The following is a 166,513-nucleotide window of genomic DNA, read 5'->3' as shown; positions in this document are numbered from 1 at the left end:
CAAATTATATTCTATACATAATTTCAATGCAAAAATAAATTTCTATAGAAGGTACACTTAAAGATTCAGTTGGAGTTAAAAATCCTTATAGATATAGAGGGTATAGGTATGATACCGAGACTGGATTGTACTACTTACAAAGTAGATATTATAACCCAGAGTGGGGAAGGTTTATTAATGCCGATGCTTTGATTGGGCAGACAGGCGAACTTCTTGGACATAATATGTTTGCTTATACCAAGAACAATCCTGTAAACTTTAAGGATGATAGTGGGTTTGTTTCATCACATGTATCTTATGATATTGGTGAAGGCACATACGAATCTAAATCGAATTCACATAATTTGATAGATAAGATTACAAAGTTACTAGGAACCGATAAAGGCAATGTGCTTTCAGGAATAGCAGATTCAGGTATTGCTCAAACACTTGACAAAATTGTTTCTAAAATAACAAAGCCTATTGATTACTTATTTTCAACACCTAAAATAGCAACCTTTAGTAATATTACTGGGAAAATAGGCATTCTTAATGCAATTTCTTTTGGAAGCAATGTACGAGATAATGTTTTACATTATAATACATGGGATGCTGCAGGAAGAACAGTAGTAGATGGAGTGGGTTTTGTTGCAACAATAGCTTTTGGAGCATGGACAGCACCTTTTTGGGCTCCAACCTTGGCGGGGTTTACCGTAGGAACATCGATATCTCTAGGTGCAGGTATTTTTGTGAACAAAGTTAGCGGTTGGGTAAAAGATACTTTTTTTGAAGGACAAAAGTACAATTAAATGATATAAGCTATAAGGAACAAATAAGTAATAGTAGGTATGATTAAAAAAGATAAATTCTAAGATCAAATAAAAATTATTATAAAAGTAAATTTACAGTATTAAGGTTTTTAAATTCATAAATATATTTAAGTGTCATAATATAACCTCGAAGGAGTATAAGGATGAAATATAATAGAAAGTTAATGACAAGGTTATCTATTGGGGCTGGTCTATTTGGGTATCTTTTTATAGATAAGTTTTCCATAGGATTTAGGTTATTATTCATTGGTATGGCCTTTTTAGCAACAATCTTATATGTAAAAAAGGGCATAGAAAATAAAAATAGTAAAGTTTCAATTGTAGTTTCAATTTTAAGTTTAATCCTTCTTTTTGTACTTATCTTGGATGAGATTTTTATAGATAAGTACCATGAGTTTTTAGGTTATCGGGGATATATAATGTTGATAGGAAGCATTATTTTTATAGTTATTCTTACAATAAGTGCCCTAAATTATATAAAGATAGCGAACAAAAAGGAGGCCATATTTACAAAAGTCTTACTAATAATGATATTATTATCAATTGTATTTGTTGTAATATTGATAGTACTAAAGCAATTAGGTATATTAATATAAGAGTTTGATAATATATATGAAGCAGTGTGAAATTTCAATGCTGAATAGCAAAGTTCAATGAAAAGTAATAGTAATGCAGCGTTGCATGGTGTAGAAAGTTATGTAAAAGCAACGAGAAATAGCCACTAAAAACTTCCAGACCCAATAATGATTTTAAAGGATTAAATATAAATTGATTTAGAAAATACCTAGCATAATTTTATTATGACTAGGTACTTTTTTATACAATTGCAATCAAGGTGTAAAAGAAAAAATACCTGATAGTTAGTTGTTCTAAGTGACTTTAATATAATTAAAGCAAGCAGTAACAAAACTACATGCTAATATTTTATCTATATATTGTATAATCAGTATAGGTATGATACCGAGAATGGATTGTACTACTTACAAAGTAGATATTATAACCCAGAGTGGGGAAGGTTTATTAATGCAGATACAATAGTGGGAGAAGTTGGAGAGCCGATATCTCATAATATGTTTGCATACTGTAATAATGATCCAGTGAACATGGAAGACCCAGATGGAGATATAGCATGGTGGGTTGGTGCAGCTGTAGGGGGAGCATTATTTGATACTGCTGTTTATCTATTCCAGCACAGAAATGAAGGGTTTAGTTGGAGTGGATTAGGAAAAGCAGCCGCAACAGGCGCACTTACAGGTGTAGCCTTTGCTGGTGCAGGAAAGTTTGTTGCAAAAGGTGCAAGAGCTTTAGTTTCTGCTAGAAAATCAAAACCTATATATAGTAATTACGTGCTAAAGAGAATGGCTGATGATAAGTTTCATAGATTTCCTGCATCTTTTGAGAATTCTATCTTGCCTAAAAAACCTGTAGTAAGACCAAATGGACGTAAGGAATATTTACAGAGAGGTTATGTTAATGGAAAAGAAGGCGTATATCATATCACTTTAGATAATGGGGGTAAAGTTATGAGACACAGAGCATTTATTCCTAAAAGTGATTGGAGTAGATATTCGAAAAGATGGGGATTACCATCTTTGGATAAAGTAAAGTGGTAGGTGAAGCATGGAAATAAGAATAGAGTTTAATGGTGAATTATATGAACAAAGATGTAATTTATTCTATGGAGACCAGCTTATATATAAAGGTTATGTAGATAACTTAGTAACATCTATAAATGGATATCTGGAGTTAAAGTTAAATTACGGTACGTCGAGGATATCATCGGTAATTGTTAAGAAATTAGGAGATATTATATTTTGGATTCCGATAAATGATAGAAGCGTGAATGAAAAATATAATAATATTATAATTTCAGTAAGTGATATGAGAAGTTTATGGGATAAGTTAGGCTATGATTTAACTGAGGATATACATCTAATATCTTCCATAAGTAGAATGGACTTGAAGTTGTTGTGGGTTATAAATAGTGGATTAAGATTTCAATTTGATTTATATGGTGATATTGCACAATTAGTAACAGAGAATATTACTTCATTCACAAACGAATCTTCAGGTAATTTAGATGAAAAATTCCACTATTTACTCAAAGAAGATTGGAAGGGATTGGACCTAAACTACTTGAAGTTAATTGAATTTATGCATGGTAAATTAGTAGTTTATCTTGATGATTCAAATAGGTTTTTAGAATGGATACCATTATTCGAAGATGAAACTCAAAACACTTGGATAAACTTGGGGAATAATTGGTGTATAAGAGTAAGCAATAAGGAGTAATCTATTTTGAATAGCTGGAAAGAGATTAAAGTACAAGGTATTACAGAAATAAATAGGCTAGTTGATGAATTTCAAATTTGGGCAATAGATAAAGTACCATATGAAAAATTCAAAGTGAGAATTTGAGAGAATTCGAAAGGTGATTATATTGGAGTGCCTAATATCCGAATTAAAAACCATAAGGATGGTTCAATAGATGGAACTACTGGGTTAGGAAGCTCACCAGATGAAGCATTAGAAGATACATTAAAATATTTCATGGAATTAATAAACGACTACGAGCAATTATATAAAAGAGAATTGAATGAGCAAGATGTTCTGTGGACTTCTTTCGAAGATTTCTAATGTTGTAATAGAATAATATTTTGACTACAAAAGTTTGAAAACTAACTACAAAAATAATTTCATAATACACAAGCAATAAGTGATAACAATTCCATGAAAAAACTAAGCTGCATAATCTAAATTCTGACGTGAGGGGAGCGCATTTTCAGTCGAATCAATAATATATTATAAACGTAGGAACATTTGGGGCTAACGTGTTAAAGCGTTAGCTCTTTTCTTTTGCTATTAATATATACCTATACTGACCTACTTATTGAACTATCCTTTTAACGGTGGGCGCACATTTTTGGTGTGGATTTTTTATGATTATGACTGTAAAATCAAGGGTATAGGTATGATACCGAGACTGGGCTATATTACTTGCAGAGCAGGTATTATAATCCTGAGTGGGGCAGATTTATTAATGCTGATGCAATTGTGGGTAGTATAGGAGAGCTTCTAGGTCACAATATCTTTGCTTATACAAAAAATAATCCAATTATGGGGAAAGATCCATCTGGTTTTAGATCTGTATATACTATGGGTGAAGAAACAGATGCAATGAGAGATGCTTCTTTACAAGCAGTATCTAAGGCAGCTAACAATAAAAAACTTGGACCTACTGGTGATCCAAATTCACGTGGGGAGGAGTATGATAAGGATGGAAAACTTGTCAAAGAAAGATGGTATGGTCCTGATGGAAAGCCTGTAAAAGATAGACATCATACAAATCATGGAAATGCAAAAAAACATCCTAAAGTTCCACATGATCATGACTGGGGTTGGAAAGATGGGGTAGTAGGTGGCAAGTGGGAACCAGGAGGTTGGTATGCTGATGCACTAAGACCAGCTATAGGAGTGACTATTGTTTTTGCAAGTGGTGCGGCAATAATTTGGGTAGTTGGAAATGATGTTACAGGTGTTGGAGTTGCTGATGATTGGTCAATTGCGCCATTAGGTGGTGCTTTTGAAAAAGGGTTAATAATGATTTTTGGAGGTTAACTATGAGAGGTATAAGTTTTGAAGTTCATTCAGATGAAATATCCATATTAGCAGCAGTACTTGATGGAATTAATATCAATAATTTTTTTTGGAGTATTGAAGAAGATGAAATATATCTTAAGGATGGGAAAGAGTTATTTGAAGAAAAACAAGTTACTGGAAAAGATTTTCTAAATAAGATCACTCAAATTGATTATTCTATAATCTTTGCAAATATTAAAGCTTACCCTGAGAAAAATATTTCAAGTGAAATAAATAATTATGAGGATTATTTAAATAGTAGGTGTGAATTAATTATTTTATGTTATGATGTTTTTTATTACGAAGTATATTCAAAAAGTGAAAATATAATCGAAGTGATTAAAACCAATTGCATTAAAAATGGTTTTCGAGAAGTTGAATATATAACCAAAGAAAATGATTGCAGAACAATTTTTACCGTTCTTTAATTATATTTTTTAAATCATTAAATATTTCCGCCACATTCTTTGTGGTGGATTTTTTACAATTAAAACTGTAAAGTTGAGGTATAGGTATGATACCGAGATTGGACTTTACTACTTAAATTCAAGATACTATAACCAAGAGTGGGGAAGGTTTATAAATGCTGATTCTTTAGGAGGAAAAACTGGAGAATTATTATCACATAACATGTTTGCCTATGCACTTTATAACCCTGTTAATATGGAGGATCAAAGTGGCTATTTACCAAGCTGGATAAAAGGTATAGGAAATATAGTAAGTGGAGTTATTTCAGTTGTTTCCGCAGTGGGAGCTATGGCAGCGGCCACAACTCCAATTGGTGCTGTGTTAGCAATTGGAATGTTTGCTTATGGTGTAATGAATGCAGGTACTGGAATAGTTCAAACAGTTGCAGGCCTAAGTGGTGTTGCAGATAAAAAGGTTTCTGACTTAAATCCAGTTAAAAGTGCATTTACTACATTAGCTGGAGAAAAGTACGGGACTAGAGCATATGGTATTGTTGATTTAACAGCCACAGCTTATGGACCAGTTAAGGGTATAGCCAGAACATATAAAAGTTCAAAAAATGCTATTAGTGCCGTTAATAGAGCTTTAAGCAAAGAGATTAAGCCTGAAAATATTATTAAGCCAGTGAACATATTAAATGGGTTAGAGAAATATAATTCTGGAAGAAACTTGGTGGATAGCTTAAAAGATGCAGGATTGATTAACAATAATTCTCATCAGAAAATAATACCGATATTTGATCCAGATATATCCAAATAAACTAGTAGGGGGTAAGTTATGATAAAAATACTAGGTGATTTTGCTATAAATTTATTTGTGGTAACAATGCTTTATATTTTTATGTATTCAATAAGTAAAGAGTTTTTAAAGGAAAGTAAGAATAATAAATTAACAAAAAATATTAGACTTAATCAGAAACAAAAAAAATTCTAGGATTTAAAGCATTTAAGCAAGATGTTTTTGAGATGGAAGCTATAATTTTACAAGTAGGGAACATTATTATATCTAGTTTAGTATTTTTAATTTTATTTATCATAGAAATACCAATTAAGCTTTTAGGTATTATTTATGGAAGTTATTTCATTGTGACCCTCATATTTTCACAGTTTTATAGATATTTTAAAAATGAGCATATAGAATAAGGTTTTAAAAGTCATTTGTTTTGGAGGTATTATGAAAAACTTGAACATTAATCAAAATGTATTAATTGGATTGGCTTTGGTTGTGTCATTGGCTTTACTACTTATTAAGAGAACTATACCTGTCTCCATAATATTATTTTTATTACTTTTCTGTGTAATCATTATTTTAATTAAACAGAAATATAAAGATAATTTTAATATATTTATTATTAGAAGTATAGTTTTTAGCCTTTTTAGTATTACTTTATTTATTTTGCTATTTGTATATGCAATAAAATCAGGTAATGGAAAATTGTATAATTTATTATGGTATATACTATAGAATATTAAAGTAAGGTTAGTCACTTGTGTTTAAAAGTATTAAAAGAAATTATGTATATTCAATCATCTATACCAAAGTAGGAGGGGATAATATGCCATACGATTTAAAAGTATTAGTTGTCAAACAAAAGAAGTTATATCATACAGATTTTCAATCTTCAATAGAAGTTAAGAATGAAATCGAAGATGATTTTTGTAGATATAGAGAGGTTTGGCCTTTTATGACGGGTACTGATGGTATGTGGTATTCGATGGTAAAAGAGAATGGTGGTTTATTTAATGCTTATCCCATTTGCGATTCTGATTTTGAGAAAGATGAAAGTGACATTGAGATGCCCTATTGGATAGATGATGAGGATGTAAAATATGATTTAACACCGCTAATAATAAGAAAAGAGTTTCGAAGTGATTTTGAGAAAATAGTTCAAAATTTAATCGAAACCTCATCACTAAAAACTATAATGATATTGGCAAGCTATCAAAGCAATGATAAAGAAATAATTTGTGGAACAATTTCTTTTGCCGAATATATAAAGCTATTAGATGAAGAGAAAATATTATTTAATGTATGTTATATAATACGTAATTAAATATTTTAATGCCTTGAAGACCAAGAAGTAACAGTGTTGTTGGTCTTCTTTTTAGTGAAGTAAAATAAAACCTGTAATAAGTTTAGTGCATGTATATAAGATATGTAAGGGTTAGTAAATGACACATATTAGGCATAGAGTTTTATAGAGAGAGTTAAGTATAAAAAAATACAATAGTAATTAGTGAATAGAAAAAGCTAATTTAAGCATATTTACAACAAATGTTTTGAGGTGGATTTTTTACAATTAAAACTGTAAAGTTAAGGTATAGGTATGATACCGAGACTGGATTGTATTATTTACAGTCAAGGTATTATAATCCTACTTGGGGAAGATTTATTAATGCGGATGCACTAATTGGACAAACTGGGGAGTTACTTGGTCATAATATGTTTGCTTATACCAAGAACAATCCTGTAAACTTTAAGGATGATAGTGGGTTTGTTTCATCACATGTATCTTATGATATTGGAGAAGGTACATATGGTGATGGCTTTGAAATTTCGAGCCCACCTCCTTATGTATCTGAAGTTGTAGATATAATTACTGGATACACATCACATTATAATTACAAATCTAATGTGTATTTTGAAAAATCAGGGACATATATAGGAGGTACAACCGAGATTAAATTACACCCTAGTTCTTATACAGAAACTGTCCGACCTTTAGAAAGTGCAAGTAATATAGTTAGTAATGTTGCTTTTTATGCTTTTCTTTCATGGGATATGGGGAATATTTGGACTGCTAATAATGGCCTTTCGAATGGGCAGAGAGCAGGTAGAACAGTGCTTAAGGCAGGAGCTACTATCGCAGGTTATTTTGCTGGTATAGGTATCTCTAAACTTTTTGCACTTGCAGCAGCTTCATCTGGTCCAGCAGGATTATTATTACTTGGAGCAGCATCTGGGGCAGTTATAATGTCTTCCGTAGTTATTAGTGCTGCTGAAAACTACGGCAATAACTATTTTAAAAATGGGTGGGAGTGATTATAATAGAAAAATATAGCTTTAAATTACATTGGAAAATAAGGTTATTAGGCTCAATTGGTTGTCTAATGCCCATAATTGGAATAATCTATTACAATAATTCTATACTGAGATTCATTAGTATATTATTTACTTTAATGGGCGCAATAGGGATTGCCGATGCATTAACTACAGTTATAATAATTGATGATGATAAATTGATATATAGATATATGTTTAAAAGTAGAATTTTATTTTGGAAAGATATTCGACATATACAATACAATATTCAGAGTCAAGGAAAAAATGTGGGAGTGTACTTACTTAAAGCTGATGAGGGGGTTGTCTATGGAAAAACAATTACAATATCTTCAGTCTTTGAAGATTATAAGATGATTATCAACTATGCCATTAATAGATGCAAAGACAATCCATTTATACGAATAGATACTAAAGTGTATGATATAGTAAAACATATGTAAGGAAAATGTTATTGCCACTATTAATTGTTATAGTGGCAATATTTTTGTGAAACCTCACGGAATATTTATATATAAGAAATATTAAAGATTATATAGTAAGATTAATAAATAAAAAAAGGAACTCAAGTTGCATCCTATAACTATGACTCATGGGGAAAACTAATTTCTATAGATGGTACTCTTAAAGACACTGTAGGAGTTAAGAATCCATACAGATATAGAGGGTATAGGTATGATACCGAGATTAGTATCAACAGCTTTCATGCCATTATCACCTTCACCACCACCTTTACATTTAAGAATTCTTGCTAATAATTTCCTATCGGAATAAGCCATATAATTTCACCTCCATAAATTTCACGTAATATTAGTTCATTCTTTGATTCTCAATTACCTATATATATATTAAAAGAATTCTAAGATATCAACTATTCCTATAACCAATAGCTGAGAAGTCCATTATATTAATTTCCTATAGTTATTGTTTAAAGTTTTATACCAAATATAATTAGAATGAATAAATATATAGATGGGGGAATTCTCGTGGAAAAAACACAATTATTTAAAGAAATCACAAATGCTGTTATTGAAATGGAAGAGGACAATGTAACTGAACTTAGCAAAAAATCTTTAGAACTTAATATACCAGCCATAGAGACTATTACAGAGGCGCTTATACCTGGAATGGATAAGGTTGGTAAGTTATATGAAGAGGAAGAATATTTTCTCCCAGAAGTATTAATGTGCTCAGATGCATTTAATTCTGGCCTTGATATTGTAAAACCTCACGTAGATAAAAGCTCCATAGAAACACCAATAAAAGTTGTTATTGGCGTTATTGAAGGAGATACACATGACATAGGTAAAAATCTTGTAAGAATAATGACTGAAGCTTCTGGTTTTGAAGTTTATGATCTTGGAAGAGATGTAAAATTAGAGAGGTTTATTGAAAAGGCAGAAGAAGTTAATAGTGATATTATATGTATGTCAACATTAATGACAACAACAATGGATGGAATGAAAACAGTAATTGATAGATTAAAAGAAAGAAATATAAGAGATAAGTATAAAGTACTAATAGGCGGAGGTCCTATATCTCAAAGGTTTGCTGATATTATTGGTGCGGATGTATATGCAAAAGATGCCAATGAAGCTGTTAGAAAAGCAAAACAAATAATGGGAGTTAATTAATTTAAAGTAGGGAGATATTTAATTATGAATATAAGAGAAGATATATTAACGCCAAAACAAAGGCTTGGAAATTTTTTAACTGGCAAACCACTGGATAGAATTTTATGTATGCCTATAGTAACCACAAATACAGCTCATTTAATTGGAAAAACTGTAAAAGAGTTTCAAGATAATGCTCAAGTAATGGCGGACTCTCATATTGCAGCTTTTAAAAAATATAAATATGACTTAGTATACTTATTTACAAACTGCTCATATATAGCAGAAGCTATGGGTGCACCTCTTGAATATTCAGAAGATGAACCAGCAAACTGCGCTGAGCACATAATAAAATGTGAAGAAGATTTAAGTAAAATTCATGTATCAGAAAAAAATGATGGAAAGTATCCTGTATACTATGAAGCTTTAGATATACTAAAGGAAAAAATAGGAGATGAAGTATTTTTATCGGTATGTTTCTCAGGACCCGTATCCACAGCTGCTACCTTAAGAGGCACAGAAGATTTTGCAAGAGAAACTTATGCAAATCCAGAGCTTTGTCATAAGCTTTTAAGATTGTCTACAGATAGCTGCAAAAACTTTATTAGAGAAGTTGTAGCAAAGGGAGCAATTCCTATTATTCTTGAACCAATTGCATCAGGAAGTCTTTTTAGCCCAAAGATGTTTAAGCAATTTTGCTTTCCTTATATAAAAGAATTAGTAGACCTTGCACATGAACTAGGCAGTGCAATACCACTTCATATTTGTGGTAAAAGTAATAAAATAGTAGATTTAATGACAGACACTGGTGCAGATATCATAAGTGTTGATAGATGTGATTTAAATATTGCAAGAGAAAAAGTAGCTGGTAGAGCTGTAATTCTTGGAAATGTTAATCCTGCAGATGAATTATTGTTTGGACCAGCAGAAAGAATTCATGAAGTTTGCAGAGAGTCTATTGAAACAATGAAAGGATATACTCCTGGCTTTGTTTTAGCTACTGGATGTGAAACTTCCAATAAAGTTCCTTTTGAACATATACAAGCTATGATGGATGCTGCGAGAACTTATGGACTATATGAATATAATGAAGGTGTTTAATCTTGAATGAAAAAGAAAGACTTTTAAAGGTGTTAAAAGGAGAGAGTGTAGATAGGCCTCCAGTTATTTGCCCAGGGGGAATGATGAGTGCTTGTGTTACAGAAATCCTTGAGGATATAGAAGAAAATCATAATCTGGATTATAAAGCTATGGCAAGAGCTTCAAGAAAAATATACGATTTAGCTGGTTTTGAAAACTATGGAGTACCTTTTGCTATGATTGTTGAAGCAGAACCACTTGGAGCTAAAGTTCAGATAGGTAATAAAGAGGTTGAAGAAAGAGTAATAGAATATAATAATGAGCCCTTGGAAGAAATCATGGGGAAATATACTGTAGTCCCATTTAAGGAATATAGGATGAAAGTGGTTCTTGATGCTATAAAAGAACTGAAAAATGATTCTGTACCAGTTATAGGTAATATAACTGGACATATTAGTACGGCTACCTCAGCGGTGGACCCTCTAGGGATTTTAAAGATGCTTAGAAAAGAACCAGAAAGAGCATACAGCTTTTTTAAGTATATCAATAGTTATCTAATAGAATATGCAAAAGAAATAATTAAAGCTGGGGCGGATGTTATAGCAATTTCTGACCCCACTGCTACTGGTGAAATACTAGGTGGAAAGAACTTTGAAAAATTTGCTGTACCCTTATACAAAGAACTTATAGATGTAATTCATAGCTACAATATCCCTGTAATAGTTCATATCTGCGGAAATGCAAAAACTATAGTTCATGGACTTAATATGATAGGGGCAGATGCACTAAGTTTTGATTCCATGGTTAATATGAGATATGCAAAGGCTAATATAACTACAAGACTTATGGGTAATGTTAGCACTCAGCTCCTTCACACTGGTGAAAAAGAAAAGATTGTTTCTATCACAAAAAACTGCATTGACTCAGGAGTTGATATAGTGTCACCTGCCTGTGGATTAAGTATGGCAACTTCCGTTGAAAATTTAAAAACAATGACGGATTACGTAAAGAAAGGAAAATACATTTAATGGCTTTAGTAAAGTTTAAAAATGAAAATATTACTTTAGAGGTACAACCAGGTACTAAACTATCAGAATGTATAAGAATAGCCAACCTTTCCATAGAGACCCCATGCAACTGCATGGGGCTTTGTGGAAAGTGTAAGGTTAAAGCACTTGGAGAGTTATCTGAACCATCACTGGAAGAGAAAGCTTTTATAAAAGGTGAAAAAGATATAAGGCTTGCATGTTTAGCTAAAGTCTGTGGAGATATAGAAGTAGAATTATTAAATAAAAATACAACTTTAAAGACTATAAATAGAGGATACTCAATTGAAGTTAATGTAGACCCTGAAATAAAAAAAATAGAATTAAATAGTATTAAAAGAGATAGTAATAATCCTTTTTCAGAAGAGGTAGGGTACAAAGTAAATTCTACTCAAGTTCTAGAAAAAATCGCAGCACTAGAGAGAGGAGAGTTCAGTAACGCTTATGGAGTGATTTGTGGGAAATCTTTAATAGACATTCAAGAAAAATTTAATGATGTATTAGGTGTAGCTGTAGATATTGGTACTACAGGAATTTCCGCCTATTTTGTAAATTTAGAAAGTGGAGAAATATTAAATAAAGTCTCTTGCTTAAATCCACAAACAGAATATGGTGGAGATGTACTGACGAGAATTACTTTTGCTATAAATAATGAAGATGGAACCGAGATTTTAAGACACAGTATAGTAAGTAAAATCAATGAGATAGTTAAAGAATTGGTAGGTAAAAGCTATGGAATAGAAAACATTTATAAAATAATCATCGCAGCAAATACAACAATGCTTCATTTGTTTGCTGGAATTAATCCTTCTTCTATTGCTAAAGCACCTTATCGAGCAGTGTTTTTGGATAAACTTGAAATTAAGGCTTCTGAGCTTAATATAGATATAAACAGAGAAGGTACTATAACCTTGCTCCCTTCTGCATCTTCATATGTAGGAGCAGACATATTATCAGGAATTGCAGCAACAGATTTTCATAAGAAAAGTAAGGATTCTGTTTTTATTGATATAGGAACTAATGGAGAAATTGTAGCTATTTCTGAGGGCAAACTAGTAGCTACCTCTACTGCAGCTGGGCCAGCCCTTGAGGGCATGAATATATCTTGTGGCTGCAGAGCTGAGGAAGGCGCCATTGATACTTTTAATATTGATGAGAATTTTAATATTAACTTTACAACTATTGGTGACAGAAATCCTAAAGGTATATGTGGTAGTGGTTTAATCGATATAACAGCTAGCTTAGTAGAAAGAAACATTGTGCTACCAAGTGGTAGGTTTAATAATAAGCTAGATGAAAGAATAAGCAGCAAACTAAAAGATAAAAGGTTTTATATCACGGAAGATATATATTTATCTCAAAAGGATATTAGGCAGATACAACTGGCAAAAGGAGCAATAGCTACGGGAGTTACAATGCTTTTAAGTGAGATTAACATTGTAATAGAAGATATTAAAGAAGTTGTAATTGCAGGAGCTTTTGGATATCACATTAATCCAAGTAGTATTAAAATTATTGGACTTATACCAAAAGGCTTTAATGGGGATATAACCTTTGTTGGTAACTCTTCTGTAGAAGGGGCTAGGCTTGCTTTAATTAATAAAGAGGTTTTAAATACAATTGAAAGTTTTAAAGGAAATATAGAGGTGCTAGAACTATCAACTAAAGAAAAGTTTCAAGAGTATTTTGTAGAAGCTCTGGGATTTTAACTCGGCATAGCTATGAGGTGAAATATGATAAAAATAGATGTAATATCAGGATTTTTAGGCGCAGGTAAAACTACATTAATTAGAAAACTTCTAAAGGCTTATGAAAATGAAAAAGTAGTTCTTATCGAAAATGAATTCGGTGAAATAGGTATTGATGGTGATTTAGTGGAAAGAGATGGTTTTGAGGTTTTTGAAATTAGTAGTGGTTGTATTTGCTGCATAATGAAAAAGGACTTTGAAATGGTGCTTAATAGAGTAATTAAAGAATTTAATCCAGAGAGAATAATAATTGAACCAACAGGTATTAGTATTTTAAGTGAGATAATTGATATCTTAAGATCAGAAGAAATATCAAGAAGCTGCCATATAAATTCATTGCTTACTGTAATTGATAGTGAAAATTACATGAAACAGTGTGATGCTTTTGGGGAGTTTTTTGAGGATCAAATAATTAATGCAGAAGCTTTAATTTTAAGTAAAAGTCAATTTGTAGAAGAGGATAAGCTTCAGGAAGTAAAAAGGTCACTTAGAGAGTTAAATGAAAATGCTGAAATTATCTCAAGTGATTGGAATAGCTTTTCATCAGGAGAGGTAAAAGAACTTTTAGTACAAAATCTGAATTTAGATTTTAAAGATTTATTTTATACTGAGTATAAACCATGCAGTGAAAATGAGTTTAAAGCTATTGGTATCGAGACTTCGAGAAAATTTACTAAAGAAGAGCTTGGTAATTTATTAAGTAAACTTAAAGATTCTACCTTTGGCGAAGTATTAAGAGGAAAAGGATTTTTAAAAGGTGAAAAAGGATATTTAGACTTTAGCTACACTAATGGACAATATATTATAAATGAAAATTCCACTAAATCTAGTGGTAAGGCTTGTATAATTGGAAAAAACCTAAATGAAGAAGAAATAAAAAATCTTTTCAAGGCTAAAGGTGGGGGGATATTTAATTGGTTGAAATTCTAATAGATAGCATAAGAGATACAATCAAAGTAGTACCACTTCTATTTTTAATATTTTTAGCAATAGACTATTTTATGGAAAAAGCAAATAATAATAATAAATTTATTGATAAAATTTCTAAATATGATTTTCTAGGGGGAAGTTTATTTGGGATTATACCTCAATGTGGAATACCAGTAGCTATGGCAAAGCTTTATAGCAATGGGCATATAACTTTAGGGATGTTAATAGCTGTTTTTATTTCAAGCTCTGATGAAGCGTTAATTATTATTGGAGCTCATCCAGATAAATTTGGTTTTGTGATAGGTTTAGTTGTAGTTAAAATAATTATAGCTATGGCAGCAGGATTTACAATAAATAAACTTATTAAAGAAAAGAGAAATAGAATTAGAGTTTGTGATGCTAATTGTGATTGTCCTATGTGTAGAAAGCATAAAAATATATTAGTTCATAATTTAATTCATACTGGAAGAATCACTGTATTTTTAATAATAACAGTTTTTATTATTAATTTTGGTATAGAGCATTTTGGACAAGAAGCCTTTTATGGGGTTCTAGGAAGAAATAGCTTTCTTCAACCTATATATGCATCCTTAATTGGTATGATTCCAAGCTGTGCATCTTCTTTAGTTTTAGCTGAAGGCTTTATTAAAGGTGCTATAGGTTTGGGGCCGTTAGTTGCAGGGCTTTGTGCCAATACAGGTTATGGAATATTAATTATCGCAAAAGAACTGCCATTGAAAAAAACTATAAAGATAATATTAATAGTTCAAGGGATAAGTATTGTGATAGGTGAAATTATATATATGATGGGATGGTAAAATAATGGAAAATAAAATTGGATTTAAATGCCAAGGTGATAACCTAGAGGAAATACCTGAAATTATAGTACAAAGTACAGGATTAACTTTTCCTAAAGCTCATGAAAACAAAGAGGATATGGTTTTACTATCAAAAGAGCTAAAAAAATATAAAAAAGATAGCATATGTAGAGTACCTTTTTGTGTAACGGTGGAAGCAGAAGCTTTAGGTGCAAATATAAAACTTGGAGATATGAAGCTTGGTCCTAGAGTAGAAAGCTATGCCTTTACTTCTATCGAGGAGCTAGAGAATGTAAAAAAACTTGATTTTACCAAGGGGAGAATAAAAGAAGTATTAGATGCAGTAGAGTTACTTGAAAATCAAGGTGAACTTGCGGTATTAAGTGTTGAGGGACCTTTTACTATAGTATCCTCCTTGATTGATCCTACCATATTTTATAGAGGTATAAGAAAGAATAAAGAAATAGTAGAAAGATTTTTTAAAGTTATAGAAGATAACCTTGTAGATTACATTTGTGAAGGAATAAAAAGAGGTGCAAAAATAATATCCTATGGAGATCCTGTAGGGTCATTGGATATTGTAGGACCTAAGGTTTATAAAGATTATAGTGGAAAGATTACTTATAATATTTTAAAAAGGGTAGAACCATATTTAAGCAATGCGGTAGTTCATATTTGTGGAAAGACAACTACTGCTTTTGAACAGTTAGGTTTTGCTTCTTCTAACCCCATAACTTTTGAAGAAGAAATCACCTATGGAGAAGCAATAAATAAGATTATTAAAGAAGATTCTAATGTTAAATTTATAGGTAATTCTTGTATAAAAAGAACACCATTTAAAATGAAAAATGCTATAGTTTATGAAATGAAATTATAAGTATTGCATTAAAAATTAACGGCACTACTCTAGAATATGGGTAAGGCCCTGACGAAAAGCATATCACAGTAAACGTAACTTAAAAAGAATTAAATATATTGCAGCTAACTTGCTACAGGGTCTAGCACTCTTCAGCAATGTTACCTTATATATATTTAATTCTTTTACTTATTTTTTGCTCTATTATAAATATTTTCTGTGTTTTTTAGATAATTAGAATTGAAAATTAAGTTATTAAATGAAAGCCTATTATTCCAATATACTCTCAGTGAAAACATTGGCATCATACCTGAAGCTAATATAATAATATTGAATACTTGTAGAAGCTTATGAATAAAAATTTTTATAGCAGCTCTAGTATTTCTACTTCATAGGTTTCCCCTGGAGCAGTTACTACAACTGTATCCCCAGCTTTTTTGCCAGATAGTGCTTTTCCTAAATCGGATTCTATGCTTATAAACATATTTTCTGGGTCTACATCCAAAGTAGTTACTAGGGTAACAATAGTTTCAAATTCATCCTCAATAAATTTAACTCTAGCCTTACTGTTAACTCCTAAAACTGATTTATCTAACCCAGCATCGTCTATCACAGTAGAAGTTGTAATCATAGTTAATAAATACTGAATTCTATTATCATTTTCCCTATAGTTTGCACAGGCTTCTTTATATTCTGCATTTTCAGACCTGTCACCATGGGCAGCAGCTTCCATCTTTTCCTTTGCAATTTCAGCTCTTTTCACAGTAAGTCTATATTCTAATTCTTCTTCTAATTTCTTTAAATTTTCTGCTGTTAATTTGTTATTCATATATAAGATTACCTCACTCGAACTTTATAATATTTATATTATAGTATATATCTATGAATTTTAAAATTTTTATTTTTAAAATTAAATATAACTTCTATCTATATAGAGAGCTATTAGAAATTTTTTAGGGTTTAGTTCATTGCATTATCACAATGTATATATGTTTACAATTGTGTATATAAATGGTAATATTAAGAAAATAAAATAACTCCGAGTCTATGTTACCTAACAGTGTTATTACTTATGGTGTGTAGACCATAGGGGAGGGGGATTAATCATGAAAAGAAAGTTCCTATCGGTGATAACAAGCTTGGTGATGGCAGCATCGGTTTCTTTAACCTTCACTGGCTGCAATAATAAAGAGGCTGCTACTAAAGAAGGGGACAAGCTGACAAATAAAACTATAACAATGGCAACAACAACAAGTACTCAGGACAGTGGTCTTTTAGATTATATATTACCAAAGTTTACTGCGGAAACTGGAATTGATGTGAAAACTGTTGCAGTGGGAACAGGTCAGGCTTTGAAATTAGGTGAAAGTGGCGATGCAGATGTATTGCTAGTTCATGCCAAAGCTCAGGAAGAGGAATTTGTGAAGGCAGGCCATGGACTTGAAAGATTTGATGTAATGTACAATGATTTTATATTAGTTGGACCTAAAAGTGACCCTGGTAAAATAAAAGAAAGTGCAGGTACTGACATAGCCAAAGCACTTGAAGATATAAGCAAAAATCAAAACAAATTTATTTCCAGAGGAGATGAATCTGGAACTCACTCAGCAGAGAAAAAGCTTTGGAAGGGTGTAAACATAACACCTTCAGGTGATTGGTATCTCTCTGCTGGACAAGGTATGGGTGCTGTGCTGCAATTGGCGGATGAAAAGTCAGCATATACAATATCAGATAGAGCAACATATTTATCAATGAAGGACAAAACTGAATTAGAAATAATAGTTGAAGGTGACAGCAAACTAAGAAATCAGTATGGGGTAATTGCTGTAAATCCTAACAAAAGCAGCAATACTAATGTGGAGGGTGCCCAGAGCTTTATAAAATGGATTCTTTCGGAAAATGTTCAAAAGGATATAGGGGAATTCGGTAAGGATAAATTTGGACAATCACTCTTCTTTCCTAACGCAAAGTAAATAAACCTAATACTATAAAAATTCTTTTCCTTACAAAGATACTTGCTTCGATATAAATCTGGGTATTGTGTTGTTAAATCTAAGGAGCTTGCTGTAACTTTAACGACATTTTGGAAGGATAGTTCTCCCATCCTTATCAGGGCTTAAACTGTTTAAGTGTTTAAACAAGTTTAAGGTGGGAGTCTTCAGCTAAAAAATAAACTTTGGTGTAACAAAATTCTTTTGTTCAAGTTAAATATCCTTCCAAAGTGGCTTACCAAAATGAACTTGTTCATTATTTAATCAGAGATTACGCTTAAGGCCTTAATTTCCTTGAAACTGCCCATGTTGTGGGTATGTTAGGAATAACAAATCCTTCTCGAATCCTAGGTTTTTGTAAAAAACTACTGGAAATAATTTATACAATATGTTACTATAAATAGAATAAATTTTGTATAAGATTTCTCATTTTAGGAAGGATATATGTATGAATTTTATTTTAAACACAGTTTGGAAGGATAATTCTCCTTTCCTCATTAGTGCTTAAATAAATTTAAGGTAGGAATCCTTGGCTGAAAATGAAATTGTGCATTATTTAAATAGTATATGAATAACAGTGTTGATAAAAGCTACGATTTTTAAATTTCTTCAGAGAGCCGATGGTTGGTGCAAATCGGTGAAAGGTAAAATCTATCCACTTTTGGAGCTGTCGGTGATGAATCGAAAGGCTAGTAACCTTTATATTACTTTCGAGTGGCATGTTATTTAATATAACAGCAATTTGGGTGGCAACGCGGATTACTTCCGTCCCATTATATATGGGATGGGAGTTTTTATTTTTTTGATAAATATATAGGTTGATGCATTACTTCTTCTTAGTAAATTACTTAAAGTAACCTATATTGGAGAGAATGTAAAATAGAACTAGGTATTTATGCAGTTTATTTCTAGTACTTTAAAGGATTCCATGATGAGTTTTTGATTTGTATACTTTTAAAGCCATAAAGGAAACAAAGTAGGTTCACGTATAAGTTAAGTTTTGACTTTGGTTCCTTAAACATATATATTATTTTTTTATTATAGGAGGCTAAATAATGTTAGATTTAAGATTCGTAAGAGAAAATCCAGAAATAGTTAAGCAAAACATAAGGAATAAGTTTCAACAAAACAAACTTCAACTAGTAGATGAGGTAATTGCTTTAGATGCAGAGCTTAGAAATGCTAAAATAGAAGCAGAGACTTTAAGAGCTGATAGAAATAAGATTTCAAAGCAAATTGGTGCCTTAATGGCTCAGAAAAAAAGAGAAGAAGCAGAAGAAATGAAGAAGAGGGTTACAGCTGAGTCTGAACGTTTAGCACAGCTTGAAGTAAAAGAAGCTGAACTAGAAAAAAGAGTTAAGACCATTTTAATGACCATTCCAAACATAATTGATCCAAGTGTTCCTATTGGTAAGGATGATAGCGAAAATGTAGAGGTTGAAAAATTTGGGGAGCCAGTGGTACCTGGTTTTGAAATTCCATACCATACTGAAATCATGGAAAAACTTAAAGGCATTGATTTAGAAAGCGCAAGAAAGGTTGCAGGTAGTGGTTTCTATTACTTCATGGGGGATATTGCAAGACTTCATTCTGCAGTAATATCCTATGCAAGAGATTTTATGATAGATAGAGGCTTTACTTATTGCATTCCACCATATATGATTCGTAGTGAAGTTGTAACTGGAGTTATGAGTTTTGCAGAAATGGACGCTATGATGTACAAAATTGAAGGTGAAGATTTATATTTAATTGGTACTAGTGAGCATTCCATGATTGGTAAATTTATTGATACCATCTTACCAGAGAACTCTCTGCCACAAACCCTAACCAGCTACTCTCCTTGTTTTAGAAAAGAAAAAGGAGCTCATGGCCTTGAAGAAAGAGGAGTATACAGGATTCATCAATTTGAAAAACAAGAAATGATTGTGGTATGTAAACCTGAAGATAGCATGAAGTGGTACCATAAAATGTGGAAGGATACAGTGGATTTATTCCGCACTCTGGACATACCAGTGAGAACTTTAGAGTGTTGTTCTGGGGACCTTGCAGATTTAAAGGTGAAATCTGTAGACGTAGAAGCTTGGTCACCAAGACAAAAGAAATACTTTGAAGTAGGAAGCTGTTCAAACTTAGGGGATGCTCAAGCACGACGTCTAAAAATTCGTGTAGATGGGGAAAATGGAAAATACTTTGCCCATACCCTAAACAATACTGTAGTTGCTCCTCCAAGAATGCTAATTGCATTTTTAGAAAACAACTTAAATGAGGATGGTTCTGTAAACATTCCAACTGCACTACAACCATATATGGGTGGTAAATCAGTTGTTAAATAATCATAAGGGCAGTGTATCATAAAGAAACTTGATGCACTGTCCTTTCTTTTGTTAAGTTTTATAATGATAAACTTACATCGACTCAACATGAAAAGTTGTATTTAGTTTTTATAATTATATCTAGACAATTTCTGTCCACCATAATAAGTAAAATAATGTTATAGGAATTAAAAGTTATTTATGGGGTGGGTATTTTGAAAAACAAAGGTTTCGATTCAACAGAGATTTTTAAGCTTTTAGAAGAAAAAGAAAATAAAATAAAAGTTTTAGAAAAACAAATAGAGGAGTTAAAGCTTCTTACAAAACTAGATAGTTTAACTGGTGTATTAAATAGAAGAGCTGGTATGGAAATTTTAGAACAAATTATGGCTCAGTGTGAAGAAAAATCTTCAAAGGTAACAATAGCCTTCTTAGACATAGATAATTTTAAAGAGGTTAATGACACTTATGGACATATTGAAGGAGACAGGCTACTACGAAAGTTAGCTATTATGATAGAAGATACCATTAGAAAAACAGACTCAATTTTTAGAATTGGGGGAGATGAATTTGTTATTATCTTTTCAAATAGTAATATCAATGAAGTTAGAAAAATATGCCATAGAATTACCAATAAATTAAAAGAATACAATGAAACGACGGTACTACCCTATAAAGTAGGTGTGAGCTTTGGTCTATCAGAATATGATGATAATTTATGCAAAACAGCTAGAGAGTTAATAGATCTAGCTGATAAGGAAATGTACAGACACAAAAGAAGAAAAGAAGGAAATCAATAGAATTTGTTTAATAATAAAGTTATGGTGCAATAATCAAAGGATAAGGTGTGAAAAAATGAGTAAATCTGAAATGTTATTATACATTTATGATGTTTTAATAAATGGTGGCATTATAAACAAAAAGGAAATATCAAATAAATTTAAAGTGTCAGATAAAACCATCTCAAGGTATATACAAGAAATTAACATGTATTTCTTTGAAAATAATATAAATGCCAAAGTAGCCTATAGCAGAAAAAGTAAAGGTCATATTCTAATTGATGAAAATACCTCTAATTTAAAAGGTAAAGATATTTTGGCAATTTCAAAAGTTCTTTTAGAGAGTCGAGGTTTTTCTAAAAAAGAGGTTCATGAACTTATAAATAAATTAACTTTAAATTGCTATGGTGAAGATAAGAATAAAATTAAATTGGCTATAGATAATGAACTAGACACATATGTTTCCCCAAAGCATGAAAGTGAAATAGTAGACAAGCTTTGGGAAATTAATGAAGCTATTAAAAAGCAAAAACTTATAGAAGTTCATTATAAAAAAGTAGGAACTAAAGGAAAGCTCCAAGAAGAGGTATCAAAGAGAATATTAGAACCTCAAGGAATTATATTTTCTGAGTTTTACTTTTATCTTGCAGCTTATATAAAAGGATATGATTTTGAATATCCAGTGATTTATAGAATTGATAGAATAAAAAAATATAAAGTATTAGAGGAAGGCTTTAAGGTTGATTATAGTGAAAGGTTCAAACCAGGGGAGTTTAGAAATTTGATACAGTTTATGCATTCGGGAAAGCTTCAGACCGTGGTATTTAAATTTAAAGGGAATTCAGTTGAAGCAGTGTTAGATAGATTACCTACAGCAGAAATAATTAATGAGAGTAATGGTGAGTATACTATTAGAGCAAAAATTTTTGGAAGTGGCATAAAAATGTGGATATTAAGCCAAGGAGCTGGAATTGAAGTTTTGGAACCTGTAGAGCTAAGAGAAGAAATTATAAGAAGTATAAAGGATATGGGAAGTAATTATAACTAATGGGAGTTAGCTTATTTTGGAATACTATTATAAGGCTTGTAGAAGAGAACTTTATTTATTTATTTATTTATTTGTTTGTTTATACTACTTAATTAAGAAGTATAAATAGAAGTAGATTTAAAAACTTCTTAAATGAGAGAATTGCATAATTATATTTTTGATTCTAAGCTAGCCATATATTGTGTGCTTTTATATATTTATCCACAACATTTGGTAGCAATTTTCTCTAAAAAGGAAATATGAAATTTCATCCAATATATAGTTATATTTGGCTTTTCTTAAGTGTTTTAAAATACCTATAGATCAAGTTCTTATCTTAGAATGTTATACTTAAAAGCAGTTAATAAATTAAAGTGAATCTAATCTATAATTAAATTTTTAAACTAGTTTACAAATAGAAATAAATCTATGGGTATACTAGTTTTTACTTTGTCTAAATATGGACAGTTTTGTAGAATATATTGAAGAGCAGTAGCAAATTATGTATACTCATAGAGAAATGTGGGACAAAAGTAAAATTTTAAAAGTTTTTTTCAAATGGACAGTATTTGTCCATGAGGAGTTTTATAATAAAGATAACAAGGAGGTGCAATTTACATGGAGGGTTTTTCTAACTCATTTACAACAAGTGCACTAAACTCTTTTCAGTTGTCAGAAGAGTCCAGTATAAATATCATAAATGACGATGATAACAATGATGAAAATTTATTTAATAATAATGGTTCATTTAATGAATTGCTGAATCAATATAAAAGCGTTATGTTTAACTCGCTAATTACAGCTTTTGGTCTTGATCAACTTTTATTTAAAGATAAAGATGGTGGAAATGTTCAAACAATGCATAATGCGGAAAATCATGTGTATGCAAATGATACTTTTCGTGAAAGAGGCGAACGTGCATATAATAGAAATGATTATGCACCAGCAAGCTATATGAACGGACGTAGAAAACGGGATTTTAATGCTAATGAAAAAATATATGACTGCTACACAGGAAGAGAATTACCTAAAGATGGCAGAGCACATCTAGAACATATTGTTTCTGCAAAGGAAAACCATGATAGAACTGATATGAGAATGCTTTTTACTAAGGACGAAATGGCTAACATTATCAATAGTGAAAAAAATACAGCATATATTGATGGAAGTATGAATGAATCCAAAAGTGAAAAACCATTAAAAGAATGGGAAGCTAAAACTTCCAATAAGGATAAATCAAAAACGAATGGAGAGTATTATAACGTAGATTCAGAAAGAGCACATTCAGCGGATGAGAGGGCACGAAAAAGTATAGATCAAAAAGTTGCTAGAAAAAAGTTAGCTCATTATAGTAGTAGTATGGCAAAAGATGGGTTAAAGCAAGGGGGCCAAATGGCAATAAGACAAGCATTAGGAGTTGTTTTTACAGAAGTTGCTGCTACAGTTATGGATGAGGTACCTAATATTCTTAAACAACTAAAATCTAACTTCTCTGTTGAAAGCTTTTTCGAAAAAGTAGGGGAATTGGTTGTAGAGGCATTTCAGCGTGTGAAATTAAAGATGAAAGATGTTTTGGAAGCATTAAAGACAGGGTTTACATCAGGGGTCTTCAGTTCTATAACTACAACTATAATTAACATGTTTGCAACAACGGCTAAAAACATAGTTAGATTAATAAGACAAGCTATGGTTAGTATTACTGAAGCCGTAAGAATTCTTTTCTTTGATAAAGAAGAGAGAACTACAGGTGAGAGGGTAATTGCTGCATCAAAAGTTCTAATCACAGGAGCAAGTACTGTTTTAGGTGTACTTGTGGAACAATCACTTTCATCTTTTCTACAATCTTCAGGAATTGCGGCAATACCTATAATTGGTGGTGTTCTAGTAGATATCATTCCAATTTTTGCTGGCACTATTTTAACAGGATTACTATCGGTAACCTTTATATATTATATGGACCATGCTGAATCAATCCAAAAGTTGATATCATTTATAAATAAAATATCTGAAGATTGTTTCGATAGATCACTAAAAACAATTAAGGAAGCCAATAGATTACTAGATGAATACATATCAGAATTATGTAGTGTTGATATTGAAAAATTGCGAGAACAAGTTGCGGATATACATGAAGTTAATCTTGCAATACATTACGGAGATACGGATGCCTTATATAAATATTGTGATAATAACGGTATCAATCTACAGTTTCATAATACAGAAGAATTTGTTAATTTAATGCTATCATCAGAAGCATTAGAAATTTAAGGGGGATTATCATGCAAATCAATGAAATTTTAAAAACAGAAACAGCAAAACGTAATTTTTTGATGGGATTAGTTTTCTTAGCAAAAGTAGATGGAGTTGTTGATGAAACAGAAAGAACATTTTTCCTTAACGCAGCATCTTCATTACAATTGAGCTCAGAATCAGTTAATGAGATTAACTCCTGTTGGAATAAAGAAGTTATGCCAGAAATCAATTTCGATAATAAAGAAGAAAAGTTATTTTTTATTTTACAAGCAGTTCAACTTTGTAGTGTTGATGGTGGGTATACAGAAAAGGAAAGACTATTCATCCATGAACTTGCAAAGAAATTAGGTTTAAAAAGCGATTCAGTAGAAAAAATTGAAGCTTGGGTAGAAAGAGGAATTCAGTGGCAAGCTGAAGGTAATCAACTACTTAAAATGGAGGCGTAAGAATATGGGATTTGGTAAATGGTTAGTTGGGGGAGTTTGTGCAGTAGGAGCAATTGTAGCAGCTCCAATTGTTTTACCTATGGCAGCTGCAGGGGCCGCTGCAGCTGCAGCTGGTGCGGCAGCGGCGGGAGCAGCTGTAGCAGGAGGAGCCGCGGCGGCAGGAGCAGCAGTAGCGGGGGCAGCAGGAGCAGCAGGAGCTGCGGTAGCTTCCTCAGCAGTAGGAACAGCGGTAGCAGGAGCAGCTGGTGCAATAGCATCTTCAGCTGTAGGCACTGCTGTAGGAGGAACAATGGCAGCAGTTGGTGGAACCATCGGAACAGCTGCAAGTGCGGTTGGATTAGCATCGGTTGCTACAGCAAGCTCAACAGCAGTTGGGACAATTGCTACTGCAGGAGTTGTTGGTGCAACAACTACAGCCTCTGGGGTTAAGAAGATGTCTGAGGCTAAAAGTATTATTGATGCATCTGAAAGTAGATATAACAGTAAAAAGAGTGAAGTTGATAAGGCAGAGAACCAGGCTAATAAAAAATTAAAAGACTTAGGCGAGTTAAAACTAGAAATATGGCAAAGTTTTGATGAATTTTATAGTGTTATAACTAAAATAAAAAATTGTAAAATACTAGAGAATCAAGCTAAGGATGAAAGTTTTAGAATTTCCAAAGAAGAACTAGATAATTTGAGAGGTCTATCATTCAAAGCTAGTGAATTATTAAGTGCTAGTGCGGGGTCACTGGGAGTAGGGGTTTTGGCAGGGTTAGCAGCTTACGGTGGTACTATGGCTATTGGAACGGCGTCTACTGGTGCTGCAATAGCTGGATTATCAGGAGTTGCTGCTACTAATGCCACCTTAGCTGCGCTTGGTGGTGGATCACTAGCAGCTGGAGGGTTAGGCATGGCTGGTGGTACAGCTGTTCTTGGTGGACTAGTTGCTGCACCAGCATTAGCAATTGGTGGAATCTTTCTAGCACTTAAGGGTAACAGCAGTGTAGAAAAGGCCAATGAAGTTTCATATAAGGTTAATAAAGCAGTTAATCAAATGAATACAAGCATTAAACTTATTAAGGACATAGACAGCACGGTTAATAATGTTACTAAGGAGCTTATGGTGTTAAATAAAAACTTTAAAGTAACACTAAATAAGTTAACCGATATAGTTAATACGAAACAAGATTTTTACTATTTTACAAAGGATGAAGTAAAAACAACGGAGACCTGTATTTTGATAGTAAAAATACTTAAAAAGTTAACTACAACAGATTTATTGGTTAAAAAGGATAGTGAACAACTTGTTAATCATAGCGAAATTGATGGCATAATAAATGAATCTAAGTCATTTAATGCTCAATTAGGCTAGAGACTACCTAATTCGTTTGTAAGTGTTATAAAGATAATAGGCTACATGCTGCAATAGGATGTGGCCTACTTATTGACTACTTTTTTAGTAACTAAGAAAAGATTACTAAGTTAGTATTATGAACAATGTGAGTTCTGCTATAATACATATAAAAATATTAATTATGAAGATAAATTAAGAATATTAAAAGGAGGAGAAGGGGATGTCAAAAGCACCAAAGAAGTGCCCTATGTGTAGTGAAGTTATTAACTGGAAGAACGTTGATACACAAAAAAAGGGATTTAGTGTAGGTAAGGCAGCTGTGGGAGGAATATTGTTAGGGCCAGTAGGTTTATTAGGTGGCGCCCTAGGAAAGAAAAAAAGTACGTATTATTGCGGAACATGTGGATTTTCTCACGAATATAATGGTTAAACTGTAAGGATAGATTTAAGTTAAAAAAGCTGTTTCAAAAGTAATTGCAATACTTTTGAAACAGCTTTTAATCTTTTATATTAATTTAAGAATCTACTTTATCCTCATTACTATTTTCGATAACAACTCCAAGTTTGGTAGAAATTATGGTGTTAAGCTTATTTATTGATGATGTTAACCCAGTAATATTTTTCTCAAGTCTTATGAGAAGATAATCTGTTATAGCTACTGAAAACCCAACGTTGCCAATAAAATTAACAAGTTCATTTACCTCCATGTGGATCATGTCTTTCCAAAATGGTTTGACCAAATGAAATTATTCATGCTTTAATGTGTGCTAGGTTTATGACTTATGGTAATATGTGGTATAATTTTTATAACAAAGTTCAGGGGGAGGACTAGTAATGAATTTTATACTTTTTATAATCTTTGCTTATTCGGTTATCACAATATTTAACCCAAGAGTAGCTTGGAACTTATCCATAGGATGGCAAATTAAAGATTCCGAGCCAAGTGATTCAGCATTAGTTTTTTATAGGTTAAGCGGAGTAGTTGCGTCCATAATATTAGCAGTTATTTTATTCAGTAACCTATCTACTTCTGTAAACATAAGTAGTTGGGAAACTAATTTTGTTAAAAGATTTAAGGTTGAAAATATTGAAAGCATAAATATTACAAGTATAAGTGGAGAAAAAGGAAAACCCTTTACTGAAGAAGAAATAGAAACCTTTGCTAAAGTTATAGATAAGGTGGAAATAGTAAAGATGCCTGTTCAAAATTCCTTTGGATACTCAAGTTCTTATTTAGTAACTTATAAAGATGGAAGTCAGGACGAAATATATTATACAGGCTCAGGCTTTCAGTTAAGGCCAATTGGAGTGGAATCAGAATACAGATTCCAAAGTGCTGAACTAGAAGCGTTGATTCGTAAGAAATAGAAGTGTTTAGGAATTGCATCGTGAAATGCTTAATAAAAGGTGAAGAAGGTTGAAGAAGAAGAGTAAACTTACTTCAAAAGGATTTCTGAGTTGAAATAGTGGCAGAGGCTACAGAATTAAGTTTAGAGACAGTAAATGAAATAGTTAAAGAAATAATGAATTAATGTTAGAAGCCATGTGGAATGATGCCACATGGTTTTTATATGTTAGGAAGAGAGAGAGATGAAAACAGTTCTTCAAACTGTGCCTGAAAATAGCCTTTTGTTTAAGTTATTCAAATAACTCACTACTGAATATCAAATTTTGTAGTTTGTCCTTGAGTTAATTGACCCCGTATTTAGATACAAAAGCACTATTTTAGTGGAATGAAAAATGTAGAATTATGTAATAATTTAACATATAAATGTACAATATGTAAAATTATTGTAAATATGCTGGTATTTAACATGATGTTTGATAAAATAAACACGTATACGAAATGTGAGAGGAGCAAAATATGTTTAGAAAAATCCGTAATATGAAGTTATCAAATTTAGTAAGTTTTTTAAGTATGTTATCAATAATAGTGGTATTGATTATTGGACTAATAGGATATACAGATATTAAAATAATTAATAGTAATATGACAACAATGTACAAGGATAGGTTAATTCCCATTACGAATTTAGCAAAAATTAGGGCTAGTTATCTTAGTATAAGAGTCCAAGTTAATCAGTCATATTTAAGCTATAGTACTGATTATGGTAAGAAAATAGAAGAGTATGATTTGATAATACAAGAAAATATAAGAAAATATGAAACATCAAAAGTTGACGATAAAGAGGTGCAACTATTAACGGAATTTAAGGAATATTATGCTGAATATCAAAAAATATGGGACAAGGTAAATAATTACACAAGTAAAGGTGAGAAAATAAAAGAAGAGGATGTAAGTAGTTTTAATGAGGTTGGAAATAAGATAGTTGTAACTCTTCAAAGTTTATTTGATTATAATGAAACTGTTGCAGATAAGGTTAATTCTGATAGCGATAAAATATACAATAGTACAATAATCAGTTTTATGATGATTTTAGCTATTTCCTTAGTTATATTTGCAATAGTTGCTGCCATTATAGTTAGAAATATTAAAGCAGATTCTAAGGATATAATTAATAAACTTGAAGCTATCGCTAAGGGAGACTTTACAATCTACATAGAAACTGATGGAACCAATGAATTTGGAATTATGAAAAAGTCGTTAGCAGAAACAATTAATAAAATATCTGGATTGTTAGAAAATATAAAAGAAAAAGCTTTAGTTATTGAAGGTAGTTCACAGGATTTATCAGCAGTATCAGAAGAAATGTCTTCATCATCTGAAAATATTTCAGCTGCAATACAGGATGTTGCAAAAGGAGCAGGGGAACAGACAGAGGACATAGTAAATGTTACAAATGTACTTAATCAATTTGGTGATCAATTAGAAAATATTATTGAAGCAATAAGGCATGTAGATAATAACTCTAAACTAGTAGATGCTATGGCAGGAGAAAATGGAAGTAGCATGAAAGAGATAGTAGAGTCTTTAGGTGGATTAAGAAGTGACTTTAGTGAATTTGTTAACTTAATAATTGGGTTGGGAAAGAATATTTCTCAGATTAATGAAATTACAAATTTAATAAACAATATATCAGAGCAAACAAATTTACTTGCATTAAATGCAGCAATTGAATCAGCTAGAGCAGGGGAAGCAGGGAGAGGTTTTGCTGTAGTGGCAGAGGAGATAAGAAAACTTGCTGAGCAATCTAAAATTTCATCTGAAAATATAAATAGACTAATATCAAGTATTTCAACAGATACAGAATCAATAATTAAAAATACAAATGGTATGGAAGTGGAATTGGAAAGTCAAATTAACAAAGTAAATAACTCCATACAATCATTCGGTAAAATGATAAATGCAATTGAGAAGATTATTCCACAGATAGAATCTATAAATAACTCATCAACAAATATTGAGAAAGATCAGAATATTATTTTAGAAAAAATAGAGGCTACTGCTTCAGTTGCTGAGGAAGTATCTACTTCAACTGAGGAAGTTGCAGCATCTTCACAGGAGATGAATGCATCTTCTGAAGAGGTGGCAGCAACAGCCCAAAATCTAAATTATATGGCAAAAGAAATGACAGAGCAAATAAATGTATTTAAACTTAAGTAAATAGTAAAGATGGATTAGTTCAGATTATCACCACTGGCAAAGCGGGTGGTAATGCTTTTATACAACAGAAAAGGTGACTTAAAAAAAATACTTTTAAATTTATCATGTACAATTGGTGTAATAGAAACTATAGTGGAATTAAAGCTTATTTGTGCAGTTATAGATGAATAAAGTGTTTTATTATTAGACTTTTTGCATAAAAGTACAGGTCTGTATAACTAGATTAAGTTTGTGACATAAATGTATAAATTTTTTAAAAGTATTTTTTAGATTTGTTTTAAAGTTTTTGTAAATTTATACAATATAATAATGGTACATCAATTAAATTCTGATGTACCATTATTATTTGAAAAGAAATTTATCTATAAAAACAATTATAATATTAGTAAATTAGTCTTAAAATTAATAAAACCTACAAGTTATATGTTAAGTAAAATAAATATCAGAAAACTCTATGTTTACTTTTTCTGCATTAGAATACTGGCTTATATGCTTATTATTAAAAGTTTCAGCTTTATTAGCGCAGAAATTCATGTTAGAAGGAAGGTTAACTATAAATTCACTACCTTCTCCATAGCTACTTTTAACCTCAATAGATCCATTATGAAGTTCTACAAGAGCTTTTACAAGAGATAATCCAATACCGCTACCTTCCTGTTCCCTTGTAAAAGATTTATTTACCTGTTTAAAACGTTCGAATATGATATTAAGCTGATCCTCTTTAATTCCTATACCAGTGTCTTTTACAGAAAAGGAAATAGAATCTCCCATGTCTTTTAAATATAGATAAATTATTCCAGGTGAATTGCTAAATTTAATTGCATTTGAAAGTAAATTTAATACAATTCTTTCTATTTTATCAGGATCACAATACATGATCTTTTCTTCAATATCTGTATCAAAAACCAACTCTAATCCTTTGCTTTGAATGTATGGTATTACAGAAAGCGAAATATCCTCTAGTAAATTAACAATATTACACTTTACCATACATAGTTCTAAAAAGCCTGCATCTAGTTTAGTAATATCAATTAAATTATTTACTAATCTCAGTAATCTATAACAATTTTGCTTTATACTTTTTCTGCAATTTAAAAATTGAAGGTTACTATCATTAGGTGAATTTTTATTATGTAAGTCAGTTAATTGTATTGAACAAAATATTATATTCAATGGAGTTTTCAGCTCATGAGAGATATTTGCAAAGAATTCTGTTAAGCTTTTCTCTTCATTTTTTCTTTTTGTTATATCTAAGCCAATACCAATAACATTTTTAATAGTGCCATCCTCACCTTTTATTATTTGAGTATTCCAAAGTATAGTAACTAATGAACCGTGCTTATTAACAAAAGATTTTTCTATTTGTGTTGAGATTATCTCTGGACTTAATGAACGAATGTAGTTTAATATTTCATTGCCATCTTCTTTTTTAAAGATAGTATTTCTCCAGTTATAACCTAAAACTTCTTCAGCAGAATACCCTGAAAGCTTTTCTCCATATTTATTAAATTGAAATAGAAAACCATCTTGGTTCCAAACACAAATTATAACATTTGCATTATCAATTATGGTTTTAGAAAAAGTTTGTTCTTTCTTTAATTGTTCTTCAGCATTTTTTCGGCAAGATAGATCTGTCAAAGAACCAGCCATTCTTACTGGAACATTTTCAGCATTACAAATAGCAGCCCCGCGAATTAAAACCCACTTATATTTATCGAAATTAGCTTTAATTCGAACCTCTTGTATAAAGTGTCTATTATGCCCTTGAAAGTGATTGGACAATTCTTTTACGAAACAATCTCTATCTTCAGGGTGAATAAATTCCTTATAATTAGGGAAGTAAAGGTTAAATTCAGATTTTGTATAACCTAAAATCTGAAGAAATCTATCTGAAGCATAAAAAGTACCTTCTTTAATTTTGTAATCCCACATTCCATCATTAGAACCATTTAGCGCAAGTTCATATCGCTCATCAGAAAGCATAAGCTGTTTTTGTGATTCTAGAATTTTTAATTGGCGCAAACCTAACTCACCAACCATTTCTGAGAGGTGTTTAAGAAAAACAAGGATTTTTTCTTGTTCTTCCTTATTGACAATTGGAATTTCATCTAGAGCTTTTAGGTAAGCTTCTTCATCAAAACCAAATTTTTTTGCTTGCATACGAAAAAGTTCTTTATCTGGTTTTTCAAAAAAAATTTGACCACTAAAGATAATGGCAAGAAAATTTCCATCTACTATAATTGGTGTGCCGATATCTATCAATCCATTTTTGCATTTATAATCCACAATAATGTCTTTATTTTTCAGCTTTTCTAGGATGAATACATCACTTTCAATACATCGGAGTTTAGATTCAGGATTTACTCTATGAAATTTTGTGCACATATCTCGCCAACCTGTTGAGGTGAGAATGGTACCATCTCTTGAAACGATTCCAGAAGCAATGCTAGTTGCTTGGTAAAAGCTATCTAACAACTTTCGAAGCTGATTAATATCTACAAGATCTGTTAGTTCATATTTCATGATATCCCCCCTAAAATTCAAATGAAATTTATATATAATCTCTGTTATTTATACAAAATAACCCCTTATTCTAATAAATTTCTTAATATATTCTATACTTTGTATAAAAATCCTTTTTCTAAAAAACTAATGTACTATTTTAGAGGAATATTGTTAGGGCAAGTAGGTTTATTAGGTGGCGCCTTAGGAAAGAAAAAAAGTACATATTATTGTGGTAAGTGCGGATTTTCTCACGAATATAATGGTTAAACTCTAAGGATATGTTAAAGTTAAAAAAGGCTGTTTCCAAAGTAATTGCAATACTTTGGAAACAGCTTTTAATCCTTCATATTAACTTAAGAAGCTACTTTATCATCACAACTATTTTCGATAACAACTCCAAGTTTGGTAGAAATTATGGTGTTAAGCTTATTTATTGATGAAGTTAACCCAGCAATGTTTTTCTCAAGTCTCATGAGAAGATAAGCAGTTATAGCCACTGGAAACCCAACATTACCAATAAGATTAACAATTTCATTTACCTCCATGGAGATCACCTCCTTTAATTACATTTTAGTATGATAGTTCCCACAACCTTATCAGTGCTTAAATAAGTTTAAGGGGAGAGTTTGCGCTAAAAATCAAACTATGAAACAAAGGATACTTTGAAACAAAGGATACTTTGTTATATCAAAATTCTTTTGCTCACAAAGCCCCCTTGTTGTAACAAACACTATTTTATTCATGAAAGTTCCTTCCAAAGATTTGAACCAAATGAAATTACTCATTGCTATTAAATAAAGGGTGCAAAAGCACCCCTCATTAAGAATGAACAAGTTCATTTTAAAAAAGTTTATTAAAACTCGTCATATCTAGTTTTAGTTGTTTCAACTAAGGTTGCGTATTCTTTTTTTACAAGGTTACTGTTCTTACCGTTAAATAGGTTAGAAGCAACAATGGTGTCCATCACTACTGAAACCTCTTCAGGTGCAATAGCTTCCTTCACATTTTTTAATATAATGTTGGACTTCTCACCAAGTAAATCTGAAAATGTCATAACTAAATCCTTTGCCATAATATTACCTCCTTAAATTTTATTTTTTTATTGGCTTTTTTAAGTCGCAGATTACAACCTCGCTAGGATATTTGTGGAGTATCTAATTTAATGATACTCAGAGCAAAAGCTTGTCCAAGGTTAAAATCCTTTTAGCTGTAGCTAATTTTTGTAACTAAGCCTCTACTATGCTGTAGTCATCAACTTTTCTAAGATCATCTAATGTGTAGTCTAAAAGGCTTTCCATTGCAGTTCCTACAGAATGAATTTGCTCATTTGTAGCGTCATTATTAATCTTAGAAAACTTTTGAGATACAAACACATCCTTACCCTCTTGGTTCACCCCGATTTTGTAAGTTAGCACCATTGCAGTTGTGTTTTTTACTGAACTAATTGCCATACTATCAACTCCTTTCATATAGTAAATATGCGTTGGATGGAGGAATTTACAAAATAATATGTGAATAATTTGTTAACAATAAAATGGAGGCAATTAGGAAATTTATCTCTGGATACTTAATAAGGTTCTTTATAGATAAGAGCTTTCTTATCCAAGGACTAAGAGAGCTTTAACCCATGAGGTTTAGAGAAGCTTAATCAATTTTTAGGGAGAATGAACAAAAGCGATTAACAGGACTCTCTAAGCAACAAAAGAAGAAAATACATAGGTATGAGGCTTTAATTGATGAAGGTTTTAATGTAAGTTAAAGCATCTTAGCACTTAAAATTCATAAGAGACGGACAAAATGTAATTCTTTTTGGAAACTGTGGCACTGGAAAAACACAATACTATCACATTAGGGATAAAGTCTTAAAGTTGCCTAAAATCTAATTTTGTCGAATATTAACTATTTTTGGAGAAGTAATACAATGTAATTATTAAGTATAATTTGGTATAATTAGTATTGTTTTAAGAAAATTCATACTATTTCAAAAAAGTTCATACAAAATAGTGTTGTTTTTGTATAAACATTATGCGTCAATCTAGAGGATTATGAGAAGGAATTAAGTAAATAAATATTATTGATGAAAAAAATATAAAGGTAAATCACAGTTAAGAATATCCCAAAGTCACTTTTGATATGTATATAAGTGTTATTTTGTAAATTGTTCATGGGCATCACAAATTTTTAGCTATTTAGTAAGATGAATACAGATTGATAGGGGATAAAGATGAGGAATTTAAGCATTAAGAGAAAGCTTCAATTTATGATTATAGTAATATTCATTCCAATTATCATATACCAATTTTTTAAGATAAATAACGAATTTGAAAAAAGCATAGATCGTGAATTAAAAGCTAATGAAGATTTTGCCCAAGCTGTTAATTCAGCTTTTACAAATTACATTGATGGGATATGGAATAATGAACTTTCTATGGGACTTGCAATCTCTAATGATATTGGAAGTAGTGAAGAAATAGGAAATTATATGAAATCTATATCAGAAAATCAGCCAACCATAAAACAATACTCATGGATAGATATATCTACATTGAAAGTTAGTGCAAGTTCTAATCCCCAGGCTCTTGGTGTTTCAATTGATGGGCGAGAATACATTAATAAAATTATTAATGGTGAGAATAGGGTAATTTCGGATATGTTAATTTCCCGTGTGGATGGTAAAAAAGTCTTTGTAGTAGCAAGAGGCATAAGAAAAGATAATGTACTAATAGGAATAATCACAGCTACTATTAATGTAGAAGACCTGGATAAAGTTTTGCCGGTAAACAGAGGAATAGATTATAGTTCCTTCGGGTTGATTGATAGTCAGGGTGTTTTCGTATATAGATATGGAATTTCTGATATAGCTGATAAGATGATTAGCGTGAAAGAAGATCCTATTCTAAAAACTGTTTTAGAGGGTGAAATTGTAAAATCAAGAAAATTTAAATCCTCTCTTAATGGAAAAAATATGATAGGGGTTAGTGTACCTATAAATAAACTAGGATGGGTTGCCTCTGGTAGTAGCTCCTATGATGAAGTTTTGCTTAGAACTTTTATTGGTGTAAAAAGTGATATAATTATGCTGGTATTTATGGTTGTAGTAGGTATAATAGCAAGTGTTTTTATAGGAAGACAAATACTTCATCCAATATCTGTACTTAAGTCATCTGCCATGGAGATGTCAAAAGGTAATTTGAATGTCCGTACAAAGATTACAGGAAAAGATGAAATTGCATTAGCAGCTCAAGCTTTTGATCAAATGGCAGCACATATAGAAGAATATGATAATCTTAAGACACAATTTTTTTCAAATCTATCTCATGAATTAAAAACGCCTTTAAATATAATGTTATCTTCTATTCAGTTGATTGAAAATATGCATACAGATAAAGTATACTGTAAAACATTTAAAAATACATCAAAATATATGACAATGATGAAACAAAATAGTTATAGACTTCTAAGGCTAATAAATAATCTTATTGATATTACGCGTATTGATGCAGGATTTTTAAAAATTCGTTTTGGTAATCATAATATAGTTTCTTTAATAGAAGATATTACTCTTTCAGTAGCAAATTATGCAGAGACTAGAGGTATTAATGTTATATTTGATACAGAGATGGAAGAAAAGGTAATAGGATGTGATCCAGATAGTATTGAAAGAATTATACTAAATATTTTGTCTAATTCCATTAAATTTACTCCTCCAGGGGGAAGTATTTTTGTATGTATTTTTGATAGAAAAGATAAAATAACTATTTCAGTAAAAGATTCTGGAATAGGAATTCCATCTGATAAAATAGATATAATCTTTGATCGTTTTAGACAGGTTGATACATCTTTGCATAGAAAATGTGAAGGTAGTGGAATAGGTCTGTCACTTGTGAAGGCTTTAGTAGTAGACGGGCTTAAAGGAAACATCTACGCCCAAAGCGAGAGTGGCAAAGGTACGGAAATTACTATTGATCTCCCTGTGTTTTTAGTTCCAGAGGATGACTCTATTGAGGTGAATAACCTTAATGATACTATGGATAGGGTCCAAAGAATAAATATTGAGTTTTCAGATATATATAACTAATAATATAACTAAGATAGCATTCTTTAATAGTTCTGGTTTATTAGTAATACTTAAATCTAATGTAAGTCTCATAAAAGGTGATTTTACGAGATAACTAACGGGTGCAATTTTACACCTGTTGCTTACTGTAAGCTTATACGCTAATAAGGTAAAGGCTTTCTTCTAAGGTGGTTACATAAATAAGTGAATTTCATAAGCTCATAGAATAACCTAGGAAAAGAAATTACCCCTGGGGTGATTATTAACTGTGAATACAATTTGTTTTTCTAAAGCTCTTACTTTATGTATAAATTAATTATGCCATGTTTTTGAAGGTGATAGACCCTAAAGCTTTAGCTATGCAATTACGGAAGCTCTAAAAATTGTTTCAAATATGGTGAAATAATAAAGAAGTATGAAACCATGTGGGATGGTATAGAAATTAGCTGTGGTGGTAAAAATAGTAAAAATAGTAAATATAGATTGTTTCCAATAAATACAAAGTAGTTTACCTTGCACACTTAAACATTAAAGCTTATAATTTAAATGCTATAAAAAGTATCTGTAAAATAATTATTTGGTTTGAAAAATAATTTTGAGGTGATAATTTTGGATACTGAAATTAAAGATATGCTTTTTAAAATCTTAGAGGGTCAAGCAGAACTTAAAACTGAAGTTAAAAGTATAAAAGAAGAGGTAAAAATCATAAGGGAAGAGGTAAAAAAGCATTCCCTTAAATTTGATGCTATTGAAAGAGAAATAGATACTATTGCAGAAGTGCAGACTTCACATAAAGAACAAAATGAGAATTCATCTAAGAATTTAGAGACTAAATTTGAAGAAGAGACAAGTTTGATTGAAGCTGCTGTAAGAAATATATCTTCAGATGTTAAGGAAGTAAAAGAAAGTATAAATGTGCTTAAGACTGTGACAGGAAGACATGAAGTAGATATAAACATACTTAAGCGTAGCCCAGTATAATTTAAATAGTGAGAAAATATTTTAGATAGTAATAGAGCTAACATTTGTTAGCTCTTTTTTTTAGAAGTTTTAATAACTCTTGTTTCATAATCTTCTATTGACAAAACATTAACGGTTGTATAAAATTAAATTATAATCAATTTAAAAAAATCCCTTGGAAGCCCTTAAGGAATAATATTTCACAAGTAAGGAGAGGGAGACTCCAAGAGGGAAACCCAAGAAGAAAAAGCTCAAAGTGAAAATACTAGAATACCTGTGGGAAAAAATTTAGAAATACACTCTTATGAGTAAAAATTTATAAACATATAGTAAGACTAAAAAGGAAAAACTAGAAAAGCGTTTACGAAGGTTACAACGTAAGGTATGAAAAATGAAATAAATTTAGACATAAAGAAGGGGGGAAGTTGCGTAAAACAAGTAACAGTATAAAGCTTAAAAGATATTAGAAAGTTGCATAAAAAAACCTTGAAGAAATTAAGAAAAGTAGTGTTTTTCTAAAATATGAAATCTTAGGGCTTTGGCAAGGTAGTAAACTTTATAATATTTGTATGGAGCTTTGTAGGTTTTATGTAACGGTGTTGTATGAATAATGTAATAAAAACCATAGAAACAAGATACTCAGTAAGAAACTATATAGACAAACCTATTGAAAAAGAAAAGTTAGATATTATTAAAACTTTTTTGGAAGAAAATAAAAAAGGTCCCATGGGGAATGAAGTTAGCTTCCATCTTATTGATGCTTCGGAATATGATAAAGCTGAGTTAAAATCACTAATAACTTATGGCATGATAAGTGGGGCAACAACATATATTGTAGGAGTTGTTAAACCAGGGGAATATGCTATGGAGGATTTTGGCTACTGTATGGAAAAAGTCATTCTTAAGGCTTCAGAGTTGGGCCTTGGAACTTGCTGGCTAGGAGGAACCTTTAACAGAGGTGGCTTTGCGAAAAAAGTAGAACTATCTAGTGAGGAGTTGTTACCTTGCATTACTCCAATAGGGTATACTGCTGATAAAAGAACAGTAAAGGAAAATATTATCAGGACCTTAGTAGGAGCTAAAAAGAGAAAAAAAGGCGAAGAATTATTTTTCAATAACAATGTGAACACTTCGCTAAACTTAGACACCATCGGCCAATATGCAAAGGTATTAGAAGCAGTGAGATTAGGTCCTTCCGCATCAAATAAGCAACCTTGGAGAATTATTAAAGATTCAGAAGGGTTATATCATATTTTCTTAGAGGAAGATGAGAAATATAACAATACTTTTAGCGGTATTAAAATTCAAAATATTGATATGGGTATTGCAATGTGCCACTTTGAATCTTCTGCAAAGGAACTTGGCATAACTGGACAATGGATAAAATCAAAGCCAGAGATTCAGGCAGGTAAGCTTAAATATATTGTTACTTGGAAAGAAAATTAAAAAGTCCAAAATTAAGAAAATAACATAGATTTCATAAAAAAAGGCTATGCTTTAATGCAATGTTGAAATAATATACAAATTTGAAGGGTGAATGAAAATTCACCCTTTAAGTCGCTTTTTAAGAACTATGAGTATTATAGTGTCATGTAATGTAAAAATTAATTCTACTTTCTTATGTATGTTTTGTAGCCCTCTCTTTACCAACATCAATACAGTAAAAATAGTCTTTGTCATTTACCATTTTCCATTGCTTTAAATAATCACATTTTACTTCAATAAAAGTAGCAACTTTAAAATGAGCAAAACGTTCAAAATATCCTTTATGCTTATTCCTAAATATTTTACTAACTTCAATATTTTTATCTTCCATTGGACTTCCAATTATCTTAGCTTTACCTTCTATTTGCATGTTTTCTACACATAGTGATACATTTTCATTTATTTCAATCTGCTTGCATTTATTCGAACGTTTTCCTGTTAATAAATAGAGAACAAACCCATCGCTTACAAAGCACATAGTTCGTGAAGTCACCTTATTATTTGAGCAAGTTGAGAGTACTATATTATTTTGATTATTTAGATACTCAATAAATTCAATTTTAGTATTATTATAGTCTATTTCAATCATTATTATCTACCTCTTTCCTTTTAATCCATAAATTTTATGGTAATTCACACTTAAATACAATTGCCACGAAACTTAAAAGTATTTTCATTGATTAACACTTCAATTGTACCATATTTTGTATATTGTTATAGTGTTTATAAACGTCTCCATATCAACACTAATTTATAATAGATCCAAAAATAAATAATTAAGAAGGAGTGTACAAATAAGTACACTCTTTTTGTACACATATATTTAAAACAAAATTACAAAAGCTATTGTAATAATTTTCAAAAAGATGTAAAATATTAATATGATATCAATTTGATATCATATTAATATTTTGCAAGGGAGTGTAGCGTTATGGAGGATAAGAAAATCCTTTTTGAAGAAAAAGAAATGAACGCAAGAAGTGGTATGGGGATGCTTATTGGAAATATAGCACTAATTATATTGGCAATAGCTGCCATTATACTAAGTGCTAGCCTTGTGGTAGAAAATAATACAGCCATTGGTGTTAGTATTATAATATTATCAATTGGTTATATTTTAATTATTGCACCACTAATGTTTATAGGACTTAAAGTAGTAAACCCAAATGAAGCTTTAGTTTTAACCTTATTTGGAGAATATAAAGGAGTATTAAAAAAAGAAGGGTTTTATTGGGTAAATCCTTTCTGTACAGGTATAAATCCAACTTCTAAACATGTAAGCGTTGCAGTAACTCAATCTGCTGCTAATAAAGAACATGAAAATAGTACTCATGATACTGTGGGTAAAAAAATCTCTTTAAAGGCAATAACTCTTGAGAATAGAAAACAAAAGGTTAATGATGAATTAGGTAATCCAATCGAAATAGGGGCTGTTGTAATATGGAAGGTAAGAAATGCTTCTATGGCAGTATTCAATGTAGATAACTATAAAAACTATATTTCTACTCAGTGTGACTCTGTGATTCGTAATGTGGCAAGATGCTATCCTTATGATACCAATGAAGTTGAACAGATGAATGAAAATAGCAATGAAAAATCCCTACGTGGTAGCAGTCAGGAAGTTGCCTCTATCATGCAAAGAGAATTGCAAGAAAAGGTTGATATAGCTGGACTAGAAGTTTTAGAGGTTCGTATTACTCACCTTTCTTATGCACCTGAAATAGCTTCAGCAATGCTACAACGCCAACAAGCAGTTGCCATTATTGCAGCAAGACAAAAAATTGTAGAAGGTGCAGTAGGTATGGTTCAAATGGCATTAACTCAGTTAAGTGAAAACCAAATAGTTGAATTAGATGATGAAAGAAAAGCAGCTATGGTAAGTAACCTACTGGTAGTACTTTGTGGAAATAAGGACGCTCAGCCAATCGTAAACAGTGGATCAATTTATTAAAGTAGTAGCAAGCTTTTTAGGACTAACAACTTTGGAAGCAGATTTTGGCTGCTAACAAAGCAATTTACCTACACTGAGCAACTGCTCCTTGAAGAAGCTTGCGCACTTTAAGTTTCTAAAATGCTGTTAAAATGAAAATTAGGAAGAGGTGTTGATAGTTAGTGGATAAGAAGTCAAAGGAAAAAGATAAGAAGCAGGTTTTATTACGACTATCACCAAGTCTTTGGAATGAGCTAGCAGCCTGGTCGGAGGATGACTTTCGATCCATTAATGGGCAAATAGAATATCTATTGACAGAATGCGTAAAAAAGCGCAAAGGAACTGATAAGGATAAAAAAGGTGAAGAAGACTAAATAATATAAGTGTTCTTTGTGTGGAACAGATTAAAACCCCTAGGATTTTTAGAAAGCCTAGGGGTTTTAATCTGTTTATTTTTATGAGGATTCCGTATCACTGTTAATTTGGATAAACAATTCAAACTTAATCTATCTTTAAATTATTCAAAATCCATTACTGTAAGGCAGCTATATTTTTACCCAGACTAATGAAAAGATAAGCAGTTGTAGCCACTAGGAAACCTATATTTCCAATAGGGTAACAACTGATTTCATAAAGTGAATATGCAAATAACACATGATAAAAGAAAAACATTTAAACAAAGTATCAATAGTATGTTCAAAAACATCAGGTATAGAATCTTTAGTTCTATACAGTTTAGTATAATAAATGGTACAATTTGTATATGATTACAGTTATTATGATGCAATTTATACCATCAATCTTTGTAACTATGAGTGCATCTTTAATTCATTTAATAATTACTATTAAAGAAATAATTTCGTTAGATAAGATAAAGTTTAAACAATAGGCTAAAGGAGAAAGTGTAAAAAATATGGGGACTACTATAAGAAAATTTATGTATATTGTGGCAATTATATGGACAATAATGGTATTATTCATTATTTATAAGAATATAGAATTTCCTTTTGTTCTTCAATTCGTAATAAGCTATTTTATATTTGCACTATTAATGTGTTTAGATTTTATCATTACTATATTTTTAAATATCAGAAAATCAAAATGGAGTACAATAAGAAGAAGGTTACTGCAATTTTTTATTGGAGCTTTTGCTATTTTGGCTCTGAGGATTTTATTTAATTACCTAATAAAAGGTGAATTAAGAATAATGGAGAAAATTATTAGCTCTATAGTTATTTCTTACAGTATAACTTTTGGGTATTTGTTGTTTGAAAAAAACAATGGTGATTAACAAATTTTATAATTGGTTTTGAAATAAAATACTTACAGGGGTGTGAAATCGAGGAGTTAGCTTTAGTTAATTACCACCACTTATATAAGTTGGTGGCTTCGTGGTGAATAATAATACTAATAATAATACTGTAGCAAGTTTACCCACGATCTAAAGGTCACCCCAGGGGTCATGCACAAATTACTCAAAGCTTATTTTCATAATGCACTAATAAGGACTATGTGAGTCTCACATAGTCCTTTCAATTTTAAAATTAACTTAACTCTTTTAGTTTAACCTCGTAAATAGGTACACCATTTAGTTTTCCATTCTCTTCTTTACTTGCCATTAAGGTTATTGCTTTTACTGGAATAGTAATTATATCAAATTCAATTAAATTGTTTAATTCTATAGAATCTGTAGGAAATAATACTCTTCGGCCTAAAGTGATGTGTGGCATAAAACCCTTATCATAAAATGGTATCTTCCCTTGATTTAATAGGGTGGAAAGTTCTTTAGAAAGCTCATTAAGAACAGGATTTTCTGCAATTCCAAGCCATAAAATATTTGTCTTTTTTCTTTTAAAAATACCTAAGTTACTCAACAGTAATTTAAAAGGACTTACCTTTAATACTGACCTATCTATCACTTCTTTTATTTTGCTAATCTGAACATCATCTGCTTCTCCTATGAACCGAATTGTTAAATGAAAGTTATTCTTTTCCGTAAAACTCCCCTCACTGCAGTGGCTCTTTATAGAGGATGTTATTTTATCTAAATAATTCTTCACGTAATCTTCAAAATCTATAGCAATATATACTCTCAAGTTTTTATGGTCCTTTCTTTTAAGTTACAATAATTATAATTCATACTTACGGAATAATGAAGTAGGCTTTATAAGCAAAAATATTATCCTAAATTTTGTTAGCATCTCGCAGGTGCTAACAAAATTTGGAAGTAAATATAGCGGAATATACTTGCTAATTACTGCAACCTCTATAGGTGAGTGATGGATAGCACTTCCTGGTTATAATTTGAACTATAACCAGGCTCTCACTACTCAAATACTTGACGTAATTCAATCTCACCTTCACCATACCCTTGAGGATCTGGCATCCGCATAGCCCACTCTATAGCTTCCTCCCTGGACTTCACATCAATCAAAATAAATCCTGCAGTCAAATCTTGAGATTCTGTGAATGGGCCATATGTAACCACTGGCTTTTCCCCTGGCTCAACATACGAGAGGCGAATCCCATTGGAGCTTGGATGAAGTCCTTTAGCCATAACCCGCACCCCAGCGTCAACTAATTCCTCATTGTATTTCGTCATGGCTTCCATGAGCTCAGGGCTTGGGAGATTTCCTGCTTCTGAATTCTTCGAAGCTTTAACAATTAACATAAATAGCATAAATCTTCCTCCTTATTTTTAGTGAAGTTCCTTTTATTAGGCATTCATACTTTATCTCTTTATAATTATACTAAAATTCCACATGCACTTTAAACTAGATATACAGTACACATTTTGTAAAGAATTTAGTTTGTTACTTGAATATTCTAACATTTGAATCGCCATGGTTCAATGATTTCCAATAAACCTTCTTCATGAGCCTTTTACTCACCAAGAACTTGCAAGCAACATTGGTTGCGATTGTTTTTCACGAGAAGTTAGTTCCCAATTCTAGTCTATGTTCATAGAATAATAATTGTATAACTACAGGATTCAATAATGAAAGTATGAATTTTCATCACTAAATCTTTTAAGATAACCAACATGGACCTTGTATGATTTAAGTATTAACTTTGGTTTTTTATATTTAAAAGAGTAATATTTGGGAGGACAGTAAATGAAAGAAATCGTAGTAATTGGCGGGGGATGGGCAGGGTGCGCTGCTGCTATAGCTGCCAAGAAAGCTGGAGCAAAGGTAACTTTACTAGAAAGAACTGATCTACTGTTAGGCCTTGGCAACGTGGGAGGACTCACTAGAAACAACGGAAGATACACTGCTGCAGAAGAATCCATATTACTTGGAGGAAGAGAATTATTTGAAATTACAGATAGGTGCTCAAGGCATAAAAACGTAGATTTCCCAGGACATAAACATGCTAGCATATACGATGTAAATATAGTTGAAAGCGAAGTAAGAAACAAATTAGAAGAAATGGGCATTGAGATATTATTCTACACCACAGCTAAGAATGTGGAACTTGAAAATGGAAGGATAAAAGCCATCATACTAGATGAAGGAAAGAAAATCACAGGAGATGCTTTTGTGGAAACCACTGGATCTACTGGCCCCATGAATAATTGCCATAAGTACGGCAATGGCTGTGCAATGTGCATTTTAAGATGCCCAACCTTTGGTGGTAGAGTAAGTATCACAGAAAAATGTGGTATCAAGGATATGATGGGTAGGCGTAAAGATGGAAATTATGGCTCCTTCAGTGGTTCTATAAAGGTGAATAAGGACACCCTTAGTGAGGAAATTCAAGAAAAACTCAATAAAGAAGGAGTTGCCATAATCCCGCTATCACCAGAGGAGAGAAACACTGAAAAGTTAAACATAAAAATATGTCAGCACTATTCCTTAGATGCCTTTGCAGAAAATATAATACTCTTAGATACTGGTCATGCAAAGCTAATGGCACCTTACTATCCTATTGAAAGGTTAAGAAAGATAAAAGGCTTTGAAAGAGCAAGATTTGAAGACCCATATTCAGCAGGAGTGGCTAACTCTATTAGGCATTTATCCATCGCACCAAGGGAAAACACCATGAAGGTTCGTGGCATTCACAACCTCTTTGTGGCGGGGGAAAAAAGTGGTTTCTACATTGGTCACACCGAAGCTATGGTGACAGGATACCTAGCTGGACATAACAGTGTAAGATGTGCACTAAATCTCCCTGAAATTGAACTGCCAAGTACCTTAGCCATAGGAGATTTTATAGCCTTTTCTAATGAAAAGATGTATGAGGCAGATGGTGATAAGCTTAAATTCACCTTTGCTGGATCAATTTACTTTGAAAGAATGAAGGAAACTAGCCTTTACTCAATAGATAGTGAAGAGCTTTATAATAGGGTTAAGGAAGTTGGACTATTAAATATATATGATGAGAAGCTATGTTAGATTGATGAATTAATATTAGTAGCCCTGTGGAGATAAACCACAGGGTTTTTTGTTGTGCCCCAGAAGGGTTATATGAAAGAACTTATCTTTAGCACAATTCCAAGCAAATCTCGTAGCTCTAGGAGGGTTAGAGGTTTGGCCTTTACTTATATTGGAAATTTAGCTTTGTTATCTGAGTGGATTTTCAAAGCTGCTATTTTATTTCTAATAAAAAAAAGAAATAGAGGTAAAATATTTATATATTTTTTTAGGAGATGATAATGTGACAAATATTAAAGTTGGAGATAAAGCTCCAGAATTTAAGTTAATGAGTTCAAAAGAAAACATGGTAAGTATTCAAGATTTCAAAGGGAAAAAGGTGATTTTATCCTTTTATCCTGTGGCGTTTACTCCAGTGTGACAGAAGCAGATAACTTCTCTGGAAGAGAACTATGAGAAAATTCAAAGTTCTAATGCCATTGCTTTAGGAGTTAGCGTGGATTCACCTTATGCTAATGCTGCCTGAGCAAATACCAATGGTTTCAAAAACACTACACTACTTTCTGATTTCTGGCCCCATGGCCATGTAGCTGCACAATTTGGAGTTTTTATGGATAATCTGGGCTTTGCACAAAGGGCCATAGTGGTTTTAGATGAAAATCAAAATATAATCTTCCATAAAATCTACCCACTTGAACAGGAGCCTGATATGTCAGAGGTTTATAAGTTGTTATAGAAATTTTCTCTCTTTACAGGGATAATTGTCCCAAATGCTACAATAAAAAGCCATCTGCAAAATAGAATGTCAACAAAGAGTACATTTTAAAATTACACATGGCTTTTATGGTGAAACTTACTAAGATAATTCCAAATCATAACTTAACCACCCGCATGAACCTATAAGAAAATTTCCTACATAATTAATTGAATTAATGAAATTATAATAGATGTAATTCAAATTATCTTAGGAGGTGATTATCTTATGAAAAAGGCTAATAAAGTTATTAAATCAGATACAGAAGTTGGTACTCGAAACCACAAAGGTGGCAGTGCTAAAGGGTCAAGCAATAAAGGTGAAATAGATTTTGAAGGTCTTAAGAAGTTAACTGAAGGAGTTACAACTGGAAAATAAAAAGTTTAATTTTATCATAATGATTTTAAGGATATCACATTAGGTTTATGATAAAATTAGTGCTTGTTACCTCTAAAGCTTCAAGTAAGAGCAGGTAAGTTAAATATAAAAGCTGTTTCAAAAGTACAACAATACCTTTGAAACAGCTTTTAACTTTTATATTAATTTAAGAAACCTCTCTATCATAGAAATATGCCACAGAAATGGGTTTACTAAAATAATAGTGAAGATAAGATTGATAATGGCATAAGATTTGATATTCATGTAGGAAATTCACTTAAAAAATCTCTTTCAATATGTTAAACTATTCCAGAGATGATATAAATGAAATTTTCCTGAACCTCACGGAATGCCATAGGATATGCTATTTATATCAAGATTTATAGATCATAGTAAGAGTGTAATTTCCCAAGAAAGGTAGGTAACGTTTAAGGCGTATTTATATTATGAGAGCAGATAGATTGTTATCAATTTTAATAATTCTTTCACAAAAGCCATCAGTAACGGGAAGAGAACTTGCGCAGCATTTTGAGGTATCCCTAAGGACAATATATCGGGATATAGAAAAAATAGGTGAAGCAGGAGTTCCTATAGCAGCTATTGGAGGAAAAGGTGGGGGCTTTTATATTATGGAGAACTATAATTTAAATAACCTATTCTTTAATAAAAAAGAAATTGAGCCTTTGATTGCTGTAATGGATAATTTAAAAATTTTATTTGGCAGTAACCCACAATTTAATGATATAGTACTAAAATTTGAAGCTTTACGGAATAATGAACAGAGACACTATGAAAAGTTTAGTATAGATATGTCACACTTTAGTATGGCACAGGAACTCAGAGAGCATTTATTCTTGATAAATACTGCAATTGAAAATAATAGAATATTGAAATTTGAATATATTAATAGAAAAATGGAATATTCAGAGAGAATAGTGGAACCAATCCAGATAAAGTTTGCTGGTGGCCAGTGGTATATAGTTGCCTTTTGCAGGATAAGAGGGGATTATAGAAGTTTTAAACTTGTTAGAGTAAGAAATATGAAGCTAGGTGAAATTTTCATTAAAAATTCAATTTCAAAAGAGGAAATTGAGAGAATTTTTAGTGAAAGTTATAAAAAAAACAGTATTCTTATCACATTAAAGTTTTCCAGTGAAATAGGTGAGCAATTAAGTGAGTATTTTTCCAAAGATAAAATTAGAGTTATAGAAAATCAAGAATATATAGTTGAGGATTGCTTTCCTGATGATGAGGGGCTAAAAAAATTTATTTTGAGCTTTGGTTATAAATGTGAAGTTATAGCTCCAAAAAAGTTAAGAGAAGAAATCCGAGTATATATTAAAAATATATATAGTAAATACAATGACTGACATATAGGTGTCAGTCATTGTGCTTTATAATAAAAATATAGAGTATCGGAAGGTGAGGGGGATATATTATGACTGTTGAAGAAAACAATCTAATGGAAAAACTAATAAAAATTCAAAGTAATAATTTTTTACTAGAAAAAAATGAAAATTACTTTACACTTGCACTAGAAATGATGAAGAATATAGGGTCTATAAATCCAACACTTAGGGATGAGTTGATATATGGAATTTTATACCATTGGATAACTGAAAATAGATTAAACTTTGAACAACTTAGAGAATTGCTAAATATTAGTCTAGGCAATTCTCATCTCTTTTATAAAATAGGTGAAAACCATGAGGATAGTGTTTTTAAAAGGTCATTCTCAGTACTAATAGTAGCACTTATTATATATGAATTTAGGAAAGATAATTTCTTATCAGAAGAAATGCTCAAGGAGGTAAAGACAAAAATTATAGAATATATGCTACAGGAAAGAGACCTTAGAGGGTATGTTGAGGAAAAAGGATGGGCTCACTCAGCGGCTCATACTGCAGATGCACTAGATGAGTTAGCTCAATGCAGCTATATTAATAAAAATGATTTAATAAACATATTGAATTGTTTAAAAGCTAAGGTATGTATAGGCTACTATGTTTATATAGATGAAGAAAGTGAAAGGATGGTTACAGTAGTAGAGAGTATACTTAATCGAAAAATATTAAGAGATTCTGAAATAATACACTGGCTACAAGGGTTTATGGGTGACAAGAACCAAAGTAGTTACATTGATAGTTATCATCTGAAAGTAAATATAAAGGGGTTTTTAAGAAGTTTATATTTTAGAATGTTAGAAAAAGAATCTTCAAAATTTATTAATGAAAAAATAATAAAAGTTCTTAAGGAACTATAATATAGAAAGAAGGATATTTATGAATATATGTATTTTTTATTATGATGGTTTTTGTGAATTCGAGGTTGTATTTGTAGCTGGAGAATTTTCCTCACACAATGTTATTACTGCAGCTTTAGAAAATAAAGTTTTTATAAGTGAAGAAAAACAAAAATTTGTACCAGATAAACTAATTGAAGAGCTTAACCCTGACGACATTGATTTATTTGTAATACCAGGTGGTAATCCAGCCTATCTTTACGAAAATGCTATTCTTAAGAAGTTCATTGAAAATATGAATAAAAATGAAAAAGTTATTGCAGGGATCTGTGGAGGAACAGAGCTCATGGCAGCTTATGGGATATTGAATAATAAAAGGTGTACAGGAGATAGCGATGGGTTAAAAGCTGATGCAGATTATATAGATTTATTTAAGCAATCTATAATACTTAAGGAGGATGTTGTAGTGGATGGAAATATAGTAACTTCAACCGGACAATCCTTTATAGAATTTGCATTTAACTTGGGTAAAATAATGAATATTTATAAAGATAAAAATGAATCTGAAAACAGATATAGATGGTACAAAAATCTTAAAGGTAGCTATTAAGAAAACAGAGTATGGCATACAAGTAGGCTATTAGCTTGGATTAGGTTAAATCTGTTACAGAGAACCGTACCACAAATAAATAAGATTTTATTGAGAAATAAGGAGTCATTATGTGATTTGACATATTGGCTCATTTTCTATTTGTAAATATAATGAAATGAATTGTATAGCCATATTATGGTATAATGTGAGAATAAAATAAACTTTACTCACTCTAGATTATCAACTTTTAATATCCAAAAGTTGAGAATAGGGTGATAAATGTGGAGCATCAAAATCCTTTTATAAAATCCTTAATAAAAAGGTGAAGAAGGTAGAAGAGTAAAATAGAAGAGGAGGATATTAGTGAGAGATTAGCCTTGGCTATCCGTTGTCTCGCTAAGGCAAAGATATATGTTTAGTATTATGATTGTAGAAGATAATGAACAGCTTCAAAGTGAGATAGGAAATCTATTAACTCATAATGGATATCATGTTGTGAAGCCTATGGAATTTGGTAAAATACCTAAGGTTGTGAAGGAATTCAATCCTCACTTAATTCTTTTAGATATTAATTTGCCCTATGATGATGGGTTTAAAATATGCACAGAAATACGCAGTTTTTCAACAGTGCCAATTATATTTATCACAAGCAGAGATACAAATATTGATGAGCTAATGAGTATAACCTTAGGTGGGGATGACTTTATTACGAAGCCATATAACGGTCAAATTCTCCTGGCAAGAATAAATTCACTGTTAAAGAGGGCATACCCCAATGAAAAATCAGGAGATTTTATAGAACATAACGGCGTTAGGTTAAACATACTGTCCAGTAAAGTTGAATATGGGGATAAAGAAATGGAGCTTACGAAAAATGAACTTAAAATACTTCATTACCTATTGATTAATAAGGGAAGGATAGTATCAAGAGTGGACATTATGGAGTATTTGTGGGATAGTGCACTATTTGTAAATGATAATACTCTTACAGTAAATATAACAAGACTTAGGAATAAGTTTGAGGATATTGGAGTCAGCGAATTTATAAAAACTAAAAGGGGACAAGGGTATATAATATGAATTTAGGAGATTATTTGAAAGAAAAAATAAAGGCTATTTTACTTAATTTTATAGCATTAATCACCTTAAGTACCTTTCTTTTTAGTGTGGGAAATACCTTTGATACTATAATTACAATTGCAATAGCTTGGACTTTAATCTATACGGTTTTTTTAATATATGAATATAGGAAAAGAAAGATATATTACGAGGATATTTTAAAAACTGCAGAAAGTTTGGACAAGAAATTTCTCCTGGGAGAAATACTTGATAAACCTCCATTTATTGATGCAGTTCCTTACTACAAGTTAATTAAGATAGCTGGAAGGGCTATGCTGGAAGAAGTAAATAAGAGTAAGTTTCAGCGTAAGGAATATAAAGAATATATCGAGCAGTGGATCCATGAAGTAAAAACGCCCATAGCTGCTATTAAACTCGTAGAAGAAAATAATAGAACAAGTACTTCAAGAGCAGTACTTAAAGAACTTGAAAATATTGATAGATATGTTGAGCAGGCTTTATTCTATGCAAGAAGCGAGGAAACCCAGAAGGACTATCTTATTAAGGAAATTTCCCTAGAGCAGTGTGTGAATAATGTGCTTATCAGAGACAAGCACATGTTTATTCACAATAATATAGACATAGATTTAACTGAACTTAATAAAAGTGTATACAGCGACAGTAAGTGGCTGGAGTTTATAATTAATCAAATAGTAGTTAATGCAGTAAAGTATAGAAGAAGTGAACTTCCTATGGTTAAGATTTATACAAGAGATATTAAAAATGGTATTCAGCTTATTATTGAAGATAACGGAATAGGAATACCTGATAATGAAATTAACCGTATATTTCAAAAGGGCTTCACAGGAAGCAAAGGAAGGCAAAATCATAAATCTACAGGAATAGGACTGTATCTTTGCAAAAAACTTTGTGATAAGTTAGGTTTATTAATAGAGGCAGACTCTAAGGAAGATTTATATACAAAAGTAATAATTACTTTTCCTAAAGGTAACTTTTGTAAGGGTGGAGCCATATAGGCTCTTTTTTTATAGTGAAGGCTCTTTAATTTTACCTGTAGTAGAATTGGGGTAAAATCCCACCCACTGCCTCTCATATATTGAGAAATCACTTGAACATTTAAATTATTTATTACAAGAAGTGGTTTCTCCAAAAAAGCTACACATATAAAGTTCTAATCTTTGCAAGCTCAATATGTAACAAATAACTAAGGTACCTTAATCTAATCAATTTTTAATATTTAAAGATAACTAAGTCTTGAGCTTGTTTATCTATAAAGTGACAAAGTTGTAACTTTAAAGTAAGGTTTAATGAAATCAACTAGGGAAGAAATTATGTACAATATAATTGAGGTGATAATATTGGATATGATATTAGATATTAAAAATATAGAAAAGTACTATGGAAACAAAGGCAATGTGGTGAAGGCTATTGACGATATGAGCTTTCAGGTATTCAGTGGAGAATTTGTAGGGGTTATGGGACCCTCTGGATCAGGTAAGACAACTTTATTAAATACTATATCTACCATTGATGAGGTAAGTTCAGGAAATATCTATATAGACGGCAAGGATTTAACGAAAATTAATGGAAAAGATATTGCAAAGTTTAGAAGAGAAAATCTTGGTTTCATCTTTCAAGATTTTAACCTACTAGATACTTTGACAATTCATGAGAACATTGCTTTAGCACTGACAATTAATAGGTATAAAAAGGAAAATATTGATACCAAGGTAAAGGAAGTAGCTGTAGAGCTGGGCATAGAGGATATCCTTCATAAATATCCCTACGAGGTTTCAGGAGGGCAAAAGCAAAGATGTGCCTGTGCAAGAGCCTTAATCACAAATCCAAAGCTTATTTTGGCAGACGAACCAACAGGTGCCTTGGATTCAAGGTCAGCGCAAATGCTTATAGAAATGATTTCCCAGTTAAATAAGGAGTTAGGAGCAACTATTTTAATGGTAACCCATGATTCCTTCACTGCAAGCTATTGTGACAGAATTTTATTTATTAAAGACGGTAGGATATTTACAGAGCTTATAAAAGGACAAAACTCACGAAAGCAATTTTTTAATCAGATTCTGGATGTGGTAGCATTGCTTGGGGGTGATGTGAGAGATGTACGCTAAACTAGCTTTAAGTAATGCACGAAGATCTATTAAGGATTATGCCATTTATTTCATCACATTAACTATATGTGTAAGCTTGTTTTATGCCTTTATGTCACTATCAAGTTCACATTATGAACTCATAACAGAGGACTCCTATAACTTTGAATATCTTAAAATCATGTTAAAGAACACCACCTATATCATAACAGCCTTACTTGTTGTGCTCATAGGTTATGTAAATAAATATATGATAAAAAGACGTAAAAGAGAGTTTGCAACCTATATATTACTAGGCATTCCCCAAAGAAATGTGGCCTTTATGTTTTTTATAGAAACCCTTGTGATGGGGTTAGGCTCCATAGTGTTTGGAATATTTTTTGGAACTTTATTTTCACAACTAGTTACTGCCTTAATTCTTATGACAATAAATCAAAACATTGTGTTTTCTTTTAAACTTTATATGGATACTGTTGCAATAACCTTGTTATTTTTTACTGCAATGTTTTGTGTTATTGGACTTTTGAATATAAGGGTTTTAAGTAAAACTAAACTCATTCATATGCTAAATGATGAAAAGAAAACTGAATTTCAATTTAAAAGAGGTAAAATAATTTATATTGGTGCATTTATAGCAGCTATTTTACTTTATATACTTTGCGGCTATTCTATCCATAAAATTTTACCAGTGCTAAGCAATCCTGAGCTAAAGCAGGGTAATGAAATCACCTATGCAAAGCTGGCAATATCAGGGTTTATTTTAGGAACCTATGCACTGTTCTACTCCTTAGCATATGTGCTAATTGCAGTTAAAGAAAGATGGATAAAGTTTAAGTATGAATACACAAATTTATTTTTAATTGGAGCAGTAGTTTCAAAAGTAAAAACAGCACCTATTTTAATGGCTACAATCTCCTTAACCTTTTTAGGTGCAGCCTTGAGCTTTACTTTAACACTTTTACTGTCACAGTGGAGTCTAGGATATTTAGATAATAGAATTCCTTTTGACATCGTTGCATCAAGTAAATTAAATATCATGAGTAACCCAGAGGATATCTTAAAAATTGATTTTAGTGGTTTAGTAAAGCAATTAGATAATGAGAACTATAATTTAAAAGATTATTGTGAGGTAGAGCAATATTATATTTATGATAAAAAAAGCTACGAAACAAATCCTAAAAATATGCCCTTATTTGCTATAGGGCTAAGTGATTATAATCATTTAAGAAAAATCCTTGGATATAGTGAAATAAGTCTTTCTAGTAATGAGTTCACAACCCAGTGGGAGAAGCTTGCAGATGAGAAGTTCATTAATGATTATATAAGTGAAAATTCAACTTTGAAAATAAAGCACAGGGAGCTTAACATTAGTTTAACCCCATACTACAAAGATTCTATTGGAGAGTATATTTATAAAACCTTCCAAGGTGGACTTGTGATTTTACCTGATGATTTGTGTAAAGACTTACACTTAGCAGCTAAGGACTTTTATGGAAGTACCAGTAAAAAGCTGAGTCATGAGGAGGTAATAAGCCTTGAACAAGAACTTATACCAAACTGGTTCACAAAAACTTACAGCAATATGCTAAGTGAAAACAGAAAGAGTAATCCTTTAATAATTAGATTAAAGGTAGCAGAAACTAGTGAAATTTTAAATGTTACCTTAGGCATGAGAATCCTTGGAATATATGGAGGGGCAGTTTTACTCATGATAAGCTTAACAGTACTTGCGCTGCAGCAGCTGTCAGACTCCATTGAGCATAAAGGAAGATTTATCACTTTAAGGAAACTAGGGATAGATAATAAAGACATTGGCAAGCTAATCCTAAAACAAATATCCTTGTATTTTACCATGCCAATAATTATAGCAATTTTTGGTTTCTATATATTCTTTAATGCATTTAAATCTGCATACAGCACAATAATTGATATATACATTGGAGATAAGGCATTTATGTTCAATATAGGCATATCCTTATTACTAATTGTAGTTATTTATATATGTTATTTTACAGCTACCTATTATTCCTTTAAGAGGAATGTTGAGATTAGGTAGAGGGCAGGTTTGCTACAGATGCAAAAGGCTATGTTATATTGATTATGGAGAACCATATCATAGGAAATCATAATACATCTAAAGAAGAACCCTTAATTGGGTTCTTTTTATATTTTAAAATTAAAAATATGAAAAGAAGTTTAAAAATGTAAACATATTGACATTATTCAACAAATCTTGCATTTTCAAAGTGGTATAATGTGAATAATATTGTAGAAAATGGTATTTGAATGTGGGGGAGAGTTAAATGTCATTCTTGGAATTTTTGTTTGGTGAAGTGAAAACTATAAATAAACCAATGTTTGTAAAGGATTTCAGTAAAGAGAACAATCAACTTAGTGATTTAGAAGAATTATATGTGAAAATAGCTAATAATGAAAAGAAAGAACTTATTGAAAGAGATATTATGTTCCTTAAACAAGGGATAGCAGGGGAAAATAATGTGTATTATGAGCTAAAGAACTCTTTCATGCCAATGCTATGCCTTCATGATATTAGAATTGAACATGAGGATTATGTGGCACAGTTAGACTTTGTTGTTATAACAAATAAGTTTATGGCAATATTAGAGACTAAAAAGCTCAATGGAGACATCACAATAAACAGAGATGGTGACTTTATAAGAACCATAAGAGCTAAAGGCGGTAGAGCATATAAAGAGGGAATATATAGCCCAGTTTCCCAAAACAAAAGGCACGTTAACATTATGAAGGACTTACTTTCCAAGAAGCTCAATGTAAATAATCTACCAATTATATCCTTAGTGGTTATAGCAAATACAAAGTCAATTATTGATAAAGACAAATGCCCTAATGATATAAAGTATAGCATTTATAAGTATGATCAAATAGGTAAGCAATTAGAAAAACATAAGAATAATAAGAAGAATGAATATAATCTATCAGAAAAGTACATGAACCAAATTGCAGACTTACTTGTGGAGATGAATGCTCCAATTTCCTTTAATAATATTGCTAAGTATGGCATCACTGAAGAGGATTTTATTAAAGATGTAAAAGAAAGTGCTTCAGAAGAAATAAAAAACATTGCTGTAGATATAGAAAATCCTTCTAATATGTACAAGCTACCTTCAGATGAAAAGGTAGAGGTTATTAAAGAAGTAGCAGTTGAAGAAATATCAGAAGAGCCTGTAGAAAGCAAAAATGAAGTTAAGAAAACCAAGGAAGAATTAATAGAAAGCTTAAAGAAGTACAGATTAGAAACTTGTAAGAAAGAAAACGTAGCTGCATACTTTATATTTAACAATGCTGAGATGGAAGATTTAATTGAGAAATATCCTAGAACTAAAGAGGAATTGCTTAAAGTTAGAGGCTTTGGGGCTATTAAGGTGGAGAAGTATGGGAAGGAGATATTGGAGATATTGAATGAGTAATATTTTATGGCATTTATGAAATTAATTACATCCTATTGGATTAAAGTGTAGTCGTGAGTTTAGAGACAATAGGTAAAATTTTTACTGTTGAATATTTTTAAAGAATTAATAGTGACAGAAGAATATTAATGTTTATAAGTTTTAAATTTATTTCTAAGACAATGGAGTTGAAATATACGAAGATACTTGTAAATATTAGATTTCATGTAATGTCTATAATGGGAAATTGAAATTAAAAATGAAAGGTGATTTTATGAACTTTAAGAATTTACACGTACAGAATTTTAGAAACTTCGATGACATAAATATATGCATCGGAAATTCTAATGTAATTTTTGGCGTAAATGACATAGGTAAAACTAATTTACTATATGCCATAAGATTTATGTTGGATAGAAAATATAGACTCCAGGGGTGCGTAGACTCTGACTTTTATAAAAAAGACACATCTAAACCTATTATCATAACCTTAACTTTAGACATAGGAGATGAAGAAGATAATGATAATAAAAAAATATATACTAAAATAAAGGGGGTACTAAAAACAGCAGATAGAGAACTTTGTATCCAATTGCGTTCAGAGTATAATGATGAACATTTAATTGGGGAAATAGATATGCTTTGGGGATCGTCTCTAGAAACTCTTGAAATAATGCCAAGATCTCAACAAAGTTTTGAGGTAGATAAAATTTTTAATGTTATTTATATAGATTCATCAATACAAATGGAAAATGTATTTAATCGTTATACCAAACACTTATTTAGAAATGAAAAAACTGTTACAAAAGAAGAAAAGAATAATCTTAAAGAAAGTATAAAAGGTTTAAATAAACAGATTTCAGAAATTAAAAGTATAAATGAATTTGAAGGCAATATAAGTACTGAATATAAAAAGTATCGTGATGAGAATCTAAATATTAAAATCAAATCTGAAGTTGAAATGGACAACATATATTCAAAATTAGTTCCATACATGGTTGGTAGAGATGATATTTCTTATCCCACATCTGGTGATGGAAGAAAAAAGATTGTAGAATATTCTTTGCTCAGCTTAGAATGTAGAGAATTAGAAGATTATAAAATAAATATATTTTTAATTGAAGAAATAGAAAATCACTTGCATAGATCTATGCAAATTTCGTTGTCATACCAAATATTTGAGGACAATCTATTTAAATATTTATTTATGACAACACATTCAGCTCAAATAGTAACTAGAATGGACAATGTAAATTTGATCAAATTATCTTTTAGAGGTAAACCTATTGTACAATCATGTCATTATAAAGTTCCAATAGAATATAAGCAACTTAAAAGTAAATTAAATGAAAATTTATGCGAAGCTATTTTTGTAGATAAGGTTTTATTGATTGAGGGACCATCAGAATCAATACTATTTAAAAGAATTCTTGAAACAGTGGATCATAAATATGAATGTAATGGGAAATACATATTACAAGTAGATGGAGTAAATTTCAAGGAATATTACGAAATATTAGATTGTTTAGGTATTAGTATCATTGTAAAAACTGACAATGATTTAAAATTTAATAAAACAGAAAAAAATATAAACTTATTAGGAATTAATAGATGTTTGAGGTTAGTAAAAGATGATGAAATAGAAAATAGAAGTTTTAAAGATGTTAAAACAAAAGAGGTTTATATTGATAAAAAAATGATGTTACAAAAATTTTATTTCAAAAAATTTAATGATAAAATTATGATGTTAAAAGAAAATAATATTTTTTTATCACAAATAGATTTGGAAAATGATTTATATGAAGTTGTTCCAGCTGCATTAGATAAATTTACGTCTTCACAAAATACTAGTAAAAGTGCTGTAGACTATTTGCAACAAGCAAAGCTAATAAATATGATAGAATTCTGTAAGACTTTGACCAATGAAGATTGTAATACAATTTACAGTAGTAGCTTATTTGAATGCCTAAGAAGGTTGGTGGAGTAATAAGTGAAGATTAAAATTTCAGACCAATCTGATCGAGAAGCAATCATAGAAGCTCAAGGAAATATCGTAATTAGCGCAAGTGCTGGAACTGGTAAAACTTATACAATTATTGAACGTATTTTAAGAGACATTGAAAAAAACAATACTTATAAAACATATGCAGCAATAACTTTTACGAGAAAAGCAGCTAAAGAAATAAGAGATAGAATAGGACGTTTTATAGGTGACGGTTTTGTGGGCACAAATGATAATTTTATCCTACAAGAAGTCATTCAACCATTTATAAGAGATGCCTATGGAGAGGAATATAATAAGAAACTCACACCAGATTATTCTAATGAACGAGCAACTAATAATTATTGTGAATTATTGGAGATAATAAGAGGTAGTGAAGAAGGTTATATCTGTAAATATGAAAATCCTAAGAAAAATTTTGGATTTGAATTAGCTTTGAATATTTTACAAAAATCTCACGTATCTAGAAGATATTTAAAATCTAAATATTTTAGAATATATGTCGATGAATATCAAGATTGCGACAAAGATATGCATAAGTTTTTCCTTTATGTAAGCCAGATATTACAAATACCTTTGTTTATAGTTGGTGATACAAAGCAGTCAATCTATGAATGGCGAGGAGGATATCCAGAAGGGTTTGAAAATTTAGTGAAAAATAATCCTGAATTTACTGCTTTTATATTAAAACATAATTTTAGATCAAATATGCCTATACAAAATTATTCAAATATTTTTATTGATGATGTGAGATCATATTATGTAGCATGTGACATTTCAGATGAAGTTAAGTATCTACAGCTTGAGATAGATGATAAAGATGAAATGTTGATATTTATTAAATTATGGTGCAAAGATAATAAAACCATCGCTTTTTTAGTTAAGACAAATGCTGATGGACAGGCTTATGCAGATTATTTAAAAGAAAATGGCATAGAAATGATTTATATTCCACGGTCGCCTTTAGATAATCAAAATTTGGAAAGTAATCATATATGGATCTCAAGATGTATAGCATTATATTTACTACAAAGAAATTATAGTGAGCATAGTTTTTATGATGAGATTCCAATGCCAGAAACCTATAAAATAAAAGAACTAAAAATTTTGCTTGAAAGAATTAAAAGTGCTAGGGAGAAAAATAATAAACAAGAATTCGTAAAACAATGTAGAGGTTTATATAGTTATTTGACAGATTTAATAGATGAAGAAAAGTTTCAACAAGAAGTAGAAAGTCTTTTTGAGACAATTAGTGATTCGAAGTATGTTCCAACTTATAACCAGCAACTTTATAAACATATAATAACTACAATACATTCTTCAAAGGGATTACAATACGATCAAGTAATTATATTAGCTGATGATTATTATTATCGAAGTAAATTTGATGAGCAATTGCATTATGTTGCTGTGAGCCGAGCAAAGGAAAAATTGTTGATTATAATAAATAATAATATATATATCGATAAGATATCTGATTGTGTTAATAAAACTAGGGAATTAGGGATTAATGTTGAATTAGGTGATTTAATCACTAAAGCTTTAAGCTAGGATTATTAACTTCCTATTATCCATATAATTGGACATGCTGTAACGAATCACATTAGGCTAATAATAGGAAGTTTAACAAAAGGTGAAAAACAATTAAATAAATAGTAATTTTGCAATACGGATTATTTATATAATCTTGCGGAAGGATAAATCCGAGACTAGGAGGATAATTATTATGATTGAGATCGTATTCAGTGATAGTGCTTGTGGAGGTCTTAAAATGGCACAGCACTATGGCGAGGGGAAATATCAAGATGGGGGTATTGGAGTTATCGTTAGTCACGCAGATGGAAGCAAGCCAACCAAAGAGGAAGTTGAAGCTGCTCAACGAGAGGCAAAGGAAAAGGCACGCTTGGCGTGGGAGAGCGCTATCCCTTTGGGTGGAAATACAGCAGACATCTATGGATTCAATTTGGTGCTGAGTGTTGGAGATATTTCGGAGAATCAGCCCGGTATCAAGCGGAAACAGACGTTGGAAAACTTATACAGCGTTTATCCAAATGACGAGGGACATCATGCGGCTCAGGAAATGCTTAAAAGGGTAAATGAAGATCTGAAGACGGTTCAGGAACGCGCAGCAGCGGGAGAATTCCTTCGAATCTGGTACAGCAATCAGCCAGATGAAATGTGTGGACTCTATTGGTTCATGGAGCAGTTGAATCAGTGGAAAGTGCATGGTAGACAGGTTTCTATTGTCAAGCTCCCAGAATTGGAACCTGACGAAAAGGGAAATCTCGTGCAAAAAAGCGGCTGGGGTGAAGTTGCTCCCGGAGAATGGCATCGGTATCTTGCCTTGCAAAAGCCTGTGCTACCGGTATTTGAACAAAGCTGTGCATCTCATTGGCAGGAGCTTCAAAGGGAGAACGCACCTTTGCGGGCCACGCTGAATGGGCAGTTGATCAGTGCACCGGAAACCCTCTATGATGGCTTTATCCTTCGTGAAATCGCAGCAGAAGGTGAGGAATTTCAGGAAGCAATGGTCATCGGGCGAGTGATTGGTAAATACCAGCTTGGAATTGGCGATTCCTGGATCGCGTTCCGCATAGAAGAAATGATTCGTGCAGGAAAACTTGAATCTGTGACTGCGGTTGCCAAAGATATGCCGATCTATCATCGAGTATTGAAAAAGTGTATTCACAGATTATGAGCATACTCCCCATCAAACAAATTCCAATTTAAGGTTGAGTAATATAAATAGTAATTTGTAATAGGAAACACTGGGCTTCAGGTAATAACTATTTAAACAATTTAACATAAGCTTTAGATGAGAAAGGAGCAAATTCATGGCAAACGATATTTTTAATAGAGATGTACCAACAATGAATTTATCTCGTACAATAAATTTGGCATCAAGTATCCAGGCACAAATTGAAGAAAATAATAAAATAACACAGCAGATGGCCGAAGAAGCCTATAATAATCGTCAAAGAATGCAAAAAGCGATTGAGCAGACGGCAAGCAATACTGCAGAAACCAATGTTCAGTTACAGAAGATTGTTGAAAATCAAAATGCATATATTGATGTATTGAAGGAGCAGTTATCCACACAGAAACAACAACTTGAACTTGATGAAGAGCAGTTGACTATCCTCAAAAATATCTTTGCATCTGGAGAAGATGGATTAGCTGTTGAAAAAGAAATCATGAAACTTATTCAGGCTCAAATAGATTCAAGTCATCCACTGTGGGATTATGTCAAGGATAAAGGCGGGGATATTGCGGTGGCTGGAGTTACAGCTGGGGCACCTGTTATATATGGTGCGATTAAGATGTATTTAGCATCAAAAGGAATAATGTTGCCGTAACATAGATTAAGGGGAATTTATTTATCAGGATAAACTTGACATGATTTGTTTCAACCATACAAATTCCAATTATCCATATTATGGGGATCGATAATATCGCACATATGCCCCTTTAACCTCATTAAAGCCACTAATTTGATGAGGCTTCACAGGATAGAAATAAAAACTACTTTGAACCATGAAAATAAACAGGGCACTAATTCCCTATACAAATCTTCAAAAACTTATCCCATTATGCTAAACTATTCCCGAGGTGTTACAAATGAAAAAACTTATTAAAGTTGTAGGTGCAATTATAGAAAACCAAAACTCAGAAATCTTATGTGCCCTTAGGTCCACAAAGATGACGCTACCTAACCTGTGGGAATTCCCTGGTGGTAAGGTTGAAGAAAATGAAGAAATTAATGATGCCATAACTCGGGAAATTAAAGAGGAACTTGGATGCCATATTGAGTTTAAGGAAGTATTCCATGATAATACTCATGAGTACGATAGCTTTATTATAAATCTAATTACAGTTAAATGTGCTATTGTAAAGGGAGAGCCTATTGCATCAGAGCATGATAAGGTAATTTGGCTTAAAAAAGAAAATTTGAAATCCCTACAGTGGGCTCCAGCAGATATTCCTGCGCTTAATCTATTGGTAGAGGAAAAGAAAGTATAGAAGCTTAGCGATGCTATTAACATGTAGTGCCTTGCACGAATTAAAAGCTTAACAAGCTCTATATAAAAGTACAAGAATACTTATCAAGACCTAAATTTAAAAAATGTTAATAAAACAAAGGACATAACATATTATATATCACTAATATGTTATGTCCTTTTTATTAAACTAACGCTACCCTTTAGTTTAAGTGAAACATTAGGGAATCATCCATTCAAGTCTTTAGTATAAAGGGAATTAATCACTTATGTTTAAGTGAAACATTACTGAATCTTCCATAATAAAAGAGAGTTGGCGCGCAACTCCTTAGAAAGATAACAAAACCTCGTTACATAATACTATCAGAAATGAGCTTACACATCCAACTTATTGATGATAGCCAATATTTGGTGATCTGTCCATTTTCCATTAATCCTTAGATTTTCTTTAGCTATACCTTCTTTTTCAAACCCAGCCTTTTCAAGTACACGAATAGATGCTATATTGTCAGTCATAGCTCCTGCTTCAATTCTATGTAGTTTTAGTTCTCTAAAGGCAAAGTCTACAACAAGTTGAAGAGCTTCCGTTGTATAACCCTTTCCATTATACTCCTTGTCTAAAGTAAATCCCGTATAACAGCTTTGCATATCTCCTCTAACAATTTGAGTTAATGAAATGTCTCCGATAAGTTTATCAGTTGCTTTTAAAAAGATTCCAAAGGCATATAATTGCCCTTCCTCTGCCATTTTTAAAGCCCTTTCAAGGCGTGTTTTTTGATATTCCTCTGTATAAAAGATTTCTGGGATTGATGGGCAAACTCGTTGAAAAAATTCGCGATTTCTTATATGCAAGCTAACTAACTCTCTGGCGTCAGAAGTTTTGTAAAGTCTAAGATAAATTTGTTCCCCTAATAGCTTCATAGAACCCCTCCAATATGTTTTTACTACCATTTTATTCTAATTATACGTGAATATGATGTGTATTACTATTTTAATGTAAATCATTATTGCACTAACATGTCCCGTTAGTTGAAAAAAGAGACCTTGAAGAGGAAAAAGAAAATATAGCTTAAATTACTTTTAAACGGATTAAATTATGAACATATAGCAAGGAACTTACTTCATAAAGGCATAGGTTATGAATTAGTTGCAGAGACTACAGAGTTAAGTTTAGAGAGAGTAAAAGAAATAGCCAAAGGAATGATGAGTTAAAACATAAAGCCATGTGGAAATCTACCACGGGGCTTTATTTTATGGGAGTACAATACTAACACCTTAAAATTACACCTATCATGTCTGGAATCTAAATAACTATAGGGTGTTTACTATATGACAATTTTAATATTATTTTGAATATTAGTTAAACTTGTTCTTAAAGTGTTTACTTTACCATAATGAATTGGTAAAATATCTGTAGAAACAAATGAAAATATGGGAAATATTATCAAATGTTGACGAATAAAAACAATCTAATAAGGGGGATACAAATGAAAAGTATTAAGTCCAAAATTGTTACTTTGGTTTCACTAGTTTGTTTTTTTAGCTTATTATTTTCTTCATTAATAAGTTATTATCTTTCTTTTAAAACTACCATGGAAGAATCTACTGAAAAACTTAAGGTTATGTCAGAAAAATATGCAGGATCTATTGATGGTTGGTTATCTTTGCAGGGAAATTTAGTTAAGGAAATTGGAGCATCTCTTGAGTTCAATGATACTTACACTAATGAAAATACATTAAAGTATCTACAAAGTAGGTCACAGGGCCTTGAAGGTATTTTAGATGTTTACATAGGTTTTCAAGATAAGAGTTTTCTTAGTGCAAGTGAGTGGGTACCAGAAGAAGGGTATGATTGTACTCAAAGAGACTGGTATGTTAAAGCTATGGCTTCAGATAATGTAATTTACACTGAGCCCTACGTAGATTCAGATACAAAGGAAATTATTATTACCGTTGCAAAGGCTGTTAAAAAAGGTGGAACTCCAGCGGGAGTTGTTGCAACTGATATAAATATAGAAAGCATAATTACTGAGGTTGAAAAAGCTCAGCCAATGAATAATAGTTATGGTTTTTTAATCGGAGAAAATAATGAAATAATAGTACATAAAAATCCAGAATTTAAGCCTAGTCCAGAGGGAATGAAAAGCATTACAAAGGTTTTAGATGGAAGCTTAAGTAGTATATTAGGCCAAGATGCTTCTAAAATTAGCTTTACAGAGTTAAAGGACTATGATGGTATGCAGAAATATTTTGCCGTTGCTCCAATAGCTTCAGCTAAATGGAAAATGGGACTTGCAGTTTCTAAGGCAGAAGTTTTAAAGCCTTTAAATGGTTTGATAGTTAGTTTTGGAGTTATGGTAATAGTGTTATTAGCAGTGTTTTCTACCATAGCACTTTATTTCTCTAGTAGAATATCTAAGCCTATTTCTCAAATAACAGAACTAATAAATAGGACCACTAAGCTAGACTTAAAGGAAGAAAGTGAACAAGAGTTTAAAAAAATCCTAGGGAATAAAGATGAGACAGGAGTAATCGCAGGAGCTGTAATTAACTTAAGAAAAGAATTAAGAGGAACTATACAAACACTTAAAGATAATTCAGAGAATATTTTTTCTCATTCTAAAGAAATTTCAGTTTATATAGACGAGACTGTTGAAGGTATACAAGCTATATCTTTAACTATGGATGAAATCTCTGCTGGTTCCGTGGACCAAGCAAGAAATTCAGAGGTCAGTTCACAGCAACTATCAAGTCTTGCTGAAAAGGTACAGGAATCTTCAAGCAGCTCAGATAGGGTAATTGAGCTTTCAACCCAGTCACAACTTATCAGTGAAGAGGGTTTGGAGTCATCTTCAAAGCTAATAAATAGTATTGAAGCAAATAATAAAGCCCTAGATAAAATTTCAGAAAACATAGAACTTTTATCTAGCAAATCTGATTCTGTAGGAACAATTTTAAGTGCAATTCAAAGGATATCACAACAAACTAATCTTCTTGCACTAAATGCAGCCATTGAGGCAGCAAGAGCGGGAGATGCAGGAAGAGGCTTTGCAGTGGTTGCAGATGAAATTAAAAAGCTATCAGAACAATCCTCAAGTTCAACTAAAGAGATAGAAGTAATTATAAGAGAAATTATTAGTGAAATAGCTGCTTCTAAGATTAGTATGGATGAGGAAAAAGTTATAATGGCAGAAGCTGATAAGGCTACAAGAGAAGCCATCCAAAAATTCCAGCTTATAAACAGTACTTTTAAGGATACAATTGAATACATTAGAATTTTAACTTCTAATATAAAAGCAATAGAAGAGGATAAGGAGATTGTAATAAGCAGTATTGAAGGAGTAGCGGCTGTGGCAGAAGAATCTGCAGCTGGAATTGAAGAAGTAGCTGCTACAGTATCGGAGCAATCAGGTGCTATGGAGAATATAGCGAGTTCCGTAGAGGAGCTTCAGCAGATTTCTAATAAGCTTAAGGTTATTGTAGAGAGTTTCCAAATATAAAGTATGTACTTGAGTTGTAGTAAATATTAAAGGGAGCTATGTGGAATGACAATACACTGGGTATTCCTAAAGAATACTTTAATGATTTTATAGATTGCATTGAAATGTTTGTTTATCCAAAAATATAAGTAATTCAAATTAAAGTGGCTGTGTCAAAATTTTATTTTGACACAGCCACTTTTGTTTACTTTAAAGAGCCTTATTCTTAACCTAATCTGTGTATAACGGGTTTGATAAAATTTATGTGGTAAAGGTTGTTGGGGATAAATTTAAAAATAAATAAGATGTATCCTTTAAAGCAGGCACGGAAGAAACACTAGAATAATCTGACTTTACCATTGGAGGGGAACAAATATCCTTGTTTTAAAATGTTATAGCATAATTATAGATAAATTTAAAGCATGCTCCAATTAAAAAATTTATCAGATAATTATTAGTTAGCTTGTTAAAGAACTATATGGGAAAAAGCTAATATAATGTAATACAGGACGTAAAATTACCCAAGAGATTATCATAACATATAGCACATGAGTTTAATTATATAAAGAAGGCATAAAGCACTTAGGACATAGGAGGAGTGGAATGAAAGGAGAGAGTTTTAAGGAATGGTTGGCCACTGGAAGAGAGGCGAGTGAAACTGATGAAGGTATAAATAAAGTAGAAGATGTAAATTTTAAAGAGCTTTTTCTAAGTGAAGAATATGAAGATTATTTTGTGGAATACACAGGAGACATCATGAACACATTGAAAAACATTGATTACGCTAAGATGTTATTTACAGGGAAGTTTTTTGGAATTATTTTTGTTAAAAAAGGTATGATTAATACTTTAGTACAAAGTGTTTCTGAAATTACAAACTTGCAAAGAAGTTTCCCATATACCCTAACACCTACAACTTTTGAAGAAAATACAGGTGGTTTTCAGGAGATGGAAATGGGTAATGTACCCTATGATGGGAGTGGTGTAGTGGTTGGAATCGTAAGTACAGGTATAGACTACCTAAATCCAAGGTTTATGAAGGAAGATGGAACCACTAGAATAATACGTATTTGGGATCAAAGCATTAATGATGAAAAAAGTTACCCAAATATTATTTATGGAACAGAATTTACTAATGAAGAGATTGATAAGGCAATAAAACTTAATGGTTCTGTGCAGAGTCCTTATACTATTGTGAGTCATAAAGATGAAACAGGCTATGGCACAGCCATAGCAGGCATTATTGGGGCAGGAAAACTAAACCAAACTGAAAATCTCTTAAGCATAGCACCTAACTGCGAATTTGCTATAGTAAAATTAAAAAAGGCTAAAAAAAACGTATTAGAGGCAAATGGCATAAAGGATATAGGTCCAGGGATATTTCAGGGAACAGATATAGCCCAGGCAATGGAGTACCTGTCAAATTTAAAACAGGAATTAAATAAACCTATGGTTGTTTATATTCCACTAGGAAGCAATAATGGGGGTCATGATGGGGGCACAGTTCTTGAGCGATATATTGATTTTCTTACTGAAAGAAGAGGTTTTGCTCCAGTAGCAAGTGTAGGGGTTCAGGGTTTAGGTGAAACCCATACCAGCGGCAATCTTTTCCAAACTGGTGGGCAAGATACCATAGAAATAAACATAGATGAAGGAGAAGAAAATCTTATGATTTCCTTATTTACCATTGAACCTGATAGAGTTTCCATTGGAATAATTGCACCAGACGGAAATAAATTAGAAGAAATTCAAACACATGAGAATCATGGGGAAAATATTATATTTAACCTTGGTTCCTCAATTATTAGTTTACAAAGCTACGAAGAACAAAAAGTAATTCCAGATAATAGGTTAGATATTTTAATTAGAAACTTAACCCCAGGAGTATGGAAAATAACTCTTAAGGGTGAAGAACTTTTTAATGGTAGATATGATGCTTGGATGACTCAAAAGAATCTCTTAAAGAAGGAAACTAGATTTTTAAAGCCAGATCCATTTATTACTGTAGTTACACCTTCTACTGCTAAGAATATGATAAGCACTGGATTTTATAATCAAGTTACAGGAGAGCTAATAGAAGAATCCAGTAAAGGCTTCACCAGGGATGGGCGAATAAAACCAGATGTGATTACTGCTTCTTATAAAATGCTTACTACGGGGCTTGAAAATAAACTTATCCTTGGAAGTGGATCAGGTATAGCAGGTGGTATATTAGCTGGTACAGTAGCTTTAATGTTTCAGTGGGGGATAGTGGAAGAAAATAACCCAAATCTTTATGCTCAAAGCCTTAGGAATTATATCATAGGAGGAACTACAAGAGATGAGGGAGTAAACTATCCTAATCCTGAGAGTGGATATGGAAAACTAAACATACCTAAGATATTTGAGAATCTAGAAAAAATTAAGTTTAATAGACCTAATACAAACAAAGTAGTTACAGGTAGTAGAGAAACTAATTATAAAAAAGATATAGATAATACTAGTGAGGAATTAAATTCTGGATTGTATATTAGTATACCTAAGGAAATACTTAAAAGAATAAAAAATGGGTAATTTTATTTTAAATAATGAACAAGTTCATTTTGGTAAGCCGCTTTGGAAGGAGATTTAACTCCCACCTTAAACTTGTTTAAACACTGATGAGGCTGGAAGAGTTATCCTTCCAAAATGTCGTTAAAGGGGTTAATCATTCTTTATGAATAAATGAAAAACCTGTATTGTTTCCTTTTTTAAAATATTTATGAGTAGGTAGCAGACAAATTCTGTGTGCTATTAATGGATTTTTAAAATCATTGAACTTAATCATAAAAAGTGTTATGCTATCAAAGGTGAACCTAGTAGAATGTGTTTCGCACAGAAAAATCAAATGCAAAATTAAAACTGATAAGTAAGGCATCTTCAAAAAATAAATAAGTCAGTATGATTGTCTATTTTGTTTTATACTGCGTCAACAGAACCCTTAGATAGCTCTACTATCTAAGGAACCAGTTTCCTTGTCGGCACAAGCTTGCTTGTGAACTCAAAATATACTTCACATCTTTGACTTATTATTTATTTTCAGATGCCTAATACATTTAAGAGCTTATTTTTATAAGCTCTTTTTTATGATAAAGAGAGGTAATAATATGATAAAAGTTGAAAATTTGTCCTACTCATTTCCCCAGAAGGAAATATATAATAACATTTCATTTACAATAGAAGATGGAGAGCATTGTGCTTTTATAGGAAGAAATGGTAGTGGAAAAAGTACACTGATAGATATAATTATGGACCCAGAAAAATATATGTTTGATGGTAAGGTAGAGATAGATCCAAATTGTAGAATTGGTTATGTGAGTCAATTCTCACAAATAGATAAAGTAGAAGAAACTACAGTTTTCCAATATATAGGGGAAGAATTTATTAAACTACAAAATGAAATAGCAGCAATTTGTAGTGAAATGGAAACAGCTTCTGATATTGAGCCTTTACTAGAAAAGTATCAAGAAGCATTAGATGCCTTTGAAGCAATTAATGGGGATGATTTCGAAAAAAACATTAATAAAAACCTAAATCTTGCAAACTTAATGAAATGTAAAGATCTAATGATATCTGAACTTAGTGGAGGGGAATTCAAGCTTATTCAAGTAATTAAGGAAATGCTGAATAGTCCTGACTTAATGATTATGGATGAACCCGATGTATTTTTAGACTTTGAAAACCTTAATTCCCTTAAAGATCTAATTAATTCACATAAAGGAACAATGCTAGTTATCACCCACAATAGATATCTACTGAATCATTGTTTCAATAAAATTCTGCACCTTGAGAACATGGAGCTCCAAGAGTTTGAGGGAAGCTATATAGAGTATAACTTCTCATTACTTCAAACTAAAATTGAGATGCAAGAACTAGCAATTGCTGATGATGAAGAACTTGAGAGAAATGAAAAGTTAATAAAAAGATTAAGAGATATTGCAACTGAAAATGCTGAAGGTGCTAGAGGAAAATCTCTAAGGGCTAGAGTTAAAATTCAAGAAAGATTAGAAAAGCGTAGAATTAAAGCTCCCTTTGTAGATATTAAACATCCGAATTTCAGGTTTTTTATTGATAATAGAATAGAAGAAACCATTGCTTTAAAAGTTAGTGATTACAGTGTTGCCTTTGATGAGTTACTTCTTGAGAATGTGAACTTTGAGATTAAATCCAACGAGAAAGTAGCCATTATAGGTCCCAATGGTACAGGAAAAACCACGCTGCTTAGGGAAATCTTTGAGAATAATACTCCTTCTATTGAAATAAATGAGGCCATGGAAGTAGCATACTTATCTCAACTTCAAGGTAAAACACTAAATGAGTGTAACACCATACTGGAAGAATTCTTAGAGGCTGGGTTTAAAAATTATGAAGATGTTACAGATTATATTTCAGACTATGGCTTTGAAGAAGGTGCCCTTAATCAAAAGATAGGATCTTTATCTGGTGGAGAAAAGAACATACTTCAAGTGGCTAAAGTTTCTGCAAGTAAGGCGAATTTCTTGCTTCTTGATGAACCCACAAGTCATTTAGACACTTATTCACAAATAGCACTGGAAAAAGCCATAGAAAAATATAAAGGTGCTATATTAATGATTTCTCATGATTTCTACACTGTAGTAAACTGTATGGATTCTGTTTTAATCATTGAAGATAAAACAATTAGAAAAACCAATATAAAGAAATTTAAAAAGATGATTTATGCTAGTCATTTTGACAAAGATTATTTAGAAACTGAACAAAAGAAAAAGTTAGTTGAAACAAAAATAGAATCGGCTTTAAAGAATACTGATTTTATCACTGCAAAAGAGTTATCTGAAGAGCTAGAAGAGATCATTAAGTTACTGTAATTTTATAGGTAAAAACAAACCCCGCATAAATAAACTTATGCGGGGTTTTTTAATAATCTAACTTTAAGCAATTTCCCTGGAGGGATTAACATACTTTTTAAAATGGAGCATAATTTTGCTGTGACCACCATTCCTCAAGCAGGTTTTCATATTCTTTAGAGAAGGTTTCAACATGTAGCTTTTCCCAGCTTGCTAAAATGGTATATAGTTCTCTAGCTTTTTCTATAGACGTATTTTTAGCACAGTTTTTATAAAACTCAATAGCAGCTTTTTCTGTTTGAATAGCTATGCCAAACACTGAAACCGCAAGAGTTGCACTTTCTCTATCAAGTTTATCCCAACTAAAAATCCTTGGTGATGGAAGTGGCTCAATGATTGATAAATTGAATTCATCTTCTTTATCATCTTTAATCTTTTCAAAAAGAGTCTTAAGCCATACAATATGTTTTACCTCTTCTTCTGCTAAAGAAAGAAATTCCTTTTTAACTTCTTCTGAGATACCCTCTTTTGACGCAGCTAATTTATAAAACTCTGCTCCTTCAACTTCGTTTATTATTGCTTGTTTTAATATTTTAAGTTCTTTAACATCCATAAAAACACCTCTTTATAATAATAATTATCGTTAAATAATATTTATTCTTTACTTATATTATAACATTATATTATGGATTTACAATATTAATTTCAAAAATTTAACAGTAAATATGGATATCAAATATTTGTTAAGTGAATAAAAGAAAAATTCAAGGACATTTCAATGTAAAGTGTTGGCTAAGTAACATAGCAAATTGCAAGTAAAAATTTCCAGTTTTTACTATGACCTCTGAGGTGCTAACAGAAGTAGGGAGTGCAGAGAACAAATTCTGTATTATACAGTCAAATCTCCTTCCAAAGTCGTTAAACAAAATGAACAAGTTCATCTTGTTAACAACTTCATTTTAATGAAGCACCTTAGAAGCAGATCTAGATTGTCACCAAAGCAGCTAATCTTGTCTGAGAAACTGCCACTTTGGAAGTCTAACATAGATAAATCACCCCATACCAACCACCTGACTTAAACAAAAACAACAATACAAAAAATAAACTACTACATAATAAAAAGGTTTATGAAAGAACCATTGATTCATCATAAACCTACTAACAGTTTTAAAAACCTTTAAGGATTTAACTAAGTTTTGGATTTGTTGAAATTTTTATAAGTCTTTATTTAAAATATCTTCAGAAAATTATTATGTAAAGAGTAATGGTTCTTTTATTTTTCAAAATTTTTTTCGAAATTTCATGAAAACTTCTAAACTTCTGCATATCTAATTATTGCAAATAGATATTATAAAAATTTTGGTAAGTGGGGGGACCGTCTTTCTATCTTCAGGTTTATAAAGCTGAACCAAGCAAGAAATGAGTATCCTCAGGGATTTCATGAAGATAAGGAAACAAGGACCTATAATTATTTACCATAGTATAAGAGAGGGGATATGTTTTTATGTATAGACCAATAGATATTGAATTTTGGCAGGATGATTTTATCTTAGAACTAACACCAGAACAAAAGCTTATTTATATATTTCTTTTAACCAACAGAAGGACTACTCAATGTGGAATTTATAATATTAGTTCTACTATGACTCAAGTGGAGCTTAAGATTTCTGAGGAAATGATTCTTCAGCATTTAGAGTTTTTTAAAGCCAAGGGAAAGATTCTATACAGTGAAGAAACCAAGGAGATTATGCTTTTGAATTGGTATAAATACAACAACATCCATAATCATAAGAATATTCGAACCTGTATAAATAAGGAGCTTAAAAAGGTGAAAACTGCAGAATTTATAAACCGCTTTTATGAGATTTGCAAAAGAGTCTGCACTGACCAGCCGGAGCTTCTTAGGGAAATCTTTAAGGATGTTGTTTTTAGGGAGTTGCCAGTAGACTCGGATATTGAGCAAGAAGAACCTATAGGGGACATAATTTACTCTGCAGTTGAAGACGATGATGGATCAAAACCTCAAGACTCAATGGAGGAGAGCTCTAGTGAAATATCAATGAACAAATTAAGTAATACAAATGGAAAGGTTAGGGATGAAATAGCAGCAGATATTAAGGATAGTAACAAGGATGAACACCTTGAGAAAGGTAAATCAGGGATATCCACAAAAAATAAAGTTATAGAGTGCTTTAAAAACAACTTTCATCTTCCCTCTTACATGGAAATAGAAAAGCTAAATAGCTGGGTTCAGGATATGGGAGAACCTTTAGTTTTAAAGGCTCTTGAAGAAGCAGTTTATCAAAATAAGAGAAGTTTAAATTATGTATCTGGCATATTAAACAACTGGTTATCTGAGGGGATTCAAACCCTTCATGGGGCAGAGGAAGCTATTAATAAATACAGGACTAATAAAAAATCAGAGGCAAAGAAAGAAGATAGCAGTGCAAAGAAACTTTACAGCAAAAACCTAGCGGAAGAAGATTTTGGAGGGGAGTAGAAAATAAAATGGATAGAAGATTTAACCTAGAGGCAGAATCAGAGGTTTTAGGAGCAATAATAAAAGAAAATAAACTAATGCAGGAGATTTATGATTTTCTGAGTCCAGAGGATTTTTACGACGAGAAAAATAAAATAATCTATTCTGCCATGAGAGAACTCCATGAAAACATTTCTCCTATAACTCTTATCACCTTAAAGGAAGTGTTAGGAGAGAAACTGCCTTTAGTGGGTGGAATCAGCTATCTAAGCCAGGTAATAGCAAGTTCAGTTACAGGGGCACATGTGAAAACCTACAGCGAAATCTTGAAGGACAAAGCAAATTTAAGAAGGTTTATAAGCTGTTCTAATAATGCCTCACAACAGGCCCATGATGGTAATAAGACCATTGGTGAAATAATAAATGAACTAGAGACCACCATAAACCATATCAAAGGTCAGGGGAAAAGACACAATGGGGATATAAAAGAAGGGGTAGAAACTTTTATTGGAGACATAGAAGCTATAAGAAATGGAGAAAAAAGTTTATCTTCCAATAGTACAGGCTATAAGTCTCTGGACCGTATTTTAGGAGGCTTTGAAAAGCAGGAACTGATGATTATAGCTGGAAGACCAAGTATGGGAAAGTCTGCTGTTAGCATGAATTTAGCTCTTGCCACAGCCATAAAAGGGAAGAACAAAGTAGCTTACTTTTCCATAGAAATGAGCAAAAATCAGTGCTTTCAAAGGATTGCAGCAGCCCTATGTAAGATACCCATGAATAAAGTAAAGAGATCCAACTTAACAGAGGAGGAATTCACTAAGGTTAAGAGTCATATAGAAAAATTCTCCACTTATAATTTCAAGCTTTATGATTCAGTACTTTATTTAGAAGATATTAAAAGTGAATGTTTAAGATTAAAGGAAAAGGAAGGATTAGACGTGGTGTTTATAGATTATCTTCAAATAATAGGAGTTCAAGGAACCTTTGGAAATAGAAACTTAGAGGTATCAAACATTTCTTCACAGCTAAAAAGAATGGCAAAGGAATTAGATATCACAGTGGTATGCCTGTCTCAAATCAACAGAGCTACAGAAACCAGAGTGGATAAAAGGCCAATCCTTGCAGATTTAAGAGACTCTGGAGCTATTGAGCAGGATGCTGACACAGTAATGTTTGTTTACAGACATGCCTACTATGAGCCAGAAGAAGCAAAGGAAGAGGACATGGAATTATTAATTGGAAAAGCAAGACAGGGAGAAACCGGCATGATTCCAATGAAATGGAGTGGAACCTATCAAAGAATGGAAGAAATATTAGTAATAAAAAAATAGCTTTAAGCTTTAGGCTGTAGTGAAAACTATGTAAATAAAAGGGGGATTTAGTTATGGAATTAATAAAAGATACTATGGATAGATTTATTACAGAGGATAAAACAATAAATAAAGGTGAATTTATGAAGGTGGCAGCAGGTGCAAATAAAGATTATGATGAACCTTTTGGATCTGAAAAAAGTAGGGTTATAAAGGTTTTCACTTTTAATGGACAAGCTATTGACGTAAAAGCTTTTACAAAGGGTAATAATGATGAACAATATATTCATAACCTGGCTGAGGAAACTAAAGGAGAGGAAGAAGTAAACCGTAAGTGCTTAGAAATAAACTATACCAATTTAAAACAAATCTTTCAGGTGATGAATGAGCTGGCAGGGGAAGGACAAATAAAGTGGAAATATGATTACGATGCCATAATAGATAAAAAGGCTACCTACATCCTTAGAATCAATATAAAAGCCCTTTATAGTAAACTCCTGAAAAAATGTAAGGAAAAAGGAATTAAAACTCCCTTTTATGAGGATAGACCCTTTGATTTTGCAAGGGTGCTACAAAATGAAAATTACTATCTAGGAAGTTTTAATACTCGATTTTTAAGACAAGATAACAGCGAAAGAAAATTCGTAAGTACCAGTGCGGTGCACATTGATGTGGCAGCCCTTCAAACTATGGGGGTAGAAGTTGGAGCAATGCTTGTGGATAATAGGCGAAGGTTTTGTTAGAACTAAAAAGTAATTAAAAGTGAACCTTATAAGGCACATTAAACTTTAACATAAGTTTTTTTCATCATTGTCAGCACTGATAAGTCCTGTTTTCAGAAAACTCTCCCCTTCATTTTTGTAGTGAAAAGTACCATTACTTATCTTTTAATATGAAAGAAAGATAGCTTCAATAGGAAATGCAAACAAATGTTTGGAAGAGTATAAACCAGTGCAATACACTGAGCTTGTTATAAATTTAAATCCTAGGAATTAAATGAATTCCTAGGATTTAAGTTTATAACTCTCTAGCTGTTGTATTTTCACTTAAAATCTTCTTAAAGTTAATCGAGGACATAATAACAGTGGTAGAAACCGCAATTACATCAGCAAATGGCTCCGCTAGCAACACCGCAAAGTTGATAAAACAACACCATGGTTTGTATATAATATGAACAAATAGTCATCCAACTTCATAACTTGCACATACTTCAACATTGTATTAAAACATAACTTAATAAATAAGCCAAATCTATTAATAAACTATCTATAGTAAAAATAGCGAAAACAAAAGTGGAGATATGTCCAAAACTTAATACTGAGGTATTTTAAAAACCATTGAATAGTATGTTTCAAATTTAGGTGATGAAAATTCGCTGCTATGTTTAGAAAATGCAATAAGTTTAGAAAAATTATTAGGTATATTATTTAAATTAACTAAAAATAAAAGTTTAAGTAATCTAATCCAAGATTATTTGAACTTTTTTGACTTATTTCTACAAAATTTTTACAAATGGAATGCTATACTGTAAATAATATTAATAAACATGTTATATGTTTATAAGAGAAGGGATTTGGAGGTATTAGGGGTGTATATTGGATTTATATTATTAATAGTTTTAGTAGTTTTAGTAGTTGCCGCAGTTCAATATGTTGATTATAGCAAATATGAAAAAAGCAACTATAAAAAAGAGACAGGCAATACCTATTTTAAAGTTAGGTTTGATGCAGGTTTTTATGGCGAGTATCTAACCTTTAACATATTAGATAGGGTCAATGGAAATAAGAAAATCTTAACTAATGTGTATGTTCCAAAAGAAACAGGAGGAACCACTGAAATTGATGTAGTTATGATTCACGAAAAAGGAATCTATGTAATGGAATCTAAAAACTACAGTGGATGGATCTATGGAGATGAGAAAAACAAAAACTGGACTCAAACTTTTAAAAGTGGAAAAAAAGAAAAGTTTTATAATCCAATATGGCAAAACCAAACACACATTAAACATTTAATAAAATTATTGAACATGGAAAACTCTAATATGTTTAGATCTATAATTGTGTTTAGCGAAAGATGTGAGTTGAAAAAAGTGCAAGTTACATCGCCAGATATAAAGGTCATAAATAGATACAGGTTATTGCGCACACTTAATACTTTAACTTCAGAAAGTAAATTATGTTTAGATGTTAACGAAATAAACAAAATTTATGGAAGGCTTAAAGGCTATACAAATGTATCAGAAGAGGTTAAAAAGCAGCATATTGAAAATGTTATAAGTTATAAAAAATAAGTATAAAAATTTAAGAGTTAGTACAAGCTGGGTTTGAAAAAGGATTTTTTATAAGTAAAACTAAATAAATTTCATGAACAATGGAGAACATTATGGATTTCAAAGAAGGTTTATATGAACAGTTAATAACTAAAAGTTTAAAAGAATACATAGATAAGGCTGATAAAAATATTGAGCTTGAAGAGGTTGAAAAGGAAGAGGCTAACATAATTTTAGCAAAGCATTTAAAAGGGGTTATGGAGCTGGCACTTAGGCAAATCAATGAAGATAAGAAGGAAGATAAAGAAGCCTTAGATAAACAAATAAATCTTAGCAATAAAATAATTAAGCTAATTTGTGAGGAAAGAGAAGAGGCGTTTCTAGAGGATTTAGTAGCTCAAGAAGGTAAGATGCTTTATTCTATTACTTCAAAGGAAAACAACGTAAGCACTGTTAACAAAAAGACTAAGGCAATAAGGCCAAAGACTCCTCTAACACAAAGTAGTTTGTTTACTAATGCTACTAATGAACCTAATTTAGCTAATGAGTTAAGTCTTGAGATTAGAAGCTCAGATTCAGTAGATATTTTAGTTTCCTTTATAAAGTGGTCGGGTATTAGAATTTTAAAGGAAGCTTTAGAAGAGTTCACTAAATATCATAACCTTAGAGTTATAACAACCTCTTATATGGGAGCTTCTGATTACAAAGCTATTGAGTTTTTATCACAGCTACCAAACACTGAGGTTAAGATATCCTATGATACCAAAAGAACAAAGCATCATGCAAAAGCTTATATGTTTAAAAGGGAAACTGGATTTTCCACAGCTTACATAGGTTCCTCTAATATTTCTAGATCAGCCATTGATTACGGACTTGAGTGGAACATAAAGGTCACTGAAAAGGACTCAAAGGATGTGCTAGAAAAGTTTGAAGCCACCTTTGAATCCTATTGGAATGATGAAGAATTTGTAACCTTTGACATAAGTCAAAAGGATGTACTATTAAAGGCTTTAAAAAGTGAAAAATACAAAGGTGAAGAAGATGCCATTTATGAATTCAACATTAAACCTAACTATTTTCAAAAGGAGATCTTAGAAAAGCTTAAGGTTGAAAGGGAAGTTTATAATAAACATAAAAACCTAGTGGTGGCAGCTACAGGTACAGGAAAAACTGTAATCTCTGCCTTTGATTTTAAAAGATTTTTAAAGGAACACAGCGGAGAAAATACAAAGTTACTCTTTGTAGCTCATAAGCAAGAAATCTTAAAGCAAAGCTTAGGTACCTTTAGAACAGTTTTAAAGGATAGAAACTTTGGGGAGCTATTTTATAATGGTAAAATTCCAAACTCCCTAGATGAAGTTTTTGTAACCATACAAACCTTTAATTCTCAAAGGTTATATGAAAAAACCACAGAGGATTACTATGACTTTATCATTGTAGATGAGTTCCACCACTCAGCAGCAGAATCTTATCAAAAGCTTTTAAGTTATTATAAGCCTAAGATTTTACTAGGCCTCACCGCAACCCCTGAGAGAATGGATGGTAAAAACGTACTAGAATACTTTGAGGATAGAATTGCAGCAGAACTTAGACTAGGAGAAGCCATTGACAACAAGCTCTTATCACCCTTCCAGTATTTTTGCATCACTGACTCCATAGATTACTCAAAGGTAAAGTGGGTAAGAGGGGGCTATGATAAGGACCAATTAGATAAATTAATTTCCAGTGATAATCAAAGAGCGGACTTAGTTATAAAGAGTATGTATGAATACTTAACAGATATGGAAACCACCATAGGAATTGGCTTTTGTACCTCAGTAGACCATGCAAAATTCATGAAAGATTACTTTAATAGAAGAAATATAGAAGCAGAAGTGCTTTATGGATTAAGCAGTGAAGCTGAAAGGGAAGAAGCCATCCATGCCCTAAGAAGTGGAAAGCTTAAATTTATCTTTACAGTGGATCTTTTCAATGAAGGGGTAGACATTCCAGAAGTTAATACCCTACTGTTTTTAAGACCTACAGAAAGCTTAACAGTATTCATTCAGCAGCTGGGCCGTGGACTTAGAATAGCAGACGGTAAAGAATGTGTAACAATACTTGATTATGTAGGACAGGCAAATAAGCAGTACAACTACTATGAAAAGTTTGCAGCCATAAGTAGAAAAAAAGGTAAAGACCTTAAAGAATCCATAGAAGAAAATAATGTACTATTACCAAAGGGTTGCTACTTATACATGGAAAAGGTAGCAAAGGAATATATCCTTCAAAACATAGGTGAATACATAAATGATAAGAGAGGCTTAATCAAGAAGATAAAAGACCTGGCTTATGAAAAAGGAAACAATATCACCTTAAAGGACTTTATAACATCTTATGGTGTAGAGCTTTTAGATATCTACAAAACTAAAGGAAACTTAAAAGGAAAAAGCATAAACAACAGTTTTTATAGATTATGTGTAGAAGCAGGCATCAGAGAAAGCTTTGAGTGTAAAGATGAAGCTATCTTAGCAAACTCCTTAGGAAAAGTAACCTTTATCAACTCAATTAAAATGTTAAAGCTTTTAATAGAAGTAATGGAAAACTTAGATAAATATAAAGACCATAGTTTCAATGAAGCAGAAGAAAAGCTATTACTAATGTTCCATTACACCCTATGGGGTAATTCTCTTAAAGAATTTAACATGAAAACTGCCTTTGAAAGCATAATAAGGCTTTCAGAAAATAAAGAAATCTTTGAGGAAGTTTTAGAAATCTTAAACTACAATTACAATAATCTTTCAGTGGTATCAAAGAAGGATAGAGCAATGGAAAACTCGCCACTAGAAGCACACTGCACCTACACCACAGATCAAATCTTAGTGGCACTTGGAAAACATACAGCAGATAAGAAATACAACTTCCAAGAAGGAGTACTTCATGTTAAAGAAAAGGACTTAGATGCTTTCTTTATAACCTTAAACAAAGTTGAAAAGCATTACTCACCATCCACCATGTATAAGGATTATGCAATAAGTAGTGAATTATTTCACTGGCAAACTCAAAGTAAAATAAGTCCTGAAACTCCAACCTGTGAAAGATATATAAACCATAAAAAGAATAATCACAAAATACTTCTCTTTGTAAGAGAAAACAAAAAGGATAAGGGTTTCACAACTCCTTTTACTTACTTAGGCATTGCAGATTATGTAAGGCATTATGGAAGACTACCGGTGAATATAGTTTGGAGGCTACATGAAGCGTTGCCTGCAGGGATAGAAGTTAAGGCGGAGAAGGCATTGTAAATTAGAATGATGTAGGGTGCACTGTATCATAAGTAAGTGCGAAAACAGCCTGGAAGCAAGATGTATCAACGCGTTTGTGCTGTTTTATTAGGTATTATTATTTGAAATTTCTAATTAAAATAATTAGAATGGGGTGACTCTCGGTGCTTTGTCATATGCAAATACTGTTTTTGGGAGATATATTTCCGTACATGGGGTGTGTAGTGATAGTTGTTTGGTTCGATAGAAAACACAGTTAGTAGGGAGGCATTTACTTATTTTTAGAGAAATTAGATAATGATTGCTTTTTCACCTGAAGAAAAATACAGAAATTTACTAATAGAAACAGTGCAAATAAAGCTACCATTGAGCAATAGAGAATCAATTTCACTATACAAAATCTTGTAAATGAGTTGATAAAAATGTAGAATAATAATGATGGAAGATACAGAAAGATACGATATAAGCTTTTTGGTAAAGTACTTATTCCTTTCGAAGCTGTAAACCACAATTCTGAAAATAAATCGTAGACTAAAGGCACAAGTAATTCTGCTGGGAAGCTTGATGGTAGTAATGAAACGGTTAAAAGTCTTTTTTGATCTATCATAGATTTATACTGGCTTTGGAGATGGCATCAAGGAAAAGACTTTGAAGCATTATACTGCTTTTAAGAAGATTAAAAATTTTGCTTAGAAATGAAAAGCAAACAACTTCTAGTGAGTTTAAAGTTTAATCCAAATGAGGAACAATTGATATATGTGTTTACGAAAGATATGCGTAATACTGGGCATTTAGGTACCGAGGATTTTCAAGTGACGGTGAAGAGTAATGAAGACTTTGAGAAGGTAAAAACACTAATTGAAAAGAGTTATAATAAAAATAGAGCATATAAACAGGATGCAATTCTCAAAACATAATTTGTGCTATTGTATAAATATAATTTTATGAGGGTGGTTTTAATATGTCTAAAAGTGAAGCAGAAACACGAAAAGAGCTAATTGATGCAAAACTCTATGATGCGGGCTGGGATGTAAATAACCTTACCCAAGTTTCACAAGAGTTTGATATTTCTGTGCCCTTACCAGATAGAGCAGCAGAGGCTCGAACACCTTATGAAGGTCATCAATATAGTGACTATGTTCTGTTAGGAAGAGATGGGAAACCGCTGGCTGTTGTAGAAGCCAAAAAGAGCTCCAAAGACGCTGCAATCGGTCGAGAACAGGCTAAACAGTATTGTTTTAACATCCAAAAACAATATGGCGGCAAGCTACCTTTCTGTCTTTATACTAACGGACTTGAGATATACTTCTGGGATTTAGGCAATTACCCTCCACGAAAAGTAGTAGGTTTTCCAACAAGAGACGATTTAGAGCGATTTCAATATATTAGAGAGAATAGAAAAGAGCTTGTTGATGAGCTCATAAATACTGATATTGCGGGAAGAGATTATCAGATTCGTGCAATCCGTGCTGTTATGGAGGGAATCGAAAAGAAACAACGAAATTTTCTCCTAGTAATGGCCACTGGTACCGGAAAAACAAGAACATGTATTGCACTTGTCGATGCTCTTATGCGTGCAGGTCATGCAGAACGTGTATTATTTCTAGTAGATAGAATTGCTCTGCGGGAACAGGGACTATCGGCTTTCAAAGAACATTTACCAAATGAGCCGCGCTGGCCTAAGGTCGGTGAAAAGCTCATTGCTAAAGATCGCCGTATATATATTTCAACCTATCCCACCATGCTCAATATTATCAGGGAAGAAGGCAACAATCTTTCGCCGCATTTTTTTGATTTGATTGTAATTGATGAAAGTCATCGCTCCATATATAACACCTATGGAGAAGTGCTTGATTATTTCAAGGCGATAAACCTTGGGCTTACAGCGACTCCGACAGATATCATTGACCACAATACTTTTAAGCTATTTAACTGTGAAGATGGTATTCCAACTTTTGCCTATACATATGAGGAAGCAGTTAATAACATTCCCCCCTATCTGTGCAATTTTCAGGTGATGAAAATACACACAAGGTTCCAGGAGGAAGGTATAAGCAAACGAACAATATCGCTGGAAGACCAAAAGCAATTGATTTTTGAAGGTAAAGAGGTCGAAGAGATTAATTTTCAAGGAACTGATCTAGAGAAAACAGTTATCAATAAGGGAACCAACTCGCTTATTGTCAAAGAGTTCATGGAAGAGTCGATTAAGGATGCTAACGGTGTATTACCCGGCAAAACGATATTCTTCTGCTTTTCTATATCTCATGCTAGGCGAATTGAGCAAATATTTGATTCTCTTTACCCTGAATACAACGGTGAATTGGCAAAAGTGCTTGTTTCAGACGATCCACGGGTTTATGGAAAGGGCGGGCTATTAGATCAGTTTACCAATAACGATATGCCTCGTATTGCCCTCAGTGTCGATATGCTGGATACTGGAATCGATATTAGAGAACTGGTTAATCTTGTTTTTGCCAAACCGGTATATTCTTACACCAAGTTTTGGCAGATGATTGGCCGTGGCACACGACTTTTAGAATCAAATAAAATAAAGCCTTGGTGTATGGAAAAAGACAGGTTCCTAATCATGGATTGCTGGGATAACTTTGAATATTTTAAACTCAACCCCAAAGGCAAAGAATCAACTGCTCAAATTCCACTTCCGGTGCGTTTTTTCGGCATCCGGCTTGATAAAATCGAAAAGGCAATTGATAAGCATAATGAGGCTATAGCGCAAAAAGAAATTGGTAAACTTCGAAAACAGATACAGGAGCTCCCACAAAACTCGGTAGTTATTTTAGAGGCAGCTACAGACTTACAAAAGATTCAGGACGAAAATTTCTGGACGAAATTGACACATGAAAAGATAGAGTTCTTACGAGCTACAATAAAGCCACTTTTTAGAACGATTTCACAAACAGATTTTAAGGCCATGCGATTTCAGAAAGATTTACTTGAAACATCATTGGCGAAGTTGGCAGGTGAATCAGGAAAATTTGAAACGCTAAAGGATAATATCGTTGAGGTGATTGGTGAACTCCCGTTATCAGTCAATATTATTGCCAGGGAAGAGATTACTATTAAGCTTGCTCAAACAAATAGTTACTGGGCAAAGGCAACGGACGAAATATTTGATGAACTTGCAGAAAAATTATCTCCCCTAATGAAATATAAAGTTAGTGATGTTACACCTATTGGACCTGCTCAGTTTAATTTGACTGATTTTCTAAAAACGAAAGAAATGATAGAGTTTGGGCCTGAACACTCCACGGTGAGTGTTTCGAAGTACCGTGAAATGGTAGAGATGCTCATCATAGAGCTGACAGAAAGTAATCCTATTTTGCAGAAAATTAAAGAGGGAAAAGAGATTAGTGATGGTGAGGCACAGGAACTTGCCACGCTGCTACACGATGAGCAACCTCATATCACTGAAGATTTACTTAAAGCTGTATATAAAAACCGAAAAGCAAAGTTTATTCAGTTTATTAGACATATTCTTGGGCTGGAAGTCCTGGAAAGTTTCCCGGAAACAGTAACCAGAGCATTTGAACAGTTTATCCAAAGCCATACGAATCTAAGCACGCGGCAACTAGATTTTTTAAATCTTCTTAAAGAGTTAATAATAGAAAAAGGGACCGTGCAAAAGAGGGATCTCATAGAATCCCCCTTTACGGTATTACACCCTCAGGGAATCCGTGGCTTGTTTACCCCTGTGGAAATCAATGAAATTTTAGAATTAACAAAAAAGGTGGCGTAATATGTTACAAAATAACCCAGTACTCAAAAGTAAAATTGATCAACTATGGAACAAATTCTGGAGCGGTGGTATATCCAATCCTCTCACGGCTATTGAACAAATTACATATCTGCTCTTTATGAAACGGCTGGATGATCTTGATCTTAAAAGAAAGGCGGATGCAGAATTTACTGGTGAATCTTATACTTCTAAGTTTGAAGGGTATTGGATACCACCAGAACATGTTTTTAAACCAGATGAGAAAATGTCTAAAGAAGAAGCTGAAATTGAAAAAGAAGAAAGGGAAAAGCCATACCGAGTTGATAAGGAGACCCTTCGTTGGAGCCATTTTAAACGAATGTCAGCAGAAGAGATGCTTACTCATGTTCAGATGAAAGTATTTCCTTTCTTGAAATCGCTTAATGGAGATGAATCGCCATTTACCCATCACATGAAGAATGCGGTCTTTATTATCCCAAAACCTGCATTGTTGGTAGAAGCAATGTCCACTATTGAAGAGATATTTGCGGAGATTGAAAAAGATGCTAACGAGGGGGGACAGGCGTTTCAGGATATTCAGGGGGATGTATATGAAATGCTCCTTTCTGAAATTGCCACATCAGGAAAAAACGGACAGTTTAGAACACCGAGACATATTATCAAGCTTATTGCCGAACTGGTAGAACCCCAATTAGGTAACAAGATTGCTGACCCAGCCTGTGGAACCGGCGGTTTTCTTCTCGGAGCATATCAATATTTGGTGACCCAGCTTGATAAAAACAAGAAGAATCTCACGCCTGACGAAGATGGTTTCATTCGTAATTCGATAAGCGGGCTTTTAACTAGAGAAGTGAATGATATTCTGAACGACAGTTTGTATGGTTATGACATTGATGTTACTATGGTGCGTTTGGGTCTGATGAACCTGATGATGCATGGCGTAGACACTCCGCACATTGATTATAAAGACACCTTGAGCAAAGGATTTGCAGAGTCAAATCAATATCATGTTATTATGGCTAATCCACCCTTTACAGGCAGTATTGACAAAGGTGATATAAATGAATCGCTCACTTTAGGAACTACTAAAACCGAACTGCTCTTTATCGAGAATATTTATAATCTACTTAAAATGGGTGGGACTGCAGGTGTGATAGTGCCACAAGGTGTTCTGTTTGGAAGTGGTAACGCATTTGTTGAAGCAAGAAAAATACTCGTTGAAAAATGTGAACTTAAAGCAGTTATCACTATGCCCAGCGGAGTATTTAAACCCTACGCTGGAGTTAGTACTGCCATTTTGATCTTTACCAAGGGCGGTGAAACCGAGAATGTTTGGTTTTACGAAATGCAAAGCGATGGCTATGGCCTTGACGATAAACGTAATAAGTTAGAAGGATATGGTGACTTACAGGATATTGTAACGCAGTATAAAAAGCGTGATGGAAGTAAAGAAAGCGACCGAAAAGAAAAGTTCTTTTTTGTTCGGAAAGAGGAGATTGTTGCAGAAGGATATGATCTTTCCATGAGTAAGTACAAAGAAGATGTGTTTAAAGAGGTTGTATATGAAAAGCCGTCAGTGATTCTATCCAAACTCAAGAACATGGAGAGTGAGATTAATAAAGGGTTGACTGAACTAGAGGTGATGCTGAGATGAAAATAGCAAAACTGGTTGAATATGCAAAAGTCAGTATTGGACAAAGTGCGCCTCAAAGCATCGATGATTTTTCTGATAGGGGAAATCCATTTATTCGAGCGGGTAGCCTTGATTCAATTATATCTGGGAAATCTCTTGATTTACTTGAGTTAATATCAGATGAGTCAGCAAAAAAAAATAAATTAAAATTATATCCTGTAAATTCTGTTGTTTTCGCAAAAAGCGGTATGTCTGCTACAAAAAATAGAGTGTATAAACTTACACAACCTTGTTATGTAGTTAGTCACCTTGCAATATTATCGCCAAACGAAAAGACTAATCCAGAGTATTTACGTTTGGTAGTACAACATGCAAAGCCGTCTACATTAATTAAAGATCCTGCATATCCTTCGATAAGCCAACGTGATATTGAAAATTTCATATTGCCATTTCCACCTCTAGACGATCAAAATCGTATTGTTGCTGTTCTCACCCGGGCGGAGAAACTGATTTCCAAACGCAAAGAGAGCATAGAGGCTTTGGATAAACTCTTGAAGAGTATTTTTATTGAGATGTTTGGCAATTCAGCAGAAATGCTTCAGCAACCAAAAACAAAATTAAATAAATTTATTAACTTCCTAACAAGTGGTTCGCGTGGTTGGGCTCAATATTATTCTGAAACTGGAGATATCTTTATAAGAATAAATAATGTTAGAGATGCATGTTTTAAATTAGATGACATGATTTATGTTAATCCACCAAATAATGCTGAGGCTGCAAGAACGAAGGTTAAGGTAAATGATTTATTGTTTTCAATAACAGCTGATCTTGGTAGAACTGCTGTTGTTAATGAAATGCTTGACGGAGCATTTATTAACCAACATTTAGCATTGATAAGACTAGATAATGATAGAATTAACCCTATTTTTGTTGCTTGGTACTTTGCAATGCCTTATGGTAAATCTATTGTATTAAAGAAAAATAGAGAGGGTGTCAAAGCAGGTTTAAACTTTGATGATATACGAGGATTTGAAATCGTTACACCACCTCTCTCGCTTCAAAACAAATTCGCTTCAATAGTTGAAAAAGTAGAAACAATAAAAGCCAAATACCAGGAAGGCCTTACCGAACTGGAAGACCTTTATGGTTCCCTGAGTCAACGTGCATTTAAAGGAGAGTTGGATTTGAGCAATGTTCCAATGGAAAAAGAAAATGAAACTATCGGACTTCCTGGAGATGCGGAAGTAACAATACCAATAGCTGATGAGCTAAAAGTATCCCCAAAATACTCAGATGTCGAATTGCGAAAAATTATTCAATCTCTAGCAGAAGAGACTTTTAATTTTGACACACTAATGTCTGCGATTCAAAAGGCTTTGTTTGAAGAGATGCCAGAATATGAAGATTTAAAAAAACAAATATATAATATGCTTGAAGGTATAAATCCGCTATTGTCACAGACTTTTGACAAGGTTAAAAAAGAGATAGTGTTGAGGGTAAATTTATGAAACTTCTACGCTTGAAAATAACAGATCCTAATGGCTTTAGAAGTCTACAACCCGATTTTGAAGTTCATTTTCTGCGTGAAAGGAACTATTCTGAGGCTAGCGCATTCAATCCCTACATATTGGCTGGACCAAACGGCAGTGGTAAGTCTAATATATTAGAAGCATTAGCCTCAATCTTTTATCATATCGAGTGCATGTATCTCGAGTACAGACCGATATCATTTGAATATGATGAATTGGAAAATCCCCAAGGCTTTCGTAGTGGAATTGCCTCACCTAACGGTTTTGAACTAGAATATGTTATTTCTGCTCCTGCCACATTAAACATGACAAGGACTCATGAGTATGCGCATATTAAAGTCATTAAAGAAACGGACAAGGCGCCTTTAATTTATTGGGTTAATAGAGACTTATTTAATGTTGCAGCGGATCAGGCACTTATCAGTGCAGAACAAAATCTTGCAAGTAGTGAAGCAAAGCAGGTATTGCCCGACTTTGTACTGGGTTACTCCTCTGGTGAAAATGAAATATTGAGTTTGCCTTTCTTCAAGATGCGCTTTATCCATTTTGATGAGTACAAAGATTATCTTATTAGCCAAAAACCTTATTCAAGTATACCAGAGGGTAGGCTTACATTTCTGAATAGTGAATTTAGCCAGGCTATTTTATTAAGCAATCTTCTCATTCAAGACAAGGACTTATTAAGGCCATTTAAAGATGAAGTAGGCATTGAAGATATAAAGACTTTTCGTATCATCATTAAAAAGTATATTAAGCTTGATGAAAAACAGATTACCGAAGATCCAAAGGATACAGTCAACTTTCAAAAGAATATCACTGAGACAGTCGAAGATGAATTGGGTGAAAAACAGTACCGCCTTGATATTACACAAAACCTGAAAATAGTCATTCAGAAGTTAAAAAATTGTTCTACTTGTAGTTACTATGATACTGAAGCTGATGAACTGTATCTTGATTATTGGGTTAATGAAGATACTAAAGAAGCATTTGCTCATAACTTTTATTCAGCGATTGAGCTTTTTCAGGCTTTCCAGATTCTGCTTACTCTCAATCTTTATACTGTTAATGAGAAGTTAAAAAAGGAGCTGTATCAATCTACAAGCCTTTACGTGAATGAAACTGTTCCAACGCTCCCCTCAGATCAACGGATAATGCGATTCAAGGATTTATGGATACAAAAGAGCGGAGTGGATGAAAACATACTTAGTAAATCACTTTCTGATGGGGAACATCAATTTCTCCATTCCCTAGGTTTATGCCTTTTATATAAGGACAAAAAGTGTTTATTCCTGCTTGATGAACCAGAGACCCATTTCAATCCTGACTGGCGGGCAAAGTTCATTTCGAAGATTAGGGAATGCTTTGTTCGGGAGAAGGAACCCACAATGCGAGAAATGTTGATTACAACACATACGCCATTTTTAATATCAGATAGTAAGCAAGACTATGTACTGATCTTTAATAAAAATGTTGAGAGTAAAATGGTAGAGGTTTCTCGACCGGATTATAACACACTTGGTGCCTCAATTAATAAAATTACTATGAAATCCTTTGGTAAAACGTCAACAATTGGTGGGTATGCTGAAAAACAACTTAATGAAATTAAAAAACGGTTTGAAACTGGAGCTCCAAAGCAAGAGTTAATCGATGAAGTTAATAATTTGCTCGGGGATTCGGTAGAGAAAGTACTATTTGTTAAAAAAGTACTTGATAGTATGGAGGATGAATAATGCTATTCTCATATCAATACATCAATCATTCCATGGAAAGAATGCAAGAGTTTATCGACTACATATTTTATGAAGTTTGGTGTGAAGCACCCATAAACGAGTATGACGTTGAGGTATTGTTCAGCAACAATACTGATCTCCTTGGTATTATTCAGGATTTACATAATACGGAGCCAAAGGGTGCAGAGTTTTTCATTAAAGGCATTCAAGAGGTTTTTTTGATTTTTAAAACACTAAATACAGTTGAAATTAACCAATTGAAAACTTGGTACCAATCAAATAATAGCATTGAAGATTTATGCAAGAATGATCCAACTGCTACGCCCTCAACTTACAACGATATAAGTAATATGAATACAAAATTAAGTGCTGCCCTAAAAGCATTTTTTGAGAAATTATACTCCCATGACTTTCTTTCTCTTAAAGTGTTATCAGATAAAATTGGTTTAATCGATGATCATTATACAAAATTTATTAAGATAAATTCCAAAGGCAAATGTCCCTATTGTGGATTATATGATATTGATGGCGAATTTGTTCATACCAGAGAAGCCTATGACCATTATTTACCGAAAAGCAAATATCCTTTCTCTTCAATAAATTTTAAAAACTTGGCTCCGATTTGTAATAAATGCAATAGTGGTAATAAGGGATCAAAAGATCCGCTTCACGATATAAATGGAAACCGTCGAAAAGCGTTTTATTCCTATAATTCGGTCCCTTACTCTTTGGAAATTGATCTAATACTCAATTCGCATGATTTGGAGAATTTAACCCCACAAGACATTAACATCACTTTTGGGCCAACAAGTTTGGCGGAAGAGTTCCAAACTTGGAACGAACTTTTTGGGATTAATGAACGTTATAAGGCTAAATGTTGTAGTGCTGATGCTAAACATTGGGTTACTCAGGTATTAGATGAAAGTCAAAATTACGGCTTAACACCAATAGAATTTCTACGAGGTAAGATAAAAGAGTCCGAGCGTAGCCCTTATTCTGAGCTGAACTTTTTGCGCAAACCATTTCTGGAGGCATGTGAAGCACAACATATTTTTACATAGAAGAGAAACCTCTGCCTTTTGAATTTTGCGAAACATTCAATATTTATTCTTAAATTTCTAACTATTTATCTTTAGCAACCAAGGTTTGTTCACTTCGATTCCAAACCTTGGAAGAACCCCTGGGGAACGCGAAATGCGTCGAAATGAGTAGCGGAGCTAGCATCATAAATGGAACATTTGATGCAGGGGCTGGGGAATTAGGGTCAAGTTTAAGTATAAAACTTATGATTAACGGATTAAAGTGACCCTACAGATAGAGGGAAGCAAAATTTAATATTGCTAAATTAAAATAATAAATAATGCGTTAGCATTTCATTGAGGAACTAGTCTTTATTAAAAGGCTAATTATTTAATGGGGTTCAATTATAGATTTGCGATATTTTTGTGAAAGTTGATTATTTTAGGTAAGTAAGAATTTTTAGCAATTGAAAATAAGACTGACAATCCCTTAGAATTTATTGACGGTAAGATCTATCTTCTCTAACCAGCGGAAGTTGCCGTTGGTTGATTTCTGCAAGAGCTTAAACAATTACGTGCTTTTAATTTGCACACGACAATTTGTCGCGTGCAAATTTATAAACTTATCAATCCTTCTACTTTTCAAACAATCATAAAATTACTTCCGATATAAAATTAATAAACTTATGTATATTAGCTATTATTGACAATTCATTAATAGCTTTTTGTTTTTATTAAGTACTTCTCTTTCTTTAAGGATACTATGGATACTTACAATGAATATAGAAGCTCATAAGGTAAGAGAAAAAGATATAGTAAATATAACGAACCATAAATCACTGTGAAGGGTACTTGCTGAAATTAAAACAAGTACTCTTTAATTTTTCGGAATATTTATCAATGGCTGTAAAATAAAATATTATGTAAATGCTTTTTAATAATTTCAAGGAGGACATTTTTGAAAGTAGTTTCAGTTATAAATTACAAGGGTGGAGTAGGTAAAACTACAGTTACTGCTAATATTGCTACAGAGCTTGCAAAGGATGGAAAAAGAGTTTTAATAATTGACTTGGATCCACAGGCAAGCTTAACCTTTTCTTTTATTAATGTAGATGAATGGGAATCTAAGTATAAGGATACAAGAACAATAAAAAACTGGTATGATGATATTTTAAACAATAGACCGGTAGAATTATCAAATTATATAATTAAAGATCTGGAAGTAAATAAACAGTTATCAACCAAGCTAAGTTTAATTCCATCCCACTTAGGGCTCTTTGATGTAGAGGTAGAGTTAGCTCATGGAATTACAGGAGGAAGAAAAAGAAAGCTAGTAACAAACAAATTGAAAACCTTATCTTTATTAGCTAAAGGTATAGAAAGACTCAAAGGAATTTATGATATTGTGATAATAGACTGCCAACCAAGTTTTAATTTAATTACACAAAGTGCAATAGTTGCAAGCGACAATTATATGATTCCTACCAGGTTAGATTATTTATCTACATTAGGTGTAACCTCCTTGGATAAACATATCAATGGACTATTAACTGAGCTTAATGATGGAATAGAGGAATTTAACTTAAGGGATTATCATATAAAGGCAAAACCCCTTGGTGTTGTCTCTATAATGGTACAGTTTTATGGAAAAGAACTAATTTCCACTAATAAGCAGTACTATAATGAGCTACAAAAGAATAACATAATTCTATTTAAGAATAAGATTAGAGAAAACAAAACCTTTTTCAATACAAATAATCGCATTCCTGTTGTTATGAAAAGAGGAAATAGTGATTCAGAAAGAGATATTTTAAATGATCTTAAGGGAATTACTATTGAATTTATTCAAAGGGTGGGATTATAATGACCATAACAAAGGAACAGACTTTTGAATTAGTATCTTTAGCCATAAATACAATAGCTCAACTAAGTGAAAAGGATATAAAGGCTTTACTTAATAAACAAGCTATGCTAACAGTAAAATTCAATAAAAAGGATAAAAGTAAAATTAGTAGTTTAGAAACTAAAGAATTGAAAAATTATGAAAAACATGCACAAGCAATAATAAACTTTAACACTAGAGACGAAGCAAGAGCTTATATAAATTCTTCAAAGTTAAAAAAGCCAGATTTGATTTTTCTATCAAAATTCATGTCAGTTCATATAAATAGAAGTGATAAGAAAGAAGATATCATAAATAATATAATTGAATCAGTTATTGGTAGCAGATTAAGGGTAGAAGCAATTAAACATGCTACACTTTAGATGAATTTGTATTAAGAAAGTAAAGATAAATATTTGTTATTAGTGAGTTCACTCCTGCGTCATTCGCAAACTTCCCCTGGGGTACGCTGTTCATGTAGAAATTAAGAATAAAAACATATATTAAAATAAAATTATTTAAAAACTCCATGCTATAATTATATTGGAGTTTTTTTACTTACATATATAAATATACAAAGAAATATTTATAATAAAGAGTTTAAATACAAAGTGTAATCTATGGGTTAAGGGGGGAACAGCTTTGAATCAAATAATAATACCAGAAAACCAAGTTATACTACCAAAATCAGCAGAAATAATACCTTATAGCAATGAAGTGGACTATTCAACTTTTTCAAGGGTTCTAGATGAAAACAAGGTGGTTGCAAGTTATAAGATGTATTGGCTGATTGCAATCCTTGATGAGATTTCTATTGGAAGTGTAGAAATTTCATTTAAAAGACTAATATCTAGAATGATAGTTAATGCCTGGTATCCAATTCGAGCTTTTAAGCTTAGCTTTGGATTTTGTGATAATCTAGTTACTGTGGTTAATTACATTGCAGATACCTACAACTTCCCCAATAATTATGAGGAAAACAAACTTCTTGATTTTATACATACCTCGGAAGATAAAGTTTTAGTAAAAATGCTTAAGGACTTAACTTTAAATGTTCCTTATAGGTTCTTATCTCCTTTTCTTAATAATAAAGTTATGGATAAGAAAAAGCCTATGAAAGAGCTTGAAGAACTTTCAAGGATAGAAGATAACTGTGTCTATGGTATTTTTAATGATGAAAATAATGAGAGCTTTATTAGAATAAAACATGGATGGATAGATTATTTAAAGTTTAATTACAGGATATTAAAAGGTTGGGCTTATTACAAGCTGGTATGTTTTCTGCAAAAGAGAAATCCGAATGTTCCTGCCATAGCCTTTAAGCTGGAAGCACCTAAAACTAGAAGTCTTTCTAAGGCAACTAAGCTCTGGAAAGAAGTAATTGGTAGTTCAAAGATTGTGGACATCTATACAGGAAAGCACTTTGATGAGGAAAATTATAATTTACATGGTAGCTTAAGTATAGATCATTTCATTCCCTGGAGCTTTGTGCTCCATGATCAAATTTGGAATCTGCTACCTACCTTTAAAAATATAAATAGTAAAAAGAATGATGATTTATTAGCTTATGATAAATATATAGTTGATTTTTGTAATATCCAATATGAAGCCTTTGCCCATGTGTGTAAGAACAAGATAGATACCATTGCAGAGGATTATATTGATGCCTTTAGATTAGAAAATATTTATGAGTTTTATAAAAGTGGTACAAAGGAAATGTTCAGCAAGGAACTAAAAAAATGCATTTCTCCAATTTACCAAATTGCAGTTAATCAAGGGTTTCAAGTTAAAGAGAATTTACTTTAAATTAAGTACTATTATCACTTTTAAGTTTATGGGAATTGAACATAAAAATTGAAAAGGCAAAAATTATATATAAATTCCTTGAGATAGCTCATAAATATGATAATGAAGAAGGAACTACTGCAGTGTCCAAAGAAATAGAAACTTATGTCAACCACTCATGGGCTAGGTGTTTATAATAGATACAAATCATAAAATCATCACAACAATTAATTGAAATCAAGTTAAAGCTGAAAATAGCAATTAGGGGAATCTAAAATGATTCCCCTTATCTATTTTTTGGAATAATACATAATTTAAAAATATATAATTTTATGAAGCATTATTTTAAAGAAAGGCAATGAATGAAAAAAGAAAAAATATTTGTAGGAAACTAAAAGGTGGAGGTAAATTGTGCGTATTTTAAATTCGGATCCCCTATACGGTGACAACGGTGGAAGGTTTCTTTTGTCTTTAATTAAGAGAGAAGCTAAAGGTCACATTTATGATTTATATTTTATAAACCGTAGTAGAGAAACTATTCCTAAATTAGAAGTAAGAAGATTTCATTCAGCATACAACAACTTTTGGGAAGCAGATTTTGCAGATGAAATTTCAACTAAATTAATTGAAAATATGAAGCCCGAAGAAAAAATTCTAGTGGATGAACTAAATGAGCATCATACTGGTGTAGATGGCTTTATGTTTAGCTTCACCCTATGTCTAGAGGATGAAGTTATTACCATTAATCATAGTATAAAAAGAAAAGAGCTTTTACCAAAGTTTTTTGGACCAGGAAACGGACATGATGGTGAGGTTGTTGGTACCTTTACTCCAAATATAGTTATTAAGCCTTTAACCAACCAAGGATACAAACTTTTTACTAAAGCCGTAGAGGTAGCAGCCAAGGCTCATGCAAAACAATTAAGGAAAGGAACTAGTATCCCCTATATTTTCCACTATTTGGAAACTGCTAACATTCTTGCAGACAATGATTGTTCAGAGGAAATGTTAGTTGCAGGAGTCCTCCATGATACCTTAGAAGATACGGACCTTACAGCAGAGGAAATCAGTGATCTATTTGGAGAACACATCTTAAAGGTAGTATTAGGAGCTTCGGAACCTGATAACCATAGACTTAGTTGGAAGGAGAGAAAGCAGCATACTCTTGATTATTTGAAAAAAGCAAGAAAAGAAATACTCTTGGTTTCTTGTGCTGATAAATTAAGCAATATAAGAAGTCTCGCTAAAGATTATGAAGATCTTGGTGACAAGCTTTGGAGCAGATTTAACGCAGGCTATGAGGAACAAAAATGGTATTATCAAAGTCTTGTAATTAGTTTATAAGGAATAAGAGAATTTAAAATGTATGCTGAATTTTATCAACAAGTTAAAAAAGTCTTTGGTTGTTTTACACTACCTTTAATTATTGATGATAGTTTAGAAGCTAATGATTGGAAATTAGATTTAAACTATTTAAAAACCTCTGATGCAGGTTTAAAAAGTACAATTACATCAGGCCTTGGAAAGGTGATAAAAGAATTTGATATATTAAATTTAGCGACACTAACGCCAGAAGTACGTTTGGTTATGGAAAATATCATGAAGTGTTTTGAAAGCACCTTGGAGAATAAATACAAACTCATGACTGAAAAAGAATGGCTAGATGTAATTAGAGTATTTTATCTCCTTAGAACATATTTGTTTGAAAATCAAGGTATCATTAGAAGCCTTGCCGGTACAAATTTAGTGGACTGGTTTATGTATTTTGAAGAACATTAAAATAATGGGAAATTTAGTTTGGTTAGGGGATTCCATGTTCAGGCTATGAAATAGCGTAGAAATCTAATTGTTTTATAAAATTATATTGGGGGTATAAAATGAAAACTTGGATTTTACAGAGTAATCCAAAGAAGTGTAATATTTATCAAGAACTTTTTGAAAGTGATGAAATTCAATGGTCAATTAGTAGATATAAACAAGAGATTTCCATTGGAGACAAGGTGTTTATATGGATAGCAGAAGGTGATAGACCAGGCTACGGTGGAATTGTTGCAAAAGGAGAAATAACTGGAGTAAAGATAGTAGATATTAATAAGCCGACCCATGGCAGTACAACTGTAAAAATAAAAGAGCTAAGACTAAAGGAAGAAGAAGGCGCACTTTTAAGAACAAAATTAAAAACTATAAAGGAATTAGAAAACTTAAGTATATTAAAGTCACCAAACAATGCAATATTTAAGCTCAGTGATACAGAAGCAGAGGTGATTGAAGATATCTGGTGTAGTAAAAAATTAGGCTCAGTGATATATGAAAAGAAAATCATCAATATAAACTCCACAATAAATGTTACTAGAACTATGGAAAATTACTGCATTAGTAAACTTAGCTATTTAAATTGTAAAGAACTTGATGAAGTAATATCAGATGTTCGAAAAGTTTGTAGTCCTTATTTAAATGATGATTGGCTTTGGCAAACACATGAATGTGCAAATTATTGGGAAAATGCACATATTTATTTAGTAAATGAGGAATTAATGGATCACATTCATCATCCTTGTAGTAATTTATCTATTGATGAAAATTACTTCAAAGACTTGTTGCCTGAGTTAAAAGAAACAAAGGAATTAAATGAAGATAGAATCAATGGTGTATGGGAAAGAATAAAAGATGGAAGAAAATCTACTCATGCTATGGGTGTGTATTTTTCTCACTTAAGTATAGATAAACTTAATAAAATTAAGGAAGAATTCAACCTTAATATAGAAAATAGAGATGTTATATTTATATGTCCTGAAAGAGTTTATAAATGGTGTGATAATAATGAGGTTACTTTCCCTATAGCATTTGCCATGGTGGTAATACATGAACTTGCTCATTTTTATATTAATTATAAAAAGAGGGTTCAGGGAATAGACACTGATTACTATGGTGAGCCTTGGGGGAAGGTAATAGAAGAAAGTATTGCTAATGTCCTAGCCTATAATAGATTTTCAGAAAATGAAAGAGCAGTATTAAGGAAACTTATAGGAAAGCAGCCCATTGAATATAGAGCTTGTATATTTTGGATATTACTTAGTGAAAAAGAAGCAGTAAGAACTGCAGTCCATTGGGCACATGTTAATTCAAATGAGATTTGTGAAAGCATAAAGAATATATGTAAAATTAAATTGCCACAAAATTATACCTGTGATAATGCCTTTTGGAAAGCAATTGCTATAAAAGTTTGCATCAGTGTGTTTAGTTAACAACATAGGGGATGAAATTATATATAATGGAAGATAATTTTTAAGCTCTTATTTTAAATCATGTATCATAGTAAATTTGAGCTCTTTAATTGATTTCTTTAAGTTCTTTTTAGAGTTTAAAATTTAGTAAGCACATCCCTCACTACTGCCTAGGTGCATGTATTTTATATGGAAATTTAGCAATTTTTGAAAGTGGACTTGAATATTTTTATTTAACTCTGCAATTGATTATTTCCTAAAATTGTCATATAATTATATTAGAACCAAATAAAATTAAATAACAAACCAATATATCAAGAGTTAGGGTAGAGTTTTAGCTCTATGACCCTATACCAACCTGCCATGTGTAAGGTGGTCCTGCTAAAATTACGATAAGGAGGTGTAAAATGGACGTAACGTAGTCTTCTTATCATTATGGTAAGGAGACTTTTATTTTTGTATTTAAATAATTAAGGATTAATAAAGGAAAGAGGTACTAAGAATGAATTCACAAGGTTTTATTAGAGGATATATGGCTAAGAATATGGAGCCAGAAAGGTTTATAGAAGTAGTTTCTGAGGCAATAAGAAAAGAGTTGAATTTTAGTGTAGAGGTTAATAAAGGTAATGTCTTATATGTCATTAATGTTAATGACAAATATAATGTAGAAATTCCTGTGGCTTTAATAAAAGAGCTTATTGCAAGGAGCCCTTACGGGGTAGATAAATATATACTTGATAAGTTAATTGAAATGGGGAAACCTGTTGAACAAGGTAGAAGTCAGGATTTAAAGTACTGTTATTTAGAATAAAATTAATAGGATAAACATTAAGTGAGGTGGCTAATGAACTAGCTGCCTCTTTTTCTACGTGTGCAAAATTAAAGAGTTTTTATCTAAACAACCTCTAAGTAATACACAAATACTCTATATCACACATAAGATAAAGTGTAAATTATTAAAAGGATGTGTCAATATGGATGATTATACTTATGAGGGTTATAAAAAGGTAAATCCTTCTGACCCTACTGCTATTCCAAGATTCGTTGACCCACTTCCAATTCCACCAGTTGTAAGACTTTATTCTGATTATGATTATTCTTGCGAAAGAAAAGCGTATTATAATGTGGAAATGGTGCATTTAAAACAGATTTCATAGATTTTTTCCGGGTACTACGGTTTGGGGATATAACGAGCAGTATCCTGGCCCCACAATTGAAGTGATGAAGGATGTTCCTGTTGAAATTAAATGGTCAAATAAACTTCCAGATAAACACCTTTTTCCAGTAGATCATACTCTTCATGGAACTATGGATACACCAGATGTAAGAACTGTAGTTCATTTACACGGTGCAAATGTGGAAGCACATAGCGATGGCCATCCTGAGGCTTGGTTTACAAGGAATTTTAAAGTTACTGGTGAAAAATTTACTAGAGAAGTTTATGAATACACTAATCATCAAACTGGGGCTACCATTTGGTATCATGACCATGCCATCGGAATAACAAGATTAAACGTATATGCAGGACTTGCAGGCTTTTACTTAATAAGAGATCAATTAGAAGATAGATTAAATTTACCAAGGGATACCTATGAAATACCATTAATGATACAAGACAAGGTGTTTAATGAGGATGGCTCTTTATTTTATCCAAATAATGCAGTGCCACCAGTAGAAAACCCTGTACCATCTACACCTTCTTTTTTCTTCGGAAATACAATTGCAGTTAATGGTAAGCTTTGGCCTTATCTAGAGGTTGAGCCTCGTAAATATAGATTCAGAATATTAAATGCTTCAAACTTAAGAGCCTATGGAATTAGTTTAAGTAATGGGGGAACTTTCCACCAAATAGGTACAGAATTAGGTCTACTCCATCACCCTGTTGAAATCAACTCTTTTGTTCTGGAACCTGCTGAAAGAATTGATGTAATTATTGATTTTTCAAAGTTTGAAGAAAAAGAAATAACTTTAGTAAATGGAGCCGGAAGCACTCCACCTGCTGATGAAAATACTAATATTATTATGAAATTTAAAGTAACACTTCCCTTGAGGAATAAAGACACTAGTACAATTCCACAGGAATTATTACCTTATCAGCATATTGAGCCATCTCTTGCTTCTAGGGAAAGAACTTTACATTTAGACCAAACACGTGACTCTTATGGTAGAGCCTTACACTTGCTAAATAATAGAATGTGGAGCGATCCAGTTACTGAGAAAGTTGAACTAGATACCATAGAAATTTGGCATTTGGTTAATCATTTCTTGTTTCCACATCCAATTCATGTTCATTTAGTTCACTTTGAAATACTAGGAAGAAAGCCTTTTACTGATAGTGATTTCGATGAAAATGGAAATTATATTTATATTCCTGAAAACCTAACTCCACCTTTAGATTTTGAAAGAGGCTTAAAGGATGTGGTGAGAACAACTCCCGGAGAGGTAACCACTATTGCTATGCACTTTAAGGAACATGTTGGGGATTATATTTGGCATTGCCATATTCTAGAGCATGAAGACAATGATATGATGAGACCTCTTAAAGTAATTGAAAGCCCTACTTCTAGATAATATAAATGAAGTATAAATTGAAAAACTCTAGTCCCAAATATTTGCTTAAGCAGGTAACCATAGTTGCCTGCTTTTTTGCTAAATTTTAGTTTCTGTAGTAAGCAATCACACCCCTCATTTTTGCCCCAGGGTAAGCTATTTCATATTGTTAATGTAGCTTCTTATAGCTTAATTTTATAACATAATCTTACAATGCTCTTTAAACAACCTCAATGATAAAGAATAATAGTTAGAATAGCTATTTTTCTACTTTGAGGTAAAAATGGTTAAGACTTCCTACCATTGTAAGATAAATAAAGATACCATTAAGAATTATTAGTTTTTAAACATTTAATTCTTAACCGTCCCTTATTAATTTTGAGTTTCAGTCTTCAAGCCTGTAGCCTACCTTAAATACAGTTTTAATCTTATCCTTTAAACTAAGCTTATCCCTTAGTCTCTGTACATGTATGTCAACAGTTCTCGTTTCTCCTGGATAGTCAAAGCCCCATACCCTTTCAAGGATCTGATTTCTGGAAAGGGCCATGTTCTTGTTCTGTAAGAATAAAAGCAGGAGGTCAAATTCCTTAAAGGTTAGGTCAACCAAGTCTCCATTTAGCCTTACTATCCTTTGGTCCATAAGTACTTCTAGACTTTTAAACTTAAGAATTTTAGGACCTTTATCATACCTTCGAAAAACTACTTCAATTCGTGCTAGCAGTTCAATTATTTCAAAGGGCTTTACAATATAGTCTTCTGCACCAAGCCTTAGGCCTGTAACCCTATCAAGGACAGATTCTTTTGCGGTGACAAAGATAACAGGAATGCTTTTATCTCTAATTTGAGATATCAAGGTGAAACCATCAATTTTAGGGAGCATAACATCAAGCAGCACAAGGTCTGGTTGAACTTCCTCAATAATTCTTTTTGCACTAAGTCCATCACCAGCACTTAAGGCTTTGTACCCAACTATTTCAAGATTGATTGAAATAAGATCTCGAATAGATTTATCATCTTCAACTACTAGTATTTTTTTCATAAGTTTCCCTCTCCTGTATTCTTTTGCTTTCTTTCAAAGTGAAAAATCTAGTTACTACCTTCCTTGATGAATTAATAGTAATAGAGTAATCCTTACCACCGTCTTTTGTACTTACAAGATAAATAGATATATCACTTTTAGGCATATCCTGTGTTATAGCTTGATGCTTAATTACATAGTCATTAGGGTCTATATTAATTTCTTTAAGCAAAGGACTTATAATGCTGTTGATTTCTTCTTGAGACAAAACAGCTGCAATACTATCCTGGTACAATCTGCTGTCAGTACTTGAAACTTCTAAAATCTCATTGTTTGAAGCATCCAATACAACAAAATAAAAAACCTTATCAGTAAGATTTTGCCAAGATATATTCAATTGAAAATTACCAGTGATGTAATCTCTAGATATTTTAATGCTTTCAGAAAATTGCGTTCTATCTATTTTGATATTTAAACCTTTATCGAATATATCCACAGACTTTTGAAGTGCCTTTTCCCTAGTAAGTACATTATTGCTTGTAGGGGACTTTGAATCTTTGGCGCCTATTAAAGTTTCCTCGGAATAAAGTTTATCTTCATAATAATTAAAGTTTTTTGTGCAGCCAGTGATAAAACAAGGCAAAAAGAAGATTAATAGTAAGATCTTAAAAAACTTATTTCTCATATGCTTATCTCCTTGGGAAAATGAATTGAAACCTCTGTACCTAGATCTTCCTCACTTTTTATAGTAAGCATTATTTTCTGACTTTTGCATATTTCTTCGCATATTGAAAGTCCAAGGCCAACACCACTTTTTTCTCTATCTCTAGCCTTATCTACCATATAAAAAGGCTCCTTTATTTTATCTAAATCTTCCTTAGGTATTCCAACTCCGTAGTCTTTAATTATCAAAATATACTTCGAGAAGCTTTCTTGGTAGCGTCCTTCAATTTCAATAGTTCCATTGCTGTTAGATGCTTTAATAGCATTATCTAAAATGTTTATAAGAAGCACTAAAATAAGCTGCTTGTCACTTATTATTTCAAAATCCTGAAGGTTCACTTTAAGATTAATATTTTTATCCTCAAGTTTATAATTAAGGCTCTTAAAAGCATTTGACAAGCATTCCTTAAGGGATATATTTTCAAGGGTTAAACCTTCCTGTTTTAAAAGAATCAATTTCAGTAGAGTTAAATTTAATTTTTCAAGTCTCTTAGCTTCTGAGTTTATATAATTTAAGGCAGTAACTTTGATTTCTTCGCTTATGTTTCCCTTAAGTAACAAATCGGAATAACCTATTATAGAAGTGAGAGGAGTTTTTATTTCATGGGTTAAACTGTCAACAAATCTCTGCTTAGCATGGTTTAATTCCTTTAGTTCTTCAATTGTATCTTCAGTTGCTTTAGCCATAATATTAAAGTTTTCTGCCAAGGATCCTAATTCATCTGTACTGTTTTTTATGCTAACTCTTCTTGAAAAATTTCCATGGGCAATTTCCTTAGAAGCTTCACTGAGTCTGTTAATTGGTTTTGAAACTCCTTTTGCAATAAGATACATTCCTGCTGCTAAAAGTAAAAGAATTATGCAGTCTAGAAAGTAGAAAAGCCTGTAGTTTTCTTCTCTTTCCCAATAAATATAATCAATATTCTTTGCAAGAACAAGCTTTAGGCTTTTGTTCATCAAAAGTATTTTTGAGCTAACAAATATATAGTGAGATTTATCAATATTTCTGATAAGAAAACTTCTCTCGTTTAGCTTAGCATCTTCTATTTCTGGTCTTTGGCCATTAAGCTTTAAACTTGACCTAGAAAAGAGAAGGTTATTATTTTCGTCAAGTAGCTCCACCGAATCCTCAGTTATAGAGTCGTTATAAATATAACCTGTTACAACTAAAGAAAGCCAATCTCTTAGCTGTTTTTCAGACATAGCGATAGTATCCTGAATTGAATCTGTGTTCAGGTAAATAGATCCCTCAATTAGTTTATGCTCATCAATAACAGTGCTAATGGTTCTATCAAGGCTTCTTTTGTGGATATTTTCGATAATGAAAATCCCTGCGCTATTAAAAAGGATTATAAATAATGTGAGAGAGTATATAAAAATCTTCAACCAAAATTTCATGACTTCACCAAAGTCCAATCATATTAGATTTTTTATAAAAGTTAGTTTTAGTTTTATTTTTACTTAATATTATAGCATTTATTTATCTAAGCGAAAATACCGAGATATTCTTCTAGGGTCAGGCGCTTTTGAGTTATCTTAGTAGCAGCAGATATACCTACATATCTCAGATGCCAAGGCTCATAATTATAGCCAGTAATACTTTCTTTCCCCTTAGGGTAACGAATAATAAAACCATACTCATAGCAATTCTCTACAAGCCATTTATATGCCTTAGTATTAGCAAAACCTTCATCTAATGAACTATATTCATTTGAGAGAACATCCATAGCTAGGCCAGTTTGGTGCTCGCTAGCCCCTGGCTGAGCTACGTACTTGTCAGCCTCTTTTTTACCAACAGCAGTTACTTGGTTTCTGTAAAGCATGTTTTGATACTTATAGTTACGATAGCCTGATACAGCAAGAAGAGTTATAGCATCTGCTTTTGCAGCCCTAAAAAGACTTTCCAATGCCAAAGCAGCTTCTGAATCCATTTTTTTCACTTCTGCACTTGCATAGGTTGTAAATTTTACATTTGGTATCACTAAATGCGCTGGAACAAAATTTTTATCCAATCTATTGCTTCTGTTTACCAAAGCAATCACAGGCTTTTTCTTAGCTGCAAGTGGTTTAGAAGTTTTAATTGTTTTATCATTAGAGGAAGCAATAGCTTTATCAGGTACTGCAGCATCATTTGGAAGATCAGTAGGTTCATTCCTTTCAGTAAAAATCAATGATATAACAAGTATCAAAAGTAGCAATATTTTTTTCATAAAGTTTCACACTCCTTGTTTTTATAAGCCAATTGTAAGTAAGGAATGTTTCATAGTTTGCAAACACTTGTATCAACGTTGTAAACTATTAGTAAATAAACTCTTAGATTATATATGGGCCAATAAGATCACTTCTGATTTCAGTATTCGAGGTTAATAGTAGGGTAGAATTTCATGTAAAAACGTACATTTTTCATCTTTAAAGAACCTTAAGGGAAGCTGAAGCATTGAGAGCTACTTTCTAAGAAAGGATTTAATGTTTCATATCCAGTTAGAACTAAAGACGGTGAATATTTTTACCAAAATGGAGATGTTTTTTATGCACTGCTAAATGGTGTGAAAGCAAGATATCTAACTTCAGAGGAAAGATACTGTTAATAGAGTGATAATCGGTGAGAAATATGGTAAAGCAATTGGTAAATTACGCGTAATCCTAATCCCACTAATATTTTATTCAGTGGAGATAAAATAAGTGGGGTTTATTGATTTTAATATAAGTGAAAGATATGTGAGAATCTTTGATCCATGCTATTGTGCAACATATATACTCTCAGTGGCTGGGAATATAATAGATGGTTATGAAAAATGGCCAGAAATTCTTAAAGGTATTTTAAAAGGTTATGATGCCGTATGTCTTTTGAGTGAAGTTGAGGAGTCATCAATATTAAATGAAACTTATTCTATCCAAATGATTTTTATAGCTTGGTTAAATGGCAGTGATGAAGAAAAAGAAATTGCTATGGAGAACAGAAGAATGCTTATTTGGATATGGAAGAACTTTTTGCTGAATGATGTTTTCTCCAAATCATTAAGGCCATTGTAATAGCTGAAATGTGATGGAATCCAAGCAATTTAGGCAGTGATTTAGCATCACCATAGGGCATAAGTATTATCAAAGTAATATGGGCAAAATAAAACTGGATCATAACCATGTGATATGAAATTTTCATATATGAATACAAAAAGCTTTACAATTTGATAATGAAGCAGTTAATTACAGGTAATTAAACTATGGAGGGGATAAAATGAGTTTTAAGATTATTGCAGACTATCATACTCATTCTAATATTGCAAAGGGACATATTTCCTTACTTAATATTATTTCGGGAGATCATGCAAAAGGAAGTATTGAATCAAATGTTAAAGCTGGAATAAAAAAAGGATTAAAAGAAATTGCCATAACAGATCATGGTTATAAGCATATTCTCTTTGGTATGAAACTAAATGAATATAAAAATCTACGTAAAATAGTTGATGATTTAAATAATAATGCATTATTAAAGCACAATGACTTTAAGCTTCTTCTTGGGATAGAAGGTAATATTGTTAATAAAAAAGGGGATATAGATGTTAATGATGAAATAATTGATTATCTGGATATAATTTGTGTGGGTTATCATCCTGGCGCGTTACAAAGTCCATTTTTACTTAGAAATTATACAGAAGCTGCAATTAATGCTATAAAAAAATACGAAATTACAATACTAAATCATCCTTTAGAGCATGTTAATCCAGATATTATTGAAGTTGGAAAGGTTGCTGCCATAAGAAATACTGCTTTGGAAATTAACAGAACTCATAGGAATATGGATGTTGAAACAATAAAGAAGCTAAAGAACATGGGAGTTAAATTTTCATTGGGAAGTGATGCTCACAAATCCGAGGATGTAGGGGAGTTTGGTAAAGCATATAATATTGCAGTTGAGGCAGGTCTTACGCGTGATGATATTATTAATGCTGATGGAGATGCGCATAAATTAATGAAATTATTAAGAAATTAGATTTGATAGTGGTAACCTGTTTTATCCATTGCAATATATTTATTTTATGTAAAAGTATTGTAGAACATTGGTGAACCTGGATAAAATTGTTCAAAGAATGTTTAGTATCAATGTTTAATGTATATACTACAATTACTAAAATTAAGTAAAAAATAAGAAATTAGGTGATTTAAATGATATACATATATAATTGCTATGGTGGAACCCACTCCTCTATTCTAGCAGTTGCCTATCACTTAGAAATGCTGGATGAAACCCGAGAACCCACTAAGGATGAAATATTGAATTTGCCTAACTTTAATAAGTTAGTGTATGGAAATCGTGGAGAACTTTTTCATTATGGCACTGATAAAGATGGAAATGAGGTCTATGCTGTAGGCAGGGGACGTTCAAAGGTCTTAATTCCAGGATTATATAATTTAGCTTCTATGCTTCATAAACAAGAAGTATTGAATGAGAAAATTATATTTTCAAATACGTCACCCACTGTTCCATTACCAATGACCTTTGGTGGATTATTTTCTAGGTGGTTAAAAATTGATTTTATAGGAGTGCCCTTGCTTGTAAAGGGGGCAAAACAAGCCTATAAGGACATTATAAAACTCGTACATCACACAAAGAAGGTAGCAAAGGAAGAGAACTCTGAGGTTATTATTTTAGATAATAAGGAATTTAAGAAATAATAATTTAAATTATCAGAAGAAAAGCCCTAAATTAATAGGGCTTATTTTAACGCTTCCATTAGTTTCACAGGATTTACTACCTTTTTCAGTTCGTATTCTTTTCCACTATTTTGAACTTTAATTGTATCCCCAGTTTTCAGTGCTGTTGACCAGAAAGTTTCAGGATTAATATCCGGATTAACCTCGCAGGCTAAAGCATATAGCCCTGCTATATATGGAATTGACCAACTCCATCCACCTTCTCTATAGAACACATAATCCTTAGGATCTGTAGGGCTTGCAGTGGTTCTTGAGTCCATAGGAATGAGTAAAACATCCTCAATACTTACACCTATTTTTTCTCCCAGGATAGAATAAAATTCTTTATCATTTTCATAATATCTGTCTTTCCAAAATAAACCTGGTTCATAAGAAGAAGGAACTTCAGGATCATTTAAAGGATTCCTGCCTAAACCATTAAACATGTATCCATCAGTGTTTATAAGTGAAGAAGAAACAACAAACACTCCTGCCGCCTTTGCTCTATCAACAGCTGCATTTACCTCATCATAACCTTTTTGGCTTTTATCCCAACCAACGGAAATGGAAATAACCCTAATTTTTTTATTCTTGGGAAGAGTATTATTTACTTCAAGAATTCTGTCAATAGACTTTGCAACCCAAGTAAAGTCCCACTGAAATCCTCCATTTGTATATTCTCCATGAGTTTCGGCAATGTAGTATAAATCTGCATCAGGTGCTACCCCTACAGTTTTTCCTACAGCTATAGAGGCTACTGCGGGACCGTGCATTTGTGCCTGAGTATCAGAGCAATGAATTTCCTCATACATTTTAAGATTATTCTTATATTCAATGTGGTCTACTAGGAGTGCTTGGTCTATGATTGCGAGTCCTACCCCTTGTCCTGTTATTCCTTTTTTATGCAATCGCTCTACATTAAGTCCAGGACTTTTGCCAAGGTCCATTAGCTTTTCAGGATCAAACCTATCAGGTAAACTTTTGGGCCAAATTGTTTTGCTATCAAATTCCGCATATTCTAAATCCTTTAGTTTATCCTTTAAATCGACGGAACTTAAATCATATCCTCTCAAATCCAGTGTGCTATCACCTTCATAAGCAGGGTTCACCGGTGGTAAAGTATCTACACTTCCACGATTAAAATTTGCGGCAATTGGATGTTTAGTTATGTTTACTTTGGTGTTTGGACTTACATCAGTTTGTTTTGTGGCTGGACTGCAGGCCGTTACAGTAATTGACATAATCAATAATGCTACTAAAAACACTTTTTTCATTAATATTACCCCCCTCAGTAACGATACTTTATGCTAAATAAGTATATAAATATACTTTACCATAAAATTACTGTAAATATATTACATCGAATTTATTGTTAATAAAAATTTCAATTGTATGTCATAAATACAATTGAAGTAACCTTGAAGATAATCCTATGATTTGGCACATATTATATAAAATATTCAGTCTATGTGGTATAACTTACTCGTGTGAAGTTACATTATGATTCAAACTCATTAAGTAGCATTAACAAAAAGCATAAAAACACCATTACTTAATTGAAAGTAGTGGTGTTTTTTAACATTTTAACTTAATATAGTTTGGGTGTTCTTCCATAGTGAAAACTAAAACATTATTAATGTCTAATGAGGAGTGTAAAGCATACCCCTTTTATATACTTCTTGGACAAAACTATCTTTATCAATTACATTCAGGTAATTGTCCTTTAATCTTTTTTACTTGGTGCGAGTCCTTTAATCAATAGTTCTGTCCATTGGGCTGTATAAGGGAGAATTTTTGGGTAGATGTGTGGGCTGGAGATTCCCTCAACAATAGCTTGGAAATAAACCATAAGAAATTCATCTGAATATTTCAAATCAACTTTACCTTCTTTACGCCCACGATGGAATAAATCCAACATTATATTGAAGCTTTCTTGTGTGTATTGTTTCATCATCAAAGATATGCCGTCATCACCCTTCTTTGTAACAAAATCCATTAAATCCAAATAAAACTGCTTATTTATTTTTTCTAAATGGTTGATTTTGTTTAGGCTCATGGCAATAATGGTTTCTTCAAAAGGTCTATTTTCTGCCATTAATGCTTTAGCTGTTTCCCTAATGTTATTTAAAAAATACTTAAAAACCTCATGAATAAGATTTTCTTTACTTTCAAAATACTTAAAGATTGATGTTTTACCAACATTGGCATTTTTAGCAATATCATCCATTGTTATATTTTCTATGCCAGCATCTGTATTCATTAAATGAAAAGTTGCTTCTAAAACTTGATTTTTCTTCTCCTGTGTCCGCCTTTCATAACCATTCATTCATTATTCCTACTTTCTATCTATTATAAAATGTTTTCAGTAAAATTTAGTTCATATCTTTATTTTTTAATATTATATAGTAATAGTTTTGAATTATCAAGCGTATATAGTTTTAAATACCATTTATTCATGTTGACTATCAAGTTGAGAAGATATATAATTGAATTAATAAATGAACTTTGGTTTATAATATAGCAAAAACTAAAAAGATATGAACATTTATACTATGATTAGTTCGAATCCTTTTTAAGTTTAAGCTTTGTTTTAAACTGGAAAGCACGTTATGAAACTATTTCAAAATATTGTGAGAAGGAGTTTTAATGTTATGGAAGAAATTGTAAAAGTGCAAGGGTTGCAAAAAAAATTCGGTAAATTTAAAGCATTGCACGATGTGACATTAACGGTAAATGCTGGAGAAGTTGTTGGTTTTATTGGGCCAAATGGCGCGGGTAAGTCAACAACCATACGTACTTTGCTAGGGATTATCAAGGGTGACGCAGGAGATGTAAAAATTTTTGGTAAGGATGTTTGGAAAGATAGCCTTGAGATTCATAAGCGAATTTCTTATGTTCCAGGAGATGTGGCTCTTTGGGGCAGCTTAACAGGTGGCGAAATTATTGATTTATTTATTAAATTACATGGTGGCGGGGACAAGGATAAACGTGACTATTTAATTAAGCGTTTTGAATTGGATCCTAAAAAGAAGGCAAAGGGTTATTCAAAAGGAAATCGTCAAAAGGTTGGTTTAATTGCAGCTTTGTCAGTTGACTCCGATTTGTATATTTTTGATGAACCAACTTCTGGTCTCGACCCATTGATGGAAGCTGTATTCCAAGAGGAAGTTGAAAAAATCAAGCATGCAGGGAAAGCAATTTTACTATCCTCTCATATTTTAAGTGAAGTAGAGCGTTTAGCAGATAAGGTGGTAATCATTCGCCAAGGGAAGGTGGTTGAAACTGGAACATTGGATGAGCTCCGTCATTTAACTCGTTCAACTGTGACTTTAGAAACAGAAGGTGATGTGGCTAACATGGCATCAGTTAACGGTGTTCATGATTTCAAGCAAAAGGGAAATCAAGCAACATTCTCTGCTGATAATGAATTTATCAATGATATATTATCCGCAGCTGCAAAATTAGTTGTTAAGAAGTTTGAATCTGTGCCACCAACCCTTGAAGACTTATTCATGCGCCATTATGAAGTTTAGAGTCGGAAGGGAGGAATTATTATGAAAGAAAAATTTGCACGTTGGAATGTACTATTTGTGCAATATCTTAAACGTGATTGGAAAAAAAATATCACATGGATTTTAGGTCTAGGCCTGTTTTCAGGTGCTTTTGTTCCAGCTTTTGAAGAAATCAGTAAGGGACAAGGGTTACTGGGAATGTATGAAACAATGAAAAATCCTGCAATGATTTCTATGGTTGGTCCCACACCTATAGAGTCAGCAGCGGACTATACATTGGGTGCAATGTATGCCCATGAGATGTTGTTGTTTTGTGGTTTGTTTGCCATGATTATGGCTGCTTTGCATGTTGTTAGCCATACTCGTAAGGAAGAAGATCATGGGCTTACTGAACTAGTGCGCTCCTTCCAAGTAGGTCGTCAAGCCAATTCTCTTGCTGTGATTATCGAAGTAGTTATTATCAATATTTTGTTAGCGATTTTTATTGCTGTGGTTATGATTAGCTTTGGTGCAGATACCATTTCAGCTAAAGGATCATTCTTGTTTGGTGCATCAATCGGAATAGCTGGAATTCTTGGGGCTGCCATTGCATTAGTTATGTCACAAATTATGCCAACTTCTTCTGGTGCAACTGGTTCATCCCTTGGAATTGTTGGATTACTCTATATTTTACGTGGTGGTACAGATGTGTCAAATGTTGATCTATCAATGGTTAATCCTATGGGTTGGACTTATCTCACTTACCCATTTACTGAAAACAATTGGCTTCCTATAATTTTTGCATCAGCATTCTGCATCATTACAGTGATCATTGCCTTTGCCCTTGAAGGGGGTCGTGATATGGGGGCTGGTTATTTACCTGTAAGGGAGGGACGGGAGTCAGCGAAAAAATCCTTGCTGTCCGTACCTGGCTTATTCATCAAGCTTAACAAAGGGGTAATGATTAGCTGGTTGGTTGCTTTCGTAATCTTGGGAGCAGCCTATGGTTCCATTTATGGAGATATGCAAACCTTTCTAAGTAGCAATGAAATGATGAAGCAAATGTTTACCCTATCAGGGGTTTCAATCGAAGAATCCTTTACTGGAACTATTATGATGGTAATGATTGGCATGGTTTCTATTTTACCCATTGCCATTGTTAATAAACTTTACTCGGAAGAAGTGAGATTGCATTTGAGTCAGCTTTATGCTACAAAAGTCACTCGAGGTCAGCTCTATTGGACAAGTGTCATAATGGCAATGGTTGCTGGAATAGTGGGGATCTTATTGGCTTCATTAGGCCTTGGTGGTACAGCGATTTCTGCAATGGGTGACAGTTCAGTCATGAATATGGGAGATTTTATTGCTGCAGGGTATAACTTCCTGCCTTCTGTATTGTTCTTTGTAGGACTAGCAGCATTGGCTTTAGGCTTCTCACCAAAGCTAGGGAAAATTACTTATGTATATCTAGGCTATTCTTTTGCATTAAACTACTTTGGCGGAATTTTAGACTTACCAGAATGGTTTTCAAAGACAGCTATTCAAAGTTGGATTCCACGTATGCCAGTAGATAAATTTGATGGAACAATCTTTATTACTATAACAGTGATTAGTATTGTATTCATGGTATTTGGGTATATTGGATATAGCAAAAGAGATATGGTTGAAGGAGCTTAGAAGTTTATCATCCAAAGATACAACTTCCCCAAATTTTAAGAGTGAAATATGGATACATGTTTCTAGAAAGTAAATGGAATCTAAGAATAGTCCCTCAGACTTATAGTTTGGGGGATTTTTGCTCTGTTTTATGAAAACCCTCTACTATGGCACCAGGGTTTTGCTTCTATGTTATAATGTGAAATACAATTAGGTTATGGCGGTTCAGTATGTGTTATCCATCTTCAATTTGCAACCATGTGATGTGATTAAACAGTGCATTGGCGTGAACATAAGGTGGAAAGTATGAAAGTCCACGTATAAAGAGATTACAGTAGTGGCTGTCATGAAGCCAAACTTAACATGGGAGGAAAAATTTTATGGAAAAGTATAAAAGAGAAGAATTGGAACAAGCGCTACAAGTTGTAGCATCAACTATAAGTAACTGTGAAAAAATGCATCCAAAATTTGAGGAAGGTACCTCTCAGCACACACTTCTTAAGAATAGAATAAAAGCATTGTATATTTCAAAGTCCTTAATAAATGATGAAAATATTATAGAAAAATATACAAAAGAAGAATTGCTTAAAGCACTACCACCAGTAGCTTCAATTATCAGTAAATGTGAAAAAGCTCAACTAAAATTTGAAGAGGGGAACTCTCACCACACCCGGTTAAAGAAAATAATAGAAGCCATGTATATTTCAAAAGCATTAATTAATGATGAAATTAGTAAAAGAGGTTAATTTCCAGTTTTAATGGCAAGAAATTGGCATAAGTTTCGACAATAGTATGGGTTTTGAAAACTAGTATTTTCCTGGTCAACAATATATAGCTGTAGGTTTTTGTATTTTTGCAGTGATAAATAGAATTCTCATGGTGATAGAAAACTAATAAAAGCTATATAAAATAAATAATGATACAGGAAACTTTAAAATTGTATGAAATACAATACAAATCCTCGTGCTTTCAATTAAAACTTTATTATAAAATAGGTAAGGGACTGTTTCCTATTGTACTTTTATACAATACAAAACAGCCCTTAATTGCTTTAAATTAATATTTTAAACTTTGAAAATTATTCAGTAATCAAACTACGAATATAAATGCTAGCTCCGCCTAGATTTGTTAGTGATAGATTTTCAACAGAGTATGGTCCACCAGGTAAATCAAGGTTAAAAGGTGTTAGCTTTTCAGTTACAGTTACAAAAGTTAAAGGGGAGCCATTAAGAAGCACTAAAACTCGAGAAGTGATACCATGGTTTGTATTTGCAATAAAACATATAAATATGTAGTAAATAGTATTATAATTTATGTATAGTGGTTTAAAAATTATAAGGTAGGGCTGAAATAATACTTATTACTTATTGGAAGGGTGCATTTATTATGAGAATTGAGCACGTTGCTATATGGACCAGAGATATTGAAAAGTTGAAGACCTTTTATACAGAACATTTTTGTGGCACTGTAGGAAAAAAATATATAAATTCTAATAAATCCTTTGAATCATATTTCATTAATTTTGATTCAGGCTCAAGACTTGAATTAATGCAGATGCCAACAATTCCACCGAACTTAAATGATACAGTTAATCAAAATATTGGATTAATACACATAGCTATTTCCTTAGGGAACATTGAGAAGGTTAATAGCCTTACAGAGGAATTAAGGAAAGCTGGTTATACAGTAGTTAGTGAGCCTCGTTACACAGGAGATGGCTATTATGAAAGTTGCGTTTTAGACCCTGATGGAAATAGATTAGAGTTAACAGTATAAACCTAAGCCTACCCCCAAAATACCAAGCAAAAGTTCTTACTCAATAACCATAAAAAATATATAATATAAGTATATAAATGAGTTTAAAAAAGGAGAAATGGAATGAAGCAAAAAAAGTCTTTGAGGTTTAAAGTTTTTATTGGAATTGGTGCTTTCTTAATAGTGTTGGCTTCAGCATTTTTTATTTATGTAAGTTCTTACTATAGAGCTAGTTCTTTTGCCTTTAACACCTTAAAATCTGATTCCATTGTAACTGTAGAAGAAAATGGTGATATAGTATTTATTCCAGTTTCAAATAATAAAAATACAGGATTTATATTTTACCCAGGAGGTAAAGTTGAAGCCTTAGCCTATGCCCCTTTAGGCAAAGAAATTGCATCTAAGGGATATACTGTGGTCATTGCTGAAATGAACTTTAATTTAGCAGTGCTTTCTCCTAATAAGGCAGATAGTATAATAAGGAAGTATAGTGATATTAATACTTGGGTGATAGGTGGACATTCATTAGGTGGAGTTATGGCAGCGGATTATGCATTTAATCATGATAAAATAAAGGGGCTAGTTTTATTAGCTTCTTACCCTCAAAGCAATAAGGATTTTACTTCAAGTTCCTTAAAAGTGTTGGCTCTATGGGGAAGTAATGATAAGGTGGCAGATTTAAATAAGGTAAAAGATGCTGAAAAGGTTATGCCAAAGGATGCAGAGTTTGTAGAGATAAAAGGTGGAAACCATGGGGGCTTTGGAGACTATGGACCTCAAGAAGGGGATGGAGAAGCTTCTATAACCAACGAAGTGCAAATCCATGAAACATCAAAATATATTATAAAGCTTTTAGACAGCTTAAAATAAGTAAAGTAAAGAGAAATAAAAGGAACACTTTTCCAAATAAAAAGAATTAAGGAGTGATATCCTTAATTCTTTTTTATATGGAACCAGAGTTAAGACTTAACTTATACGTGAGTCCTACCCTGGTTTCCTTAAGGGGTTATGAAGAGGAATTTCATTCAGCATGAATAAAATTCATGCTGAATAAAATTCATGCTGAATAAGTTAAAATTCCATCAAGGAACCCTTTATTTATCCCAGTGCCACATCTAAAAACATCATTACAGCAAATCCAATCATGGCTCCTATGGTAGCTATATCAGATTTTCTCTCTAGCTGTGATTCTGGAATCAATTCTTCAACTACCACATATATCATTGCTCCAGCAGCAAAGGATAGTGCATAGGGAAGTATTGATTTCATTCCAATAACTGCCACTGCACCTATTACGCCGGCTATTGGTTCAACAATTCCTGAAGCTTGCCCGTATAAAAAGCTTTTAGTTCTAGAGAGTCCTTCTCTTCTAAGAGGAATAGACACTGCTGCTCCTTCTGGGAAATTTTGAAGTCCTATTCCAAGAGCTAGTGCTATTGCTCCAGCTAAGGATGCTGATGGTAAATTTGCAGCTATTGCTCCAAAGGCTACTCCTACTGCTAATCCCTCAGGAATATTATGAAGGGTAATTGCAAGCACTAGTAAAACACTTCTTTGCCAACCAGTCTTTACACCTTCCGCCTTATCAGTGGGTGTTCCAATATGAAGATGAGGTATTACTTTATCTACAGTCCATAGAAAAGCACCTCCAGCTAGAAAACCAACAACTGCAGGTAACCAAGCAGGAGTACCCGATTGCTCTGCCATTTCAATAGCTGGTGCTAGTAAAGACCAAAAACTTGCAGCAATCATAACCCCAGCTGCAAAGCCCAACATTCCATTAAGTACCTTTTTATTAATAGTTTTAAAAATAAAAACTAAAGCTGCTCCTAAAGCAGTTACAAACCAGGTGAAAAGTGTTGCACAAAGTGCTTGAACCACTGGGTCTAGCCCAACAAACCAATTAATCATAAAAAACCTCCAAAATAAAAAATAATATTCCTTTATAAAATTAATCTATTACATATTAATATATATCTATTCTATATAATTAGTGTACCAAAAAATGTTTAATCAATCAATAATGATTATCATTTAATTATATTTATTAAACACTAGAATTGTATGAATACAGATAAGCAACCTTGGAATTAAATCTATGAAATTTGCTGCTACTAAAATCCTAATTAGAATTAGTAAGGGTTAGAGGGGGTATATTTGCTAAGAGAATCAATTTGCTACGAAATATAGTTAAAGTTGAAATCATATGAGTATTCATAAGGAAAAGTTACTAATTAGTGGTATCTTAACATGTTGTTTATTAAAGTGCTTCAAATGGGTAATATATTTTGAAGTTTATTATTTGTTATACCTATAACAATTCCTTCAAATATAGGAAATTGCTATAGTTAGCTTATTTTAAATAATAGTGCTATATAATGAGAATTGATTGATGAAATTTGGAGGTACTTATGGATAAGAATGAAATTTTTCTTGAGATAAAAAGAAGTTTAGTTGATATGGATGAGGATAAGGTGGTTGAACTTTGTGAGGAAACTTTAAACCGTAATATATCAGCTTATGAAACTATAACAAAGGCTTTAATACCAGGGATGGATGAAGTAAGCAGGTTATACGAAGAACAGGATTATTTCCTTCCTGAGGTTTTAATTTGTGCGGATGCTATGAATGCTGGACTAGATGTTGTGAAGCCTCATTTAGATAAAAACCTTATGGAAGAAAAAATAAAAGTGGTGATTGGTGTTGTGGAAGGGGATACCCACGATATTGGAAAAACCCTAGTTAAGATTATGATGGAGTCAGGTGGCCTTGAGGTTTATGACCTTGGACGCGATGTACCTTTAAAGGATTTTATAGAAAAAGCAGAGGAAGTAGATGCCCACATTATCGGTATGTCAACGCTGATGACCACTACCATGGGTGGCATGGAAACAGTAATTAATATGCTTAAAGAAAAAAATCTTCGTGATAAATATAAAGTATTAATTGGGGGAGGCCCAATATCCCAAAACTATGCAAATAGAATAGGGGCAGATTTATATGCAAAGGATGCCAACGAAGCTGTTAGAAAACTTAAAGAAATGATGAAAGGTGTATAACACCATAAAGGAAAAAGAAAGAAAATTTACATACACCACTTGTTAAAAAGGAGATGTTTTTATTGTTTAGAGAGGAAATGACTCCAAGAGAAAGAATGGACGCTTTTTCTAGGGGAGAGGAAATAGATAGAGTAATTTGTGTACCAGATATGGGGGTTACCATGGTGCCCTTCATTGGAGTAAAAGCTAGTGATTATTTTCATTCTGCAGAGCTTATGGCAAATTTAGAAATTGAGTTATTTAAAAGACTTCGCCATGACAGTGTGGGTATCTCCACTAGTCTTAGAGGGGTTGCAGAAGCAATGGGTTCAAAAATTGCTTATCCAGATTATAATATTTCCTATTTATTAGAACCTGCAGTTAAATCTGTAAATGAAATTGAAACCTTAAAGGTTGCAGATCCTTTAAAAGATGGTAGACTTCCAATATTAATAGAAGCTCTAAGACTTACAAGGGATGCCTTAATAAAAGATGTTGATGTGGGAGCTGCAATGTCTGGTCCTTTCAGTGTGGCAGCTTCTGTAGTTGGAACAGAAAATCTTTTAAAGTGGATGATAAGATACCCTGAAAAGGTTCATACACTTATGGAAATAGTAACAGAATCCAACAATAGATACATAGAAGAAGTAGCGAAACTAGGACTATCTATTGGTTTTGCTGACCCTGTTTCTTCAACCAGCTTAATTAGTCCAAGGCTATTTAAAAAGTTTTCTCTTCCATACTTAAAGAAAAATGCAGAGAAGATAATAGAGAAAACAGGTAGTGCCCCAGGAATACATATCTGTGGAAAAAGTAAAGATATTTGGGAAGATGTTGTTAACATTGGAATCTCAAATTTCAGTATCGATAATGTAGAAGATTTAGAAGAAGCAAAAAGAATCATGGGACGTAAAGTTGTAATCACAGGAAATGTTCCACCAGTAGATGTGGTTCACTTAGGAACAAAAGAAGAAATTTTTGAATCAGTTAAAGAATGCATAAGAAAAGGTTACGATTCTCCAAAAGGTTATATTTTAAGCACAGGTTGTCAGATTCCAATGAACACCCCAATTGAAAAAATTGAAATGTTTATGGAAGCAGCAAAAGTCTATGGAAAGTATCCAATAGAGCTTTAGCATCTTAAGAAAAACTATAAATATTAAAAGGGCAGCTAGCTATAGAAACTTGCTGCCTCATTTTCTACTTTTTTAATAATCATAACAATATAAATAATACAACTAATTTTTAAAAAGCTTACCAAACGTGTTTTTTAAAAATTAAAGATATTTTTTAATTGCGCCTAAACTCCTTATTAAAAAGAGGAAGGAGACAAATAATAAACATTATCACGCCAATGGCAATGAAGGTGTACTGTACATTTAAACTTTCCCCTATAATTCCTGACACCGCAAACCCCACTGGCATTCCAATTAGAGCAATGGTTTGCATGGTGGAAATAACTCTTCCCATCTTTTCTTTTGGGGTATGAGCTTGTATTACAGACATACCTGTTGCAGAAACTATAGGTAGACAAGCTCCCATTATAGTACTGAAGATTACTGCTAAAAGTAAAGTGTTAGCAAAGCCAAGTGCTATGATATTTCCTGCAAAGACTAAGAAGCCAGTTATTATAACAGTACTTTTCTTAAATCTATGACCTATCTGTCCAACAATAAGTGAACCAAGTACAGTTCCCACCATTATGGCTATTCCCATTATACTATAGCCTTGTTCTCCAGAATTTAAGATTTTATCGGAATATATTGGCATAAGAACATTAAAGGGCGCCAAAAGAATGTTTATAGCTGCACCAATTATCATATTAATAAAAATTAGTGAATTTGCTTTTATAACCTTTAACCCTTCAAAGAGTTCTTTAAAAAATTTAGAAAAATTAAGCTTCTCAGTACTGCTTATAACCTTTTCTATATTTGCAATTAAAGCAGTTATACCAGATATTACAAAGGTTGTTGCATCAATTAAAATTGCAACCCCTACTCCCCAAAGTCCAATAATGGCAGCAGCTACTCCCATGCCTAAGATTTCAGCAATAGCCCCAGAGCCTTGACTTAAGGAATTTGCTGCTAGGTAGTGTTCCTTTTTAATTAACACCTGCATTGCACTTGTTCTTGCTGGTGAGGAGAACACCTCACAGATGGAATTGAAAAAGGCAAAGGCAAAAAGTTGCCACACCTGTAAACTGTCCACCATGAATAAAATTGCAATTATAGCTGTGGAAATTCCTCGAAGGAAATCCATTGCTACCATTACCTTCTTTTTGTCCATTCTATCCACAAAAACCCCTGCTGCCATTCCAAATAAAGAGGGCACAGCACTAACTGCCATTACTGATCCCATCAAAAGGGTAGACCCTGTAAGTTTATACATCAGCCACATAAAGGCTATGCCATCCAGGGCATCTCCAAACCTTGAAATTGTTCTACCTATCCAAACCTTTAAAAAATCAGGATATTCTTTTAAAACCATAAACCCATTCTTTTTAGTTACTTCAACTTTCGCTTCCATTTCCCATATCCCCCTCAACATCATGCTTTCGGAATAATTCATAGCCAAACATATAGGCTCTAGCATTCTCTCTTTGTTCCTTATCTTTCATATACCCTGTAATAAGCTCAGTAAGCTCATCTACTTCCTCATCTGTTAAGTAAGTTAGTCCATAGTTTAACTGTTTTTTATCCCCTTTAGTTTTATTTTTCATTGATTCCAAAAAATCTTCATGCATTATGGAAATCAAATTTTCACTTGCTTTTTCATATTCATCTTCTTCAAGTACCCCTATATCTTTTTTTATCTTAAATATTTCAGCTGTTGGAAGATAGAACTTCTCTATAATTCCACCTTTTTCTTTTGTTTCAACAATTTCTAAAATTCCGATTCTCTCTAGTTCCTTCACATGATAATGCACCTTTGAGGGCACTTCCTGTAGCTTCACTGACATTTGCTTTACTGTTAAGGACCCACTTTCTTTATTAAATAAAACTAGTATCTTAAATCTGAAAGGGTCGGAAATCACCTTTATTTCTTCTAATGTGCTTAGTACTTTTTCTTTTCGCATAATTCACCTCAAATAAATTTTATCGATAAAATAAATTTTATCGAGTAATATATTTTTATTGTATGCAAAATGCGTAGTTTTGTAAACACTTATTTTGAAATTTTCTGAATATTATTTTCGATAATAACTTTAAGATTTATAATAACCAATTGCGAAAGCTTTTAAGTGTTTTTCTATTGGATTACAGGAGGTACCAATGTGTTTTTAGTATTTGGGTTAAACCATAGCCTGGAAATATTTCAGTGTTAAAGGACAATTTACTAAGGTAAACTACCTCAAAAGTACATGGTAAAGATTTGACAAATTTACATAATTAATATAAGCTAAAATTAGTTCGTGTTACGAAAGACTATTGATTATTAAATTTATTGGGAGGTACACATGGGGAAATTTAAGGAATTATTTGCGCCTAAAGATATGACGGAGGGAACTCCTTGGAAGCGTATTGTTGAGTTTTCAATACCTTTATTAATAGGTAACATTGCCCAACAATTCTATAATACAGCAGACTCCATTATTGTTGGTAAATATGTGGGGGACAACGCTCTTGCAGCTGTTGGTAGTTCAGCTCCTATTTTAAATCTTTTACTGGTACTCTTCGTTGGGATTTCAAGTGGAGCTGGTATCATGGTTTCCCAATATTTTGGAGCAAAGGATCGTGAAAAACTTTCTCGTACCATCGGGATATGCATCACTCTTACAGCAATTGCATCGGTGATAATTATGATTATTGGTCCATTACTTACAAGACCACTTCTAACTTTTCTTAATACACCAGATTCTATTATTGATTGGTGTTCAAGCTATTTGATTATTTATTTCTTGGGGATTTCAGGCTTTGCGTATTATAACATTTTAGCTGGAGTTCTTAGAGGCCTTGGAGATTCTATATCTTCACTGGTATTTTTACTTATTGCTACAGCTCTTAATGTAGTACTAGACCTTTGGTTTGTGGCAGGGCTTAATATGGGAGTTCCAGGAGTGGCTCTAGCTACTATAATATCACAGGGGGTATCAGCTGCACTTTGTCTTATGAAGCTAGTTAAGATGAAGGATACCTTTGATTTAAATTTAAAAATGTTAAGGCCTATGAAAGAGTATTCTACTAGGCTTATAAAGCTTGGCATTCCAACAGGACTAACCCAGGGTATATTTTCTCTTGCAATGATTGTGGTTCAATCCCTTACTAACAGCTTTGGAGAAATGGTTATAGCTTGCTCAGTAATTGTTATGCGGGTAGATGGTTTTGCCATGATGCCAAACTTCACCTTTGGTATTGCAATGACCACTTATGCAGGCCAGAACATTGGTGCCAAAAAGATGGACAGGGTAGTAAAAGGTACTAAGGATGGTACAAAGATTGCTGTGATAATATCCACTGTAATCACAGTTATCCTATTGATTTTTGGTAGACCTCTTATGAGTGTTTTCACTGATACAAAAGAGCTTGTGGATTTAAGCATGCATATGATGAGAATTCTTGCAGTGGGGTATATAGCCATGGCGGTAACTCAATGCTTATCAGGGGTAATGCGTGGAGCTGGTGATACCATGACACCAATGTGGATTTCACTGATTACAACAGTTATTCTTAGGGTGCCTGTAGCTTATGGTATTGCTTACCTTACTCGTAGTGATCTTTATCCTACTGGAAGACCAGAATCCACCTTTATATCCTTAGTGGTTTCTTGGACCCTTGGAGCAATTATAACTACTTTTTTCTTCAAAAAGGGTAACTGGAAGAAAAAAGGGTTAGTGGACTAAAGGCTTGGACGGTTACGCCAAAGGACTCTGAGTTTATAGAGATTAAGGTGGAAATCATGTTGGATTCGGTGATTAAGGAGATTCCGAAGATCAACAGAGAGACTGAGAAGCTTCTATTGCAAATGAACAGCCAATGAGAGATGCATCAAATTATATTTTAAAGCTTTTTGATAGATTAAAAGAGATATGCTGAGGTATGATTTGTTCTTAAAACAATATAAAAAATCACTGACATTTAGTTGTCAGTGATTATTTTTTGTGTGGATTCCAAAGATTCTCCTAATTCTCCTGCATATTTAAAGCCTTGCTTTGCTAGAATAACAGCAAATATTTCATTAATAACAGCTGCAGCAGCTATAGTACCTTGAATAATTTGAGCATATTCCGGTGCAGGTCCTATTAAGGTGTTTACAGCTATTCCGGTGAAAATTAATGATACTCCTGAGTGGGGTAAAAGAGTTAAACCTAAATACTTTTTCACTGTATCAGGGGCATTACTTGTAACAGCTCCAACGTAAGAACCACCAATTTTTCCTATAGCACGAGAAATTATATAAACTGCTGTAAATAAACCAGCTCCCATTATTAAATGGTAATCTAGCGGTGCACCAAGGTTTAATATAACTATAATCATAGCTATAGCTAAAACTGGATTAACAGCTTCCATTACTTCTTTCAATCTTTCCTTTGAAATCATATTAGAAAATACTGCAGAGAAAGTTACTCCAACCAGCATTAGATTCATAACTGGAGAAGGTAGTACATAGTTATTTATAAATATCCCCACTGCAGCAGTACCTAGTATGCAACTTAAAGCAATTATTGTGGTACCTTTTTTATCTCTTTCTTTTTTAAGAGCTTTTCCTGATATAAAGCCAGTAATTGTTCCCACAAGTATAGGGAGTAAAATCATTAATGGTACAAAATACATAGGAAAGTTTGTGTCAGAAACTAAATTAGTAACTATTCCCATTACAATAAAGAATACCAATAACCCAATAACGTCATCTAGTGCTGCTAAAGGGATTAAAGTTTTAGTTACAGGCCCTTTAGCTTTATATTCATTTATAATTGATAGAGATGGGGCAGGAGCTGTTGCTAGTGCAATTGCACCAAATATGAAGGCTAAATAAAAGGGTATATCCATAAAAATAAACATTAGCCCAAAGGCAAGGGTTACAACAAGGAAGGCTCCAAGAGCTTCTGTAAAGCAAATTATTAATATCTGTTTACCAGACTCCTTTAAATCCTTCCAGATAAGCTCAGTTCCTATCATAAGTCCCACTGCAACTTCCCCAAGGTTGATTAAAATATGAAACCAAGATTTATTTATCATATCATTACTCATAAACCCTAGGGCATAGGGTCCAATGATCATTCCCGTAATTAACCACCCTAAAATTGCAGGCAATTTAACTTTTGCCACAAGTTTACCAACAAAAATTGCCATAAACACAAAGATGATTAATAAAATTACTTCTTTTAACATAGTCTTTCCTCCATTGTTTATTTAATAATTCCATATAAAATCATATTTAACATATCACTAAATGCTTTATCCTGCTGAGCTATAAGATCAGCACTACTATTTTTTTTTTCCTTGTATATAGATTTAAACTTTAGTTGAAGGTAATATCCAAAATCTATAATCATATTTAGCGCATTATCCTTATCTATATTGTGCTTTAACTGACTATCCTCAAGAATTTTATTCAAGAATTTTTTATTTGTATCATCTAGTACCTTTTTTAAGGTTTTTATATCATCTTCTAAACCTTCTGGTGGATTGAATACCGCTGATATAAAGATTTGATTATAATAACTATTTTCCTTGAAAAACTCTAATCGTTTATTTAAATAATCATTTAGTTCCTCATTTATTCCTCTGCCTTGCCATTGGAAATTTTCTTCCAAATACTTGCTTAGTTCCTCAAAGCATTTTCCAGCACAAACTAAAAATAATTCTTCTTTATTCTTGTAGTAATGAAACAACAAGCCTTTAGATATATCATTGTTTTTACATACATTATTTAAGGATGCAGCTACATACTCATTAGTACCAAACTCTTTAATGCAGCCATTGATAATTTTTTCTTTACTAAGTTCGTTTTTTTCTTCTCTATTCATATACATCACCTTTCAAACTATGTGGTCTGTTTTTATTATATCAAAAACAAACCATGTGGTCAATAATTTGTGATTACAAAAATATTTATCATATTTAAAATGAAAATTATAAGATAAAAATGGAGCTTTTATTGTAAACTGTAAAATTGTAATTAAGAAAAAACCAAAGATAATGTAACTGCTGCACTATCTAATAATAAATTCAAATTAATAAACCATCACATTGCTTAATGTGATGGTTTTATATTTAAAAGGTTATGTATTTATTGCATGTCCACAGATCTTAAAAATCTTAAGTTTATTTTAAGCTCATATTTTCATTTATAGCTTGTTCTATAAGAGCTGTTAAAACTTCAATTCCTTTAGGCTGAAGGTGCACACCATCAGCTGCAAAATATTCAGGATGGTTAATTGATGCAGAATACCAGTCAATTAAAGTTACATTATCTCTTTCTTCAGCTTTTTTACTTAAAGCTTTGTTAACTTGTTTTTCCCATTGACGTGGTACACGAGCGTTTACTAAATAAATATGAGCTTTCTCAAAGGAGTCAAGTAAAGTATTAATTTGTTTATCGGTAAAATAAGCATTTGTTCCCAGTTCTATAATTACTGCTTTATTTGTAGCATTAAAGGCTGAGTATTTTGGTGCCAGTTCAATGGCTTGAAAAAGTTGCCTTCCGACTTTACCATCTATGGTGATGTTAGGATGTATTTTATCAAGGTTTTCTGCAATATCTAACAGCACAGAATCTCCTATAGCCAGCACTCCATCGTAAGCTTTAGTGGAGGATGAGGAGTTTGGTTCAATTTCTTCATGAGAGTTTGTTTCTTCAATAGCGCTTATTTGTGAATTTTCATTTATAGGGGACTCATTTGTATCCTTTGAAATTACTTCAGATTCAAGGATTTCAGTGATATTGGCTTGTTGTTTACCTCTTGCAACACTTGAACTAAAAAGATTAATCGTTATAAACACAGAAAATATTACTGCAATTGCAATGATTTTAGAAAAGCATAGTTTTCTTAAGTGGAATTTCTTAACCGGATTATAGTTTCTAAAAAACTCTTTAAATCCATATTTTTGTATAGGTATTTCTATGTATCGGTAAGAAAGCTCTGCAATAATAAATGTAGAAATCAGTTGAAGGAATATTCGTAAGCCATTAGCTTGTCCTATTTGAGAAAGTGGAGTACTTAAAACAATAATAGGATAATGCCAAAGATAAATTCCATAAGATCTTTTGCCAATTAAGCTAAGGGGCTTCCAGGAGAGTAAGCCACCCAAATAGCTCCTAGGATTACATATGCAAGCTGTAAGTATTGCTGCATTTAAGCTAAGTAGAAACATACCACCTCTATATAAAAAGGCTTGATATTCATTCATGAAGATTACACTAAGAATAAACACAGTGAAAGTAATCATGCTTGTAATATTTAAGGTTTTTATTTTCGTAGTACCAGCTTTAGAGGACAAAACTTTATTTATCGGATAAATTATTGCCATATAACAGCCTATAACTAATTCAAAACCTCGAGTATCTGTACCATAATATACACGGCTAGGATCCAAACCTGGTTTATACATTATACCCATAAGCATTGCTGAACCTAAGGCTATTATAAAAACAATGTTAGCAAATTTAATTCGATTTTTAAAAACCTTAACACCTACTAGTAGTGCAATTGGCCAAATAATGTAGAATTGTTCTTCTATTGCCAAGGACCAAAGATTTTTAAGTGGTGAAGGGGAATTAAAACTATCAAAATAAGAAACTTTGTGAAAGATGAACCACCAGTTACTTCCGTAGATTATAGAGGAGAGTCCATCTAATAAAACTGTGGTTATCAATTTTCTATTAAAAAGTGTTACCCATATAAAAGTAGTTGTAATCATTGTATATAAAGCTGGTAGCAATCTTCTAATACGTTTAGCCCAAAATTCACCTAAGCTAAATTTATTTTCACTTTCTAATTGTGATAGTATTTTAGAGGTTATAAGATAACCTGATATAACAAAAAACACATCCACCCCTAAAAAGCCACCCATAGCAAAGCTTAAATTAAAGTGGTAAGCAATAACTGCTAACACTGCAAAAGCACGAAGTCCATCTAAGCCAGGGATATACTGACCATTCTGCATATTCTTTAACATATAAACACCATCTCCTTAACTAACTGTCTTAAAATATTCTCAACAAATATTTATATATCCATTGGTTGTCATAATAACGACGTGGCAGTGATATAAAAAGTTTTAAAAACTTTATATTTTTTTAAAATCCACGTTATTTACTGCCTTAATTTAATCCCTAATGTATCTTTAGCTTGCCTCCAATGGTGGTTTAGAAGTTTTCTCCATATCATATATTTTTTAAAATCTATAATTTTATTAAATATTCATACTATTAAGAATAGTAAAAAAGTAGTAGAAATAAATGTAAAAAATCACCAATTAGTACTATAGGAAATAAATGTTATTTGTGCAAAAATATAACTTAGAACTTGATTTTCTTATATAAATTAGTTTTTTAAATTCAAAATGTAAGGAGGTATAAATGGAACTTTAAGAAAGTTCTAAAAAACTAATTAATTTTTAGGACAAGCGCCAAATTGTTCAATTAGAAACAAAATGATTACTTGTTTAATAAAAAGAAATAAAAGGTGGTAGAGTAATGAGGAAAAATAAAATCAAGAAATTGTTAGCAATAGCAACAGTAAGTTGTATGTTGATGAATTCATCCATCAGTGCATTCGCTCAAACAACTTCAGTAGAAATGAATCAGCTTCAAACTGATTTAACGGGACTAACACCTGAGCAGCAGGCTCAGTTAGATGCGTTAGAGATGTTTAAATTAGAGAATGAGTTCACGATTTCTCCAAAAATCAATGTGAAGACTTCCGAGCCTGTTCGTATAATTGTAGAGTTTAAACAAGCTCCTGCTAAAGTACATGTGATTAAAGAAAAATTAGCAGGTAAAAAAGTTTCCCTTTCAGATGCAAAGAAAAAAGTAGACGAATCTCATAAAAAATTTAAAGAACATGTTGAAAAAATGGAACAACAAAAAAAAGAAGGTAAGAAGCAAACGCCATCTGTTGATATTTCAAACCATAGTATTAAAATTACAAAAGAGTACAAACATGCTTTTAATGGCGTAGCCATGACTCTTCCAGGAAACGAAGTAGAAGAGCTATTATCATCTGATTTAGTCGCTCGCATTTATGAAGATAGAGTTGTTCAACTTGATCTAGTCGGTACAAACGACACTACTAACAAAGAGGTTGCAACTACAGATGGAATCAAAGCATCTTCAACATATACAAGTGCCGAAAAAAGCATTGCTGTGCAAAGTATTGCTGAAGGTACGTTAAAAGAGAATACAATTCCTCTTCCAGGAATCGACAAACTACATGAAGATCATATAACTGGGGAAGGAATTAAAGTTGGTGTTCTTGACACAGGAGTAGATTACAACCATCCAGATTTAACGGATGCATATAAGGGTTATAGATATAAAGATGGTGAAGATTCCACAACAGTTGAGCCTACTTCTGTAAAAGGTTGGGATTTTGTTGATAACGATGCAGATCCTATGGAGACAACTTATGAAGATTGGATTAATGCAGGCAGCCCAATTGTTGAAGGACGTACGTATTATACCTCTCATGGAACACACGTATCCGGTACGATAGCCGCTCAAGGAGAAAATCAGGTTGAATATCCTGCACAAGGGGTTGCACCTGATGTAGATTTATACGTTTACCGCGTGCTAGGTCCGTACGGTGGCGGATATGCAAGTGGCATTATTGCTGGTATCGATAAATCTGTACAAGATGGAATGGATGTTATTAACTTGTCACTAGGGAATTCAGTAAATGATCCATTAATTGCAGAATCTGTTGCGATTAACAATGCCACCATTGTGGGTGTTACTTGTGTCGTTGCGGCAGGAAACTCAGGTCCAAATGAAGGTACACTAGGTTCTCCAGGAACAGCAGCACTAGGTATATCCGTTGGTGCTAGCGACTTCCCCATGGCGATTCCTACAGGTTCGGCAACGGTTGGAAGCGAAACTTTTAACAATATGAAACTTCTAGGTAGAGGATTTGGAGATGATTTAAATTCATTAGTGAATCATTCTTATCCAGTTGTTTATGTTGGTCTAGGTGGTGCAGATGATTTCAAGGATGCAAGTGGACAAGCTATTGACCTAACTGGAAAAGTGGCCTTAATCCAGCGTGGAACCTACTTGTTTGCAGATAAAGTTAAAAACGCTAAGCTTGCAGGTGCCGAAGCCGTAATTATATATAACAATGTTGATGGGGAAATCGATTTTTACGTAGCAGAACAAACTGAAATGATTCCAACATTCCGCATGACCAATGCAGACGGAGAACGTTTAAAAGCGGCAGCATCAACTTCTTCTATTACCTTTACTAGCATTGGTTCATTTATTACAGAAGGAAATCATTTAGCGAGCTTCAGCTCAAGAGGACCAGTTGCAGGTAGTTTTGATATTAAACCGGATGTTGTTGGACCAGGTGTATCTGTTTATTCTACTTATCCAGAATACGTTCATAGTCCAGAAGCTGGCATTGATTATACGAGTGCTTATTCACGTATCTCAGGAACATCAATGGCAACACCTCATGTGGCAGGTATTGCGGCACTTATTTTACAAGCACATCCAGACTACACACCGGCTGAAGTTAAAGAGGTGATGCAGAATACAGCAGATAAGTTAAATGGTGATTACTCTGTATATGAAGTAGGGGCAGGATTAGTCGATGTAACAGAAGCAGTTCACTCAGAGGTAGCCATTGAAGTTCTGAACAAGACCTTAAATTATGACACAAATTCGGGAATAAATAAATTTATAGATGATAAAACTGGATCCCTTGTTTTTAATACTGTCTATAAACAAGCTACTGTGTCAACAGTAGATCTACCAGTATCTATTAAAAATAATGGGACTCAAGCTAAACAATTCGATATCAGTTTTGAATATTCCAATGCTAAAACAGGTGTTGTTGATGCGGTGACAAATAATGTATCAATTACCACATCTGTACAAACTGTTTCTGTAGAGGCTAAAGCGTCTTCTAACTTGACAGCTACAATTCATGTGCCAGGAACTGCACAATCAGGCAGATACGAAGGGTATGTGAATATTGTAAACCATTCAAATCCAGAGGAGAAATATCGGTTACCATTCGCTGTTTTCAATGTAGAAAAAGGAATCGGAAGTAGTTCAATGACTAATCCAGCTATAAGCCAGGTTATGTGGCAGCCTGCACACCCATTTATGCAGCCGCCAGGCTTAGCATATTTGAAATACAAATTAAATAGTCCGATGAAGTCCGCTCGTTTATTCCTTTATGACAAAGATGGTGTTCCTCTAGGTAGTAGTACAACAAGAGAGGATACATCCAATCAAGCAACAAAAATTCTTAACCAAAATATAAATGCAGGATTAGATACTCAAGGTTATTATCCGTTTATTGGAGATCCAAAAGATGAGAAAACGGATATTAATTTACCAAAAGCAAGATTAACACCAGGTGAATATCAATTAAAATTAAAATTAGTTGACATTGACGGTATAACAACGTATGAGACGCCGATGTACAAGTTTATTATTGACAACACCCTACCAAGTCTTACATTTAAAGATCATGCTCCTGGTAAGGTGTACGAGCTAAAAGATTCAGACTTTACAACAGAAACATGGACCGACGGTAATGCATATAACGGTTTTTGGATCCATACAAATCTTTACGATGAAGGGACAGCTAAATTAGCATCAAGCGGGGTTACACAATCAGATAACAAACTTTGGTATTATTTCAACCAGAAATGGGTTCCGGATGGAGATTTCCCTGTTGATGCGAATGGAGATACGAAATTTGCAATTGAAAAACAAGATATAGCCAATGGACCAGCAACAGTTATTTTATTCCCAATGGATAAAGCAGGTAACGCTCATCTATTAAATGAATTTTATCCTTATGCCTTTATTAAAGAAGGTTCGCCTTATATGGTTCCAACCTATGATAAAGACAAAGTGTATTTAAATGATACATTGAAAATGACATTAAACTTAAACAATGTTGAAAAACTTATGTCAGGCTCATATGATTTTAATTACTACCACGATTACTTCCAATTCATGGATGTGAAAGTTAATCCAGAGTTCCAAAAATACGCAGATGAACATGGGTTAACAGTAACAGTTGACGATCCAGTATTTACAGCGGACCCAACTTATATTGGTCATAAAACGATTGCTAAAGTTGGTGCACAGCTCAGTGGTGGTGAAGGTTTCAGTGGGGATATTCCATTCCTTGATGTAACCTTCAAACTTTTCAACGATGAATTCAATATTCTTTGGGATGCAATGAATGGAGATAAAAATACAACTACATTCAGTTATACGAAATTTGGGGAAACAACGCCAACGGATATTACTGCATTTAACCAAATTGACAGCTACAAGATTATACCAAAACATTCTTATGTAGTTTCATATGTACGTCTTGAAGGAGTAGGTGCACCACTTAATAATGCAGGAATATCGAAATATGTGACTAGTGTATATGCGAAAGGTTCAGATGGAAATAAATACCAAGGTGTAGTAGGTTTCGGAGATGGCAAAAACTATATCGATATACATGGTATTCCACTTTCAAATGATCCATATGAAATTATTGTAGAAGCACCTGGATATTTGAAGAGTATCCAAAAAGTGAAGCTTGGCACAAAAACCACCTGGGGTGAGGATGTTGGAGAAATCAAATACATTATGGGTTCTCAACCTACATCAAAAGCAGGTGATGTAAACTGTGATGGCATCATAGACGTATTAGATGCTAAGCAAGTTTATGAAAAACTTGGTCAACAGAATAGTGTGGATAAAATGATTGAAGATTTTAACAAAGACGGCATTGTGGATAAAAAGGATATGCAGTCTGTGGCAAATAATATTTACAAATCAAATCCAGATGTGACTGTTTCACCAAAAGAAGTAATAAACGTTGACGGTGTTGATATGTATGCTACAAATTACTTCAATATGGCAAAAGTATACAGTGCTGTTAACACATTTAAAGTTACTTCTAAGAATACTAATACGGCAACACTTAACTGGCTAGCTGTAGATCCAGCAGGTGTATGGGGTGGCGTGAAAATTCAGCAGCAATCAAGTACGGATGGTGTCACATGGCCAGACAATTATTCATGGACTTATGCAACACTGGAAACACCAATTACAGTAAGCTCAACTAGTGCGGTAGTGAATGGATTATCAGAAAATACTTTCTACCGATTTAGATTAGTGGTAGAGGGTGGTTTGAATGGGACACTTAACGGTGGGTATTCCAACGTTGTTACAATGAAAACTACGCTCGCACCTAATGCACCAACTGTGAATGAAATTGATGATAATGACACCATTATCACTGGTAAAGCTGTTGCCAATGGAACAATTTTTGTGAAAAACAATAATGAGACAGTTGGAACAGGTCAAACTGATGCTGACGGAAACTACCAAATTACAATAAGTCCACAAATAGCAGGATCTGTCCTGTTGGTAACAGTTATCGATGCAATTGGAAGTGAAAGTAAGGCAACCTCCGTAACGGTGTTAGACCGTACAGCTCCAGATGCACCAGCAATAGATGTCATTGATGATAATGATGAACAAATTTCTGGATACACAGAAGTAAATGCAACGATTACTGTGAAGAAAAACGGTGAAATTATAGGAACAGGTAAAGCAGATACCATCGGACTTTATAATATTCCTATTAGTAAGCAAAGTGCAGGAACTATTATAACAGTGAGCTCTACTGATGCAGCAGGAAATCAAAGTCAAGAAACATCAATTACCGTTCTAGACCGTACTGCCCCAGAAATTCTTAAGATCGATATTATCGATGACAATGAACCAAAGATTTTTGGAGTTTCAGAGATGAATGCTTCCATCACTGTGAAACTAAATGGCGAGACCATTGGCACAGGCAAAGCAAATGCGGTAGGTGAATTTATGGTTAAGATTCGTCAACAAAAAGCCGGAACAGTGTTGTTAATTACAGCAACTGATGAAGCAGGAAATGAAAGTTCAGGTACTGAAGTTACTGTAGTAGACAAAAAGACACTTAAGTAAGTAAAACTCACATCATTTGATTAATGGTGTAAACCAAGTAGAGAGATTGTAACAAACTTTATGCTCATGCTATGAACTAATCTTCAAGAAGGTATGAATTGAAAAAAAGCAATTCATACCTGAAGGGGGATTTTTTCATAGGTAAGCGTCAAAAATTCTCCTGGTTATTATCAAAAGTTTTTATGATATTTAATTAATCTATTATTTTATGCATTATTGATAATTTTAAAAATAGTAAAAAGGTAGTATTTCATACTGTAAAATATCACCAATTATGGTAATCGTTACAGAAGGTCAAATGTGTAAAAATAAAATTAAATGTTTAATTTTCATTTAATATTAAGCTTCAAATTTTTAAGGGGGGATATTGGAATGTTAAGAAAATCAAAAAGAGTAATTGCATTAATAGCTACTGCGATGCTTTTGGCATCAAATACATCTAATTCATTTGCAACAGAAATTAATAATAATGATTTAGATAGCACGGGAAAGAGTATTCAAGAAATTTTTAATCAGAAAATCACCGTTGAGGAAGTAGGAAAACAACCGGGGATTTATGAGGATGCTTTGAAAAACACTGAATTAAAGCATTCTCCTGATGAAAAGGTGAGATTAATTGTAGAACTTAAGACTGCTCCAGCAAAGGATGTAAAGGAAAATAAAGTAAAAGGCAATGAGTTTAAGAAAGCACATGACAAAGTGAAAAAAGACATAGAAAGTAAGGGAATTAAAGGCAAATACAGACATGATTATACTATGGGCATAAATGGTTTTAGTTTAGAAACAGAATATAAAAATTTAAAAGAAATTAAAACTATGCCTGACGTTTCAAGAGTTACAGTAGCGAGAACATTTGACTATGAAATGACCTCAAGTAAAGAAATGGTTGAAGCACAACAAACATGGGAAAAGCTTGGAATTCAAGGTGAGGGTATGGTGGTAGCAGTTGTTGATACTGGTGTAGACTATGGTCACCAAGATATGACACTTACCGAAGAAGGTAAAAAACAAGCTCGTTTAACTCAGTCAAATTTAAGTGGAAAATTATCTGACACTGAAATAAACGACACTTATTACACTGATAAGGTACCTACAGGTTATGATTGGGCAGATATGGATAATGATGTCTTACCAGGTAACAGTTCACATGGTACACATTGTGCAGGTATAATTGGAGCTAATGGAGATGAAGATAACGATGGTGTCGTAGGGGTAGCTCCTGGTGTACAAATAATTGCTGAGAAAGTATTTTCAGATAAATATAGTGGAGCTTATGAGGATGACATAATTGCAGGTATGCAACATGCAGTTCAGATGGATGCAGACGTTATTAATTTAAGCTTAGGTTCAGCGGCGGGACTAGCTGATGAAAGGTATGACCCCATACAAAAAGCTATAAGAAATGCAGTTGAGCAGGGTACAATGGTTGTTGCAGCTGGAGGAAATGATTATTATAGCACTAAAAATAGCCATCCACTTCCATCAGCACAACTTCCCTTTGCAGAAAACCCAGATATTGGGCTTGTAGGATCACCAGGAGTTAGCCCATATGCACTTCAGGTTTCATCCTATGAGAATGACAATATTAGAGTAAATAAAATGAATTTATCAACAGGGGAAGCAATAGGTTTCAAGAAACAAAATACACCTGATATCGTTTCAATATTAGAAGAAAATAAGGAATATGAATTGGTATATGCAAACAATGGAGCTATAACTGATTATAAAAATCTAGATGTGAAAGGTAAAGTTGTAGTAGTTAAATATGATCAGTACAATCCAAGTTTTTCTTCTTTCCAATATAATGCTGCAAGAGCAGGTGCAGTAGCAGTTATATTTAGAGCTGCTCCTGATATGTTTGATTATCCTAAGGGAACTTGCTCTACAACAAGCATACCATTAGTTACAACAAGTATTGCAGATGGTAATAAATTAATAGATAGGCTTAAAAATGGTGAAAAGCTAAAAATGTCTTTCTCAAATAATGGTTTATGGGCAGTAAATCCAAAATCAAAAACAATGTCTGGTTTTTCTTCTTGGGGAACACCAGAAGATCTAAGCTTTAAACCAGAGATATCTGCTCCTGGTGGAAGTATATATTCAACGGTTAAGGATAATAAATATGATGTATATAGTGGTACCTCAATGGCAACACCACATGTTGTTGGAGGAGCTGCATTAGTACTTGAAGCATTAAAAAGCAGAGGAGAAGAAAAGGACATGGACTCTGCTCTTAAGGCTAAAATAATGCTTATGAATACTTCGAAGATTTTAAAAGATAATACAAGCTCTCAAAATACACCTTATTCTCCTAGAAAGCAAGGTTCAGGGCTTATGCAAATTGATAAAGCTATAGAATCACCAGCTTTAATATATGACAGAGGTACAACATTAGAAAAAGCTGGAGCAGTTGCTTTAAATGAAATTAAAGGCAATAAAGCTAAGTTTAATCTTACACTTCAGGCTTTAGAAGGAAAATTAGTACCTGAAGACATAAATTATGATGTATATATTGACGTGTTAACAGATGAAACAGTGACTAAGGATTATGATAATAATTATGATGGTAAAACAGATAGAACTGTAGACTCTTTAACTATGAAGACAATTAAAGTTAATGGAGCAGAAGTGAAGGTAAATGGAAAGAGAATAACAGATGAAGCTTCAAGCTCAATTCATGTAAAAAGAGGACAAAAAGAGGAGCTAAACATTGAGATTGATTTTTCAAATGCTACTAACTTAAAGGAAAATATGTTTGTTGAAGGATATGTTAGATTAGTGCCAGTTGAAAATAAGGAAATACCTGAGCTAACAGTTCCTTATATGGGCTTCTATGGAGATTGGAATGCTCCAAAGAACATAGATGCTCCAGCATATGAAGAGAATAAGAGATTTTTAGGCTATACTGCATTATGGAGCCAAGCATCGGAATCAACACCCCTTGGCTATGATAAAAAAACGGGAAAATTCAATATAGACAGAATTTCTATGTCTCCTAGATCAAGAAATTATGGTCCATATGCCACATTTACTGCACTTAGAAACTTAAAGGAAGTTGAATTATATGTAGAAGATAAAGATGGAAATCAGGTTAAGTATATATCTAATTTTAGTGAGTTTACTGAAAATGGTGAACCATGGAAATTTATGAAAAATTTAATGATATATCAGGATTATAATTATAATATGGAAGATTTCTATTGGGATATGACTGATTTAAATGGAAATGTAGTACCTGATGGGGATTATAAATTTATAATAAAATCAACGTTGGATTACAAAAATGCAAAACCTCAAATAGTTAAAATGCCAATAAAGATAGATTCAATAGCACCAGAAGCAGGAAATATACAAGTTACAGAGGAGAACGGTAAATATAGGATTTCATGGGATGCCACAGATAATGAAGGAGGATCTGGTTACCAAGGAGCTATACTTTATATTAATGGACAATATGCAGGTGCAGTAGAGAATGGCGCAACATCTTTTGTTTATAATAAAAAGCCAGAGAGTATTGTTATAATGGCAGTAGATTATTCTTTCAACTTACGATATGTACAATATGGTAATTCACAAATAAATTCAGAGGTGCTTATAGCTTGGGCTAATGTTCAAGGAGGAAATATAAATTATCAAAATCCAGCTCAAATTTATGCAAGTGCACAAAAGAAAATTAATTGGGCAATAACAGTTAAAGATCCAAATGGAAATGTTGTTGATACTATCACTGTTGAAAATCAGAGTCAATTATATGGAGTAAAATGGTATCCAACAAAGGGTCAGCCAGATGGAGTTTATTCAGTAATAATCGAAGGTACTGATGAATTTGGATTTAAGGTTACTACAGCACCGACAACATTTAAGGTAGTTAACAATCAATAGAATATTTTTTAAAAAGTAAATAAGTAAGGGAGAAATTTCCTTAAATGGAAATTTGTCTCTTACTTCCTCTTTTGAGCCCCTTTATGGGACCTACTATAACTATATTGAATTAACCTATAATCTTCTAAAGTGTTCGTAATTTTCAGAATAGTAAAAAAGTAGTAGTTTTTAATGAAAAATATCACCAATTTGGGCGATTGTTGCAGAAGGTAAAATATGTAAAAATTAATTAAACGTTTTTTTCATTTTTATAAAGGAAAATTAGCTTTCATATTTATTAAGGGGGTATTAATTGAATGTTAAGAAAATCTAAAAGAGTAATTGCATTAATAGCTACTGCGGTGCTTTTGGCATCAAATACATCTACTTCATTTGCAACTGAAATTAATAATAATTCAGAAAGTACGGAAAAGAGTATTCGAGAAATTTTTAGTCCGAAAAATACTGTTGACGAAACAGGAAATCAACCGGGAATTTATGAGAATGCTTTGAAAAACACTGAACTAAAGCATTCTCCTGATGAAAATGTGAGATTAATTGTAGAACTTAAGGCTGCTCCAGCAAAGGATGTCAAGGAAAAAAAAGTAAAAGGCAATGAGTTTAAGAAAGCACATGACAAAGTAAAGAAAGACATAGAAAGTAAGGGCATTAAAGGCAAATACAGACATGATTATACCATGGGCATAAACGGTTTTAGTATAGAAACAGAATATAAAAATATAAAAGAAATTAAAAATATGCCAGAAGTAGCGAGTGTATCAATAGCAAGAACATTTGACTATGAAATGACTTCAAGTAAAGCTATGGTTGAAGCACAGAATACATGGGACAAGCTTGGAGTTCAAGGTGAGGGCATGGTTGTTGCAGTTGTTGATACTGGTGTAGATTATCGCCATCAAGATATGACACTTACTGAAGAGGGGAGAAAACAAGCTCCTTTGACTCAGGCCAATTTAAGTGGAAAGTTAGCTGAAACTGAAGTAAACGACAGATATTACACTGATAAGGTACCTACAGGCTATGACTGGGCTGACATGGACAATGATGCCTTACCAGGTAACAGTTCACATGGTACACATTGTGCAGGTATTATTGGTGCTAATGGCGATGAGAACAATAATGGAGTTGTTGGTGTTGCACCTGGAGTTCAAATAATTGCTGAGAAAGTATTTTCAGATAGCCATGGTGGAGCATATGAGGATGACATAGTTGCAGGTATACAACATGCTGTGGAAATGGGAGCAGATGTTATAAACTTAAGCTTAGGTGCTTCTGCAGGTGATGTTGATCAGACAGCTAACCCTGAGCAGAAGGCTATTCAAAATGCTGTAGAGCAGGGGACTATGGTGGTTGTAGCTGGAGGCAATGATTATTATAGTACTATTAATTCCATTGCATATGCACAAGCAAAACTTCCATATGCATCCAATCCTGACATTGGAGTAGTGGGTACACCAGGAGTTGAGCCTTATGCACTTCAGGTAGCATCCTATGAAAATGATAATATTAGAGTAAATAAGGCAACTCTTTCCGATGGAAAAGCATTTGGATTTAAGAAACAAAAAACAGACGATATAGTTATCCGATTAGGTAATCAGCAATATGAGTTGGTAGACTGTGGAAGAGGAACTGCTGCAGAGTTAGCTAATTTAAACTTGACTGGAAAGATTGCAGTTATCTCTAGAGACGAGGTATTTTCAGACCATTCAGGAATGCAATATGATGTTAAGAAAAAAGGTGGAGTTGCAGTTATTTATAGAGGATCTAGTCTTATTGGTAATTACCCAGCGATATCCTGTGGAACAGGTCCAAACTATATACCACTAGTAACTACAGGTTTTGAGGATGGTAACAAATTAATTGAAAGACTTAGAAGTGGTGAAAAGCTAAATATTTCCTTCTCTAATGATGGATTATGGGTACCAAGTCCAAAGGCAGCTACAATGTCTGGATTCTCTTCCTGGGGAACACCATTAAACTTAGATTTTAAACCAGAAATATCAGCACCTGGCGGAAGTATATACTCAACTGTAAAAGATAATAAGTATGATATTTATAGCGGCACTTCCATGGCAACACCTCATGTAGTAGGTGGCTCAGCATTATTGCTTGAAGCTTTGAAAAACAAAGGCGAAGAGAAGAGCATGGAAACTGTTCTCAAATCAAAAATAATGCTTATGAACACATCAAAAATTTTAGATGATCCTACTAGTACTGCAAAAACTCCATATTCACCAAGAAAACAAGGTTCTGGATTAATGCAGATTAGTAAAGCAATACAATCACCTGCATTAGTATATGATAGAGATACAACCTTAGAGAAAGCTGGATCAGTTGCATTAAAAGAAATTAAGGGCAACAAGGCTAATTTTAATTTAACTCTTCAAGCCTTAGATGGAAATTCAGTACCTGAAGGCTTAGATTATGATATATATATCGATGTATTGACAGACGAGATAGTAAACAAGCAATATGACAATAATAGAGATGGCGTTATAGATAGAGTAGTGGATGCTTCAACTACTAAGACCATGAGAATTGAGGGAGCAGAAGTTAAGGTAAATGGAAAGAGAATATCCAATGAGACTTCTAGCACAATTAATGTTAAAAGGGGACAAAAAGAGGAGTTAAACTTTGAAATTGATTTAACTAATGCAACTAATTTAAAGGATAATCAATTTGTTGAAGGCTTTGTAAGACTTGTGCCACATGCCAATAACGAAATCCCTGCCCTTACAGTTCCTTATATGGGCTTCCATGGCGATTGGAATACAATGAGAAATATAGATGAAACTCCATATGCAGGAAAAGAAAATTTCTTAGGTTACACCGTATTATGGAATGATCTTTATGAGAGTGCTCTTGGATATGATGCTAAAAAAGACAAATTCAACAATGATAGAGTTAGCTATTCACCAAGATCAATAGATTCAGGAGTATTCGCTTCCTTTGCTGCTCTTAGAAACTTAAAGAAGGCTGAGTTTTATATTGAAGATAAAGATGGAAATATGGTTAAATATCTTTCCGATTTTAGTGAGTTTACTGAAGACGGAACACCTTGGAAGTTTAGAAAAAATATTATGGCAATTGGGGACTATGGTTATAAAATGGACTACGATGGAATCAAATGGGCTGGAACAGACTCTAATGGTAATTTAATGCCTGATGGAGACTATAAGTATGTAGTAAGAACAACCTTAGATACTGATAAGGCAGAACCTCAAGCTGTAAAAATGCCAGTAAAGGTTGATTCAGTGGCACCATTTATTAAGAATTTCGCCATAACACCTGAAAATGGAAAATATAGAGTTTCATGGGAAGGCCTTGATAGTGAAGGTGGATGTGGTTATTCCGGTGCAGTTCTTTACGTTAATGGACAGTTTTTTAGTGACGTACCTTTAGAAAGATATGGAACATCTTGTTTAGTTAATAAAGCTGTAAATGACGCTGTCCTAATAGCTTATGACTGGGCTGGAAACTCAAGAGTGGTTGCAGCATATGGCAATCCAGCGCAAAAGTCAAATTATTTAATTCAAACTTGGCAGATATCAAATAGTACCAGTGTAAATTACAAAACTCCAGCTAAAATTACTGCTTTTGCAAATAAGAAAATTAATTGGACAATTACAATTAAAGATTCAGCTGGAAATGTAGTGGACGATGCTACAATAGAAAATCAAGATGCAATTTATGGATTGCCATGGTCTCCAGAACAAGGACTAGCAGATGGAACCTATTCTGTAATAATTACTGTTACAGACGAAAATGGATATACAGCTACAACTGATCCAAAAACATTTAAGATAGTTAACAATAAATAACAATATTTATATTTTAATCTAAAATAAGAGGTGGTACTTTCCTAAGGGAAAATCCACCTCCACTATAAAAATCTCAGCAGAAGTGCTGAGGTTTTTCAGATAGTTTAAAATAAGTAGAGTGATATGAAAATAAATTATAATAACTTAATAGAAAATCATTAGTAGGTTAAAGTTAATATAAAAGTATGTTTTATTTTACCTCAAATTAAGGGGTTGGAAAATTTGAAGCAAGGGAAAACCCTTGCTTTTTTAGTGCCATCTAATGAATAAAATTTAACTGTGAAAGTACAAGTATAGTTTTGCTTGTCCCGAAAATTAGTTAGATTCAATTTTATTTAACAGTGTTGTTCGGCTATTTACTCCTAGTTTTTTAAATATATTTGTAATATGGGTTTTGATAGTATTGCTGCTAAGATAAAGTGAGATAGAAATTTCTTTGTTGCTAAAGCCTTTTTTTATTAGATTAATTATCTCTAATTCTCTGTCAGTTAAATTATAAAAATCTTTTAATTTATCTGATGAAACGTTAGGTTCATTATTAGGGTGTTTTGAAATGCATGTAAAGTATGTAGTTTCCATACTACCAGTTATAGTTGGAGTTATAATTACTGATGTATTAACAGTATAGATATCATTGATTGAAATTATGTTTAAATCTTGGTTACTAGTACTTTGCATAAGATTATAACTTAAAAAGTTAATTATTTTCTGGATAGAGTTATCACTTTGTCTAATTCCATTTATATTATCATAAGATACCGTATTTAAAGTATTCGTATTTTCTGCTATTTCAAAGCAATAATCTTTTGCTCTACCATTTGCTTCAAGTACTGATAATTTATTATTCCATATAATAATTCCATCTGAATAATTATCATAACACTTTTTTAAAAGCTTCTGTTCAAACAGTGAATGTGAAAAAGTTAAAAAATTTTTATAATTCTGAGAAAGAATTTTATGTAAAATTCCCCAAAGTTTAAATTCTCTATCAGTAAAATCGCCCTCTTCCTTAGATTTGAATATACATAAAGTCCCTAACCTAACATTTTTTGAATGTAGATTAATGTTAAGCCTATAATGTAAATTATATTTTATTAAAAATTGAAAATTCTCTGTTTGTTGAAAGTTACTATAAGGCATGATGTCAGTTATTTTAATTAAATTCTTATGCAATAATTTTTCAGGTAGATTTAAAGGCTGAAAAATGGAGATTTTATGATAGTGGTCTTTAAATTCTTTTATAAAATTCTTTTCAAGGTTGTCTGAAAAGAAATTAGTATAATAAACTCTATTTACATCATTGTTAGAAGAAGTATTCATGTTTTCTGGAAAAAAAGCAAGAAAATTATAATTAAAGTATTTTGATATTACTTTAAAGATATCATTGTAAAAGTATAAAGAGCTTTCTCCAATTTCACAAGAAAACTCCAATATGTTTTCATAGTCTATCTCGCTTAACACTGTTATTGCCCCCCTGAATAATAAAGACTTATTATCCGTTATTTAATTTAAATAAATACATCTTAAATAATTATACACAATTTATTCATAAATTTAAATAAGATTTAAAAATAAATTAAAGAACTAATTGTATAAATATTCTTAATAGAAAAAAATTTACATTAATATTTTTATAGTGTTTTATCATAAAGACAAGATGTACAGAAAAATTGTATTTAGGAGGAGCATATAAATGAGTTATAATAAAGCAACAGATGTGTTGCCAGATGAAATATTAAGTTTAATTCAGAATTACATTCAGGGTGAATGTATTTATAATCCTAAAAAAGAATGCAACAGAAAGCCTTGGGGAGAAACTACCAAAGGTAAAAAAGAAACTTCTAATAGGAATTTATGTGTTTATAAGGAATACCAAGAGGATTTATCTATAAAAACCCTTCTGAAATGTATTTTTTATCTACTAAAAGTATACAAAGAATCATATTAAAAATGAAAAGAGAAAATGAATAAAAAATGTTCCATAAGCTAAATGTTTGTGGCACATTTTTGCTTCAAAATAATGTATAAGACTAACACAGCAGATACTTAGTGATGTTGAAAAAATAGAATTTTATGGGAGTAGTATTTGGAGAAAATTTAACACAGAACTATATATTTATGAGTTTCTTTATTATATTCTATACAGATAATATTTTATTTACATTTAATTATACATAGATTATATTTTATATAGATTATATTTTGTTTAATGGGAAAAAGTTAATAATACTAGGGAAGAAATCAATAGAAGGAGAAGATGTATATGAAAATAGTGTTACTAGAACCATTAGCTATTAGCAAGGAAGTATTAAGTGACCTTTCAGCCAGCCTTGTAGAAATGGGCCATGAGTTTGTTTCTTTTGACAGTGTAGAAAATGATACTGAAGCTCTTAAGGAAAGAGTAGGAGATGCAGAGCTTCTTATTATTGCAAACAATCCCTTAAATGGTGAAGTTATAAGAAGTGCTAAAAATTTAAAATACATATCAGTGGCCTTTACTGGTACAGATCATGTGGATAAGGAAGCTTGCCTAGAAAGAGGCATAAAGGTTTCTAATGCACAGGGTTATGCAACAGAAGCTGTGGCAGAACTAACTATTGGAATGATTGTATCTTTACTTAGAAATGTAGTTAAATGTGATGAAGTTACAAGAGTTGAGGGTACAAAAGCAGGGTTAGTTGGTTTTGAACTTAATGGAAAAACCGTTGGAATAGTTGGAACTGGTGCTATTGGACTTAGAACTGCTGAAATTCTTAAAGCCTTTAACTGCAAACTTCTTGGTTACAGCAGATCTAATCGTGAAGAAGGGAAAGGTCTAGGCATTGAATATGTTACTTTAGAAGAATTGCTTTCAAAAAGTGATATAGTGTCCCTACATGTGCCTTTAAACGAAGGAACTAAAAACCTTATTAATAAGGAAAAACTTTCTTTAATGAAGAAAAATGCAATACTTATTAATGTGGCTAGAGGACCTGTTGTTAACAGTGAGGATCTAAGAGATGCTTTAAATGAAGGTAGAATTGCTGGAGCTGGAATTGACGTTTTCGAAGTTGAGCCACCTGTACCAAGTAATCATACACTATTTAATGCAAAAAACATCTTAGTTACACCACATGTAGCTTTTGCAACTAGTGAATCCATGGTGAAAAGAGCAGATATCGTCTTTGACAATGTTTATTCTTGGTTAAAGGGCGAAGAGAAAAATATAGTATTTTAAAAAATAAGGAGCTACGTCGTAATGCACAAAAATGCATTGTGACTAGCTCCTTTTGTTATTCTCCAAATAATTCTTCTAAAGGCTGCACCAACTACAATCTCCCTTGAGTTTCTTAAATTAGTGCATCTAAAACTCCACATATTAAAAACACAATGCTTATAACTTGATTTATACCGTAAGAGGCTATTTTTACATTGGTTAGATTATCTGGAGAAACCAGTTTATGTTCAGCTATGAATAAAATAGATACAACTGCTAATCCAATGTAATAAATAACTCCTAGCTGGTTACTTAAGATCCCCACCCCAATTAATAAAAGCAAGGTTATTCCGTGAAATAGAGCAGCGATGCGTAGTGCATTTTTTACACCAAATCTTGCAGGAATTGAGTGAATTCCATTAGCAGTATCAAAGTCATAATCCTGAGAACCATATATTATGTCAAAGCCTGCAACCCAAAGGGTATTTGCTGCTCCCATAAAAAGAGGCAACCAAGAGATTTTACCAGTTACTGCAAGCCAGGCTCCAACTGGTGCAGCAGCAGAGGTTATACCTAAAACTAAGTGACAGGCCCAAGTAAATCGTTTTGTATAGGAATATATAGTCATTAGAAATAATGCAATAGGGGAAAGTAGTAAACATAATGGATTAAGCATTGCCGCTGCGATAACCATTATTAAAAAACATACTACTGTAAAAAGTATAATTTCCTTTTTCTGAATTAACCCTTGTGGAAGCTGTCTCGTAGAAGTTCTAGGATTTTTAGCATCTATTTCAGCATCTATAACTCTATTTATTGCATTGGCACCAGTCCTTGCTCCCATAAAGGCAAGTAATATCCAAAATACTTTAATAGGAGTGGGGAATCCATTACTGGCAAGGAGCATTGAAATAAGAGCGAAGGATAAAGAGAAAATAGTGTGAGAAAACATTACAAGTATTCCATAATCATGGGTCTTTTTTAAAATTTTAGTCAATACCATAGTCAAACCATCTCCTTGAAACAAGTTCTTTAATATCTTCAGTCATTTTAATGTCATCAGGCCAATGTCTTTTATGTCCTTCACTTGGCCATTTCTTAGTAGCATCTATACCCATTCTGTAGCCGTAATGAGGAAGATTTGACGCATGGTCCAGAGCATCTAATGGGCCTTCTGATATAACTACATCTCTTTTAGCATCTATATTATTGAATACCTTCCAAGCCACAGTAGATATATCCTTAGGATCAATATTTTCATCTACTACTATTATGATTTTCGTATACATCATACGTCTTATTCCCCATAGTGAGTTCAATATTTTCTTACCATGACCAGGAAAACCCTTCTTTATAGAAACAATCAAACAATTATTAAACACTCCTTCAAGAGGAGAATTTAAGTCAACAATCTCAGGAAACTGGATTTTCAGTAATGGTAAGAAAATTCTTTCTGTAGCCTTGCCTATATAGCAGTCCTCCATAGGTGGCTTACCTACTATGGTTGTTGGGTATACAGGATTTTTTTTATGAGTTATACAAGTTACGTGAAATACAGGATAGTAATCTGCACGAGAATAATAACCTGTATGATCTCCAAAGGGACCTTCAAGTCTTAAATCTTCATTAATATCTACATAACCTTCAATAATAAATTCTGCATCAGCAGGTACGTATATGTCATTGGTAATAGACTTCACAAGTTTTACAGGAGATTTTCTTAAAAATCCTGCAAACATCATTTCATCAATGGTGTTTGGTAGAGGTGCTGTAGCAGCGTAGGTAATTGCCGGGTCACACCCAAGTGCCACTGATACAGGCATTTTACCCCCTAGGGCTTTATATTTTTCATAAATATCTCTACCATTTTTATGTAAGTGCCAGTGCATGCCAGTAGTATTTCTATCAAACACCTGAAGCCTGTACATTCCAGTGTTTTGAACTCCACTTTCAGGATCTTTAGTTATAACAAGAGGTAGTGTTATTAGTGGACCTGCATCCCCGGGCCAGCACTTCAAAATAGGAAGCTTAGTTAAATCAGGGTGATCTTCAATTATCTCCTGGCAAGCTCCTTTAGTAGAAAGCTTCATTGGAAATATCTTTTCCATTTCAGGGAGCATTGGAAGGGAATGAAATTTATTCATCATTCCTATATAATTTGACATTTCTATAAATTCTTCCATGCTATTGCCAATATCATCTAGAGATTCAGCTCCAAGGGCCATGCTCATTCTTTCATAGGTACCCATTGCATTAATAAGTACTGGATAAGCTGAACCTTTTACATTTTCAAATAAAAGGGCAGGGCCATATTGTTTTGATACTCTGTCCGTAATTTCCGTAATTTCTAATTCAGGATCTACTTCTGCTGTTATTCTTTTCAGCAAGGCCTTTTCATCCAAAAGGTTTATGAAATCCTGCAAGTTACTATAAGCCATATATTTCTCCCTTTACTAATAAAGTTTTTCAAAAATCTTCTCTAAGTTTGAAGTCATAGAATCTATATCTTCTTTAGAGATTACAAGTGGCGGTTGAAATGCTAAAACGTCTCTGTTTAAACCATTTTTTCCTATTAAAAAGCCTAGGTCCTTCATTTCTTCTAAAATTATATCTGTAATTTCCCCTGATGTTAAATTTTGATTTTTTGATCTAAGCTGCATACCTAACATTAGACCACACCCTCTTATTTCCGCAATAAATGGGGATGATATTTTCTCTAATTTTTCCTTAAGATATTTTCCTAATTCATTTGCTTTACTAACTAAATCATTTTTTTCAATATAGTTGAGAACACTAAGTGCAGTTTGAGCAGCCACAGGGTTACCACCAAAGGTAGAAGCAGAAGGTTTGGTAAAGGATTTTGCAATGTCATCTGTTGTTGAAAAGGTGGATATTGGAATTCCATTACCTAGTGCTTTAGCAGTGACTAAAATATCTGGAACTACATCATAATTTTCTATGCAATACATTTTACCAGTTCGTCCATAGCCCGTTTGGACTTCATCTACAATCAACAGTACATTATGCTTCTGAAGCATAGTTTTTACATTTTTCAAATAATCAAGTGGATACATTACAATTCCGCCGTTACCTTGAAGTGGTTCTAATATCATTGCACAAATATCATTGCCATGTTCTTTTAAAACAGTTTCAAGTTGAAGTAAAGATTTCTCCATAGCTTCTTCATAGCTAATAGTAGGAGAGTAGGGTCTTTCAATGAAAAATACATTTTCCTTAATTAAATTATCATCTAATCTCCACATTGGTATTCCTGTAACACTTAAGGTTAAATGTGTTCTGCCGTGTAATCCACCATTTAATGCAATAAATTTAGTTTTTTTAGTATGCAATCTTGCAAGGGCCATAGCACCTTCATTTGCTTCTGAGCCAGTAACACAAAAGAAAGTTCTTTTTATATCACCAGGAAGCAATTCAGCAAGTTTTTCAGCCAGTAGAACCATTGGCTCAGTTAAATATAGGGTTGTAGTGTGCTGCAATTTATTTAGTTGTTCAATGGTATCCTTAAGGATTTCTGGATTTGAGTGTCCACAATTCATAACAGATACACCAGCAAAAAAATCCAAATATCTCTTATGGCTACTATCGAAAAGATACTGCATACTTCCAGATACTATTTGAGGTGGTGATTTATAAAAGCAAGAGGTTGCCGGATAAAAATATTCTTTTCTTTTTTCAAGGATATTTTCAGGACCTATATAATTCATAAATTATTTCACTCCTTTTTATTGAAGGATGTGAAAAAATAAGCTTTTCTTCACATCCTTATAATTATACTGATTTAAATGATAAGGCACCTAGTGTAAAACCTGCTCTTTTTGACTGTAAATGCAAAAATAAATCTTTACATTTAGATTTATCAGATATAGCAATTTGATAAACTTCAATAATACTTTTCAATTCATCCAAGGTATAAGTTTGCCCTTCAATACGCAAGCTTATAGGTTTTTCAAAACTTAAATCCTCAAGAATTGGAAGAAGACAAAGCTCTTTAGAGGTAAATAAATGATTTTTAAGATTTTCATCTATATAAACTGGATTTTCACCTTTATCAGTCATCAAAACTAACACATTATTATCTACATATTTGTTGTTCCCTTGTTCAATTGTCTTAAAAGCATCAATATTTTCATAGAGATTATGATCTAAGTACATAACTTTTAAGGGTCCGTGGACAATTAATTCTAGTGGTGTTTCTGACAAATTTATAAATTTAGGAAGTTCGTTTCGTTTTACCTCTAAAGCTGTGGTGATTTCATTAACACCTAAGTTTTTATAGAATTTTGTGGCTTTTTCATTGTATATATTTAAATTGTAGTTTGCTATTAAAGGATATTTATGTCCATACTTTTTCACAGCTCCTAAATTAGAAACTAATAATCCATCGAAGAAGTGGCCATGATTATTTAGATAATGGTCAATCCTGTCAAATTGAAGCTCATTCATCATTTGTGGCAAATCAAGATATATCTTAGTGTTTTTCTTTAGTTTTGTAAGTTCAGTTAACTGTTCTAAGGTTATAAAGTTATCAGGAAGTAAAACCTCACAAGGTAAATAAATTCGGTCCACTCCAAGTTCAATACAAAGCTTTGCTTGGTGGTAATTATTTACTTTTACGGATAAGTTGTTTTTATAAATTAATTTGCTAGAATAATGGTTGAGTTCATCTCGAAGTTCATTTAGAGCATTATCAGTGATTTCAGGTTCTTCTGTTGGAGTAGAAAAAACTTTACCTGTAGAATAAAACTTACCTGTACCTTCATATCTAGTGTTAATGAAGCTTAAGCCAGGTTTGTTAAAAGCATAGGCAGTTGTAAAATCACGTTTTCGGTTTTCAAACAATTCATCTGCATTTTTTTTACGATTAAAGCTTATAGGGTCTTCTATATATCTATCAATGGCATCACCATAAGTATTTACTAAATTAACTATAAAATCTGTATCTCTCATACGTCCTTCAATTTTAAAGGAAGTTACACAGGCTTCAATAAGCTCAGGAATGTTTTCATACATGTACATATCCTTTGCTGCAAGTGGGTATTCTGTACCGTATACAGAGCCATCTTTTTTCACAAGATAAGGCCATCTACAGGGCTTAAAACATCTGCCACGGTTGGAACTATTTCCTAAAACAATAGAACTGTAGTAGCAGTTACCTCCATTTACTGTACACATATCTCCATGGACAAAGTATTCAGTTTCAATATTTGTTTGATTTTGTAAGTGCTTAGCAGTTTGCAAATCCATTTCTCTTGATAATACTACTCTAGTTACCCCGAATTCCTGCAATGCTTTCACAAATGCAATGTTATGGACATTCATCATTACGGAAGAATGAATTTCAAAGTTATTGAAATTTTGTTCTTTGCAAATTTGAAGGATTCCAAGGTCTTGTACTATTATTCCATCAACAGCAATGTTATTTAAAAATTGTAGATATTCTGTTGCTTCATTAATTTCGTTATCATTTAACATATTGTTTACTGTAACATAAACCTTTTTATCAACATCATGTGCCATCTTAAGAGCTTCTTTAATTTCATCATCAGAGAAATTAAAGCCTTTTCTCATCATTCTCATATTTAAGGATTTACCACCCAGGTAAATTGCATCACAATTAGCATTTACCATGGATTTAAAGGTTTCCATTGTTCCAGAAGGGGCTAGTAACTCCACCTTCTTGTGATTAAAAATTCTTGCCATAGTTCCTCCTCGTTATCATTTGTCGGAATACAGAGTATTCATTCAGACGCTGATAACAACTCTTCTAATGAATATTTTCATATATAATTTTACAGATAATATTAGTTTTGTACAAGTATGGTAGAAAGGTTTCTTAATAAGTGTGTACAATACATTAATAATTAGAGGGGGATTTTCTTTGCATCACTGTTAGTTTCGTTGTATTATTTACCTAAGGGAATAAGATCGAATTACCCTCACTATTGAGAATAATGATTATTTACATATTCACATTAAATTTATCTGAAGAAAAAAGGAGAGTAAAGAATGTATTGTAATTTAGAAGAATGTATTCTTGACTTAGAAAGATCTGGTCAATTAATCAGGATACGTGAAGAAGTGGACCCGTACCTTGAGATGGCGGCTATACATTTGAGAGTTAACGCAGCCGGGGGGCCTGCATTGCTTTTTGAAAAAATAAAAGGATCCAAGTTTCCAGCAGTATCAAATTTATTCGGTAACCTAGAGAGAAGCAAGTTTATTTTTAAGAATACCTTTGAGGCAACAAAGAACGTGATTGCATTGCGCAATGATCCAATGAATATATTGAAAACCCCACTAAAACATTTTAGCACTGGACTCTCCGCATCAAAGGCACTGCCATTAAAAAAACTAAGTAATAAATTAGCTGAGTTTAAGGAAATACAAATTTCTGACCTTCCGCTTATTCACCATTGGCCTGGTGATGGAGGGGCCTTTGTCACTTTACCTCAAGTTTATTCAGAAGATCCAGAAAAACCTGGAATTATGAATAGTAATTTAGGAATGTACCGTGTTCAGCTAAATGGTAATGATTATAAACTGAATGAAGAAGTTGGTTTGCATTATCAAATTCACCGTGGTATAGGGGTTCACCAAGAAAAAGCAAACAAACTAGGTGTTCCTTTGAAGGTGAGTATTTTTATTGGAGGCCCTCCAGCTCATACTCTGGCGGCAATCATGCCATTACCGGAAGGTATGAGTGAAATGACATTTGCAGGTCTACTAGCAGGTCGAAATTTTCGATACACTTATGTTGATGGCTATTGCATTAGTCTTGATGCTGATTTTGTAATTACAGGGGAAATTTGTCCTGGTGAAACTAAGCCTGAAGGCCCTTTCGGCGATCATATAGGATATTATAGTCTTATTCATGATTTTCCTTTAATGAGGGTTCATAAAGTATTTGCTAAGCGAAATGCTATCTGGCCATTTACAGTTGTTGGACGTCCACCTCAGGAAGATACAGCTTTCGGGGAGCTTATCCATGAGTTAACAGGTAATGCAGTAAAACAAGAAATTCCTGGGGTGAAAGAAGTTCATGCAGTGGATGCAGCTGGGGTTCATCCACTGCTGTTTGCAATCGGAAGCGAACGTTACACACCATACCAGAAGGTTAAACAACCAGCTGAAATACTTACTCTTGCAAACCGAATTTTAGGAACAGGACAGCTAAGTTTAGCTAAGTATTTATTCATTACGGCTGAAGAAAACCAAACTTTAAATACTCATAAAGAAGTAGAATTTCTAACATATATACTTGAACGTATAGACCTCCGTCGAGACCTGCATTTTCAAACAAATACAACCATTGATACTCTTGATTATTCGGGAACAGGACTAAATACAGGCAGCAAGGTAGTAATTGCCGCATATGGAGACAAAAAAAGAAACTTGTGTGAAGAAGTACCAAATCAATTAAAGGGGTTAAGTAATTTTAGAAATCCACTTTTAGTGATGCCAGGCATCGTTGCCCTTGAAGGGCCAGAGTTTTTAAACTACGAGGAGGCGAAAATCCAGTTAAAGGAGTTATGCTCAGATATTCAAAGGAGAGGTATCATGGAATCTTGTCCAATGATTATTCTTTGCGATGATAGTTCATTTATAAGTGGTTCCCTTCAAAACTTTTTCTGGGCCGCATTTACTAGAAGCAACCCTTCACACGATATTTATGGTGTTAATAGTTGTTATGAAAACAAACACTGGTGCTGTGACAATATGATTATCGATGTTCGTATAAAACCACACCTTGCACCGCCACTAATTCCTGACTCAGCAGTTGAAAGGAACATTGAGCGTTTCTTTGAAAAAGGAGGAAGTTTAAGCGAAATTAAATAAATCTTCTGTTATTTATGTTGTGGTGAACCCTACCATAAAGAAATCAGGATTAAATAAGTAAACAAAATTGACAAATAAAAATAATATATGTATTATAATTAATAATATATTTTCAGGAGGAAAGTTATGAGTACACTTAATACTATTAAAGCAAATTTAATACATCATCATTACTAGAGACTTGATCTGTTTAAAAACGGATACAAGTCTATTTGGAGTTAGGCTTGTATCTCTGGTAATGATAAATTAAGTGTAATCATAATTTATTTAAACCATGTAGCATACTTGCCTACATGGTTTTTTGTTATCTAAAAAAATATAGGAGTGAGCAAAATGAAAAACGAGATAATCAAACCTAGTATTCTGCCAGGATTTATGGAGTTATTACCAAGGGAACAACAAGTATTTAATGATATAGTAGCAAAAATAACAAAGGTATATGAAAACAATGGCTGTTTAGCAATAGATACCCCAATTATTGAAAAAGCAGAGGTATTGCTTGCAAAGAGTGGTGGAGAAACAGAGAAGCAAGTATATTCCTTTGAAAAGGGAAAAAACAAGCTAGCCCTAAGATTTGACTTAACAGTACCTTTTGCTAGGTATGTTGCACAATATTATAACGATATGGTTTTTCCTTTTAAAAGATATCAAATAGGAAAAGTTTATAGAGGAGAAAGAAATCAAAGAGGGAGATATAGAGAATTTTATCAATGTGATATAGATGTTATCGGCAAAGATAAATTAAGTGTGGATAATGATGCTTGGGTTATTAGCCTAGCTTCTAAAGCCTTTAAGGCAATAGGATTAAGTAATTATAAGTTTCAAATAAGTAATAGAAAAATTTTAAAAGGCATATTAAGTGAGATAAATATTGATGAAATTAATGAAGTTATGGCCTTAATAGATAAATACGATAAGATAGGCAAGGAGAGCTTCTCCAGTGAGTTAGAGGACCTTATAGGCTTTGAAAAATCTCAATATATTAATAATCTATTAGATATAAAGGGTAGTAGCAAAGAAATAGGAGAAAAACTTTTAAATCTTAAAATTGAAAATGAATACTTCCTTGAGGGAGTAAAGGAGTTAAATAAGGTTTGCTGCATGTTATCACTATTAGGTGTAGAGGATGAAGAGTTTGAAATAAATCTAAAAATTATAAGAGGATTAGATTATTATACAGGTACTGTTTTTGAAACTATGCTCATAGGGAATGAAAGCTATGGTTCTATTTGCTCTGGAGGAAGATATGATAATTTAGCTGAGAACTATACTAGCAATATATTACCCGGTGTTGGTATATCCATAGGAATAACAAGATTATTCTTTGTTTTAAAAGAAATTGGTTTTATAGATAATTATAAAATCAAGGGTAATTTAGATTATTTAATAATACCTATAGGGGATACAATAGAATACTGCTGTAAGGTAATGAAATACTTAGAAGAGAAAAACTATGCAGTAACGTTATACTTTGATGATGATTCCTTGAAGAAAAAAATGAATTATGCCAATAAATTAGGTGTAGAAAATGTTATTTTAATTGGAGAACAGGAAGTTATGGGCAATAAAGTCATAATAAAGAACATGGTATCAGGAAGTAACATGAGCTTTGATTATAAACAACTATGATTGAAAGGTAAAGCCTATTAAGTAATGAACAAGTTCATTTTGTTAACAACTTTGGAAGCAGATTTTCACTGCTACCAAAGCAACTTATTTAGGCTGAACAACTGCCACTTTAGAAGATGGGAGACTTGAAGCTTCCAAAATGTTGTTAAAGGCCATTTTTCAGTTGAAAGAGTAAAATCTATTGAAGGCTATTCTTCGGTGCAAACACAAAAACATCCGTCCTAAAATACTATGAAGCTTTAATGGAAATCCTGTGGTAACCATAAGTACTAGCACCCTAATTTATAGCTGTGCATATTTTATTGAGTGAAATATTTTCAAGTGAAATTTTATTAATTAGATAAAAAGAAGTGAATAGTATATGGGAAAACTTTCCATATAATGAAAGTTTATAAACCATAAAGGACCTCTCACTAATGATAGAAGAGGTCCTTTTGCTATTGAGCTGAGAAATATTAAGCCGCATTTAGATTCATTGCGCTGCATCGTACCATAAATGATTACGGCTTAAAACTCTCAAATAATCACTAAGTTTTCATAAAAAGGTTGAGGAGATCTTTGTAATAGTAAATGGAATTATATGTTATCTGTGATATATATCACCGCTTAAGTAGTAATTAAAAGATATAATAAACATTTAATGCAGATTTTAAGTAATATGGGTTTGCATAATAACGCAAAAGTTTGTAAGTTTGATTTTATTACGAAAGGGAGATAAATATGAAAATTGCTATTTTAGTAAATGAAGATACCATGGATGTATGTACTGGAAAAGGATGTTTTAACGCCTTTAACAAGAGAATTGATGCCTTTAAAGATTATGGTACTGAGGTGGAGTTAGTTGCATTTACCCATGTAGGGGGAGACTTAGAACGTAAAATTGAAAAATTAATTAATAATAGTGTGGAAGTAGTCCATCTTTCAACCTGCCTTAGAGCAAAGTATGAAGACTATGATAATTTAGCTCATCGTCTTGCCAAGGATTTTAAGGTTGTGGGATATACCCATGGATCAGAAAATGGCAAAAATAGAGATACAATATGTTTGGAGCAATGTAAGGGATGCAAACTATAAATATGGTGTTATGCACTGAAGTTATCTAGTTACTAGAAGAATAGAAAAAATGCAATTACAGCAATACTCTGAATTGTACCATAAGTAACAGTGGTTTCATGAGGTAAATGAATGTGCAATGTACCGGGTTCCTTAATGAATCCTGTAACCTACAAAGAATCTTAGAATATATAGTAGCAAGCATTTCTGCCTCATTCTTTTTTATGAAATAAGATTGAGGTTTTATGCATTATATAGAGCTGATACAATATACTTAGAAAAAAGATTTCAGGGACTACAAGATAAAATTGCAAATAAAACATGTTGAAAGGGGAACGTAAGTTATGACACCAGCTAATTGCTAATATTGATTAAAGTATAATTTGAAAATTATTTTAATTTAATATGTATTTTGTGATGAGTTTTAATTTGCCTAATTATTTTAGGTGTTATTGTTATGCTCCTTATGAAATAAGGCATTTAGAAAGTAACTTACCTTACTGAACTTCAATAAATTATAATATATATGTTTAAATAAGAAATCTGCATTATAGCGTAACATGTTGATACCGTTATATTAATGTAGTTCTATGCTTAAGCATATAGTGTAATAAAGAATTTTCAGACTGTAAGAAGATAAGAGCTTCTTACAGTTTTTTATTTTTAAAAATTAACCACACTTCAGATGGATATCTATTCCCTGTAAAGGTATTTGGGTAGTAAATTATCAATAGGTGTAAATCTGTGGGTGGAGTAATTATTTGTGGTGGTTAATTCTTAACGTAAAGTGTGAGCTTTAATAAAGTATGGAAGTTTGAAAATTTCTTTGCCTATTCATTAAGAGGATAAACATAAATAATGGATGAAAGAAGGAATTTTTTATGTTTGAATTATCGTTAAATGGTGTAAAAAAATATATGGATGCTACTCTTGTTCTTAAAAATATAAGTTTTCAAGTGTATGCAGGAGAGAAAATTGGAATAGTAGGAGTGAATGGAAGTGGAAAGAGTACTATTCTTAAGCTAATAGCTGGAGTAGAGCCAATGAATTACTACCCAGGTTACCCTCAAACCTCAAGCTATGGATATGATGAAGGCTTTGTTTGTGTGCCAAGAGAAGCTACCTGTGCGTATCTTGAACAAATACCTAAATATGAAGATGGTGTAAAAGTTATTGATGTTTTAAAGTTAGCGTTTCATGAGGTTTACTCCATGGAGAATAAAATCCGAGAATTAGAAGATAAAATGAAGTTTTTAGAAGGTGATAGTTTAGAAAAAGCTTTGAAGCAGTACAGCGAGCTAATTGAATTATATGAAGTTAAAGGTGGATATAATACTGAAGAAAAATTAGGTAAGATTTGTACGGGGTTAAAATTAGAAGAAAGCTTTTTAAATAAGGAATTTAATTTATTAAGTGGTGGTGAAAAAACAAGGGTGCTTCTTGGTAAACTCCTCATTGATAATCCAGATATATTACTACTAGATGAGCCTACAAATCATCTAGATATGGATTCAATTGAATGGCTTGAAGCTTATCTTAAGAAATATGAAGGCATTGTAATTATTGTAGCTCATGACAGATACTTTTTGGATAATGTAGTAACAAAAATTGTAGAAATTGAAGATATGGAAAGTAAGACCTATAAAGGGAATTACTCTGATTTTGTAAAGGAAAAAGAAGAAAATATGCTGGAGCAGTTTCATAGGTATAAGGAACAGGAAAAGGAGATTAAGACGCTACAAAGCACTATAAAGGAGTTAAGGGATTGGGCGAATAGGGTAGATAATAATAAATTCTTTAAAAGAGCTGCCAGCCTACAAAAGAAACTTGATAAAATGAAAAGTAGTGATATTGAAAGTGACAAGTTTTATCGAACTAGAGGCCAATATGTAAGAACTGAAAAACCTAAGTTTGATAGAAATAATATGAAGCTTAACTTTAAAGAAGCTGAAAGATCTGGCAATGTAACAATAAAGGCAGAAGGACTATCTAAATCCTTTGAAGAAAAGGTTGTTTTAAAGGATGCAGATCTATTCATTAGTTTTGGTGAAAGAGCAGCATTAATAGGGCCAAACGGTAGTGGTAAAACCACTTTCCTTAAAATACTATTAGGGGAGCAGCAGGCAGATAGCGGTGCAGTAGAATTAGGTGCTAATGTAAAAGTAGCTTATTTGCCACAGAAAATTACCTTTAAAAATGAGGAACTTACTGTACTTGAATGTTTCAGAGAAGATATTTCAATACTAGAAGGAAAGGCTCGTGAATACTTGTCTAAATTCATGTTTTGTGGTAAAAGTGTATTTAAAAAAGTTAAGCATTTATCTGGTGGAGAGAAAATCAGATTAAAACTTGGTATGTTATTATTTGAAGATGTAAACTTATTGATACTGGATGAGCCTACTAATCATCTTGACATTGACTCAATAGAAACTTTTGAAGAAGCTCTGGAAGAATTTAAAGGAACAATACTTTTCATATCTCATGATAGATATTTAATTAATAAAATAGGTGATAGAGTAATTGCCATTGAAGATAATGGTTTTAAAAGTTATCTTGGTAATTATGATTATTATAAAGAAGTTAAAGAAGAGTTAAAGCTTAAGGTTACAAATGATGAGGCTGCAAACCTTGAAAAAGCTGCGAAATTAAAGTGTGATAATTCAGGGAAAAAGAATAAAAAGGTTAAGAAACAAACAAATTCATATGAAAATAAGAACAAGGAAGCTGAAAGATCTAAAGTTGAGACAAGGATTCAAAACCTCGAAAGAGAAATACAAGATCTTGAGCTCGCTATGACTGACTCAAAGCTACATTATGAAGAGCTTAATAAGCTGTATTCTAGGAAAGAGGCGTTAGGTAAGGAGTTTGATGGAGTTATGGAAGTATGGTTAAATCTTAGCAGTTAATTTGGATTTCAAAGGTATAGATAAACAATCTCGAAATTTAGTCTATAATATTATTAGGAATTAGAAGAGTAATTTAGTATTTATTAAGGATAAAGGTTGCAAGAAGTTGAACTTTATATGTGTATCTATTTTAGATAAACCACTTCTAGTAGAAAATACAAGAAATATTGAAGTGATTTTTCTAAAGATAACATCACTTCCTAAATCAAACCTTGATTCATAATATATTAGTAAATAAATGATGCAGCATAGATTTACCATATAAAAGAATTTATGTTATTATATAACTATAAGCACAATGAAGCTTAGCTATACTAGTTTAATATAGCTGGTACACAAAAGGGGGAACACTGTATGAGGAAATATGTTATTTATGCGTAGCAAAGGCTATTGCATAAAAATTAATGATTAAAAATTAAGATAGCCTTTGCTCGATCCTAAAGAAAAGTTATATTTAGGAGGAGCATATAAATGAGCTATGTAAAAGCAACAGATGTGTTGCCAGAGGAAATATTAAGTTTAATTCAAAATTATATTCAGGGTGAATATATTTATATTCCTAAAAAGGAATGTAACAGAAAGCCTTGGGGAGAAACTACCAAAAGTAAAAAGGAAACCACTGATAGAAATTTATGTATTTATAAGGATTATCAGGAGGGAGTTTCTATAGATCATCTTTCTGAGAAATATTATTTATCTCTAAAAAGTATACAAAGAATCATTTTAAAAATGAAAAGAGAAAATGAATAAAAAATGTGCCATAAGTTAAATGCTTGTGGCACATTTTTGCTTCAGAAAAATGTCTAAGGTTGAGGCAGTAATATATTGAGTGATATTATTAAAATAGAATTTTATGGGAGTGATTACATAAATTGCTGGATAAATGATAACTATTCAACATAATGGAAGAGAGTATTCTCAATATGATCATTTACACTGTCATAGAATAAAGCTAAAAGTTGGAAACAGAGTGAAACAAGAAAGTTAATAGTTTTAATAAGATTATACAGCAGAAAGTATTTAGGCTATGAATTTTGAATCTCTATACATAACACAAGTGAAAGTGAGGAAAATGAACATGGAAATAAATATTTGTTCCAAGGATTTTATTATAAATGTACCAAGTGAGGGCCATGGATATGTGCAATCGGATTTTGTTTTACATGGATTAAGAATAAAAAATGATACCACTGAAACTATCACATTAGTTGATATATCCTTTGAATTGAAGTCTTTAGGCAGAAGTGTAAAGGTAGTCAATTATATAGGAGAGGCCTTGGAAAACTTAGTCCAAAAGTTTTATGAGGGATTTAGGTTCACATCAATTTATGGGTTAGGTTTGTACTTTGGTTCTACAACCTTTTGGAATCAGTCCAACTTTGCAAAATCTATTTCAATAGGACCAAATGAAGAAACAGGTATTTTTAATGAAAGTTTTATAATTGTATACAATTCCGTTATAGATGAGCTGATAGTTAATGTTATTTATCTTAAGAATATGGAGAAATACAAAGATAGCTTAAAAATACCTGTAGTTGAATACAAGAATAAAAACCAATATGTTTTTCCAGTTAAAGGTGCATGGTCAACTTGCGGAAACTATAATAACTTGTTAGATCATCGTCCACATTACTCTATGGAATTTGCTATTGATATGTCTCAATATAACAGTGAATTAAAACTAATGCATAAAGAGAATATGGAAAATGAGGATTTCCCAGCATATGGTGCTGATATTCTTGCTATTGCAGAGGGTGAAGTTGTAGATTGTTATAATAGCTATTCTAGAATCTCTCCATGGAATTGGAATGAAAGAAAAATTCTTATAGAAGAATATGGTTTTATACCTGCCCAGTGCGGAAATTATGCGGTGATTAAACACGATAATGATGAATGTTCTTTCTATGGACATATGATTCCATATAGTTTAACCATAAAAAAAGGCGATTTTATTAAACAAGGACAGGTAATTGGGAAACTTGGAAATACAGGGCTTTCAAACTGTCCACACTTACATTTTCAACTAATGGATGGACCTGATTTTTTAGGGAATAGAGGGTTGCCTTGCTATTTTTCAAACCTAAGAGATGTAACAGGAATGAAAATTGATATGATTACTGAGAATAATTTAATCGTACATGCAGAATGATTAATAAAAGGTAATAGGTGGATATTATTAATTTGTATGTGCTATAATTTTAATAAATATAATAATTTTTATGCTTTTTTGGCCTACTGTTAAGTAAGGATAAGTTATATAACCATATGTAGTTACAAAATAAATATGAGGTGTTTATGGAAGCTTTGGATAAAATGCACTTGAGATTAGTCATGTCATTGCAACCTGTATTGAAAAGCTTAAACCACGATGAATATGATAAAGGTGGATATGAAGCTTTACACTCATACTTAATTTATTATATTTATCATGAAACGATAATGCCTCTAAATCGTGACACAGCAGATAAGTTGGTAAGAATAGTGGCTGAAAAATATATGAAAATGAAGCAAGGTTAGTACAATATATTGGTGGGTTGTATCAACTTAAATTATAAAGTGTTCATTTCGTTATAAAGATATTAAATGGCTTATCTCAAGGAGATAAGCCTATTTTTCTTACACAAAAAAACCTTGATTAATATGTAAAAAAGTTGAGGCCAAGTCATACCGGAAGTCACCTAACTTTTTTTCTAACGGATTACTAAATAATTATAATTTATTACTTCGCTAGTTCCCTGTAATGGCTGTGAATAAAGCCTATTTTATTGTATACCTCGAGTTCTGATTCAACTGAATTAACAAAACACAAATACATATTATACTCTTTTACTTTCTTAAGTGCTTCTGTTAAGGTTGCTCCGATAATTTTGTCTTTATCAGCTTTTTCAGTTGTAGAAACCATATATACGCCGCAAAGATCATCATATAATCTTAAAAAGGCAGCAGTAGAAGCTGGCTTTCCATTAATTGTGCCTAAAATCAGCTTGAATTCATTTTCTTCATTAGTAACAATTCTCATAACTTTTTCAACGAATTCACTTCTTTTGTCAATGCTGATATCTAATCCTTCCGCAAGGGTAGTACACCAAATCTGCTTTCTTTCCATAGTGTCAGCAACTTCAGTTTTGAAATCTTCCGAAATTGATACAGAGTCACTTTCATTTCCATTAAGAATATACAAGGAGTGGAGCTTTTCAGTGGTTGCTGGTAATTGATCTCCTACTGTTTCAATAGCTTGTTCAAATTTTTTATCACATTCATCATGCCAAGCTATAAACTCTTTAGGAGTCCCTGAAATTATTCCAAACCAGTCAGTGTAAACCCCCTCATGTATAAACCCACATTTTTTTGCAAGTCCTGGGGACATGTTATTTCCATCTACAATTGTAAGGAATGGTACATGACCTGATTTCAATATCTTGTTTGCAAGGTCAAGGGTAACCTCTTCTGCATACCCCTTTCCTCTGTGATCTTCCTTAGTGTACATAATACCCATTGAATTATCATTGTGAATTAGTACCCAGGAAGCAATCTCACCGTCAACATATATTGCAGAAGATGGTCTATTTTCTATATCATCCTTTATTTTGTCCAGACTTATTTCGTCCTTGTATGTGTAGTAATGATTTATAATTTCTGCATCCATTATATCAATTGATTTCACTGGATTTTGTATACGGCTTAAATCAACTTCCTTCCCTGGATGATAATAAAGTGCATTTAAACTTTCCCAATTAACAAGGAATCTACTTCTTATTTTTTCTGCTATTGGTCTGTATACTGCCCTGAACCCATAGAACCCATCCTCTTTATACAATGTATCAAGAACTTCATTAAGGAAAGCATCATTCTCGGTATATAAGCTGCTAAAATAACCTTTTCTTGCTACCACTCCTGTAGGATTGGCTTCATTATCAACATAAACTTCCGCATCTGGTACGTTTTCTAAGAAACCAATTAAGTTAAGGTTAATAATTTTGTTCTTATTTAAAAATTCATATATTGGTTTTCCAAAGCTAGTTTTAATTATCATATGTTTTCTCCCCCCCCATAAAGCAAACTGATAGTGGTGACACTTTAATACAATTTACATATGCATAATTTTACCATTTAAGTTAGGTGTTTGAAAGTAATATTTTCTTATAATCAAGGACATCTAAATAGAGGTTTTTTAATAAAGTTCTGTTAATCGGTAAAAAAGAAACTGAAGGAAGAAATGAACCCTGCGATAATAATATCAAGAAAGATATAATCAGGGTTTCGAAAAGGTCTTTTATAAATTTCAAGGGTGAATAATAATATTCACCCTTAACTATTTAAATCGCTTTCTTTTCATACCTCATGACTTTGGTTTTATATATTCAAATCCAAATTGAGAATACAGTTTACCCGAGTATAAGCCAGCCTTTGGCTATCGAGAACGAACCGCCGAGTGGCATCTGAGTGAGGGCATTCCAATTGACTCCGATTAGCGTAGTGATTTGAAAGCGGCGCGTAGTTCTGCAGTAAAAAGCTCAGGCTGTTCCCATGCCGCAAAGTGCCCTCCTTTGTCGAGCTTGTTATAATACATGAGTTTGGGATACGCCTGCTTCGTCCAACTCAGCGGGGCTTGATAGAGTTCATCAGGAAACACGCTCACTGCAACAGGGATGGAGACGCCCTTCACGGTGACAAAGGGGAATTTGTTCTCCCAATAGAGACGAGCCGCAGAAATCGCAGTTTTTGTTAACCAATAGAGCGTGATGTTGTCAAGAACATCGTCTCGCGTAAGACCTCCAGGGTGTCCGGCAAAGGCCTGTGAGATTAACTCCAGACTACGCGCATCATGGTCAATCATAAAGGCTGCCAAACCCACAGGCGAGTCCATCAGCCCAGTTAGCGTCTGAGGACGCCTACCCATCATGTTGCCATAGCCAAGGTGTTTGTAGAAGAAGTCTAGTTGCTGGTACGCGCGCTTTTCCTCTGCTGAGAGACCAGAGGGCATCGGAAGGCCGCATTGGATTGCCTTATCAATGTCAGGTGGAAACACCCCAGGCATGTTTGAGTGAATGGCAACCAGTCCCGGAGGAGCCTGAACGGCCATCAAATCCGTTATAATCGCGCCCCAGTCGCCACCTTGAGCCACATACTTGGTGTATCCAAGTCGATTCATCAGCTCTGTCCAGGCACGTGCAATGCGGACGGGGTCCCAACCAGTGGTGGTGGGCTTGCCTGAAAACCCATAGCCGGGCATCGACGGAATCACAAGATGGAAAGCATCTGATGCCTTTCCGCCATGTGCCGTAGGATTTGTAAGTGGGTCCACAATCTTCATAAATTCCACTATGGAGCCGGGCCATCCGTGGGTAAGGATGAGGGGCAAAGCATCTTTATGCTTTGAAGGAATGTGGATAAAGTGAATGTTCAGACCATCAATCTCTGTGAGGAAATGTGGCAGGGCGTTCAGCTTTGCCTCGAACTTGCGCCAATCGTAAGCTGTGATCCAATAGTGTGCCAGTCTCTTAATTGTTGCAAGCTGGACACCTTGAGATGTATCCGCCACTGTTTCCTTCTCAGGCCATCTTGTTGCCTTTATGCGTCTGCGCAATTCTATAAGTTCCGCTTCAGGAAAATCAACATAGAATGGACCTAAAATGGCGTTCTTGTATGTGGCTTGCTCATTACATTGATAAGTATTTGTTTGCACCATTTCTTTATCTCCTTTTAATTAGTTTTGGATTTTGGGGTTTGTGCATGGCCGAGCCAACTAGCTTGGGGATCTGAGCGAGCTGTGGAGTTCTGTCTGAAAATCAAACTGACAAGTTCAAAGACTTGCACCATGAAATTGCTGGCGCTTATGTTGATGAAAACAACATTTAGGTACACATATTAATGGTCTGCCAAGATATATAAATGCAATCAGCCAATGCTAAAAGGGCAAATGTCTAAGCTATTTAAAAAGGTTGAGCAGCTCTTGTGTTAGGCGCTTCAGTATCCCATATAGCAAACTATATTTGGATGGAAAGTTACTGGAATTAATGGTATTCAAGTCTCGCCATACTACATAGTACCAGTGTATTCTGCATTTAAATATTTGTGAGATTTTAGTTCTTACGCATTGTTTGTTCGGTATTACTGTTAATAGATGTAATCAAATTAGAATTAAAATAAATTTGCCTATTATAAAAGTTAGGAACTTTAAGATTTCATCAATTGATATTAAAATTAAATGATGACTAAACGACATTTTTCGAGGATAATTCCCCCATCCTCAATTGGAGGGAGTCCTTGGCATAAAATTAAACTTTATTTGGAATTGAATCTCCTTCATAAGTCGCTCTACAAAATGAACTTGTTCATAATTAAAAAAATATAAATGATTCGAGGTAAAAAATGAAAGTTCCAGTACCAGATTATTTAAAAGAATTTAAATGCATAGCCTCAAGGTGTGAAGATACTTGTTGTGATGGTTGGGAAATTGTAATTGATGATGAAACATATAACAAAATTGAAAAGGTACAGGAGGAGTTTGACAAAGACCTTGAGGTGAGAGAGTACATGGTGATGGAGAAAATATATTTATATAAAAAGGCAGTAACTATCCATTTTCAGATAAAAGTAAAATCTGTGACATATATACGGGGTTTAGAAAGCATAGCCCTTGCTATACATGGAGACAATATCCTAGATATGTAGAATAATTTGGGAATCTCCGTGAGGTAGGAATATTGTTATCACGTCTAGAAGCAACAAGATTAATATTGAGAGATTGCAAAAAAAGTGGCTACTTGGTAATAGATATTTATTATAATATTCATAAGCTTTTGCTGGAAGCTCAGAAAAATCAGTGAATTGCAATAATGTACAAAAGGGATGGTAATAATTGTGGAAAAACTTTTATTTGGAATATCGGGTTTGCCCATTGGCAATGATTCTAATAAACTTAACTATGCATCTGGAATAGATTATATAAAATCCATAGGGTTAGATGCAATGGAATTACTCTTTGTAAGATCTGTTAATGTAACGGATAAAAATAAAGATATTATATTTAAGAGTAAATTAGATAATGGTGTTTATCTTTCGGCTCATGGGTCTCATTATATAAATTTAAATGCAGAAGAATTGGAAAAGCAACAACAATCTATAGACAGAATAATAAATGGCATGGAAGGGCTTGCTAAAGTTGAAGGTAAAAGCCTTATATTCCATCCAGGTTTTTATTTAAAAAATTCAAAAGAAGATACTTATAAAACGATAAGGAAAAATTTACTAAAGCTTCCGTATAGAGGCATAGACTATAGACTTGAAACTACGGGTAAAGGTACTCAATTCGGAACAATAGAAGAGCTAGTTTCATTATGTAAAGAAGTTTCTTCTTGTAAATTATGTATTGATTTTTCTCATATTCATGCTAGAGAAAATGGTAGCTTAAAAAAATATGATGATTTTGCAAAAATACTTGAATATGTGTTGAAGGAATTGGGACGTGCTGCGTTAGATGACATGCATATTCATATAGGTGGAATAAATTACGGAGAAAAAGGAGAGAAAAATCATCTTCCTTTATTGGAAAGTGATTTCAATTACAAAGATTGTTTAAGGGCACTAAAAGATTTTAGTGTGAAAGGGTGTGTAATTTCAGAGGGACCAATGGTGGAAAAGGATGCTTTATTGCTTAAAAATACTTATGAGAATCTTTAATTAATCTAATTATTTATACAAGGAGTGGGATGGAAAGAGAACAGTGATTCTAGTACATAGGGAAAGTTAATACGTGAGAAATATTCCATTAAAAGCCCTAATCAGAAATGATCAGGGCTATCTTTCTTTTAATCAACTGTGTGAAATAGTTGTTTGACAAGAAGATTAATTTAAATGTAAAATTACAATAAATAAGTTTATGAAAGTTAACAATAAAAAGGTGAAAAATATTTTAGATAGGAGAGATGAATATGCAAAAGGTTCAGGGTATGTTTATTGTGAGTCTTGTATTTGCTATAATCATTACAATATTTGCATTAACTAATGCTAATCCAGTTGTTATTAATCTGTTATTCTATAAATTTGAGGCATCACAAGCACTTGTAATATTTATTTCAGCTGCACTAGGAGCTGTAATAGTGGCTTCTCTAGGACTTGTAAACCAGATAAAATTAAAAAGCCAAATAAAAACCTTACATAAAGCAAATGAAGAATTATCATCTAAAGTTAATAGCTTATCAACTGAATTAAAGCCAGCTCAAATAAAAATAGATGAAACTGAAGCAAAAGATTGCGACGAATAAAAACCTTTAAATAGTATATTTTTCGTTTTATATCATATAAATAAATATGTTTTGGTTATGTGGTGGATCTGTGGTTTGTTCTAACCATTTGTCTTTGGGAGCACTGCTTAATATTACGCTTTTAGAGGGATTGGTTTAAGGACTAATCCTTTTATTATAATTAATTAATAGGGGGAGAGATTTTGAAGCAAAATACAAATAGTAAAATAATAAGTGCAATTATCACAGTTATCTTTGTTATTGGATTTATCTACAGTACTTTAAATGGTACAACTTCTGATGAAAATAACAATACCCCAGTGATTGGTGAATTGAAGGTTAGTTTTATTGATGTAGGTCAGGCAGATTCAATTTTACTTCAGCAAGGTGATAAATTTATGCTCATTGATGCTGGTAATAATGGTGATGCACAGGTAGTTCAGGATTACCTCACAAGTCAGGGAGTTAAAAAGCTGGAATATTTTATCGGAACACATAAGGATGAAGATCATATTGGTGGAGCAGATGGTGTAATTAATTCTTTTAATGTAGGAAAGGTTTATTTTCCAAAGCAGGTAGCAACTACTCAGACTTATAAGGACTTTGTTACAGCAGTAAAAAATAAAGGGCTCAGCTTAACAGTGCCAAAAGTTGGAGAGGAATTTAAACTGGGAGAGGCAGCAGTTACAGTGCTGGCACCCATCAGTAGTGAATATGAAGATTCGAATGACTATTCTATAGTTGTGAAGGTTACCTTCGGAAGCACAAGCTTCCTCTTATCAGGTGATGCGGAAGCTCGCTCAGAGAAGGAATTGGTAGCTTCGGGAAAAGATTTATCCGCAACCTTGCTTAAGGTTGGCCACCATGGAAGTCTTACATCAACGAGTGAAGCTTTCTTGGATAAGGTAAATCCAAAGTTTGCCGTAATATCTGCAGGTACTGGAAATAAATATGGGCATCCTGCTCAGGAAATCATGGATAGATTAAAAGCTAAAGGAGTTACGGTGTTCAGGACAGACGAGCAAAAGACTATAATTGCAACCTCAAATGGTAAGGAAATTAACTTTAATGTTAAGCCTGGAAGTTATAAAGGAATAACCAAATAAGATGAAAGCTTTAATTATACAGAAATAAAGGAGGGTTAAAGTGAAAGTTGTTATTGATAGATTTGAAGGGGATTATGCTGTTTGTGAAAAAGAGGATCGTGAAATGATAGATATAAAGAGACACAGCCTGCCTAAAGAGGCTAAAGAAGGAGATGTACTTGATATTGAAGGTGATAAAATAATAATTGATATAAATGAAACAGAAAAAAGAAAAAAAGAGATTGAGGAACTAACTAAAGACTTATGGTCATAACTAATATAATAACCTAGAGGAGAATATACATGCTTAAAAATATTAAATGGAGCAATTGGTTAATAAAAATATGTACAATTTTATCTTTATTTGTGTTTGCTGGATGTGAAGCTACTGATATAATAACTCCACCAGAGACACCTAGTACAAATGTATCTGTGCCTAAAGAGAGCACAACTGAAAGCCCAACTGAAAAGGAACAGCCCCCAAATAAAACAGAAAGCACTAATGTTCAAGTAAAGAAGGGACAAAATTATTCAACTAAGGATGAAGTGGCAGCATATATTCATGAGTTCAAGGCATTGCCACCTAATTTCATCACAAAAAAAGAAGCGGAAAAGCTTGGTTGGGATAATTCTAAAGGAAACCTTTGGAAGGTAACGAACAAAATGTCCATTGGAGGGGATAGTTTTGGAAACTTTGAAGGATTATTACCGAAAGCTAGTGGTCGAAAGTATTATGAATGTGACATCAACTATAGTGGGGGCTATCGTGGAGCAGAGAGAATAGTTTATTCTAATGATGGCGAAATTTACTATACAAATGATCACTATAAAACCTTCAAGAAGTTATATTAGAGAGGTAAACATATGAAAGAAATTCGATTAAACGGAGAAAAGATGTTTGATAAGGCAACAACTCATGCCTATTTAAAGCAGAAACTAGCTTTGCCTGATTACTATGGTGAAAATTTAGATGCTTTGTGGGATTGTGTGGTATCAGACTTTTCCTTAAAAAAAATCACCATATGTAACACAGGTGCTATGATAGAACATTTAGGCTCTTACGGGGAATCAATCATTAATTTATTAGAGCAAGCGGCAGAAGAGAATGAATATATCAAAGTGGATATAGAAAGGGATAATGGTATGTGATGCCGTTGTCCATTTTAAGGTAACTTAGGTATAACTGTATAGGCCTCTTATAGAGTATTTATGGAGAACTCCATCACAATTAATTAAGACGTATAGCCTTAACCATTGATGTCTAGTGGTTAAGGCTTTTTTCGTAAAAAACTGTATTTCAAGTAATGGTATGTTTACAAAATATGGTATAATAAAAAGATAATAAGTTTTTAATAATAAGACAAATAGTGCTTTATATAAGAGCATTAGAAAGAGGTTAGCGAATGAGAGATTTTTTAAATGCTGCATTTCCTTGGATTTTTGGCGGGTTTGCTATTGCTATTATTCTTTCATATGGAAACTCAAAGAAGAAAACACAAGATAATAAAGAATAGTAAATTCTAAATTTTGAAGGAAATATTGTAACTAAAAAGATTGCAAAGCTAGAGATTGGCAATGTAATAATTAGTATAGAAAAGTGGGGATAAGATTATGGAATATGAAATTGTACATTTACCAAAGGAGAATTGGAAGGGAACTATAATTCCAATAAGGTATACAACAGAAAAATATTATGATGTTATAGTAAATAAAACAGATAGTGGATTTGCAATTGACATAGAAAAGAAAGACTTTGAGGATCCGGTAACCCATACACCAGAAGAATATAATTTTCCAGATAAGTTATATGAAGATCACTGGGAGAATGCTTATGCTTGGGGAGTATTAGTTCACGATGAATTAGTTGCTGCAATTGAAACTGATGTAGAATTATGGTCTAATCGTCTAAGAATTACAGAACTTTGGGTAGCAGAAAAATATCAAGAGCAGGGAATAGGTCATTCATTAGTTGAAATGGCAAAGGAACAAGCAAGAAGACAGCGTCGTCGTGCTATTATTCTAGAAACCCAATCTTGCAATGTTAATGCCATAGATTTTTATATGCATGAAGGCTTTACACTAATTGGTATGGATACTTGTTGCTACAGGAACAATGATTTACAAAGAAAAGAAGTAAGGCTGGAATTTGGATGGTTTCCAGAAGAAAAGAAAAGAGTAAATCCTGAAGAAATAGAAATTAGAATGGAAACAGTGGATGATTGGTACAATGTAGAGCTGATGACTCAGCATGCATTTTGGAATAAGCATCATCTTGGGTGTGATGAACATTACCTTGTGCATAAATTGCGCCAGGATAAGGACTATCTTCCAGAGCTAAGCAGAATAGCAGTAAAGGATGGAGAGGTAATAGGAGCTATAATGTATTCAAAGTCACGAGTTGTTAATGGGGAAGATATACATGAAATTGTAACCTTTGGACCTCTTTGCATCGAGCCCAAATGGCAAGGTTGTGGAGTTGGTGAGCTGTTATTAAAGGAAACCATGAAATTAGCTGCAGATAAAGGCTATAAAGGTATTGTGATTTTTGGAGAACCAGATTATTATCCTAGAATAGGGTTTAAGACCTGCGACAAACTTAATATTACCACAGCTAATGGTAGAAACTTTGATGCATTTATGGGAATTGAACTAGGAGAAGGTAGCATGAAAGACATAAAAGGAAAGTTCTATGAATCAGAACTTTTTGAAAACCTTCCAAAGGATGAAGTGGAGGAATATAATAAGAAGTTTCCACTGCTAAAGAAATTAAGATTTCCAGGACAATGGGATTAATTAGATATAAAAATAAAGGCAACTTTCGTTTTACTCCACTATTTTTGGTGATATAATAAAGAAAAACATATAAGCGAGGATGTATTATGGCCAAACATAATATATATACAATGAGTATAGCAAGAGTCTATCCTCTT

136 protein-coding genes, 3 pseudogenes and 1 other annotated feature are annotated in these 166,513 nt (G+C 32.6%); of the genes and pseudogenes, 108 read left to right on the top strand and 31 right to left on the bottom strand.

Annotation, left to right across the window (positions count from 1 at the left end; translation table 11 throughout):
- The first annotated feature begins 38 nt into the window (after positions 1 to 38).
- The 13 genes and pseudogenes from RR409_RS05205 to RR409_RS05145 all read left to right on the top strand — a co-directional run.
- Positions 39 to 788 (top strand): RHS repeat-associated core domain-containing protein, encoded by a 750-nt coding sequence (locus tag RR409_RS05205; RefSeq protein WP_332556668.1) that lies wholly within the window; start codon positions 39 to 41, stop codon positions 786 to 788.
- Positions 789 to 952: 164 nt separating this feature from the next.
- Positions 953 to 1,405 (top strand): hypothetical protein, encoded by a 453-nt coding sequence (locus RR409_RS05200; protein ID WP_332556664.1) that lies wholly within the window; start codon positions 953 to 955, stop codon positions 1,403 to 1,405.
- A gap of 339 nt (positions 1,406 to 1,744) precedes the next feature.
- Positions 1,745 to 2,422, top strand: a complete 678-nt coding sequence (locus tag RR409_RS05195; protein ID WP_332556663.1) for an RHS repeat-associated core domain-containing protein — start codon at positions 1,745 to 1,747, stop codon at positions 2,420 to 2,422.
- Positions 2,423 to 2,429: 7 nt separating this feature from the next.
- Positions 2,430 to 3,101, top strand: a complete 672-nt coding sequence (locus RR409_RS05190) for a hypothetical protein (RefSeq protein WP_332556662.1) — start codon at positions 2,430 to 2,432, stop codon at positions 3,099 to 3,101.
- Positions 3,102 to 3,254: 153 nt separating this feature from the next.
- A complete protein-coding gene (locus RR409_RS05185) occupies positions 3,255 to 3,446 on the top strand; it encodes a hypothetical protein (protein WP_332556661.1) in 192 nt (63 codons plus the stop codon).
- 333 nt (positions 3,447 to 3,779) lie between these two features.
- Positions 3,780 to 4,427: pseudogene (locus tag RR409_RS05180) on the top strand (RHS repeat-associated core domain-containing protein); the annotation flags it as partial.
- A 2-nt stretch (positions 4,428 to 4,429) separates the two neighbouring features.
- Positions 4,430 to 4,876, top strand: coding sequence for a DUF2691 family protein (locus RR409_RS05175; protein WP_332556660.1), 447 nt, complete (start codon positions 4,430 to 4,432; stop codon positions 4,874 to 4,876).
- Positions 4,877 to 4,949: 73 nt separating this feature from the next.
- The gene (locus RR409_RS05170; protein ID WP_332556659.1) at positions 4,950 to 5,675 is read left to right on the top strand and encodes an RHS repeat-associated core domain-containing protein; all 726 of its coding nucleotides are present in this window, start codon (positions 4,950 to 4,952) and stop codon (positions 5,673 to 5,675) included.
- 18 nt (positions 5,676 to 5,693) lie between these two features.
- On the top strand, positions 5,694 to 5,849 hold the full coding sequence (locus tag RR409_RS05165; protein WP_332556658.1) for a hypothetical protein: 156 nt from the start codon (positions 5,694 to 5,696) through the stop codon (positions 5,847 to 5,849).
- 622 nt (positions 5,850 to 6,471) lie between these two features.
- Positions 6,472 to 6,969, top strand: a complete 498-nt coding sequence (locus RR409_RS05160; RefSeq protein ID WP_332556657.1) for a hypothetical protein — start codon at positions 6,472 to 6,474, stop codon at positions 6,967 to 6,969.
- 245 nt (positions 6,970 to 7,214) lie between these two features.
- Positions 7,215 to 7,958, top strand: coding sequence for an RHS repeat-associated core domain-containing protein (locus RR409_RS05155; protein ID WP_332556667.1), 744 nt, complete (start codon positions 7,215 to 7,217; stop codon positions 7,956 to 7,958).
- Positions 7,959 to 8,026: 68 nt separating this feature from the next.
- Positions 8,027 to 8,419, top strand: a complete 393-nt coding sequence (locus RR409_RS05150; RefSeq protein ID WP_332556656.1) for a hypothetical protein — start codon at positions 8,027 to 8,029, stop codon at positions 8,417 to 8,419.
- Positions 8,420 to 8,490: 71 nt separating this feature from the next.
- Positions 8,491 to 8,662, top strand: a pseudogene (locus RR409_RS05145) (RHS repeat-associated core domain-containing protein); the annotation flags it as partial.
- A 3-nt stretch (positions 8,663 to 8,665) separates the two neighbouring features.
- On the opposite strand, the pseudogene RR409_RS05140 reads toward RR409_RS05145, so the two are convergent.
- Positions 8,666 to 8,755: pseudogene (locus tag RR409_RS05140) on the bottom strand (cell wall hydrolase); the annotation flags it as partial.
- Between the two features lie 177 nt (positions 8,756 to 8,932).
- Here RR409_RS05140 and RR409_RS05135 point away from each other — a divergent pair.
- Genes RR409_RS05135 through RR409_RS05105 form a run of 7 tightly spaced genes read left to right on the top strand, consistent with a single transcriptional unit; the run spans position 8,933 to position 16,088 of the window.
- Positions 8,933 to 9,610 carry a corrinoid protein gene (locus RR409_RS05135; RefSeq protein ID WP_332556655.1) on the top strand — a complete coding sequence of 226 codons (678 nt, stop codon included), beginning with the start codon at positions 8,933 to 8,935 and terminating at the stop codon, positions 9,608 to 9,610.
- A gap of 24 nt (positions 9,611 to 9,634) precedes the next feature.
- A complete protein-coding gene (locus RR409_RS05130) occupies positions 9,635 to 10,690 on the top strand; it encodes a uroporphyrinogen decarboxylase family protein (RefSeq protein ID WP_332556654.1) in 1,056 nt (351 codons plus the stop codon).
- A gap of 2 nt (positions 10,691 to 10,692) precedes the next feature.
- Positions 10,693 to 11,697: a uroporphyrinogen decarboxylase family protein gene (locus tag RR409_RS05125; protein WP_332556653.1), complete on the top strand. Its 1,005-nt coding sequence runs from the start codon at positions 10,693 to 10,695 to the stop codon at positions 11,695 to 11,697.
- On the top strand, positions 11,697 to 13,424 hold the full coding sequence (locus RR409_RS05120) for an ASKHA domain-containing protein (RefSeq protein ID WP_332556652.1): 1,728 nt from the start codon (positions 11,697 to 11,699) through the stop codon (positions 13,422 to 13,424). The genes RR409_RS05125 and RR409_RS05120 overlap by 1 nt, the downstream gene beginning before the upstream one ends.
- A 24-nt stretch (positions 13,425 to 13,448) precedes the next feature.
- On the top strand, positions 13,449 to 14,393 hold the full coding sequence (locus RR409_RS05115; RefSeq protein WP_332556651.1) for a GTP-binding protein: 945 nt from the start codon (positions 13,449 to 13,451) through the stop codon (positions 14,391 to 14,393).
- A complete protein-coding gene (locus tag RR409_RS05110; RefSeq protein WP_332556650.1) occupies positions 14,378 to 15,211 on the top strand; it encodes a putative manganese transporter in 834 nt (277 codons plus the stop codon). The genes RR409_RS05115 and RR409_RS05110 overlap by 16 nt, the downstream gene beginning before the upstream one ends.
- 4 nt (positions 15,212 to 15,215) lie before the next feature.
- Positions 15,216 to 16,088: a uroporphyrinogen decarboxylase family protein gene (locus RR409_RS05105; protein ID WP_332556649.1), complete on the top strand. Its 873-nt coding sequence runs from the start codon at positions 15,216 to 15,218 to the stop codon at positions 16,086 to 16,088.
- A gap of 343 nt (positions 16,089 to 16,431) precedes the next feature.
- Here RR409_RS05105 and RR409_RS05100 read toward each other — a convergent pair whose 3' ends face one another.
- Positions 16,432 to 16,896, bottom strand: a complete 465-nt coding sequence (locus tag RR409_RS05100; protein WP_332556648.1) for a GreA/GreB family elongation factor — start codon at positions 16,894 to 16,896, stop codon at positions 16,432 to 16,434.
- 277 nt (positions 16,897 to 17,173) lie between these two features.
- Between RR409_RS05100 and RR409_RS05095 the strand changes: the two genes are divergently transcribed.
- From RR409_RS05095 to RR409_RS05060, 8 genes are all read left to right on the top strand, one after another.
- Positions 17,174 to 18,040 (top strand): extracellular solute-binding protein, encoded by an 867-nt coding sequence (locus RR409_RS05095; RefSeq protein ID WP_332556647.1) that lies wholly within the window; start codon positions 17,174 to 17,176, stop codon positions 18,038 to 18,040.
- Positions 18,041 to 18,629: 589 nt separating this feature from the next.
- Positions 18,630 to 18,834: a binding site (T-box leader), on the top strand.
- A gap of 279 nt (positions 18,835 to 19,113) precedes the next feature.
- On the top strand, positions 19,114 to 20,391 hold the full coding sequence (gene serS / locus RR409_RS05090; RefSeq protein ID WP_332556646.1) for a serine--tRNA ligase: 1,278 nt from the start codon (positions 19,114 to 19,116) through the stop codon (positions 20,389 to 20,391).
- 194 nt (positions 20,392 to 20,585) lie between these two features.
- Complete coding sequence (locus tag RR409_RS05085) at positions 20,586 to 21,170, top strand: GGDEF domain-containing protein (protein WP_332556645.1); 585 nt, start codon at positions 20,586 to 20,588, stop codon at positions 21,168 to 21,170.
- Positions 21,171 to 21,225: 55 nt separating this feature from the next.
- Positions 21,226 to 22,197, top strand: coding sequence for a WYL domain-containing protein (locus tag RR409_RS05080; RefSeq protein WP_332556644.1), 972 nt, complete (start codon positions 21,226 to 21,228; stop codon positions 22,195 to 22,197).
- A gap of 597 nt (positions 22,198 to 22,794) precedes the next feature.
- A complete protein-coding gene (locus tag RR409_RS05075; RefSeq protein WP_332556643.1) occupies positions 22,795 to 24,444 on the top strand; it encodes a hypothetical protein in 1,650 nt (549 codons plus the stop codon).
- An 11-nt stretch (positions 24,445 to 24,455) separates the two neighbouring features.
- Entirely contained in the window at positions 24,456 to 24,875 is a 420-nt protein-coding gene (locus RR409_RS05070) for a DUF533 domain-containing protein (RefSeq protein ID WP_332556642.1), read from the top strand.
- 4 nt (positions 24,876 to 24,879) lie between these two features.
- Positions 24,880 to 26,229, top strand: coding sequence for a hypothetical protein (locus RR409_RS05065; protein WP_332556641.1), 1,350 nt, complete (start codon positions 24,880 to 24,882; stop codon positions 26,227 to 26,229).
- Positions 26,230 to 26,431: 202 nt separating this feature from the next.
- Positions 26,432 to 26,641 (top strand): hypothetical protein, encoded by a 210-nt coding sequence (locus tag RR409_RS05060; RefSeq protein ID WP_332556640.1) that lies wholly within the window; start codon positions 26,432 to 26,434, stop codon positions 26,639 to 26,641.
- Between the two features lie 85 nt (positions 26,642 to 26,726).
- Here RR409_RS05060 and RR409_RS05055 read toward each other — a convergent pair whose 3' ends face one another.
- Positions 26,727 to 26,918 carry a YvrJ family protein gene (locus tag RR409_RS05055; protein WP_332556639.1) on the bottom strand — a complete coding sequence of 64 codons (192 nt, stop codon included), beginning with the start codon at positions 26,916 to 26,918 and terminating at the stop codon, positions 26,727 to 26,729.
- Positions 26,919 to 27,045: 127 nt separating this feature from the next.
- On the opposite strand from RR409_RS05055, the gene RR409_RS05050 reads away from it, so the two are divergent.
- Together RR409_RS05050 and RR409_RS05045 are read left to right on the top strand one after the other, a co-directional pair.
- Positions 27,046 to 27,579, top strand: a complete 534-nt coding sequence (locus tag RR409_RS05050; RefSeq protein ID WP_332556638.1) for a hypothetical protein — start codon at positions 27,046 to 27,048, stop codon at positions 27,577 to 27,579.
- Between the two features lie 496 nt (positions 27,580 to 28,075).
- A complete protein-coding gene (locus RR409_RS05045; RefSeq protein WP_332556637.1) occupies positions 28,076 to 29,776 on the top strand; it encodes a methyl-accepting chemotaxis protein in 1,701 nt (566 codons plus the stop codon).
- A gap of 426 nt (positions 29,777 to 30,202) precedes the next feature.
- Here the strand turns inward: RR409_RS05045 and RR409_RS05040 are convergent, their stop codons facing one another.
- The 4 genes from RR409_RS05040 to RR409_RS05025 all read right to left on the bottom strand — a co-directional run bounded on the left by RR409_RS05040 (position 30,203) and on the right by RR409_RS05025 (position 33,732).
- Complete coding sequence (locus RR409_RS05040; RefSeq protein ID WP_332556636.1) at positions 30,203 to 32,299, bottom strand: PocR ligand-binding domain-containing protein; 2,097 nt, start codon at positions 32,297 to 32,299, stop codon at positions 30,203 to 30,205.
- A gap of 335 nt (positions 32,300 to 32,634) precedes the next feature.
- Positions 32,635 to 32,826, bottom strand: coding sequence for a YvrJ family protein (locus RR409_RS05035; RefSeq protein WP_332556635.1), 192 nt, complete (start codon positions 32,824 to 32,826; stop codon positions 32,635 to 32,637).
- 308 nt (positions 32,827 to 33,134) lie between these two features.
- Positions 33,135 to 33,353: a DUF2922 domain-containing protein gene (locus RR409_RS05030; protein ID WP_332556634.1), complete on the bottom strand. Its 219-nt coding sequence runs from the start codon at positions 33,351 to 33,353 to the stop codon at positions 33,135 to 33,137.
- A gap of 154 nt (positions 33,354 to 33,507) precedes the next feature.
- Positions 33,508 to 33,732 (bottom strand): DUF1659 domain-containing protein, encoded by a 225-nt coding sequence (locus RR409_RS05025; RefSeq protein ID WP_332556633.1) that lies wholly within the window; start codon positions 33,730 to 33,732, stop codon positions 33,508 to 33,510.
- Positions 33,733 to 34,505: 773 nt separating this feature from the next.
- Between RR409_RS05025 and RR409_RS05020 the strand changes: the two genes are divergently transcribed.
- The 3 genes from RR409_RS05020 to RR409_RS05010 all read left to right on the top strand — a co-directional run bounded on the left by RR409_RS05020 (position 34,506) and on the right by RR409_RS05010 (position 38,744).
- Positions 34,506 to 36,359 carry an ATP-binding protein gene (locus tag RR409_RS05020; protein ID WP_332556632.1) on the top strand — a complete coding sequence of 618 codons (1,854 nt, stop codon included), beginning with the start codon at positions 34,506 to 34,508 and terminating at the stop codon, positions 36,357 to 36,359.
- A 588-nt stretch (positions 36,360 to 36,947) separates the two neighbouring features.
- Positions 36,948 to 37,319 carry a hypothetical protein gene (locus tag RR409_RS05015; RefSeq protein ID WP_332556631.1) on the top strand — a complete coding sequence of 124 codons (372 nt, stop codon included), beginning with the start codon at positions 36,948 to 36,950 and terminating at the stop codon, positions 37,317 to 37,319.
- Positions 37,320 to 37,901: 582 nt separating this feature from the next.
- Positions 37,902 to 38,744 carry a nitroreductase family protein gene (locus tag RR409_RS05010; RefSeq protein WP_332556630.1) on the top strand — a complete coding sequence of 281 codons (843 nt, stop codon included), beginning with the start codon at positions 37,902 to 37,904 and terminating at the stop codon, positions 38,742 to 38,744.
- Between the two features lie 172 nt (positions 38,745 to 38,916).
- On the opposite strand, the gene RR409_RS05005 is transcribed toward RR409_RS05010, so the two are convergent.
- Positions 38,917 to 39,372: a pyridoxamine 5'-phosphate oxidase family protein gene (locus tag RR409_RS05005; RefSeq protein ID WP_332556629.1), complete on the bottom strand. Its 456-nt coding sequence runs from the start codon at positions 39,370 to 39,372 to the stop codon at positions 38,917 to 38,919.
- A gap of 342 nt (positions 39,373 to 39,714) precedes the next feature.
- Between RR409_RS05005 and RR409_RS05000 the strand changes: the two genes are divergently transcribed.
- The 3 genes from RR409_RS05000 to RR409_RS04990 all read left to right on the top strand — a co-directional run bounded on the left by RR409_RS05000 (position 39,715) and on the right by RR409_RS04990 (position 42,004).
- Entirely contained in the window at positions 39,715 to 40,734 is a 1,020-nt protein-coding gene (locus RR409_RS05000; protein WP_332556628.1) for an SPFH domain-containing protein, read from the top strand.
- Between the two features lie 161 nt (positions 40,735 to 40,895).
- The gene (locus RR409_RS04995) at positions 40,896 to 41,087 is read left to right on the top strand and encodes an Arc family DNA-binding protein (RefSeq protein WP_332556627.1); all 192 of its coding nucleotides are present in this window, start codon (positions 40,896 to 40,898) and stop codon (positions 41,085 to 41,087) included.
- A 539-nt stretch (positions 41,088 to 41,626) separates the two neighbouring features.
- Complete coding sequence (locus tag RR409_RS04990) at positions 41,627 to 42,004, top strand: hypothetical protein (protein WP_332556626.1); 378 nt, start codon at positions 41,627 to 41,629, stop codon at positions 42,002 to 42,004.
- 253 nt (positions 42,005 to 42,257) lie between these two features.
- Here RR409_RS04990 and thpR read toward each other — a convergent pair whose 3' ends face one another.
- Positions 42,258 to 42,809, bottom strand: coding sequence for an RNA 2',3'-cyclic phosphodiesterase (gene thpR, locus RR409_RS04985; RefSeq protein ID WP_332556625.1), 552 nt, complete (start codon positions 42,807 to 42,809; stop codon positions 42,258 to 42,260).
- Positions 42,810 to 43,039: 230 nt separating this feature from the next.
- Positions 43,040 to 43,393: a YciI family protein gene (locus RR409_RS04980; protein ID WP_332556624.1), complete on the bottom strand. Its 354-nt coding sequence runs from the start codon at positions 43,391 to 43,393 to the stop codon at positions 43,040 to 43,042.
- 436 nt (positions 43,394 to 43,829) lie between these two features.
- Here RR409_RS04980 and RR409_RS04975 point away from each other — a divergent pair, with 436 nt between their 5' ends.
- The 17 genes from RR409_RS04975 to RR409_RS04895 all read left to right on the top strand — a co-directional run bounded on the left by RR409_RS04975 (position 43,830) and on the right by RR409_RS04895 (position 61,690).
- A complete protein-coding gene (locus tag RR409_RS04975) occupies positions 43,830 to 45,110 on the top strand; it encodes an FAD-dependent oxidoreductase (protein WP_332556623.1) in 1,281 nt (426 codons plus the stop codon).
- A gap of 262 nt (positions 45,111 to 45,372) precedes the next feature.
- Positions 45,373 to 45,510 (top strand): redoxin family protein, encoded by a 138-nt coding sequence (locus RR409_RS04970; protein WP_332556622.1) that lies wholly within the window; start codon positions 45,373 to 45,375, stop codon positions 45,508 to 45,510.
- Between the two features lie 189 nt (positions 45,511 to 45,699).
- Positions 45,700 to 45,825 (top strand): hypothetical protein, encoded by a 126-nt coding sequence (locus RR409_RS04965; protein ID WP_332556621.1) that lies wholly within the window; start codon positions 45,700 to 45,702, stop codon positions 45,823 to 45,825.
- Between the two features lie 246 nt (positions 45,826 to 46,071).
- Positions 46,072 to 46,221, top strand: coding sequence for a hypothetical protein (locus tag RR409_RS04960; RefSeq protein ID WP_332556620.1), 150 nt, complete (start codon positions 46,072 to 46,074; stop codon positions 46,219 to 46,221).
- A gap of 446 nt (positions 46,222 to 46,667) precedes the next feature.
- A complete protein-coding gene (locus RR409_RS04955) occupies positions 46,668 to 47,591 on the top strand; it encodes a YafY family protein (RefSeq protein WP_332556619.1) in 924 nt (307 codons plus the stop codon).
- A gap of 68 nt (positions 47,592 to 47,659) precedes the next feature.
- The gene (locus RR409_RS04950) at positions 47,660 to 48,484 is read left to right on the top strand and encodes a DUF2785 domain-containing protein (protein WP_332556618.1); all 825 of its coding nucleotides are present in this window, start codon (positions 47,660 to 47,662) and stop codon (positions 48,482 to 48,484) included.
- Between the two features lie 19 nt (positions 48,485 to 48,503).
- Positions 48,504 to 49,073, top strand: a complete 570-nt coding sequence (locus RR409_RS04945) for a DJ-1/PfpI family protein (RefSeq protein ID WP_332556617.1) — start codon at positions 48,504 to 48,506, stop codon at positions 49,071 to 49,073.
- A 393-nt stretch (positions 49,074 to 49,466) separates the two neighbouring features.
- A complete protein-coding gene (locus RR409_RS04940; RefSeq protein ID WP_332556616.1) occupies positions 49,467 to 50,135 on the top strand; it encodes a response regulator transcription factor in 669 nt (222 codons plus the stop codon).
- A complete protein-coding gene (locus RR409_RS04935) occupies positions 50,132 to 51,151 on the top strand; it encodes a sensor histidine kinase (protein WP_332556615.1) in 1,020 nt (339 codons plus the stop codon). Before RR409_RS04940 ends, RR409_RS04935 begins: the two co-directional genes overlap by 4 nt.
- 342 nt (positions 51,152 to 51,493) lie before the next feature.
- Positions 51,494 to 52,261, top strand: coding sequence for an ABC transporter ATP-binding protein (locus tag RR409_RS04930; RefSeq protein ID WP_332556666.1), 768 nt, complete (start codon positions 51,494 to 51,496; stop codon positions 52,259 to 52,261).
- Complete coding sequence (locus RR409_RS04925; RefSeq protein WP_332556614.1) at positions 52,251 to 54,296, top strand: ABC transporter permease; 2,046 nt, start codon at positions 52,251 to 52,253, stop codon at positions 54,294 to 54,296. The genes RR409_RS04930 and RR409_RS04925 overlap by 11 nt, the downstream gene beginning before the upstream one ends.
- A gap of 247 nt (positions 54,297 to 54,543) precedes the next feature.
- Positions 54,544 to 55,689: an NERD domain-containing protein gene (locus tag RR409_RS04920; RefSeq protein ID WP_332556613.1), complete on the top strand. Its 1,146-nt coding sequence runs from the start codon at positions 54,544 to 54,546 to the stop codon at positions 55,687 to 55,689.
- Positions 55,690 to 55,942: 253 nt separating this feature from the next.
- On the top strand, positions 55,943 to 57,655 hold the full coding sequence (locus RR409_RS04915; protein WP_332556612.1) for an AAA family ATPase: 1,713 nt from the start codon (positions 55,943 to 55,945) through the stop codon (positions 57,653 to 57,655).
- A gap of 3 nt (positions 57,656 to 57,658) precedes the next feature.
- Complete coding sequence (locus tag RR409_RS04910) at positions 57,659 to 59,221, top strand: ATP-dependent helicase (protein WP_332556611.1); 1,563 nt, start codon at positions 57,659 to 57,661, stop codon at positions 59,219 to 59,221.
- Positions 59,222 to 59,396: 175 nt separating this feature from the next.
- A complete protein-coding gene (locus RR409_RS04905) occupies positions 59,397 to 60,368 on the top strand; it encodes a DUF3658 domain-containing protein (RefSeq protein WP_332556610.1) in 972 nt (323 codons plus the stop codon).
- Between the two features lie 136 nt (positions 60,369 to 60,504).
- Complete coding sequence (locus RR409_RS04900; protein ID WP_332556609.1) at positions 60,505 to 61,026, top strand: hypothetical protein; 522 nt, start codon at positions 60,505 to 60,507, stop codon at positions 61,024 to 61,026.
- Between the two features lie 262 nt (positions 61,027 to 61,288).
- Positions 61,289 to 61,690, top strand: a complete 402-nt coding sequence (locus tag RR409_RS04895) for a (deoxy)nucleoside triphosphate pyrophosphohydrolase (protein ID WP_332556608.1) — start codon at positions 61,289 to 61,291, stop codon at positions 61,688 to 61,690.
- 353 nt (positions 61,691 to 62,043) lie between these two features.
- Here RR409_RS04895 and RR409_RS04890 read toward each other — a convergent pair whose 3' ends face one another.
- Entirely contained in the window at positions 62,044 to 62,589 is a 546-nt protein-coding gene (locus RR409_RS04890; RefSeq protein ID WP_332556607.1) for a GNAT family protein, read from the bottom strand.
- Positions 62,590 to 63,155: 566 nt separating this feature from the next.
- On the opposite strand from RR409_RS04890, the gene RR409_RS04885 reads away from it, so the two are divergent.
- The 3 genes from RR409_RS04885 to RR409_RS04875 all read left to right on the top strand — a co-directional run bounded on the left by RR409_RS04885 (position 63,156) and on the right by RR409_RS04875 (position 70,012).
- The gene (locus tag RR409_RS04885) at positions 63,156 to 65,168 is read left to right on the top strand and encodes a methyl-accepting chemotaxis protein (RefSeq protein ID WP_332556606.1); all 2,013 of its coding nucleotides are present in this window, start codon (positions 63,156 to 63,158) and stop codon (positions 65,166 to 65,168) included.
- Positions 65,169 to 65,750: 582 nt separating this feature from the next.
- Positions 65,751 to 67,700, top strand: a complete 1,950-nt coding sequence (locus tag RR409_RS04880; RefSeq protein ID WP_332556605.1) for a S8 family peptidase — start codon at positions 65,751 to 65,753, stop codon at positions 67,698 to 67,700.
- 572 nt (positions 67,701 to 68,272) lie between these two features.
- Entirely contained in the window at positions 68,273 to 70,012 is a 1,740-nt protein-coding gene (locus tag RR409_RS04875; RefSeq protein ID WP_332556604.1) for an ABC-F family ATP-binding cassette domain-containing protein, read from the top strand.
- 97 nt (positions 70,013 to 70,109) lie between these two features.
- On the opposite strand, the gene RR409_RS04870 is transcribed toward RR409_RS04875, so the two are convergent.
- Complete coding sequence (locus RR409_RS04870; RefSeq protein ID WP_332556603.1) at positions 70,110 to 70,604, bottom strand: ferritin family protein; 495 nt, start codon at positions 70,602 to 70,604, stop codon at positions 70,110 to 70,112.
- 891 nt (positions 70,605 to 71,495) lie between these two features.
- On the opposite strand from RR409_RS04870, the gene RR409_RS04865 reads away from it, so the two are divergent.
- The 20 genes from RR409_RS04865 to RR409_RS04770 all read left to right on the top strand — a co-directional run bounded on the left by RR409_RS04865 (position 71,496) and on the right by RR409_RS04770 (position 98,427).
- A complete protein-coding gene (locus tag RR409_RS04865; RefSeq protein WP_332556602.1) occupies positions 71,496 to 72,491 on the top strand; it encodes a DnaD domain protein in 996 nt (331 codons plus the stop codon).
- An 8-nt stretch (positions 72,492 to 72,499) separates the two neighbouring features.
- The gene (gene dnaB / locus RR409_RS04860; protein ID WP_332556601.1) at positions 72,500 to 73,804 is read left to right on the top strand and encodes a replicative DNA helicase; all 1,305 of its coding nucleotides are present in this window, start codon (positions 72,500 to 72,502) and stop codon (positions 73,802 to 73,804) included.
- A gap of 53 nt (positions 73,805 to 73,857) precedes the next feature.
- Positions 73,858 to 74,526: a hypothetical protein gene (locus tag RR409_RS04855; protein WP_332556600.1), complete on the top strand. Its 669-nt coding sequence runs from the start codon at positions 73,858 to 73,860 to the stop codon at positions 74,524 to 74,526.
- Positions 74,527 to 75,371: 845 nt separating this feature from the next.
- Positions 75,372 to 76,073, top strand: coding sequence for a nuclease-related domain-containing protein (locus tag RR409_RS04850; RefSeq protein WP_332556599.1), 702 nt, complete (start codon positions 75,372 to 75,374; stop codon positions 76,071 to 76,073).
- Between the two features lie 92 nt (positions 76,074 to 76,165).
- Complete coding sequence (locus RR409_RS04845; RefSeq protein ID WP_332556598.1) at positions 76,166 to 79,336, top strand: DUF3427 domain-containing protein; 3,171 nt, start codon at positions 76,166 to 76,168, stop codon at positions 79,334 to 79,336.
- 728 nt (positions 79,337 to 80,064) lie between these two features.
- A complete protein-coding gene (locus RR409_RS04840; RefSeq protein WP_332556597.1) occupies positions 80,065 to 80,232 on the top strand; it encodes a hypothetical protein in 168 nt (55 codons plus the stop codon).
- Positions 80,233 to 80,276: 44 nt separating this feature from the next.
- The gene (locus tag RR409_RS04835; RefSeq protein ID WP_332556596.1) at positions 80,277 to 83,075 is read left to right on the top strand and encodes a DEAD/DEAH box helicase family protein; all 2,799 of its coding nucleotides are present in this window, start codon (positions 80,277 to 80,279) and stop codon (positions 83,073 to 83,075) included.
- A 1-nt stretch (position 83,076) separates the two neighbouring features.
- Positions 83,077 to 84,708 (top strand): N-6 DNA methylase, encoded by a 1,632-nt coding sequence (locus RR409_RS04830; RefSeq protein WP_332556595.1) that lies wholly within the window; start codon positions 83,077 to 83,079, stop codon positions 84,706 to 84,708.
- Positions 84,705 to 86,195 carry a restriction endonuclease subunit S gene (locus RR409_RS04825; RefSeq protein ID WP_332556594.1) on the top strand — a complete coding sequence of 497 codons (1,491 nt, stop codon included), beginning with the start codon at positions 84,705 to 84,707 and terminating at the stop codon, positions 86,193 to 86,195. Before RR409_RS04830 ends, RR409_RS04825 begins: the two co-directional genes overlap by 4 nt.
- On the top strand, positions 86,192 to 87,946 hold the full coding sequence (locus tag RR409_RS04820) for a restriction system-associated AAA family ATPase (RefSeq protein WP_332556593.1): 1,755 nt from the start codon (positions 86,192 to 86,194) through the stop codon (positions 87,944 to 87,946). Before RR409_RS04825 ends, RR409_RS04820 begins: the two co-directional genes overlap by 4 nt.
- On the top strand, positions 87,946 to 89,007 hold the full coding sequence (locus RR409_RS04815; RefSeq protein WP_332556592.1) for a hypothetical protein: 1,062 nt from the start codon (positions 87,946 to 87,948) through the stop codon (positions 89,005 to 89,007). The genes RR409_RS04820 and RR409_RS04815 overlap by 1 nt, the downstream gene beginning before the upstream one ends.
- 916 nt (positions 89,008 to 89,923) lie before the next feature.
- Complete coding sequence (locus RR409_RS04810) at positions 89,924 to 90,829, top strand: AAA family ATPase (RefSeq protein WP_332556591.1); 906 nt, start codon at positions 89,924 to 89,926, stop codon at positions 90,827 to 90,829.
- The gene (locus RR409_RS04805) at positions 90,829 to 91,230 is read left to right on the top strand and encodes a hypothetical protein (protein WP_332556590.1); all 402 of its coding nucleotides are present in this window, start codon (positions 90,829 to 90,831) and stop codon (positions 91,228 to 91,230) included. The genes RR409_RS04810 and RR409_RS04805 overlap by 1 nt, the downstream gene beginning before the upstream one ends.
- Before the next feature lie 259 nt (positions 91,231 to 91,489).
- A complete protein-coding gene (locus RR409_RS04800; protein ID WP_332556589.1) occupies positions 91,490 to 92,653 on the top strand; it encodes an HNH endonuclease domain-containing protein in 1,164 nt (387 codons plus the stop codon).
- 390 nt (positions 92,654 to 93,043) lie between these two features.
- Positions 93,044 to 93,976: an HD domain-containing protein gene (locus tag RR409_RS04795; RefSeq protein WP_332556588.1), complete on the top strand. Its 933-nt coding sequence runs from the start codon at positions 93,044 to 93,046 to the stop codon at positions 93,974 to 93,976.
- Positions 93,977 to 93,994: 18 nt separating this feature from the next.
- On the top strand, positions 93,995 to 94,411 hold the full coding sequence (locus tag RR409_RS04790) for a hypothetical protein (protein ID WP_332556587.1): 417 nt from the start codon (positions 93,995 to 93,997) through the stop codon (positions 94,409 to 94,411).
- A 98-nt stretch (positions 94,412 to 94,509) separates the two neighbouring features.
- Positions 94,510 to 95,877, top strand: coding sequence for an EVE domain-containing protein (locus tag RR409_RS04785; protein ID WP_332556586.1), 1,368 nt, complete (start codon positions 94,510 to 94,512; stop codon positions 95,875 to 95,877).
- Between the two features lie 481 nt (positions 95,878 to 96,358).
- Complete coding sequence (locus tag RR409_RS04780; RefSeq protein WP_332556585.1) at positions 96,359 to 96,667, top strand: hypothetical protein; 309 nt, start codon at positions 96,359 to 96,361, stop codon at positions 96,665 to 96,667.
- A 163-nt stretch (positions 96,668 to 96,830) separates the two neighbouring features.
- Positions 96,831 to 97,013, top strand: a complete 183-nt coding sequence (locus tag RR409_RS04775; RefSeq protein WP_332556584.1) for a hypothetical protein — start codon at positions 96,831 to 96,833, stop codon at positions 97,011 to 97,013.
- A gap of 64 nt (positions 97,014 to 97,077) precedes the next feature.
- Positions 97,078 to 98,427: a multicopper oxidase gene (locus RR409_RS04770; protein ID WP_332556583.1), complete on the top strand. Its 1,350-nt coding sequence runs from the start codon at positions 97,078 to 97,080 to the stop codon at positions 98,425 to 98,427.
- A gap of 364 nt (positions 98,428 to 98,791) precedes the next feature.
- On the opposite strand, the gene RR409_RS04765 is transcribed toward RR409_RS04770, so the two are convergent.
- From RR409_RS04765 to RR409_RS04750, 4 genes are all read right to left on the bottom strand, one after another.
- Positions 98,792 to 99,445, bottom strand: a complete 654-nt coding sequence (locus RR409_RS04765; protein WP_332556582.1) for a response regulator transcription factor — start codon at positions 99,443 to 99,445, stop codon at positions 98,792 to 98,794.
- Complete coding sequence (locus RR409_RS04760) at positions 99,423 to 100,109, bottom strand: hypothetical protein (protein ID WP_332556581.1); 687 nt, start codon at positions 100,107 to 100,109, stop codon at positions 99,423 to 99,425. The genes RR409_RS04765 and RR409_RS04760 overlap by 23 nt, the downstream gene beginning before the upstream one ends.
- Complete coding sequence (locus RR409_RS04755; RefSeq protein WP_332556580.1) at positions 100,106 to 101,545, bottom strand: HAMP domain-containing sensor histidine kinase; 1,440 nt, start codon at positions 101,543 to 101,545, stop codon at positions 100,106 to 100,108. The genes RR409_RS04760 and RR409_RS04755 overlap by 4 nt, the downstream gene beginning before the upstream one ends.
- An 86-nt stretch (positions 101,546 to 101,631) precedes the next feature.
- The gene (locus tag RR409_RS04750; protein ID WP_332556579.1) at positions 101,632 to 102,357 is read right to left on the bottom strand and encodes a M15 family metallopeptidase; all 726 of its coding nucleotides are present in this window, start codon (positions 102,355 to 102,357) and stop codon (positions 101,632 to 101,634) included.
- Positions 102,358 to 102,829: 472 nt separating this feature from the next.
- Here RR409_RS04750 and RR409_RS04745 point away from each other — a divergent pair, with 472 nt between their 5' ends.
- The 3 genes from RR409_RS04745 (at position 102,830) to RR409_RS04735 (ending at position 104,821) form a co-directional block, all read left to right on the top strand.
- Complete coding sequence (locus RR409_RS04745) at positions 102,830 to 103,180, top strand: hypothetical protein (RefSeq protein ID WP_332556578.1); 351 nt, start codon at positions 102,830 to 102,832, stop codon at positions 103,178 to 103,180.
- 202 nt (positions 103,181 to 103,382) lie between these two features.
- Positions 103,383 to 104,138 (top strand): phosphoesterase, encoded by a 756-nt coding sequence (locus tag RR409_RS04740; protein ID WP_332556577.1) that lies wholly within the window; start codon positions 103,383 to 103,385, stop codon positions 104,136 to 104,138.
- A 173-nt stretch (positions 104,139 to 104,311) separates the two neighbouring features.
- On the top strand, positions 104,312 to 104,821 hold the full coding sequence (locus RR409_RS04735) for a DUF3189 family protein (RefSeq protein WP_332556576.1): 510 nt from the start codon (positions 104,312 to 104,314) through the stop codon (positions 104,819 to 104,821).
- Positions 104,822 to 104,862: 41 nt separating this feature from the next.
- Here RR409_RS04735 and RR409_RS04730 read toward each other — a convergent pair whose 3' ends face one another.
- Positions 104,863 to 106,113 carry a S8 family serine peptidase gene (locus RR409_RS04730; protein ID WP_332556575.1) on the bottom strand — a complete coding sequence of 417 codons (1,251 nt, stop codon included), beginning with the start codon at positions 106,111 to 106,113 and terminating at the stop codon, positions 104,863 to 104,865.
- Positions 106,114 to 106,562: 449 nt separating this feature from the next.
- A complete protein-coding gene (locus tag RR409_RS04725; RefSeq protein ID WP_332556574.1) occupies positions 106,563 to 107,165 on the bottom strand; it encodes a TetR/AcrR family transcriptional regulator in 603 nt (200 codons plus the stop codon).
- 325 nt (positions 107,166 to 107,490) lie between these two features.
- On the opposite strand from RR409_RS04725, the gene RR409_RS04720 reads away from it, so the two are divergent.
- The 6 genes from RR409_RS04720 (at position 107,491) to RR409_RS04695 (ending at position 112,611) form a co-directional block, all read left to right on the top strand.
- The gene (locus tag RR409_RS04720) at positions 107,491 to 108,372 is read left to right on the top strand and encodes an ABC transporter ATP-binding protein (RefSeq protein WP_332556573.1); all 882 of its coding nucleotides are present in this window, start codon (positions 107,491 to 107,493) and stop codon (positions 108,370 to 108,372) included.
- A 21-nt stretch (positions 108,373 to 108,393) separates the two neighbouring features.
- Complete coding sequence (locus tag RR409_RS04715) at positions 108,394 to 110,007, top strand: tetronasin resistance protein (protein WP_332556572.1); 1,614 nt, start codon at positions 108,394 to 108,396, stop codon at positions 110,005 to 110,007.
- A gap of 359 nt (positions 110,008 to 110,366) precedes the next feature.
- Complete coding sequence (locus RR409_RS04710) at positions 110,367 to 110,732, top strand: hypothetical protein (RefSeq protein WP_332556571.1); 366 nt, start codon at positions 110,367 to 110,369, stop codon at positions 110,730 to 110,732.
- Positions 110,733 to 111,092: 360 nt separating this feature from the next.
- A complete protein-coding gene (locus RR409_RS04705; protein ID WP_332556570.1) occupies positions 111,093 to 111,281 on the top strand; it encodes a hypothetical protein in 189 nt (62 codons plus the stop codon).
- 91 nt (positions 111,282 to 111,372) lie between these two features.
- Positions 111,373 to 111,762: a VOC family protein gene (locus RR409_RS04700; protein WP_332556569.1), complete on the top strand. Its 390-nt coding sequence runs from the start codon at positions 111,373 to 111,375 to the stop codon at positions 111,760 to 111,762.
- 102 nt (positions 111,763 to 111,864) lie between these two features.
- Positions 111,865 to 112,611: an alpha/beta hydrolase gene (locus tag RR409_RS04695; protein ID WP_332556568.1), complete on the top strand. Its 747-nt coding sequence runs from the start codon at positions 111,865 to 111,867 to the stop codon at positions 112,609 to 112,611.
- A 228-nt stretch (positions 112,612 to 112,839) separates the two neighbouring features.
- On the opposite strand, the gene RR409_RS04690 is transcribed toward RR409_RS04695, so the two are convergent.
- Positions 112,840 to 113,649, bottom strand: coding sequence for a ZIP family metal transporter (locus tag RR409_RS04690; RefSeq protein ID WP_332556665.1), 810 nt, complete (start codon positions 113,647 to 113,649; stop codon positions 112,840 to 112,842).
- 503 nt (positions 113,650 to 114,152) lie between these two features.
- Here RR409_RS04690 and RR409_RS04685 point away from each other — a divergent pair.
- The gene (locus RR409_RS04685) at positions 114,153 to 114,800 is read left to right on the top strand and encodes a corrinoid protein (RefSeq protein ID WP_332556567.1); all 648 of its coding nucleotides are present in this window, start codon (positions 114,153 to 114,155) and stop codon (positions 114,798 to 114,800) included.
- A gap of 62 nt (positions 114,801 to 114,862) precedes the next feature.
- Positions 114,863 to 115,915 carry a uroporphyrinogen decarboxylase family protein gene (locus tag RR409_RS04680; protein WP_332556566.1) on the top strand — a complete coding sequence of 351 codons (1,053 nt, stop codon included), beginning with the start codon at positions 114,863 to 114,865 and terminating at the stop codon, positions 115,913 to 115,915.
- A gap of 154 nt (positions 115,916 to 116,069) precedes the next feature.
- Here the strand turns inward: RR409_RS04680 and RR409_RS04675 are convergent, their stop codons facing one another.
- Positions 116,070 to 117,305, bottom strand: coding sequence for an MFS transporter (locus RR409_RS04675; RefSeq protein WP_332556565.1), 1,236 nt, complete (start codon positions 117,303 to 117,305; stop codon positions 116,070 to 116,072).
- Positions 117,289 to 117,855, bottom strand: coding sequence for a hypothetical protein (locus RR409_RS04670; protein ID WP_332556564.1), 567 nt, complete (start codon positions 117,853 to 117,855; stop codon positions 117,289 to 117,291). The genes RR409_RS04675 and RR409_RS04670 overlap by 17 nt, the downstream gene beginning before the upstream one ends.
- A 381-nt stretch (positions 117,856 to 118,236) precedes the next feature.
- On the opposite strand from RR409_RS04670, the gene RR409_RS04665 reads away from it, so the two are divergent.
- A complete protein-coding gene (locus RR409_RS04665) occupies positions 118,237 to 119,619 on the top strand; it encodes an MATE family efflux transporter (RefSeq protein WP_332556563.1) in 1,383 nt (460 codons plus the stop codon).
- Between the two features lie 235 nt (positions 119,620 to 119,854).
- On the opposite strand, the gene RR409_RS04660 is transcribed toward RR409_RS04665, so the two are convergent.
- The 3 genes from RR409_RS04660 to RR409_RS04650 form a co-directional block, all read right to left on the bottom strand.
- A complete protein-coding gene (locus RR409_RS04660; RefSeq protein WP_332556562.1) occupies positions 119,855 to 121,108 on the bottom strand; it encodes a cation:proton antiporter in 1,254 nt (417 codons plus the stop codon).
- A 17-nt stretch (positions 121,109 to 121,125) separates the two neighbouring features.
- Positions 121,126 to 121,746: a TetR/AcrR family transcriptional regulator gene (locus RR409_RS04655; protein WP_332556561.1), complete on the bottom strand. Its 621-nt coding sequence runs from the start codon at positions 121,744 to 121,746 to the stop codon at positions 121,126 to 121,128.
- A 298-nt stretch (positions 121,747 to 122,044) separates the two neighbouring features.
- Positions 122,045 to 123,898, bottom strand: coding sequence for an acyltransferase family protein (locus RR409_RS04650; protein WP_332556560.1), 1,854 nt, complete (start codon positions 123,896 to 123,898; stop codon positions 122,045 to 122,047).
- 520 nt (positions 123,899 to 124,418) lie between these two features.
- Between RR409_RS04650 and RR409_RS04645 the strand changes: the two genes are divergently transcribed.
- The 3 genes from RR409_RS04645 (at position 124,419) to RR409_RS04635 (ending at position 137,611) form a co-directional block, all read left to right on the top strand.
- A complete protein-coding gene (locus RR409_RS04645) occupies positions 124,419 to 129,908 on the top strand; it encodes a S8 family serine peptidase (RefSeq protein WP_332556559.1) in 5,490 nt (1,829 codons plus the stop codon).
- Positions 129,909 to 130,280: 372 nt separating this feature from the next.
- The gene (locus tag RR409_RS04640) at positions 130,281 to 133,790 is read left to right on the top strand and encodes a S8 family serine peptidase (RefSeq protein WP_332556558.1); all 3,510 of its coding nucleotides are present in this window, start codon (positions 130,281 to 130,283) and stop codon (positions 133,788 to 133,790) included.
- Between the two features lie 296 nt (positions 133,791 to 134,086).
- Positions 134,087 to 137,611, top strand: coding sequence for a S8 family serine peptidase (locus RR409_RS04635; RefSeq protein ID WP_332556557.1), 3,525 nt, complete (start codon positions 134,087 to 134,089; stop codon positions 137,609 to 137,611).
- 315 nt (positions 137,612 to 137,926) lie between these two features.
- Here RR409_RS04635 and RR409_RS04630 read toward each other — a convergent pair whose 3' ends face one another.
- Positions 137,927 to 139,072: a LuxR C-terminal-related transcriptional regulator gene (locus RR409_RS04630; protein ID WP_332556556.1), complete on the bottom strand. Its 1,146-nt coding sequence runs from the start codon at positions 139,070 to 139,072 to the stop codon at positions 137,927 to 137,929.
- A gap of 232 nt (positions 139,073 to 139,304) precedes the next feature.
- On the opposite strand from RR409_RS04630, the gene RR409_RS04625 reads away from it, so the two are divergent.
- Together RR409_RS04625 and RR409_RS04620 are read left to right on the top strand one after the other, a co-directional pair.
- Positions 139,305 to 139,559, top strand: a complete 255-nt coding sequence (locus RR409_RS04625) for a CD3324 family protein (RefSeq protein ID WP_332556555.1) — start codon at positions 139,305 to 139,307, stop codon at positions 139,557 to 139,559.
- A 315-nt stretch (positions 139,560 to 139,874) separates the two neighbouring features.
- Complete coding sequence (locus tag RR409_RS04620; protein WP_332556554.1) at positions 139,875 to 140,828, top strand: 2-hydroxyacid dehydrogenase; 954 nt, start codon at positions 139,875 to 139,877, stop codon at positions 140,826 to 140,828.
- A 112-nt stretch (positions 140,829 to 140,940) separates the two neighbouring features.
- Here RR409_RS04620 and RR409_RS04615 read toward each other — a convergent pair whose 3' ends face one another.
- The 4 genes from RR409_RS04615 to RR409_RS04600 all read right to left on the bottom strand — a co-directional run bounded on the left by RR409_RS04615 (position 140,941) and on the right by RR409_RS04600 (position 146,528).
- Positions 140,941 to 141,810, bottom strand: a complete 870-nt coding sequence (locus RR409_RS04615) for a UbiA-like polyprenyltransferase (protein ID WP_332556553.1) — start codon at positions 141,808 to 141,810, stop codon at positions 140,941 to 140,943.
- A complete protein-coding gene (locus RR409_RS04610) occupies positions 141,797 to 143,245 on the bottom strand; it encodes a menaquinone biosynthesis decarboxylase (protein ID WP_332556552.1) in 1,449 nt (482 codons plus the stop codon). Before RR409_RS04610 ends, RR409_RS04615 begins: the two co-directional genes overlap by 14 nt.
- Before the next feature lie 15 nt (positions 143,246 to 143,260).
- On the bottom strand, positions 143,261 to 144,532 hold the full coding sequence (locus tag RR409_RS04605) for an aspartate aminotransferase family protein (protein ID WP_332556551.1): 1,272 nt from the start codon (positions 144,530 to 144,532) through the stop codon (positions 143,261 to 143,263).
- A 64-nt stretch (positions 144,533 to 144,596) separates the two neighbouring features.
- Complete coding sequence (locus tag RR409_RS04600; RefSeq protein ID WP_332556550.1) at positions 144,597 to 146,528, bottom strand: U32 family peptidase; 1,932 nt, start codon at positions 146,526 to 146,528, stop codon at positions 144,597 to 144,599.
- A gap of 306 nt (positions 146,529 to 146,834) precedes the next feature.
- Between RR409_RS04600 and RR409_RS04595 the strand changes: the two genes are divergently transcribed.
- The 7 genes from RR409_RS04595 (at position 146,835) to RR409_RS04565 (ending at position 156,769) form a co-directional block, all read left to right on the top strand.
- Positions 146,835 to 148,664, top strand: a complete 1,830-nt coding sequence (locus RR409_RS04595) for a UbiD family decarboxylase (protein ID WP_332556549.1) — start codon at positions 146,835 to 146,837, stop codon at positions 148,662 to 148,664.
- Between the two features lie 333 nt (positions 148,665 to 148,997).
- Positions 148,998 to 150,293, top strand: coding sequence for a histidine--tRNA ligase (gene hisS, locus RR409_RS04590; RefSeq protein ID WP_332556548.1), 1,296 nt, complete (start codon positions 148,998 to 149,000; stop codon positions 150,291 to 150,293).
- A 720-nt stretch (positions 150,294 to 151,013) separates the two neighbouring features.
- Positions 151,014 to 151,367, top strand: coding sequence for a CGGC domain-containing protein (locus RR409_RS04585; RefSeq protein WP_332556547.1), 354 nt, complete (start codon positions 151,014 to 151,016; stop codon positions 151,365 to 151,367).
- An 860-nt stretch (positions 151,368 to 152,227) separates the two neighbouring features.
- Positions 152,228 to 154,252 carry an ABC-F type ribosomal protection protein gene (abc-f, locus tag RR409_RS04580; protein WP_332556546.1) on the top strand — a complete coding sequence of 675 codons (2,025 nt, stop codon included), beginning with the start codon at positions 152,228 to 152,230 and terminating at the stop codon, positions 154,250 to 154,252.
- 471 nt (positions 154,253 to 154,723) lie between these two features.
- Positions 154,724 to 155,002, top strand: coding sequence for a CD3324 family protein (locus RR409_RS04575; RefSeq protein WP_332556545.1), 279 nt, complete (start codon positions 154,724 to 154,726; stop codon positions 155,000 to 155,002).
- A gap of 328 nt (positions 155,003 to 155,330) precedes the next feature.
- The gene (locus RR409_RS04570) at positions 155,331 to 156,401 is read left to right on the top strand and encodes a M23 family metallopeptidase (RefSeq protein WP_332556544.1); all 1,071 of its coding nucleotides are present in this window, start codon (positions 155,331 to 155,333) and stop codon (positions 156,399 to 156,401) included.
- A 146-nt stretch (positions 156,402 to 156,547) separates the two neighbouring features.
- Positions 156,548 to 156,769 carry a hypothetical protein gene (locus RR409_RS04565; protein ID WP_332556669.1) on the top strand — a complete coding sequence of 74 codons (222 nt, stop codon included), beginning with the start codon at positions 156,548 to 156,550 and terminating at the stop codon, positions 156,767 to 156,769.
- Positions 156,770 to 156,971: 202 nt separating this feature from the next.
- Here the strand turns inward: RR409_RS04565 and RR409_RS04560 are convergent, their stop codons facing one another.
- Both RR409_RS04560 and RR409_RS04555 read right to left on the bottom strand, forming a co-directional pair.
- Positions 156,972 to 158,285, bottom strand: coding sequence for a GNAT family N-acetyltransferase (locus tag RR409_RS04560; protein WP_332556543.1), 1,314 nt, complete (start codon positions 158,283 to 158,285; stop codon positions 156,972 to 156,974).
- Positions 158,286 to 158,720: 435 nt separating this feature from the next.
- On the bottom strand, positions 158,721 to 159,941 hold the full coding sequence (locus tag RR409_RS04555; RefSeq protein WP_332556542.1) for an epoxide hydrolase family protein: 1,221 nt from the start codon (positions 159,939 to 159,941) through the stop codon (positions 158,721 to 158,723).
- A gap of 683 nt (positions 159,942 to 160,624) precedes the next feature.
- On the opposite strand from RR409_RS04555, the gene RR409_RS04550 reads away from it, so the two are divergent.
- The 8 genes from RR409_RS04550 to RR409_RS04515 all read left to right on the top strand — a co-directional run bounded on the left by RR409_RS04550 (position 160,625) and on the right by RR409_RS04515 (position 166,376).
- On the top strand, positions 160,625 to 160,927 hold the full coding sequence (locus RR409_RS04550) for a hypothetical protein (RefSeq protein ID WP_332556541.1): 303 nt from the start codon (positions 160,625 to 160,627) through the stop codon (positions 160,925 to 160,927).
- A 189-nt stretch (positions 160,928 to 161,116) separates the two neighbouring features.
- Entirely contained in the window at positions 161,117 to 161,935 is an 819-nt protein-coding gene (locus RR409_RS04545) for a TIM barrel protein (RefSeq protein WP_332556540.1), read from the top strand.
- A 251-nt stretch (positions 161,936 to 162,186) separates the two neighbouring features.
- Positions 162,187 to 162,519 carry a LapA family protein gene (locus RR409_RS04540; protein WP_332556539.1) on the top strand — a complete coding sequence of 111 codons (333 nt, stop codon included), beginning with the start codon at positions 162,187 to 162,189 and terminating at the stop codon, positions 162,517 to 162,519.
- A gap of 182 nt (positions 162,520 to 162,701) precedes the next feature.
- A complete protein-coding gene (locus RR409_RS04535) occupies positions 162,702 to 163,604 on the top strand; it encodes a ComEC/Rec2 family competence protein (protein WP_332556538.1) in 903 nt (300 codons plus the stop codon).
- A gap of 40 nt (positions 163,605 to 163,644) precedes the next feature.
- Complete coding sequence (locus tag RR409_RS04530; protein WP_332556537.1) at positions 163,645 to 163,857, top strand: DUF3006 domain-containing protein; 213 nt, start codon at positions 163,645 to 163,647, stop codon at positions 163,855 to 163,857.
- A 29-nt stretch (positions 163,858 to 163,886) separates the two neighbouring features.
- Complete coding sequence (locus tag RR409_RS04525; RefSeq protein WP_332556536.1) at positions 163,887 to 164,435, top strand: ribonuclease domain-containing protein; 549 nt, start codon at positions 163,887 to 163,889, stop codon at positions 164,433 to 164,435.
- 12 nt (positions 164,436 to 164,447) lie between these two features.
- Positions 164,448 to 164,732, top strand: coding sequence for a barstar family protein (locus RR409_RS04520; RefSeq protein ID WP_332556535.1), 285 nt, complete (start codon positions 164,448 to 164,450; stop codon positions 164,730 to 164,732).
- Between the two features lie 462 nt (positions 164,733 to 165,194).
- Positions 165,195 to 166,376 carry a GNAT family N-acetyltransferase gene (locus RR409_RS04515; protein ID WP_332556534.1) on the top strand — a complete coding sequence of 394 codons (1,182 nt, stop codon included), beginning with the start codon at positions 165,195 to 165,197 and terminating at the stop codon, positions 166,374 to 166,376.
- Positions 166,377 to 166,513 lie beyond the last annotated feature (137 nt).

The sequence above is a fragment of the Clostridium sp. genome (genome assembly GCF_036642255.1).
Taxonomy (GTDB): Bacteria; Bacillota; Clostridia; order Clostridiales; family Clostridiaceae; genus Clostridium_J.
Note: the sequence above shows the minus strand (reverse complement) of the source record. Positions and strands in the feature narration are given on the sequence as shown.

Bases quoted from the DNA above. Each gene is read 5' to 3' on its own strand.
- RR409_RS04540 (WP_332556539.1), top strand. From the start codon at position 162,187: ATGCAAAAGGTTCAGGGTATGTTTATTGTGAGTCTTGTATTTGCTATA.
- RR409_RS04965 (WP_332556621.1), top strand. From the start codon at position 45,700: ATGGATAATCTGGGCTTTGCACAAAGGGCCATAGTGGTTTTAGATGAA.
- RR409_RS05070 (WP_332556642.1), top strand. From the start codon at position 24,456: ATGCAAATCAATGAAATTTTAAAAACAGAAACAGCAAAACGTAATTTT.
- RR409_RS04575 (WP_332556545.1), top strand. From the start codon at position 154,724: ATGAGCTATGTAAAAGCAACAGATGTGTTGCCAGAGGAAATATTAAGT.
- RR409_RS04655 (WP_332556561.1), bottom strand. From the start codon at position 121,746: ATGAATAGAGAAGAAAAAAACGAACTTAGTAAAGAAAAAATTATCAAT.
- RR409_RS05030 (WP_332556634.1), bottom strand. From the start codon at position 33,353: ATGGCAAAGGATTTAGTTATGACATTTTCAGATTTACTTGGTGAGAAG.
- RR409_RS05190 (WP_332556662.1), top strand. From the start codon at position 2,430: ATGGAAATAAGAATAGAGTTTAATGGTGAATTATATGAACAAAGATGT.
- RR409_RS04980 (WP_332556624.1), bottom strand. From the start codon at position 43,393: ATGCTATTTATGTTAATTGTTAAAGCTTCGAAGAATTCAGAAGCAGGA.
- RR409_RS04990 (WP_332556626.1), top strand. From the start codon at position 41,627: ATGGGGACTACTATAAGAAAATTTATGTATATTGTGGCAATTATATGG.
- RR409_RS04765 (WP_332556582.1), bottom strand. From the start codon at position 99,445: ATGAAAAAAATACTAGTAGTTGAAGATGATAAATCTATTCGAGATCTT.
- RR409_RS04685 (WP_332556567.1), top strand. From the start codon at position 114,153: ATGGATAAGAATGAAATTTTTCTTGAGATAAAAAGAAGTTTAGTTGAT.
- RR409_RS04940 (WP_332556616.1), top strand. From the start codon at position 49,467: ATGTTTAGTATTATGATTGTAGAAGATAATGAACAGCTTCAAAGTGAG.
- RR409_RS04760 (WP_332556581.1), bottom strand. From the start codon at position 100,109: ATGAGAAATAAGTTTTTTAAGATCTTACTATTAATCTTCTTTTTGCCT.
- RR409_RS04700 (WP_332556569.1), top strand. From the start codon at position 111,373: ATGAGAATTGAGCACGTTGCTATATGGACCAGAGATATTGAAAAGTTG.
- RR409_RS05035 (WP_332556635.1), bottom strand. From the start codon at position 32,826: ATGGAGGTAAATGAAATTGTTAATCTTATTGGTAATGTTGGGTTTCCA.
- RR409_RS04600 (WP_332556550.1), bottom strand. From the start codon at position 146,528: ATGGCAAGAATTTTTAATCACAAGAAGGTGGAGTTACTAGCCCCTTCT.
- RR409_RS05105 (WP_332556649.1), top strand. From the start codon at position 15,216: ATGGAAAATAAAATTGGATTTAAATGCCAAGGTGATAACCTAGAGGAA.
- RR409_RS05200 (WP_332556664.1), top strand. From the start codon at position 953: ATGAAATATAATAGAAAGTTAATGACAAGGTTATCTATTGGGGCTGGT.
- RR409_RS04820 (WP_332556593.1), top strand. From the start codon at position 86,192: ATGAAACTTCTACGCTTGAAAATAACAGATCCTAATGGCTTTAGAAGT.
- RR409_RS04725 (WP_332556574.1), bottom strand. From the start codon at position 107,165: ATGAATGGTTATGAAAGGCGGACACAGGAGAAGAAAAATCAAGTTTTA.
- RR409_RS04720 (WP_332556573.1), top strand. From the start codon at position 107,491: ATGGAAGAAATTGTAAAAGTGCAAGGGTTGCAAAAAAAATTCGGTAAA.
- RR409_RS04670 (WP_332556564.1), bottom strand. From the start codon at position 117,855: ATGCGAAAAGAAAAAGTACTAAGCACATTAGAAGAAATAAAGGTGATT.
- RR409_RS04665 (WP_332556563.1), top strand. From the start codon at position 118,237: ATGGGGAAATTTAAGGAATTATTTGCGCCTAAAGATATGACGGAGGGA.
- RR409_RS04815 (WP_332556592.1), top strand. From the start codon at position 87,946: ATGCTATTCTCATATCAATACATCAATCATTCCATGGAAAGAATGCAA.
- RR409_RS05000 (WP_332556628.1), top strand. From the start codon at position 39,715: ATGGAGGATAAGAAAATCCTTTTTGAAGAAAAAGAAATGAACGCAAGA.
- RR409_RS04625 (WP_332556555.1), top strand. From the start codon at position 139,305: ATGAGTTATAATAAAGCAACAGATGTGTTGCCAGATGAAATATTAAGT.
- RR409_RS05075 (WP_332556643.1), top strand. From the start codon at position 22,795: ATGGAGGGTTTTTCTAACTCATTTACAACAAGTGCACTAAACTCTTTT.
- RR409_RS04845 (WP_332556598.1), top strand. From the start codon at position 76,166: ATGGATTTCAAAGAAGGTTTATATGAACAGTTAATAACTAAAAGTTTA.
- RR409_RS05095 (WP_332556647.1), top strand. From the start codon at position 17,174: ATGAAAAGAAAGTTCCTATCGGTGATAACAAGCTTGGTGATGGCAGCA.
- RR409_RS04710 (WP_332556571.1), top strand. From the start codon at position 110,367: ATGGAAAAGTATAAAAGAGAAGAATTGGAACAAGCGCTACAAGTTGTA.
- RR409_RS04950 (WP_332556618.1), top strand. From the start codon at position 47,660: ATGACTGTTGAAGAAAACAATCTAATGGAAAAACTAATAAAAATTCAA.
- RR409_RS05165 (WP_332556658.1), top strand. From the start codon at position 5,694: ATGATAAAAATACTAGGTGATTTTGCTATAAATTTATTTGTGGTAACA.
- RR409_RS05100 (WP_332556648.1), bottom strand. From the start codon at position 16,896: ATGAATAACAAATTAACAGCAGAAAATTTAAAGAAATTAGAAGAAGAA.
- RR409_RS05005 (WP_332556629.1), bottom strand. From the start codon at position 39,372: ATGATTGAAATAGACTATAATAATACTAAAATTGAATTTATTGAGTAT.
- RR409_RS04955 (WP_332556619.1), top strand. From the start codon at position 46,668: ATGAGAGCAGATAGATTGTTATCAATTTTAATAATTCTTTCACAAAAG.
- RR409_RS04515 (WP_332556534.1), top strand. From the start codon at position 165,195: ATGGAATATGAAATTGTACATTTACCAAAGGAGAATTGGAAGGGAACT.
- RR409_RS04875 (WP_332556604.1), top strand. From the start codon at position 68,273: ATGATAAAAGTTGAAAATTTGTCCTACTCATTTCCCCAGAAGGAAATA.
- RR409_RS04520 (WP_332556535.1), top strand. From the start codon at position 164,448: ATGAAAGAAATTCGATTAAACGGAGAAAAGATGTTTGATAAGGCAACA.
- dnaB (WP_332556601.1), top strand. From the start codon at position 72,500: ATGGATAGAAGATTTAACCTAGAGGCAGAATCAGAGGTTTTAGGAGCA.
- RR409_RS04615 (WP_332556553.1), bottom strand. From the start codon at position 141,810: ATGGTATTGACTAAAATTTTAAAAAAGACCCATGATTATGGAATACTT.
- RR409_RS05020 (WP_332556632.1), top strand. From the start codon at position 34,506: ATGAGGAATTTAAGCATTAAGAGAAAGCTTCAATTTATGATTATAGTA.
- RR409_RS04785 (WP_332556586.1), top strand. From the start codon at position 94,510: ATGAAAACTTGGATTTTACAGAGTAATCCAAAGAAGTGTAATATTTAT.
- RR409_RS04975 (WP_332556623.1), top strand. From the start codon at position 43,830: ATGAAAGAAATCGTAGTAATTGGCGGGGGATGGGCAGGGTGCGCTGCT.
- RR409_RS04555 (WP_332556542.1), bottom strand. From the start codon at position 159,941: ATGGTGCAAACAAATACTTATCAATGTAATGAGCAAGCCACATACAAG.
- RR409_RS04825 (WP_332556594.1), top strand. From the start codon at position 84,705: ATGAAAATAGCAAAACTGGTTGAATATGCAAAAGTCAGTATTGGACAA.
- RR409_RS04715 (WP_332556572.1), top strand. From the start codon at position 108,394: ATGAAAGAAAAATTTGCACGTTGGAATGTACTATTTGTGCAATATCTT.
- RR409_RS04790 (WP_332556587.1), top strand. From the start codon at position 93,995: ATGTATGCTGAATTTTATCAACAAGTTAAAAAAGTCTTTGGTTGTTTT.
- RR409_RS04645 (WP_332556559.1), top strand. From the start codon at position 124,419: ATGAGGAAAAATAAAATCAAGAAATTGTTAGCAATAGCAACAGTAAGT.
- RR409_RS05060 (WP_332556640.1), top strand. From the start codon at position 26,432: ATGTCAAAAGCACCAAAGAAGTGCCCTATGTGTAGTGAAGTTATTAAC.
- RR409_RS04805 (WP_332556590.1), top strand. From the start codon at position 90,829: ATGACCATAACAAAGGAACAGACTTTTGAATTAGTATCTTTAGCCATA.
- RR409_RS05045 (WP_332556637.1), top strand. From the start codon at position 28,076: ATGTTTAGAAAAATCCGTAATATGAAGTTATCAAATTTAGTAAGTTTT.
- RR409_RS04870 (WP_332556603.1), bottom strand. From the start codon at position 70,604: ATGGATGTTAAAGAACTTAAAATATTAAAACAAGCAATAATAAACGAA.
- RR409_RS05160 (WP_332556657.1), top strand. From the start codon at position 6,472: ATGCCATACGATTTAAAAGTATTAGTTGTCAAACAAAAGAAGTTATAT.
- RR409_RS05055 (WP_332556639.1), bottom strand. From the start codon at position 26,918: ATGGAGGTAAATGAACTTGTTAATTTTATTGGCAACGTTGGGTTTTCA.
- RR409_RS05010 (WP_332556630.1), top strand. From the start codon at position 37,902: ATGAATAATGTAATAAAAACCATAGAAACAAGATACTCAGTAAGAAAC.
- RR409_RS05115 (WP_332556651.1), top strand. From the start codon at position 13,449: ATGATAAAAATAGATGTAATATCAGGATTTTTAGGCGCAGGTAAAACT.
- RR409_RS04650 (WP_332556560.1), bottom strand. From the start codon at position 123,898: ATGTTAAAGAATATGCAGAATGGTCAGTATATCCCTGGCTTAGATGGA.
- RR409_RS04780 (WP_332556585.1), top strand. From the start codon at position 96,359: ATGAATTCACAAGGTTTTATTAGAGGATATATGGCTAAGAATATGGAG.
- RR409_RS04960 (WP_332556620.1), top strand. From the start codon at position 46,072: ATGAAAAAGGCTAATAAAGTTATTAAATCAGATACAGAAGTTGGTACT.
- RR409_RS05065 (WP_332556641.1), top strand. From the start codon at position 24,880: ATGGGATTTGGTAAATGGTTAGTTGGGGGAGTTTGTGCAGTAGGAGCA.
- RR409_RS04595 (WP_332556549.1), top strand. From the start codon at position 146,835: ATGTATTGTAATTTAGAAGAATGTATTCTTGACTTAGAAAGATCTGGT.
- RR409_RS04900 (WP_332556609.1), top strand. From the start codon at position 60,505: ATGGCAAACGATATTTTTAATAGAGATGTACCAACAATGAATTTATCT.
- RR409_RS04735 (WP_332556576.1), top strand. From the start codon at position 104,312: ATGATATACATATATAATTGCTATGGTGGAACCCACTCCTCTATTCTA.
- RR409_RS04730 (WP_332556575.1), bottom strand. From the start codon at position 106,113: ATGAAAAAAGTGTTTTTAGTAGCATTATTGATTATGTCAATTACTGTA.
- RR409_RS04750 (WP_332556579.1), bottom strand. From the start codon at position 102,357: ATGAAAAAAATATTGCTACTTTTGATACTTGTTATATCATTGATTTTT.
- RR409_RS04915 (WP_332556612.1), top strand. From the start codon at position 55,943: ATGAACTTTAAGAATTTACACGTACAGAATTTTAGAAACTTCGATGAC.
- RR409_RS04935 (WP_332556615.1), top strand. From the start codon at position 50,132: ATGAATTTAGGAGATTATTTGAAAGAAAAAATAAAGGCTATTTTACTT.
- RR409_RS04705 (WP_332556570.1), top strand. From the start codon at position 111,093: ATGCTAGCTCCGCCTAGATTTGTTAGTGATAGATTTTCAACAGAGTAT.
- RR409_RS04610 (WP_332556552.1), bottom strand. From the start codon at position 143,245: ATGGCTTATAGTAACTTGCAGGATTTCATAAACCTTTTGGATGAAAAG.
- RR409_RS04835 (WP_332556596.1), top strand. From the start codon at position 80,277: ATGTCTAAAAGTGAAGCAGAAACACGAAAAGAGCTAATTGATGCAAAA.
- RR409_RS04525 (WP_332556536.1), top strand. From the start codon at position 163,887: ATGCTTAAAAATATTAAATGGAGCAATTGGTTAATAAAAATATGTACA.
- RR409_RS04885 (WP_332556606.1), top strand. From the start codon at position 63,156: ATGAAAAGTATTAAGTCCAAAATTGTTACTTTGGTTTCACTAGTTTGT.
- RR409_RS04855 (WP_332556600.1), top strand. From the start codon at position 73,858: ATGGAATTAATAAAAGATACTATGGATAGATTTATTACAGAGGATAAA.
- RR409_RS04830 (WP_332556595.1), top strand. From the start codon at position 83,077: ATGTTACAAAATAACCCAGTACTCAAAAGTAAAATTGATCAACTATGG.
- hisS (WP_332556548.1), top strand. From the start codon at position 148,998: ATGAAAAACGAGATAATCAAACCTAGTATTCTGCCAGGATTTATGGAG.
- RR409_RS05025 (WP_332556633.1), bottom strand. From the start codon at position 33,732: ATGGCAATTAGTTCAGTAAAAAACACAACTGCAATGGTGCTAACTTAC.
- RR409_RS04695 (WP_332556568.1), top strand. From the start codon at position 111,865: ATGAAGCAAAAAAAGTCTTTGAGGTTTAAAGTTTTTATTGGAATTGGT.
- RR409_RS05135 (WP_332556655.1), top strand. From the start codon at position 8,933: ATGAATAAATATATAGATGGGGGAATTCTCGTGGAAAAAACACAATTA.
- RR409_RS05080 (WP_332556644.1), top strand. From the start codon at position 21,226: ATGAGTAAATCTGAAATGTTATTATACATTTATGATGTTTTAATAAAT.
- serS (WP_332556646.1), top strand. From the start codon at position 19,114: ATGTTAGATTTAAGATTCGTAAGAGAAAATCCAGAAATAGTTAAGCAA.
- RR409_RS04920 (WP_332556613.1), top strand. From the start codon at position 54,544: ATGTCATTCTTGGAATTTTTGTTTGGTGAAGTGAAAACTATAAATAAA.
- RR409_RS04905 (WP_332556610.1), top strand. From the start codon at position 59,397: ATGATTGAGATCGTATTCAGTGATAGTGCTTGTGGAGGTCTTAAAATG.
- RR409_RS05150 (WP_332556656.1), top strand. From the start codon at position 8,027: ATGCCCATAATTGGAATAATCTATTACAATAATTCTATACTGAGATTC.
- abc-f (WP_332556546.1), top strand. From the start codon at position 152,228: ATGTTTGAATTATCGTTAAATGGTGTAAAAAAATATATGGATGCTACT.
- RR409_RS04945 (WP_332556617.1), top strand. From the start codon at position 48,504: ATGAATATATGTATTTTTTATTATGATGGTTTTTGTGAATTCGAGGTT.
- RR409_RS04755 (WP_332556580.1), bottom strand. From the start codon at position 101,545: ATGAAATTTTGGTTGAAGATTTTTATATACTCTCTCACATTATTTATA.
- RR409_RS05130 (WP_332556654.1), top strand. From the start codon at position 9,635: ATGAATATAAGAGAAGATATATTAACGCCAAAACAAAGGCTTGGAAAT.
- RR409_RS04605 (WP_332556551.1), bottom strand. From the start codon at position 144,532: ATGAATTATATAGGTCCTGAAAATATCCTTGAAAAAAGAAAAGAATAT.
- RR409_RS04675 (WP_332556565.1), bottom strand. From the start codon at position 117,305: ATGGAAGCGAAAGTTGAAGTAACTAAAAAGAATGGGTTTATGGTTTTA.
- RR409_RS05050 (WP_332556638.1), top strand. From the start codon at position 27,046: ATGAATTTTATACTTTTTATAATCTTTGCTTATTCGGTTATCACAATA.
- RR409_RS04560 (WP_332556543.1), bottom strand. From the start codon at position 158,285: ATGATAATTAAAACTAGCTTTGGAAAACCAATATATGAATTTTTAAAT.
- RR409_RS04660 (WP_332556562.1), bottom strand. From the start codon at position 121,108: ATGTTAAAAGAAGTAATTTTATTAATCATCTTTGTGTTTATGGCAATT.
- RR409_RS04585 (WP_332556547.1), top strand. From the start codon at position 151,014: ATGAAAATTGCTATTTTAGTAAATGAAGATACCATGGATGTATGTACT.
- RR409_RS04890 (WP_332556607.1), bottom strand. From the start codon at position 62,589: ATGAAGCTATTAGGGGAACAAATTTATCTTAGACTTTACAAAACTTCT.
- RR409_RS04895 (WP_332556608.1), top strand. From the start codon at position 61,289: ATGAAAAAACTTATTAAAGTTGTAGGTGCAATTATAGAAAACCAAAAC.
- RR409_RS04620 (WP_332556554.1), top strand. From the start codon at position 139,875: ATGAAAATAGTGTTACTAGAACCATTAGCTATTAGCAAGGAAGTATTA.
- RR409_RS04770 (WP_332556583.1), top strand. From the start codon at position 97,078: ATGAAGGATGTTCCTGTTGAAATTAAATGGTCAAATAAACTTCCAGAT.
- RR409_RS04925 (WP_332556614.1), top strand. From the start codon at position 52,251: ATGTACGCTAAACTAGCTTTAAGTAATGCACGAAGATCTATTAAGGAT.
- RR409_RS04570 (WP_332556544.1), top strand. From the start codon at position 155,331: ATGGAAATAAATATTTGTTCCAAGGATTTTATTATAAATGTACCAAGT.
- RR409_RS04865 (WP_332556602.1), top strand. From the start codon at position 71,496: ATGTATAGACCAATAGATATTGAATTTTGGCAGGATGATTTTATCTTA.
- RR409_RS05040 (WP_332556636.1), bottom strand. From the start codon at position 32,299: ATGAAATATGAACTAACAGATCTTGTAGATATTAATCAGCTTCGAAAG.
- RR409_RS04635 (WP_332556557.1), top strand. From the start codon at position 134,087: ATGTTAAGAAAATCTAAAAGAGTAATTGCATTAATAGCTACTGCGGTG.
- RR409_RS05120 (WP_332556652.1), top strand. From the start codon at position 11,697: ATGGCTTTAGTAAAGTTTAAAAATGAAAATATTACTTTAGAGGTACAA.
- RR409_RS04550 (WP_332556541.1), top strand. From the start codon at position 160,625: ATGAAAGTTCCAGTACCAGATTATTTAAAAGAATTTAAATGCATAGCC.
- RR409_RS04565 (WP_332556669.1), top strand. From the start codon at position 156,548: ATGGAAGCTTTGGATAAAATGCACTTGAGATTAGTCATGTCATTGCAA.
- RR409_RS04640 (WP_332556558.1), top strand. From the start codon at position 130,281: ATGTTAAGAAAATCAAAAAGAGTAATTGCATTAATAGCTACTGCGATG.
- RR409_RS04880 (WP_332556605.1), top strand. From the start codon at position 65,751: ATGAAAGGAGAGAGTTTTAAGGAATGGTTGGCCACTGGAAGAGAGGCG.
- RR409_RS04740 (WP_332556577.1), top strand. From the start codon at position 103,383: ATGAGTTTTAAGATTATTGCAGACTATCATACTCATTCTAATATTGCA.
- RR409_RS04775 (WP_332556584.1), top strand. From the start codon at position 96,831: ATGGATGATTATACTTATGAGGGTTATAAAAAGGTAAATCCTTCTGAC.
- RR409_RS05175 (WP_332556660.1), top strand. From the start codon at position 4,430: ATGAGAGGTATAAGTTTTGAAGTTCATTCAGATGAAATATCCATATTA.